Here is a 230686-nt window from a genome sequence, read left to right on the forward strand (position 1 = left end):
TAGTAGCCCGGCTCGTAGAACAGAACCTGGCCCAGACGGCCACCGGCGATCACACCAAGGACGCCGTAGAACAGCAGGTCATCGAGCTGTTGTACCGTCCAGCCGGCTTGCGAAAGTTGCGGATGGGTGAGGATTCGCTGCCGGCCAAGCCACCAGAACTGGAGAAAGGCGAGGAGGTACATCAGTCCGTACCAGTGCACGCTCAGCGGGCCGAGCGAAAGCGCGACAGGGTTGAACTGCGGATGGATCAACACGGAACGAACACCCCAGGGGCTTTCGGATAGAATTCGCATTATATCGCGCCACCCTCGGGCGTGTTCCGGATTGGAGATCAGCAATGCCACACTATCGTTCCCGCACCTCGACGCACGGTCGCAACATGGCTGGCGCGCGCGCGCTTTGGCGTGCCACTGGCATGCAGGACGGCGATTTCGGCAAACCGATCATCGCCGTCGTCAATTCCTTCACGCAGTTCGTTCCCGGACATGTGCACCTCAAGGATCTGGGTCAGCTGGTGGCGCGCGAGATCGAGGCTGCCGGTGGCGTAGCCAAGGAGTTCAACACCATCGCCATCGACGACGGGATCGCCATGGGGCACGATGGCATGCTGTATTCATTGCCCTCGCGCGATCTGATCGCCGACTCCGTCGAATACATGGTCAATGCGCACTGTGCCGACGCGATGGTGTGCATCTCGAATTGCGACAAGATCACACCCGGCATGCTGATGGCGGCGATGCGGGTGAACATTCCGACGATCTTTGTTTCCGGTGGTCCGATGGAAGCCGGCAAGGTGAAATGGGGTGGCAAGGTGATTGCGGTCGACCTCGTCGATGCGATGGTCAAGGGCGGCGACAGCAATTGTTCCGACGAGGAAGTCGATACCTTCGAACGCTCGGCATGCCCGACCTGTGGTTCGTGTTCGGGCATGTTTACCGCCAACTCGATGAACTGCCTGACCGAGGCGCTCGGCTTTTCCCTGCCCGGCAACGGCAGTCTTCTGGCTACCCATGCGGATCGTCGAGGGCTGTTTCTGCAGGCGGGACGCCAGATCGTCGAACTCTGCCGCCGCTATTACGAGCAGGACGACGCCTCGGTGCTGCCGCGCGCCATCGGCAGTTTCGCAGCCTTCGAGAACGCGATGACGCTGGATGTGTCGATGGGCGGTTCGACGAATACCGTGTTGCACATTCTGGCGGCTGCGCAGGAGGGGGGTGTGAACTTCACGATGGACGACATCGACCGTATCTCGCGCAAGGTTCCCTGTCTGGCCAAGGTCGCTCCGGCGACACCCGATTATCATATGGAGGATGTGCATCGAGCCGGCGGCATATTTCGCGATTCTCGGCGAACTCGACCGTGCCGGTCTGCTGCATCGCGGTGTGCCGACCGTGCATGCAAGAACACTCGGGAGAAGCGATCGACCGCTGGGATGTGATCCGTACAGAAGACCCGCAGGTGTTCGAGTTCTACCAGGCGGCACCGGGCGGCATTCCGACGCAGAAGGCTTTCTCGCAGAACCGGAGGTATCCAGATCTCGATCTCGATCGCGCGCGCGGCTGCATTCGCAACCAGGCCAACGCCTATTCGCAGGACGGCGGACTGGCCGTGCTCTACGGCAATATCGCGAGTGACGGCTGCATCGTGAAAACCGCCGGTGTGGATGAGAGCATCTGGGTGTTTACCGGCAAGGCGCGGGTGTTCGAGAGTCAGGACGATGCCGTGCAGGCGATTCTCGGCGACCAGATCAAGGCAGGCGAGGTGGTGGTGATTCGCTACGAAGGGCCGAAAGGCGGACCGGGCATGCAGGAAATGCTCTACCCCACGTCTTACCTGAAGTCGAAAGGCTGGGCAAGGTCTGCGCGTTGCTCACCGACGGCCGCTTTTCAGGAGGAACCTCGGGGCTGTCGATCGGGCATGTTTCACCGGAAGCCGCTGAAGGTGGCGCGATCGGCCTGGTTGAAGAAGGCGACGTGATCGAGATCGATATTCCCGGGCGTCGCATTCATCTGGCCATTGCCGATGCCGAACTGGCCAGGCGGCGCGCGGCGATGGACGCCAGGGCCGATTCTGCCTGGCGCCCGCAGTGCAAGCGCCAGCGGGTCGTTTCACAGGCATTGCAGGCCTATGCGCTGATGGCCACCTCGGCGGCGACCGGAGCGGTGCGCGACCTGAGGCAGTTGAAGCGGATCTGAGCAGGCGTGCACGACGGCAGATTCTTGCAGGGTCAACGATTGGCGCTGTCGATGCGTTGATGGAGGGTAAGGCTGGCTGACGGTATCGGAAAGGCCGATAGGCCGATCAAGAAGCTTTCCAAGCCGGTCAAACTGAAATATATCGGAATGTTGCAAACCCCTTATCTGAACGGAGTAAAAGCATGAAAACGATCTACGTGTGCCTGCTGGCTGCTGCCGGCGTGATGTCTGCAGGTGCTGTCCAGGCTCAGGACGCCGAAGCCCTGGCCAAGTCGAAGAACTGTCTATCGTGTCACGCGGTCGACAAGAAGGTCGTCGGTCCGTCATACAAGGATGTGGCCAAGAAGTACACGGCCAAGGATGAAGCGATGCTGGCTGCGAAAGTCATCAAGGGCGGCAAGGGCGCCTGGGGTGAGATACCGATGCCGCCGAATCCGTCCGTCACGCCCGATGAGGCGACCAAACTCGTGAAGTGGATCCTCAGCCAGAAGTGATGGTTGAATGAAGAAGAAACCGGCGGCGTGCCGGTTTTTTGTTTTGATGACCCAAGGGAGCATCGGCGTGCCGGCCGAAAAATCATATGCCGGTTGACAAGGTCCTGATGTGCTTGGACAATCGCCCGTTCGTTAGCCCGGTAAAACACAATATTGGAGATCAAGTTTATGAACCATGTACGTATACCTGGTGTACTCGTCGTTCTGGCCGCCTCTATGGCGATCATTGGTTGCGGGAAGAAGGAAGAGCCCAAGGCCGCTGCCCCTGCCCCGGCCCCGGCTGCTGCAGCCCCTGCGCCGGCACCGAAGCCGGAGATGGTCGTGAAAATCGGTCACGTCGCGCCGCTGACCGGCCCGATCGCGCACCTCGGCAAGGACAACGAAAACGGTGCCCGTCTGGCCGTCGACGATGCCAATGCGAAAAAGGTCGAGATCGATGGCAAGGTCATCAAGTTCGAACTGCTCGGCGAGGACGATCAGGCGGATCCGAAAACCGGTACCGTCGTGGCCCAGAAACTGGTCGATGCCAAGGTCGCCGGCGTCGTCGGTCACCTGAACTCGGGTACCACCATTCCGGCATCGGCCATCTACAACCAGGCCGGCCTGCCACAGATTTCGCCGTCGGCAACCAATCCGAAGTACACCCAGCAGGGCTTCAATACTGCTTTCCGGGTGATGGCCAACGACATCCAGCAGGGCTCGGTGGTCGGTACCTATGCGGTCAAGGACATGGGCGCCAAGAAGATTGCGATCATCGACGACCGTACGGCCTATGGTCAGGGTTTGGCGGATGAGGTCGAGAAGGCCGCCAAGGCGGCCGGTGCGACCATTGTCGCCCGCGAGTTCACCAACGACAAGGCGACCGACTTCAAGGCCATTCTGACCAAGATCAAGGCCAAGAATCCCGACGTGATCTTCCTCGGCGGCATGGATGCGGTCGGTGGTCCGATGCTCAAGCAGATCAAGGAACTGGGCATCAAGGCCAAGTTCACCACCGGCGATGGCGGTTGCTCGCCCGAGCTGATCAAGCTCGCCGGTCCGGCCTCCGAAGGCGTGATCTGCTCACAAGCCGGTCTGCCCCCGAAAAGCTCCCGAATGGCCAGAAGTTCCTCGAAGACTTCACCAAGAAGTATGGCCAGATCCAGATCTACTCGCCGTACAGCTATGATGCGGTGATGGTCCTGGTCGACGCCATGAAGCGCGCCAATTCGGCTGACCCGGTCAAGTATCTGCCGGAAGTTGGCAAGACCTCCTATGATGGCGTGACCGGCAAGATCGAGTTCGACGAGAAGGGCGACATCAAGAACGGCGCGATTACGGTTTTCGAGATCAAGGATGGCAAACTCGTCACGCTGAAGTCTGAAGGTGGTACCGCCCCCGCGAAGTAAGGGCATCCGCTAGAGAGGGAATGGCTGCGGCCATTCCCCACTGACATCCGCATCCGCTCAGCATCAACCGCGCCTTGCTTCCGCACCTCCCCACAACCCTGGTGGCATGAGTCGGAACCGACGGTTCGCCATCAGCCTTGTTGCGGAAAGCCTGACCATGGACACACTTCTCCAGCAGTTGATCAACGGCCTCACTCTGGGCGCCGTCTACGCGCTGGTCGCTCTCGGCTACACGATGGTGTACGGCATCATCGGTCTGATCAACTTCGCTCATGGTGAGGTGGTGATGATCGGGACGATGGTCGCTTTCACCGTGATCGTTTCTCTCGCTTCTTCCGGCATGTCGCCGCTGCTGATTCTCGGCGTCGGTTTGCTGGTTTCGGTGGTGGTCTGCATGGTGCTCGGCTGGGCTCTCGAACGGGTTGCCTATCGCCCATTGCGGCATGCGCCGAGACTGACCCCGCTTGATCACCGCGATCGGCATGTCGATCGTCCTGCAGAATGTGGCGATGATCATCTGGGGCCGCAATTACATCACTTTCCCACCGATGATCAACAAGCAGATTTACGAGTTGGCGGCGCCAGTTTCACCAACGTACAGGTTGCGATCGTTTCTCTTGCGGCATTGGTGATGCTGGGGCTGATCTACCTGGTGCACCGCACGCGCATCGGCATGGCCATGCGGGCGACGGCGCAGAACCCGCACGTGGCCTCGCTGATGGGCGTCGATATCAATCGCGTGATCGCCATGGCCTTCATCATCGGCTCGGCACTGGGAGCGGTGGCGGGTTGCATGGTCGGTTCGTACTACGAGATTGCGCATTACCAGATGGGTTTCATGCTCGGCCTGAAGGCCTTCACGGCGGCCGTTCTCGGTGGCATCGGCAATCTCGCGGGCGCCATGGCCGGCGGCCTGTTGCTCGGCCTCATCGAGGCGCTGGGTGCCGGCTACATCGGGGATCTGACCGGTGACTTTCCTGGGCAGCCACTACCAGGACATCTTTGCCTTCATTGTGCTGATCATCGTCCTGATGTTTCGCCCTTCGGGCCTGTTTGGTGAACGTACTGGAGATCGCGCATGAACGGCCGCATCCGGAGCTCCGTCTCGGTTTCCTGGCAGCGACATTGGCTGGGTCTGCTGTTGCTCGCTGTCGTCCTGCTGGCCGTGCCTTTCGTTGCCGCACTGGGTGGCCAGGCCTGGGTGCGTATTGCCAACTTCGCGATTCTCTACATCTTCCTGGCGCTGGGTCTGAATATCGTCGTCGGCTATGCCGGTTTGCTCGACCTCGGTTACGTCGCCTTCTACGCGGTCGGCGCCTATACCTACGCACTCCTGGCATCGCCGCATTTCGGTATTCACCTGCCATTCTGGGTGATTCTGCCGCTGGGCGCCGGACTGGCGTGTCTATTTCGGAGTTCTGCTCGGCGCACCGACCCTGAAACTTGCGGGCGACTATCTGGCGATCGTCACGCTCGGTTTTGGTGAGATCATCCGCATCTTCATGAACAATCTCAACGCGCCGATCAACGTCACCAACGGCGCGCAGGGAATCACCCTGATCGATCCGATCCGGATCGGCGATTTTTCCTTCGCCCAGACCAGTACCTTCCTTGGCGTGACCCTTTCCGGTCCGCAGAAGTACTACTTTCTGCTGGTTGCCCTGGCCATCCTGGTGATCGTCGTCAATATCCGCTTGCAGGATTCGCGCATCGGTCGCGCCTGGCAGGCGATTCGCGAGGACGAGGTGGCTGCCAAGGCCTGCGGCATCAATACCCGGAACATCAAGTTGCTGGCCTTCGCCATGGGCGCCTCGTTCGGCGGTATCGCCGGCGGTGTCTTTTGCAGCGATGCAGGGATTCGTCAGCCCCGAGAGCTTCTCGCTGATGGAATCGATCACCATTCTGGCGATGGTCGTTCTCGGCGGCATGGGCCACATCCCCGGGGTGATCCTCGGTGCCGTTCTGTTGACTGGTCTTGCCCGAAGCCTTGCGCTATGGCATCGAGCCGCTGCAGCGGCCGCTCTTCGGGCGCATGATCATTGACCCGGAGAGCTTGCGGATGCTGGTCTTCGGCCTCGCTCTGGTACTTGTGATGCGCTTCCGTCCGGCTGGCCTGTGGCCATCGTCGCTGCGTCGCCGCGAACTGGCCGAGGTGACGGATTGACCATGAGCCAGCACCACTTCTTCTCGAAGCGCATGAGGTCGCCAAGCATTTCGGCGGTGTCAAGGCTTTGCACGATGTTTCGCTGACCATTCGCCGGGGCGAGATCTATGGCCTGATCGGGCCGAATGGCGCCGGCAAGACGACTTTCTTCAATTGCCTGACCGGTCTGTACAAGAACGAGAGCGGCCATTTCGTCTTCGACGGCGTCAAACTCGAGGCCGATGCGCCGCACAAGGCGGCCGAAGTCGGGATCGCCCGCACCTTTCAGAACATTCGCCTGTTCGGCAACATGACGGCAATCGAGAACGTCATGGTCGGACGCCATTTGCGGACGCACGCCGGCGTCTTTGGCGCGATCACCCGCAACCCGGCGACGCGTGCCGAAGAGGCGGCGATTGCTCGCCGGGCCGAAGAACTGCTGCACTATGTGGGAATTCATGAGCGGGCACATGACTACGCCCGGCATCTGTCCTACGGCGATCAGCGGCGCCTGGAGATTGCCCGTGCCCTGGCCACCGAACCCAAGCTGCTCGCGCTCGACGAACCGGCCGCGGGAATGAACGGCACCGAAACCGAGGCTTTGCGCGTGCTGGTCGAGGGCATCTGCCGGGATGGTGTGACGGTATCTGCTGATCGAGCATGACGTCAAACTGGTGATGGGCTTGTGGGCGGGTGGCGGTACTCGACTACGGCGAGAAGATCTGTGAGGACGTGCCGTCGGTGGTGCAGAAGGATCCGCGCGTGATCGAGGCCTACCTCGGTGGGTCGGTGGCCTGAAGGGAACGGATGAATCATGCTCGAAGTTAACGGATTGCGCGTTTCCTATGGTGGTATCCAGGCCGTTCGTGGCATCACCTTTCATGTCAACGAAGGCGAGATGGTGGCGCTGATCGGTGCCAACGGTGCCGGCAAGAGCAGCACCTTGCGAGCGCTGTCCGATTGCTCGATCCCGCCGGCGGCAGCGTCCGCTATCGCGGCAAGGAACTTCTGGCCTTGCCGCCGCACCGCCTGGTGGTGAAGGGATTGCGCTGGTGCCCGAGGGCAGGGGGGTCTTCCCGCGCATGACCAGCCTCGAGAACCTGTACATGGGTGCCTACGCGCGCAATGACAAGGACGGCCATCGAGGCGCGACCTCGAACAGGTGCTCGGGCTCTTTCCCCGCCTCAAGGAAAGGGCGCAGCAAGTGGCAGGAACGCTCTCGGGTGGGGAACAGCAGATGCTGGCGATTGGCCGGGCGCTGATGAGCAAACCGCGGCTGCTGCTGCTCGACGAGCCGTCGATGGGACTCGCGCCGATCATGGTGCAGAAAATCTTCGAGGTGATTCGTGCGGTGGCCAGCGAGGCATGACCATCCTGCTCGTCGAGCAGAATGCCAAGCTGGCGCTGGAGGTCAGTCAGCGTGGCTACGTCATGGAGAGCGGCGAGATCACGGTGACCGACGAGTCGAACAAGCTGCTGGCCGACCCCAAGGTGCGCGCCTGCTATCTCGGCGAATAGCGGGCACTTGCCACAGCGCTGGCCCTAGAACTCCATCGCATCGGCGAAAGCCAGCGCCTGCACCTGGGCGCGGTTGAATTGCGTGGCGGTCAGGCCAAGCATGGCCGCCTGCTCGGCGATCGCCTGCGCCATCGTTGGCGCTCGCTGGCCAGCGCCAGTTCGAGGAAGGGCCTGATAGCGACCGCCGTTGCCGAGCAGGGCGTCGCAGATCGGCTCAGGCAGGCGCATCGCCTCGAGCACCTGTTCCATGCCGACGCCGAGCAGCGCGTCGAGCAAGGAGAAAGCGCCGGTGATGAACAGGTTGTCGTACTCCGACTTGTCGACCAGGCCGCTGGCCAGCAGCTCCATCAGGCGGGCTCTGAGCAGGGCCGTGTACATCAATGCGGGCGCCATCGGGTCCTTGCTTGCCGTCCCCAGCAAGCAGTGACAACCAGCGGTTGAGCTTGTCGTAGCCGAGCATGCTGACGGCGTGCCGAAACGACTGGATCTCACAGGACAGGCCGAAACCGGCTGAATTGATGTAGCGCAGCAGCTTGTACGAAATCGCGACATCCTGCTTGAGCGCCGCTTCGATTTCCCGGATTTCGGCGTTCTTGCGGACCAGATTGAGCACCCGCACGATGTTCGCCTGTCCGGCATTGAGCTTCTTTGCCGGTACGCTGGCTCGGCGAGGTGAAAAACCAGCCGGAGGCGGCAGTCATTCCCGCATCCATGCAGGCCCGGAAATCTGCCGCTGTTTCGACATTGAAAGCGATGCCGATGCCGATCGAGCGGGTCCGGGCGGCGAGCAGCTTGAGTTGGGCCAGCGTGAAGCGCTGGGCGTCGAAGCCGATGAAACGGCACTGGCACGCCGATCGTCATCGCCTGCGCTGCCTGCGGATCAAAGTGCAGGCAGAGCGTCGGTTGCCAGGTCTGCAGCGCGGCGATCAGGTCCGGTCCCTGCTCGCTGAGCAGCGTTGCCGCCGGCAATTCGATGGTCGCGTTCCGGAGTCGACCAGTCGAGCAGGCTGGCATCACAGCTGGCTCTGGCCGCAACTGATGAACACCGGCTTTTCCTCCAGGTGGCCAGACGTCGGCCAGCGCGTCGAGGGTGCTCACTGCATCCGGCATGCCCCCTGGTTTCCCAGGTGGAGCGTCAGTCGGGTGGCGATGATCCGGCTCTGGCGATTGACCAGCGGCTGGCGGGACATGAAAACTTCATTCATCGGAGCAACCCTGGTTCGGAAGAACCATTCGATTGTTGAAGCTGCACGCTTCGCGCTCATCGCCTCCAGGGTATCGGCAGCAAAGTCGAAGGAGTCAGCAAAGAATTCCTCTGGCGGCAACTGGCAGTGAGTGAGGAAATCCCGCCTGGCGCAGGCACCATCGCCGGTGAGCCGCAGACGTAGGCCTGATGGCCGGAAAGGTGGGGTGATCAGCCATCGCCACAGCATGCACCAGGCCGCGTCGACCCGGCCAGTGTTCGCTGCCGGCGAGTCGGAGAGGACCGGGGTGAAATCAATGTGGGGATGCTGCACAGGCCACTGTTCGGCCAGCCGGCCAGCAGGTAAAGGTCGGCGCGACAGCGACCACCCCAGTAGATGTGCATGGGTCGTGCGTTGCCTTCCGCAATGGCGTGTTCGACGATCGCCTTGATCGGCGCAAAGCCGGTGCCACCGGCGACCAGCAGCATCGGTTTGCCGGAGTCCTCGCGCAGGAAGAAGCTGCCGTGCGGTCCGCGCAGGCGCAGGAGGTCGCGTTCCTTCATGGTGCTCGAAGAGATGATCGGTGAACTGGCCGCCGGGCACCTGGCGAACATGCAACTGAGAAAGGCGTCCGCGTGCGGGGCGTTGGCCAGCGAGAACGAGCGGCGCCGGCCTTCCTTGAGCAGAATGTCCACGTATTGGCCGGCGAGAAACTGCAGGCGCTCATTGGCGGGCAGCTTGAGGTCGATGATCATCACGTCCGGCGCTGCGCGCGTCAGCTTGTGCACGCGCGCCGGCAAGGTCCTGATCGGAATATCCTCGAGCGAGCGAACTTCCCTGCTCTCGAGGCACAGGTCGCTTCTCGCCATGGCGCAGCAGAAGAGGGCAAAGCCGGCCTGGCGGTCGGCTTCACTGAGCACTTCGAGCTGGGCTTTGCCGTGCGCCAGCTCGCCGGCCAGGACCTTGCCCCGACAGCTGCCACAAACCCCATCCCGGCAGCCGTAGGGCAGACTCAATCCCTGACGCAGCGCGGCTTCGAGAATCGTCTCGTCAGGCTCGGCGTGAAAACTGTGCCGGCTCGGCTGAACACTGACCTGAAAACCCATGGACTCTCCGCTGATGTCCTAATCCGGTAAAATTGCGCAGTGCAAAAACTATTGATCGTCGGCTGCGGTGATATTGCCGCCGCTGCTGCCCCGTCTGCTTGGCCATTACCGCGTCTTCGCGCTGGTTACGCGACCCGGGCAGTGCGCCTTCTGGCGCGAAAACGGTGCCCGACCCGTGCTGGCCGACCTCGATCAGCCAGCCAGCCTGCAGCGCATTGCCGGTCTGGCTGACATCATCGTCCATCTGGCACCGCCGCCGGCCGCCGACAGAAGATCCCAGGATGTCGGCGTGATACCCGGACCCGTGGCCTGCTTGCCGCGCTGGCCCGCGGCGGAGTCTACCACAGCGCATCGTGTATATAAGCACCACCGGCGTCTATGGCGATTGCCAGGGGCGCGGATTGACGAAACGCGCAGCTTGCGGCCGGCGACGGCGCGTGCCTGTCGCCGCGTTGATGCCGAGCGCCAGCTACGCGCTTTTGGCCCACCGAGGCGTCGTCGTCAGCATCCTGCGCGTGCCCGGCATCTATGCCGCCGATCGCCTGCCGCTCGACCGTTTGCGCAAGGGAACGCCGGCGCTGTGCGCGGCGGACGACGTCTATACCAACCATATTCATGCCGACGATCTGGCGATGCTGACCTGTGCCGCGCTTCGCTACGGGCGCAGCAACCGCATCTACAATGCGAGCGACGATTCGGATCAGGATGGGTGACTATTTCGATCTCGTTGCCGATCGTTTCGGTCTGCCAGGGTGCCTCGCCTTGTCGCGCCGCGACGCCGAGAGCAACTGTCGCCGCTGCAGTTGTCGTTCATGAGCGAATCCCGCCGTCTGCTCAACCAGCGGGTCAAGAAGGAACTGCACGTCAGGCTGCGCTATGCCCGGTCGATGATGGCGTCGCCGCGGCCTGACACGGAAAGGAAGCACGGTGTTGATCGTCAAGGTGCTGCATCTGTGGATGGTGGTCAGCTGGTTTGCCGGCCTGTTCTACCTGCCGCGTATCTTCGTCAATCTGGCGATGGTTGCGCCGGACAGCGTCGCCGAGCGTGATCGCCTGCTGCTGATGGCCGGCAAGCTCTATCGTTTCATGACCCCGATTGCCGTTCTGGCGTCGCCTGGGTCTGTGGCTGTGGTTCGGTTTCGGCTTCTCGGGCGGCTGGCTGCACGCCAAGACGGCGCTGGTGGTGGCGCTGCTGGCTTATCACGCGTATTGTGGTCGCCTTTGCGCGACTTCCAGGCCGGGCGCAACGCACGCACAGTCACGTCTGGTACCGCTGGTTCAACGAAATGCCAGTGCTGGTGCTGCTGGTGGTGACCTACCTGCCGTGGTCAAGCCGTTCTAGTTCACCTGCCGGGAGACAAACCATCGTGGAAAAGTTTTTTGCAAGCTGCCCGCGCGGCTCGAGCAACTGCTGGCTTGAAGACCTCGTCGCGGCGGGTGCGCGTGACCTCAAACAGATCTTCGGCGGCGTGCATTTCCTTGCCGACTGGCCGGCCTGCTACCGTGCCAATCTCCACTCGCGGATTGCCACGCGCATTCTCTGGCGGGTGGCGCTGGCGCCCTATGGCACCGAGGAAGACATCTACCGCCTGGCACTCGACACCCCCTGGCCAAAGTGGTTCGTTCCCGAGCAGACCATTCGGGTAGACGTCAACGCCGTCAAGAGCCCGCTGAAGAGCCTCGACTTCGTCACCCTGCGCATCAAGGACGCCGTCTGTGATCGCTTTCGCCCGATGACCGGGACTCGTCCGAGTGTCGATACCCGCCAGCCGGAGGTGCGGGTGCACGGCTTCATCAGCAAGGACGAATGCACGCTCTATCTCGATACCTCGGGCGCACCGCTCTACCAGCGCGGTTTTCGCCAGAAGACCGTCGATGCGCCGCTGAAGGAAAATCTGGCCGCCGGCATTCTGCGCCTGAGCGGCTGGCAGCCGGCGTCGCTCTGCTCGACCCGATGTGCGGCAGCGGTACCTTCCTGCTCGAGGCGGCACAGATCGCGCTCGGCGTGGCGCCGGGGCCGGGCGGGATTTCGCTTTCAGCAGCTGCGTCATTTCGACGCCGCCGCCTGGCAGCGGCTGCTCGATGCCGCGCGTGCAACGAAAGCTGGCTGCACGGCGAGGCGGGAATTTTCGGCAGCGATATCTCGCCGGTTGCCGTTCGCGCGACGCTGGCCAACCTCGACCGCGCCGGACTGCTGCCGGCAGTCACCTGAGCACCGGCGACCTGCTCGAAATCAATGCGCCCGCCGAGCATGGCATCCTGGTCAGCAACCCGCCTTACGGTGAGCGCGTCTCCGACCATGACGAACTGGCACAGTTCTACCCTCTGCTCGGCAGTGCCCTGAAGCGCCGCTTCGCTGGCTGGAACTGCTACCTGATCAGCGCCGACACCCGTCTGCCGAAACTGTCCGCCTGACCCCGAGCAGGAAGACACCCCTGTTCAACGGGGCGCTGGAGTGCCGTCTCTATGAATTCCGGATGGTGGCCGGCAGCAACCGCGGCGGCTCGGCGGGTTCTTCGACGGCGGGCGCCTCGTCAAGCGGCTAGCGGACCCGGACTTCCTTCTGCGCGGGCAGCGAGCACCGGATATTTTGCTTGGCAGTTCCTGTAGTTGACGCAGGACGGGTCGGCGCCTAAGATCGCGGAGTTTTTTGTGCCAAGGTGCTGTGTGGTGAGAATGGAGCAGTTATACAACCTGATCAGGTCCGACCTGGAAGCGGTTGACGCAGTGATCCGCCAGCGCCTCCATTCCGATGTGGTGCTGGTCCGGCAGGTCGCCGAGTACATCGTGCAGAGCGGCGGCAAGAGACTGCGTCCGGCGCTGGTGCTGCTCTCGGCTGGCGCGCTGGGTTATCGCGGTGCATATCATCACGAACTCTCGGCGGTGATCGAGTTCATCCACACGGCCACCTTGCTGCATGACGATGTGGTCGACGCTTCCGACCTGCGGCGCGGTCGTGAAACCGCCAACGCGATGTTCGGTAATTCGGCCAGCGTGCTGGTGGGTGACTTCCTGTATTCGCGAGCCTTTCAGATGATGGTTGCAGTCAATGACATGCGCGTCATGCAGGTGTTGTCAGACGCGACCAACGTCATTGCCGAGGGCGAAGTGCTGCAATTGATGAACTGTCATGATGCAGACCTCGATGAGGCGAGCTACCTGCAAGTCATCCGCTACAAGACGGCGAAGCTGTTCGAGGCGGCGGCGCAACTGGGGGCGATCATTGGTGGTGCCACTGCTGCCATCGAGCAGGCGATGGCGACCTACGGCATACACCTGGGGACGGCGTTTCAGTTGATTGACGATGTGCTTGACTATTCGGGCGCCGAACAGGAGACCGGCAAGCATCTTGGCGACGACCTGGCTGAAGGCAAGCCGACACTGCCGCTGATTTTCGTACTTCAGAATGGGACTACAGCGCAGGCGGCTTGCGTACGACGCGCGATAGAGAGTGGTGGGCGTGACGACTTGCCTGAGGTGTTGGCAGCGATTCGCGCCACCGGGGCGCTCGAATACGCAAAACAGAAGGCCAAGGCGGAGGCTGAGCGCGCTGCGATTGCGCTGGATCTCGTACCTACTTCTCAATACAAGGATTCCTTGTTAGAATTATGCCTCTTTGCAGTAGCTAGAAGTTATTAGCGCTGTAATCGCATCGGTCGGGGCGTAGCTCAGCCTGGTAGAGTACTGCGTTCGGGACGCAGGAGTCGGAGGTTCGAATCCTCTCGCCCCGACCAACCGTTGCCTGTCGGTCTTTCCCGACACACGCGCTGCACCGGTCTTCAACCCGGACGATTGCCCGAATCCGATTGGCGATGCTCTCTGCTCGCCATCGTTCTGCTATGCTTGTGCGTTCTGCAGGACTTCTCTGGCAATGACAAAATTTTTACTGTTAATCGGGCTGGTGTGGTTTGTCTGGTGGGCCTGGCGCAAGTCGTGCACGGCGCGCAGCACGATTCGACCGCCGACCGAAGAACTCGAAGCCGAGCGCATGGTTCAATGTGCCCACTGTGGTGTCAATCAGCCAGTCAGCGAGAGCATTCTGGCCAATGATCGTTACTACTGCTGCGTTGCCCACCTTCGTGAAGCCCAGTCCGACGGCACCTGAGTGGTCATGTTGAGCACGCCAGAGGTTGGCATCGAGCGCTTCTCCGAGACGCACTGGAAATCGCTGCGCTATTTCAACCTCTACCGCTTTGCGGTAGCCTTGCTGCTTTTCTGCTCCGCGCTGCTGTACCCGTCCGCCTTTCCTGTGCTCACTCCGCATCAGGGTTTGCAGCACCTGATGCTGGCCGGAATCTACCTGGCGAGTACTGCGCTGACGGTGATCGTGGCGTATCGCCATCGTCAGCATGCCAGCATGCAGCTCACTGCGAGCGTCATGGTTGATGTACTGGTGATGACGCTGCTGATTCATGTTGGCGGCGGGCTGGGTAGCGGACTGGGATCGATGCTGTTGGTGACACTGGCCGGTGCCGGTCTGGTCGGGCAGGGTCGCCTGGTGCTGTTCTATGCGGCGATGGCAACGCTCGCTGTGCTGTTCGAACAGTCTTATCGGGCACTGCAGAACGATTTCGATGCGGCCGGATTCTTCCATGCCGGGGTCTTCAGTGCCGGGTTTTTTGCGGTAGCCGTTTCGGCTCGCCTGCTGGCTCGTCGGGTGATCGCCAACGAAGTGCTGGCAAGGCAGCGCGGTGTTGACCTGAATAATCAGACGGTGATCAGCCAGCGCGTGATCGAGGAGATGCAGGATGGTGTTCTGGTGCTCAGCAGCGATGGTCAGGTCAGGCAGAGCAACCCCCGCGCCAGGCAACTGCTGGCATTGCATGGCGGCAAGGGGATCAGCGAGTGCTCGCCCGAACTGGCGCAGGGTTTCGTCAATTGGTGCCAGAACCCCGGCGAAGAGGCGGCGCTGGTCAACGTGCCGGCGAGTGGCATACAATTGCGAGCGCGCTTCATTCGCACCGTCAGCACTGAAAATGATGTGCTTGTTTTTCTTGAGGATATCGGCCGTCTGCAGGAGCAGGCACGGCAGATCAAACTGGCTGCACTCGGGCGGCTGACCGCCAACATCGCGCACGAGATTCGCAACCCGCTATCGGCGATCAGTCATGCCGGCGAGTTGTTGCGTGAAGAACGGCGAGGCCAGCTGTATGAGCGCCTGCTGCGCATCGTTCTTGACAATGCCCAGCGTCTGGAGCGCATCGTTAGTGATATTCTGGAACTTGGTCGCCGTGACCGCAGCTACCGTGAACGGATCGACCTGCGCGAGGCGCTGCCTTTGTTCATCGAGGAATGCCGGGTCAAGGAGAACTTGCCGGCAGATGTGGTCCGCCTGGAGTTGTCGGGCCGGGCCATTCTTTGTTTCGATCGTTCGCATTTTCATCAGGTGTTATGGAATCTTCTGGGCAACGCGTTGCGGCATTCGCAGCGTGCTGCCGGTAGCGTTCGCCTGCTGGTTTGTGATGCCCGGGCCGATGATCAGTTGGAACTGCATGTGATCGACGATGGTCAGGGCGTCGATGAGGCTTGCCGCGAACAGATCTTTGAGCCGTTCTTTACCACACATCATCGTGGTACCGGCCTGGGTCTTTTTATTGCACGCGAGTTGTGCGAAGCGAATGGCGCGCAGCTTGAACTCCAGAAGCCAGGGCTAGGGCCAGGTGCCGATTTTTGTCTCTTGGGGAGGGCGGTCGGGTGTTAGCAGGTAAAACGGAAAGGCGCCCGCGCGGCGAGTTGGCGAGAGTGCTGGTGGTCGACGACGAGGCGGATATTCGTGAGCTTCTCGATCTGACGCTGGCGCGCATGGGACTCTCCGCAGACTGTGCGGCAAGCGTAGCGGAGGCGCGACTGCTGCTCGGGCAGCAGCGCTATCAACTGTGTCTCACCGACATGCGTCTCCCGGACGGAGAGGGTCTGGAGATCGTGCGGCTGATCGGTGAGCGCTATGGAGAGACCCCCGTGGCGGTGATCACCGCTTTCGGCAGTACCCAGAACGCGGTGGCTGCGTTAAAGGCAGGCGCTTTTGACTATCTGGCCAAACCGGTAGCTCTGGAGCAATTGCGCAGCTTGATCAAATCTGCTCTCAGTCTGCCGCGTCGGCGGGCTGGCGTCGTCGGGGATGAAGCACCCGGTCTTGCCGCCCAACTGATCGGGCACTCGGCGGCGATTGAACATGTCCGTGACATGATCGAGAAGCTGGCCCGTACCCAGGCGCCGGTCTATATCTCCGGGGAATCGGGGACAGGAAAGGAACTGGCCGCGCGCCTGATACACGATCAAAGTGCCCGTCGTGCCGAGCCCTTCGTGCCGGTGAATTGTGGAGCGATTCCCGAGAATCTGATGGAAAGCGAATTCTTCGGTTATCGCAAGGGCGCATTCACGGGTGCGGACGGCGATCGCGAGGGCTTCTTCCAGGCAGCTCATGGAGGAACGCTGTTTCTCGACGAACTGGCTGATTTGCCGCTGCCGATGCAGGTCAAACTGTTGCGAGCCATTCAGGAAAAGAAGATACGCAAGGTTGGCAGCACAGTCGAAGAAGGCGTCGACGTGCGCATCATCTCGGCGACTCACCGTTTGCTCAGTGACTGCGTTGATGCCGGAACCTTTCGCCAGGATCTCTATTACCGAGTGAACGTCATCGAACTCAAGATGCCGCCTTTGCGCGAACGCGAGGAGGATGTCGAGCCACTGGTAGAGGCGCTGCTGGTACGCATCTGCGGGGCACAACCGCCACGGCTGCAAGCACAAGCCCTGACGGCGCTGAAAGCGTACAGTTTTCCAGGCAATGTGCGGGAGCTCGAAAACATCCTCGAGCGGGCCACGGCACTGTGTAACGATGGGACGGTGGCTCTCGACGATCTGCAGCTGGCGCCGGAAAAGACGGCCAGTGATAGCGTGGGCCGCGACGGTGAAACGCTCGACGACTACATCAACCGTGTCGAGAGGCAGGCGATCCTTGAGGCCTTGGCCAAGACGGCGTTCAACCGTACTGCAGCGGCCAGGCTGCTCGGCGTGACTTTCCGTTCGCTGCGTTACCGCATCGAGCGCCTCGGTATCGAAGAGTGATCTCCTTGCCTGGGGCGGCAGGTCCGGTCCGGTCTGACGGCTGGCTCGAGGGCGCTCGGCATATCGAATCGCCCAATTGTGATGAGCGCCCGGAGGGCGAGAGCGTGTCGCTGATCGTTGTCCATGCCATCAGCCTGCCACCGGCGCAGTTCGGTAGTGAGGATATCGTGCGCTTATTTACCAATCGACTCGACGCCGCTGCTCACCCCTACTTTGCGCAGATTAGTCATCTCCGCGTTTCGGCACATTTTCTCGTTCGCCGCGATGGCGAGTTGATCCAGTTTGTCTCCTGCCGGCAGCGTGCCTGGCATGCCGGCCTCTCTTCCTGGCAGGGGCGATCGCGGTGCAACGACTTTTCCTTGGGGATTGAACTGGAGGGTTGTGACGATCTGCCATTCATGGACCTGCAGTACCTCCGTCTTCTGCAACTGCTGCGGCGGCTCTGCATTCACTACCCGATCACGGCGCTTGTCGGGCACAGCGACATCTCTCCAGGTCGCAAGACCGATCCCGGCCCCTGCTTCGACTGGCAGCGCCTAGCTGCCATCGGGAATTTTCCCGGAACGTTGCCCCGAGCGCCATGGCGCATCGAGCAGGGACAGGTCAAGAGCAGATAGGGGGAAGGTCAACTCTCGACCCTCAGCCCAGAAAGCGACGGATTCTGTCAACCGCCTCGGCCAGACGTTCGAGCCTGGTCGTGTAAGCAAAGCGCAAATGCCTCTCCGGCGCATGTGTGCCGAAGTCGAGGCCGGGTGTGGCAGCAACACCGGCCGACTCGATCAGGTCGCGAGCGAAGCGATCGCTGTTGCTGGTCAGGGCGCTGCAATCGGCGTAGATATAGAAGGCACCTTCCGGTCTGGCCGTCAGTCGGAAACCGAGGTCTGCGAGCGCCGGCGCCAGGAAGTCGCGCCGGCGCCGAAACTCCGCGCGCCGTGCTTCGAGGATACTGATCGTCGTCGGTGCGAAAGCCGCGATTGCGGCGTGCTGCGCCGGTGTCGATGGCGAGATGTAGAGATTCTGTGCGAGCTTTTCGATGTCGCGGGCGAAGCGTTCGGGGACGACCAGCCAACCAAGACGCCAGCCGGTCATGTTGAAATATTTGGAAAAACTCTGGACGACAAAGATGTCTTCGCCGAACTGCAGTGCTGTCTGAGCGTCACCTGCATAGGTAAGGCCGTGGTAGATCTCATCGACGATCAATTGTCCCTGGCGCTGGCGAACGAATTCGGCCATCGCTGCCAGTTCTTCACCGCCCAGCATGGTACCGGTGGGGTTGGCCGGGGAAGCGAGCAGCGCTCCGGCTGAGCGTTCGTTCCAGTGCGCCTCGAGATGGGCCAGGGTGGGTTGAAAGTTGCTCGCCGGGCCGACCGGCATGCCGACCGGCACGCCTTCAAAGCAGCGGATGAAGTGACGGTTGCACGGATAACCGGGATCGCTGAGCAGCCACTCACTGCCCGCTTCGACCAGGCAGGCGAGGGTCAGCAGCAGGGCACCGGAAGCCCCCGCTGTGACTGCTATGCGTGTGGCGGGGATGTTGATGCCGTAGCGTGTCTGGTAGAAGTCGGCGATGGCGCGGCGCAACTCGGGGAGGCCAAGCGCGGGTGTATAAAACACGTGGCCGCTCTCGAGACTTGCTCGTGCTGCGGCGATGATCGGTTCCGGCGTTGGGAAGTCGGGTTCGCCGACTTCCATGTGGATGATGTCGCGACCTTCGGCTTCAAGTGCCCTGGCGCGTGCCATCAACTCCATGACATGAAAGGGGGCTATGTTGGCGAGGCGGCTGGCGGGAAAGGTCGGCATGGTTGGAATCGGTCTGGTGAAAGCCGGCAGTGTAACCACAAGACATGACGCTGGCCAAAAAAAGCCGCCCGGAGGCGGCCTCTTGATGTTCTCTGATGCTCAGGCTGCCTGGAATGCCTTCTCGAACTTGTCGCGGATGTCTACGAGCTGGGCAGGCATCTTGTCGCCCATCTTCGCGAACCAGTCCTTGACGCCTTCGAGTTCGCTCAGCCAGGCCTCTTTGTCGAGGCTGGTGACACCGGCGAACTCTTCTCTGGAGAATTCAGTACCGGACCAGTCGATGTCCTCGTAGTTGGGCATCGAGCCAAGGATGGTCTGTCTGGCGGCAGCCTTGCCTTCGCAGCGTTCGATGATCCACTTGAGGACGCGTGCGTTGTCCCCGAAGCCTGGCCAGGCAAACTCGCCCTTTTCGTTCATCCGGAACCAGTTGACCATGAAGATCGGCACGGGTGTGTCGGCTGCGCTGCCCATCTTTAGCCAGTGACTATAGTAGTCGGCCATGTGGTAGCCGCAGAACGGCAGCATGGCAAACGGGTCGCGACGAACGACGCCCTGCTGACCGAAGGCGGCTGCAGTCGTTTCAGAACCGAGCGTGGCGGCAGCGTAGACGCCGTGCTCCCAGTCCAGTGTCTGGCAGACCAGTGGCACCGTCGAGGCGCGCCGGCCACCGAACAGGAAAGCCGAAATGGGCACACCTTCGGTGCTTTCCCAGTTCTCGTCGATGCACGGGCATTGCGAAGCAGGGGCAGTGAAACGGGAGTTCGGATGTGCGGCCTTGGTGCCTTTCTCCTTGGCTATTTCCGGCGTCCAGTCGTTGCCCTGCCAGTCGATGGCGTGTGCTGGCGCCGGACCCATACCTTCCCACCAGACGTCGCCGTCGTCGGTCAGCGCGACGTTGGTGAAGATGGTGTTTTCGGCGAGCGAGGCCATGGCATTGAAGTTGGTCTTGTCGTTGGTGCCAGGCGCCACACCGAAGAATCCGGCTTCCGGGTTGATCGCGTACAGGCGGGTTTTTCCATCCTTGCCGACACGTGGCTTGATCCAGGCGATGTCGTCGCCGATGGTGGTGATCTTCCAGTCGCCGAGGCTCTTCGGCGGGACCAGCATGGCGAAGTTGGTCTTGCCGCAGGCCGACGGAAAAGCGGCGGCGACGTAGTGCTTGTCACCGCTGGGCGATTCAACGCCAAGAATCAGCATGTGTTCAGCCATCCAGCCATCGTCACGGGCCATGTTCGACGCGATGCGCAGAGCCAGGCATTTCTTGCCGAGCAGTGCGTTGCCGCCGTAGCCCGATCCGTACGACCAGATTTCGCGGGTTTCCGGATAGTGTACGATGTACTTGGTGGTCGGGTTGCATGGCCAGCGCGGATCGGTCTGGCCGGGCTCCTTGGGAGCGCCGATCGAGTGCACGCAGGGAACGAACTCGCCATCGGTACCGAGAACGGGGAACACCGCCTTGCCCATGCGCGTCATGATGCGCATGTTGACCACCACGTAGGCGCTGTCGCTGATCTCGATGCCGATCTGCGCGATCGGCGAGCCGATCGGACCCATCGAGAAGGGGATCACGTACATCGTGCGACCCTTCATGCAGCCCTTGAACAGGCCGCTGAGGATTCCACGCATCTTGGCCGGATCTTCCCAGTTATTGGTCGGGCCGGCGTTTTCCTTCTTCTCGGAACAGATGTAGGTACGATCCTCGACGCGCGCAACGTCGGATGGATCGGAAAATGCGAGGAAGGAGTTCTTGCGCTTCTTGAGCTTGGTGAAGGTGCCGGCAGCGACCAGCTCGGCGCAAAGCCGGTCGTATTCTTCCTCAGAACCGTCGGCCCAGACGACATTGGCCGGCTCGGTGAGGGCTGCAATCTCCGCAACCCATTGCTTCAGGCGTTCATGTTTGACGTAATCGGGGGCATTGATGGAAACAGTCTGGTTCATGGTAATTACTCTCGAAGGAAGGTAGAGAAGCAGAAGTTACCGTGGAGCGGCGCGGGCAGGGAAAAACGGCCGGAAGGCGGAATGGATTTCCGGCCCATTTGGGTGCGGCGCGTCGGTCGCGGCGGGTGAAAAACAAGCCTGGTGCAGGGCGGATAACAGCATGCTAGGCGTCTGTGCTACAAGTAGGTCGGAGTTTGTGTAATTATGCCACAGGTCCGAATTGATACTCGTCAGGAGAGTGAACGATGAACAAAGAAAAAGACCAGTTACGTATTGCCGCCCTGTTCTATCATCGCCATCCCAAGCCGGGCAAGGTATCGATACAGCCGACCAAACAATTGGCCAACCAGTACGATCTGTCGATGGCCTACTCTCCGGGGGTGGCTGCGGCCTGCGAAGAGATTGCTGCTTTACCGGGCGAAGCGAGCACGCTGACCTCGCGCGCCAACCTGGTCGGCGTCATCACCAATGGTACCGCGGTACTTGGCCTCGGAGCGATCGGCCCGCTGGCCGCCAAGCCGGTGATGGAAGGCAAGGCCGTGTTGTTCAAGAAGTTCGCCAATATCGACGTTTTCGACCTGGAAATCGAGGAGCGCGATCCTGATCGCCTGGTGGAAATCATCGCTTCCCTGGAACCGACTTTTGGTGGCATCAACCTGGAAGACATCAAGGCGCCGGAGTGCTTCCATGTCGAGAAGAAACTGCGCGAAAGAATGAAGATTCCGGTCTTTCACGACGATCAGCACGGCACGGCAATCGTCGTCGGCGCGGCTATTCTCAATGGTCTGTTCCTGCAGGGCAAGGAACTGCATCAGGTCAAGCTGGTCACCTCGGGGGCCGGCGCCGCCGCACTCGCCTGCCTGGACTTGCTGGTGATGCTGGGCATTCCGGTCGAGAACATCTGGGTAACCGACATCAAGGGTCTGGTCTATGAGGGCCGCGTCGAGGACATGGACGAAATCAAGGGGCGTTATGCCAAGAGCACCGATGCACGCACGCTCGGGGAAGTCATCGAGGGTGCCGACGTCTTCCTCGGGCTGTCGGCTGGTGGTGTCCTCAAGCAGGAGATGGTGGCGAGGATGGCGCCGGCACCACTGATCATGGCATTGGCGAATCCCGATCCGGAAATTCGGCCCGAAGACGTGCAGGCGGTTCGCAACGATGCGATCATTGCGACTGGCCGTTCGGATTACCCGAACCAGGTCAACAACGTGTTGTGCTTTCCCTTCATTTTTCGCGGTGCTCTTGATGTCGGCGCGACCACCATTACCGAAGCGATGAAGCTCGCCGCAGTCCGGGCGATCTCTGAACTGGCGCGAGTCGAGCAATCGGAGGTTGCGGTCAAGGCATATGGCGAAAAGCACTCCAACTTTGGACCGGAGTATCTGATTCCGAATCCTTTCGATCCACGTCTGATTGGCAAGATTGCTCCGGCGGTTGCCGAGGCGGCCATGGCCTCCGGGGTGGCGAGCAGGCCCATCAAGGATCTCGAAGCCTATCGGGAAAGTCTGGACGAATTCGTCTATCACTTCGGCCTGATCATGAAACCGGTCTTCTCGCAGGCCAAGCAGGCACCCAGACGCATCGTTTTCGCTGAAGGGGAAGACGATCGCGTGCTGCGTGCCGTGCAGGTGATCGTTGACGAGGGAATCGCGAGGCCGATTTTGATCGGTGACTCGGACGACATCGCCCGCAAGCTCGAGGCGCTGAACCTGCGCGTGTCTCCGGGGGGTGACTTCGACGTCGTCAACGCCGACAACAACGAGTTTTTCGACGAGCACTTCGAACCTTACTGGCGGGAATACCGGCGTTTGATGGAGCGCAAAGGGGTTTCGGCCGAATTTGCCCGGCGCGAAGTACGGCGTCGCGCTTCGCTGTTCGGCGCGATGATGGTGCGCATGGGTGACGCAGACGGTCTCATCTGCGGCACTTTCGGCCGCCATGACGTGCATCGCGAGTATGTGGAGAATGTCATCGGACTGGCACCGGGGGTTCGCAACCTCTATGCGATGAGTCTGCTGGTGCTGCCGGATCGCACGCTGTTCATCGCCGATACCTACATCAGCTACGACCCGTCGGCGGAGCAGTTGGTGGACATGACGCTGCTGGCTGCCGACGAGGTTCGCCGCTTCGGCGTGACACCGCGTGTCGCACTGCTGTCGCACTCGTCCTTCGGCTCGGCGAACACGCCAACTGCGCTGAAGATGCGCGCAGCGCTTCAGCTATTGAAGGAACGCGCGCCGCGCCTCGAACTGGAGGGCGAGATGCACGGTGATGCGGCACTTGACGAGCACATCCGGCAGCGGGTATTCCCCAGCGATGCGCGTCTCAAGGGGACTGCCAACCTGCTGATCATGCCGACGCTAGATGCGGCCAATATTTCATTCAACCTGCTGAAGATTGCCTCTGGCGACAACCTGACGATTGGCCCGATCCTGCTCGGGGCTGCGCACCCGGTACATATCCTGACTTCGACGGCGACGGTTCGACGGATTGTCAACATGACCGCTTTGACCGTGGTCGACAAACTGATGAACGAGCGCTGAGTGCTGCTCCTCGAGTGGCAGCCGTCTCCGTTTTCGAGGTTGCTGCCGATCCGCCGGTGACGATCACGACGGCATCGGACTCTGCAAGCGGACCCCACTGAAGCACAATGGCGAACAGCAAAACTGCCCTGGTTCTCGGTGGCGGTGGCGCGCGGGCTGCTTATCAGGTGGGCGCTCTGCTGGCCATTCGCGAATTGCTTGGCAACCCTATCGAGAATCCCTTCCCGATTCTTTGCGGCACCTCGGCCGGTGCCGTCAACGCAGCCACCCTGGCGTGTTATGCCAACAACTTCAGCGCTGCCGTCGAAGCGCTGGCGGATGTCTGGCGCAACATGCACGCCGGGCAGATCTATCGCGCCGATCCTTTTGGCATGGGAATTGCCGGGGTCAGCTGGCTTAGTGCCCTGCTGCTGGGCTGGATGATCCGGCGCAGCCCGCGTTCGTTGCTGGACAATCGGCCGCTGCGCAAGCTTCTCGAACAGAGGCTGAATTTCGGCAACCTCGATCGTTGCCTCTCCAACGGCTCACTTTACGCTGTAAGCATTACCGCATCCGGTTACACGACGGGTCACGGCGTCAGTTTCTTTCAGGCGCATCCCGAGGTGGAGAGGTGGCGGCGCACGCATCGAGTCGGCTGTCGCGCACATCTCTCGGTTGAACATCTGATGGCATCGAGCGCGCTGCCTTTCATCTTTCCCGCGGTGTACCTCAATCGCGAATATTTTGGCGATGGGTCGATGCGCCAGCTGGCCCCGATCTCGCCCGCGATCCATCTTGGCGCAGAGAAGATCCTGATCATCGGCGTCGCACAATTGAACGACACGACGGGACGGCAGAGTTCCCGAAGCTATCCGACCCTGGCGCAGATTGCCGGGCATGCGCTGTCATCGATCTTTCTGGATAGTCTGGCGGTTGACGTGGAGCGTATGGAGCGAATCAATCAGACACTCTCGAAGATCCCCGAGGAGTTGCGGGCCAGCGGCGACATTGCTCTGCGCTCGGTGCAGTCCCTGATCATCACTCCATCCGAACGTATTGATTATCTTGCAGCACGCCACGCGGGTGCGCTGCCCCTGGCGGTGAGAACACTGCTGCGCGGCTTGGGGGCCATGAATCGGCGCGGCGGTGCCTTGACCAGCTACCTTCTCTTCGAAAAGCCCTACACCGGAGCATTGATCGATCTCGGCTACCAGGACACGATGGCGCGTCGAGAAGAGGTCAAAGCTTTTCTGGAAGAATCCTGAATGCGCCTGAAGTGGTTTATCATATCATTCGTCTATCCCGTTCTTTTTCATGATCTATAGTGATCAGACAATGGGTTGCTGTAGAATCGTAAAATCAATTGAATCGTGCAGGAGGCTTGCGATGCGGATCAAATTAAGGGCAGCGTTGCTGCTGGGCGCAATGTTGGGAACGGCGATGCTGCCGATGGAAGCGGCCCATGCGATGGAGAAGGGCAAAGGCAAGGCTGAGTCACAGAAGAGCAAGGCCTCGCCGGTCGTACAGAAGGGCAAGAAGGAGGCGGTGGCCGAGAAGAGTATGGTCAAGCCGGTTGCCCAGAAGGCCAAGGTCGAGCCCCTGGCACGGACGAGTTCCACCAAGTCTTCGACGAACAAGAACAAGGTTGAGCCAACAGCCGCCAAGAGTGTGCCAGGTCGGCACGCAATGGCTGCACCCGTGGACCGGAAAGACAAGGCAGTGGTTCGGGTAGCAAAGGCCGAGTCCGTACACTCCGTACGCTCCGCTCGCGTCTCGCAGATCAGCAAGTACGCCCCGCTGGAGACAAGCGGTGGCTTGACGCATGCGGTTCAGAAAAGGAATCTGACCAGAGTTCTCGCCGGTAATGTCGATTTCTGGCAGGATCCGGGACGTCTGGCCGTGCAATCGGGCTCGGCACTGGTGATCGCCCAGGACAGTGGTGAGCCCCTGTACGAAAAAAATGCCAACGCCATTGTGCCGATTGCGTCGATTACCAAGCTGATGACAGCGATGGTCGTGCTCGACAGCATGCCCAATCTACAGTCGCCGATCACGATCAGCGATGAGGATGTCGACTACCTGCGCGGCAGCCGTTCGCGCCTCGGGGTAGGCACGGTGATCTCGCGCGAGACGGCCCTGCTGCTGGCTCTGATGTCTTCCGAGAACCGTGCAGCCAATGCCCTTGGACGTCATTACCCTGGCGGCTTGCCGGCTTTCGTGGCGGCGATGAATCGCAAGGCGGCGTCGCTCGGGATGAGCAGTTCGCATTTTGAGGATCCCACCGGGCTCAACAGCAACAACGTCTCCACGGCGCACGATCTGGCACGGATGGTTGCGGCTGCACATCATTACCCCCTGATTCGCGAGTTCTCGACGACTCCCGGTGTGCGGGCTGAAGTCAAGGGCCGCGAGCTCGACTTCCACAATACCAATCAGTTGGTCAGCAGCCCGACCTGGGAGATCGGCTTGTCGAAGACTGGCTACATTCAGGAAGCCGGTAAATGTCTGGTGATGCAGGCGCGTGTTGCAGACAAACCGGTCGTGATCGTGCTGCTGGACTCAGCCGGCAAGCAAACCCGCATTGGTGACGCCAATCGCATCAAGCGCTGGATGGAAAGTGCATCAGCAACGGGTAGGCTGCCGACACGCGTTTGATCCGGTTCTAGGGATGACCAGCCACGCTGCGCCGTGGCTTTTTTATTGTCGGTTTCCATGCGCTATATTTCTAATAAGTATAAATAAATAATCACTGATGCTATACAGTTCTAACAGCCTTGGCTATAGTGATCACACTTTCCGGCATTTGATGGAGTAGCGTATGTTTCGAGTGATTCGCCAATTGTTCCTGACCCTTGTGCTCACTTTGTCTGCCTCCTTGGTTCTGGCCGAAGGCAGCAGCCTGCTCAACGTCTCGTATGACGTTGCCCGTGATTTTTACAAAGACTACAACCCGATGTTCCAGAAACACTGGAAAGCGCTTTCCGGTGAGTCGATCGAGTTGAAACAGTCGCACGCGGGATCGAGCAAGCAGGTGCGGGCCGTCGCCGACGGCCTGGAAGCCGACGTGGTGACCATGAATCAGGCGTCCGATGTCGACTTTCTCGCCGAGAAAGGTTTGGTGGCCAGGGACTACGCGAAGAAATTTCCGAACAATGCGTCACCCTACACGTCGACGATGGTGTTCATCGTTCGCAAGGGTAACCCGAAAGGCTTGAAGGATTGGGGTGATCTCGTCAAACCGGGAGTCCAGGTGATCCTGCCGCATCCCAAGAATACCGGCAATGGCCGTTACACCTATCTTGCCGCGTGGGGCTACGCACTCACTCAGGCCGGTGCTAACGACCGGGCCGCGCAGGATTTCGTTGGCCGGCTGCTGAAGAACGCCCCCTTGTTCGCCGCCGGAGGGCGTGATGCAACCACCACTTTCATGCAGCGGAAGATCGGTGATGTGCTGATATCCTTCGAGAGTGAGGCCGAACTGATTGCCCGTGAGTTTGGCAAGGGCGAATTCGAAGTGGTCTACCCTTCGTTGTCGATCCTCACCGAATTTCCCGTTGCCATCATTGACAAGGTGGTCGACAAGAAAGGTACGCGCAAGGCGGCGCAGGCTTATCTGGATTTCCTATGGTCGCCGGTAGGCCAGGAAAACGCCGCTCAGAACTATTTGCGGCCGCGAAACCAGGAGATACTGAAAAAATATGCGGCACAGTTTCCCCCGATAAAGACTTTCAGCGTCGACGAGGTTTTCGGCGGCTGGGCCAAGGCTTATCCGACGCACTTCAGGGATGGCGGGACTTTCGACCAGATCTATCAGCAGAAGTAGGCGCTCTGCCGTGGCTGCCAGGTCATCATCCCGTTTGATGTCGGCTTCCCGCCGACAGATCCTGCCCGGTTTCGGACTGTCGCTGGCTTGTACCCTGGCTTATCTGTCGCTGCTGATCCTGCTGCCGCTTTCCGGTCTGGCGTTCCGGGCCAGTCACCTGAGCCCGGCCGAGTTCTGGGCGATCGCCACTGGCGAACGCGCACTGGCTTCGTATCGCGTGACCTTCGGTGCATCTTTGCTGGCTGCGACGGTCAACGCCTTCTTTGGTCTGATCGTCGCCTGGATTCTCGTGCGCTACTCGTTTCCAGGCAAGCGTGCCATTGATGCCCTGGTCGATCTGCCCTTTGCCTTGCCGACGGCGGTGGCCGGAATTACTCTGGCCACCCTCTATGCGGACAATGGCTGGATTGGCCGATACCTTGAGCCGTTAGGCGTCAAGGTGGCGTTCACGCCGTTTGGCATCGTCGTTGCCCTGACTTTCATTGGCCTGCCTTTTGTCGTTCGCACGCTACAACCGGTGATCGAGGATATCGAGCCGGAGGTCGAGGAGGCTGCCGCATCACTTGGTGCTTCGCGCTGGCAGACCTTGATCCGTGTCCTCTTTCCGGCGATTTTCCCCGCGCTACTCACCGGCTTCACGCTGGCCTTTTCACGTTCGGTCGGAGAGTACGGATCGGTCATTTTCATTGCCGGCAACATGCCCCTGATCTCGGAAATCACGCCCTTGCTGATCATCTCCAAGCTTGAACAGTATGATGTCGTTGGCGCAACCGCCTTGGCGATGGTCATGCTGGTCATTTCCTTTGTGATGCTGCTCGCCGTAAACGCCTTGCAGTGGTGGGCGGCGAATCGGCACAGTGAGTGTTCGCCAAGCATGGGAGCGCGCCGGTGAGCGGGCACTTGCGGCGGGTGAACGCCGAGCCACGCTGGTTACGTGCTCTGCTGCTGGGTGTCGGGCTCGGATTCCTCTTCTTCTTTCTCGCCCTGCCTTTGCTGGCGGTTTTTGTAGAGGCTTTTGCCGCAGGTTGGACAGCATACGCCGGCGCCTTGAACGATCCCGAAACCCGTTCTGCGATTGGCTTGACACTCTTTGTCGCACTCTTCGTGCTACCGTTCAACATCGTTTTTGGTGTCGCTGCGGCATGGGCGATCGCCAAGTTCGATTTCCGGGGCAAGAGTCTGCTGATTACCTTGATCGATCTGCCGTTCGCCGTATCGCCGGTAGTCGTGGGTCTGGTCTTTCTGCTGATCTTCGGTGCCCAGGGGCTTTTCGGGCCATGGCTGTCGGCACATGACATCAAGGTGGTATTTGCGCTGCCAGGGATCATCATTGTCACCCTGTTCATTACCTCGCCGTTCGTCGCCCGCGAGTTGATCCCGCTGATGCAGTCGCAAGGGAAGGAAGAAGAGGAGGCTGCCCTCTCGCTCGGTGCCGGTGCCTGGCAGATGTTCCGCCGCGTGACGCTGCCGAATATCAAGTGGGGTCTGCTGTACGGCGTGATCCTTGCCAACGCTCGGGCGATGGGCGAATTCGGTGCGGTATCGGTGGTTTCCGGGCATATTCGTGGCGAGACCAATACCCTGCCGTTACATGTGGAAATTCTGTACAACGAGTACAACGCGGTAGGCGCTTTTGCGTCGGCATCGGTGCTGGCCTTGCTGGCGCTGGTGACATTGCTTGCCAAGACCATCGTTGAATGGCGAATGCGCCGCGAAAACAGCATGCTGTCGGCGGACTTGCCGGCAGAAAAGACCTGAGACCTGAGACAGGGGCCGCAGCTTGCTCCTGATTTTTCCATCTCGCTTGTACGCGAGCCCTGCAAGAACCTTTTCTGAACTGTCCTGATGAGCATCGAAATACGCGCGATCGGCAAACGCTTCGGCAACTTTGTGGCACTGGAAGACATCAACCTGCACATTCCGACGGGCGAACTCGTCGCCTTGCTCGGTCCGTCAGGCTGCGGCAAGACCACGCTGCTGCGCATCATCGCCGGCATGGAGACCGCCGACGTTGGGCAGGTGCTGTTCGCTGGCGAGGAAACGGCACATGTGCATGCACGCGATCGCAAGGTCGGCTTTGTGTTCCAGCACTACGCCTTGTTCCGGCACATGTCGGTGTTCGAAAACGTCGCTTTCGGTCTGCGCGTCAAAGCGAGAAAAGTGCGTCCGGCAGAGGCCGAGATCCATAGCCGGGTCATGGCATTACTCAAGCTTGTGCAGCTCGACTGGCTGGCCGATCGCTATCCATCGCAACTTTCAGGCGGTCAGCGTCAGCGTATCGCTCTGGCACGTGCGCTCGCCGTTGAACCGAGGGTGCTGCTGCTCGATGAACCCTTCGGTGCATTGGATACCCAGGTGCGCAAGGAACTGCGGCGTTGGCTGCGGCGCCTGCACGATGAAATGCAGATTTCCAGCGTCTTCGTGACGCACGATCAGGAAGAGGCGCTGGAGGTTGCTGACCGCGTGGTGGTCATGAAGCAGGGGCGGATCGAGCAGATCGGCTCTCCCGACGAGGTGTATTCGAGTCCGGCAACACCTTTCGTCTATCAGTTCCTTGGCAATGTCAACGTCTTTCACAGCCGTGTCCATGGTGCCTGGGCGGAGGTCGCTGCGGAGCGTCGCGAAGACGTGCCGGAAAGCGCTGTTACGGCCTTTGTCCGACCGCACGATATCGAAATCGAACACCACCCGCTGACCGGTGGCCTGGAGGCAACGGTACAAGAAGTGCATGCCATCGGGCCATGGGTGCGTGTCGAGCTGGCGCATGCTTCGGAATTGATCGAGGTTGAGTTGACTCGCGAGCGGGCCACGATATTGGCGCTCGCCAAAGGACAGCAAGTATGGCTCAAGCCTCGTCAGATCAGGGTTTTTGCCGCACCAGGAAAGACCATGGAAGAGGGTGGATCGGGAATCTAGTTGAATCAGCCGTAGTGGTTTATCGGCTGAGCGCAGGAGCAAAGACTCTGTCGACCGATGCTGGCCGAGTCGGCGGAGGGCTTTGTCTGGTAGCATGTGTCTTGATGAATAAAATTATTCCCATTAAATTCGTGACTTTGTTGTGGCGATCGCTATTGCTCTACCTGCTGGCGAACGTGCTGCTTGCCGCTGTGGCGCATGCCCAGACGCCGGAGCTGGCGATGGTTGCGATCGCCTACCCGGCGACCAGCGAAGAGACCATTCCGCGAGCTTCCCTGCGCGCCATCTTTGGCATGCGCCTGCAGAATTGGCCCACCGACACCCCGGTCAAGGTATTCGTTCTCAGGGATGAAGCGCCCGAACATGCCACCTTCAGCAAGACCGTGCTGCAGGTGTTTCCCCAGCAATTGCGAATGGCCTGGGATCGACAGGTGTTTTCCGGGCAGGGCCAATACCCCGAGCAGGTCGCTTCAACGCAGGAAATGATATCCAGAGTGGCATCCACGCCGGGGGCGATTGGTTACGTCAAGGCGAGCGAGGTTAATACGAATGTGCGTGTTCTCAAGATTCGCTAGGGCCGCGTCTTGCGTCGCGCTGATTGGCGTGTGCTTGCTGTGGACCGCAGCGGTGCGTGCACTGGACCTGCTGGGCGGTGATTTCCAGTTGCACGGTTTTGCGTCCTTGACACTGGTGAACACCACCGACAACAATTTTTTCGGGCGCAGCGACGACCGGGTAAGCCGGGATTTCACAGAAGTGGGTGCGAATGCGTCATGGCGCCTGACTTCCGATGTGCAACTGGCAGCCGAACTGCTCTCACATCGGGCGGGAGGCACCGATGATGGTGGCGTGCGGCTCGATTATGGGCTGATCGACTGGACGCCGCTGTCGAGAGAAGATGGACGCGCCGGGATTCGCCTGGGACGGATCAAAACCGCTTATGGTTTGTACAACAAGACCCGCGACGTGCCGTTCACACGCCCCAGCATCATTCTGCCCCAATCGATCTATTTCGAAAGAACACGTAATCTGACTGTGTCAGCCGACGGGGGCGAGATCTACGCAGAGCGCTATGGCGATGCCGGAAGTCTGTTCGCCAGTTTCGCTTACGGCCAGCCGCAGACCGATACGGATGCTGCCAAAGTGGCTCTGGTCGGCTTGCAACGGCCCGGCAGTCTCGATTCCAGTCTCGCGCCGGATTTCCAGGTCTTCTACGAGGGCTCTGGCGGGATGTATCGTCTGGGCTTGACCGCCACTCGTCTCGACCTGCGCTACAAGCCGGGCTTTGGCGACCGACTGCTGGCCGGGAGATTCAAGCTGACGCCACTGATTCTGTCTGCCCAGTTCAACGCCGAGAACTGGAGCCTGACCAGCGAATACGCTTTCCGCCGAACTTCGGTTTCGGACTTTGGTCGGTTTTTTTACAATGGCACTGCCGATGGACGCAGCTATTATCTGCAAGGCAGCTACCGCTTGGCACCACGCTGGGAGGCCTTGCTGCGTTACGACGCCTATTACGCCGACAACCAGGATCGTGACGGCAAGGGATTTGCTGCCGCCACCGGCATGCCGGGTTTTACCCGCTTTGCCAAGGACTGGACGGCTGGGCTTCGTTTCGACGTCACCCCACAGTTCATGTTGCGCGCCGAAGTGCATCGGGTTGACGGTACGGGTTTTCTGGCGGTGCAGGACAACCCGAGCGTGCAGGCTTTGCGTCGCTACTGGGACAACTTCATGCTGCAAGCTTCCTTCCGCTTTTAATCGCCGCCAATGTCGGATAGTCCATCTGCGTCGAAAGCGCGCAGCGGTTCGAGATTCCTTAGCCTCAGGTGGAAGGTCCTGCTGACCCTGGGTGCGGTGATGCTGTCGGTCAACGGGGCCTTGTCCTGGCTACATTTTCACGATCTGACGACGCGCTTCGAAACGCAGCGTGCAGAGACCCGCAAGCGTCTCGTTCTGCAGGCCTTCGCTTTGCGCGATGACTTCGGGCAGCGCCTGCAGGGGCTCGCGGGTGTGCTGGCTGCTCTCGATTCTGTCGGCGTGAGCCGGTTCCAGACGCCGTCCGGGAATGAACTGCTGCGAAATCACCTCGACAGTTACTGGGCGGCCCTGCAACTCGGCCTGGGTATCGACTCGCTGCAGGTCTATGCGAAGACCGGTTTGCCACTGGCTACCTGGCCCAGCAATGTGCTGGCCGATCCGGATCACGATGCAGAGGTGCGCGCCGTTATCAAGAGTGAGCAAGCCATGCACTGGACGCGCTGCCGGCAGGTGTGTACCGAGTTTGCGGCGGCACCGATTCTGTCGGCTGGTCGGGTGGCCGGGGCGGTGGTCCTGGGCAGTTCGCCGGCTGAGGTGGTTAACTCCTTTCCAAGTGTGTCTGGTGGTGCTGATCTCGGGGTTCTCATCCCGACCTCGCCTGCGGCCGGGCTTGCGGTAGACGAGGCCTTCCTGCCACAGGTGGGCTTGCGGGTGATCGAGTTGAGCAGCAAGGGAAAATATCGGGAGTTGCTGCATCAACTCAGGTCGATTCCCCCGATCCTTCACACACGTGGCCATGCCTACCTCTCGCTGCCTTACGACGACAAGCAGTTCGAACTGTCGTTTCTGGCTCTGGATGCTCCCAGGGGCGAGCAGTTGCCGGCGATGATGGTGGTCATCGACGATCTGACCGATGCCCTGGCCGACATTCGCCAATCGGTCTTGAGCCGCTTGCAGGGCGAGTTGCTGGCCTCGCTGCTGTCGCTGCTGTTGCTGGCGCTGCTGGTACACGCACCCCTGCAACGCATGACCCGGGCCGTGCTGGCGATACCCCTGCTCGGCCGCCGGGCCTTTGCCGAAGCGCGTGCACGTATTGCGCCACGCGCACGGCGTTTGCTCGATGATGAAATCGATAGCCTGGATGAGGCTGCGATCGCCCTGTCGTATCGCCTGGAGACGCTGGAGAAGGAGGTGGCTGCGCATTCTGCAGCGACCCAGAGAATGTTGCAGCGGATATCGGTCGAGCGCGATTTCAACAAGAGCCTCTTAGATACCGCGCAGGTCATCATCCTGACGCAGTCCGCCGACGGTCGAATCCGCACGCTCAATCGATACGGGCGCATGTTGTTCGACTGGGGGGAGGAAGAACTCCTCGGCAAGCGTTTTTTCGAGTTGCTCGGCCAGGCCGGATCATCGTCGGTATCGACTGTTCAGCAGGCTTTCCTCGAAATCGCCGCTGGGCATCGTCGGCACGTGCAGATGGAGTCGATTCTGCTGGGCATGAGCGGCCAGTCGTACGAAATCACCTGGAGCCATTCCCGCCTGTCCGGCCATGCTGGCGATGCGATGATGATCCTGTCGGTCGGGGTAGACCACACCGAACGCAAGCGCGCCGAGTCGCATGTCACTTATCTGGCAGAACACGACCCCCTGACAGGCCTGGTCAATCGGCAGCATTTTCAGAACGAGCTCGATCGAACCCTGATCAGCGCGCGACGTTCGGGGCATGATGGGGCCTTGCTGTATCTCGACCTGGACGAGTTCAGATACGTCAATGACGTGAGCGGCCATCAGGCGGGAGACGCCCTGTTACGCATCGTCGCCGACCAGGTCGGTAACCTGGCACGTGCCAGCGATCTGCTGGGGAGGCTGGGCGGTGACGAACTGGGGCTCCTGCTGCATGAGTGCGACCACGACGGCGCCATCCAGGTGGCCGAGAAAATCAACAAACGCCTTGCCGAAATCAAGTTTCCCGAACTGGGAGCGAACCATCGGGTTTCCGCCAGCATCGGGATCGTGGTTTTTTCCGAGGCCAAGATGGACGTCAAGGAACTGCTTGCCAATGCCGACATCGCCATGTATCAGGCCAAGGCCAAGGGCGGGGGAGGCTGGCATCTCTACTCCGAGGGTGAAGGTGAGCAGGAGAAGATACAAGAGCGTCTGCACTGGAAAGAGATGATCAACCGGTCTCTGGTGGATGGGGGATTTGTCGTCCATTACCAGCCGATTCAGGATATCCGTGCGCGGCAAGTCAGTCACTACGAGGCGCTGGTGCGCATGCGGGACGCCGACCGGTCGCTGATTCCACCTGGTGCGTTCATGGAAGTCGCCGAAAACAGCGGTTTGATACGCGAGATCGATCGCTACGTGATCCATCAGGTGTTTGGCAAGATGTTGGCCTTGTTTGCCGTCGGGAGATACTACAAGTTCTCGATCAACCTGTCGGGCGTCAGCATCAACGATGTCAGACTATTGTCCTTCATCCGCGACGAGCTTTCCCGCAACCCGCTGCTGCCCAGCCATGTCGTCTTTGAAATTACCGAAACGGCTGCCGTGTCGGATTTTTCTGCTGCCCGCGCGTTCATGGAAGCTGTGCGCGAACTCGGTTGTTCGTTTTCGCTCGACGATTTTGGCGTAGGTTTTTCTTCTTTCAATTATATCAAGCAATTGCCTGTTGATTATGTCAAGATCGACGGATCGTTTGTGCGCACGCTGGTTGACAGTCCGGACGACCAGGTCTTTGTACGGGCACTGACCGAGGTGGCAAGAGGATTCGGCAAGAAGACCGTCGCCGAGTTCGTTGAAGACGAACGCGCCTTGAACATGTTGCGCAGTTTTGGTGTGGACTACGCGCAAGGGTATTTCATCGGCAAGCCGGGGCCGGATGTGCTCTGAATGCGCAGGCTCGCGCGGGGGTATGTGGTGTCAATGATATAATCCTTGTCTTTCCTGCCATTTGCCTTGCCTACCGACCTCCAAGAATGCCGCTGTTTACGCTTGGTATCAACCACCACACAGCACCTCTGTCGGTACGTGAGCAGGTGGCCTTTCATGCGGAAAGGGTGCACCAGGCGCTGACCGACCTGACGCGCTGCAAATCGGTTCAAGAGGCGGCGATTCTCTCCACCTGTAATCGCACTGAAGTGTACTTCGCTACCGATGTGCCTGAGGCGGCAAGCCAGTGGTTTGCCGACTATCATTGTCTTGCACACCACGAGATTGAGCCATACCTCTACACCTATCCCGAACGTGATGCCGTTCGCCATGCTTTCCGGGTGGCCAGCGGACTCGATTCGATGGTTCTTGGTGAGCCTCAGATTCTCGGCCAGATGAAGGAAGCAGTACGTGTGGCGGAGGAAGCCGGCACCCTCGGTACCACCTTGCACAAGCTGTTCCAGCATTCGTTTGCCGTCGCCAAGGAGGTACGTTCGACGACGGCGATCGGGGTCAACGTCGTTTCCATGGCCGCCGCCGCGGTGCGCCTGGCCGAGCGCATCTTCGAGCGGATCGCAGATCAGCGGCTCCTGTTGATTGGCGCCGGCGAGATGATCGAACTGTGCGCCAGGCATTTCGCGGAACAACGGCCGAAACAGGTGCTTGTTGCCAACCGAACGGTTGAGCGTGGACGGGCGCTTGCGGATCGTTTTGGCGGAACGGCGATCCGCCTCGAAGAGCTTGGCGAGCGATTGTCGCAGTTCGATATCATCGTCTCCTGTACGGCCAGTCCGCTGCCGATCATTGGTCTGGGCATGGTCGAGCGTGCCATCAAGATGCGCCGTCACCGCCCGATGTTCATGGTCGATCTCGCTGTCCCGCGTGATATCGAGATCGAGGTGGGCGATATGGACGATGTCTTCCTGTATACGGTTGATGATCTCGCTCAATTGGTCGCTTCGGGGCTCGAGTCGCGTCAGGCAGCAGTCGTTGACGCGGAAGCAATCATTGCCGAGCGTGTCGATGGATTCCTGCGCTGGCTGGCAACGCGTGGTACAGTGCCGGTCATTCGCGCGCTGCGCGATGCGGCTGAACGATCGCGTCGGCACGAGATGGAACATGCACTCAAGTTGTTGGCCAGAGGGGACGACCCGGCGCGTGTGCTCGAGCAGTTTTCACTCCGTTTGACCAACAAGTTCCTGCATGCACCAACACAGGCGCTGAGTCAGGCCAGCGGAGGCCGGGATGACTTGCCATCCCTGGCGGCACAGCTTTTCCACCTGCATGTGGAATCCCACCTCGGCGAATAACGGTGCGCATGTGCCAACTCATCAGGATTTGTCAGTCGCTGACGCGACTTTCACGCTAATGAACCAGAGTATTTGCGACAAACTTGAGCATCTGACCGGTCGTCTCGACGAGATCGACCGCATGCTGGCCAGTGGCGAGGCGACACGCGACATGGACGAGTACCGCAAACTGTCGCGCGAGCATGCCGAACTGGGCCCGGTGGTTTCCCTGTTTCAGGCCTGGCGGCAGCTCCAGTCTGATCTGTCTGCGGGGCTCGATATGCTGGCTGATCCGGAGATGCGGGAATTGGCTGAAGCTGAAGTGGCAGGTGCCAGGGAACGCCTGCCGGAGATCGAGGCAGAACTGCAAAAACTATTGCTGCCGAAGGATGCCAAGGACGATCGCAATGTCTTTCTTGAAATTCGCGCCGGCACGGGCGGTGACGAATCAGCACTGTTTGCAGGCAATCTGTTCCGCATGTACACGCGCTATGCCGAGCGCCGGGGCTGGCAAGTGGATGTCGTTTCCGCAAGTATTTCGGACCTCGGCGGGTACCGGGAAGTCATTGCGCGCATTATCGGGAATGGCGTCTACTCCAGACTCAAGTTCGAGTCGGGTGCTCATCGCGTGCAGCGTGTTCCGGATACCGAGACGCAAGGCCGTATCCACACATCCGCCTGTACGGTGGCGGTGATGCCCGAAGCCGATGCACTGGAGGAGGTACAGATCAATCCCACCGAGATTCGCATCGATACCTATCGGGCCTCAGGGGCGGGCGGGCAGCACATCAACAAGACCGATTCGGCCGTACGCATCACTCATCTGCCGACGGGCATCGTCGTCGAATGTCAGGATGATCGGTCGCAGCACAAGAACAAGGCGCAGGCGCTGTCCGTGCTGGTGGCGCGTATCCGGGACATGCAGGAACGTGAGCAACATGCGAACATCGCGTCGGCGCGCAGGAATCTGATTGGCAGTGGTGATCGCTCGGAGCGAATTCGAACCTATAATTTCCCGCAGGGGCGAGTGACTGATCACCGCATCAACCTGACGCTGTACAAGCTGGAGGCGGTCATGGACGGCGATCTCGATGAGCTGATCGCTGCGCTGACCGCAGAGTATCAGGCTGATCAGCTGGCGATGCTCGCCGAGAGCGCATGAAGCGATCGCTCAGACCCTGATGCGTGTCTTGGGCAGTGGCCAGGGCCAATGGGCCTGCGCTGAATGCTGCGGCTGGTGACGAGCATCGGCGAGGCCTGGCGTGTGGCCAGCCAGAGCATTGATCGACTGGATGCGCGTTTGCTCGTCGAGTATGTTGCCGATTGTACGCATGTCGACCTGCTGGTACGACCGACCCGAGCCTTGTCGACCGATCAGGTGGCTCGACTCGCGGCACTCGTCAAGCGTCGTTCTGGCGGAGAGCCGCTGGCGTATCTGGTGAACTCGGCAGAATTTTACACGCTCGAGTTTCAGGTCAGCCCGGCAGTGCTGATTCCACGTCCCGAAACGGAACTGCTGGTCGAACTGGCAATCCAACGACTGCAGTCATTACCCGCACCGAGGATTGTTGATCTCGGTACGGGTTGCGGGGTACTGGCGGTGACCCTCAAGTGCCTGTACCCGGCAGCCACTGTCAGCGCGGTCGACTTGTCTTTGGCGGCGCTCGAAGTGGCCGGCCGCAACGCCGCACGGCATGCGGCGGAGGTGAGCTTTTTTGCTGGTGACTGGTACGCACCGCTCGGCGAGGCGCGTTTCGACCTGATTGTTGCCAACCCACCTTATGTTGCGTATGCAGATCCGCATCTGCAGCAGAACGGTCTGCCCTTCGAGCCGCAGATGGCGCTAAGCGATGGGGTCGCTGGCGGCGACGGTCTGGCCTGTATTCGCGCAATCATCGGCGGTGCAGCCAGACATCTGCTGCCGGATGGCTGGCTGCTGATCGAACACGGTTACAATCAGTCAGCCGATGTGCGTAATCTGTTGTGGAGTGCAGGCTTGTCCGACGTGGCTTCCTGGCTGGATCTGTCGCAGGTCGAACGAGTCAGCGGTGCTTGTCTGCGTTGACGATGGGTGGTGTCAAGCGGTACACTAATCCCGATTGTTTCTATCAACTATAGTAATGACGAGGTTTGATGATGGATGTGCAGCAACTGATCAAGGAGCAGGTCACGAATAATCCGGTGGTCCTCTACATGAAGGGGACGCCACAATTTCCGCAATGTGGTTTTTCAGCGGTCACCGTGCAGATTCTGAAAGCCTGTGGTGTTTCCGGCTTCCTCAGCGTGGATGTGCTGGAGAATGCGGAGATTCGCAACGGTATCAAGGAATATGCCAACTGGCCAACGATTCCGCAGCTTTACGTGCGCGGCGAGTTTATCGGCGGCTGCGACATCATGCGCGAGATGTATGAAGAGGGTGAGTTGCAGAAACTGTTCGAAGGGCTCGCCGATCCGCTCTGACGGATGGTCGAAGCGCGAGATGGATACTGAACGCTCGAGCTGGCAATACCTGTGGGCCGTGGTCAGTGTATCCCTGCTATCGGCTTGCGCCGGCTACAGCGGCTGGAGTCTGCAGCCAGGTGTGGCGACCTTGCCGGAAGTGATGGCGACGATGGGCGCGCCGGCACTCCGCTGGAAGAACGCTGACGGCAGCGAGCAACTGGCGTATCCGCGTGGGCCGGCAGGTGCTCAGACATTCATGGTCTTCATCGATCCCGATGGGCGGCTGCGGCAGATTGAGGCGGTACTCGACATGGAGCATTTCGCTCGCATCGAGCCGGGGAAGAGCGACCAGGAGTCGGTGCTGCGTCTGATCGGTCCACCCGTGCCGCAGTGGACCAACTACTTCAAGGCGCGCGACGAACTGGTCTGGGAGTGGCAGTTTTGCGACGCGTGGAACCAGCTTGCACGCTTCGATGTGCTATTCGATGGCACTACCGGCATCGTTCGCACGAGCTACCAAAGGCAGGCCCTGATGGGCGTCAACGGTGTGGCTCCATTTTGCGGTCACTAGTGGTCCGCTGGCTGGCGCATCTTGGGGATGCCTCAGAAGGACACCAGACGGACGTTCGACGATGTCAGGCGCGCGCTGAGGACAGCCAGAAAAGATTGGTAGAAATGCATTCGACAGGCAGCGGAAGCGTCCTGTAAAGCGCTTTCGGTAATCCTCACCAGCTTGCCATCGGTCAGAGCGACAATATCCGCGCCACGTGTCGAGTTCGCTTTGCCGATCACCGCCATCTCTCCGAAACACTCTCCGGTGGTCAGCAGATCAAGGATCATGCCGTTCTTGAGGACCTTCAGTTCACCTTCGGCGAGGAAATAGAAACAATCGCCGACGTTGCCGTCCTGAATGATCACCTCACCAGGAGAAACGCGGATCCATTGAGAAAAACGCAGCACTTCCCAAAGCTCGACATCAGAGAAATCCGCGAAGAAGGCGAACGCACGCAGGGTGTCGAATTTTTCGACATCCGCCATCTGCTCAGCGGGAACGTCCAGGCTTCGGCCGCGGCAAGTCTGCGCCAGATCGCGTGCGAACTCTGCCCAGTTAGCGTAACGGTTCTCGAGTTTCTTGCTCATCGCGCGCGCGACGATGTTGTCCAACGACAACGGAATATCCGGGCGTAGCGCCGAAGGCCGGCGCGGCTCCGAGTGGATGATCTGGTAGATCAGGTCATAACTGTTGCGGGCCTGAAATGGAAGTTGTCCGGTCAGTAACTGGTACATGACAACGCCGAGAGAATAGATGTCGGTCTGGTGATCGAGTGTGTGATCTTTCACTTGTTGCGGTGACATGTAGGCTGGCGACCCCATGCCGAGAATCAGGGTGCGATCGGGCGAGCCAATGATCGCGGCGCCGAAATCGGAGATCTTGATCTCGCCCACGTTCGGGTCTGAACCCTCGACGAGGATATTGGCTGGCTTGATGTCACGATGAATGACGCCGGCCCGGAATGCAAAATCGAGCGCTCGCGTGCATTTGAAAATGATCTCGACGATGCGCTCGAATGACAGCAGCCGACCGGCTGCACAGGCTGTCTCCAGCGTGCCGCCCGCTACATATTCCATGACGATATAACAGAGGTGATCGTCGACCACCGCGTCATAAGTCTGGACGATGTGCGGGTGCGACAGCTTGCCGACCAGTGCGGCCTCATTGAGAAAGATATGTGTGTATAGCCTGCCCCGTTTGGGATCTCTCAGAATGTCCGGAAAGGCGACCTTGACCGCGACCTCGCGCTGGCTGAAAGGGTCGTTCCCGAGGTAGACGGTAGACGTTGCGCCATGGCCGATTTCCCGGACAAGTGTGTATTTGCCGATCTTCTCCATGCCAGCAAGGTGGGGTGCCTAGCCGCGACGCGCGCGCGCGATCGCCGCCAGAACCTGTTCCGGTGCCGTGCCGCCAACGTGGCGGCGCGCCGCCAGCGACCCATCGATGCTCAGTACCGCAAACACATCGTCGCTAATCCGCGTTGAGAAGCGCTGCAGTTCTCCGAGTGAAAGCTGCGCCAGGTCGACACCGAGTTCTTCGGCGCGGCGAACGGCCAGGCCGACGGCCTCGTGGGCATCGCGGAAAGGCAGGCCCTTGCGGGTCAGGTAGTCGGCCAGGTCGGTGGCGGTGGCAAATCCCTGGCGCAAGGCATCACGCATGTTTTCCGGGTTGGTGGTGATACCGGGAATCAGTTCGACAAAGATGCGCAGGGTATCGTTGACCGTGTCGATGGTGTCGAACAGCGGCTCCTTGTCTTCCTGGTTGTCCTTGTTGTAGGCCAGAGGCTGGCCTTTCATCAGCGTCAGCAAGGCCGTCAGATGACCGTAGATGCGGCCGGTCTTGCCGCGCGCCAACTCGGGTACGTCGGGATTCCGCTTCTGGGGCATGATCGAGCTGCCGGTACAGAATCGATCAGCGAGCCTGATGAAGCCGAAACGAGGATTCATCCACAGGACCAGTTCTTCGGACAGGCGCGAGATGTGCATCATCAGCAATGCGCAGGCGGCACAGAATTCGATCGCAAAGTCGCGGTCGGAAACGGCATCGAGCGAGTTTTCGCAAACCCCGTCAAAACCCAACAAATCTGCGACGAACTGACGATCGATCGGATAGGTGGTACCGGCCAGGGCGGCCGCACCGAGGGGCAAACGGTTGGTGCGTCGGCGACAGTCGGCAAAGCGCTCGGCGTCACGTCGCACCATTTCAAAATAGGCCAGCAGGTGATGGCCGAAGGTAATCGGCTGCGCGACCTGCAGGTGGGTGAAGCCGGGCAGCGCCGTGGCCGCTTCCTTTTCAGCAAGATCGAGCAGCCTGTCCTGGAATTTGCCGAGCAGGATGACGATGTCGTCGATGGAGTCACGCAGATACAGACGAATGTCGGTGGCGACCTGATCGTTGCGTGAGCGGCCGGTATGCAGGCGCTTGCCGGCGTCGCCGACGAGAGCGGTCAGGCGCTTCTCGATGTTCAGGTGCAGGTCTTCGAGGTCAAGTGACCAGACGAAGTTGCCGGTCTCGATTTCACTCACCACCTGCGCCATACCGCGCTCGATATCGGCCAGATCGTTGGTGCTGATGATGTTCTGTCGGGCCAGCATCGTGGCGTGTGCCAGCGAGGCACGAATGTCCTGACGCCACATTCGCCAGTCGAAATCCACCGATGCCGTGTAGCGCTTGACAAGGTCGGACATCGGCTCGGAGAAACGGCCGGCCCATGTATAGAGGGAAGAATCCGATTGGCTCATAAGGTACAGGTTCCTGGGCTAAAATCACTCGTAGAACCTTGTGCAGGCGCCATTTCGAGTGATGACAAGTATAAAGCAAAACCTGGCCGGTCAGCCGTTGCCGGATTTCCGTAATGCCGGAGTCATACTGCGCATCCTGCTCGGGGTAAACCTGCTGGCACTTTTCGCGGCCTTGGTGCAGAGCGAAGGGGTTGGCGACAGTGTGCAGCGTTACAGCGAACTGGCCGTCTGGGTGCAACCCTTGCTGCTCTTCAACCTGACCCTTCTGGCACTGCTCGGGAAGCGCTTGCGGCACCCTGCCATCTGGATCGGACGGGCGCTGGTGGTGCTGCTGGCCGCCGGTTCAGCGATCCTCCTGTCCGATCTCTGGCGCTTTCTGACCTTCGACGAGGGTGGCTGGTCGCGCCTGCTGAGAGCCGGCCTGCTCGGCGGGGCGGCGGCGGCGTTGATGCTGTTCTACTTGGCCTTGCGCGCCAGCGCATTGTCGCCAGCGCTTGTCGAAGCGCGCCTGCAATCGCTGACCGCTCGCATCCGGCCGCATTTCCTGTTCAACAGTCTGAATGCCATCATCTCGCTGATTCGTCTTGATCCGAGGCGCGCCGAGACAGCGCTTGAAGAGTTGGCCGAACTCTTTCGGGCGTTCATGCGTGACCATCGGGAACTGATCCCACTGGCCGAAGAGATGGCTTTGTGTCGGCAGTATCTTGACCTCGAAAAGCTGCGTCTTGGCGAACGTCTGAACGTCGAATGGGAGGTGACTGATCTGCCGGCCAATCTCAAGGTGCCGCCGCTGATGGTGCAACCGTTGCTGGAGAATGCCGTCTATCACGGTATCGAACCTTCCGGGGAGAGCGGTACGATTCGTATTCGCATGCTGCGGCGTGGCTACGAATTGCACATCGACCTCGTCAATCCCTGCGGCGGCGATGCCGAGCATCAGCGTGGCAACCACATGGCACTGGATAACATTCGCGAACGGCTGGCACTGTACTACGATCTGGAAGCCCGTATCGAGATCGATAAAGTGCTCCTCGTAGACGGTCAGCGCGAGTATCGGGTACATATCGTTCTCCCTTGTCGCGATCACTCGCCATGATTCCCGTAGTTTCGCCCGGCGTCCTTTCCGTGATGATTGTCGATGATGAAGCGCCCGCGCGCGTGCGCTTGCGGGATCTGCTGGCTGATCTTGCACCGGTGCTGCCCAACGAACTCGTTGCCGAAGCAGAGAACGGCTTGCTCGCCCTGGCAGCGGTCGCCAGCCGACCGGTGGACGTCGCTCTGGTCGACATTCAGATGCCCAGGATGGACGGAATTGCGCTCGCGCGTCGTCTGTCGGAACTTGCACAGCCGCCGGCGGTAATCTTTGTCACTGCCTTTGATGCATACGCGGTGCAAGCCTTCGAACTCAACGTCGTGGACTATCTATTGAAACCGGTGCGGGCGCAGCGTTTGCTCGCCGCCTTACAGAAGGTTCGACCACTACGGCCGCCTACATCAAGGTCACCTGCTCCGCTGCAACCGGCGGCCCGCAGCCACCTCACCTGCCACGAACGTGGTCGTTTGCTGCTGATTCCAGTGGCCGGGATCATTTACTTCAAAGCTGACCTGAAGTACGTCACAGCGCGTACCCGTGATCGGGAATACCTACTTGACGAGTCGCTGTCTCATCTCGAACAGGAGTTTGGCGAGCAGTTTCTCCGCCTGCACCGCAGCGTTCTGGTCGCCAGGGAGGCGCTTGTCGGTTTCGAGAAGAGTGGCTCCGACGATGCCGAGACGCAGTGGCAGGCAATGCTGCGCGACATTCCTGAACGGCTTCCCGTCAGTCGCCGGCAGTGGCCGCTGGTCAAGTCCTTCGCCCATCATTTCGCTCCCTGATCGTCCACACATCCAGCGATTGGCCTCGCCAAACGGGGTTCGCAGGCATGCTAGAATCCTGCTCTTGATGTCGGCATGGTTGGCGACGAAGCTGCCTGCGCGTGTCGGCGGTACGGCTTTACATAACCGGAATCCTGCCTTGAACTCAGCAAAGCCAGTTCATTCGCATATTGTCATTGCCTCGCGTGAGTCGCGCCTTGCCCTATGGCAAGCGGAGCACGTTCGCAGTCGCCTGATGGAATTATACCCACAGAGTTGCGTCGAGATCCTCGGCATGACCACTCGCGGCGACCAGATTCTCGACCGCCCCTTGTCGGCGATCGGCGGTAAAGGGCTGTTCATCAAGGAACTCGAGGTCGCGATGCAGGAGGGCCGCGCCGACCTCGCCGTGCATTCGATGAAGGATCTGCCGATGGAAATGCCGGATGGCTTCGTCCTTGCGGCCATCTCGGCGCGTGAAAATCCTTGTGATGCCTTTGTTTCGAACCGCTTTGCCGGACTCGACGAGTTGCCGGCCAGAGCCCTGGTCGGCACCTCCAGCCTGCGTCGCGAAGCAATCCTGCGTGCCGGATATCCGCAACTCGTGATCCGTGGCCTGCGCGGCAACCTCGATACGCGGCTCAGAAAGCTCGATGCCGGTGAGTATGATGCGATCATCCTTGCTGCCGCGGGTCTGATTCGGCTGGGCCTGGCGGCGCGGATCAGGTCCCTCCTGACGCCCGAGCAGTCGCTGCCGGCACCAGGGCAAGGAGTCCTCGGAGTCGAGGTCGCGTCGGTGCGTGCCGACATCATGGCGCTGCTGGGACCGCTCAATGACCATGAGAGCGCGCACTGCGTGCGCGCCGAACGGGCTTTTTCGCGTGCCCTGGGCGGTAGCTGCCAGCTGCCGCTCGCTGCCTACGCAGTGCTCGAGAACGGTCGCCTCTGGCTGCGTGGCTTCATCGCGACGCCGGACGGCAGGCAGATGGTCGCCGGGGACCTGCACGGCGCGCCGGAAGATGACGAGTCGATCGGTCGCAGGCTCGCGCAGAGGCTGCGTGAGCAGGGGGCGGATGCCATCCTCGAGAAGCTCGCAGTCGGCCAATGACGAAGTCCTTGCGAGGCCGGACGATCGTCGTGACGCGCCCGCGCGCACAGGCGACGCGTCTGGCTGACTGGATTGCCGAGCAGGGTGGCGAGCCGGTGATCTTTCCACTGCTCGAGATTACTCCGCTTGCCGACCCTGCTCCCTTGCAGGCGGCGATCGTGCGCCTCGGAAACTATTCGCTGGCAATCTTCATCAGCCCGAATGCCGTCGATTTCAGTCTGCCGGCGATTCTTGCCAGCCAGGGGTGGCCGTCGGGTCTGCGAGCGGTGGCGATTGGCCAGAGCAGCGTCGCGCTGCTCGCCCGTTATGGGATTGGTAATGCGCTGGCACCGGTCGAGCGCTTCGATTCGGAGGCGCTGCTCGAACTTCCGGAAATGCAGCGAGTATGCGTCGCTGGCAAGCGTGTGCTGATCTTTCGCGGCAATGGTGGCCGTGGGCTGTTGGCCGATACGCTGCGTGAACGGGGCGCCGAAGTCGATGAGGTGAGTTGCTACCAGCGCTCGGCACCGGCTGACGCGGCCCCGCTGCAGGCACTATGGCGCAGAGGCCAACTCGACGCGCTGACGATTTCATCGAGCGAAGGCTTGCGTAATCTGGTCGATCTGCTCGACGCGCCGGCGCGCTCCTTGCTGCGCAGTACGCCGATGTTCGTGCCACACCAGCGTATCGCCGAACTGGCGCAGGCGCTTGCCATGCAGCGGGTGATCCTGACCGGAGCAGCCGATGCAGGGATCATCGCGGCTTTGCGCACCCATGATTGGCAGCGATCATGAACGAAGAAGCGAGGAGGTTCGATGCGGCTGGCGTCGGGATAATTTTGTAGATGGATGCTGCGGGCGGGTTAACAGTACACTACACTGTGACGATGCTGCCGACAGCATGGTGCACGAGGTTGATTTCGATCAATGTGGAATTGTGTTCTGGGAGTGATCACATGAAATACGTCAGACTTATGGGATTTTTGTTCTGTGCGCTGGCACCGATGGTCTCGTACGCGCAGGGTGAATATGTGCTCAGGCCCGAGGAAATCAACGAGCGAGCGCTGATCGATATGCTCGCTCCGGAGACGGCAGCGAGGCCAGCGAGGCCGAAATCACGCTCGATCAACGTCATGCGCGAGGAGAGTTCGCCGACAGCCAGCAAGCCGGCGGCGGCATCATTGCTGATCATTTTCGAGACCAACTCGGCAACTCTCACGCCGAAAGGCAAGCAGTCTCTGGATGTCGTGGGTCGCGCATTGAATTCGGAAAAGCTTGTCCCCTTCAGTTTCACCATCGAGGGCCATTCTGATCCGCGCGGCGGCGACGAACTCAACCTGAAGTTATCGCAGGCACGCGCCGAAAGCGTCGTTGGCTATTTGTCCGATAGCCACCAGGTCGAACGGAGCCGCCTCAAACCCGTTGGCAAGGGACCGACCGAACTGCTCAATCCAGCCCGTCCTGACGCTCCGGAAAACCGCCGTGTGACGATCAAGCGGCTCGACAAATAAAGGCAGGCAAAGCTTTTCGGGCGCCCCCCCGCGGTAGGTGGCGCCACTCAGTTCACCTCTTCGATCGCGAAGAGCGCCGCGCCATAGCTGGCAGAGCAGCGGCGACCGGCCGGGCAAACCACCTTGCCGGCAAAAGGATTGCCGGCACCGGAACGTGGCTCGCGCGCGATTCGCTCGGCCACTTTGATCGGGAACTCGGCAAAGGGATCGACCTTTTTAAGACCGGCGGCAGTGAAGTCCCGACGGTTTTCCGAAACGATGGCGACGAAACGATTGACCCCTGGCGGCCCAGCCGCAGTCATCGCCCAACCGGGCCGAGGCAGATTCAGTTCTCCGTCGCCGGCAATCCCGTTGTCGGCGTCGATGGCATTGGGAAAAAGCAGGTTGAACTGCTTGTGGTCAGTACCCACCATCAGGATGTACAGATAGCCCGGCTTGAGCGAACTCACGCGGAAGCGAAGCTTGTCCTGGTCGATCCTCACCTTTGCCTTCTCCGGCACCACTGCCACGACGTGCTCCTGGTCGCGCTGTTGATAAATCTCCTGCAGCATGTCGACCGGGTCAAACGGCTTGACGGTGCCATCTGAAGGGCTGGTCGTGCCATTCTTGCCAAGCAGAAGTTCCACCAATTGCTGCTCGGTCAGTCCCTTCTTGTCCGCCGTCTGAATATGCGCTGTCGGAGTTGCCGATGACTCGGCAGGAGCCGTGGCAGGCTTGGCAGCCGTCGCCTGCTGCGTCACCGAGGTACCTGCAGAACGCGCTTCGGTGGTAGCTGACGGAGCCAGCGCAGCGGGGGGCGCCTGCGGCGGTGTGCTGTCCGGAGTCGACCTGATGGCGTAGAACGCGCCACCGGCAATCAAAATCATCGCACCTGCCAAGCCAGTATAGAGTGCCACCTTGCTGCGTTTCTCCGTTACCGGCCCACTGCTCATCGGCGTCACGGTCTCCGGGGGCAGGCCAGGTGGCTTGCCGTTTGGCCTCTCTTTTTTTGCCAGCAGGCTACGGAACTCGGCAATCGTTTGCGGGCGATCCTCGGGTCTGACCGCCAGACCGCGATCGATGGCGTGCAGGAAGCCTTCGTTGTAACGACCAGCGGCAGCCTGCGTCAGCGGCACCATCGTATCCTTGATCGTTCGGCCGACCGACGGCGTCGGCGGCCGTCCGGTAATCGCGTTGTAAACCACGGCCGACAAGGCATAGATGTCGGTCCACGCACCCTGTTTATCATGCGACTCCTCGGCATACTGCTCCAGGGGCGCATAACCCGGCTTGAGGATCACCGTAAGCGCTTGCGTCCTGTCGCTGATCACCCGCCGGGCCGCACCGAAATCCAGCAGTACCGGGCGGCCGTCGGCCAGCAAGAGAATGTTGTCCGGGGCAATGTCGCGGTGGAAACAGTTCTCCTTGTGAAGAACTTCCAGAGCTTCGAGCAAGGGGTCGATCACGGCCCTCAGCCAGTCCTCGTCCGGCGGCCCCGGCATCTTCTGCAGGGCGTGCTTGAGGGTAACGCCCTCGTAGAACGGCATGATCATGTAGGCCGTTCCGTTGGCTTCCCAGAAGCGATACACCTTGACCAGCGAGCGATGATCGAACTGTGCCAGCATCCGCGCTTCATTGACAAAGCTTCGCAAGCCGATCGCAAAGGTTTCCGCCAGGCGAGCCGACTTGACTACGACGGTCAGGCCGTCGACTCTCGCTGCCAGGGACCAGGGCATATATTCCTTGAGCGCGACGTTACGTCCAAGCGAGTGATCGTGAGCGAGGTAGACGATCCCGAAGCCACCTATCCCGATCAGGTCGGTGATCTCGAATTCGCCGATCTTGGTACCCAGTCGCAGGGCGTTGCCGACAATGTCACCGCCCGCTGCCGCCTCAACTGCCGGAGGCGATGGCGCCGCTTGTGTGCGTACGGACCAAGTCGGATCGTAGTCTTCCGGTTCAGACATCAGGTTCCTTGTATTCGAGGCGACAACACCAAGCTTAACATTCTGCCGCAAGTTTACTTGCACGGCAAAATGATAGACGCACGATCCGTGAGGAAAGAACTAAAGAACTAGGCGAGGAAACCCTGGCTGGGTTATAATTTCTTGTTGGCCAAAAAAATGGTTTGACAGTTCTTTAATGTGGCGTCAGAATTATGGGTTGTTAGCTGGAGGGATACCCAAGTGGCCAACGGGATCAGACTGTAAATCTGACGGCTCTGCCTTCGAAGGTTCGAATCCTTCTCCCTCCACAGAAACGCCGCTGTTGGTGATGCTGTCAAATCGTTCTTCGGGCAATGCTTTTGCGGGTGTAGCTCAATGGTAGAGCTGAAGCCTTCCAAGCTTATGACGAGGGTTCGATTCCCTTCACCCGCTCCAGGTTGGCCGCAAAATTATGTTTCAAGCTTCTCGAGCGATGCCCATGTAGCTCAGCGGTAGAGCACTCCCTTGGTAAGGGAGAGGTCGACAGTTCAATTCTGTCCATGGGCACCACTGCTTGGTGCTGTAGATTATTAACTTCTAACGTCTTGGGGACCGGTAAATGGCCAAGGGAAAATTTGAGCGTACGAAGCCGCACGTCAACGTCGGCACGATTGGGCACGTCGATCACGGGAAGACCACGTTGACGGCGGCGATCACGACGATTCTGGCGAAGAAATTTGGCGGTGTTGCCAAGGCCTACGACCAGATCGACGCCGCGCCCGAGGAAAAGGCGCGCGGCATCACGATCAATACGGCGCACGTCGAGTACGAGACGTCCAAGCGTCACTATGCGCACGTGGATTGCCCGGGTCACGCCGACTACATCAAGAACATGATTACTGGTGCGGCGCAGATGGACGGCGCGATTCTGGTGGTTTCGGCGGCGGATGGCCCGATGCCGCAAACGCGCGAGCACATTTTGCTGGCGCGTCAGGTGGGTGTGCCGTACGTTGTCGTGTATCTGAACAAGTGCGACATGGTGGACGACGCCGAGTTGCTGGAGCTGGTCGACATGGAAGTGCGCGAACTGCTGTCCAAGTACGATTTTCCGGGAGACGACACGCCGATCATCCAGGGTTCGGCGCTGAAGGCGCTGGAAGGCGATACGGGTCCGCTGGGGGAGCAGTCGGTGATGGCGCTGGCGGATGCGCTGGATGCCTACATTCCGACGCCGCAGCGGGCGATCGACAAACCTTTCCTGTTGCCGATCGAGGACGTGTTCTCGATTTCCGGTCGGGGTACGGTGGTGACGGGACGTGTCGAGCGGGGCGTCGTCAAGGTGGGTGAAGAAGTCGAGATTGTCGGCATCAAGCCGACGGTGAAGACGATCTGCACGGGTGTGGAGATGTTCCGCAAACTGCTCGACCAGGGTCAGGCCGGCGACAACGTGGGCGTGCTGCTGCGCGGCACCAAGCGTGACGACGTCGAGCGCGGGCAGGTGCTGGCGAAGCCGGGTTCGATCAAGCCGCACACGCATTTCACCGGAGAGGTGTACTGTCTGTCGAAGGAAGAGGGGGGGCGTCATACGCCGTTCTTCAACAACTATCGTCCGCAATTCTACTTCCGGACGACGGACGTGACCGGCGCCATCGCCATGCCGGAAGGCGTCGAAATGGTCATGCCAGGGGACAATGTCCAGATGACGGTCAAGCTGATTGCCCCGATCGCCATGGAAGAAGGCCTGCGCTTTGCGATCCGCGAAGGAGGACGTACCGTCGGCGCCGGCGTGGTGGCGAAAATCATCGAATAAAGTCCAGTCAAGGTGCAGCGGCGGCTCTTTTGGAACTGCCGCAGTTCTGCTGCAGGGGCATAGCTCAACTGGCAGAGCGTCGGTCTCCAAAACCGAAGGTTGGGGGTTCGATTCCCTCTGCCCCTGCCATCCATGTAACCGAAGCGGACTAAATGGCCGATAAATTCAAGTTTGCGTTAGCGGTATTGCTGCTTGTGGCCGGCGTCGCTGGCTTTTACCTTCTCGCCGACCAGGCCATGATCCTGCGTGTGCTCGCCGTCTTGGCTGGGGCTGGTCTTGCTGCCGCGGCCGCCTGGAAAACTGAGCAAGGTCGTCGTTTCTTCGACTTTTCCAAAGAGGCGACGAACGAAGCAAAAAAGGTCGTCTGGCCTTCGCGCAAGGAAACCATGCAGACCACAGGTCTGGTATTCGCGTTCGTGGTGGTGATGGCTCTCTTTCTCTGGCTGACCGACAAGAGTCTGGAATGGCTTCTGTACGATGTGGTTCTTGGGTGGAGGAAGGTATGAGCATGCGCTGGTACGTGGTACACGCCTATTCCGGGTTCGAGAAGAGCGTGCAGCGCGCATTGCTCGAACGTATCCAGAGACAGGCCATGCAGCATGCGTTTGGCCGCATTCTCGTGCCTGTGGAAGAAGTGGTGGAACTCAAGATGGGCCAGAAAAGCATTTCCGAACGGAAGTTCTTCCCCGGCTATGTGCTGGTGGAAATGGAAATGAACGATGACTCCTGGCACTTGGTAAAGAGCACGCCAAAAGTGACCGGTTTTGTCGGTGGAACGGCCAACAAGCCGACACCGATTTCCGAAAAGGAAGTCGAAAAGATCATGCAGCAGATGCAGGACGGTGTCGACAAGCCGCGCCCGAAAGTTCTCTTCGAGCCCGGAGAGATTGTTCGCGTCAAGGATGGTCCCTTTACCGATTTCCACGGCGCCGTTGAGCAGGTGAATTACGAGAAAAACCGTTTGCGTGTTTCGGTGACGATCTTTGGTCGTCCCACGCCGGTAGAGCTGGAGTTTGGGCAGGTCGAAAAGGCATGACCCGGCAAGTGAGTGGCGGCGCGTGCGCTTCATTTGACGCGCCGCAGTAGTGCGGCTATCGGGCCGCGTTTGTCGTTTGGGGAGCGCTGTCACTAGCGCGCTTGAACCCGCATAAAGGAGTCCCACCGTGGCAAAGAAAATCATCGGCTATATCAAGCTGCAGGTGCCGGCGGGGAAGGCCAATCCGTCTCCCCCGATCGGCCCGGCGCTGGGTCAGCGCGGTTTGAACATCATGGAATTCTGCAAGAGCTTCAACGCCCAGACGCAGGGCCTGGAGCCAGGCTTGCCAATCCCTGTGGTAATCACCGCTTTCGCGGACAAGAGCTTTACCTTCATCATGAAGACCCCGCCGGCGACGGTTCTGATCAAGAAAGCGATTGGTATTCAAAAGGGTAGCGCCAAGCCTCATACCGCCAAGGTGGGTACGCTGACGCGCGCCCAGTGCGAAGCCATTGCGGCGCAGAAGATGCCCGACCTGACGGCTGCCGACATGGATGCCGCGGTGCGCACGATTGCTGGCAGTGCCCGTACGATGGGCGTTACCGTGGAGGGCATCTGAAATGACAACATTGAGCAAGCGTCAAAAAGCCCTCAAGGGCAAGATTGACCCGAACAAGTCCTATCCCGTCGGCGACGCGCTGAAGCTGAGCAAGGAATTTGCGACAGCCAAGTTCGATGAATCGATCGATGTCGCCGTCTGTCTCGGTGTTGATCCTCGCAAGTCCGATCAGATCGTACGGGGTTCGGTCGTCTTGCCGGCGGGAACCGGCAAATCGATTCGCGTTGCCGTATTCGCCCAGGGCGAAAAGGCCGCCGCTGCCAAAGCGGCTGGCGCCGATATCGTCGGTTTCGAAGACCTGGCCGCCGAGATCAAGGCCGGCGTGATCAATTTCGATCGAGTCATTGCCACCCCGGATGCCATGCGTGTGGTCGGTCAACTGGGTCAGATCCTTGGGCCGCGTGGCCTGATGCCGAATCCGAAGGTCGGTACGGTCACCATGGATGTGGTGACTGCCGTGCAGAATGCCAAGGCCGGACAGGTTCAATACCGTACCGACAAGGGAGGCATCATTCACAGCACGATCGGTCGCGCGTCTTTTGACGCCGATAAACTGGCAATCAACCTCAAGGCGCTGCTTGACGCGCTGATCAAGGCTAAGCCGGCGACCTCGAAAGGTCAGTATGTCCGGAGGGTCGCGCTGTCGAGCACGATGGGGCCGGGTGTACGCGTGGATGCGTCCACGCTTTAGGAATTCAGCGGATCGCCTGTTGCGTGCGGGTCCGCTCAAGAGCTTTGTTGGGTTGTCGGCAGTGCGTTATCGCAGTGCCGATGGATCGTCAAAGACCGCAGGTGCCGAAGGCATTTGCCGAAAGCTTAAGTGTGCAAGCGGCCTGCGTAGACGGTGTGCCCCGAAAAGGACTGCGCAGCGATGGGCCTGGTGTCCTTCACTGCAACCCCTGATCAAGGTCGCCGTGGGTGCGGTGCATTCAAGGGAATGCGCCGTTTGTTGACTTGATGGGAGGAGAAGGGCCTGTGGGTCTCAATCTTGATGAAAAGAAGGTCGTCGTTGCCGAGGTCTCGGCCAGGATGGCCAGTGCCCAGACGGTCGTGCTGGCCGAGTACAGTGGACTGCCGGTGGCTCACCTGACGCGACTGCGTGCCCAGGCACGCGCCTCGGGTGTCTATCTGCGGGTGCTGAAAAACACGCTGGTACGGCGGGCGGTGCAGGGCACGGTATTCGCCAGTCTCGCCGAACAGATGACCGGGCCGCTGATTTACAGCGTTTCGGAAGATCCGGTCGCCGCGGCGAAGGTGCTCAACGACTTTGCAAAAACCAATGACAAGCTGATTGTGCGAGGCGGTAGCTTTGCTGGCGAGCTTCTGGACAAGGCTGGCGTGCAGGCACTTGCATCGATTCCGAGTCGCAATGAATTGCTTGCCCAGTTGCTTGGCATCATGCAGGCACCGGTCACCGGTTTTGCCTGTGCGCTTTCCGCCTTGGCCAAGCAGCGCGAAGAAGCGGTTTCCTGATCGCAGCGTTTTTGTCCATTCAGATTTAGGAGTTAATTATGTCTATTACCCACGAAGACATCCTCGAAGCCGTCGGCTCGATGACTGTCATGGAACTGAACAGCCTGGTCAAGGCGTTCGAAGAGAAATTTGGCGTTTCTGCGGCGTCGATGGCCGTCGCCGCGCCTGGCGCGGCTGCGCCGGTGGTTGAAGAACAGACCGAGTTCACCGTCATGCTTTCGAGTTTCGGTGAGAAGAAGGTTGAAGTGATCAAGGTCGTTCGCGCAGCTACGGGCCTTGGTCTGAAGGAGGCAAAGGATCTGGTTGACAGTGCACCGAAGGCCGTCAAGGAATCCATTTCGAAAGCCGATGCCGAAGCCCTCAAGAAACTTCTCGAGGACGCCGGAGCAAAGGTCGAGATCAAGTAATATCGGTAGAGCAAGCTGGGCTGGCAGCCTCGCGGTTGTCAGCCCTTTTCTGCTTTTCCGGAAACAGCTTTGCGTAGCCCCCATAGGTAGGTAGCGCATGTCCCTGATGGTCGAAGCAATGCTGTGCAGCGCGCAAACGCAAGTGCGAGTAGCGAAGACAGGTCGGGCGGGTCCGCGTCCTCTCTGTGCCGATCTAGTCCTTTTGCGTTTGTCCGTTGCGGATCGGCGGGAGTTGCGACCCTCGCCGGTACGCTAGAGGATTTGCCTTCTGAGTTCGGAGCGACCATGACCTACTCCTACACCGAGAAAAAGCGTATCCGCAAGAGCTTCGCCAAGCGCAGCACCGTGCTTGACGTGCCGTTCTTGCTGGCCACCCAGTTGGAGTCGTTCTCTGCTTTCCTGCAGGCAGGAGTGCCACCGGCCCAGCGCAGGAACCAGGGATTGCAGGCTGCCTTTTCCTCGATATTTCCGATCGTCAGTCACAGTGGCAATGCGCGGCTGGAGTTTGTCAGCTTCACGCTTTCCGACCCGGCTTTCGACGTCACGGAATGCCAGCAGCGTGGCCTGACCTTCGCGTCGGCTTTGCGAGCGAAGGTGCGCCTGGTCATTCTCGATCGCGAAGCGCCGGACACCATCAAGGAAGTCAAGGAGCAGGAAGTCTATATGGGCGAGATTCCGCTCATGACGACAACCGGATCCTTTGTCATCAACGGTACCGAGCGGGTCATTGTCTCGCAGCTTCACCGCTCGCCGGGAGTGTTCTTTGAACACGATCGTGGCAAGACGCACAGTTCCGGCAAGTTGCTCTTTTCCGCACGCGTCATTCCCTATCGTGGATCATGGCTGGATTTCGAGTTCGATCCCAAGGATCTGCTGTTTTTCCGTGTCGACCGTCGCCGCAAGATGCCGGTCACTACGTTGTTGAAGGCGATCGGCCTGACATCGCAGCGCATTCTGCGTGAGTTTTTCGAGTTTGACACCTTCTATCTGGGCAAGCGGATAGTCGAGTTTGCGCTCGTTCCAGAGCGTTTGCGCGGGGAAGTCGCGCGTTTCGACTTTAACGACTCGTCCGGGAAGCTGATCATCGGCAAGGACAAGCGGATTACCGCCAAGCACATCCGTGAACTCGATCAGGCCGGGATCAAGCAGGTTGCTGTTCCGGATGATTTTCTGATTGGCCGGGTGATTGCCGAGGACATCATTGACCAGAGCAGTGGCGAGATCCTGGCCAACGCCAATGACGAAATCACCGAGAGCCTGTTGGCGAAACTCTCCGAGTCCGGAATCGAGTCGATACATACCCTGTATATCAACGACCTCGATCGCGGCGGCTTCATTTCACAGACCTTGCGCGCCGACGAAACCGTCTCGCGGCAGGCGGCCCGCATCGCCATTTACCGGATGATGCGTCCCGGTGAACCGCCAACCGAAGAAGCGGTGGAAATTCTCTTTAACGGCTTGTTCTACTCCGATGACCGCTACGATCTATCCGGAGTTGGCCGGATGAAGTTCAACCGCCGGGTGGCTCGGAAAGCCGTAATCGAATACAAGGTCATGATCAAGCATGTGCCGTCCAAGCGTGACGCCATCGTCAAACTGATCAACGACCTGGCGGGTGATTCCGTTGCTACTGCCGAACAGGTGCTTGCCGAGTTGAGCCACGGCCCGCGTGCAGTGGCCGAAAACCTGACCCATGAGGCGGCAGTGGCCTTGTTTGAGCAGTTGAAGGCGCTGGGTGCTTCTGGTGAGGTGCGCGAACAGCTGACGCTGTCACCGCGTGACATCGTTGAAGTCATCAAACTGCTTGTCGAACTGCGCAATGGTCGCGGCGAGATCGATGACATCGATCATCTGGGTAATCGCCGCGTCCGTTCGGTTGGCGAACTCGCCGAGAATCAGTTTCGCGCCGGGCTGGTGCGTGTCGAGCGTGCCGTGAAGGAACGCTTGTCACAGGCTGAGTCGGACAATTTGATGCCGCACGATCTGATCAACGCCAAGCCGATCAGCGCCGCAGTCCGGGAGTTCTTCGGTTCCAGCCAGTTGTCGCAGTTCATGGACCAGACCAACCCCTTGTCCGAGATCACTCACAAGCGTCGTGTCTCGGCTCTAGGCCCGGGCGGTTTGACGCGCGAGCGAGCCGGTTTTGAAGTGCGGGACGTCCATCCGACTCACTACGGCCGGGTCTGCCCGATCGAAACTCCGGAAGGTCCGAATATCGGGCTGATCAACTCGCTGGCGCTGTTTGCCCGCACCAACGAGTATGGCTTCCTGGAAACCCCTTACCGCAAGGTGGTCGATGGCCGGGTCACCGATCAGATCGAGTACCTTTCAGCCATCGAAGAGGGCGCCTACATCATCGCCCAGGCCAACTCCGAGCTTGGCGATGGAGGCGTGTTGACCGATCAGTTGGTAACTTGTCGTGAAAAGGGTGAAACCATTCTCGCCGAGCCGGCGCGCGTTCAGTACATGGACGTGGCGCCGAGCCAGATCGTGTCGGTAGCGGCATCGCTGATTCCCTTCCTCGAACACGATGATGCCAACCGCGCGCTGATGGGGGCCAACATGCAGCGTCAGGCGGTTCCTTGCCTGCGTCCGGAAAAACCACTGGTGGGAACGGGTATCGAGCGAACCGTGGCGGTGGATTCGGGCACTGCGGTACAGGCGCTGCGCGGCGGGCTGGTCGATTATGTCGATGCCTCGCGCGTCGTGGTGCGGGTCAATGATGCGGAAACCGGGCCAGGTGAAGTCGGTGTCGACATTTACAACCTGGTGAAGTACACACGCTCCAACCAGAATACCAATATCAATCAGCGGCCGCTGGTTCGCGTTGGTGACTACATTGCCAAGGGCGACGTGGTGGCCGACGGTGCATCTACCGACAAGGGTGAACTGGCACTTGGCCAGAATATGCTGGTCGCCTTCATGCCGTGGAACGGTTACAACTTCGAGGACTCCATTCTGATCTCGGAGCGCGTGGTCGCAGAGGATCGCTTTACCTCGATTCACATCGAGGAACTGACCGTCGTCGCGCGGGATACCAAACTCGGCCCCGAGGAAATCACTCGCGACATTGCCTCCCTTGGCGAGTCACAACTCTCACGCCTGGACGAATCGGGGATTGTCTACATTGGTGCCGAGGTCGAGGCGGGCGATGTGCTGGTTGGCAAGGTGACGCCGAAGGGCGAAACGCAGCTGACCCCGGAAGAGAAACTGCTGCGCGCGATTTTTGGTGAGAAGGCGTCTGACGTGAAAGACACCTCCTTGCGCGTTCAATCGGGTATCTCCGGGACGGTCATCGACGTGCAGGTGTTTACCCGCGAGGGTATTGAGCGCGACAAACGAGCACAGTCGATCATCGACGATCACTTGCGCAGCTACAAACTCGATCTTGCTGATCAACTGCGTATCGTCGAACGCGATGCCTTCGCGCGTGCCGCGCGAATGATCGTCGGCAAGCCGGCGAATGGCGGGCCGAAAAGGCTGGCCAAGGGCACCCTCATCGCCCAGGAATACCTTGACGGCATCGACCCACATCACTGGTTCGATATCAGGATGGCCGATGAGGACGTCGCGCAGCAACTCGAGTCGCTGCGCGAGGGCCTCGAACAGACCCGCAAGGGCTTCGACATCGCCTTTGAAGAAAAGCGCAAGAAGCTCACCCAGGGTGACGAATTGCCGCCGGGCGTGCAGAAGATGGTCAAGGTATACGTCGCCGTCAAGCGCCGCCTGCAGGCGGGCGACAAGATGGCCGGACGGCATGGCAACAAGGGGGTGGTCTCGCGCATCGTACCGGTTGAGGACATGCCTTACATGGCTGATGGTCGTCCCGTCGACATCGTGCTCAACCCGCTCGGTGTGCCTTCGCGGATGAACGTGGGCCAGATTCTCGAGGTTCACCTCGGGCTTGCGGCCAAGGGTCTGGGCTTCAAGATCGGCGCCATGCTGCGCCGGCAGGCAAGCGCCAGGGAGGTGCGCGGCTTCCTCGACCAAATCTACAACAGCACCGGCAAGCCGGAGGAACTCGATCAGCTGACTGACGCCGAGATCCTTGAAATGGCGGGCAACCTGGAGGCCGGAGTGCCTTTTGCGACGCCGGTTTTCGACGGCGCCAAGGAATCCGAAATCAAGTCTGTTCTGGCACTGGCGGGCATGCCGCAATCGGCCCAGATGACGCTGTACGATGGGCGTACCGGCGAGCAGTTCGAGCGTCAGGTTACCGTCGGTTACATGCATGTCCTGAAGTTGCATCATCTGGTCGATGACAAGATGCATGCGCGCTCGACCGGCCCGTACTCGCTGGTAACCCAGCAACCGCTGGGTGGCAAGGCGCAGTTCGGTGGTCAGCGCTTCGGAGAGATGGAAGTCTGGGCGCTTGAGGCCTACGGCGCTTCCTACGTGCTGCAGGAAATGCTCACCGTCAAGTCCGACGACGTCAATGGCCGGACCAAGGTATATGAGAACATTGTCAAGGGTGACCACAAGATCGACGCCGGCATGCCGGAATCGTTCAACGTCCTGGTCAAGGAAATCCGCTCGCTGGCGATCGATATCGATCTCGAACGTTTCTGATGGCTTGGGGTGAGTGAGGAATGTAAATCCTTCCACCGCATGACCCTTTCCCCTGACAGCGCACTCCTCACAGGAGCAAAAGATGAAAGCATTGCTGGATTTGTTTAGGCAGGTGACGCAGGAAGAGCAGTTCGATGCGATCACCATCGGCCTTGCCTCGCCGGAAAAGATTCGCTCATGGTCCTATGGTGAAGTCAAGAAGCCGGAAACAATCAACTACCGTACCTTCAAGCCGGAGCGTGACGGGCTGTTCTGCGCCAAGATTTTTGGCCCGATCAAGGACTATGAGTGTCTTTGCGGCAAGTACAAGCGGCTCAAGCATCGGGGCGTCATCTGTGAGAAGTGTGGCGTTGAAGTCACCCTGGCCAAGGTGCGTCGTGAGCGCATGGCACACATCGAGTTGGCCAGCCCGGTCGCCCATATCTGGTTCCTGAAGAGTTTGCCGAGCCGTCTGGGCATGGTGCTCGACATGACCCTGCGCGACATTGAACGTGTACTTTACTTCGAGGCTTTCGTGGTCTTCGAACCCGGCATGACGCCCCTGGCTCGCGGCCAGTTGCTGACCGAGGATGACTACACCTCCAAGGTCGAGGAGTACGGCGACGACTTCGAAGCCAAAATGGGCGCTGAAGGCATTCGCGAGTTGTTACGTTCCATCGATCTGGCGCGTGAAGTCGAAACGCTGCGCAGCGAGCTGGAGACGACCACCTCGGAAACCAAGAGCAAGAAGTTCTCCAAGCGTCTGAAGATCCTGGAGGGCTTTCAGAAATCGGGCATCAAGCCGGAGTGGATGGTGCTCGAAGTGCTGCCGGTGCTGCCGCCGGATCTCCGTCCCTTGGTGCCGCTTGACGGTGGGCGTTTTGCGACCTCGGATCTCAACGATCTCTACCGCCGCGTCATCAACCGCAACAATCGCCTGAAGCGCCTGCTCGAGTTGAAGGCGCCGGAAATCATCGTGCGCAACGAAAAGCGCATGCTCCAGGAAGCGGTTGATTCGCTTCTCGACAATGGGCGTCGCGGCAAGGCGATGACCGGTGCCAACAAGCGTCCGCTGAAGTCGCTGGCGGACATGATCAAGGGCAAGGGCGGCCGTTTCCGCCAGAACCTGCTCGGCAAGCGTGTGGATTACTCCGGTCGTTCGGTGATCGTCGTCGGACCACAACTCAAGCTGCACCAGTGCGGGCTGCCGAAGCTGATGGCACTTGAACTGTTCAAGCCTTTCATTTTTAACCGTCTCGAAGTGATGGGTCTGGCGACCACCATCAAGCAGGCCAAAAAGATGGTCGAGATGCAGGAGGCGGTGGTCTGGGATATCCTCGAAGAGGTGATTCGCGAACATCCGATCATGCTCAACCGCGCGCCAACGCTACACCGTCTCGGCATCCAGGCCTTCGAACCGACGCTGATCGAAGGCAAGGCGATCCAGTTGCATCCGCTGGTTTGCGCGGCATTCAACGCCGACTTCGACGGTGACCAGATGGCGGTGCACGTGCCCTTGTCGCTGGAAGCCCAGATGGAAGCCCGAACCCTGATGCTGGCATCCAACAATGTCCTGTCGCCAGCGAATGGCGAGCCGATCATCGTTCCGTCGCAGGATATCGTTCTTGGTCTCTACTACGCCACTCGCGAGCGGATCAATGCCAGGGGCGAGGGGATGATGTTCCCGGACCTGGCAGAGGTGACGCGCGCCATGCAGGCCGGTGAGCTCGATATCCATGCACGCATTGTGGTTCGTATTACCGAATACGAGAGTGACGGCGAGAACGGCTGGCAGGAAAAGATCACGCGTTATCACACGACCGCCGGGCGTGCGCTGCTTTCCGAGATTTTACCGAAAGGTCTGCCATTCAGCCTGATCGACAAGAGCCTCAAGAAGAAGGAAATCTCGAAGCTGATCAACGCTGCTTTTCGCCGCTGTGGACTCAAGGAAACCGTTGTCTTTGCCGACAAGCTGATGCAGAACGGCTATCGGCTGGCGACCCGCGCCGGCATTTCGATTTGTTCTGACGACATGCTGGTGCCGGCACAGAAGCGCGAGATCATTGCCGAGGCGGACGAAGAGGTCAAGGAAATCGAGAACCAGTACACCAACGGTCTGGTCACCAACGGTGAACGTTACAACAAGGTGGTCGACATCTGGGGGCGCACCGGCGACAGGGTTGCCAAGGTGATGATGGAGCAGCTTGGCCAGGAGGAAGTCACCAACCGCCACGGTGAGAAGGAGATGCAGGAGTCCTTCAACTCGATCTTCATGATGGCCGATTCCGGGGCGCGCGGTTCAGCGGCGCAGATTCGCCAGTTGGCGGGCATGCGCGGCCTGATGGCCAAACCGGACGGATCGATCATTGAAACGCCGATCACCACCAATTTCCGTGAGGGCCTGAACGTCCTGCAGTACTTCATCTCGACCCACGGTGCACGCAAGGGGCTCGCGGACACGGCATTGAAAACCGCCAACTCGGGTTATCTGACACGGCGACTGGTTGACGTAACGCAGGACCTGGTGGTGATCGAGGACGATTGTGGAACCAGTAATGGGGTCACGATGAAGGCGCTGATCGAAGGCGGTGAGGTCATCGAAGCCTTGCGCGAGCGTATCCTCGGTCGCGTCACGGCTTCCGACATAGTGCATCCGGATACGCAGGAGACGGTCATCGAGCAGGGAACGCTGATCAGCGAGGATCATTGTGATCTGATCGATCAGTTGGGTATCGACGAAGTCAAGGCGCGTACCCCGTTGACCTGCGAAACCCGTTACGGTTTGTGTGCCAAGTGTTACGGTCGCGACCTCGGTCGTGGTTCGTCGGTCAATGTCGGCGAAGCGGTCGGCGTCATCGCTGCACAATCGATTGGCGAGCCCGGAACGCAGTTGACCATGCGTACCTTCCACGTCGGTGGTGCAGCGTCACGCGCCGCCGTGGCGAGCCACGTCGAGACGCACAGTGCCGGTGTGGTGCGCTTCACTTCGACGATGCGCTACGTTACCAGCGCCAAGGGAGAGAAGATTGTCATCACCCGTTCCGGCGAGATCCTGATTACCGACGACAACGGTCGCGAGCGTGAGAAGCACAAAGTCCCCTATGGCGCGACATTGCAGGTCGCTGACGGTCAAGCCGTCAAGGCCGGTGCCAGGCTGGCCAGCTGGGATCCGCACACGCGACCGATCATCGCCGAGTACTCGGGTCTCGTGAAGTTCGAGAATGTCGAGGAAGGCGTGACCGTTGCCAAGCAGATCGATGAGGTCACAGGCCTTTCAACGCTGGTGGTGATTGATCCAAAGCGCGGTGGCAAGGCGCCCAGCAAGGGCTTGCGTCCGCAGGTCAGGTTGTTCGAGCCCGACGGCCAGGAAGTCAAGATGCATGGCAGCGATCACCCGGTGACCATCACTTTCCAGGTGGGCGCGATCATCAACGTGCTTGATGGGCAACAGATTTCGGTTGGCGACGTGCTCGCGCGGCTGCAGCAGGAGTCAGCCAAGACGCGGGACATCACCGGCGGCCTGCCGCGCGTGGCCGAACTCTTCGAAGCGCGTACGCCCAAGGATGCAGGTATGCTGGCAGAATACACCGGCACCATGTCCTTCGGCAAGGATACCAAGGGCAAGCAGCGGCTGGTGATTACCGATCTTGACGGGCTTACTCACGAGTACCTGATTCTCAAGGACAAGCATGTCCTGGTGCATGACGGGCAGGTAGTGAACAAGGGGGAGTCGATCGTCGATGGGGCACCGGATCCTCACGACATTCTGCGCTTGTTGGGCGTTGAAGCTTTGGCCATTTATATCACCGATGAAGTGCAGGACGTTTATCGCCTGCAGGGCGTCAAGATCAACGACAAGCACATCGAGGTGATTGTTCGTCAGATGCTGCGCCGGGTCAATGTACTGGATCCGGGCGACACCAAATTCATCAAGGGTGAGCAGGTCGAGCGCGCCCACCTGCTTGACGAGAATGATCGCATGCTCGCCGAGGGGAAGCTGCCCGCAAGCTACGAGCATGTGTTGCTGGGCATCACCAAGGCCTCCTTGTCCACCGATTCATTCATTTCGGCAGCGTCGTTCCAGGAAACGACAAGGGTGTTGACCGAAGCGGCGATCATGGGCAAGCGTGACGAGTTGCGCGGACTCAAGGAGAACGTCATCGTCGGTCGGCTCATTCCGGCGGGTACGGGGCTGGCTTATCACAGTACGCGCAAGAAGAACGCTGCCGGCGAGGATATCGCTGGCGGGCTTGGATTACAGACCGACGACGAGGCATCCCGCAGCGAAGAGATCTCCCAGAATGCCCCAGTTGCTTGACTTGTAACGTAATAGACCCTAGAATCGCCGGTCTTTGTCGCCGATAGCCATCGAGTGCGTCGGCTTTTCATGATTATCGCCAGGGCGGCCTTTGGTCCGCCTTGGTTTTTGCAGAAGCCATGTGCTTGTCACGTTGCTTGCTGAACTGAACATAGGGGTAGAAACATGCCGACCATTAACCAGCTGGTGCGCAAGCCTCGCGAGGCGATACGCAGCAAGAGCAAAGTCCCGGCGCTGAGCAATTGCCCTCAGAAAAGGGGAGTGTGCACACGTGTCTACACCACCACGCCGAAAAAGCCGAACTCTGCACTGCGGAAAGTTTGCAAAGTACGACTGACGAATGGCTTCGAGGTCATTTCGTACATTGGCGGTGAAGGTCACAACCTTCAGGAGCACTCTGTTGTTCTGATCCGGGGCGGTCGCGTCAAGGACTTGCCGGGTGTTCGTTACCACACCGTTCGCGGCTCGCTGGATACGCAGGGCGTCAAGAAGCGCAAGCAGGGTCGTTCCAAGTATGGTACCAAGCGCCCGAAAGCTGCTTGAGTTCCGTCCGAGTAAGGGCCGCTCCTGATGGGTGGCCGGGAGGGCTGGGCCGATTGCCTGACTCTTCGACTGAATTGTGACTATGAGAGGTCGTTATGCCCCGTCGTCGTGAAGTGCCGAAGCGCGATATTCTGCCGGACCCGAAGTTCGGTAATGTCGAAGTGTCGAAGTTCGTGAATACGATCATGAAGAGTGGCAAGAAATCCGTTGCCGAGCGCATTGTCTATGGTGCCTTTGACCAGATTGTCACCAAATCCGGCAAAGATCCGCTGGAAGTTTTCGGTTTGGCCTTGGGCAACATCAAGCCGCTGGTCGAAGTGAAGAGCCGTCGCGTGGGCGGTGCCAATTACCAGGTGCCAGTCGAAGTCCGTCCGAGTCGCCGTATGGCGCTGGCCATGCGCTGGCTGCGCGAGTCGGCACGCAAGCGCTCCGAAAAGTCGATGGGTCAACGCCTGGCAGCCGAAATGCTCGAAGCATCGGAAAGTCGCGGCGGTGCGGTCAAGAAGCGTGACGAAGTGCACCGTATGGCCGAAGCCAACAAGGCGTTCGCACACTTCCGGTTCTAAGGCACACCACCGGCAGCCGCGGTGCTGACGATCGTTCTTTATTAGTGAAGGTTTACTACTGTGGCACGCAAAACCCCCATCGAGCGTTACCGGAACATCGGTATCAGCGCTCACATCGATGCCGGTAAAACGACGGCGACCGAACGTATTCTGTTCTACACGGGTATCAACCACAAGATCGGTGAAGTACATGACGGCGCCGCGACCATGGACTGGATGGCGCAAGAGCAGGAGCGCGGCATCACCATTACTTCGGCGGCCACGACCTGCTTCTGGAAGGGGATGCAGCTTGATCGCCCGGAGCACCGGATCAACATCATCGATACGCCGGGTCACGTCGACTTCACGATTGAAGTGGAGCGCTCGATGCGGGTTCTCGACGGCGCGTGCATGATTTATTGCGCCGTTGGTGGTGTTCAGCCGCAGTCGGAGACCGTTTGGCGGCAGGCGACCAAATACAAGGTGCCGCGTCTGGCTTTCATCAACAAGATGGATCGCCAGGGTGCGGATTTCCTCAAGGTCATCGACCAGATGCGGACTCGTCTCAAGGCCAATCCCGTCCCGATCGTGATTCCGATTGGCAAGGAAGACTACTTCGAGGGCGTCGTCGATCTGATCAAGATGAAGGCGATCTACTGGGATGAAGCCTCTCTGGGGATGAAGTTCGATTATCGCGAGATTCCGGCCGCATTGCAGGCCGAGGCCGACGAGTGGCGCAGCAAGATGATCGAAGCCGCCGCCGAATCGTCCGAGGAGTTGATGGACAAATATCTCGATGTCGGTGATCTGACCGAGGCCGAGATCATCAAGGGCCTGCGTGACCGAACGATTGCCTGCGAGATTCAGCCAGCGCTTTGCGGTACCGCTTTCAAGAACAAGGGCGTGCAACGCATGCTCGACGCGGTGATTGATCTCCTGCCGTCGCCGGTCGATATTCCTCCGGTTACCGGGGAAAAGGAAAACGGCGAGCCGGATACGCGCGAGGCCTCCGACACGGCCAAGTTTTCCGCCCTCGCCTTCAAGCTGATGACCGACCCCTATGTTGGTCAGCTGACCTTTATCCGCGTCTATTCTGGCGTCCTGAAGTCCGGTGACACCATCTACAATCCGATCAAGGGTCGCCGTGAGCGTATTGGACGCGTTTTGCAGATGCACGCCAACAACCGTGAAGAACTCAAGGAAGTTCTTGCCGGCGACATCGCAGCCTGCGTAGGCCTCAAGGATGTCACCACCGGCGAGACGCTATGCGATCCCTCGGCAGTCATTACCCTCGAGCGCATGGTTTTTCCTGAGCCGGTGATTCACGTGGCTGTCGAGCCGAAGACCAAGCCTGACCAGGAAAAAATGGGCATCGCTCTCGGCCGCCTGGCGCAGGAGGATCCCTCATTCCGAGTGCGTACCGATGAAGAGTCAGGGCAGACGATTATCTCGGGAATGGGTGAGTTGCATCTCGAGATCATCGTTGACCGGCTGAAGCGCGAGTTCGGCGTGGACGCCAACGTCGGCGCTCCACAGGTCGCTTACCGCGAATGTATCAAGAAGTCGGTCGAACAGGAAGGGAAATTCGTCAAGCAGTCGGGTGGTCGCGGTCAGTATGGCCATGTCTGGCTGAAGATCGAGCCCAACGAGCCAGGCAAGGGCTACGAATTCGTCGACGCCATCAAGGGCGGTACGGTGCCTCGCGAGTACATCCCGGCGGTCGACAAGGGCTTGCAGGATTCGGTGACCAGCGGTGTCCTCGCCGGCTTCCCGGTGGTGGACATCAAGTTTACCCTGTTCGAGGGCTCCTACCACGACGTCGACTCCAACGAGAATGCCTTCCGCCAGGCCGCAGCCATAGCCTTCAAGGAAGGCATGCGGCGTGCCTCGCCGACGCTGCTGGAGCCGATGATGGCGGTCGATGTGGAGACGCCGGAGGATTACATGGGCAATGTGATGGGTGACCTCTCGAGTCGTCGTGGCATGATCCAGGGGATGGAAGACTTGCCAGGCAACATCAAGGCCATCAAGGCGGAGGTGCCGCTGGCCGAGATGTTTGGTTATTCGACCACCCTCCGATCGCTGAGCCAGGGTCGTGCGACCTACTCGATGGAATTCAAGCACTACGCCGAGGCGCCGAAGAATGTCGCCGAAGCGGTCATCAACAAGAAATGACTGATTGAGGATACGGTAAATGGCAAAGGGAAAATTTGAGCGTACGAAGCCGCACGTCAACGTCGGCACGATTGGGCACGTCGATCACGGGAAGACGACGTTGACGGCGGCGATCACGACGATTCTGGCGAAGAAATTTGGCGGTGTTGCCAAGGCCTACGACCAGATCGACGCCGCGCCCGAGGAAAAGGCGCGCGGCATCACGATCAATACGGCGCACGTCGAGTACGAGACGTCCAAGCGTCACTATGCGCACGTGGATTGCCCGGGTCACGCCGACTACATCAAGAACATGATTACCGGTGCGGCGCAGATGGACGGCGCGATTCTGGTGGTTTCGGCGGCGGATGGCCCGATGCCGCAAACGCGCGAGCACATTTTGCTGGCGCGTCAGGTGGGTGTGCCGTACGTTGTCGTGTATCTGAACAAGTGCGACATGGTGGACGACGCCGAGTTGCTGGAACTGGTCGACATGGAAGTGCGCGAACTGCTGTCCAAGTACGATTTTCCGGGAGACGACACGCCGATCATCCAGGGTTCGGCGCTGAAGGCGCTGGAAGGCGATACGGGTCCGCTGGGGGAGCAGTCGGTGATGGCGCTGGCGGATGCGCTGGATGCCTACATTCCGACGCCGCAGCGGGCGATCGACAAACCTTTCCTGTTGCCGATCGAGGACGTGTTCTCGATTTCCGGTCGGGGTACGGTGGTGACGGGCCGTGTCGAGCGGGGCGTTGTCAAGGTGGGTGAAGAAGTCGAGATTGTCGGCATCAAGCCGACGGTGAAGACGATCTGCACGGGTGTGGAGATGTTCCGCAAACTGCTCGACCAGGGTCAGGCCGGCGACAACGTGGGCGTGCTGCTGCGCGGCACCAAGCGTGACGACGTCGAGCGCGGGCAGGTGCTGGCGAAGCCGGGTTCGATCAAGCCGCACACGCATTTCACCGGAGAGGTGTACTGTCTGTCGAAGGAAGAGGGGGGGCGTCATACGCCGTTCTTCAACAACTATCGTCCGCAATTCTACTTCCGGACGACGGACGTGACCGGCGCCATCGCCATGCCGGAAGGCGTCGAGATGGTCATGCCAGGGGACAATGTCCAGATGACGGTCAAGCTGATTGCCCCGATCGCCATGGAAGAAGGCCTGCGCTTTGCGATCCGCGAAGGAGGACGTACCGTCGGCGCCGGCGTGGTGGCGAAAATCATCGAGTAGTCCGGCACATTTCTGGTGGGGCTTCGGCTCCACCGATCGCTCTTTGGAATAATAATGCAAAGCCAGAAAATCCGTATTCGCCTGAAAGCCTTCGACTATCGCTTGATCGATCAGTCTGCCCAGGAAATTGTTGAAACCGCCAAGCGCACCGGCGCCGTCGTCCGGGGTCCGGTGCCGCTGCCAACGCGCATCGAGCGTTTTGATATTCTGCGTTCCCCGCACGTTGACAAAACCTCACGCGACCAGTTCGAAATCCGCACGCATCTGCGGCTGATGGATATTATCGATCCGACCGACAAGACGGTCGATGCATTAATGAAGCTCGATCTTCCCGCCGGTGTTGACGTCGAAATTAAGTTGCAGTAAGCACCCGCTGGCGGCTATAATCGCCGCCTTTCGCCGGGCAGTCGCGTAGTGATCACTGCCCGTTTTTGTTCGCAGCGCTCGCCGGCCAATCGTAGCCGGTTAGAGGAGAATAAGCATGAGTCTAGGCCTTGTTGGGCGCAAGGTCGGCATGACGCGCATTTTTACCGACGATGGTGTGAGTGTCCCGGTAACTGTGCTCGATGTGTCGAATAATCGCGTCGCCCAGATCAAAACGCCGGAGAACGACGGCTATTCGGTCGTTCAGGTGGCTTTCGGCAAGCGTCGTTCATCGCGCGTGAATAAGCCTCTCGCGGGGCACCTTGCCAAGGCGGGTGTAGAAGCCGGTCACGTCTTGAAGGAGTTTCCCGTTCCCGCTACCGACCTCGCTGCGTTGCAGCCTGGCGACCAGATCCCGGTCAGCATCTTTGCCGTCGGCCAAAAGGTTGATGTCACCGGTCAGACCATCGGCAAGGGCTTTTCAGGTGGGATCAAGCGGCATCACTTCAAATCCCAGGGTGCTGCGCACGGCAATTCTGTCTCGCATCAGGCGCTCGGTTCAACCGGAATGGCACAGGATCCGGGTCGCGTTTTTCCGGGTAAGAAAATGGCGGGTCATCTGGGCGCTGTCAAACGTACCCAACAAAACCTAGAGGTCGTTCGTGTCGATGTGGAACGCCAGTTGCTGTTGCTCAAGGGTGCAGTTCCAGGATCCAAGGGGTCGGACGTGATTGTGCGCCCTGCAGTCAAGGCGGGGGCATAAATGGAACTCAAGTTGATCAATGAGCAAGGTCAGGAAGCGAGCCGTCTCGAAGCTTCCGATACGCTGTTCGGCCGCGAATACAATGAAGCGCTGATCCACCAGGTCTTGGTAGCCTATCAGGCGAACGGTCGCAGCGGCAACCGTGGACAAAAAGATCGCCAGGATGTCAGGCACACCACCAAGAAGCCATGGCGCCAGAAAGGTACGGGCCGCGCTCGCGCTGGCATGTCATCTTCGCCGATCTGGCGAGGTGGTGGCCGAGTCTTTCCGAGTTCACCGGACGAGAACTTCAGTCACAAGTTGAACCGCAAGATGTACCGCGCCGGGATGGCGTCAATCCTCTCGCAGCTCGTTCGCGAAGATCGCTTGGCGGTGGTCGACAGGATCACCATCGAAGCTCCGAAAACGAAGCTTTTTGCGTCCAAGATCAAGGGCATGGGCTACGATTCGGTGCTCGTGATCACGGATGTTCTCGACGAAAACGTGTTCCTGGCATCGCGCAATCTACCGAACATCCTGGTTGTCGAAGTCCAGCAAGCCGACCCGATATCGCTGGTCCAGTTCCGGAAAGTGCTGATGACCAAAGGTGCGCTCGCCAAGTTTGAGGAGATCCTGGGATGAATCAAGAACGTCTGATGCAAGTGCTGCTCGCACCACAGATCTCCGAAAAAGCCACCTTCATTGCCGACAAACACGATCAGGTGATCTTTCGTGTGTTATCCGATGCGACCAAGCCTGAAGTCAAGGGCGCTGTCGAGTTGCTGTTCAAGGTTTCCGTCAAGTCGGTACAGATCGCGAACGTCAAGGGCAAGCACAAGAAATTTGGCCGTAGGATGGGTCAGCGCAAGAACTGGAAGAAGGCCTATGTCTGTCTGCAGACGGGTCAGGAGATTAATTTCGTCGATGGAGGGGGCGTCTGATGGCACTCGTCAAAGTCAAACCGACCTCGCCGGGCCGTCGCGCCGTCATCCGGGTCGTCAATGCAGATTTGCACAAGGGCGAGCCAGTTGCCGCACTGCTCGAGCCACAATCGAAGAACGCTGGTCGGAATAACAACGGCCAGATCACGACCCGGCACCAGGGTGGTGGCCATAAGCAGCACTATCGGCTGATTGATTTCAAGCGCAACAAGGATGGCGTTCCGGCAAAGGTCGAGCGCCTTGAGTATGATCCGAACCGGACCGCAAACATTGCCTTGCTTTGTTACGCCGATGGTGAGCGCCGTTACATCATCGCGCCGAAAGGTCTGACCGTTGGTCAGCAGGTCTCCAGTGGTTCCGAAGCGCCGATCAAGGTGGGCAACACCTTGCCGATCCGTAATATTCCGGTTGGTACAACGATTCATTGCGTCGAGATGGTACCTGGCAAGGGCGCACAGTTGGCGCGATCTGCTGGTACCTCGGTACAGTTGCTGGCCCGCGAAGGTGTGCACGCGCAGCTCCGCTTGCGTTCCGGCGAGATTCGTCGAGTGCATGTCGAGTGCCGCGCGACCGTCGGTGAGGTAGGTAACGAAGAGCATAGCCTGCGTTCCATAGGCAAGGCCGGTGGCAATCGTTGGCGCGGCATTCGCCCGACAGTGCGGGGCGTCGCAATGAATCCGATCGACCACCCGCACGGTGGCGGCGAAGGCAAGACAGCAGCGGGTATGCACCCGGTCAGTCCTTGGGGTACCAAGACCAAAGGTTATCGCACCCGTCGCAACAAGCGCACGACGTCGATGATCGTGCAGCGCCGCCAAAAACGCTAAGGGATAGAGAACCATGGGACGTTCCGTTAAAAAGGGCCCGTTTGCAGATGCCCATCTAATTAATAAAGTGAGCGCGGTGCGTGCGACGGGCGACAAGCGCCCGATCAAGACGTGGTCGCGCAGGTCAACCGTACTGCCGGATTTCGTGGGTCTGACCATTGCCGTTCATAACGGCAAGCAGCACGTTCCGGTGTACGTCACCGAGAACATGGTTGGGCACAAGCTGGGCGAGTTTTCTCTGACCCGTACCTTCAAAGGCCACACCTCTGGCAAGAAGGCCAAGAAGTAAAGGAATGAATATGGAAACTCGTGCTGTTTTGCGCGGTGTGCGGCTGTCGAGCCAGAAAGGTCGGCTGGTGGCCGATCAGATTCGAGGTTTGCCGGTCGATAAGGCGCTCAATATTCTGACGTTCAGCCCAAAGAAAGGCGCCGCAATTATCAAGAAGGTACTCGAGTCGGCTATTGCCAACGCCGAACACAATGTCGGTGCCGATATTGACGAACTGAAGGTAAAGACTATCTGTGTCGAAAAAGGCATGGTGCTCAAGCGCTTTACGGCGCGAGCCAAGGGGCGCGGCAACCGGATCGTCAAGCCGACCTGTCACGTTTTTCTGACCGTCGGCAACTGAGGAACAAGAATGGGACAAAAGATTCATCCTGCTGGTTTTCGTCTGGCCGTTACGCGTGATTGGTCGTCACGCTGGTACGCCAACAGCAAGAACTTCGCCGGCATGCTCAACGAAGATGTTCGAGTTCGCGAATTCCTGCGGAAGAAGCTGAAACATGCTTCGGTTGGACGCATCCTCATCGAGCGTCCGGCCAAGAACGCACGCGTTACCGTCTTCTCGGCTCGTCCGGGTGTGGTGATTGGCAAGAAGGGCGAGGAGATCGATCACTTGCGGGGAGCTCTGCAGAAGATCATGGGCGTCCCGGTCCATGTGAGTATCGAAGAAATCCGCAAACCCGAGCTGGATGCGCAGTTGATCGCCGACTCGATTACGCAGCAGCTCGAGAAGCGCATCATGTTCCGCCGCGCCATGAAGCGGGCGATGCAGAACGCGATGCGACTGGGCGCGCAGGGCATCAAGATCATGAGTTCCGGCCGCCTCAACGGTGCCGAGATTGCCCGGCGCGAATGGTACCGTGAAGGCCGCGTGCCGCTGCACACCTTGCGCGCTGACATTGACTATGCAACCTCGGAAGCTCTGACCACCTACGGTCTGATCGGCGTCAAGGTCTGGGTTTTCAAGGGCGAGATTCTCAATCGCCAGGAGCCGGCAACGGTTTCCACCGAGCCGGCACTTGACGACCAGCGCCGTCCCCGTCGCTCCGCTCGCCCCGCTGACCCGGCCGACAGGACACGTACGCTGAAGGCAAGGTCAGACAGCCAGGAAGAGCTTGTGAAGACCGAGGGCGCCGCTACGGAAGCGAAGGCACCCGTGAAACGAGTAAGAAAGGCAGGAACCACAGATGCTGCAGCCAACTAGAAGAAAATACCGTAAAGAGCAGAAGGGCCGTAATACCGGCCTTGCGCTGCGGGGTGCCAAGGTGAGTTTTGGTGAGTACGGGCTCAAGGCGATTGGTCGCGGGCGGCTGACAGCCCGCCAGATTGAAGCAGCGCGGCGGGCCATGACGCGGCACATCAAGCGCGGTGGCCGGATCTGGATCCGCATATTCCCGGACAAGCCGATATCCAAGAAACCCGCCGAAGTCCGGATGGGCAGCGGCAAGGGTAACCCGGAGTACTACGTGGCTGAAATCAAGCCGGGCAAGGTTCTCTATGAGATGGATGGGGTCGCCGAGAGCCTGGCGCGTGAAGCTTTTGCGCTTGCTGCCGCCAAGCTGCCGATTCCAACGGTTTTCGTTACGCGTATGGTGGGTTGATCATGAAAGTCAGTGAACTCAGAGCAAAAACCGTCGACGAGTTGAACAAGGAATTGCTCGACCTGCTGAAAGCCCAGTTTGGCCTGCGCATGCAGCTTGCTACACAGCAGTTGTCGAATAACAGTCAGATTGGCAAAGTGCGTCGTCAGATCGCGCGCGTGCGCACGCTTCTTCATGAAAAGGCAGTTCAACAATGAGCGAGACCACCAGCCACACGCGCACTCTGATCGGGCGCGTCGTCAGTGACCGTATGGAAAAGACCGTCACGGTGATCGTCGAGCGTCGCGTCAAGCACGCCATGTACAACAAGATCATCGTCCGTTCCAGCAAGTACCACGCACACAACGACAACAACCAGGCGAAAATCGGTGACGTTGTTGAAATTCAGGAGTCTCGTCCGCTTTCGAAGACCAAGACATGGGTGGTCACGAAGCTTCTGGAACGTGCTATTGCGATTTAGAGCTTGCTTTTGTTGCTAAAGCCGCTATAATTCTAGGTTTTCCCGCGCTCGACGGTATTTCGATGTTGAGCGTTCCTCCCCTTGCGGGTTCCAAGACTGACCGCCTCAGCGGGCCAAGTTGGAGTGACAGATGATTCAAGTGCAGAGTACTCTCGACGTCGCCGACAACACCGGTGCACGCTCGGTGATGTGTATCAAGGTGTTAGGCGGATCGAAGCGCCGCTACGCTGGTGTCGGCGACATTATCAAGGTCACCATCAAGGATGCGGCGCCACGTGGGCGCGTCAAGAAGGGTGATGTCTATAGCGCCGTGGTGGTGCGTACCGCCAAGGGCGTACGCCGTCCTGACGGGTCGCTCGTCAGGTTTGACCACAACGCGGCTGTACTCCTGAATAACAAGATGGAGCCGATTGGAACGCGCATCTTTGGGCCGGTGACACGCGAGTTGCGTGGTGACCGTTTCATGAAGATCGTTTCCCTGGCTCCGGAAGTGCTGTAAGGAAGGCCATGGAAAAGATTCGTAAAGGCGACGACGTTCTCGTGATCGCGGGTAAGGACAAGGGCAGGCGTGGAAACGTGCTTCGCCGTGTCGACGCCGAGCATGTCCTGGTGGAGGGCGTCAATCGTGCCAAAAAGCATGTCAAGCCGAATCCGGTCAAGGGTATCGCCGGCGGCATTGTCGAAAAAGAAATGCCGCTGCACATTTCGAATGTCGCGCTCTACAACCCGGTGACCAGAAAAGCGGATCGTGTCGGCTTCAGAACACTTGAAGACAACACCAAGGTGCGTTTTTTCAAGTCGAATGGCGAAGTGTTGGGGGCCTAAGGAGTAGTCATGGCGCGTTTGCTGGATTATTACAACACCACTGTGGTGAACGAGTTGACCCAGAGGTTCGGGTACAAGTCGAGAATGGAAGTGCCGAGGATCACCAAGGTCACCCTGAATATCGGGGTCGGTGAGGCGGTCGCCGACAAGAAGATTCTGGAGAACGCGATGAGCGACCTGGTCAAGATTGCCGGGCAAAAGCCGGTGAGCACCAAGGCTCGCAAGTCGATTGCCGGTTTCAAGATACGTACCGGCTATCCGATCGGCTGCATGGTCACTCTTCGCGGACCGCGCATGTTCGAATTTATCGACCGCCTGGTTACCGTTGCACTGCCGCGGGTTCGCGACTTCCGCGGCATCTCCGGAAAAGGTTTCGACGGACGTGGCAACTACAACATGGGCCTCAAGGAGCAGATTATCTTTCCTGAAATCGAGTACGACAGGATCGATGCGCTTCGCGGCATGAACATCAGTGTCACTACTACTGCCAAGACCGATGAAGAGGCGCGTGCCTTGCTTGGCGCGTTTAAATTTCCCTTCAGGAACTGAGACGAAATGGCGAAACTCGCTGTGATCAACCGTGGTGAAAAGCGGCGCAAGATGGTTGAAAAGTACGCCAAAAAGCGTGCTGAACTGATAGCCGTTGTGTCCGACCAGAGTCGTTCTGTGGAAGAGCGCTTTGAGGCGCGCTTGAAAGTGCAGGCCTTGCCACGCAATGCCAGCCCGGTCAGGCTCCGTAACCGCTGTTCGCTGACCGGCCGTCCGCGGGGCGTCTATCGGAAGTTCGGTTTGGGTCGTGGCAAGCTGCGCGATTTCGTGATGCAAGGCGAGGTGCCGGGAATGATCAAGGCTAGCTGGTAGGCAGGAGAGAACATAATGAGTATGAGTGATCCGATCAGCGATATGCTGACACGCATCCGAAATGCCCAGATGGCAAGCAAGGGCTCCGTCGCCATGCCGTCTTCCAAGGTAAAAATCGCCATCGCCCAGGTCTTGAAAGACGAGGGCTATGTTGAGGACTTTGCTGTGAGTCCGAATGACGGTAAGCCGGTTCTCGAGATTGGCCTGAAGTATTATGCTGGCCGTCCGGTGATCGAGCGCATCGATCGTGTTTCGAGGCCAGGTCTCCGCATTTATCGAGGTGTAGGTGATATTCCGCAGGTCATGAACGGGCTGGGGGTGGCGATCGTGTCGACACCCAAGGGCGTCATGACTGATCGTAAGGCGCGCGCTAGCCATGTCGGTGGCGAAGTGCTGTGCTTCGTCGCGTAAGGGTTAGCCATGTCCCGCGTTGCAAAGAAACCAATTCTTCTCCCTCCGGGTGTCACCGTCGATCTCTCGGCAGAATCCATCTCGGTCAAGGGTCCTCTAGGTGCTCTGGATTTTGTCTCCCACCCGGCGGTGACCGTCGAGCAGGAGGGCGACAGCCTGCTGTGCAAACCCGTCGATGGGGTGGCTCAATCCGATGCACTTTCCGGAACCGTTCGTGCCGTGGTTGCCAACATGGTCACCGGAGTCAGCAAGGGTTTTGAGCGTAAGCTCAGCCTGGTTGGCGTCGGTTACCGTGCTCAGGTGCAGGGTGATACGCTCAACCTGACCCTTGGCTTTTCGCATCCCGTCGCCTACCAGTTGCCGAAAGGCATCAGTGCTGCGACTCCGACACAGACCGAGATTGTGATCAAGGGGATTGACCGGCAGCTGGTTGGCCAGGTAGCGGCCGAGGTTCGTGCCTATCGCAAACCGGAGCCCTACAAGGGCAAGGGCGTGCGTTATGCGGACGAAGTCGTCGTGATCAAGGAAACGAAAAAGAAAAAGTAAGGGTGCTCAGATGATTGACAAAAAACAGGCGCGTTTGCGCAGATCTCGCCAGACCCGTGCCAAGATTGCCGAACTCAAATCAGTACGTTTGTCCGTGCACCGCAGCAACTGCCACATCTACGCACAGGTGATTTCGGTTTGCGGGACGAGGGTTCTTGCAGCAGCATCGTCGCTGGAGCCGGAAGTACGCAAGACGCTGCCAAACGGTGGAGACATCAGTGCGGCAAAAACGATCGGTCAGTTGATCGCTGAACGCGCGAAACAGGCCGGAATCGACCAGGTGGCATTCGATCGTTCCGGTTTCCGGTACCACGGGCGGATCAAGGCGCTGGCAGATGCGGCGCGTGAAGCCGGTCTCAAGTTCTGATCGCACGGCAAAGAATTGGAGTAATCAATGGCTAAACCGCAAAGCAGGAAACCTCAACAAGCCGAAAAGCCTGACGACGGCATGCGCGAGAAGATGATCTCGATCAACCGAGTGACCAAGGTGGTGAAGGGCGGTCGTATCCTCGGTTTTGCAGCGCTTACCGTGGTTGGTGACGGCGACGGTCGGGTGGGTATGGGTAAGGGGAAGTCGCGCGAAGTTCCGGTAGCGGTCCAGAAGGCCATGGAAGAGGCGCGCCGGAATCTGATCAAGGTCAGTCTCAAGAGTGGAACCTTGCAGCACACCGTCGTCGGCCATCATGGCGCGTCGAGAGTAATGATGCAACCGGCGCCCGAGGGTACCGGGATCATCGCAGGTGGCGCCATGCGGGCTGTCTTCGATGTGATTGGAATGACCAATGTGGTCGCCAAGGCGCACGGGTCGACCAATCCCTATAACATCGTCCGCGCGACGATCAACGGTTTGCGGGCGATGACCACACCGGCGGAGGTTGCCGCCAAACGTGGCAAAGCCGTTGCCGAAATCCTGGGGTGAGAAATGACTGAGAAGAAAGTGAAAGTGACACTCGTCAGGAGCCTGATCGGCACCAAGGAATCTCACCGCGCGACGGTGCGCGGTCTGGGCCTTCGACGTGTAAATAGTATTTCGGTTCTTGAAGATACACCGGCGGTGCGCGGGATGATCAACAAGGTTTCGTACCTCCTGAAGTGTGAGGGCTGAGATGGAACTCAATACCGTGCAAGCTGCCGATGGCGCACGACCGGCCAAGAAGCGTGTGGGTCGAGGCATCGGATCCGGTCTTGGCAAGACCTGTGGTCGTGGTCACAAGGGGCAGAAGTCGCGCGCCGGCGGTTTTCACAAGGTGGGTTTTGAAGGTGGCCAGATGCCCCTGCAGCGCCGCCTGCCGAAGCGTGGCTTCAAGTCCTTGACCAACGCTCGCAACTGTGAGGTACGCTTGTCGGAGATCGCGCGTTTGCCCGTGGATGAGATCGACCTGGCGACGCTGATGCAGGCCAATCTGGTTTCGCAGCATGCGCTGTCGGCGAAGGTGGTGCTCTCGGGCGAGATCAATCGTAAGATCACCCTCAAGGGTGTCGGAGCGACTGCGGGTGCACGTGCGGCTATCGAAGCTGCCGGCGGCAGCGTTTCGGAATAACGAGCAGGCAAGGGTGATCTTTTTTGGTAACTAGTTCCAGCACGGTCAGCAAAGGTGGAAAGTTCGGCGATCTGAAGCGTCGGCTGTGGTTCCTGCTAGGTGCGCTGGTCGTATACCGGATTGGCGCGCACATCCCGGTTCCCGGCATCGACGCACAGACCTTGAGCGAGCTGTTCAACAAGCAGCAGGGTGGCATTCTGGGCATGTTCAACATGTTCTCGGGCGGGGCGCTTTCGCGTTTTACGATTTTTGCCCTCGGGATCATGCCGTACATTTCTGCGTCGATCATCATGCAACTGATGACGCACGCCAGCCCCCAGCTCGAGGCGCTGAAAAAGGAAGGCGAAGCCGGGCGTCGCAAGATCACGCAGTACACCCGTTATGGTACGGTCTTTCTCGCATTGTTTCAGGGAATTGGAATTGCTGTCGCAGTCGAGTCACAACCTGGGCTGGTGATTGACCCGGGAATGCTGTTTCGCTTCGTTACCGTGACCACACTGGTCACTGGAACGATGTTCCTGATGTGGCTGGGTGAGCAGGTCACTGAGCGTGGGATTGGCAACGGGATCTCGATCATCATCTTTGCCGGTATTGCGGCCGGATTGCCAAACGCCATAGGTGGGCTCCTTGAACTGGTTCGTACTGGCGCCATGCATCCGCTGACGGCAATCGTGATCAGCCTTCTGGTCGTCCTGGTCACTGCGTTTGTCGTTTTCGTTGAACGCGGGCAACGCAAGATTCTGGTCAACTACGCGAAGCGTCAGGTGGGCAACAAGATTTATGGCGGGCAGAGTTCGCACCTGCCACTGAAACTGAACATGGCAGGCGTGATACCGCCGATCTTTGCCTCGTCGATCATCCTTTTCCCGGCAACCATTGCCGGCTGGTTCGGATCGGGAGAGTCGGTGCGCTGGCTGAAGGACATCGCCGGTGCACTCTCTCCGGGGCAACCGATCTATGTCATGTTGTACGCTGCGGCGATCATTTTCTTCTGTTTTTTCTACACGGCGCTGGTGTTCAATTCCAGGGAAACTGCTGACAACCTGAAGAGAAGCGGGGCATTCGTTCCTGGAATTCGACCAGGGGATCAGACCGCACGCTACATCGACAAGATCCTGATGCGATTGACCCTGGTTGGCGCGGGCTATATCACCATCGTCTGTCTGTTGCCGGAGTTTCTGATCCTGAAATGGAATGTGCCGTTCTACTTTGGCGGCACCTCGCTCTTGATCATTGTGGTGGTAACGATGGATTTCATGACGCAGGTCCAGGCCTATGCGATGTCACACCAGTACGAGAGCCTGTTGAAAAAGGCTAACTTCAAAGGCTCACCGGCGAAATAGAATGGCAAAGGAAGACTTGATCGAAATGCAGGGAGAGGTTATCGAGAACCTTCCCAACGCCACCTTCAGGGTGAAGCTCGAAAACGGCCATATGGTGCTGGGTTTCATTTCCGGCAAGATGCGCATGCACTACATCCGCATTTTGCCGGGCGACAAGGTGACCGTGCAACTCACGCCCTATGATCTGAGTCGTGCGCGCATCGTCTTCCGCGCCAAGTGAATGGTTTCTACAAGAATCAACAAAGAATCTACGCAGCAATCCAAGCAACAACCCGGCGACAGGCTGGCTGCGCCTCGGGCCGGGGAATCAGGAGTGAATCATGAAAGTGCTGGCATCTGTGAAACGCATCTGCCGCAAGTGCAAGATTATTCGGCGTCACGGTATTGTGCGTGTGATCTGTATGGATCGACGTCACAAACAGCGTCAGGGTTGATCGCTGCGACCCACCCATGGTGAGTCGTCAGTCGATTGAAGGCATAAACTTGAAGTTTCGATTATTTGGGGTGAATCGATGGCCCGCATCGCAGGCGTAAACCTCCCGAACCACCAGCATGCCGAGATCGCATTAACTGCCATTTACGGTATCGGACGTCCGCGCGCACAGAAAATCTGTGATGCTGCTGGGGTTCAACGTTCAACAAAAATGAAGGACCTGACTGAGGCTGAACTGGATCGTTTGCGTGACCAGATCGGCAAATACAGTGTCGAGGGTGATCTGCGTCGCGAAGTCACGATGAGCATCAAGCGCTTGATGGACTTGGGCTGCTATCGTGGCCTTCGTCACCGCAAGGGCCTGCCGTCTCGTGGCCAGCGGACGCGCACCAATGCGCGTACTCGCAAGGGACCGCGGAAGCCGATCGCCGGCAAGAAATGATGAAAGACTAGGACCTGACCATGGCCAAGACTGCTGCAAAAGTTCGTAAAAAAGTTAAGATCAGAAAGAACGTTGCTGAAGGTGTTGCTCACATCCATGCCTCGTTCAACAATACGATCATCACCATCACCGACCGCCAGGGTAACGCGCTGTCGTGGGCGACGTCTGGTGGGGCCGGCTTCAAGGGTTCACGCAAGAGCACTCCTTTTGCTGCCCAGGTTGCCGCTGAAGCTGCCGGCCGGGTTGCCGTCGAGTGTGGCGTCAAAAACCTCGAAGTTCGTATCAAGGGGCCTGGCCCAGGGCGAGAGTCTTCGGTGCGCGCGCTCAATGCGCTTGGTATGAAGATCACCGCGATCACCGATGTCACGCCGATCCCGCACAATGGTTGTCGGCCGCCCAAGAAGCGTCGGATTTAAGGAGAAAATAGTGGCTCGCAATCTCGATCCGAAATGCCGTCAATGTCGCCGTGAAGGCGAAAAATTGTTCCTCAAGGGGGAAAAGTGCTTCACCGACAAGTGCGCGATCGAACGTCGCTCGTATGCACCCGGTCAGCATGGCCAGAAGTCCGGGCAACGCTTGTCCGACTATGGTGTTCACCTGCGGGAAAAGCAGAAAATCCGCCGCATCTATGGCGTCCTTGAAGGACAGTTTCGCAAGGTGTACAAAGAGGCTGACCGTCGCAAGGGCGTCACTGGTGAGGTGCTGTTGCAATTGCTTGAGGCTCGCCTCGATAGTGTCTGCTACCGCATGGGTTTCGCGGCGTCGCGAGCGGAGTCGCGCCAGGTGGTCAGACATAACGGCGTACTCGTGAACGGTCGGCGCGTAAACATTCCCTCGTACCAGGTTCGCCCCGGCGACGTCGTAGAAGTCTGCGAGAAAGCGAAAGCTCATCTTCGCGTCAAGGCCGCTCTGGTCGCTGCCGAAGCGCGTGGCTTTCCCGAGTGGGTTGAAGTGGACGCCAAAGCGGCAAAAGGCACCTACAAGGCACACCCGGAACGTAGCGAACTGCCGCCGACGATCAACGAAAGTCTCGTCATCGAACTCTATTCGAAGTAGTAGTGGCGAGGCTTGACGGAATCAGGCAAAGGACAGTACATGCAAAGCAGTGGACTATTTAAACCGCGCATCATCGATGTGCAGAGCTTGTCGCCGGTGCATGCACGAGTGGTCATGGAGCCGTTTGAACGCGGTTACGGGCATACTCTGGGCAATGCACTGCGTCGGATTCTGCTGTCGTCGATGCCGGGTTATGCGCCGACCGAGGTCAGCATCGAAGGCGTACTGCATGAATACTCGACCATTGACGGGGTTCAGGAGGATGTGGTCGATATCCTGTTGAACCTCAAGGGGGTCGTCTTCAAGCTGCACAACCGGGAAGAAGTCGTCCTGCAACTCCGCAAGGAAGGCAAGGGCGTTGTTCGGGCTGCCGACATCGATGTCTCGCACGACGTCGAGATCATCAACCCCGAGCATGTCATTGCCCACCTCTCTGCCGGTGGCAAGCTGGCGATGGAAATGAAGGTCGAGCGCTCGCGGGGTTATGTGGCTGGCAACCTCCGCGAGATTGGCGATGGCAGCAAGAATATTGGCAAGCTGATCCTTGACGCCTCGTTCAGCCCGGTTCGCCGGGTCAGCTACGCAGTCGAGAGCGCGCGTGTCGAGCAGCGGACCGATCTGGACAAGCTGATCATGGACATCGAAACCAACGGTGCCATCGAGCCGGAAGAGGCCATCCGGACGGCTGCGCGCATCCTGATGGAGCAGCTTTCGGTGTTTGCCGACCTCGCCGGGACGGCGCTGCCTATCGAGTATCAGAAGACGGTGCAGGTCGACCCCTTGCTGTTGCGTCCGGTGGATGACCTGGAGTTGACGGTTCGCTCGGCCAACTGTCTGAAGGCGGAAAACATCTATTACATTGGTGATCTGATCCAGCGCACCGAGAACGAGCTGCTCAAGACGCCCAATCTCGGTCGCAAGTCGCTGAATGAAATCAAGGAAGTGCTGGCCGCGCGCGGCCTGACACTGGGCATGAAGCTTGAGAACTGGCCTCCCGCCGGCCTCGAGAAATGAGCAGCCGGACAAGAACAGGAAGGAATTGATATGCGTCACCGTTTGGGTCTTCGTAAACTGAATCGTACCAGCGCCCATCGTCTGGCGATGTTGCGTAACATGACCGTTTCTCTGCTTCGTGAAGAAGCCATCAAGACGACCCTGCCGAAAGCCAAGGAGCTTCGGCGCGTCATCGAGCCGATCATCACTCTCGGCAAGAACCCGAACCTGGCCAACCGTCGCCTGGCTTTCGACCGACTGCGCGATCGGGACATGGTGGTCAAGGTGTTCAACGAACTCGGGCCGCGTTATGCGGCCCGCAATGGCGGCTATCTGCGGATTCTGAAGTGTGGTTTTCGCGATGGCGACAATGCACCGATGGCGTATGTCGAGTTGATGGATCGGCCGGAAGTCGACGCCGTCACCGAATAATCGCTTTTGCGGCCGGTCGGCCGAATGAACAATAGCCAGGCTCTGCTTGGCTTTTTTTCGCCGGCAGAATGCATTGGTCATAACTCATGCGTGGCCGGCGACTCGCTTGCGGCCTTGTCGCCGGACTCCTCCAACTGTTGCAGGGCCCACATCTGCGCGTACAGGCCGCCAGCGTCGAGCAGTTTGAGGTGCGATCCGCGTTCGACGATGCGACCGGCGTCCATTACCAGAATCTCGTCGGCATTCATGATCGTCGATAGGCGGTGGGCGATCACCAGCGTCGTGCGGCCACGTGCCGCATTGTCGAGACTCGCCTGGATGGCTTTTTCGGTTTTCGAGTCGAGTGCCGAAGTCGCTTCATCGAAAATCAACACCGGCGGGTTCTTGAGCAGCGCGCGAGCGATGGCGACCCGCTGCTTTTCCCCTCCCGAAAGCTTCAGTCCGCGTTCGCCCACCCGCGTTTCGTAGCCATCGGGGAGCAGTTCGATGAACGCCGCGAGTTGCGCCGCGCTGGCTGCGGCAAGCACCTGTTCGCGGCTGGCTTCGGGCTGGCCGTACTGAATGTTGTAGAAAATGGTGTCATTGAACAACACGGTATCCTGCGGTACGATGCCGATGGCTGCGCGCAGGCTCGCCTGGGTGAGTTGGCGAAGATCGCTGCCGTTGATCCGGACATGACCGCCGCTGATGTCATAGAAGCGGTAGAGCAGCCGTGCCAGGGTCGATTTTCCGGAACCGGACTCGCCGACGACAGCGAGGGTGCGCCCGGCCGGAATCACAAAATCAACGCCGTACAGAATCTGCCGGTTGGACTCGTAGAAAAAGTCCACATCGGAAAAGCGGATCTCCATTGGGCCAGCCATGAGGGGAATGGCGTCCGGCACATCGGCGATTTCCCGGTGCACGGCGAGCAGGTCGAACATGCGCTCGATGTCGGCCAGTGACTGGCGAATTTCGCGGTACACCACGCCGAGGAAGTTGAGTGGCATGTAGAGCTGAATCAGGAAAGCGTTGACCAGCACCAGATCGCCGATGGTCATCGAGCCCGCGACCACACCACTGGCTGCTCGCCACATCATCAAAGTGACCCCCAATGCAATGATGATCTGTTGGCCGAGATTGAGCCAGGACAGGGAGACCTGGCTCCTGGTCGCCGCGTCTTCCCACAGATGCATCTGCTGATCGTAGCGGCGGGCCTCGTATTCCTCATTATTGAAGTACTTGACCGTTTCGTAGTTGAGCAGGCTGTCGATGGCGCGAGTATTTGCTGCCGAGTCCATCTCGTTGAGTTTCCGGCGAATGGCGATCCGCCAGTTGCTGACCTTGACCGTGAATACCACATAGGCCGTCAGCGAAGCCAGGGTGATCAGGACAAAGGCACTGTCGTACCTGACAAACAGGATGATCAGGACGAGCGTGATTTCGACCAGAGTCGGCAGGATCGAATAGAGCGTATAGCTGATCAGACTCGAGATCGATCGGCTGCCACGTTCGATGTCGCGCGAAACACCACCGGTCTGCCTTTGCAGATGAAAGCGGAGCGAAAGCTGGTGCAGGTGGCGGAAAACTTCCAGCGCGATCCGGCGTACGGCGCGTTGTGTGACGCGGGCAAAGAGAATCTCGCGCAGCTCCGTGAACAGGGAGGTCGAAAAACGCAGCGCACCATAAAGCAGCAGCAGCAGGGCAGGCAGGGCAAGTGCCTGTTGCGTGCTGCTCAGACTGTCGATCATCTCCTTGAAAACCAGCGGCACACAGACATTGGCCAGTTTGGCCGTGAACAGACACGAGAGGGCCAGCAAGACTCGCCACTTGTATTGCCACAGATAGGGAAGCAACTTGTTGAGGGTCAACCAGAGATGACTGTCGGCGGCCGCGGGTGACTCGGCTGCAGGGTAGGAAGAGGCGGCACGGCGCATGGTTCTGGCTTGTCGATCGGGTGGCTGATCCCCGGAGTATGCCCTGTTGTCGAGCCAGGTCTCAAGATGGACGCAGAAAGAGGCAAAAAACTCTTGCATTTGGGAGGCGATGGCCCTAACATTAAAACGAACGTTTGATCGAAGTGAGGATGACAAGCATTTCGAGCGTGCAAATCCGCTATTCCTGGGCCAGCGATCCTATGTCCGATCAGAAAACAACGAGTGATACCCGTGAGCGCATTCTGGACGTTGCCGAACGCCTGTTCATGGAAAACGGCTACGAAGCGACGTCGATGCGGACCATCACCAGCGCGGCGGAAGTCAACCTGGCCGCGGTGAACTACCATTTCGGGTCGAAAGAGGCATTGCTGTGCGAGGTTTTCCGGCGTCGCCTGGCCTGGCTCAACCAGCAGCGCCTGCAGGCACTTGACGAACTCGAAGCGCAGGCTGCCGGTGCACCGCTCAAGCCGTCGCAGATACTCGAAGCGTTTTTCGGCACCTTGTTGCGGATGGGGGAGGATCCGTCGCTGGGTGGCATGACCTTTCTGCGATTGCTCGGCCGTACCTTGACCGAACCGGCCGAGTTCATCCGCACCTTTTTTGCCGGTGAGTATGCGCAGGTGATCGATCGCTACAAGCTGGCACTATTTCGCGCCTTGCCGGATGTTCCCAAAGCGGAGATTGTCTGGCGCCTGCATTTCATGCTTGGCGCCATGTCTTACGCGATCGCCGGAACCGATGTGCTGCAGGTCGTCACCGGCTGTGAATTGGGCGATCTCGCAGGCGAGAGCGCCGATGATCCGGGCGACACCGCGCTGGCCAGACGCCTGGCGCAGCGGCTGATGCCTTTCCTGCTCGGTGGCCTGCGGGCACCCTTGCCACAGTTTCATGAGCTACCGTTCCCCTCTCCCCCAACCCCTCCCCCGCGAGGGGGGAGGGGAGATTCGTGAGTCGCTCGCGACTTCCATAGTAACAACAAGAACCGTCCTCGAAGACGGTCTGATATTCAAGGGACAAGGCGCACAGCGCAAGGTCCAAGCTACAACACCCAAGACCCAGGACCAGCAATAGGAGAAGCAGCAATGATCACAACGGTCGTCTCGATCATCATCGGTGTCACACTGGTGAGTCTTGTCGCGCTGTTCGGCGTTCGCCCCTTGCGGCGAGCGCTGGTCAGCCGGCCCATTTTCAGTACTTACAAACGGATTCTGCCGCAGATGTCGGAAACCGAGCGCGTCGCGCTCGAGGCCGGGACGGTGTGGTGGGACGGCGAACTGTTCCGCGGCAATCCCGACTGGAACAAGCTGCTCGCCTATCCGGTGCCGAAACTCAAGCCCGAAGAGCAGTCCTTCATGGACAACGAGGTCGAGCAGGCCTGTGCGCTGGTGGATGACTGGCAGGTGACGAACGATTTGCACGATCTGCCACCACAGGCATGGCAGTACATCAAGGACAAGGGATTCCTCGGGATGATCATCCCGAAGAAGTATGGCGGTCTCGAGTTCTCGGCCTATGCCCACTCGCAGATCGTCACCAAACTATCGACGCGTTGTTCGGCGTTGTCGGTGTCGGTGATGGTGCCCAACTCGCTCGGTCCGGCCGAACTGTTGTTGCACTACGGTACCGAGGCACAGAAGAACCACTATCTGCCGCGGCTGGCCAAGGGGATCGAGATTCCCGCCTTCGCCCTGACCAGTCCCTGGGCCGGTTCCGACGCTGGCTCGATCCCCGACGTCGGCATCGTCTGCAAGGGCATGTGGCAGGGCCGGGAAGTGCTCGGCATGCGCGTGACCTGGGACAAGCGTTACATTACTCTCGGTCCGGTGTGCACCATCCTGGGTCTGGCTTTCCATCTCTATGATCCGGATGGCCTGCTCGGCAGCAGCAAGCACATCGGCATTACCTGTGCCCTGGTGCCGCGCGACACCCCCGGCGCAGAAATCGGTCGCCGCCACTTCCCGCTCAACGCCATGTTCATGAATGGCCCGACGCGCGGCAAGGACGTCTTCATGCCGCTCGACTACGTGATCGGTGGCCCGGCGATGGTTGGCCAGGGGTGGCGGATGCTGATGGAGTGTCTGGCGGCTGGCCGCTCGATCTCGCTGCCGTCATCGAACGCCGGCATGGCACAGTTGACGGCTCGCACGGTCGGTGCATACGCGCGTGTTCGCAGTCAGTTCAAGATGGCGATCGGGCGCTTCGAAGGCGTTGAAGAACCGCTGACGCGCATCGGCGCCTACACCTACATGATGAATGCCGTGCGCACGATGACGGCTGGCGCCATCGACCTCGGCGAGAAGCCGTCGGTGGTCTCGGCGATCGCCAAGTATCATGTCACCGAGCTTGCCCGCCAGGTCGTCAATGACGGTATGGATATCGTCGGCGGCAAGGGGATCTGTCTGGGACCATCGAACTTCATCGGCCGTGCCTATCAGCAACTGCCTATCGGGATTACCGTCGAAGGTGCAAACATCCTGACGCGCAGCATGATCCTGTTTGGCCAGGGGGCCATCCGCTGTCATCCGTATGTGCTCAAGGAGATGAAGTCGGCTTTCAACCCCGATGAGGAACAGGGTCTGCGCGACTTCGACAAGGCCTTTTTCGGCCATCTCCTGTTCACCATAGGACATGCCTTCGGTGCGCTGAGAAAGGGACTGACTGGCTCGCATTTCGTCTCCGTGCCGGCCAATGTCGCTCCGGAAACCAGGCGCTACTACCAGCAGCTGACGCGCTTCTCTTCGGCTTTCGCCTTCCTCGCAGACATCTCGATGCTGGTTCTGGGAGGTGAATTGAAACGCCGCGAAAAACTCTCGGCGCGGCTCGGCGACATTCTGTCGATGTTGTATCTGTGCTCTGCGACGCTCAAGCGCTACGAGTCGGAAGGGCGTCAACCGGCCGACGCACCGCTGATGCACTGGGCGATGTGGGATGCGATGTACAAGGCGCAGATGGCGTTCGACGGGGTGATTGCCAACTTCCCGGTGCGCTGGATCGCGCGCATGCTCTACCGTCTCGTCTTCCCGCTCGGCCACCCCTACGACGTGCCTTCCGACCGGATTGGTCACCAGGTGGCAAAGCTGCTGATCGAACCGTCGGCTGCGCGCGACCGTCTGACCGCCGAATCCTACCTGCCCAAGGTTGAAAGCGAAGCCGTCGGCGCACTCGAACTGGCGCTGGCGGCAACCATTGCCGCCGAACCGATCGAAGCCAAGATTCGTGCCGCCGAAAAGAGCGGTGTGCTGGCCGACAATCCGGACGCCAACGTCCGCGATCTGGCGCACGCGGCTTTTGCTGCCGGCATCGTCACCGCTGCGGAGTACGCCGTGCTCAAGCGGCGGAATGAACTGCGCGACATCGTCATCCGCGTCGACGATTTCCCGCATGATCTCGGGCATGCGCGGCAACAGCCGCTGCTGCACAAAGCCGCCTAGACCGCCGCTCAGCGAACCCTGGAAGGCGCGGAGCCGTTGTTCCGTGCCTTTCGTGTTTGGCAGAAGGAGAACCCATGGGATTTCAGCCCGTGTATGTCGTCGATGGCGCGAGAACGCCTTTCCTCAAGGGGCGCAATGCGCCCGGGCCGTTCGCTGCGAGCGATCTGGCGGTGCAGGCCGGCCGCGCATTGCTGATTCGCCAGCCGTTCGCACCGACCGAACTCGACGAGATCATTCTCGGTTGTGCCAGTCCCTCGCCCGACGAAGTCAATATCGCTCGCGTCGTTTCCCTGCGTCTCGGTTGCGGCCATCAGGTGCCGGCCTGGACGGTAATGCGCAACTGCGCCAGCGGCATGCAGGCGATCGACTCGGCGATGGCCAACATCCAGAATGGACGCTCGCAACTGGTGCTTGCCGGCGGGGTCGACGCGCTCTCGCATGCGCCGCTGCTGTACAACGAGGCAATGGTGCGCTGGTTTGCACAGATGATGCAGGCCCGGACGTTCAGTCAGAAGATCGGCATGTTCGCCCGCCTGCGTCCGTCGCAGGCGCTGTCCCCGGTGATCGGCCTGTTGAAGGGACTGACCGACCCGGTCGTTGGTCTGCTGATGGGTCAGACCGCCGAAAACCTTGCCTGGCGCTTCGGCATCTCGCGCCAGCAGATGGACGAATACAGTGTTCGCAGTCACCAGCGCGCAGTCGCTGCACAAGCCGCCGGACGTTTCGGCGAGATCGTCCCTCTCGTTGACGGCAAGGGCAAGGTCTACAGCGAAGACGACGGGGTGCGCGCCGATTCGAGCATGGCCGGACTTGCCAGGCTCAAGCCTTTTTTTGATCGCAAATATGGCCGCGTGACCCCGGGCAACAGCTCACAAATCACCGACGGGGCCGCGTGGCTGCTCCTGGCCTCGGCGGCAGCGGTCGACAAATGGCGGCTCGAGCCGCTCGGCAGCATTACCGACAGCCAGTGGGCCGGTCTCGATCCGGCGCAAATGGGGCTGGGTCCGGTGCATGCCGCAACGCCGATCCTGCAGCGTCATCAGTTCGGCTTGGCGGACATCGACCTCTGGGAAATCAATGAGGCGTTCGCGGCGCAGGTGCTCGGCTGCCTCGCTGCCTGGGAGTCGGACGACTACTGCCGCGAGCAGCTCGGTCTGCCGGGCGCGCTCGGCGTGATCCAGCCGGAGCGTCTCAACGTCGACGGCAGCGCCATTGCACTCGGTCACCCGGTCGGCGCTTCCGGCGCCCGCATCGTCCTGCATCTGCTGCAGGCGCTGCAGCACGCCAGGGCAAGGCGCGGCATCGCCGCAATCTGCATCGGTGGCGGCCAGGGCGGGGCAATGCTGGTGGAAACGATCAACCGACCAGGGCAAGACGGGGAAAAGCATGCACATCCATGAAAATGACTACCGGCACTGGCGGCTCGATGTCGATGCCGCAGGTCTCGCCTGGGCGACGCTCGACAAGGCTGGCGAATCGGCCAATTCACTTTCCAGTGCGGTAATGGACGAACTCGCCTTGCTTCTCGATCAGTTCGATCGCAGCCCGCCGCAAGGGCTGATCTTCCGTTCGGGGAAAGCGGCCGGCTTCATCGCCGGTGCCGACATACAGGAGTTCACGCAGCTCGATACGCCTGAAAAGGGGCTCGATCTGGTGACACGTGGCTGGCAGCTCTTCAACCGTCTGGCCGCCGTTTCGTATCCGACGCTGGCGCTGGTACGCGGTCACTGCCTCGGTGGTGGCCTCGAACTGGCGCTGGCGTGTCGTTACCTGCTGGCGGTCGACGAGCCCTCGACCCGGATGGGCCTGCCGGAAGTCATGCTCGGCATCGTGCCGGGCTGGGGCGGCATGCTGCGCCTGCCGGAACGAATCGGCCCACAGGCGGCACTCGACATGATGCTGACCGGCAAGACGATCGATGCCGGCAAGGCGAAACGCCTTGGCCTTGCCGACGACTGCGTACCGGCGCGCGTCATGGACAGCGCCGCGGCATTGCTGGTGCTCGCCGATCAGCCGCGCCGCCGTCCGCCCCTGCTGCAGCGCCTGCTCAATGGTCCGTTCAAGGGCCTGCTGGCGAGTGCCGCGAGAAAGCAGGTCGGCAGGCGCGCGCGCCGCGAGCATTATCCGGCACCGTACGCGATCATCGACATCTGGGCCAATCACCAGGGGAATGCGCTGGCAGCACCGGCACTGATCGACCGCATCGTTCGTTCGCCGACGGCGCGCAATCTGCTGCGCGTGTTCTTCCTGCAGGAGCGCCTGAAGAGTTTCGGCAAGGCGGGCAGCTTCGCGGCCAGGCGCGTGCATGTCGTCGGCGCTGGCGTGATGGGCGGCGACATCGCGGCCTGGTGTGCGTTGCGCGGGCTGACCGTCACCCTGCAGGATCAGGGAATGGAGCGCATCGCCCCGGCCTTGCAACGCGCCTATGCGGCGTGGCGCCAGCGCATCAAAGACCCGCGCGAACTGCGCAAGGTGATGGACCGGCTGATTCCCGACCCGGAAGGCTACGGAGCACGCCAGGCGGACGTGGTGATCGAGGCGATTTTCGAAGACCTCGACGCCAAGCGCGAGCTGCTCAGCAAACTCGAAGCGGTGATCCCGCCCGACGCGGTCCTGGCGACGAACACCTCGAGCCTGCGCATCGAGGATTTGTCCACGGTACTGGTCCGGCCGCAACGATTGATCGGGATTCATTTCTTCAACCCGGTCGCGAAGATGCCGCTCGTCGAAGTCGTCGCCACGGCGGCTGCCGACCCGGAAATGCAGCAACGCGCCACCGCTTTCGTCAAACAGATCGAGCGACTGCCGCTGCCGGTGAAGAGCGCGCCGGGTTTCCTGGTCAACGCCGTTCTCGGGCCTTACCTGCTCGAAGCGATGCGCGCCGTCGATGAGGGCCTCGCACCGGAAACCGTGGACGAAGCGATGCTCGCTTTCGGCATGCCGATGGGCCCGATCGAACTCGTTGACATGGTCGGACTCGACGTTGCGATGGCTGCTGGCAAGAGCCTCGCAGGGACTGCTGCCGAGCCACCGAGGTGCCTGCTGGAACGTTTCAACGCCGGTCACCTCGGCAAGAAGAGCGGCCGGGGTTTCTACGATTACCCCGGTGGCCGGCCGAACAAGGGTCTGGCCGGGAGCGTCCCGGCCGGACTCGCCGCTCGTCTGCTCAAACCGCTGCTCGAGCGCACGCAGCAACTGGTGAACGACGGGGTCGTCGCCGATGCCGATCTGGCCGATGCCGGAGTGATCTTCGGGACCGGATTTGCGCCCTTCACCGGCGGACCGCTGAATTATCTGGGGAGTCAAGCTGCCTGACCTGTTGCAATTAACCAACAGGGCCAGAAAAGGGAGCTGCCAAACCTTGAATAGCTGAAGATTTTTCTGGACGGTGGTCTTAGCATAGGGCGGCAAATTACTTTTGACGCGTGGCGGAATAGCCACGGAAAGATCACATCCAGAGGGGAGATGACCATGTCACAAAAAGTTACGATGAAGATGATTCCGGCCTTGTTGCTGGTGGCCTTGTCAGGCAGTGCAGGTGCGTCCGGTTTCCAGTTGCTTGAGCAGGGTAGCGGCCTGGGTAATGCCTACGCCGGTTCCGCAGCCAAGGCCAGCGATGCCAGCACGATTTTCTGGAACCCGGCAGGAATGACGCAACTGCAGGCGCGTGAAGTCTCCGGTGGCCTGACGGCGGTGAAACCGAGTTTCAAGTTCGACAACAGCGCGTCCCAGGTGGGTGTCTTCAATGCCGCGGGTGACGGTGGCGACGCGGGTGGCTGGGCGGTCGTTCCGAATGGCTACCTGTCCTGGGCGGTAAACCGGGATCTGTACCTTGGTCTGGGCATCGGAGCACCTTTTGGCCTGAAGACGAAGTACGACAAACCCTGGAAGGGCAGTGCGCAGTCGGACGAGTTCGACATCAAGACAATCAATATCAATCCGTCGATTGCCTATCGGGTCAACGACATGGTATCGCTGGGCGCCGGCGTGAGCTGGCAGAAAATCGAGGCGGATTACTATCGTCAGGCAGCCATCGTCCCGGGCGCATCCGGGGTCAGAGCGCACCTGAGTATCGACGACGATGCCTGGGGCTGGAACCTCGGTGCATTGTTTACCCTCTCGCCGACGACCAAGGTCGGCGTATCGTATCGCTCGGCAATTCAATACCATACCGATGGCACGTCCAGACTGAGCAGCAATGGCACGCCGGCAGCCAACGCGACGGCCTTGGCGCTGATCAACTCCGGCCGGCAGAGCCAGGTCAAGGCCGATATCAAGGTGCCGGATACCTTCGTTCTGAGCGTGACGCAGAAACTCAGCGATCAATGGGAGATGCTGGGAGATGTCTCCTGGACGGGCTGGAGTTCGATCAAGAATGTAGACATCGTCCGTACCTCGGGACCGCAGACCGGCCGGACTGCGGAGACGCTGACCGCGCTCTTCGAGGATACCTGGCGTGTTGCCCTGGGGGCGAACTACCGTTACACCGACACGCTGAAATTCATGTTTGGTCTCGCCTATGACCAGACGCCGGTCAAGAATGCGAGTACACGATTGACCGCATTGCCGGACAACGATCGTACATGGTTCACCTTCGGCACCCAATGGAAGCCGGCCAAGGAACAGACGCTTGAACTCGGCCTGGCGTATCTGTACCTTCAGAACACCAAGATCAACAGCAACAAGAGCGCTGAAGGTCGTGGCACGGTCATTGGTGACTACGATTCCAGCGTCTGGATTCTCGGCGCACAGTACTCGATCGCTTTCTGATCGCGCTCCACGGTTCGCCAGAAAAGCCCCGGATTCCGGGGCTTTTCTTTTGCCTGTGACGAGCGCATTGCCCTGAAGATTCTTCCCATTTCGGTTGACGGTGTACCCAGACAGCGTATAATTCAAACGTTCGTTTGAGCGGCTTTGTGCAGAGCCGCTGCGGGGTGTTCCCGGCGAGCGTAGACGACCAGACAAGGAGGACAGCTTGAGCAACTTCATCGTACGCAAGGCCGCCGTACTCGGAGCGGGCGTGATGGGCGCGCAGATCGCAGCGCACCTCGCGAATGCCGAAGTGCCGGTGGTGCTTTTCGACCTGCCGGCCAAGGAAGGCGATCCCAACGGGATCGTCAGGAAAGCCATCGACGCGCTCGGGAAGCTCGAGCCGTCGCCGCTGGCGACGAAGGATCGCGTCGGCTACATCGACGCCGCCAATTATTCGCAGCACCTCGATCTGCTCAGGGATTGCGACCTGATCATCGAAGCCATTGCCGAAAAGACCGAGTGGAAGGACGATCTGTATCGCCAGATCGCACCCTTCGTTTCGCCCGCTGCGATCATCGCCTCGAACACCTCGGGGCTGTCGATCAATCGCCTCTCCGAAGGCGCTGCCGGAAGCGCTGCGTTCGCGCTTCTGCGGCATCCACTTCTTCAATCCGCCGCGTTACATGCATCTCGTCGAACTGATCGCGACCAGAACCACCGATCCGGCGTTGCTCGACCATCTCGAAGTCCTGGCTGGTCTCGCGCCTCGGCAAGGGCATCGTGCGTGCGCGCGATACGCCGAACTTCGTCGCCAACCGCGTCGGTGTCTTCTCGATGCTCGCGGTGATGCATCACACGCAGCGCCTCGGACTCGGTTTCGACGTCGTCGATTCACTGACCGGTCCGATCATCGGTCGCCCGAAGAGTGCCACCTATCGTACCGCCGACGTCGTTGGTCTCGATACCCTGGCGCATGTCGTCAAGACCATGCAGGACACCCTGCCCGAAGATCCCTGGCATGCTATTACGGCGTGCCGGCATGGCTGGCGGCACTGATCGGCAAGGGCGCGCTCGGCCAGAAGACGCGCTGCGGCATCTTCCGCAAGGATGGCCGGGCGATCAAGGTGCTCGACCTGACGCTGCAGGACTATCGTGACAGTGCGGCCGACATCGACCCAAGCGTGCTGGCGATCCTCAAGAATCGCAACCCGGCCGAGAAATTTGCGCAGTTGCGCGCCAGCGAGCACCCGCAGGCGCAGTTCCTGTGGGCGATCTTCCGCGATATCTTCCATTACGCCGCTTATCCATCTCGCCGACATTGCCGACAACGCCCGCGATCTCGATTTCGCGATGCGCTGGGGCTTCGGCTGGTCGCAGGGGCCGTTCGAGAGCTGGCAGGCGGCTGGCTGGCGGGCGATTGCCGAAGCCGTCCAGGCCGACATCGACGCCGGCCGGGCGATGAGCCCGGCCCCGCTGCCGGCCTGGGTCTTTGGCCGCGTTGCACAGGCAGGCGTGCATGGCACGCAGGGTTCCTATTCGGCGAGTGCCGATGCCTACCGGCCGCGCTCGACCTTGCCGGTCTATCAGCGGCAGATCTTCCCCGAGCGTGTCCTCGGCGAGAAGGCGGTCGCCGGCAGCACGGTCTGGGAGAACGAAGGCGTCCGCATGTGGACGCTGCCGCAGATCGATGCGGGTATCGCCATCGTCAGCGTCAAGTCGCGCAACCACACGCTCGGCCGTGACGTGATCATCGGTCTGCAGGAAGTGGTGGCGCGTGCCGAGGCCGATTATCAGGGACTGGTGTTGTGGCACGAAGCGCCATTCGCCTTTGGTGCCAACCTCAAGGAAGTTGCCGAGGCGATTGCCGCCGGCGATTTCGAGCTGCTCGAAAAATACGTCGGCGAATTCCAGAACGCGTCGATGTGCCTCAAGTACGCCAAGGTGCCGGTGATTGCAGCGGTGCAGGGGATGGCCCTGGGTGGCGGCTGCGAGTTCGTCATGCACGCGGCCAAGCGGGTGATCGCGCTCGAGAGCTACATCGGTCTGGTCGAAGCCGGTGTCGGCCTGATTCCAGCCGGCGGTGGCTGCAAGGAGTTCGCCATCCGCGCCGCGCAGCACGCAGCGAAGACTGCGGGCAACGATCCCTTCGAGTTCATCCAGCCGGTTTTCATGACCATCGCCATGGCCACGGTGTCGAAGAGCGGTGCGCAAGCCAGAGAACTCGGTTTTGCCGTCGATTCGGACAAGATCGTGTTCAACGCCAACGAGCTGCTGTACGTGGCGCTGCGCGAAGCGCGCGGCCTCGCCGAGGCGGGCTATTACCCGCGCCTGTCGCCGCGCGGGATCAAGGTTGCCGGGCGTACCGGCATCGCCAACTGCGAAATGATGCTCGCCAACATGAAGGAAGGCGGCATGATCTCGGCACACGACTATGTGGTGGCCAAGGCTGCGGCGACCGCCTTGTGTGGTGGCGACATCGAGACCGGATCACTGGTGGATGAGCCGTGGTTGCTGAGCGTCGAGCGCAAGCTCTTCGTCGAACTGCTGAAGAACCCGAAAACCCAGCAGCGTATCCAGCACCTGCTGGAAACCGGCAAGCCGCTGCGTAACTGAGCGAGCAAGGAGAACAGATCATGAGCAAACAGATTCAGGACGCCTACATCGTCGCCGCCACCCGCCTGCCGGTGGGCAGACGCAAGGGCATGTTGGGCCACGTTCGTCCCGACGACATGCTGGCGCACGCCATCCGGTCGGTCATGGCGCAGGCGCCGGGGCTTGACCCGGCACTGGTCGAGGACGTCATCGTCGGCTGCGCAATGCCCGAAGCCGAGCAGGGCATGAACGTCGCGCGCATCGGCCTGCTGCTGGCCGGCCTGCCGAACACCGTTCCCGGTGTCACCGTCAACCGCTTCTGCGCTTCCGGCCTGCAGACGGTGGCGATGGCCGCGGATCGCATTCGCCTCGGTGAAGCCGATGTGATGATCGCAGGCGGTACCGAAACGATGTCGCTGATGAACCAGATCATGGGCAACAAGATCGCCATGAACCCGGCGATCTTCGAGAAGGAAGAGAATTACGCGATCGGTTTCGGGATGGGCATCACCGCCGAGAAGGTCGCCGCGCAGTGGAAGATCTCGCGCGAGGACCAGGACGCCTTTGCCGTCGCCTCGAACCAGAAGGCCTGTGCGGCGATCGCCGCCGGCCACTTCAAGGCCGAGATTCGCCCTACCCGGTCAAGGCACGCGTGCCGAACCTGCAGAGCGGTGAAGTGACGGTCAAGGAGTATCTGGCCGAGAACGACGAGGGACCACGTTCGGACAGCAGCAGCGAAGGCCTCGCCAGGCTGCGGCCGGTGTTTGCCGCGCGCGGTTCGGTGACTGCCGGCAACAGCTCGCAGATGTCCGACGGTGCCGCCGCCGTGCTGGTCGTTTCGGAAAAGATCCTCAAGCAGTTCAACCTCAAGCCGCTGGCGCGCTTTGCCGGCTTCTCGGTGGCCGGCGTGGCGCCCGAGATCATGGGCATCGGCCCCGTCGAGCGATTCCGCGGCGTGCTCAAGCGGGCCGGAATCGGGCAGCACGAGGTGGACTGGATCGAGCTCAATGAAGCCTTTGCCGCGCAGGCACTGGCCGTGATCCGCGAACTGAACCTCGATCCGGCCAAGGTCAATCCGCTCGGCGGTGCCATCGCTCTCGGTCATCCGCTCGGCGCGACCGGCACGATCCGCACGGCGACGCTGGTGCACGGCCTGCAACGCACCGGCCAGCGCTACGGCATGGTCACCATGTGCATCGGTACCGGCATGGGCGCGGCCGGGCTGTTCGAAGTCGCTGCAGTAGGATCGCTGCGGGTGTCTGCATGGGCCTCGCCCGGGTTTCCGGGCGGGGGCTTTTTTCAGGGTTCCTTCGTGCGCCTTCCGGCGAGGCTGGCCGGGGACGGGCAGGAAAGCAAGTTCCCGCTTGAGCGCAGGCAGGTGTCTGGCATAATGTTCGCCGGACACGGGCACGAAGGCGCACAATGGATCTGGAGCTACTGGGCAGTCTCGGATGGCGCGAAGGACTGATGGCGATCATCGCCTTGCTGGTGGTGTACATCATCGTCCTCTTTTTCCGAATGCGGCGTCTGCAGCGCAGCATGGCTGCCGTACCGCCGCTGGCGGCGCAGTCGGCGGTGGCGGCCTACAGCGCCATCCAGGAACCGCCGCCGGTCGCCAGCGGCGGTCGATCCGCCGCCGGCCGGAAGCTCCCCCGACGCGAGCGCCGCCCCGTGGAGGCGCCGGCACGGGTCGATGCCGGCAAACCCGAATTCGCCTGGAACGAGCCGCCGCCGGAAATTCCCGGGCAGGCGCTGATCGATGCCTTGCAGCGGGAGTTTTATCAGCTGCGCTGCGAAGTGGACGAGTTGCGTGCCGAATTGCTGGCCACCCGTGAGGACTTTCGGCGCCAGTATGCGCAATCGGCAGGTCCTGCGCAGGGTGCATCGCCGTTGTACAACGATGCCATGCAACTGGCGATCCAGGGGCACGATGCGACCACCATCGCTCATCACTGTGGCATTGCGCGTGCCGAGGCGGACCTGGTGGTCGCGCTGGCGCGCAACCGCCACGAAGGGCTGTTTAATGTGAAAGTCGCGTATGCGACTCACGAATCTCCCCTCCCCCCTCGCGGGGGAGGGGTCGGGGGAGAGGGAAACGGTCATGACTTTCATGATCGGGGGTGCCTGGAAAAGTCATGATCGTTAGCCGCGCCCGGAAAATGGCGACTCGACCGCCAGGCCACTCGCAGCCAGCAGCTTCCCCACCGGCTACACCCGCCATTGCCGCGTCGGGTTGGCCAGGGCAAGCCGATCTCAAGCGTCAGTTGTGGTGGCAAATGGGTGTTGCCGCGCTCTTGATCCTGGCTGCACTGGCTGCGCTGCTGCTGCTCGATTACCTGAATATGGCCGATGAAGAGATGCCCGCGGCTCCACGGTTCACCCAGCCGGTGCCGGTCAGAAAACCGCCTCCCCCCGAGAAAGCCGCTGCACCGCCTGCCGAAACGCCGCCGCTCGTGCCACTCGTCGCGGAGCCGCAAGCCAGCGGTGCAGCGCTTGAGAAGGGGCTGCCATCGGTGGAACTGTCGTCGTCGCCGTCCGGCCAAGCGAACCTTGCCGCGGCGGCTGGCGAAGAAAGCGCTCCCGCGGCCGAACCGCTCGCTGTGCCAGCAGCACGCCTGCTGTCGGGGTACGTCGTGCAGTCCGGAGTCTTGCCGGATGTGCGTCAAGCCGAAGCGCTGCAGGCAAGGTTTGTCGCAGAAGGCATCCCTGCCAGCATGGAGCTGCGCCTGCAGCTCGGCCCATTCCGGACGCGTGCCGAGGCCGAGGCGGCTCGCCGAAAGATCAAGGGGCTTGGGATCGACGGACTGATCACGGTCGGCAAGGTCAGCCGGCCTTGATGGCTCAGTTCTCTGCCGCCGGCAGTTGGCGGCGCAGGCGGCGGGCAAAAACGGTCATCTCCCTGGCCGCCTGAATGTCCCCCCGGCTTTCGGCGACGACGATCCCCTGTTCATAGGCAGCGAGGGCTTCGGCGCTGCGACCGCTCTCGCGCAGCGCTTTGCCGAGCAGTTTCCATGCTGCCGAATAGCGGGCATCGATCTCGACCGCTGCCCGCAGGTGCATTGCCGCTTGTTCAAAGTGGCCGGCCTTGAGATACTCGTTGCCCAGTGAATAACGCAGCACAGCGCCGTCACGCGGGCCGCCGAGCAGTTTTTCGAGATTGGCGATCAGCGTCGTCGTCATTTACCATCTCCATTTTCAAGCACTCATTGTAGAGGACATCAGCATGGCCAGAACGATCATTTCAACCCCGCATGCGCCCGCGGCGATAGGCACCTACTCGCAGGCGGTCCAGGTCGGCAATACCATCTATCTCTCCGGCCAGATCGGCCTGGATCCGGCCAGCATGCAAATGGTCGACGGGATCGACGCGCAGATCGTTCGCGTTTTCGACAACCTCAAGGCCGTGGCGGAAGCGGCTGGCGGCTCGCTGGCCGATGTCGTCAAGCTCAACGTCTTTCTCACCGACCTGGCACATTTCTCGACCGTCAACTCGGTGATGGGCTGCTATTTTTCTGAGCCTTTTCCGGCCCGCGCCGCGGTCGGCGTGGCTTCCCTGCCGCGCGGCGCGCTGGTTGAAGCCGACGCGGTGATGGTGGTCGACGGCTGATGCCGACCGAGGACGCAATCGATGCGCCGCCAGTCATCCGGAACCGGCTGCAAAAGCTGGGTCTGCATCGGCGCGACGATCTCGTCCTGCATCTTCCCCTGCGCTACGAGGACGAAACGCGCATCACCGCCATCGCTGACGCCCCCTGCGGTGTTCCGGTGCAGGTCGAGGTCCGGATCATCGATCTTTCGGTCCGGCCGGCGCCGCGTCGCCAACTGCTGGTCCGGGTCAGCGATGCGAACGCTGGCAGCAGCGTTCTCGACCTGCGTTTCCTGAGTTTCTACGGCAGCCAGCAGCGGGCGCTGGAAAACGCGCGCGCATGCGGGTACCGGCTGCGCCTTTTCGGCGAAATCCGCTGCGGATTCCTGGGCCCCGAGATGGTGCATCCACGCTACCGTATCCTGGCCGATGAAGAGAAGCTGCCCGAGTCCCTGACCCCCGTCTATCCCACTACGGCCGGTTTGTCGCAGGCCAGCTTGCGCCGACTCATCGCGCGCGCGCTGCAGAATGCCGACCTGACCGAATTGCTCGACCTCGACTGGTGCAAGCGTCATTCACTGCTGCCTTTTGGCACCGCTGTGACCCTCCTGCATGCGCCGCCGCCCGAAGCCTCGGAAGCGGCGCTGCAGACCCGCAGCCACCCTGCCTGGCGGCGAATCAAGTTTGACGAACTGCTGGCGCAACAGCTCTCGCTGCGCCGGGCCTACCTGGCGCGCCGCAGCAAGGGTGCGCCGGTGCTGGCGGGCGCCGGTCGGCTCGCCCGCCGTTTCAAGGCCTCGCTGCCCTTTGCGCTGACTGGCGCGCAGCAGCGCGTCGCGGCCGAGATTGCCGGCGACCTTGCCGAGCCTTACCCGATGCAGCGTCTGCTGCAGGGAGATGTCGGCTGCGGCAAGACCATCGTCGCGGCACTGGCTGCTTGTCAGACCATCGAGGCGGGTTATCAGACGGCCTTCATGGCGCCGACCGAAATCCTCGCCGAACAGCATTTCCTGAAGCTGCGCGCCTGGTTCGAGCCGCTCGCTGTCGAAGTCCTCTGGCTGGCGGGCAGCCTCAGGAAGAGCGTCAAGCAGGCCAGGCAGTTACAGGCCGCGACGACCGCGCAACTGGTCGTCGGAACGCATGCGCTGATTCAGGAGAGCATCGATTTCGCCCGTCTCGGTCTCGCCATCGTTGACGAGCAGCACCGCTTCGGCGTCATGCAGCGGCTCGAGTTGCGGCGCAAGGGCGGCAACCCGCACCAGTTGATGATGTCCGCGACACCGATTCCGCGCACGCTGGCAATGAGCTACTACGCCGACCTCGACGTTTCGGTGATTGACGAAATGCCGCCGGGACGATCGCCGGTCAGGACGCGGCTGTTTTCCGATACTCGTCGGGAGCAGGTCATTGCCGCGGTGCGCGCGGTCGTTGCCGGAGGACGCCAGGCGTACTGGGTCTGTCCGCTGGTCGAGGAGTCGGCGAAGCTCGAACTGCAGGCGGCGCTGGAAACCTGCGCAGTGCTCCGTGCCGAACTTCCCGATCTGCGCATCGGTCTCGTGCATGGCCGTCTGCGCAGCGATGAAAAGGCGGCAGTGATGGCCGCTTTCGTCGCCGGCGAGATCGATGTCCTGGTCGCGACCACTGTCATCGAAGTCGGTGTCGACGTCGCCAACGCCACCTTGATGGTCATCGAACACGCCGAGCGCTTCGGACTTTCGCAACTTCACCAGTTGCGCGGACGCGTCGGTCGTGGCAGCCATGATTCGGTCTGTGTGCTGCTCTATCAGCAGCCCTTGTCGCCGACCGCAAGGGCACGTCTGAAGATCATTTTTGAAAACACCGATGGTTTCGAGATCGCTCGCCAGGACCTGCATCTACGCGGTCCCGGCGAGTTCGTCGGCAGCCGCCAGTCGGGTGTGCCGCTGCTGCGCTACGCCGACCTCGAAGGCGATGCCGATCTCGTCGAACTCGCGCAAGCCCTGGCCGTGCACCTGTTGCGCACCGATCCCGAGCGCGCCGGGCGGCATTTGCAGCGCTGGCTGGGAAATCGGGAAGAGTTGTTGAAAGCCTGATCGGCTTCGGTGATGTTCTGTTGCGGGGATTTGAAGAATTTATGTTCAACCATTAGGTATTCCGGTTGCTCCTCAAGTGAGGCGAATATCGCCTCGATAATCGATCGAAGGCAATTTAGCATGAAAATTCTAGGCGCAGATATTCGCAAGTTCACCGTACTGAAACAGGCCAGTTTCGACTTTTCACCGGGAGTGAACGTATTCATTGGGAAAAACGGAAGTGGCAAGTCTCACCTGATGAAACTGCTCTATGCGATCATCAAGAGCCTTCCACCTGATCAAACGACAGACCGTGCGCGCATTTTTCAGCAGGAACTAGCAAAAAAACTGGCGGGCGTTTTCAAACCTGACGGCCAAGCCATCAGTCGGCTAGTCACCCGAACAACCGGGCGCGCAAAAGCAACAATATCCGTTACCACCGATAGCGGCAAGATTGCTTGGCGGTTGACTACCCTGGGTAACTTGCATGTGGACTCTGTCGAAGCCAGCATGAGTGGCCCGGCGATCTTTCTGCCCTCAAGAGAAACACTGGCAATGTACGAAGGCTTCATCCAGGCCTATGAAACCCGAGAACTTTCTTTCGATGAAACCTATAGAGACATTTGCGTGCTCTTGTCGGGCAGTCCTCTCCTCGGACCTCGCCTAGCGCGTGCCCGATCCCTCGCTGAACCACTAGAAAAGATTCTCGGCGGTAGTGTCCGCCTGACAGGGAACCGCTTCTACCTCACATCGCCTGAAGGGAATCTCGAGGCTCACCTGGTCGCCGAAGGTCACCGCAAACTTGCCAGCCTTACTCATTTGGTTCTGAACGGGTCGCTATTGCAAAACAGCGTGCTTTTCTGGGATGAGCCCGAGGCCAACCTGAACCCTCGATTGGTGAGCGTGGTGGCCGAGATACTACGCAAATTGGCCGCCTTTGGCATTCAAATATTCGTTTCCACCCACGATTATCTCCTGACCAGTGAATTGTCGATGGCCATGGAGTTCTCCGAACTTTTTCCGATGGCGGAAAGTGCGGACATCCGATTCTTCGGCTTGAGCGTCAGTCCAGACTTCACTGTTCAAACCGGGAATACCTTGGCCGATCTGACAGACAACGATCTAGTCGGCGAGTTTGCAGACCACTACGACCGTCAGTCAGAGTTCATGCGCCGCTTGTTGAACAAACAGGCCGGAGCATCATCAGTGAAAGGGGAAAGAAAGTGAGGCGTGGTCCGGTCGAGTTTCATGAAGGGCGCCAACGGTTTGCCTTCGGCGACCAATGGATCGTTGCCAAGTACGACGACGAAGCATGCAGCAAGGCTCTGCAGAAAGCAGTGGAGGGATCAAGAGCAGTCGATTTTTGCGGGCAAGCGTCTGATGAAGAGGTCGTGTTCTTTATCGAAGTCAAGGACTTCAGAGCATATCACACGCAAAACCGGGACCGTATCGACGCATCAACCGGGGACTTGGCTCGCGAAGTCGCGCAGAAGGTTCGCGACAGTATCGCCGGTATTGTCGGCGCGGGACGAACTTTCGATCGTGACTGGACGAGAATTGGCAAGGCCTGCGCATCGCCGAAGGTACAACTGGTCGTCGTTCTCTGGATGGAAATCGATAGCCACGGACTAACTTCGCAAGCAATCAAGCCAAGACTCGATGTTCACCGGAAGAAATTGAAAGAGCATCTGCGCTGGCTGAACGCCCGAGTCATGCTCCTTAACGAACGGGTGTGGGCGAACGATATCCCTGGCTTGCAGGTCAGCACCATTGCGCGCCCGTGAAAAAACCAGACGTCCGGTGAACATCGCCGCTTCCAGGGCGGTGCAGTTGGTCGCCACGACTGCATGCCAGGCTCGCAGGCCGGTGCCTTTACCTTTACCTTGCTCGCCGATAAATGGTCGGCTTCAGGGCCTGCAGCCGGGTGCTGATGCCGTGCAGCGATTCCGAATGGCCGACGATGAAATAGCCCTCCGGTTTCAGGTGCGGCAGCATGTTCTCGATCACCTTGCGCTTCGTTTCGGCATCGAAATAGATCATCACGTTGCGCAAGAAAATCACGTCGAAGTCGCCGACGCCGGTGATCGGCTGCGTCAGGTTTACCTGCGCGAAACGGACGCGCTGCTTGAGTCGGTTGTCGATCAGCAGCTTGCCTTCCTGCGAGCGCACGCCCTTCAGGCAATACTTGCGCAAGTAGTCTGGCGGAATGCCGGAAATACGCTCCTGCGTATACACCCCGGCCTGTGCTCGCGCCAGGACGGTCAGGCTGATGTCCGACCCGAATACCTCCCAGGGTCCATCGCTGCGATGCTCGGCGAGCACCATCGCCATCGAGTAGGCCTCTTCGCCGCTCGAACTGGCGCCGCTCCAGATACGGAAAGTGCCTGCTCCGCACCGATCCTTGAGGAGTACGTCGCGCAGGAAATCGAAATGCTGTGGCTCGCGGAAGAAGTAGGTCTCGTTGGTGGTCAGCAGATCGACCATCTGCTGCAGTTCATCGGGATGCTCGCCGGAGGACAGCAGCCGATAATACTGGGAGTAGGTGTCAAATCGGTAATGTTTGAGACGGCGGCCGAGGCGGCCGACGAGCAGCACTCGCTTGGCATCCGACAGGCTGATGCCGGCCAGTTTGTAGATCAACCGCTGGAAGAGCGCGAACTCCTGGTCGGTGATCGGGGATTCAGGATCGTTCATAGGCCCTCAGAATAGCTCGATGTCGGTCTTCTTCGGCGCGACGAAGAGGGTGCTGGCGTAGCTTTGTTCCGCTTCGGCGATGCTCTGGTTGGTCTGTCCACGCTTGCAGAAAGCTTCGCCGGTCTGCGGGTCGAGGATCACCTTGCGCGACCACGGACCCATCATGTCCGAGGCAAGCAATTGGATGCCCTCGCGCGCCAGCCACTCGCGGGCGAACTCGGCGTTGCGCTGGCCGATGCTGACGCCGGTCAGCGACGAAATGACGTTACCGCCACCGAAAGCCTTGCCCTGCAGGCGCTTCTTCTGTGCGCCGCGGGCGAGCATGCCGTTCATCAAGGCCTCCATGCAGTAGTTGCCGCAGAGCAGGACGTCGAGATCCTTGTTGGCCGATTTCTCGAATTTCGGCAGCATGAAGTGATTCAGTCCGCCGATCCGGAGCTGCGGGTCCCACAGGCAGACGGCGACACAGGAGCCGAGAAGGGTGGCGATCGGTCGTTCGTTTTCGATCGCCCAGCCGCCGGGATTGACGTGGCGCGCCAGGCGCTCGAGGTCACGCGGGTTGCTCATCAGCAGGCCCTCGGAGAGTATGCGGGAAGCTGCATGGCGGGTAGCGGGTGGTTGAACATGGCGTTTAATACTGTTCGAAGTCTTTGCCAGGAGCGGCAGCCGCCGCTGCCATTGCGCTGACGCCCACCGTGCTGCCACGGCTGCTGTCGGCGAGCTGGAAGAAAGTCATCAGTTCCTGCAGTTGCACGGCCTGGCTGCCGAGTTCCTCGGCGGTGGCGGCGAGTTCCTCGGACGCCGAGGCGTTCTGCTGCGTCGCCTGGTTGAGCTGCCCCATCGCGCCATTGATCTGGCCGACGCCGGAACTCTGCTCCTGCGATGCGGCAGCGATTTCCTGCACGAGGTCGGAGGTCTTCCGGATCGATGGCACCATCTCGCCGAGCAGCAAACCGGCGCGTTCGGCGAGTTTCACCGAGTCCTTGGCGACATTGCCGATCTCCTGCGCGGCGACCTGCGAGCGCTCGGCGAGCTTCCGGACCTCGGCGGCGACGACGGCGAAACCCTTGCCGTGTTCGCCGGCGCGCGCCGCCTCGATGGCGGCGTTCAAGGCCAGCAGATTGGTCTGGTAGGCGATGTCGTCGACGATGCCGATCTTGTCGGCGATCGTTTTCATCGCCTCGACGGTTCGGCCGACGGCTTCGCCGCCTTCGATAGCCTGCCGGGAAGCGGCCGAGGCGATGCTGTCGGTGATCCTGGCGTTCTCGGTGTTCTGGACGATCGAGGCGCTCATCTGCTCCATGCTCGCAGTCGTCTCCTCGACCGAAGCCGCCTGCTCGCTGGAGGATTGCGAGAGCGACTGGGCGGTCGCCGAGACCTGGCCCGAGGCATTGCTGAGGTTGTCGGCGGCGGTACGTACTTCGCCGATGATTTCGGTGAGTCTGGCAATCATCGTCTTGATGCCGGCCAGCATGCTGCTGGAATCGTTGCTGCGGATGTCGACCTGCACGCTCAGCTTGCCCTCGGCGACTTGCGCGACGATCTTCGCCACCTGCGCCGGATCGCCGCCCAACTGCGCCAGGATGCCGCGGATCAGCAGGATTGCCAGGATCGAGGAAGCGACAATGATGCCAAGATTCAGCAAGGCAGCGATCTTTCTCAGCTGCCGTGTGGCGTCTTCGGTTTCATTGAGATTGCTTGTTGCTTCATGCAGTTGAGATTCGACAAAAGGGCCCAGGGCATCCTGCAATGCTTCACTGGCACCGTCAAAGTCGCTCATCAACTGGTTTCCTGCAGCCGGGCCACCGGCGATATAGGCCTGGGCCATTTTGTTGCCAATGTTGAAATAGGCGCCAAGACGGACCCGGATGGCCTCCATTTCCTGCAGAGCCTGCGGGTTGTTTTCGGCGGCGTACATCTGCCGGAAGCGGTCTGCCTTCTTCATGAAATTGTCATGAGCCTCCTGTGCCTTCTGAATGCCGTCGTCCAGACCGTCCAGAGCACGGGTCGCCGAGATGTCCGAAAGATACTGCTGCACCTGAATGACGTCTTTCTCCATGTCTTTCGCCAACATGGCGTAGACGATACTTTCGTCCCGGGTCTGTTTTACCGAATCGTTGATGTGTCCGACGACCATCCACAACCAGATGCCAAATCCGGCGGAAGACAAGAGCGGCAGCGTGACCAGGAGAACCAATTTCTGGCCGAATTTCATATCTATTCGCACCCCTGCCTGTGATCGGTCAACTGGAAGAAATCCATCAATTCCTGTAGTTGCTGCGCCTGCGCGCCCATTTCCTCGGCGGTGGCGGCGAGTTCCTCGGACGCCGAGGCGTTCTGCTGCGTCGCCTGGTTGAGCTGCCCCATCGCGCCATTGATCTGGCCGACGCCGGAACTCTGCTCCTGCGATGCGGCAGCGATTTCCTGCACGAGGTCGGAGGTCTTCCGGATCGATGGCACCATCTCGCCGAGCAGCGAGCCGGCGCGTTCGGCGAGTTTCACCGAGTCCTTGGCGACATTGCCGATCTCCTGCGCGGCGACCTGCGAGCGCTCGGCGAGCTTTCGCACCTCGGCGGCGACGACGGCGAAACCCTTGCCATGCTCGCCGGCGCGCGCCGCTTCGATGGCGGCGTTCAAGGCCAGCAGGTTGGTCTGGTAGGCGATGTCGTCGATGATGCCGATCCGGTCGGCGATGCTCTTCATCGCCTCGACCGTCCTGGCGACGGCCTCGCCGCCTTCGACGGCCTGCCGCGCAGCGGTCGAGGCCATGCCGTCGGTGCGCCTGGCATTCTCGGTATTCTGGACGATCGACGCGCTCATCTCTTCCATGCTGGCAGTGGTTTCTTCGACCAAGGCAGCCTGCTCGCTGGCCAACTGAGACAGCAACTGGGCGGTGTTTGACACCTGGCCCGAGGCGCCAGTGAGATTGTCCGCCGCACTCCTGACTTCGCCGATGACTTCGGCAAGCCGGGAAACCGTTTGTCCGATTGCGAAGGCGAGGCTGTCGTTGTCGCCGGCCCGTGTCTGGATCTGGACGGTGAGGTCGCCGCCGGCAACCTGGCGCATCACGTCACGTACGTAGGCAGGTTCGCCGCCAATGCTGTTCATGATGGCGCGGGAAATCATCAGCGAGATGATCGCGCCCAGCACCAACAAGCCGCCGCCGGCGCCGATCATGACGAGGAAAATCTTGTTGATGTCGGCCGAAATGCGCTTGCTGTTTAGCGCGACGATCAGGAAGCCGCTCTGGATCTGGTCGTTGGCGGTGAGGTCGATGCGCGCTGCGATGAATTGCGGTTCGCCTTCGCCCAGGAACACCGGCTCGCCTTTCTTGGCCGGAGGCGCTGCGAGCAGGGCCTTTACGGCGCCGGCCAGGTCGGCGTTCTCGTAGCCCTTGGCGAAGTTCTTCACCTTCTCGCCCGCCATACCCTTGCCGTCCTGTACCACGATCGCCGAGGCGGACACATCACCATCGTTGGCGATCAGTTGTGTGAGCAGTTTTTCGGCATCGTCGAAGACGCCATACTGGACGCCGGCCTTCACGGTTTCGGCGGTGACCACGGCCAGGCTGCTACCTTTTTCGCGCAGCGAGTCCTTGCCCAGAGAGTTGATGGCGGCGAGCGAAATGGATACCAGCACCGCCGTCAGCACGACGGGGGTGGCGAGGATTCCGATCCTGATTTTCTGGTCTAGCACACTCATGGTGGCAACTCTCCACGACTTTTTATCCGCGTGCTGGGCACGGGAATTTTTGGGTTAGGGGTAAAAAATGGCGCAGCGGTTTGCCCGTTGCGCCCTGTCGCGGTCAGAAATACACGCCGCAGCCGATGACCATGCCGTCGACCAGTTCGACGAAGGAAGCCTTGTTCATGATCTTGTTCTTGTCGGCGGGGTTGAATTCCTTGTACTCGATCCAGCCGCTGCCACTCTTTTGCACCAGCGCAGTCCAGTCGCGGATCCAGTACTTGCCGTCCGGGTCCTTGTCGTCCCAGCGGTTTTTGCCGGTCAGTTCGAGCCGGACGCCGTGGGCGAGAACGACACCTTTTTCATCGTAAACAAAAATATACAGGCCTTTTTTCGTGCCTTCTTTGAAGTGGAACTTGCCGTTCGGGCTGCGCACTTCGTTGAAGAACTTCTCACGGCCGTTCTGCTTGACGAACTGGACGGCTTCTTTGACGAGCGCTTTCGCGTCGTCCTTGGTCGGGTTGTCGTTGGCAAACGACAGCGCCGAACAGACCATCATGAATAAACTCAAAACCAGCGAGCGCATAGACATCTCCGTTTCTTTCAGTGGTGGGCCAATGGAATGGTATTGCTTTGGTACGCTGTCAGTATGTACCGCAGGCAGCGGCATGGTGGTGACAGTTCCCTCGCGTATGCTAACAAATCAGCACGTACGTACCCAAGTGGAAGGAATATCGAAGTATTGAGGAGGATCACGAATCGGCCGGCGACTTTGCCCATACCATGCATGAAGTCGGCGCGGATGAAGGCCGGCATCATCGGGATCCCGGTGAGATGGCCGTAGTCGATGACTTCCTTGACGTTGAGGATGCCGATGGCGAACATCTCGCCGCCGAGAACGAAGGTGAGGTATTGCGGCGGGCTTTCGGCAGCGGCCTGCAGCGCGGCCGCGGCGCGGCGGGCGACGGGCCGACCGGGCAGAGGGGATCTGTGTCATGGTCGGAGTCCTCCTCAGAAACGTTCGACGTCGTGCTCGGCCGGCGTCAGCGCGGTGCCGCGTGCCGGTCCCCTGTGGCGTGGTGCGACCGCCGGAGTCGGTGCGCGGTTCAGGGTGCTCCCTCTTGCGGTAGCGACGCTGCGGCCGCTGTCAGCCAACTGGAAGAAGTTCATCAGCTCCTGCAGTTGCGCGGCCTGGCTGCCGAGTTCCTCGGCGGTGGCGGCGAGTTCTTCCGAGGCCGAAGCATTCTGCTGCGTCGCCTGGTTGAGCTGCCCCATCGCACCATTGATCTGGCCGACCCCGGAACTCTGCTCCTGCGATGCGGCAGCGATTTCCTGGACGAGATCGGAGGTTTTCCGGATCGACGGCACCATCTCGCCGAGCAGCGAGCCGGCGCGTTCGGCGAGTTTCACCGAGTCCTTGGCGACGTTGCCGATTTCCTGCGCCGCGACCTGCGAGCGCTCGGCGAGCTTCCGGACCTCGGCGGCGACGACGGCGAAACCCTTGCCGTGTTCGCCGGCGCGCGCCGCTTCGATGGCGGCGTTCAAGGCCAGCAGGTTGGTCTGGTAGGCGATGTCGTCGATGATGCCGATTTTCTCGGCGATGGTCTGCATCGCCTCGACGGTTTTGCCGACGGCTTCGCCGCCTTCGACGGCCTGCCGCGAAGCGGTAGTGGCCATGCCGTCGGTGACTTTCGCGTTCTCGGTGTTCTGGACGATCGACGCGCTCATCTGTTCCATGCTGGCGGTGGTTTCCTCGAGCGAAGCCGCCTGTTCGCTGGACGACTGCGAGAGTGACTGGGCGGTCGACGAGACCTGGCCCGAGGCATTGCTGAGGTGGTCGGCGGCGCTGCGGACTTCGCCGATGATCTCGCCGAGCTTGCCACTCATGTTCTGCATGGCGATCGTCAACTGACCGATTTCGTCCTTCCCGTCGGCTTCGAGGGCGACGGAGAGGTCACCGGTGGCGAGCCGCCGGGCTGCGACGACACTGGCCTGGATTCGAGTGGCAAGGCTCTGCGCGATCAGGAAGGTGATGATGGTTGCGAGCAAGATGCCGAGGATCAGAGCCCACGATACGCGAGTCAATATCGTTTCCAGCTTGGCGCTGGCATCGCCAACAGCGGATTCGGCTCTCTCGAGATTGATCTTCTGCAGTTTGTCGGTCTTGTCGCGCAGGTTGTCAGCCGCCTTGACCCATGTCGTCTTGCGTAGCTCTTGAGCCTGGTCGAACTGCCCCGACTTGGCCAACTCGATCGCCTCCACAACAGTTTTTCGGTAAGCCGACACTGCTTTGACGGTCTCCTGAAAAGCTTCCTTCTCGTCGTCGTGCGATAGCAGCAGTTCGTACTTCCGCAAGACTTCATCGAGGCTGGCGTCGAGTTTGTGCAGCGAAGCCTCGATTTTCGCCCTTTCTTCTGCCGTCTCGGCGAGCAGCCACTCGAGGCTGCGTACCCGATAGCGCAGGCGCAACTGGCTAATTTCGGTAGTCTTCTGCAATGCTGGAAGTATTCTCGTGGAGATTTGTTCGCTGTCGTGCCCTATGGATCTGGTTTGCAGCAAGCAGAACACGATCGCGACGACCAGCACGCCGCAGCCGAAGACGAGGTTGACAACAAGTTTTGTGCGCAAGCTACTGTTCTTCAACATGATTTGTTATCCCCTCTGTGGCAGGGTAAATATGCTGATCGAAAGATACGGTGGATGGCAGTTCTGCTCATTGAGCCGCCGGCCAGCCGGGCAGGGACAGGGATGATCAGGGTCATGGTCGGAGTTCTCCTCAGAAATGTTCGAAGTCGTGGTCGGCCGCTGCCTCGGCGGCGGCGCGGGTCGCTGCCCTGGGGGGCGCCGCCCGCTGGGCGGCCGGGGCGGCCCGGCGCGCCGTTGTGGCGAGGCGGTCCTGCTCGGCCAATCGGAAGAAGGTCATCAGCTCCTGCAGTTGCGCGGCCTGGCTGCCGAGTTCCTCGGCGGTGGCAGCGAGTTCCTCGGACGCTGAGGCATTCTGCTGCGTCGCCTGGTTGAGCTGCCCCATCGCACCATTGATCTGGCCGACGCCGGAACTCTGCTCCTGCGATGCGGCAGCGATTTCCTGGACGAGATCGGAGGTTTTCCGGATCGAAGGCAACATTTCGCCGAGCAGCGAACCGGCGCGTTCGGCGAGTTTCACCGAGTCCTTGGCGACATTGCCGATTTCCTGCGCCGCGACCTGCGAGCGCTCGGCGAGCTTCCGGACCTCGGCGGCAACGACCGCGAAACCCTTGCCATGTTCGCCGGCGCGCGCCGCTTCGATGGCGGCGTTCAGGGCCAGCAGGTTGGTCTGGTAGGCGATGTCGTCGACGATGCCGATTTTCTCGGCGATGCTCTTCATCGCCTCGACCGTCCTGGCGACGGCTTCGCCGCCTTCGACGGCCTGCCGCGAAGCGGTAGCGGCCATGCCGTCGGTGACTTTCGCGTTCTCGGTATTCTGGACGATCGACGCGCTCATCTGCTCCATGCTGGCGGTGGTTTCCTCGACCGATGCGGCCTGTTCGCTGGACGATTGCGAGAGCGACTGGGCGGTCGCCGAGACCTGGCCCGAGGCGTTCGAAAGGTTGTCGGCGGCGGTACGCACTTCGCCGATGATCTCGCCGAGCTTGCCGACCATGGTCTGCATCGCCGACATGAGTTGGCCGACCTCATCCTTGCCTTGCGCTTCGATGCGTACGCCCAGATTGCCGGCGGCAAGCGCGTTGGCGGCGTTCACGGCGTGCCCGAGTGGTCGCGTGATCGAGCGGATGATCCAGACTGACAGGATTCCGGCCACGAGGAGAACAACGGCTATGGCAACGATGATGCCGTTGCGCGTACTGGCGAAGCGGCTCCCCTGCGCCTGCAGATGGTCCGCCGCTGCCTTGTCGAGGAACTCTCGCACCTTGGAACCGGCTTGTGTGGCTTCCTTGTAGAGCGGGTTGATCTTTTTCAGCAGCGTTACCTGTCCATCGGCGAACTGGCCGGCCACGATCATGTCACGTGCCGGGATGAGCGCCTCCTTGACGTAGCGTCCGCGGATTTCGGCGAAACTGTCGGCCAGCTTCATTTCCTCCGGGCCGTCAAGCCTCTTTGTGTAGGACGCCCACAAGGCGTTGATTTGCTCGAGGTTGCTGCCGATTGCGTCGGTGTGAATGGCTGGCGCATGGTCGTGCAGTTTCGACAGCGGATTCGCCGGGTCGTGTTGCAGCGCCAGCATGACCTGCGAGCGGTTTTCGGACATCAGACGCGCCACCTCGTCGACGGTTTGCATCGGCTTCATGCTTTGCTCATACATGCTGCGCCCGCCCTGGTTGCTGGTCGCCGCAAGGTCGAGGCCAAGGAAGGCGACGACGGCGATGGCGGCCATCAAGAGAACGACCAAGCCAATGATGCGTGTCTTCATCTTCAGATTGTTGAACATTTTTTTGCCTTCAGATGTACCAGGGTGAAAACGAAAGGTGTGCTGCTGCAGGAGAAAAGACGAGCGTTTCCTGATCCGCCGCGCAGGAACATGCGGCGGTACGATGCAAAAATAACCGCAAGGACTGGCGTGACGCCTTGCCGCGAATGCCTTACACGGCAGTGCTACCCGCATCACCGCCAGCGACCTGCGCCAGCATCGCGATCTCATCGACCGAGAGCACCTTGACGATATTGAGGAGGATCACGAACCTGCCGGCGACCTTGCCCATGCCCTGGATGAAGTCGGCACGGATGCGGGCGCCGAAGGATGGTGGCGGCTCGATTTCGCTGCTCGGGATCTCGATGACTTCCGAGACCGCATCGACCAGGATGCCGATGTCGTTGCACAAGTCGCCCTCGCTGACCTCGACGATGACGATGCAGGAGCGTTTTCCCGCTGTACTCTGGGCGCCGCCGAAGCGGGCCGCGAGGTCGATGACCGGGACGACGGCGCCGCGCAGGTTGATGACGCCGCGGATGAACGCCGGCATCATCGGGATCTCGGTGACGTTGCCGTACTCGATGATCTCCTTGACGTTGAGGATGCCGACGGCGAACATCTCGCCGCCGAGCAGGAAGGTGAGGTACTGCTGTGGGCTTTCGGCGGCGGCCTGCTGTGCCTGCAGGGCGGCCGTGGCGCGCCTGGCGACGGCATGGGCGGCGGGGCGGGTGGGGGTGATCTGGGTCATGGTCGGTTCTCCTCAGAAACGCTCGAAGTCGTGCTCGGCCGGCGTCAGCGCGGTGACCCGTGCCGGTGCTCGGTGGTGTGGTGCGGCCGCCGGGTTCGGTGCGCGCTGGGCAGGGGCGCTCCGTCTCGCCGTCGCCGCGCTGCGGCCGCGATCGGCCAGGCGGAAGAAGGTCATCAGCTCCTGCAGTTGCGCGGCCTGGCTGCCGAGTTCCTCGGCGGTGGCAGCGAGTTCTTCCGAGGCCGAAGCATTCTGCTGTGTCGCCTGGTTGAGTTGCCCCATCGCACCATTGATCTGGCCGACCCCGGAACTCTGCTCCTGCGATGCGGCAGCGATTTCCTGGACGAGATCGGAGGTCTTCCGGATCGACGGCACCATCTCGCCGAGCAGCGAGCCGGCGCGTTCGGCGAGTTTCACCGAGTCCTTGGCGACATTGCCGATTTCCTGCGCCGCGACCTGCGAGCGCTCGGCGAGCTTTCGCACCTCGGCGGCGACGACGGCGAAACCCTTGCCGTGTTCGCCGGCGCGCGCCGCTTCGATGGCGGCGTTCAAGGCCAGCAGGTTGGTCTGGTAGGCGATGTCGTCGATGATGCCGATCTTCTCGGCGATGCTCTTCATCGCTTCGACGGTTTTGCCGACGGCTTCGCCGCCTTCGACGGCCTGCCGCGAAGCAGTAGCGGCCATGCCGTCGGTGACTTTGGCATTCTCGGTATTCTGGACGATCGACGCGCTCATCTGTTCCATGCTGGCGGTGCTTTCCTCGACCGAAGCGGCCTGTTCGCTGGACGACTGCGAGAGCGACTGGGCGGTCGCCGATACCTGGCCCGAGGCGTTGCTGAGGTTGTCGGCGGCGGTACGCACTTCGCCGATGATCTCGCCGAGTTTGCCGACCATCGCCTGCATCGCCGACATGAGCTGGCCGACCTCGTCCTGGCCCTGTGCTTCGACTCTGACCGTCAGGTCGCCTGCGGCGAGCGCGTTGGCGGCGGTCAGCGCTTGATGGATCGGACGCGTGATCGAGCGCGTGACCCAAAGCGCGAACAGAGCAGCAAGGACGATTGCCGAAGCGCCAAGAATCAGAAGCAGCACTTGCGTCTGGTCGGCGCGCTCGTCGGCTTCCTTGCCTTCGCGGGTCATGGCTTCTTCCTCGTGGCCAACCACCTTGGCCAGAGCCGCGATGTAGTCACCTTGCGACTTGCGCATCCGGTCGAGCATGACCTCGGTCGCCTTGTCCTTCTGGTCGGCCTTCAACAGCGTCAGGAACTCCTCCTGATCCGCCAGGTAGGTGCTGCGCAGTTGTTCAACGTCCTTGAGCAGGGCCTTGCCTTTTTCACTGTGGATGGTCTTGTGCAGCTTCTCGAGATTCTCGGCGACGGTTTTCTTGGCTTCTTCGATCCGCTCGTACTGCTTCTTGATTTCTTCGGGACGCGGATCGATCAGCAGGTTGCGCTGCGAGCGAGCTGCCAGGTTTACAGCCTCGCTGATATTGTTGGCCCAGACCGTTTTCGGGAAACGTTCGTTGACCAGTCTACTGATGTCGTCGTTGAGTCCGCCGACGCGCAGGTAGGCCAGCAGCGAGATGCCGAGCAGCAGGGCGACGACGATGCCGAAGCCGAGCCCGAGACGGGCGCCGATTCTGAGATTCTTGAACATGAGGATTTGCCTCCAGAGAGATGGGTGGTGGTCCAGCCTTGAATCAGTACGAGGCCAACAGTTCCGGCTGCCGGGGCGCAGTCAGACGCCTGTCTTCGAGACTGGTGACGAGGCCGACCAGCGCCGGCACGTCGAGGATCAGCGCCACTTCGCCGGTGCCGAGGATGGTCGATCCGCCGATGCCGCGCAGGTGCTTGAAAAGGGCGCCGAGCGGCTTGATCACCGTCTGGAATTCGCCAAGCAGGGTGTCGACGACCAGTCCGGCCTTCTTGCCGGCGTACTGGATGATCACCACGTTCTGGCGCTTGGGGACCTCGCCACCGATGGCGAAGAGTTCGCGCAGTCGGACGAAAGGCAGCACCTCGCCGCGCAGGTTGAGATAGTTGCGCTTTGCCGATGCGTCGGCGAGTTCGATGCATTCGACGACCGAGTCGAGCGGCACCACGTAGGACGCCTTGCCGACGCTGGTCAGGAAACCGTCGATGATCGCCAGCGTCAGCGGCAGGCGGATGGTGAAGGTCGATCCTTCGCCTTCGATGGTGTCGACCTCGACACTGCCACGCAGGCTCTGGATGTTGCGCCGGACGACGTCCATGCCGACGCCGCGGCCGGAAAGGTTGGTGACCTTCTCGGCGGTCGAGAAACCGGCTTCGAAGATCAGGTTGCTGATCTCGTGCTCGGAGAGCGTCGCGGCGGCGTCGATCAGTCCCTTGTCGATCGCTTTCTGGCGGATTTTGTCCCTGGGCAGGCCACCGCCATCGTCGATGACCTCGATGACGATGTTGCCCGAGTCGTGGTAGGCGTTGAGCTGAACGGTGCCGTTCTCGGGTTTGCCGCGCGCGGCGCGAAGCGCCGGCGCTTCGATGCCGTGGTCGATGGCGTTGCGCACGAGATGCATCAGCGGGTCGCCGAGTTTCTCGACGACCGATTTGTCGAGTTCGGTCTCGGCGCCGGTGATCACCAGGTCGATGGCCTTGCCCATCTCGCGCGAGCTGTCGCGCACGACGCGGTTGAAGCGGTTGAAGGTCTCGCCGATCTGCACCATGCGCAGTTGCAGCGCCGAGTCGCGGATGTCCTCGACGAGGCGCAGCAGCACCGAGGTCGATTCGATCAGGTCCGACTGGCCGCTGCGCTGCGCGAGCAGGTTGGCGCCGGCGCCGGCGATGACCATCTCGCCGACCAGATCGATCAACTGGTCGAGCTTGTCGGCGTGCACGCGGATCACTCGCGCTTCGAGCGCCTTCTTCTCGCTGACCACGGCCTGGCGGGTGGCGGCGGCTTCGACGACTTCCTTGTGCACGACTTTCTGTTCGACGAGGACGTCGCCGAGCGGGGGGGGGGCCGCTGCTTCGCCCGCGGCTTCTCTGACGGGAGCGCGGCTTTGCGCGCTGAGGCCATCGTCGAGTTCGGCCTGCGTCAGGGCACCGGAGCGGACGAGGATCTCGCCGAGGCGCATGTTGTCCTCGGGCAGTTCGTCGATCAGCTTGAGGTATTCGCCGATCCTGGAATTCGGCGGCAGGATGTACAGCGTGCACTCGTCGCGGACGAAGTCGAAGACCTGTTCGATCTGGGCTTTGCTGGCGCGCGTCTGGAAGCCGATCTCGAAGCCGAGGTAACAGCATTCGGGGTCCATCTTCTCGGCCGTGGGCAGGGCATCGGCGAGCGTGGTGAGGGTGGTGATCTCACCAAGGGAAGTCAGGTAATGGAGCAGCGACAGCGGGTCCATGCCGTTCCTCAGCACGCCGGGGCCGAAGCGCACCGAGATGTGCCAGGCGTCGGTGTCGACGACGCCGCCACCGGAGGCTTCGATGGAGTTGTCGTCCTCGGCCGCCAGCATGCCGTCGCGGTTACCCGTGCTGCGGACCGCGCCGCCGCCGAGAAACAGCTCGGTCAGCCTGGCCAGCAGGGCATCACCGCGCGTCTGCACGGTATCGTCGGGCCGCGGCAAGCCGGCAGCGAAGACGTCGAGCAGGGCGCCCAGGTGGTCGCAACATTCGAGCATCACCGTCGACAGTTCGCCGCTGACCGGGATCTCGCCGTTGCGCAGCTTGTCGAGGACGTTTTCGACCTTGTGCGTGAAGGCTTCGATGAAGTGGCATTCGACGACGCCGGAGCCGCCCTTGATGGTGTGCGCGGCGCGAAAGATGGCGCCGAGGTTGTCGGCGTCGTCGGGGTTCTGCTCGAGCTTGAGCAGACCGTCTTCCATCGCAGTGAGCTGGTCGCGGCTTTCGTTGACGAAGGTGCTGGTCAGTTCATCCATCGTATTTCCTTGGTGTTTCCTGGTTCAGGGGAGGGGTCAGCCTTGCGCTGAAATGAGCATCGGGTCGCCGAAGACGCCGGCCAGGTTGCAGAAGTCGAGAACCCGCTGGACCATCGGGCTGTGGCCGACGATGGTCAATTGCTTGCCCTGCTGCAGCGCTTCGCGCTTGAGCAGCAGCAGGAGTTGCAGGCCGGCGGTGTCCATTTCGGGGACTGCCGAGAGATCGAGATCGAGCTGCCTGGTCGCCGCCAGCGCGGCCAGCAACTGCTTCTTCTGGGATTGTGCCTGGTAGATTGTCATGTCCTCGAGAATGGCGAGGCGGGCGGCGGCGGAAGCGGTCATTGCGGCTCCTTGGGGTGGTGGTTCAGAAGAGTTCGACGTTCGACGGTTTGCTGGCTGGCGCCGGCGCAGCAGCGGTTGAAGTGCGCGCCTTGGGGACGGCAGCGGGCGGGCGCGGGCGGTGCGTGCGGCCGATCGCCTGGCGATGGGCGTCGCGCTGCTGGTCCATGACATAGTTCGAGAACTGCTGCTCCATCTGCCGGGCGAGCGGTTCGATGCGCACCTCGTGGCCGCCATCGGCGCCGCTTTCGATGGCTCCGGCGAGCGCTTCGGCGTGCTGGTCGAGACGTCCGAGGCCGTGGATCACCTGTTCGATCTGCTGGCGCGTCACGTCCTGGAACTGCACGCTGGCCAGGGCCTCCATGAACATCGTGGCGAGCTTGCCGCTGTTCGTGGTGATGGTGTCGAGGATCTGCCGTTCGCGCGCCGTCAGGCTCTCGTAGCTGGCGCCGAGGGCGGCGAGCTGCTGCGTGAAGCGTTCGAGACTGTCGCGTTCCTCCTTGATGTGCGAGTGCGCGAGCTTGTCCTTGAACTGGCGCTCGATGATCTGGGTGACGGCGATGATGCCGTCGTTGATCTTCTTGACCGCGGCTTCGGTTTCGTGCGAGAGCTTCCTCACCTCGTCGGCGACGACCGCGAAACCGCGTCCGGCCTCGCCGGCGCGGGCGGCCTCGATGGCCGCATTGAGCGCGAGCAGGTTGGTCTGGCCGGCAATGTGCCGGATCAGATCGACCAGGGTTTGCAGCGAGCGGGCTTCCTTGACCGCTTCGACACTGTGTTTCTCGTCCGCGGCGGTCTCTTCGACGCGCTGGGCGATGAAGGCTTCGAGCTTGCCGATCAGTTGGCGATTGCCGGCGATCTGCTCTTCGGATTCGTGCGCCATGGCCTGCGATTCCGCGGCGGCGGCGGCCACGAACTGGTTCAGGTCGGTGACTACCTCGTCGATCGTCTGCAGTCGTGAAGTCACCTCGTAGGCGGCCTGTTCGGTCTGCTCGACGACGCTCTGCAATTGCCCGACGAGGACCTGGTTGAAGCGCGGGATTTCCCGCAGCTCGGGCAGCGCGACGCGCTGGCAGACCTGCTGCGACGGGCAGCGCTGGCGTTCGTCCTGGAGACTTTCGTCGATGCCCAGGTGGGCGTCGTGGTACAAGAGCCGCGAGAGCGCCTGCTGGAGGCCCAGGAACAGCAGCAGACCGAGCAGGGTCATCAGGGTGTCGCGGCTGCGATCGCCGAGAGCGAAGGTCTGGCTCAGGAAATCGACGTACCAACCATGCAGGAGCAGGACGACGATGAGCAGCACGACGGTCGCGGCCAGTCCGGTGAGCAGCGAACGCCGGCGATACTGGTCTTGGGGTTTGCCGAGGGAAGGGGTCATCGTCTCGGCCTAGCGGATGACCAGCTTGATGGTATTGAGCAGGTCGTCGGCGGTCGCCGGTTTGACGATCCAGCCCGAAGCGCCGGCGGCCTTGGCTTCCGCCTTGCGGCTTTGCTGCGATTCGGTGGTCAGGAAGAGAATCGGCAGGAACTTGTAGGCGGGCAGCGTGCGCACCTGCTTGATCAGCTCGATGCCGTTCATGCCGGGCATGTTGAGATCGGTGATCAGGAGGTCGACCTTGACTCCGGCCTTGAACTTTTTCAGGGCCTCGTCGGCATTCGACGCCTTCTCGACGGCAAAGCCGGCCTTGCCGAGGATGCTCGATACGCTGAGCAGGATGGTTGCCGAATCATCGACCAGAAAAATGGTTTTTGCCATGGGGAAGCTTTCTCCTGTGTGGAATGGACTCGCCGCGGGCAGGCCACTGCCGGGACGACAAAGCGCTTGGTCTATGAGCTGCAGCGTCGCCAGCGTCGGTACAAGTACCGGGAAGGTGCTCATCCCCCGGGATTTCGAGGACCTTCCGGCAAGTACTGCTACGGATCTCGCGGATACTCCCCGTAACGGCGCTGAGAGAGCGAACTTGAGTGCAGCGCGGAAGATTTCTTGCCTTTACTCCGCAATTTTAGGAGTGAGTTGAATTCACAAATTTGGCCATGATAGCCAAGGCTGTCGGAAGGGTACAAGTACCGTACTGTCGTAGCATGGCTTCTGCAAGATTCTGCTGCGCAAGAATGGCGGCAGTGGCACAATCACGAAATTTTTCCCCGGCGTCTGACGCAAGGAAATCATTTGCCGAGAGCGCCGGGCAGGTGCACCAGCAGTCGCAGGACAGCCTGCGCCGCGCACAGGAGGGCCACAGCAGCCTGACGCGGCTGCTCGAGGAGATGGACCGCGTCGCCGCGACGGTGTCCCGGATGGCCGAATCGATCAACGATTTCGTGCGCAGCAAGGACAGCATCAGCCGCATGACGCAAACGGTCAAGGGCATCGCCAACCAGACCGGGATGCTGGCTCTCAATGCGGCGATCGAGGCGGCGCGGGCCGGCGAGGCCGGGCGCGGTTTTGCCGTCGTCGCCGACGAGGTGCGCAAGCTGTCCGAGAAATCGGCGCTTGCCGCGCAGGAGATCGACCGCATCACGCCGGAACTGACCACTCAATCGACGGCCTTGCAGCGTGCGATCAGTGACGGACTGGCACACATCGTGACCAGCCAGGCGACCATCGGCAGCATCGCCGACCTGCTCAACGGCTCGGTGAGCGCCGTCGGCAGCGGCATCGACGGCATTGCCAGCGCGGCCGACGAGCATCGGCACAGCAGTCGCCAGGTGGCCGACACCATCGACGCGATGGCCTCGATGGCGCAGGAAAACAGTCGCGCGGTGGAGAAAGCGGCGAACGCTTCGCAGTCGCTCGAATCGCTGGCACAGGGCCTGCAGTCGACGGTCGGCCGCTTCAAGGTCTGATTCCTTTGCACCTGGTAAACGCAACCAGGTCTGAAACCTTGTCTATTGACGTGGTTAATCGCCCGGATTAGCATAAGCCGCTGAAGTCAAGTCAATTGCCGGGGGGCGGAGGGCGTAATGACTGGGAAATCCTGGCGGCGGCCGTTTTATCTTGCGCGGGTGCTGCTGACTGTGGCCCTGCTGAGCATGACGACGCGCGGGTACGGGGGGGCCGGGATCGCCACCGACGGCAGCGTCGGCGCGCGGCAGACGATTGCCGGGGTGAATGCGGGGGCGGGACGTTTTGTCATCCCGCAAACCCTGGGTTCAGTCGTCGGCAACAACCTCTTCCATAGTTTTTCGAAGTTCAATATCGATCCCGGCCAGACCGCCGACTTCACCACGAGCACGTCTGCGCTTGCCAATGTGATCAGCCGCGTCAGCGGCGGGTCGCTCTCGCAGATCAACGGGATGTTGCAACTGTCTGCTGCGGCAGGCTCCGCGCCGGCCTTCTTCTTCATCAACCCGGCGGGCGTCGTTTTTGGCGCCGGCGCGGCCATCAGCGTCCCCGGCGCGTTTCATGTCAGCACGGCCGATTACGTCAAATTCGCCAACGGCGACAAGTTCCATGCCGACCTTGGGCGAGCCAGCACGCTATCGAGTGCCGCGCCTGCGGCGTTCGGTTTTCTCGGTGGCACGAGTGCCCCTATTGCCGTCAAAGACGGGGCGATCGTGGAGACGCAGCCCTCCCAGCCGATCAGTATCGTCGCGGGGGATATCGAGGTTAGCAACGATAGCGCGGTTCTCACGCAAGGGGGCGACATCCGGGTGGTGGCACTCGGCAACGCGGCGCAGGAGATCGGCTTCACTGGCGCCTTGCCGGCGGCATCGGGCAAACTGAATATCCTGAGTGGTGGAAGCATTAGTTCGCCCGCTACCGGTGCCATCGATGGTGGAGTTATTGGCATCAGCGCCGGGAATATCAGCATCGACAGCCAGCGAAGCAGCAGCCTGACAGGCATCTTCGGCCGAGCACTGTCAGGCACTGGTAACGCCGGCAGCGTCGCAGTTAGTGCGACCGAGGTGCTTTCCCTGGTCAATGGTGGCGTAATCTCCACCAGCACCTACTCCGCCGGTGATGGCGGCAAGGCCAAGATCAGCGCCGGCAGTATCATCATCGATGGACAGGGTAGCCATAGCCCAACAGGTGTCTTTAGCAACGCAGCAGGCACCACGGGCAATGCCGGCAGCATCGACGTCATGGCGGCCGGGGCGCTTTCCATCGTCAATGGCGGCGAAATAGGTTCCGGCACCGCCTCCTCTGGAAAAGGTGGCACGGTCAAGGTCAGCGTCGGTAGCATCGCCATTGACGGGCAGGGAAGCAGTACAAGCATTACAGCCATTTTCGCCGACGCAGCTGCTGGCAGCACGGGCAACGCCGGCAGCGTCGACGTCTCTGCGACAGGAGCCCTTTCCATTGTCCATGGTGGCCAAATAACTTCCATTACCTCCTCTTCCGGTCACGCCGGCACAGTCAAGGTCAGCGCTGACAGCATCGCCATCGACCGGCAGGGCAGCGATAGCTCCACAGGAATTTTTAGTGGCGCGAAGTCTGGCAGCACGGGGAAGGCCGGCCATTTGGACGTCACGGCGACTGGGCTTCTTTCGCTAGATAATGGCGGCGCGATATCTGTCGACACCTCATCCTCCGGTGACGCCGGGACCGTCAAGGTCCGCGCCGGCAGTATCATCCTTGACCATGGCAGTTTCATCTCGTCCGATACCTTGTCCGGCGGTAACGCTGGCACGGTGGACGTTTTGGTGGCCGAGGGTCTTTCCATCGCCCGTGGTGGCGTAATCTCCTCTGATACCTACTCGACGGGTAACGCGAGCACAGTCATGGTCAAAGCAGGCAGCATCGCCATCGACCGGCAGGGCAGCGGTAGTTCCACAGGGATCTTCAGTAGAGCGAAGTCTGGCAGCACGGGGAAGGCCGGCCACCTGGATGTCACGGCGACCGGGCTTCTTTCGCTAGACAATGGCGGTGCGATATCTTCCGACACCTCATCCTCCGGTGACGCCGGGACCGTCAAGGTCCGTGCCGGCAGTATCATCCTTGACCATGGCAGTTTCATCTCGTCCGATACCTTGTCCGGTGGTAACGCTGGCACGGTCGACGTTTCGGTGGCCGAGGGTCTTTCCATCGCCCGTGGTGGCGTAATCTCCTCTGATACCTACTCGACGGGTAACGCGAGCACAGTCATGGTCAAAGCAGGCAGTATCGCCATCGACCGGCAGGGCAGCGGTAGTTCAACAGGGATCTTCAGTAGAGCAAAGTCTAGCAGCACGGGGATGGCCGGCCACCTGGACGTCACGGCGACCGGGCTTCTTTCGCTAGACAATGGCGGTGCGATATCTTCCGACACCTCATCCTCCGGTGATGCCGGGACCGTCAAGGTCCGTGCCGGCAGTATCATCCTTGACCATGGCAGTTTCATCTCGTCCGATACCTTGTCCGGTGGTAACGCTGGCACGGTCGACGTTTCGGTGGCCGAGGGTCTTTCCATCGCCCGTGGTGGCGTAATCTCCTCTGATACCTACTCGACGGGTAACGCGAGCACGGTCATAGTCAAAGCGGGCAGTATCGCCATCGATCGGCAGGGCAGCGGTAGTTCCACAGGGATCTTCAGTAGAGCGACGTCTAGCAGCACGGGGATGGCCGGCCATTTGGACGTCACGGCGACCGGGCTTCTTTCGCTAGACAATGGCGGTGCGATATCTTCCGACACCTCATCCTCCGGTGACGCCGGGACTGTCAAGGTCCGTGCCGGCAGTCTCATCCTTGACCATGGCAGTTTCATCTCGTCCGATACCTTGTCCGGCGGTAACGCTGACAGCGTCGAAGTCTCGGCGACAGGGGATCTTTTGATCGTCAATGGCGGTGTAATCTCCTCCGATACCTACTCCTCAGGTCACGCCGGCAAAATCAAGGTCAGCGCCGGCAGTATCACGATCGGCAGTCAGGAAAGTAGAGAGGGAGGCATCATGAGTAGAGCGAAGGTCGATAGTTCTGGCAACGCCGGCAACATCGAAGTCAAGGCGACAGGAAGCCTTTCCCTCGTCAACGGCGGCGTGATATCTTCCAGTACATCCTCCTCTGGCAACGCCGGGTTGGTAGAGGTTAACGCCGGCATTATTTCCATCGACAGACAGGACGACAGACCGGAAAACTCCAACAGGGCAGGAATCTTCAGTAACGCAGACCCTGGCAGCACAGGCAACGCCGGTCGCGTCGAGGTCGTGGCAACAGGAAATCTTTCCATCGTTTATGATGGAGTAATATCTTCTAGCACCGCATCTTCCGGCAACGCGGGCACGGTCAAGGTCAGCGCCGACAGTATTACCATTGACAGCCGGGGAAGCCGCAACCGGACAGGCATTTTTACCATAGCGGCAGCCAACAGCGCTGGCAATGCCGGCGACATCGAAGTTTCGGCGACAGGGAAGTTTTCCCTCATCCGTAGCGGAGAAATATCTTCCGAGACATCCTCCTCCGGTGACGCCGGGATGGTCAAGGTCAGCGCCGGCATGATCGCCATTGACAATGGTGGCCAAATTTCTTCCAGCACAACCTCCTCCGGCAACGCCGGCACGGTTAAGCTTAGCGCGGGTAGTATCACCATCAATGGTCAGGGCAGCAGCCAGTCGACAGGCATCTACAGCACAGCGGAGGGTGACAGGTCTGGCAATGCTGGCGGGATCGAAGTATCGGCAAAAGAGAATTTTTCCATCGACAATGGCGGTGTATCTTCGAGTACCTTTTCCACCGGTAACGCCGGCACGGTCAAGGTCAGCGCTGGAAATGTCGTCATCGATTCCGGTTCAATCGCTTCCGATACCTCATCCGCTGGCAAAGCCGGGGGGGTCGAAGTCTTGGCGACTGAGAATCTTTCCCTCGTCAATGGAGGCCTGATTTCTTCCGACACAAACTCCTCTGGTCACGCCGGGACGGTTAAGGTCAGAGCCGGCAGTATTGCCATCAACGGAAAAGGAAGCTTCGCAGGCATCTTCAGCAACGCAAACCCCGGCAGCACTGGTAACGCCGGTAGCATCGAAGTCGTGGCGACTGGGAATCTTTCCCTCGTCAATGGCGGCGTAATAGCTTCCCATACCTTCTCATCCGGTAACGGTGGCACGGCTAAGGTCAGCGCCGGCACCATCACAATCGACGGCGTGAACCGAGTAGACTTATTTACCGGTATATTAAGCGGTAGTGGGGCAACCGATAAAGGTCCGAGCGGCTATGGTGGCGATATTGCGGTCACGGCGGATGTCCTCTCGCTTACCAGAGGCGGCGTAATTTTTGCAGGCACCAACTCCAATGGGCGAGGAGGTACGATCAATCTGCAGGTCAAACATCTTGCATTGACCGAGGGCGGTGCCATCTCGACGGATACATCCGGTACGGGAAATGCCGGAGAGGTCATCATTCAGGGTGCGGACGACGTTGTGATCAGCGGCGTTAGTGATCAAAGTTGGCGACGAGACAACGACGGACAACTAGTGACCGGCCAATTCTCCGGCGTTTATCTCAATACAACTGGATCTGGAAACGGCGGCAATCTACATCTCACCACAAAACGATTGACCTTGAGCGACGGGGGGATAGTCAGCGCCATCGCCGTCGATGGCAGCGTTGCGAATTTGCCTGAAACCAGGGCAGGAAATGTCCATATCGACGCCGGGACCATCGTCCTGTCCGACGGTGGAGCGATCGATGCTTCCACATCGGGTGCAGGAAAAGCCGGTTCGATCTCGGTGAATGCGGATACCTCCATCAGCATCAGTGGAACATTCGATCACGCTGGGCACCCCAATGTGACCAATCCGAGGGAGTTGGATCAAAGCCACATTGGTAGCAGCGCAACCTACGCCTTGAACAAGAACGCCAAGACCCTGGGTCCCGGTGGCGACGTGACGGTAACCACTCCCAAGCTGATATTGACCAACGGGGGTCAAATCGTCGTCACGACCGAGGGAGCGCAGAGAGCAGGCTCTATTCAGATCGGCGCCGGCACGCTCCTGGTGGATGGCGAGTCGAGCACAATCAGCGCCGAGGCATCCGGGCGATCTTCAGGGCAAACCGGCTTTGTCAGCGTCGTCGCCAGCGACATCACGCTCTCGAACGGTGGCCATCTCTCCATCGAGAACAACGCCAATGTTGAGGCCAGCGTTGCGTCCGCCCTGACGCCCACCTCGATTACCGTGAACGCGCCGCGCATCACCCTCCTGAACAGCTTGCATGCGATCACCACCGAGTCGACCGGCAACGTCGCCGCCGGAAACATCAGGATCACCGCCAGCGACCAACTCCAGCTCGACCCGAGCGGCATCACCACTACGGCCTTTGAAGGGAACGGTGGCGCGATCGACATCACGGCCGGGCTGCTCCGGCTCGACCATTCGCAGATCACGACATCCGTGACCGGCAGCGATAACGGCAACGGCGGCAACATCCGCATCACCGCCGACTCGCTGATCCTGAACACCGGCTTCATCCAGGCCAACACGAAGGCGGCCAACGCCAGCGGTGGCAACGTGTCGATCACGACCCAGAATCTGGTGGCCAGCGGCAACACACTGTTCCTCGGCGGCAATACGCCTTACACCTACCAGTCGGGCGTCTTCGGCGTCAACGTCATTCAGGCGGCGGCGCCGACGGGGATCAGCGGCACGGTGCAGATTTCCACCCCGAAACTCGACGTCACCACCAGCCTGGTCGGTCTCGACACGCGCCTGATCAACGCCCAGGTCGCACGCCGTCTCTGCGAGAACGCCCGCGGCAGTTCGCTGGTCCCGGTCGGACGCGGCGGCCTGCCGCCTGGCGGCGCGGACTACCTGAGTCCCGGCCAGATTTCCGGCATCGGCTTCGTCACCTCGCCGACGGTGAGCCTCCCCAGCAGGCATGCGAGCTGGCCCAACCCCTTTTCACCTTGCCTGGCGGCCCTGTAAATGCTCAAGACCCCTTTGCTCGCCGCAGCCGCGGCGCTGACGGCCCTGGCGGCGCCCGCGCGGGGCATCGAACCCGATCACCTCAACGTCCAGGAGCCGGTACGCCCGCCTTACCTGGAGCGCAAGCCCGGCGAGCCCTTCAGCCTGCCGCCGATCGCGCCGGATGCCCCGCTCTCCGGCACCGCACCGGGCGCGCCAGGCGTCGTCCTCGAGCGCGTTCGCTTTGTCGGCAACACCGTCATCAGCACCGACGACCTGCAGGGGGTCGCGGCGCCTTTCCTGGGCCAGGCCGTCGGCGCCGATGACCTCGAAACGCTGCGCCAGAAGGTCTCTATGCTCTACATCGAGCGTGGCTACCTCAATTCCGGTGCCGTCCTCGACGCCAATGCCTGGGAGCAGGGCACGCTGACCCTGCGCATCATCGAAGGCCGACTCAAGGAGATTCGCCTGCATGGCCTCGAGCGACTCAAGGAGCCCTATGTCACCGACCGCCTGACGCGCGCCGACGAGCCGCTCAACATCCTGATGCTGGGCGAGCGCTTCCAGTTGCTGCTCACCGACCCCCTGTTCGCGCGCATGAACGGCCAACTGCTACCGGATGCCGAGCGTGGCCAGGCGATTCTCAATGTCGAGGTCGAACGCGCGCTGCCCTACCAGTTGAGCGTCTTCGCCAACAACTATCTGCCGATCTCCATTGGCCCGCAGAGCGGGACGATCGCCGGCTGGGTACGCAACCTGACCGGTTACGGCGACGTTCTCGAGGCCAGCTACCAGGATCCGCTCGGCCACGGCGACGCCCGCCGCGGCGCGATCGGCTGGCGCATGCCGCTCAACACCTGGGGGACGCAACTCTCGCTTTACTATGACAGTGGCGTGTCTTCGGTCATCCAGCAACCGACCCGGCCGCTCAACATCGAGAGCGATCTCACCAACAAGGAAATCGGTCTCGGCCAGGTGCTGTCGGAGACGCTCAGGCAGAGGCTCGCGGTCGGCGTGAACCGCGTCTGGCGCGAGAACCGCACGACCTTGCTTGGCGATCCTTTCTCCTTCGTTCCCGGAGAACCGACCGGCACCTCAAAGGCCAGGGACTGGCGCTTCTGGCAAGAGTATTCCCACCGCTCGGACGACCAGGTGCTGGCTTTGCGCTCGACCTTCACCTTCGGCGAAAACAATCAGCTTCCCGCCAGAGCCTTCCCCCTTCCCGGCCTGACGCTCGATCGTCACTACTTCATCTGGCTGGGGCAGGCCCAGTATGCCCACCGTCTCCTCGACAACGGCAGCCAGTTGATCCTGCGCCTGAATGTCCAGGACACGCCCGATCGACTGATTCCCATGGAGAAGATGGCGGTCGGCGGCATCAATACCGTGCGCGGCTATCTCGAAAACCAGTTGGTGCGTGACAACGGCGTGGTCGCCAATATCGAACTGGATTTCCCCGTGCTGGCCGATGGCGCGCGCCAGTTGAGCCTCAACCTGAAGCCCTTCATCGATTATGGCCGCGCCTGGGACAAGGACGCGGCGGCGTCGGTCATAGCCTCGGCCGGTCTCGCCACCCGGCTGCGCTGGCAGGGGCTGACCTTCGATCTGTCGCTGGCGAAACGGATCCATCACTCGCGGACGGTGATCAGTAACGGCTCCAACCTCCAGGAAAAAGGCATCGAGCTGCAATTGTCCTATGCGTTTTTCTAAGGAGCGGCAAATGAGCATCCTCAGGTGGGCGGTCGTCAGATTCTTGCTGGCCATGCTGTTGGCGCTCGGCGCGCAGGCGGCGCCGGATTCGCAGGCGCTGGCGCGCGGCGTCGCGCTGCGCAATGGCGGCAACCTGCAGCAGGCGATCGATTACTTCCGTGCGCTCGGTACCGCCGACGAGAGTGTGGCCGTCAGCGGCGAACTGGGGGCCTCGCTGTTGCAGGCGCGGCGCTACGACGAAGCCGAGCCTTTGTTGCGCCAAGCCTACGACAAGACGAACGGCAGCGAACGGGCGCGCTACGCCATCGAACTTGGCAACCTGGCCGCCGCGCGCCATCGACCCGCAGAGGCCCTGCGCTTCTACGCCGAAGCGCGGACGCTGGCCGGCGGCGAGGTGGCCCTTGCCCTCGTGGCGCGCATCAATGAAGCCCGCCTGGCCGACCGCAGCGAGCGGCCGGCGCTGCTGGCGGCGATCTCGCGTGACATCGCCGGCGTGAACGCCGCGCAGGCGCGCGCCCGCCTGCGGCTCACCGCCGGCACCCTGGCGAGCGAGGTCAGTAGCGTGCAGACCGCTTACGAGAACCTCGACGAGGCACGCATCCTGGCCGCCGAGATTGGGGACGTCCGCCTCGAGGTCGAGGCACTCGACGCACTGGCCCAGCTTTATGAGGCGCAGGGTCGCAACGACGAAGCGCTGCGCCTGAGCCGCCGCGCGATCACCCGTGCCCAGGCAGCCGACGGCGTGTTCACCGACCTCCTGCTGCGGCTCGAATGGCGCCAGGGCCGCCTGCTCGCCGCCAAAGGCGCCCAGGACGAGGCGCGGGCGGCTTACCTGCGCGCCATCGAGCAGGTCGAGAGCATTCGCCAGGACATCCCGATTGAATACGAGAGCGGCCGCTCGTCGTTTCGCGACACCCTGGAGCCGATTTATCTCGGCCTCATCGACCTGCTGCTCAAGAAAGCCGACACGGCCGGCGGCAGCGAGCGCGTCGCGCTGCTGCGGCGCGCTCGCGACACGGCCGAACTGATCAAGCAGTCCGAACTGCAGGATTATCTCGGCGAGCGGTGCAGCGTCGATGCGGCACAAAACAGTACGCAAGCGGGAGTGGCGCCGGGAACGGCGATTTTCTATCCGATCATTCTCAAGGACCGCATCGAGGTGATCTTCGAGTCAGGCGCGGGTATTCGTCGCCACACCACGGCTCTCGATGCCCCGACACTGCGCAATCTGGTGTCGTCTTATACGCAGAAGCTGCGTGACGGTGAAGCGGATGACCGCGACAGCGCGGCCAAGCTTTACGACATTCTGGTCAGGCCTTTCGAGCGCGAAATCGTCACTCAGCAGGTACATACGCTTCTGGTGGTGCCTGACGGCGTGCTGCGCCTGCTGCCCTGGAGCACGCTCCATGACGGCCAGCAGTTCCTGGTGCAGAAGTACGCGGTGGTCATCAACAGCGGGCTGTCGATGACCAGCCAGACGGCTGGCCATAGCGAAGCATTTTCCGCGCTCGTCGCCGGGATGGCGGAACCTGGGCCAGTCGTCGACCAACTGTCAGGCAGTTCGCTGGCCCAGGTCATGGCCCCGTCTACGACACGTTCTGCGCTCGAGCTGGCGCGCCAACCGGTCCTCCGCAAGCTGACGCTGTCGACACGGGCGCTGCCGACGAGCGGTGCCGAGCGCACGGCTCTGCTCAAAGAGCAATTGGCCTTGCCGGGCGTCAAGCTTGAAGTCGAGAGCCTGGCGAAGATCCTGCCTGGCACCAGCCTGCTCGACGCGACCTTCACGACGACACGCCTGAGCGACGAGTTTGAAAAGGGCGAATACCACATCGCCCATCTGGCCACGCACGGCTTCTTCGGCAGCACCGCCGACGAAAGCTTCATCATGGCCTACGACAACCTGGTGACCATGGATGGCTTGCAGAAACTGCTGCAAGCCGAAGGCGTCAGAAAAACCCCCATCGAGTTGCTGACCCTGTCGGCCTGCGAGACGGCCGAAGGCGACGACCGCTCGCCGCTGGGCATCGCCGGCGCGGCGATCAAGGCCAAGGCCAAGAGCGTCATCGGCAGCTTGTGGCCGGTTTCCGACAAAGCGGCGCAGCAAGTCATGGAGCGCTTCTACAGCGGCATCGCGCGCGACGGCCTCTCGAAAGCCGAAGCCCTCCGCCGCGCGCAAGTCATGCTCATCGCGAATCCCGATCTGAGTCACCCCTTCTACTGGGCGCCTTTCATTCTGGTCGGCAACTGGCGATAGCAATGTTGCTGCCAAATATTGAGAGGGCCGTTATTGATCTCAGGAAACTGACTGACTATGTACTGAATACCAGCCATCCAGAGGGCAGGCACAAAGCACGCGTGTTTCTTTCCTCATTGGGGATTACGGTAGCGGACGGCGAGTGGCTGGCCAATACGATATTGGCCAGCCTGTGGAAATCGGAGGCCGAGTTACAGAGTCATATCCATTGGGGTGCGATCTACCGTGTCGATATGGAGGTCGTTCGGGGGCAGCGATGCGCGAAGGTCCGGACGGGTTGGCTGTGCGGAGCAGAAGCGGCTAGACTTGTGACATGCTTTGTTGTTGGAGAATGCGATGAAACTACTTGATGTCGTTGCGACACTGGAAGATGTTCCGGAAGGGCATCTTGCCAAGGGACAGGTTGGCACCATCGTTGACGAATTGAGCGAGGATATTGTGCTGGTTGAATTTGCGGATCTTGGCGGGGTGGCGTATGCCCTCGAACCCATCCCCATCGGCAAGCTTATTCAGCTTCGCCATACGCCGGCAATGGCCGCCTAGCGATTGGCTGGTATCACACCAACTCCTGGCAGTCGCAGCATCCCTATATCATGACTGTGACGCCGGCATGCGGCCATCAACGGTGAGTGGCCCCGGCTCCTCCATTCCGGATAGAATCCGAGACGAAACACGCAGACGGGTGTTCAGGAAAATTCGGCGAGATGACCACTTTGATTTGTCGGGGGGCGCAATGACTGAAAAATCCTGGCGGCGTTCGCTTTATCTTGCGCGGGTGCTGCTGACTGTGGCCCTGCTGAGCATGGCGACGCGCGGTTACGGGGGGGCCGGGATCGCCACCGACGGCAGCGTCGGCGCGCGGCAGACGATTGCCGGGGCGAATGCGGGGGCGGGACGTTTCGTCATCCCGCAAACCCTGGGTTCAGTCGTCGGCAACAACCTCTTCCATAGTTTTGCGAAGTTCAATATCGATACCGGCCAGACCGCCGACTTCACCACGAGCACGGCCGCGCTTGCCAATGTGATCAGCCGCGTCACCGGCGGGTCGCTCTCGCAGATCAACGGGACGCTGAAACTGACCGCCGCGGCAGGCTCCGCGCCAGCCTTTTTCTTCATCAACCCGGCGGGCGTCGTTTTCGGCACCGGTGCGGCCATCAGCGTCCCCGGCGCCTTTCATGTCAGCACGGCCGATTACGTCAAATTCGCCAACGGCGACAAGTTCCATGCTGACCTTGGGGGAGCCAGCACGCTGTCGAGCGCCGCGCCTGCGGCGTTCGGCTTTCTCGGTGGCACAAGTGCAAGCATCCGTGTTACCGATGGGGTGAAGCTGGAGACGACGGAGTCCTTCCGGCCGATCAGCATCATCGCAGGGGATATCGAGATCATCAATGGCGGCGTCATTACCATGGGGGGCGACATCCGTGTAGTGGCAGTCGGCAACGCGGCGCAAGAGATCGGCTTTGTCGGTGTATTGCCAGTGACCTCGGGCAATCTGGCGATCTTCAATCGCGGATTGATTCAATCATCAGCCGGTTTTGGTGACATCTGGAATGGCGAAGTAATTGGTGACATCGATGGCGGAGCAATTGCCGTCAGCGCCGGCAGTATCACTATCAATGGCCAAGGAGGAGGCCCTGCTGATGCAACAGGTATCATGACTCTCGCACACATTGGCAATGCTGGCAGCGTGGAAGTCAGGGTGAAGGGCAATCTTTCTATCGTGAATGATGGCATAATCTCTTCCAATACCATCACAACTGGAAACGCCAGCAGCATCGAAGTCGCGGTGACCGGAAATCTGTCCATCGTCAATGGTGGCAAAATAAGTTCCACGAGTTTCTCCGGTGCTAACGCCGGCCCGGTCAAAGTTAGGGCCGGCAATATCTCTATCGACGGGCAGAATCACGACACAGGCATCTTCAGCAAGACAAGGGCACCCGCCAGCAGTGGCAACCCCGGTAGCGTCGAAGTCGCAGCGTCAAGGAATCTTTCCATCGTCAATGGCGGCAGAATTGCTTCCGATACGGCCTCCATTGCTGACGCCAACACGGTTAAGGTTAGCGCTGGCAGTATCACCATCGACGGACAGGGAAGCGACTACACGACAGGCATCTTCAGCATCGCAAATTACGGCAGCTTTGGCAACTCCGGTAGCGTCGAAGTCACGGCGTCAGAAAATCTTTCCATCGTCAATGGCGGCAAAATTTCTTCCGCTACGATCACCAAGGGTAACGCCGGTACGGTCAAGGTTAACGCTGGCAGTATCACCATCGACCGACAGGGAAGCGACTACACGACAGGCATCTTCAGCGACGCAAATCCAGGCAGCACGGGCAACGCCGGCAGCGTCGACGTCACGGCAATCGGGAATGGAAGTATTACCATCAGCGATGGCGGTAGAATATCTTCCGGTACATTCTCTGCCGGTGACGCCGGTACGGTCAAGGTCAGCGCCGGCAATATCGCGATCGATGGAAAGGGAAGCAGCTTCCTGACAGGCATCAGCAGCCAAGCGGCACCTGGCAGCAGTGGCAACGCCGGCAGCGTCGACGTCAATGCGGTCGGGAACCTCTCCCTCGTCAATGGGGGCGTAATAGATTCCAGCACCTTTTCCTCCGGTAGCGCCGGCTCCATCAAGGTCAGCGCCGGCAATATCGCGATCGATGGAAAGGGAAGCAGCTTCCTGACAGGCATCAGCAGCCAAGCGGCACCTGGCAGCAGTGGCAACGCCGGCAGTGTCGACGTCACCGCGGCCGGGAATCTTTCCCTCATCAATGGGGGTGCAATAGATTCCAGCACCTCATCCTTCGGCACCGCCGGTTCGGTCACGGTCCATTCCAACTCGCTGCGCTTGGATGGCCGTGATGAGAATGGCAATTCGAGCCAGATCAGCGCCACGGCGACAGCAGAATCTTCCGGGCAAACCGGCAGTGTCACCGTCACCGCGAACGACCTCACGCTCTCGAACGGTGGCCAGATCTCCATCGAGAACAACGCTAACGTTGAGGGCAGCGTTGCGTCCGCTCTGACGCCCACCTTGATTACCGTGACCGCACCCCGCATCACCCTCCTGAACAGCCCGCATGCGATCACCACCGAGTCGACCGGCAACGTCGCCGCCGGGAGCATCAAGATCACCGCCAGCGACACGCTCCAGCTCGACCCGAGCGGCATCACCACCACGGCCTTTGAAGGAAACGGTGGCGCGATCGACATCACGGCCGGACTGCTCCGGCTCGACCATTCGCAGATCACGACATCCGTGACCAGCCGCGAAAACGGCAACGGCGGCAACATCCGCATCACCGCCGACTCGCTGATCCTGAACACCGGCTTCATCCAGGCCAACACGGCGGCGGCCAACGCCAGCGGCGGCGACGTGTCGATCACGACGCAGAATCTGGTGGCCAGCGGCAACACCCTGTTCCTCGGCGGCAGCACGCCGCACACCTTCCAGCCGGGCGTCTTCGGTATCAACGTCATTCAGGCGGCGGCGCCGACGGGGATCAGCGGCACGGTGCAGATTTCCACCCCGAAACTCGACGTCACCACCAGCCTGGTCGGTCTCGACACGCGCCTGATCAACGCCCAGGTCGCACGCCGTCTGTGCGAGAACACCCGCGGCAGTTCGCTGGTCCCGGTCGGGCGCGGTGGCCTGCCGCTCGGCGGAGCGGACTTTCTGAGCCCAGGCCAGATTTCCGGCATCGGTTTCGTCACCTCGCCGAGCGTGAGCTTGCCCACCGTGCGCGCGAGCTTGCGAACGAACGCCTTTACCCCTTGCCTGGCAGCGCTCTAAAATCGAAAATTCCACCATTCAGTCAGCCATGCTCCACCGCCACCTCAACCATCAGCGTCTCACCCTTGCCGCCATCGACGACATGATTTCTCGTGGCCGCTGGCAGGATTGGGCTGACCTGCGCCGTGCGGCTCTCCGTGACCACTCGTTGTTGGACAAGGTGGAACGGATCTGTCGCCCCTATCTTTCCAATCCTTACGCCCAGCGCTATCACTTCTGGATGCACTATGTTGAAGAGCACCGCAGCGCTTCCTGATTGGGAACTTGTCCTTTCGTCTGCTGCCCGCCTGCAACAAATCCTGCCTGATGCCGTGCTGGTGGGTGGAACTGCATCGGCCATCCACGCCGGACATCGCTTCTCCCGTGACGCCGACCATGTGCTGACCGATCTGCGGTATCGTTTCGACGAGGTGCTTGCCGAACTGGAGTCCGTGGCGGGCTGGAAGACGGCTCGCGTTCAACGTCCGGTGCAGATTCTTGGCAGCCTGGACGGCATCGAAACCGGTGTGCGGCCGTTGATCCGGGACGAGCCGCTGGAAACCGTGCAGGTCGAGTGCTTCGGCGAGAAACTGACGGTCCCGACACAGGCCGAGATTCTGCGCATCAAAGGCGTGCTGATCCTCAAGCGAAACGCGACTCGCGACTATCTCGATTTCGTGGCGCTTGCCGACCACATCGGTGATGAACACGTCGCTGGCGCACTTCAATCGTTCGATGTGCTCTACCGGCAAGACAACGGAGAATCCCCCCTGCAACAACTGCAGGTGCAACTCGCCAATGCCATGCCCTACGATCTGGAGGACACGGATCTGGCCGAATACCAGAACCTTGCCCCACGGTGGCACGACTGGAATACCGTGAAAGCGGCTTGTGCGCACCTCTCGACGGTCATCTTTGACCGGGTTTGCGACCTTGAAGCGCGTCGTTCCAGTGACGGCGACAGTTGACATAGATCAATAGAAATGACTATTGACCTCTACCTGGAGCCATGTCTATTGACGTGGCTAATCGCTCGGCTCTAGTGAGCCGCTACAGTCAAGTCAATTGTCGGGGGGCGGGGGGCGCAATGACTGGGAAATCCTGGCGGCGGTCGTCGGCAACAACCTCTTCCATAGTTTCTCGCAGTTCAATATCGACACGGGCCAGACCGCCGATTTCACCACGAGCACGTCTGCGCTGGCCAATGTGATCAGTCGCGTCACCGGCGGGTCGCTCTCGCAGATCAACGGGACGCTGCAACTGACCGCCGCGGCAGGCTCCGCGCCGGCCGGCCTTTTTCTTCATCGGCCTGGCGGGTGTCATCTTCGGCGCTGGGGCCGCCATCAATGTACCCGGCGCGTTTCATGTCAGCACGGCCGACTACGTCAAGTTCGCCAACGGCGACAAGTTCCATGTCGATCCTGGGCGAGCCAGCACGCGGTCGAGTGCCGCGCCGGCGGCGTTCGGCTTTCTCGGTGGCACGAGTGCCCCTGTCATCGTCAAAGACGGGGCAATCCTGGTGGCGCAGCCCTCCCAGCCGATCAGCATGGTCGCGGGCGATATCGAGATCAACAATGGCGGTGTTTTGACGCCAGAGGGTGACATCCGTGTAGTGGCGCTCGGCAAGGCGGCGCAGGAGATCGGCTTTGCCGGCACCTTGACAGCGGCATCTGGCAAGCTGAATATCTTGAGTGGTGGAAGCATTAGTTCGCCCGCTACCGGTGCCATCGATGGCGGGGTCATTGCCATCAGCGCCGGCAATATCGCCATTGTCAATGGCGGCGCAATCCATGCCGATACCTTCTCCTCTGGAGCCAGATCTCCGGCATCGGTTTCGTCACCTCGCCGACGGTGAGCTTGCCCACCGTGCACGCGAGGCCCACGAACCCCGGGTCACCTTGCCTGGCGGCCCTGTAAATGCTCAAGACCTCTTGGCTCGCTGCAGCCGCGGCGCGGGGCATCGAACCGGATCATGGAGCGCTTCTACAGCGGCATCGTGCGCGATGGTCTCTCGAAAACCGAAGCGCTACGCCGCGCGAAGTCTTGCTCATTGCCAGCCCGATCTGAGTCACCCTTTCTATTGGGCGCCTTTCACCCTGCCCGGCAACTGGCGATAGCCACGTGTCGGGGGGCAGCGATATTTGGCAAGCTTCGTAGATCGTCACCCGGCAGCCAAGCTCGATCGCTAGCCGGCGGGCCTGGGCGAAGTAGGCGTAGCGGACGCCGTTCTGCGCGCCGGTGCTGGTCGGCCAGCGCACTGCCCCACCAATCACCGGAATCCCCGGCCGCGGGCGGCACGAACAGGCTCCCCCGCGCGGGGGAGGGGAGATACGAGATCGGCCAGACTGCCCGTACTCTGCGCTTGGCTCCCCCGCGCGGGGGAGCAACTGTGTTCCCAGTCAAGCTTTTTTAGGCGCATTTTGCATGCTCTGGATTCCACGGAATACCCGATTTGACTATGGCGTTCATGATCGTCAGCATCTTGTGCATGCAAGCGACCAGCGCGACTTTTTTGAGTTTTCCGTTAGCAAGCAAACGTTCATAAAAGGTCTTGATGACGGGGTTGTAACGTATGGCACTTAAGGCCGCCATGTATAAAGCGGTACGGACCGTCGCTCGACCACCCCAGGTGATGCGCTTACCCTTGTGGCGACCACTGTCCGCGTTTAATGGAGCGACTCCGACCAACTTGCCAATCTGCGCATGGGTGAGTTGGCCCAACTCAGGCAATGCCCCCATCAGACTCGCTTGCGTACACGGTCCTACCCCTTTGAAGCCTTTGAACAAAGCGAGCTTCTCGGCAAAATGCTCTTTCAGCATGCCAGCCATGCTTTTATCAACCGCCACGATCTGTCGATCCAGTATTTTGAGGACTGCCTTGATGCTCTTGTGTTGCGAACCATGGCTCAGGGCCAATCGGTTTCCTTCCGCCACGCGCATGCCAATGAGCTGGTTGTGGCGTACAAGCAAGGCTTCCAACGCCTCCTGGTTGGCATCGGGCAGTTTCATCAACAGCCGTTCCCGCTGCGCCGATTGGTGCAGTGTCCGCGCAAAGTGCGACAGGACTCGCGCATCAATGGCGTCCGTCTTGGAAAGGTATCCCATGGATTTGGCAAAGTCTCGCGCCTGCCTCGGATTGACCACCATCACCGGCAGCCCGGCCGCACAGAGTGCCGCCGCCACCTGGCGCTCGAAGCCTCCCGTGGCCTCCAATACGATCGCCCCAATCTCCTCAGAACGTGGAACGAGCTCTTTGACCAACGCCGCTATATCAGCGTCAGCATTGGCAATGCATTGGGTTTTTGATTGGTCGTCTAAAGCGATCTCCAGCGTGTCTTTGGAAACGTCAATACCCACAAACGTTGATTCAGAAGCGTTCATCTATAGCCATCCTTGCAAATACGTGGTCACGGCTTTCCGGCACGTGCCAACCAGCAACTGTTCGGTATTCAGACAAACGGCTGACAATGCACGCCAAGTGCTCTCCCACGGGCTTGATGTCCCAGAGGGGCGTCGGGCTGTGCGTCGCCTTCCGAACTCGTTTCCACCACACCTCCGTGGCACTCTACGACCTAAACCTTGGGGCTCTGCCCCAAACCCCGCACTCGCCGTGAGGCAGCGGCCGGGGATGATCAACCCCTCCCCAGCCCCTGCCTCAAGTGTACTTGGCTTACAGGATGTCAAGAGGCTTTCGCGGCATAAACGCAAGAGAAAAATACCTCTCTCGCATTTATTCCACGGTCCTCTTGACACCCTTCCAGCCATGACTTCATCTCCTCTCTTGAACGAACGAAAAACCACAAAACGAAGCATACAAGGGGAGATAATAGGCTGCAGTACCGCATGGGCGTGTTGGGTGTCACCAGCCGTGGCGCGTTACAATTTCAGTAGTTCCCTCTCGGAGATTAATCATGAATTTCAGTATCGAGTGCGAGGAAGAGGTTGATGGCCGCTGGATTGCCGAGGTTCCACAGCTGCCCGGCGTCCTGTGCTACGGCGAGACTGCCAACGAAGCCATGTCGAAAGCGGAAGTGCTTGCCCTTCGCGCCATGGCCGAGCGCCTTGAACAGAGTGAGTCGCGTCCGGTCGAGATTAGCATTTCCATTCCCCTTGCCGTGTGAGTCAATGGCCGTCCATCAAAGCCAAACGGTTGCTTGCGGCGCTGTTTGGTATCGGGTGGAAACTCAAACGGCAGTCTGGCTCTCACCGTACTTTGTCCCGCGAAGGTTGGCCCGATGTCGTCTTCGCTTTTCACGACGGCGAGGAAATCGGCCCTCGAATGCTTGCTCGTCTCGCGAAACACACGGCCATCACTCCCAACGATTTGTAGAGGGAAATCCCAGCTTCGCCACCATCCTGAAAGTCGTCGGCGCCCTCGGGCTGAAATTGCATGTCGAAGCTGCGCGACACTGACGAGGTGCCCGATTGAGCCTGAGCGGCGGCGCACGGGCTGGCATCGGGCGTGGCGGCGATGTGGGCTCGCCGATAGGGGTCTAAACGCAACAATGTTGCGTTAGCAAGGCTTTTGTGTTTCCATGTCTGTCGTGAGACATTCCCCTGCTTACATCCTCTCGGCAATCGATGGCGCTACTCGTGGCACTGGCGCACCGATGGCTGCTGCGCGTTTGCACACCCGCCAGCGGCAGCAGATCGCCGATTTGCCGCGATTCGACCATGCTGCCGAGCCGTGGGCCGGGTGCGCATGAAACCGCCTACCCGGCGTCGCCCGGCATCATCCAGCCTGTCCAGGCAGCGACCAGCCGCGATGCTTCGTAATGTTCTGGCGGTGGTCATGGCTTTGCTGCTGCTCGGCATGCGGCACGAGGCGCAGTTGCACGACCTGGGGCATCTCGCCGAATGGCGGCAGGCAATGCAGGAGAAGGTGCTGCAGGACCCGGACAGCAATGCGCTCTGCGTCGAGTGTCTGTTGCTCGCAGCCGCGGCCAATGCCGCACCAGGCCACTCGCCACCGCTTGACCAGGAGCTGGGCGACTTCGCTCTCGTCGACGCCCGCGCGGTCATCCGGCCGGCCGGCGTTCCTGCCTACTATTCCAGCCGCGCCCCGCCCGCGCACCTCTGAACCGTCCGGTTTCGCCGCCTTTCGGGCTGGCGAAGATCAACCATGTTTAGAGGATGCAGAAGCATGTCCAGACTCATTCAGGTGTCCGGCGCATTCGCGCTGGCGCTGCTCGGCGCGCTCCCGGTATCTGCCGCCAGCGACGCCGAACTCGCCGAAATCCAGGCGCAGATCCAGCAACTGAAAAACTGATCCAGGAGTTTTCACCATGAACCACTCGCCCTGGTGCTTCATCATTGCCATCTGCCTGCTGCCGCTACCCGTCGCTGCCGGTGAACCCGCCGCCGCCCACGTGCATGGTGCCGCCAGCCTGCAGGTGGCCATCGACGGCAAGAACCTGACGCTCAACTTCGAAAGCCCGCTCAACAATCTCGTCGGTTTCGAACACGCGCCTCGTACCGAAAAGCAGAAAGCCGCCGTGCGCGCGATGGCCGAACGCCTGCATCAGCCGGCCAGTCTGTTCACGGCCTCGCCTGCCGCCGCCTGCGCGCTGCTGTCGCTGAAACTGGAATCGCCGGTGCTGGAGCCGACGAAGCCGTCCGTCGGCGACGGCCATGCCGACCTCGATGGCGAGTTCGTTTTTCGCTGCGAGCATCCCGAAGCCCTGCGTGCGCTCGAAGTCGGTCTGTTTCAGGCTTTCCCGAGGCTGCAGCGAGTCGACGTGCAGGTGACGGGGCCACGCGGACAATCGGCTGTCCGACTCTCGCCACAGCAACGGCGCATCGCCTGGTAGACCGGAATGACGTCGGAAACCGTCATCGAGATCGAGAACCTGCGCTTCCGCTGGCCGCGGGGAGGTGAGTTCTGCCTCGAAATTCCGGCCTTCGAGGTCCGTGCAGGCGAGCGCATTTTCCTTTATGGACCGAGCGGCAGCGGCAAGAGCACGCTGCTCGGGCTGTTGGGCGGCGTGCTGGTGCCCGAGCTTGGGCGGATCAGGCTGCTCGGCAGCGAGTTGACACGCCTCAAGCCCTCGGCGCGCGACCGTTTTCGCGCCGACCATGTCGGTCTCGTCTTTCAGCAGTTCAACCTCATTCCCTATCTTTCGGTAGTCGATAACGTTCTCCTGTCGTGCCGCTTCTCGGCGCGCCGACACGCGCGCGCGCTGGCGGCCGGTGGCTCGCTGCACGACGAGGCTGCGCGCTTGCTGGCCCACCTTGATCTTGAGGAGGCGTTGCACCGACAGGGCGTCACGCGCCTGAGCGTCGGCCAGCAGCAGCGCGTAGCGGCGGCGCGCGCGCTGATCGGACGCCCGGAGATCGTCATTGCCGACGAACCGACCTCGGCCCTCGACGCCGAGCGGCAGGAAGCCTTCCTCGCTCTCCTCGCTGGCGAGTGCCTGGCGGCGGGCAGCACGCTGCTCTTCGTCAGTCATGACCGGCGGCTCGCCACGGGTTTCGACCGCGAGCTCTCGCTGGCGTCGATCAGCCCGGCCGGCGGCGAAGGGAGAGCCGCATGAGTTCACTCCTCCTGCTGGCCGCGCGCAGCGCCTGGAACCGGCGTCTGACGCTGGGCATGACGCTGATCGCCGTGGCCCTCAGCGTCACCCTGCTGCTCGGCGTCGAGCGCGTGCGCCACGAGGCGCGCAACAGCTTTGCGCAATCGGTCGCCGGCACCGACCTGGTCGTCGGCGCCCGCACCAGCCCGGTCCAGTTGATGCTCTACGCCGTTTTTCGCCTCGGCGAAGCCACCAACAACATCCGCTGGCAAAGCTACCGCGCGATCGCCGAGAATCCGGCCGTCGCATGGTCGATCCCGCTGTCGCTGGGCGATTCGCATCACGGCTTCCCGGTCATCGGCACTTCATCGGCCTACTTCGAACACTTTCGGTACGGGGACGCGCAGGCCCTGGCTTTCTCGGCAGGCAAGCCGTTTGCGGAGATCTTCGAAGCCGTGCCCGGCGCCGAGGTGGCTGCACGTCTGGGCTATCGTCCCGGCGATCGGATCGTCCTCAGTCACGGCATGGGCGACGTCAGCCTCGCCGAACACACCGACAAGCCGTTCACGGTGGTCGGCATCCTCGCTCCGACCGGAACGCCGGTGGACCGCAGCGTCCATATCAGCCTCGAAGCGATGCAGGCCATTCACCTCGACTGGCAGGGCGGCGCGCCCTTGCCGGGGCTGTCGATCCCCGCCGAATACGTACGCAAGTTCGATCTGACGCCGCAGGAAATCACTGCCGTGCTGGTGGGACTGAAAAGCCGCGCGGCGGTGTTCAAGGTCCAGCGTGACCTCAACACCCGTTCCGCCGAGCCCCTGCTGGCGGTACTGCCTGGCGTCGCGCTCGATCAGCTCTGGCAGGTGGTCGGCATCGCCGAGCGAACCCTGTTCGCCGTCTCGGCGATGGTCGTGGCGGTCGGCCTGGCCGGGCTGGTGGCAGTCGTCATCGCCGGCCTCGGGGAACGACGGCGCGAACTCGCCATCCTCCGTTCGGTGGGCGCGCGGCCGAGCGAAATCTTTGTGCTGCTGACTGCGGAAGGCCTGTTCGTCACCGTCCTCGGCGCGCTGCTCGGAGCAGCCCTGCTGGCCCTGCTGATGGCGCTGCTGGGCCCGCTCGCGCAGGCGCATTACGGGCTGGCGATCCGCGCCCGCTGGATTTCGTCCGATGAGCTGCTCCTCCTCGGCGCAGTCGTCGCCGTCGGCCTGGTTGCCAGTCTGCTGCCGGGCTACCGCGCTTATCGAATCTCCCTGGCCGACGGCCTGACTCCCCGCCTGTAAAGGACCCCCGTATGCGAATCCTTGCGTTCTTCTCTGGCCCGATCGCGGCCGTGGCCGGTCTCGCGCTGCTGGCCGCCTTGCCCTTGAGCCTTGCCGGCAGCGCCTGCGCTGCCGATGCGCGCAGCGCTTATCGCGTCGGCGATCGCCTGTCGCCGTCGAAGGCGGCCACCGCGCCCGAGGCGGTTTACAAGGAGACGCCATGGGACGCGCTGGTCCCCAAGGACTGGGACCCCCAGCAGGCTTTCAAGGGGCTCGACCTGCGCACGCTCAAGGACTCCGACCCGCGCGCCATGGAGGCGCTGCAGCGGCTCCGGGAAAGCTGGGACAACGCCCCCGTCGAGCAATCCCTGCGCGGTCAGCGCATCCGCATTGCCGGTTTCATGGTGCCGCTGGAAAAAAAGGGCGACGAGGTCTCGGAGTTCCTTCTCGTCCCCTATTTCGGCGCCTGCATCCACGTGCCGCCACCGCCCGCCAACCAGATCATCCATGTGATCCTGGCCAAACCGCTGAAAGGCTTGCAGAGCATGGACGCGGTGTGGGTCAGCGGAGTGCTGGCCATCGCCCGTTCCGACTCGCCCTGGGGCACTTCCGGATACCGGATGCAGGGCGAACTGGTCGCTCCCTACAGCAAGCGCTGAAGAAAGCTGACGAAACGGGGAGGGTGGCTGCTCAGAAGAGTTCGACGTTCGACGGTTTGCTGGCTGGCGCCGGCGCAGCGCTTGAGGTGCGCGCCTTGGGGACGGCGGCGGGCGGGCGTGGGCGGTGCGTGGGGGCGATCGCCTGGCGATGGGCGTCGCGCTGCTGGTCCATGACATAGTTCGAGAACTGCTGCTCCATCTGCTGGGCGAGCGGTTCGATGCGCACCTCGTGGCCGCCATCGGCGCCGCTTTCGATGGCTCCGGCGAGCGCTTCGGCGTGCTGGTCGAGACGTCCGAGGCCGTGGATCACCTGTTCGATCTGCTGGCGCGTCACGTCCTGGAACTGCACGCTGGCCAGGGCCTCCATGAACATCGTGGCGAGCTTGCCGCTGTTCGTGGTGATGGTGTCGAGGATCTGCCGTTCGCGCGCCGTCAGGCTTTCGTAGCTGGCGCCGAGGGCGGCGAGCTGCTGTGTGAAGCGTTCGAGACTGTCGCGTTCCTCGTGGATGTGCGAGTGCGCGAGCTTGTCCTTGAACTGGCGCTCGATGATCTGGGTGACGGCGATGATGCCGTCGTTGATCTTCTTGACCGCGGCTTCGGTTTCGTGCGAGAGCTTCCTCACCTCGTCGGCGACGACCGCGAAACCGCGTCCGGCCTCGCCGGCGCGGGCGGCCTCGATGGCCGCATTGAGCGCGAGCAGGTTGGTCTGGCCGGCAATGTGCCGGATCAGATCGACCAGGGTTTGCAGCGAGCGGGCTTCCTTGACCGCTTCGCCACTGTGTTTCTCGTCCGCGGCGGTCTCTTCGACGCGCTGGGCGATGAAGGCTTCGAGCTTGCCGATCAGTTGGCGATTGCCGGCGATCCGCTCTTCGGATTCGTGCGCCATGGCCTGCGATTCCGCGGCGGCGGCGGCCACGAACTGGTTCAGGTCGGTGACCACCTCGTCGATCGTCTGCAGTCGTGAAGTGACATCGTAGGCCGCCTGTTCGGTCTGCTCGACGACGCTCTGCAACTGCCCGACGAGAACCTGGTTGAAGCGCGGGATCTCCCGCAGCTCGGGCAGCGCGACGCGCTGGCAGACCTGCTGCGACGGGCAGCGCGGGCGTTCGTCCCGGAGACTTTCGTCGATGCCCAGGTGGGTGTCGTGGTACAGGAGCCGCGAGAGCGCCTGCTGGAGGCCCAGGAACAGCAGCAGACCGAGCAGGGTCATCAGGGTGTCGCGGCTGCGATCGCCGAGAGCGAAGGTCTGGCTCAGGAAATCGACGTACCAACCATGCAGGAGCAGGACGACGATGAGCAGCACGACGGTCGCGGCCAGTCCGGTGAGCAGCGAACGCCGGCGATACTGGTCTTGGGGTTTGCCGAGGGAAGGGGTCATCGTCTCGGCCTAGCGGATGACCAGCTTGATGGTATTGAGCAGGTCGTCGGCGGTCGCCGGTTTGACGATCCAGCCCGAAGCGCCGGCGGCCTTGGCTTCCGCCTTGCGGCTTTGCTGCGATTCGGTGGTCAGGAAGAGAATCGGCAGGAACTTGTAGGCGGGCAGCGTGCGCACCTGCTTGATCAGCTCGATGCCGTTCATGCCGGGCATGTTGAGATCGGTGATCAGGAGGTCGACCTTGACTCCGGCCTTGAACTTTTTCAGGGCCTCGTCGGCATTCGACGCCTTCTCGACGGCAAAGCCGGCCTTGCCGAGGATGCTCGATACGCTGAGCAGGATGGTTGCCGAATCATCGACCAGAAAAATGGTTTTTGCCATGGGGAAGCTTTCTCCTGTGTGGAATGGACTCGCCGCGGGCAGGCCACTGCCGGGACGACAAAGCGCTTGGTCTATGAGCTGCAGCGTCGCCAGCGTCGGTACCTCCCAACACTTTCATGCACACCCGAGCTCAAGCGAGGGATTGTACTGACAATTCCCGGAGTGAGCACAATTTGCCAGCCAATGACGGGGTTTTATGGTTCAATACTTGATGGTAATGACCATTTCAGATGGCTGGCGGTCAATGCCTCAAGATTCATTTCCGGAGATCGCAATGCGAATCCTTGTCCTCCTTTTGCGCCTCGTCGTGCTGGCCAGCGGCCTGAGCGTGTCTGCTCAGGGAAGCACCGCAGACCTTGCCACGAGCCGGCTCGATCGAGTCCGGGAGGCCAGGGTGCTGCGTGTCTGCATCTGGCCCGACTACTACAGCATCACCTACCGCAACCCGAAGACGCAGTTGCTGTCCGGGATCGATATCGATCTGGCCGGCGAACTCGGCAAGGACCTCGGTGTGGCGGTGCAGTTCGTCGATAGTTCCTTCGCCAGACTCATCGATGATGTGACTCAGGATCGCTGCGATCTGGCCATGTTTGCGGTCGGCATCACGCCCGCGCGTGCGGAAAAGCTGCGTTTCACACGCCCCTATCTGGCCAGCGACATTTATGCGATCACCACCAAAACCAATCGCCGGATCAAGGACTGGGATCAGATCGACCGCACCGGCTCGGTGGTGGCCGTCGCCCGAGGGACGCTGCATGAGTCGATCATGAAGGGCAAACTCAAGGCGGCGCAACTGCTGGTTCTCGATACGCCATTTGCGCGCGAGCAGGAAGTCCAGTCGGGTCGCGCCGACGTTTTTCTGACCGACTACCCCTATAGCCAGCGTTTTCTGGCGAGCGCCGACTGGGCGCGCCTGGTCTCGCCCCCCGGCGCCTACCACATCACCCCCTACGCTTATGCCATGCAGCCCGGTGACGATGCCTGGGCGGCACGCATCGAGCGCTTCGTCAGCGACATCAAGAACGATGGGCGGCTGCTGGCAGCCGCGCGGCGGCATAAACTCGAGACCATCGTCTCCCCATGACGCGCCGCGCCTGGCGGCAGTTACGTACGACGTTTCTGCTTTTCCTGGGTGTATTCGTCGGCGGCATGGTCGCCATGAGCGCCTACACCCTGTGGCGACTGCGTGGCGAGGCGGTGGCCAACGGTCTGGGCATCGCAGCGATGCATTCGCGAGGTTTCGAGGACTTCCTGACGCAAAGCCTGCACGTCACCGAACTCGTCGCGGCCAACTCCCTGGCGCAGGTGTCGCTTGTGCGCGATGCGCGCGAGATCGAGCGGACTTTCGTGGCGGCCCTGCAGCATGTGCCATTCCTGCGCTCGATGTCCCTGCTGGACGACGCGGGGCGGATTGTCGCCAGTTCCAATCCGGCCAACCTCGGCGTGACGGTGGCGACACAAAATTATCTGCCGGCAGACGCTGGCCGGCTGCAGATCCTGCGCATCGGCGAGCCCTGGGCAGGACGTGATTTCGCCAGTGGCCAGCCATCGACGGCGGGAACGCCCGTCGATGCCGACTCGCTCGGCTTCATCCCGGTGACACGCAGCATCGGGCTTGGCAAGGGGCGCGTAACCTTGCTCTTTGCGCTGAATCCGGACTATTTCATCAACCATATTGCCCAGAAGATCGCTGCCGAGGAAGGATCGGTCAGCGTGCTGCGCTACGACGGCACGCTGCTGATGGATAGCGACCCCGGCGGGCGACCCGGATCGTTGCAGGACCACTTCGTGAGTGAACTGCGCCTGGCCGAGGTCGAGTTTGGCCAGTTCGAACAGGGCAGCGGCGAGGATCGCCCGCGGCTGATCGCCTTTCGAGCGTCGCGCCTGTATCCCTTCCTCGTCGTCACGGCGCTCGATCGTCGGCCCGCCCTGCAGCAATGGCGGACCGAGACCAGGACCGTGCTTGGCGTCATGGTTCCCGCTCTGCTGGCGATCACGCTGCTGGCGACCGGCCTCTACCGCCGGCAGATGCAGTTGGCCGAGCAACGCGCAGAATCGGAGCGCCTGCAGCAGATCAACGCGGCCAGCGTGTTCACCAACGCCCGCGAGGGCATCATGATCACCTCCCCCGACGGCACGATCCTCGACGTCAATGAGGCCTTTTCCCGGATGAGTGGTTTCAGTCGCGAGGAATCGCTGGGGCAGAACCCGCGCTTTCTCCGCTCCGGTGTTCAGGCAAAGGAGTTTTACACCGCCATGTGGGGCGATCTGATCGGCCAGGGCCACTGGAGCGGTGAAGTCTGGAATCGCGGCAAGAGCGGCGAGATGTTTGCGGCGATACTGACGATCAGTGCGGTGCGCGATGATCAGGGCAGAACCCGGCAGTACGTGGCCCTGTTCTCCGACATCACCCTGCTCAAAGCAAACGAAGAGAAGCTCAAGCGGACGGCTCACTACGACGCGCTGACCGGTTTGCCCAATCGCGTGCTGCTGGCCGACCGCCTGCATCAGGGCATGATGCAGACGCAGCGGCGCGGGCAGCGCCTGACCGTCGCCTTTCTCGATCTCGATGGCTTCAAGGCGGTCAACGACCAGCACGGTCACGAAGCCGGCGACCAACTGCTGATGACGGTGGCGGGTCGAATGAAGCAGGCCTTGCGCGAAGGCGACACGCTGGCGCGTCTGGGGGGCGACGAGTTTGTCGCGGTATTGCTCGATCTCTCGGATATCCCCTCGTGTGCGCCGATCGTGGACCGCCTGATTGCGGCCAGCGCCCAGCCGGTGCCGTACGGCGAGCAGATACTGCAGGTGTCGACCAGCGTCGGCGTGACCTTCTACCCGCAGGCCGAGGAGGTCGATGCCGATCAACTGCTGCGCCAGGCCGACCAGGCCATGTACCAGGCCAAGCTCGCCGGCAAGAACCGCTACTGTGTCTTCGATGCCGAGCTGGATCGCAGCGTCCGCAGCCACAACGAACGCCTGGAAGATATCCGCCGTGCCCTGTTGGCCGATGAATTCGTTCTCCACTATCAGCCCAGGGTGAACCTGCGCAGCGGCGCGGTGATCGGTGTCGAGGCCCTGATTCGCTGGCAGCATCCGGAAAAAGGACTGCTGCTGCCAGCCGCTTTCCTGCCGCTGATCGAGAATCACCCGCTGGCGGTCGATCTCGGGGAATGGGTGATCGCGCGTGCCCTGGCGCAGATCGCAGAATGGCGCGGTGGCGGACTGGAGATGGCGGTGAGCGTCAATATTGGCGCACGGCAGTTGCAACAGGCCGGTTTCGTCGAACGACTGCGTACTCTGCTGGCCGGACAGCCGGAGGTGGGACCGGGTAGGCTTGATCTCGAATTGCGGGAAACGCGTGCGCTGAAAGACCTCGCCAGTGTCTGTGCGATCATCACCGCGTGCCGGAAAATCGGCGTGTCATTTGCCCTCGACGATTTTGCCTGTGGCCATTCCTCGCTGACTTACCTGAAGAGCCTGCCGGTTTCCCGGATCAACATCGACCGCAGTTTCGTCTGCGACCTGCTCGAAGGTGGGGAGAATCGAGCCGTCCTTGAGGGGGTGATCGGGCTCGCCAAGGCTTTTCACCGCCAGATCGTCGCCGAAGGCGTGGAGAGCATCGAACAGGGTCAGATGCTGCTCCAGCTCGGCTGCGAAAGTGCCCAGGGTGACGGCATCGCCCGGCCGATGCCGGCGGCCGACATCGTCGCCTGGGTGGCTGCCTGGCAGAGTTCGCCAGGTGCGCTCAGAGGCGCAGCGCTGCCGTCAGTGAGCGTACCTCATCTGCCGATTCGCGCATGATTTCGAGCAGCGTTTCCTCGCCGATCAGCATGTCGATCGATGCCGCCGTGCCTTCCCTGGGAACGTCGTCGAGGTCGCGTAGCGGGCTTTCGACGGGGGCCAGTTCGTCGGCCAGCAGCAACGTATCGCCAAGAGTTTTCGGCGGCATCGCCAGAAAACCCCGCCAGCAGACTTCGATCGCATCGACCACCGTTTGCGGTACCTCCAGCACCTGCAGCAAGGCGCGACCGACCTCGGCTTCGCCGGTTTCGCTCCACGCCGAGAAATCCTCGTCGAGCAGGCCGGGAAATTCGGCGGCACGCGAAATCAGGTAGAAGCCACTGATCTCATGGACGATGCCGGCGAACATCGCCGTTTCCGGGTCGAGGTGGGTGACCTTGCGGGCGATGACCTGCGCCAGTGCCGCGACATGCGCGGTGTGCTCCCAGAGTCGCGCCGCCATGGCACGATCCTGTGCCGACAAGGGGGAAGCCAGCGCGCGCGTGACGACCGCCGCTGCGAGCGAGCGCAGATAGCGAAAACCCAGCCGCAGAACGGCCGTGCGCACGTCGGTGATCGGGCGACCCGAGGGATTGAAGGCGCTCGAGTTGGCCAGCGCCACGACCTTTGCCGACAGCAGGGGTTCAGCCTTGATCAGGCGCATGGCCTGGTCGATGTGGCAATCCGGATCGTTGAGCGCATGCTGCAGTTTGAGCGCGACCAGCGCATTGGTCGAGAAGTTGACTGCGCCATGCTCCAGTTCTGCGGCGATCTTTTTCAGGATGTCGTATCGTTGCATGGCCGTATTCAAACCTCGCGTTAATGTGAAAGTCGCGTCAGCGACTCACAAATCTCCCCTCCCCACTTGCGGGGGAGGGGTCGGGGGAGAGGGAAACGGTCATGACTTTCATCATCGGGGGTGCCTGGAATAGTCATGACCGTTGGTTGAAGGTCTCGATCAGCGCCGCAGGGATCTGCTGGAGTGGCAGCACCCGATCGGCGGCGCCGAGCCTGATCGCCTCCCTGGGCATGCCGAAAACCACACAGGAGGCTTCATCCTGGGCGATCGTCGCGGCGCCGGCATCGTTCATCTCCTTGAGGCCGCGGGCGCCGTCGTCGCCCATGCCGGTCATGATCACGCCGGCTGCGTTGCCGCCGGCAAACCGGGCTACCGAGCGGAACAGCACATCGACCGAGGGTTTGTGGCGATTGACCAGGGGGCCGTCGAGCACCTCGATGTAATACTGCGCGCCGCTGCGCTTCAACAGCATGTGCCTGCCGCCGGGAGCGATCAGCGCGAGCCCCGGCAGCACGCGATCGTTGTTCCGGCCCTCGCGGACTTCGATCGTACACAGCGAGTTGAGGCGTTCGGCGAACATCGCCGTGAACTGCTCGGGCATGTGCTGGACGATGACGATTCCCGCGATCGTCAGCGGCAGGCGGGTCAGTACGGCTTCGAGTGCTTGCGTTCCGCCGGTCGAGGTGCCGATGGCGATCACCTTGTCGGTCGTCCTTTGCACCGCCGCGTTACCGGCGGGGAGGATGGCGTCCGCGCTGTTGCGCGTCATTCTCTGCAGCGTCGGCAGCCGCGCGCTCGCCGCCGGATGGGTGGTGGGGAGCGGCTGTCCCGGCAAGGCGACCCGGGTTCGGGCGGCCGCGCGGATGGCGGCGATGATGTCGTTCGTGGCGTCTTCGAGGAAGCCCTTGAGCCCGAATTTGGGCCTGCTGATGATGCTCACGGCACCCGCAGCAAGCGCCTGCATGAGCGTGTCGCTGCCGGTCGCGGTGGGCGATGAACAGATGATCACCGGCGTCGGTCGTTCAGCCATCAGCTTGCGCAGGAAAGAGAGGCCGTGCATGCGCGTCATTTCGATATCGAGAATGATCACGTCCGGCCAGTTCCTGCGCATCTTGTCCATGGCGAAGAGCGGATCGGCCGCCGTACTCATGACCTCGATGCCGGGCTCACGGGCCAGCGCCTGCGCAACGACCTGACGGACCAGCGCCGAGTCGTCGACGATCATGACCTGGATTTTCCCTTCATTCATGAATTTCCCCTTTCCCTGGTGGGGGATGGGTCGGAAGAGAGCTGGAATGGCCGGCAGCGATCGCGTTGAAAGTCTCGGCGCAGACCAGGAAGCAATCGACGACCAGCGGGTCGAAGTGCTTGCCGCGCCCCTGTGCGATGATCTCCACCGCTTTGCCGTGAGGCAGGGCGGGCTTGTACACCCGCTTGCTGATCAGGGCATCATAGACATCGGCGATCGCCATCAGGCGTGCGGCGAAGGGAATGTCCTCGCCGCGGAGGCCCTGCGGATAGCCTGTACCGTTCCAGCGCTCGTGATGCGAATAAATGATTTCGCTGGCGATCCGCAGGAACGGGTGCAGGGTGTCGACCCCGAGTTCGGCCGCGTGCAGGGCATCGCGGCCGATCGTCGTATGTCGCTTCATGATCTCGAACTCCTCGGCATCGAGTGGTCCTGGCTTGAGCAGGATCTGGTCAGGAATTCCCACTTTGCCGATGTCGTGCAAGGGGGCGCATTTCCAGAGCAGCCCCCATTCTTCGAGTGGCATGCGATCCCGCTGTGCGGGTTGTTGCAGGAGGTTTTCGACGAGTGCCCGGACATAGGCGCGCGTGCGACGAATATGATCGCCGGTCTCGTTGTCACGGGTTTCGGCGATCGCTCCGAGGGCCACGATCGTCAGTTCCTGACTGCGCTGCAGGTCCAGCGTTCGCGCTTCGAGCGCCTGCGTACGTTCGCTCACCAGCGATTCGAGATGGAGATTGCGGTCCGCCAGATAAATCTGTGCCTGGCGCAGGCGTAGTTGCGTGCGTACGCGTGCCAGCAGAATCGGTGGTGCCACCGGCTTGGGCACATAATCGACGGCGCCGAGTTCGAGACCGCGGATGATGTTGGCAATATCCGTATGGCTGGAAAGAAAGATCACCGGGATCTCGGCGGTGCGGGTATCCCGCTTGAGCGCCGAGCAGACCTGGTAGCCGTTCATGTCCGGCAATTCGAGGTCGAGCAGTACCAGGTCGGGTGCCGGCGACATTTGCGCCAGCTCGATGCCCTTGCCGCCACGCGTCGCGATGCGCGTGCGAAAGTGCGGGAGCAGGCATTCGTTGATGACTTCGAGGGTTGCCGGGTCGTCATCGATCAGGAGAATGGTGGTCATGAGGTTCCATCCGGGTTGCTGGCTGTTTCATGATCCGGAAACAGCCGTCTTGCGGCGTCGAAATCGAAATTGCGCACGCGTGCCAGGGTCGCGCGCAGCGTTGCTGACCAGGCTGTCTCGCCGAGTTCCGCGAGACAGTCATGGATGGCGCGCTCGCTGTCGCCGTCGGCGGTCTCGAGCAGGCGCAGCAGTGCCAGGATACTTGCCGGAGGGGGTCCGGCGGGCGGCGGCGCGGCGAGATCTGCCAGCGGCGTCCCGTCGGCAGCATCGCTTCCGAGTGCCTGCCTGATCTGTTCGCTCGCCTCGTCGACGGCCGCTGCCAGGTGGATGATCGCCGCGTCGGCGGCTTCGCCGCGGCTCGCTGCCGCCTCGACCTGCAGGGCAAAAGCCTGTGCACTGGTGATCCCGAGCATGCCGACGCGGCCGGCGAGGGCATGTGCGAGCTGGCAAGCCTGTTCCCGCTGGCCAGTCGCCATCGCCTGTTCGATCTTTCTGACCTCGGAACCACCCTGGTCGGCCAGGTCGCGCAGCCAGTGCCGGTAGCGTGCGGCATTGCCGGCGAAGCGGGCCAGGCCGGCGGCGCTGTCGATCGCACCGAGAGCAGGCCAGGCGGGCATTCCCTGGCTGCCGGTCGCTGGCGGCAAGGCGTCCATCGCTGTGGCGGCTTGCCGCTGCTTGTGGACGGGAATCCATTTCGCCAGTGTGCGGTAGAAGGTCGGGTGATCGAAGGGTTTGCCGATGAAGTCGCTCATGCCGGCCGCGCGCTGGAGGCCCTTTTCATGTTCCATGATGTGCGCGGTCATGGCGATGATCGGCAGCGCCTCGAAACCGGCGCGGCTACGCAGTTCGCGGGTCGCACTGTAGCCGTCCATGACCGGCATCTGGATGTCCATCAGCACCAGATCGAAAGCGCTCGCGTCACTCATCCGGAGGCGATCGACCGCTTCCTGGCCGTTGCTGGCCATCACCGGCGTGATGCCGACCGCGCCGAGCAGGGCTTCGACGATCTCGCGGTTGAGCGGATGATCATCGACGACCAGTACCCGCGCGCCGTGATACGCTTCCGGCAGTGGCTGCAGCGCCGTCGATGCAAGGGCCGTGCCGGACCTTGCCGATTCCCCCAGTGCCAGCCAGAGCGTGACGCGAAAGGTGCTGCCGGCACCGGGCCGGCTGCTGGCGCAGATGTCGCCATCCATCCTCTCGGCGAGCCGCTTGCAGATGGCGAGTCCCAGGCCGCTGCCGCCGAACTTGCGCGTCATGCTGGCATCGGCCTGCCCAAAAGGCTGGAACAATTGCGCGATTTCCGGCTCGCTGAGGCCGAGACCGGTATCCTCGACATCGATGGCCAGGCGCACTCGCGTCGCTTCGCTGTGCAGGACGCTGATCCGCAGCTCGATGTGGCCGCTGCTGGTGAACTTGATGGCGTTGCCGAGCAGGTTGAGCAGGATCTGTTCGATTCGCAGCGGGTCGCCGATCAGCGTATCGGGAACTTCCGCGTCGATACGTTCGACGAGTGTCAGCCCCTTCTCTGCCGCCTGGTGCATCAGCACCGACTTGCTGCGCTCGAACATGCCGCGCAGGCTGAACGTGGTGTTCTCGAACTCCAGCCGGCCAGCGACGATCTTGGTCAGGTCGAGCAGATCGTTGATCAGGTGCGCCAGTGACTTGCCGGCACTGCCGATCTTGTCGAGGTAGTCCTGTTGCCGGGGATCACGGCTGAGTTGCCGGGCGAGCCCGGCCAGACCGATGACGGCGTTCAGCGGCGTGCGCAGTTCATGGCTGACATTGGCCAGGAAAGCGTCCTTGGCGCGGTCGGCCTGGGTCGCCGCGGCCAGCGCCGCGCGCAGGTCGGCGGTGCGCTTCTCGACCAGTCCTTCGAGCTGCAACTGCTGGTCGATCAGTTCGCGCGTGCGTGTGGCGACTTCGCTGGCGAGGGTGGCATGCCAGGTCTCGAAGCGTGCGGCCATGCTGTTGAAGGCCGCAGCCAGGGTCGTCACCTCATCACCGTGGTGCGGCTTCGCCAGCTTCACGCGGGCGTTCAGTTCGCCCTCGGCGAGACGCTGCGCGACGTTCGCCAGTTCCCGGATCGGACGCGTCACATGCCGCGCCGCCAGAGCCACGACGATCAGGCTGCAGACGGTGAACAGCAGGCCGAAGAGCAGCAGTTGCCCGGCGCGCTGCTCGAGTTCGTGCAGGATCTCGTCGCGCTCGCGGCGAAGCACCAGACTCCATCCTTCGTTGGCAGCGATGCGCACAAAGCGATACGTGGCAAGGGTCAATCGTCCGTTCGCCGCGTTCTCGACGAAACTGCCATCCATTTCCTGGGAAGCGGGCGGTGGCGGCATCTCGCCCGCCCCGGCAAGCAGACGGAAGGTCGCGAGCCGCCGCCGCTGCTGATCGAAGAGTGAAACCGAACCGGAATCTCCCAGCGAGCGCAGTTCAACGCGATCGAAATGGCCAAGCAGTTCCTGAATCGACACGCTGGCCACCAGAACCCCGAGCAATTTGCCGGTCGAGGTCGCCGCAGCGTTTCGCTCGATGACCTGGCGGGCGATGATCAGGCTGGGTTCCCCTGCGACTGTCGGGCCGGTGGTTTCGATCTGTTCGACGACACCCGGCGTCGACAGGCGCCCGAGCAGACCGGCGTCGGCGAGGGGGCGTCCGGCCATGCTGGCGTCGCTGGCGGCCAGCACGCGCCCGTCGCCGGTCGACACCAGCGCCAGGTATTCGAAAACATCCGGGTAGGCGCCCATCACCGACTGGAAGTGGCGACTGGCAGCGGCAGACGCCGCTTGCGTCAGCGGCGTGGCCAGAGCCTGCACGAGGACAGGGCTTTCGGAGAGCAGGCGGAGATTGCCGCGGCGTTCCCGCAGGGCGCTTTCGATCTGCGTGCTGCGGCTGTCGGCACTCAGTTCGAGGGCCTGCCTGGCATCGGCCAGGTGGATCTGCTTGGCACCCGGCAAGTCGAAGAACGGCAATCCGTACAGCCAGGCGGTGAGCAGGGTGGTGATCGCCAGCACCAGCAGTGTGCCGAACAGGCCGGCGACGCGCAAGACGATGCCGGTGCCCGGCGATCTCCGGTTCACGGCGATATTCACTGTTCTTCGAGCCGACGATTGAGGATTCGATCGCGCTGCAGCAGCGCACCGATGTCGACCGAAGCGGCGTCCCGAGGCAGTGCGTAGCGCGCGAAATACTCCTCGCCGGCCGCGACGAGGCCGGTGCAGCAGAGCAGGAGCCGTCCGCTCCAGCAGCGCAGCATCGTCATCCGGCCTCCTCGCTGCCGGCGAGGAGTTGCCGCGCGGCCTCGAAATCGAATTTCTGCACCTGTGCCCGCGCCGCCTGCAGCAGCGGTTCCCAGTCGCTGTCCGGCAGCTCTCCAAGACAGCTTTCGATCGCCGTGGCACTGCCGCCATCCGCGTCCTGCAGCAGGCGCAGCAGGGCCGTGACCGAGGCGGGCATCGGCCCGGCAGGTCTGGCTCCCGGCGGTGGGCCGGCCGCTCGGTTCGTCGCCTGCCGGGGGGGCGATGGGACGAGCGCCGCCTGGATGCCGGCGCACATCGCCTCGATCGACTGCGCCAGTTGCCAGCGCAGTGCATGGCCTGCCGGACTGTTCGCCTTGCCGGTCCGCAGTGCCTGCTCGAGCGCCGCGGCCAGCGCTTGCAGTTCGCGCATGCCGAGCGTACCGACGCGGCCCTTGAAGGCGTGCACCGCCTGTCTCGCCGACTCGCTCGCGCCACCGGCCAGCAGGGTATCGATGGTCGCGGTGAAGCCGGCCGATTCGCCGACGAATTCCCGCAGCCAGTGACGGTAACGCGCGCGGTTGCCGGCAAATCGCTGCAGTGCTGCGGCCGTGTCGAGGCCGCTGATCGCCGCCAGCTCGTTCCCGCCGGCGTCGGCAGCAAAGGCTGCAGGTGGCGCTGCTGCTGCCGGTGCGTCACCCTGCACCGGCAGCCAGCGCGCCAGCAGCGCGAAGAAAGCCGGCAGCGAAAACGGTTTGCCGAGGTGATCGTTCATGCCTTCGGCCAGGTACACCTCTTTTTCGTGCACCATCGTGTGGGCCGTCATGGCGACGATCGGCAGCGTGGCGAAACCCGGTAGCGCACGGATTCGGCGGGTGGCTGCAAGGCCGTCGAGAACCGGCATCTGGATGTCCATCAATATCAGGTCGAAAGCCTGTGCGCCGGCCTCGCGGAGAATGTCCACCGCCTGCTGGCCGTTCTCGGCAAAACGCGGCGCGATGCCGACGCTTCCCAGCAGTTCGAAGACGAGATCGCGATTGAGCGGCTGATCGTCGACCACCAGCACGCGTGCTGCGGGGTAATGCGTCGGCAGATTCTCGGCAGCGGCCGGGTCGTCGCCGCTCGGGCACTCGCTGGCCGTTGCCACTCCCAGGCGCAGGTGGACGCGAAAGCGTGTGCCTTCGCCCAGCCGGCTGCTGACCTCGATCGAACCCTGCATGCCTTCGGCGAGTTGCTTGCAGATCGCCAGGCCCAGGCCGGTGCCGCCGTGCTTGCGGGTAATCGACGGGTCGGCCTGGACGAACGGTTGGTAGATACGGGCGATCTCGCTCTCGCTCATGCCGATTCCCGAATCCTCGACCTCGATCAGCAGCCCGGCCTGCTGATCGTCGATGTCCTCGATGGCGATGCGCACCACGACCCAGCCGGTTTCGGTGAACTTGAGCGAATTGTTGAGCAGATTGAGCAGGATCTGTTCGATACGCAGCGGGTCGCCGAGCAGCAGTTCGGGGAGTCGTTCATCGATCCGGCTTTCGAGACGCAATCCCTTTTCGATGGCATGGTGCCCAATCACCGACAGCGCGCGCGCGACGGTCTTCTGCAGGCTGAACGGTGTGCATTCCAGGCTCATCTCGCCGGCAGCGATCTTGGTCAGATCGAGCAGGTCGTTGATGATCGCCAGCAGCGTCTGGCCAGCGTCGCTGACCTTTTCCAGGTATTCGCGCTGGCGAGGGTCGCTGCTGTGGTTCAGCGCCAGCGCCGAGAGCCCGATGACGGCGTTGAGCGGCGTTCGCAGTTCGTGGCTGACGTTGGCGAGGAAGGCATCCTTGACCCGGTCGGCGACTTTCGCTGCTTCCAGCGCCGCCTGCAAGGCGCGGTTCTGCTGGTAGAGGCGGAGGAACACCCGCGTCTTGGCGCGCAGCAACTGGTCGTTGATCGGCTTTGCCAGATAATCGGTGGCGCCCGTCCGGTAGCCATGGATGCGATCCTCGGGGCTGTTGTGGGCGGCGGTGATGAAGATCACCGGCGTGTCGGCGGTCTGCGGATTGGCCGACAGGCGTTCGCAGACCTCGAAGCCGTCCATCTCGGGCATCTGCACGTCGAGGAGGATCAGCGCGAATTCCTCTTCGAGGGTGATCGCCAGCGCGTCGAAACCGTTGCCGGCCTCGACGATCGTCGCCTCGACACCCCGGAGGGCGGCGCGGATCGCCAGGCGGTTGGCGGCCAGGTCATCGACGACGAGGATCTTCGGAACGCCGCTCATCGCGCTCTCGCCATGGTTTTTCGGAAAATCCGCAGCTCGGCCTGCACGGCGCCCAGGTGTCGTCGCGGTCGAGGATCGATTCGGCGCTGCCGAGGACCAGGAAGCCGCCGCGCTGCAGGCTGCGTTCGAAGAGGTCGAGGGCCCGCGCCTGCAGCGCTGCACCGAAGTAGATCAGGACGTTGCGGCAGATCAGCAACTGCGTTTCCAGGAAGGCATCATCGGTGACCAGATTGTGCTCGACGAATTCCATCGCTTGCAGGGACTCTGCACGAATGGCCATTGTCTCGCCGGCATGGTCATTGCCGATCGAAATAATCGTCGAAGCAGGCGCTGCCGCCAGCCGCGAGATAGTTGGCCCGCCACTGCGCGAACTGCTCTGCCGGCCAGCGGCCGCGCCGCGCCCGGAGCAGGTCGGCGTTGATGTCGGTGGTGATCATCCGCGCCTTGTACGCCAGACCGCATTCGTGCAGCAGGATGGCGAGCGAATAGCTCTCCTGGCCGTAGCCGCAGCCGACCTGCCAGACGTTGATGCGCGGGAAGCTGTCCAGCTCCGGCATCACCTGTTCGCGGAGGTACTTCCACACCGGCGGGTCGCGGAAGAACTCGGAGACCGGCACCGACAGCATGTTGATCGACCATCTGCGCCACCTGTTCGTCGCGCAGCAGGGCCGGCAGCAATTCGACCAGGCTGCCGGCCTGGTAGAACTCGACCAACTGCCTGAGCCGGCGGAGCAGCGAGGCGCGACCGTAACCGCTGAAGTCGTAGCCGTAGCGCTCGCGCAGCAGCAAGAGCAGCAGATCGGCCTCGATGGCCTCGAGTGGGCGCGCGGATTTGCGTTTCAGAGCCATTTTTCGAGCAACTGCAGCAGACGGTCGATATCGACCGGTTTGGCGAGGTAATCGCTGGCGCCGGCGGCGAGGCAGAGCTCGACGTCGCCGGGCATCGCCTTGGCGGTGACGGCAATGATCGGGATCTGGCCGGTGCTGCCGCAGCGCATTCGCCGGATCAGTTCGTAGCCATCCATTCCGGGCATCATGATGTCGGTCAGGACCGCAGCGAACTGGCCGGTAGCGAGCATGTCGAGCGCCTGTGCGCCGCTGCCGGCGACGCTGACGGCAAAGCCGCGGCGCGCAGCGCTTTCGACAGCGCCGACTGGTTGCGAACGTCGTCATCGACGATCAGCAGCGCGTCGTGCCGCACCCTCGCCGCCGCCGGTGCGGCGACGGGTTCCCGCGTCTGCCGGGCGACCGCGAGCAGGACTTCCTCGCGCAGGCGCGCGCTCGCCTGGCCGTTGAGTCGTCCCTTGGAGATCACCGCGTCGGCGTGCGCATGCAGGCGCAGCAGCTCGGCGTCGTCGAGGTCGCGCGCCGAGTAGACCACCACCGGCGGTGGCTGCGGCGTTGCGGCAGCGACTTGTTCGAGCCATTCGAAGCCGCTCATGTCGGGCAGCATCAGGTCGAGGATGACGGCATCGAAACGCGTAGCGGCGATTGCCGCCAGACCTTCACTGCCGTTGTGCGCCCGGCTGAATTCGATGTTCGTATCCTTGAACAGGACGCGCACCGCCAGACTGCTCGCCTGGTCGTCTTCGATCAGCAGCACCTGCGGCTGGCCGGCGGGCAGGGCGGCCGGCGCCGCCACCGGCGAGTGTCGAGCATGTCGCGGATCGCCGCCAGCACCGCGTCGCGGGTGATCGGCTTGCGGATGTAGCCGGCAGCGCCGAGTGCCGCCGCCTCGCCGGTGTCGGCCGTGCCGGAGATGATGTACACGGGAATGCCGGCGCTGGCCGGGTCGGACTTCATCCGGCGCAGGACTTCGAGCCCAGGGATGCCGGGCAGACCGAGGTCGAGCAGAACGCCGGCCGGGTTTTCGGCAGCGATCAGTTCGAGCGCCTTTTCCCCGCTATTCACCGCCAGCACGGCGTAGCCCAGCGTCTCGATCAGGCGGGTGACGATCGGCACCAGCCGGCCATCGTCTTCGACGACCAGGATCAGCGTGTCGCGGCTGGCTGTGGGCGCTCGCGCGGCCACAGCCAGTGCTGCGGGCACCGGTGTACTGCTGTCGCCGACGATCTCCGGCAGGTGCACCGAAAAGCGGCTGCCGCTGCCGGGCGTGCTCTCGATGTCGATGCGGCCGCCCAGCAGTTCGACGAGCTGGCGGCTGATCGCCAGGCCCAGGCCGGAGCCGCCGTACTTGCGTGCGCTGCCGCCATCGACCTGCTGGAAGGCGTTGAAGATGCGTTCGATCTGGTCGGCCGCGATGCCGATGCCGCTGTCGATGATGTCGAAACGCAGTCCCCTGTCCTCGGCGCACAGCACGAGCTGCACCGACCCCTGGTCGGTGAACTTGACGGCGTTCGACAAGAGGTTGGTCAGGACCTGGGTCAGCAAGCGGCGGTCGCTGTGGATGACCGGCGCCGCTGCGGCTTCGACCTCGATCGCGAAAGCGATCGACTTCTTCGCGGCGAGCGGCTCGAACAGGCGGCGCAGGTACAGGAGGATCTCGGAGACCGGGAAGTCCTCGATCAGCATCTCGACCTTGCCGGCCTCGATCCTCGACAGGTCGAGGATGTCGTTGATCAGCGACAGGAGCTGGCTGCCGCTCTCATGGATGACGCTCGCCGACTCGACTTCGTCGTCATCGAGGTGGCCGGTCGAGTTCTCGGCGAGATGCCTGGCCAGGATCAGAATGCTGTTCAGCGGTGTGCGCAGTTCATGCGACATATTGGCCAGGAACTGCGATTTGTAACGATTGGCCTGCGCGAGTTCGCGCGCCCGCGTCTCGGCCTCGCTGCGGCCGAGTTCGAGCTGCCGTCGCTGCGTTTCCAGACTGCGGTTCTTCTCTGCCAGTTCCTCCTGCTGCACCCGCAGTTCCTCCTGGGTGCCGCGCAGGGTCCTGTTCTGTGCCTTGAGTTCGTCGGACTGGGCACGCATTTCGTCGCTCAGCGCCAGCATTTCGCTGTTCTTGTCGGCCAGTTCGGCCTTCTGCAGGCCCAGGACCTCGGTCTGCCGGCGACTTTCATCGAGCAGCGCGAGATTGCGCTCGGCGGCTTCGATGTTCGCCAGGTGCAGTCCGAGCGGGCCCACCAGGGCCGCGAGCAAGGCATGCTCGTCGGGCGACAGCCGGCGCGTCGCCGCCAGTTCGACGACCGCCAGCGTCTCGTTCTGATGCGTGATCGGGTAGAGCACGAGTTCCTCGGGGGGAAACTCGGCCAGTCCGGTGGCGATCAGCATCAGACCGCCGCCCACCGGCGCCAGGATCACTGCCTGGCCATCGCGAGCGCACTGGCCGACCAGCGATTCACCTGGCGCGAAGCGGTCCTGCAACTGGCTTCGCCGAGCCAGTCCCTGGGCGCCGGCACGCCGGTAGTGGCCGTCGGCGTCGCGCAGAAAGAGCGTCGCGACGGGCACCTTGAGCTGCCGTCGCAGATGGCCGAGGAGGGTGTCGGCAACGTCGGCCAGTCTTTCTTCCTGGCTGACCGCGGTGGTCAGCGCGGCAACGTTCTCGTGGATCCAGCGAGCACGCGCAACCGCTTCGGACATCTCGCGGAAACTTTCCGCCGCCTTGGCCATGTCGCCGATCTCGTCCTGGCGGTCGAGACCGGGAATCGCCGTTTTTTCGCCATTGGCCAGGCGCACCAGCGCGGTCTGCAGCGCCAGTACCGGCTGGAACAATCGCCGGCCGCCGACGATCGCGACGGCGGTCGCTGCCCCGGCAATCAGCAGGCCGCTGCCGAGCATCAGCCATTGCAGCGAATACAGGCGGGACAGCGCCTCGTCACGGCTGATCTTGGCGATCACGCCCCAGCGCGGCTGGTCGCCGAGGGCGCCGGCAAAAGGCCGCAACTGCCGGTAGGCGATGAACGAGGGCTGCTCACGATAATCGACGAGCTGATCGCTGCCGTCGTTGCCGGCAAGCACGCGGCGGACGGCTTCGGTCTGCAGTTGCCGCTTGAGGACCGACGATTCCTGGTCGAAAAAAGTGTTGGTGAGCATCCAGCCGCCGCTGCCGACGACAAAGGTTTCACCGCTCTGGCCGAGTCCGGCCTTGAAGTGCATGCGCCGGTCGAGCGGTTCGAAAGCGATCTGCACCACCAGTGCCCCCAGTGGCTGACCGGTGTCGGGTTCGAGGATCGGGATGGCGAGGAACATCGCCGGCCGGTTGCCCGCAGCCGCGTAGTGTTCGGCGTCGGCAAAGGCCGGGACGCCGCTCACCGCCTGGCGCAGGGCAATCGCCGCCACGCGCGCCAGGCCGCTGTCCTTCCACGGCCCGGTGAACAGGTTGGTCGCGAAATCGTGATCCTTGAGCAGGGAATAGACGACATTGCCCTGCGGGTCGACCAGCAGCATGTCTTGCCAGCCGTAAGAGGCATGGCGCCTGCGGAAGAACACATCATGCTCGCCGTGCGCCTGTTGGTAGCCGCGGCGGCAGGCATTGTTGGCGGTGTGCTGCGCGTCGCGGTCGTACAACGGCTGGAGCTGGCTGTCGGCGCGGGCACCGCAGGCCGCGAAAGCGGCGGCAAACTGCTGCATGGCGGCGATCACGGCAGGGGCGTTGCCCATGCTGACGATGTCGTCGCGCATCCGTTCGAGGTGATTGTGAATGTCTTCGCGGCGCGCCTCGGCGACCGCTGCCAGCGCGCGTTCGGCAGCGTCCTGCAGGGCACTGCTGGCGACCAGGGTGACGATCGCCAGCAACAGCGAAACGGCAGTGACTGCCGGTAGCACCGTCTGGAGGAGCAGTTTTGAACCCAGTTTCATGTCGGAGTCCATATTACTTCGGCAATGAGCTGCCTCGCCGCTTCAAAATCGAAACCTTCCGCTTTCGCCAGCGCTGCCTGCAACGGCGCTTGCCAGTCACGGTTCGGCAGTTCTGCCAGGCAGGCGGCAATGGCCGCGGCGCTGCCACCGTCCGCGGCCTCCAACAGGGGCAGCAGGGCCGCGATCGCTGGCGGCAGCGGCCCTTCGGGGCGCGCTGCTGCGACCGTCGTGGCCTGCCTGTCGGGGCCGAGCGCTGCCTGCAGGCGGACGCGCATGCATTCGATCGACTGTACCAGTTGTTGGCGGATTGCGCTGCCCGAATTGCTGTCCAAATTGCTTTCCGTTTCGCTATCGGACTCGCCGGCCCGGAGAAACTGATCGAGTGTCGCCGCCAGATCGTGGAGTTCGGTCATGCCGAGCGTACCGGTGCGGCCCTTGAAGGCGTGCACCACCTGCCTTGCCGCTGCGTACTCCCGACTGCACAGCAGCGCGTCGAGCTTGCCGATGAAATCCGCCGAATCCCCGATGAATTCTCGCAGCCAATACCGGTAACGTGCGTCATTGCCGGCAAAGCGCTGCCGTGCTGCGCTGGCGTCCAGACCGTCGATCGCCGGCAGCTCGCCGTCGTCGTTACTCGTGGCGGTGGCCACGGGCGCTGTCGGCACCGGCGGGGCGTCGGCGCGGTGTGCCAGCCACCTGGCCAGCAGCGCAAAGAAACTGGGCAAGGCGAACGGTTTGCCGAGATGGTCATTCATCCCTTCGTCCAGGTACATCTGCTTTTCGTGTTCCATGGTGTGCGCCGTCATGGCGGCGATCGGCAGCGTCGCAAAGCCCGGCAGCGTACGGACCCGGCGCGTTGCCGTGAGGCCGTCGATGACCGGCATCTGGATGTCCATCAAAACCAGGTCGAAGGCCCCAGGGCCAGACTCGCTGAGGATACCGATCGCCTCCAGGCCGTTCTCGGCGAAGCGCGGGACGATGCCGACGCTGGCCAGCAAATCGGAGACGATCTCGCGGTTGATTGGTTGATCGTCGACCACCAGGACGCGCGCGTCATGGTAATGCGTTGGCAGGGGTTCGCCGTCCGGCGCTTCTTGGCGGTCGCGAAGGTCGCCCTCGGTCGCCAGGGCCAGTGTCAGGTGGACGCGAAACTGTGTGCCGTCCCCCGGCCGACTGCTGACCTCGATCGATCCGTGCATGCCTTCGACGAGTTGCTTGCAGATTGCCAGGCCCAGGCCGCTGCCACCGAATTTGCGCGTGATCGACGGGTCGGCCTGAACGAAAGGCCGGTAGATATGGGCGATCTCGTTTTCACTCATGCCGATTCCCGAATCCTCGACCTCGAGCAGCAGGTTGGCGCGCTGCGCGTCGAGGTGCTCGACGATGATGCGCAAGAGGATGCCGCCGGCCTCGGTGAATTTGATCGAGTTGTTGAGCAGGTTGAGGAGAATCTGTTCGATGCGCAGCGAATCGCCGACGAGCCCCTCGGGAAGCCGCTCGTCGATTTGCGCTTCGAGCCGCAGCCCTTTTCCGGCGGCACGGTGGCCGATTACCGACAAAACGCGCGCGGCGGTCTGACGCAAGCTGAACGGCTGCGCTTCGAACCTCATCTCACCGCTCGCGATCCGGGTCAGATCGAGCAGGTCGTTGATGATCGCCAGCAACGTCTGGCCGGCGTCGCCGACCTTTTCCAGATACTGGCGCTGGCGAGCGTTGGTGCTGCCCTGCAGCGCCAGTGCCGAGAGCCCGATGACAGCGTTGAGCGGCGTCCGCAATTCGTGGCTGACGTTGGCCAGGAAGGCATCCTTGACCTGGTCGGCGATCTTTGCCGCTGCCAGCGCGCTGGTCAGCTCGGCCGTGCGGCGTTTGACGAGATCTTCGAGGTGTTCCTGATGCTCTTCGAGCTGCTGCTTGATCAGTCGTTGTTCGGTGACGTCCTGCTTGACCCCGAGAAAGTGGGTGATCGTCCCGTGCTCGTCGACGATCGGCGAGAACAAGGCTTCTTCCCAGAACAGTTCGCCGTTCTTGCGCCGGTTGAGGAGCGTGCCGCGCCACTCGCCGCCCGCGAGCAGCGTGTCCCACATTTCCTGGTAGGTTTGCAGCGAGGTCTGGCCGGATTGCAGCAGGCGCGGGTTCTGGCCGATGGCCTCGTGCCGGGGATAACCGGTGACCTGGGCGAAACGCGGATTGACATATTCGATCAGACCCTCGCGACTGGTAATGACGATCGATACCGGGCTCTGCTCGACCGCCTGCAGCAACTTGTGAGCTTCCTCCTCGGCGGCCCGACGTTCGGAAATGTCGGCGAAGATCCAGATGCTTCCCTCGTGGGGATATGCGGGGTCGATTGCCCGGCCGTTCAGCACGCCCCAGAAAGTCTGGCCGTCCTTGCGTTGCAGCAGCATTTCCTCGCAATGATTCCTGCCGGCGGCGCAGTTGGCGTAGGCGCGCTGGCCGACGGCCTCGAAGATGGCGCACGAGGCATACAGGCACTCGGTCGACTGCCCGGTCAACTCGCCGGCGCCATAGCCAAAGATTTCCTCGAAGCGGCGATTGCACGAAAGCACCCGCCGGTGCTTCAGGTAGGTGATGCCGACCAGAGCGTTTTGCAGGATCGTCTCGTGTTCGACGAGCAACTGCCGGGTCTGCTCGCTCTGCTCGTGCTCGCGGCTGACGTTGAACATCAGCCCGCGCAATATCGTCGGCTGACCGTTCTCGGCGATGACCCGAACCCGGTCGTGTAGCCAGAGAGTGCGTCCGTCGGCGGCGACGAAACGATATTCCAGATCGTAAGGCAGCCCTTGCTCGCTGCAACTCGCGCGCTGGGCGCTTGCCCAGGCCCGGTCGTCGGGGTGCAGATGCGCCACCCAGAAGTCGGCCTGTGCCCAGTCGGCGACCGGGAAACCCAGCAGGCGTTCGGCCTGGGTACTGACGAAGGTGAATTGCAGGGTCTTGGCATCGGCCTCCCAGACGATGCCGTCGATCGACTGCACGAGTTCCTCGTGCCGCCTGCTCAGGCGCTGCATGCCTTGGCTCATGCGGGAGGCAAAGGCCCTGGCGAGCAGGAACAGTCCGGCCATGGTCAGCAGTACCGCGATGCCGGTGACCCAGGCGTGTTGCTGCTGGCGGAGCAGCAGCGGCGTGATGTCGAAGCGCACGCTGATGCCGCCACGCACGTCGCCGACCCGGTAGTCCATGTCCTGATGGCAGCGTAGGCAGGCGGTCTCGACCAGCAGTGGCGCCATGTAGCGGAATTCGCTCCGGTCACCGCTGGTGATCGCCGCGAAACGTTCCTTCTCGCCGGCCGCGAAACCTGCGAGTGCTGCGCGTTCCCAGTCGTCGGCGGCGTTGTCGGGGTTCTTCAGTTGCAGGCTGGTGATGTGAAAACGGTAGTCGCCATCGCGCGCCGCCAGTTCCGAGATCTCGCGCGTCATCAGCGCCGGATTGCGCAGGGTGTAGGTCTTGCCGTTGGTCGCCGTGATGTCGGGATCCTGCAGGTAGGGATTGCTTTCGATACCGGCGCGTTTTTCCACGTAGACACCGCCGTGCCCGGCGTTCCAGCGCCGGGTCAGGACGATGTCGCGGAAATGCGCGCGTGCGCGCGTGAGCACGAACTCTTCGACAATCGACCCTTGATTTGCCCGATCAAGGAAAACCACAGTCATGCCGGCGACGATCAGCAGTAAGCCGATCTGCAGCAGAAAGCGATACTGCAACCATTTCCTGGCCACTGTCGTGGTCATTGCCGCGCGCTCGCACGCGGGTCGTCCGCCGACAACTGCTGTTTTTTCAAAGCGGCTGCGAACGCCGGCGCGCCAGCGCTGCGGCCAGTTGGCGGTCCGATGTTTCGACGTGATCGATCAGCCAGCGTTTGATGAAACCGGCAATCGCCGCGACGCTGACGATGCCCTCGTTCATTTCTTCGATCTGGGCGCGGACCTCGTCGAACAGGTGTACATGTTCCTTCTGATGCCGGGCCGTGAATTCGTAGTGGAGGTCCAGCATCAGATGCTCTTCGCGGGCGAAGTGATCCCTGGTCAGGGTTTCCAGTGCGGCCAGCACGGCCCGAGTGGCGACCCTGTCCGAGCGCCTGCTCGCTTCCTGCAGGCGATTGAGCAGGCCGACCATGGCGCGATGATCGTCGTCGATCTCGGTATGCCCGATTTCCAGTGCTGTGCTCCATTCAAGTGCTTCCATGGTGTGATCTGTCCAATGGGTTTGCGGATAAATGCCTGCTTGCCTGGTCTGCAACCGGCTGCTGCGGCCGTGCCGGCGGAACTTTCCCAGCATTTCGTGCAATTCGTTGAGCAATAATATGAAAATTACAGTTGAAGGCATCTGGATGGAAAACGTCCTGGAAAAGTTCAAGTTGCAGATCTGATCGTTAACCAGGGCGTGCCATCCATTCGCGGAGGATCCCTCCGGGCGCACGAATTCTCGACAGATTCGGGAAAATGTTCGGCTGCCAGCGGGTGGCTGAAGAAATATCCCTGGTAGTAGTCGCAGCCGTGTTCTTCGAGAAAAGCGAGCTGCTCTGCCGTCTCGACGCCTTCGGCGACCACCGAGAGGGACAGTGAATGCGCCATGGCGATGATCGTTGCGGCGATCTCGGCGTCGCTGCTGTCGGTGGTGACGTCACGGATGAAACTCCGGTCGATCTTCAGCTTGTCGATCGTGAAGCGCTTGAGGTAGCTGAGCGAGGAATAGCCGGTGCCGAAATCGTCGATCGACAGGCGAACGCCGAGCGCACGAATCCGATTGAGGATGGCGACGGCCCGCTCGCCACGCTCGATGAGAATGCCCTCGGTGATCTCCAGTTCGAGGAAGCGGGCGTCCAGACCACTGTCCGCCAGGGTCTGGCGAAGCAGTTCCGGTACGTCCTGCAAAAAGAACTGTCGCGGCGAAAGGTTGACGGCGATGGTCCGCAGCGCTCGCCCGGCATCGAGCCAGGCCCGCATCTGCCGGCACGCCGTCGCCAGCACCCAGGCGCCGAGTGGTGCAATCAGTCCGCTATCCTCGGCGACCGGAATGAAGTGGATCGGTGCGATCATTCCCTGCTCGGGATCGCACCAGCGCAGCAGCGCTTCCGCGCCGATCACCGCGCCACTGCTGGCCTCGATCAGCGGCTGGTAATGCAGGAGCAGATGGCCGAGGTTCATTGCCCGGCGCAGGCGCGATTCCAGGCGCATGCGTTCGAGTGCGTGTGTGGTCAGGGCTTCGGTGTAGAAGCAGAAGGTCTTGCGTCCCTGCATCTTGGCCAGATTGACGGCGGTGTCGGCGTTGCGCAGCAGCAGCGCCGGATCGCTGCCGTCGTCGGGCGCGATGCTGATGCCGGCGCTGGCGCTGAGGTAGATCTCGTCGCTGCCTCCAATCCGGAAGGGGGCTTCGAGTGCCTGGAGCAGGTCGCGGGCGACGACGGCGGCATCGGTCGCAACCTCGATCTCCTCCATCAGGATCGCGAATTCGTCGCCGTGCACCCGCACCAGCGTGTCTTCGTCGCGCAGCCGTGACTTGAAACGTTCCGTGACCGCGACCAGCAGCCGATCGCCGAACTCGTGCCCGAGCGAGTCGTTGATGTTCTTGAAGAGGTCGAGGTCGATGATCAGGAGCGCCATTTTGTGATGGTGACGCTGCGCCCTTTCGAGGGCGTGTTCGAAGCGGATGTTCAGCAGGCTGCGGTTGGGCAGTTGCGTCAAGGTGTCGTGGTAGGCAATATATTCGGCGTGTGCCTCGGCGTTGCGCAGGCGGCTGATGTCGGTGAATACCCCGATGTAGCGTTCGATCTGCCCGTACTCGTCGTGCACCGCGGTGATCGTCAGCCATTGCGGGTAGGTTTCACCGGTCTTGCGGCGGTTGCAGAGTTCTCCCTGCCAGAAGCCGGTGCTGGTCAGTTCGCTCCAGACCGTGTCGTAGAACACCGCGTCATGGTGGCCCGACTTGAGGATGCTGGCATTCTGGCCGACGGCTTCCTCGCTGCTGTAACCGGTGATTTCCGTAAAGGCGTGATTGACGGCGACGATGCGGGCGCTGGCGTCGGTGATCGCCACGCCGTCACGCGTCAGTTCGAACACCTTCGCCGCCTGCCGCAGTGATTCCTCGCTGCGCCAGATCGCGGTGATGTCATCGACGATCACCGCGAACAGACCGATTTCCGGACAGTAGGCGGTGACCCGGTAATGGCGGTCGAGGTCGACGCTGAAATCGTCGAACTGCTGACAGTCGCCAGTCAGCGCGACCGAACCGTAGCGCTCGATCCACAGCGGTTCGAGCTGCGGCAGCACTTCGCGAACCCGCCGGCCGACGAGCCTGCTCCTGGCGATGCCGGTAATCGCCTCGAAGGCCGGGTTGACGTCGATGAAGCGATAATCGCAGGGCTGGCCTTCGCCATCGAGAAGGATCTCGTGCAGCGCGAAGCCCGAGGGCATGGCATCGAAAAGGCTGCGCAGGCGTCGCTCGTCGATTCTCGGGAGGGATGCCTCGCGGGGAGCACTGCTATGGTGGACTGATGGCATGCTTTTTTCCAGTGGAGATCAAGCGGCCGCTACGCCTTCGCTGCCGGTTCAGAAACGCTCGAAGCCGTGGCCAGACGTCGCCAGCACGGGTATCCGTGCCGGTGCGCGGTGGGCAGGGGCGCTCCGTCTCGCCGTTGCCGCGCTGCGGCTGCTACCGGCCAGGCGGAAGAAGGTCATCAGTTCCTGCAGTTGCTCGGCCTGGCTGCCCATTTCCTCGGCGGTGGCGGCGAGTTCCTCGGACGCCGAGGCATTCTGCTGCGTCGCCTGGTTGAGCTGCCCCATCGCGCCGTTGATCTGGCCGACCCCGGAATTCTGCTCCTGCGAAGCGGCCGTGATTTCCTGGACGAGGTCGGAGGTCTTCTTGATCGAGGGCAGCATTTCGGTGAGCAGCGAACCGGCGCGTTCGGCGAGTTTGACCGAGTCCTTGGCGACATTGCCGATTTCCTGCGCGGCGACCTGGCTGCGTTCGGCGAGCTTCCTCACTTCGGCGGCGACGACCGCGAAACCCTTGCCGTGTTCGCCGGCGCGGGCGGCTTCGATGGCCGCGTTCAAGGCCAGCAGATTGGTCTGGTAGGCGATGTCGTCGATGATGCCGATTTTTTCGGCAATGCTCTTCATCGCCTCGACCGTCTTGGCGACGGCGTTGCCGCCTTCCACCGCCTGCCGGGCAGCGCTTGAGGCCATGCCGTCGGTGACCTTGGCGTTCTCGGTGTTCTGCAGGATCGAGGCGCTCATCTGCTCCATGCTCGAGGTCGTCTCTTCGACCGAAGCGGCCTGCTCGGACGACGACTGCGACAGTGACTGCGCGGTCGCCGAAATCTGGCCGGAGGCGTTCGAGAGATTGTCGGCCGCGGTACTTACCTCGCCGATGGTCTCGACGAGCTTGGCGACGGTCTGGTTGATGGCATTCTTCAACTCGTCGAAATCGCCCCGGTAGCTGCTGGTGATGGTCTGCGTCAGGTCGCCGCGGGCCATCGCGCCCATGATCCGGCGCACCTCGTTGATCGGCCCGACGACGTTGTCGAGCGTTTCGTTGACACCGGCGACAATGCGCTGGAAGTCGCCTCGGTGTTTGGTGGTGTCCGCCCGCGTGCCAAGCTTGCCTTCGACAGCGGCCTTGGAAAGCCTGTTGACGTCCGCCACGAGAGCCCTGATGTTGCTACGCACCTGCTCGATGGTGTTGTTGATGAACGCCTTTTTGCCGGGAAACTGCTCAAGGGGCGCATCCATGTTGCCCTCGCCGAATTCCTTGATGCAGGCCATGGCCTTTTTCTTGACCGCGATGTGGCCGAACACCATGTTGTTCACGCCCCTGGCCATTACCTGGAAGTCGTTCCTGAACTTGCCTTCGTCGATCTTGACGTCGATGTCGCCGGCGTCGTGTTCCTTCGACATGTGGTTCATCTCCGCGATCAGCCGCTTGAGGTTAGACCGTACGTCTTCGATGGTGTCGTTGATGAACTTCTTCTTGCCGGGGAACTGTTCGAGGGGTGCGTCGAAGTTCCCTTCGCCGAATTCCTGGATGCAGGCCATGGCCTTCTTCTTGACCGCGATGTGGCCGAACACCATGTTGTTCACGCCCCTGGCCATCACCTGGAAGTCGTTCGTGAACTTGCCTTCGTCGATCTTGACGTCGATGTCGCCGGCGTCGTGTTCCTTCGACATGTGGTTCATCTCCGCGATCAGCAGCTTGAGGTTAGACCGTACGGCTTCGATGGTGTCGTTGATGAACTTCTTCTTGCCGGGGAACTGTTCGAGGGGTGCGTCGAAGTTCCCTTCGCCGAATTCCTTGATGCAGGCCATCGCCTTTTTCTTGACCGCGATGTGGCCGAACACCATGTTGTTCACGCCCCTGGCCATCACCTGGAAGTCGTTCGTGAACTTGCCTTCGTCGATCTTGATGTCGATGTCGCCGGCATCGTGCTCGCGCGACATGCGGTTCATCTCGTCGATCAGGAGCTTGACGTTGGCCTGCAGGGCCTGGATCGCCTTGGTGAGAACCCCGACTTCGTCCTTGCTGTCGATGTCGAGCTTGAAGTTGAAGTCGCCCTCGGCCATCCTGCCGGTGGCGGCGACGAGCTTGCCGGTCGGGCCGGTGATCGAGCGGGTGATCAGGAAGGCGAGGAGTGCGACGATCAGCAGCGCGGCGATCGCCAGGCCGATGATCAGCGTGCGCGTCGAACTGGCCAGCACCTCGGCGTCGGCGCCGACCTTCTCGGCGAGTTCGGTCTGATAGTCGACGAAAGCGACAATGGGCCCTGCAAAGGCGCCGTAGGTCGGCCGATAGGTTTCCTGAAAATACTGGACGGCATTGTCCCACTGCTTGTCCTGGATCATCGATTCGAGCTTGATCGATGCGGCGACGAAAGGCTTGCGTGCTTCCCTCATGGTTTCCAGCGCGGACTTGCCTTTGTCGCCGTAGCGGAACTTGTCGAGCGATTCAAATATCGCGGTCACCTTCTTGCGCTTCTCGAGTATCTTTTCCATTTCGATGCGTGTGCTTCCCTCGTTCCTGAGGACCAGCATGTTGCGGTGAAAGCGGGCGACATCATTGACTTCGTCGCCGAGGTCGTTGGCGAGCTTGGTCTTGACGTTCTTGTCCTTGACCAGGTCGCTGATGTCGTTCTGCAGTTCGCCGACGCGGGCGATGCCGATGACGGAGACCAGGATCAGCATGAGCAGGGCGATGGCGAAGCCGATACCGAGGCGGGTAGAGATCTTGATATGGGAAAGCATGGGTGACCTCATGGCGGGTGAAGCGAATGGCTTTGGATCGTGCGCGGAGCGGGACGAAGGTGGTCTGAGTCGCCGCTCGGCCTGTTTGAGACGGTTTACTGATCAGAACATGGCTTTTTCATGCGTGTCTCCCGTGCAGGTTCAAGTATTGGCCGCTTGCCCATCGCCGCGTTCCCGCTCCGCTGCAAGGGAGCTCAGTCGGTTCATCATCGGGCCAGCCGAGTTCGATGCGCCGAGTACGCCCTCCGCCGTGCCGTTGGTAACGCTGGCCAGCATGGCGATCTCATCGACCGAGAGCACCCTGGAAATGTTGAGCAGGATGACGAACTTGCCGGCGACCTTGCCCATGCCGTGAATGAAGTCGGCGCGGATGCGGGCGCCGAAGGCGGGCGGTGGTTCGATCTCGCTGGCCGGGATTTCCAGCACCTCCGAAACCGCATCGACCATGATGCCGATGTCGTGCCGGAGATCGTTCTCGGTGACCTCGACGATGACGATGCAGGTCCGTTTTCCGACGGGACTCTGGGCGTGGCCGAAGCGTGCCGAGAGGTCGATCACCGGGACGACGGCGCCGCGCAGGTTGATGACGCCGCGGATGAAGGCCGGCATCATCGGAATCTCGGTGAGATTGCCGTACTCGATGATTTCCTTGACGTTGAGGATGCCGACGGCGAACATCTCGCCGCCGAGCAGGAAGGTGAGGTATTGCTGTGGGCCTTCGGCGGCCGCCTGCTGCGCCTGTAGTGCGTTTGCGGTACGCCTGGCGACGGCGCTGCCGGCACTGCCGGCTGGCCGGGATTGAGCGATCTGGGTCATGGCTGGTTCCTGTTCAGAAGCGTTCGAAGTCACGTTCTGCGCTGGCCAGCGCGCTGCTCCGTCCCGATCCCTTGGTACGCGGCGCGGCGGCTGCCGGTCGGCGAGCGGCGGGGTTTCTCTTCGTCGGTGCGGCACTGTGAGCGCGGTTGGCAAGCTCGAAGAAGGTCATCAGTTCCTGCAGTTGCTCGGCCTGGCTGCCCATTTCCTCGGCGGTGGCGGCGAGTTCCTCGGACGCCGAGGCATTCTGCTGCGTCGCCTGGTTGAGCTGCCCCATCGCGCCGTTGATCTGGCCGACCCCGGAATTCTGCTCCTGCGAAGCGGCCGTGATTTCCTGGACGAGGTCGGAGGTCTTCTTGATCGAGGGCACCATTTCGGTGAGCAGCACGCCCGCGCGTTCGGCGAGTTTGACCGAGTCCTTGGCGACATTGCCGATTTCCTGCGCGGCGACCTGGCTGCGTTCGGCGAGCTTCCTCACTTCGGCGGCGACGACCGCGAAACCCTTGCCGTGTTCGCCGGCGCGGGCGGCTTCGATGGCCGCGTTCAAGGCCAGCAGATTGGTCTGGTAGGCGATGTCGTCGATGATGCCGATTTTTTCGGCAATGCTCTTCATCGCCTCGACCGTCTTGGCGACGGCGTTGCCGCCTTCCACCGCCTGCCGGGCAGCGCTTGAGGCCATGCCGTCGGTGACCTTGGCGTTCTCGGTGTTCTGCAGGATCGAGGCGCTCATCTGCTCCATGCTCGAGGTCGTCTCTTCGACCGAAGCGGCCTGCTCGGACGACGACTGCGACAGTGACTGCGCGGTCGCCGAAATCTGGCCGGAGGCGTTCGAGAGATTGTCGGCCGCGGTACTTACCTCGCCGATGGTCTCGACGAGCTTGGCGACGGTCTGGTTGATGGCATTCTTCAACTCGTCGAAATCGCCCCGGTAGCTGCTGGTGATGGTCTGCGTCAGGTCGCCGCGGGCCATCGCGCCCATGATCCGGCGCACCTCGTTGATCGGCCCGACGACGTTGTCGAGCGTTTCGTTGACACCGGCGACGACCTTGCGGAAATCGCCCTGGTGGCGGTTGGCGTCGGCGCGCGTCTCGAGCTTGCCCTCGACCGCTGCCGCCGACAGCATGGCGGCGTCGGCGACCAGCGCATTGACCGCGTCGATGCAGGCATTGAGATTGTTCTTGATGATGTTGTAGTCGCCGCTGTAGGGATCGGTGATTTTCGGCGGGATGTCGCCCCTGGAGATCCGGTCGACGTAGTGGGCGGTCACGTTGAGCGGGTTGACGATATTGGTGATCGTGTCATTGACGCCCTTGACGAGCTGGTTCCAGCCACCGACGAAGAGGTCGGCATTGGCGCGCTTCTTCAGATCGCCGTCGGCCGCCGCCTGGATGATGATGCCGGTCTGGGCGAGCAGGTCGTTCATCATTTTGACCAGGTTGTTGAGGTTGTTCTTGATGATATTGTACTGGCCCTTGTACTCGGTGGTGATCACCGGCGGGATGATTCCCTTGGCGACCTGGTCGACGTAGTCGGCGGTGACGTTCATCGGATCGACGATGTTGGTGATCGCTTCATTGACGCCCTTGACGAGCTGGTTCCAGCCACCAACGAAGAGGTCGGCGTTGGCGCGCTTGTCGAGTTGCCCGTCGGCAGCACCCCTGATGATGATGTCGGTCTGGGCGAGCAGCTCGCTCATCATCCTGACCATGTTGTTGAGGTTGGTCTTGATGACATTGAAGTCGCCGTTGTAGTTGTCGGTGATGACCGGCGGGATGACGCCCTTCGAGATGTCGTCCACGTAGCGGGCGGTGACGTTGAGCGGACCAATGACCGCGTCGAGCGTATCGTTGACGCCCTTGACCACTTTCTGGAAATCTCCCTGGTGCTTCGAGGCATCGGCGCGCGTGGCGAGCTTGCCCTCGACGGCGGCCTTGCTCAGCAGTTCGGCGTCGGTGATCATGCGCTGCACTGCGGCCTGCATTGCCTGTACCCCGCTCGCGAGCTGGCCGACTTCGTCCTTGCTGTCGATGTCGAGCTTGAAGTTGAAGTCGCCCTCGGCCATCCTGCCGGTGGCGGCGACCAGCTTGCCGGTCGGGCCGGTGATCGAGCGGGTGATCAGGAAGGCGAGGAGTGCGATGATCAGCAGCGCGGCGATCGCCAGGCCGATGATCAGCGTGCGCGTCGAATTGGCCAGCACCTCGGCGTCGGCGCCGACCTTCTCGGCGAGTTCGTTCTGATAGTCGACGAAGGCATTGACATTCTTGACGTAGGCGTTGAAGGCCGGGCGGTAGCTGCCGTCGAAGCTCTTCAGCGCTTCATCCCATTGTCTGGCCTTGATCTGCCCCTCGAGCTTCGTCGATTCGGCGACGAAGGTTTTGCGCGCCTCCTTGCTGGCTTCGAGGGCCGCCTTGCCCTTGTCGCCGTAGCTGAACTTGTCGAGCGCATCGAAAGTCTTGGTGACTCCGCTGCGTGCCTCGACGACCCGGTCCATTTCCCTGCTCGTCGCTTCGTCGTTCCTGGCGATCAGCATGTTGCGGTGATAGCGGCCGACGTTATTGATGTTATCGATCAGATCGTTGGCGAGCTTGGTCTTGACGTTCTTGTCCTTGACCAGGTCGGTGATGTCGTTCTGCAGTTCGCCGACGCGGGTGGCACCGACGACGGCGACCAGGATCAGCATGAACAGGGCGATGGCGAAGCCGACGCTGAGGCGGACGCCGATCTTGAGATTGGAAAGCATGGAGTGAGCTCCTTGAGTGATGCAGCGAATGACGTTCGAGTTGCGGTGAGGGGGCGAACGAGGCGGGCGACCTCAGGGTGGCCCGTGCTGGTTCCAGCAGGGTTCGCAGGGCCGCTTAGTGGGTCGATGCGCTTTCATGCGCGCCTCCCGTGCGAGCGGCTGCGGTGCCGTGCGTCAGGCGCTCGCTTTCGATGTTGACGGCGCGATTGACCAGCGCCGGCACGTCGAGAATCAGCGCCACGTCGCCGCTGCCGAGAATCGTCGAGCCGCCGATGCCGCGGATGTTCTTGAACAGCACGCCGAGCGGCTTGATCACCGTCTGGAATTCGCCGAGCAGCGCATCGACGACGAGCCCCGCCTTCTGACCGCCATACTGGACGATGACCACGTTCTGACGGCTGGGGATGCCGCCGCCGATGGCGAACAGCTCGCGCAGGCGGACGAAAGGCAGCACCTCGCCGCGCAGGTTGAGATAGTTGCGCTTGCCGGGAAGGTCGGCAAGTTCGATGCATTCGACGACCGAGTCGAGCGGCACCACGTAGGACGCCTTGCCGACGCCGGTCAGGAAGCCGTCGATGATCGCCAGCGTCAGCGGCAGGCGGATGGTGAAGGTCGATCCCGCGCCTTCGACGGTGGCCACGTCGACGCTACCCCGTAGGCCCTGGATGTTGCGCCGGACGACATCCATGCCGACGCCGCGGCCGGAGAGGTTGGTGACCTGCTCGGCGGTCGAGAAACCGGCTTCGAAGATCAGGTTGCTGATTTCCTGGTCGGAGAGCGTCGCGGCGGCGTCGATCAGCCCCTTGTCGATTGCTTTCTGGCGGATCTTGTCTTTCGGCAGGCCACCGCCATCGTCGATGACCTCGATGACGATGTTGCCCGAGTCGTGATAGGCGTTGAGCTGGACCGTGCCGTTCACGGGTTTGCCGCGCGCGGCGCGCAGGTCGGCGGCTTCGATGCCGTGGTCGATGGCGTTCCGGACCAGGTGCATCAAGGGGTCGCCGAGTTTTTCTACCACCGATTTGTCGAGTTCGGTCTCGTCACCGGTGATCACCAGGTCGATGGCCTTGCCCAGCTCGCGCGAGCTGTCGCGCACGACACGGTTGAAGCGGTTGAAAGTCTCGCCGATCTGCACCATGCGCAGTTGCAGCGCCGAGTCGCGGATGTCCTCGACGAGGCGCAGCAGCACCGAGGTCGATTCCATCAGCTCGGATTGACCGCTGCGCTGCGCGAGCAGGTTGGCGCTGGCGCCGGCGATGACCATCTCGCCGACCAGATCGATGAGCTGGTCGAGCTTGTCGGCGTGCACCCGGATCATGCGTGCTTCGAGCGATCTTTTCTCGCTGACCACCGCCTGGCGGGTGGCGGCGGCCTCGACGAGTTCCGGGTGCACCACCTTCTGCTCGACGAGGATGGCACCGATCGGCGTCTGCTGCGGCGCTTCGCCATCCGCCTCTGCAGTCGCCGTACGGCTCTGTGTGGCGAGACCCTCGTCGAGTTCGGCCTGCGTCAGAGCGCCGGAACGGACGAGGATTTCGCCCAGGCGCATCGGGTCCTCGGGGGACTCGTTGATCAGCTTGAGGTATTCGTCGATTTTCGAGTGCGGCGGCAGGATATTGAGCGTGCACTCGTCGCGGACGAAGTCGAAGACCTGTTCGATCTGGGCTTTGCTGGCGCGCGTCTGGAAGCCGATCTCGAAGCCGAGGTAGCAGCATTCGGGGTCCATTTCGCCGGCTGCGGGCATGGCATCGGCAAGCGTGCTGAGGGTGGTGATCTCGCCGATCGAGGCCAGGAAGTTCAGCAGCGATAGCGGGTCCATGCCGTTCTTCAGTACGCCGGGGCCGAAGCGCACCGAGATGTGCCAGGCGTCGGTGTTGACCTCGCCGCCGCCGGTCGCTGCGAGTTCGCTGCCGTGCTTGACCGGCAGATCGCCACCCTGCGGCCTGCACGAGCTGGCTGCGCCAGCGCCGAGGAACTGCTCGGTCAGCGTCGCCAGCAGCGCATCGCCGCGCGCCTGGATCTCGGCCTCGGGCTGCGGCAGACCGGCGGCGAGAACATCGAGCAGAGCCCCGAGGTGGTCGCAGCATTCGAGCATCACCGTAGACAGTTCGCCGCTGACCGGGATCTCGCCGTTGCGCAGCTTATCGAGGACGTTTTCGACCTTGTGCGTGAAGGCTTCGATGAAGTGGCATTCGACGACGCCGGAGCCGCCCTTGATGGTGTGCGCGGCGCGAAAGATGGCGCCGAGGTTGTCGGCGTCGTCGGGGTTCTGCTCGAGCTTGAGCAGGCCGTCTTCCATCGCGGTGAGCTGGTCGCGGCTTTCATTGACGAAGGTACTGGTCAGTTCATCCATCGTGCTTCCTCTATCAGGGGTTTTCAGGCTTGCGCGCAGAGGAGCATCGGGTCGCCGAAGACGCCGGCCAGGTTGCAGAAGTCGAGGACCCGCTGCACGGTCGGGCTGTGGCCGACGATCGTCAGATGCTTGCCCTGCTGCTGCACTTCGCGCTTGAGCAGCATCAGCAATTGCAGGCCGGCCGTGTCCATTTCGGCGACTCCCGAGAGGTCGAGTTCGAGCTTCCCGGTCGTTGCCAGCGCGGCCAGCAACTGCTCCTTCTGCGCCCGCGCCTGGTAGATCGTCATGTTCTCGTGAATGGCGAGAGGGCTGGTCATGTCGAGACTTCTCCTGTATGGTCCAGATCAGAATCTGGCAGGGCGAAGACTAGCGAGGTGCGCAGCAAGGCGCTATCCGGAAATCCACTCGGGACTCGGTAGAACTACGGAGGTTGAATGGGAAGGAGGAGGGCGCTTTCCCTTGAAGCTTGAACCTGCTACTTGAAGCCGGCGACCATTCCGACCAGTTCGATGACGCTGCCGGCGCCGGATTTGGCCATGATGTGCGCACGGTGGGTCTCGACCGTACGCTCGCTGATACCGAGGTCGGCGGCAATGACCTTGTTGCGCTTGCCGACGACGATCGCGGCCAGGATTTCCTGCTCGCGCGGGGTCAAGGACTTTCGCCAGTCGTCACACGCTGCCGGTGCCGGTGCCGGTGCAGCTCGCCTGTCGTCGGACAGGCGCAAGGCGGCATTGACCCGCTCGATCAGGTGCTGGACGTTGAAGGGTTTTTCGAGAAAGTCGAAAGCGCCAAGGCGCATGGCCCGCACTGCGGTCGGCACGTCGGCATAGCCGGAGAGAAAGATCACCGGGACCTCGGGATTGCGCTGCCGCAACCAGTCATGGACTTCCGGTCCGGTGATGCGCGGCATGCGGATGTCGAGCAGCACGCAGTCGGTATGGCCGGGTCGCCAGCGGCGCATGAAGTCCTCGCCGGACGAGTATTCCTCGGCGGCGAGCCCGACGCTGGCCAGTACTTCCAGCAGGAAACGGCGAACCTGCGCATCGTCATCGACGATGCAGATGCACCGGTGCGCGGGATTTGCATCCATCGGCGTGATCTATGGATTTCAGGGTGCAAGGGTGGTCAGGGATGCGGAGTGCGCTATTCTACCGATGATTGGCAATCCTGCAGAGAATGACAGAATGACGAGAAAATGGCTTCATCGATGAATCAGACCCGCCGAACACCGCGAGTCGACCCAGCGGTCTGTCGTGCCTGCCGGCAGGGCACCGCCTGATGCGAGCATATCGGCCGCGGCGATACCGCTTTGAGTGGCTGTTGCTGACCATCGCCCTGCTGCTGCTCGGTGGCTCGAACGCCTGGTCGCTGCTGCAGCAGTATCGGGATGTCGAGCAGGAAGAAGAAAATCGCCTGCAGGCCGCGGCACAGCGGCTCGCTGACCTGATGGTACGGCGTCTGCTTCCGGAGGATTTCCGTGCCTTGATGGCGTCGGTGCGTTACGCGCCAGATGTACGGGTGTCGGTGCAGACGGGCGGCGAGCGCTTCGAGTGGGTACCGGCCGGGTCCGATGGCGAGAAATGGGAGGTCGCGGGCGCGACGGCGTTCCTTCCGGGTCACATCGAGGGCGGGCAGACGGCCTCGTTGCTGAGCGGTGTATACGGTGTGTACGATGCGAACGGGGAAGAACTGCTGGCGGCGGTACGCGCGCTGCCGGCTGCCAGCATCGATGCGACCCTGCTGGTCGGCGTCGCCCGGCCGCGCGCCATGATCCATGTCAACTGGCGCCGCATGGCGACCTGGCATCTCGGGCTGTTTCTGGCCACGCTGCTGTCGTCGGTGTTTGCCCTGTCTGCGCTGCAGCACCGGCAACGGCGTCTCGATGCCCTGCGCGCAGAGCGCCATGCCGAGCAGCGGGCGGCTAGCGAGCGTCTGCGGCTGGCGACCGACGCGGCCGGTCTGGGGGTGTGGGAATATGATCTGGTCGGCGGGCGTCTGCGCTGGGATGCATCGACCTACGCGCTGTACGGCATCGACCCGGCCGTCGCTGCCGTAACCACCTACGAGGACTGGTCCCAGCACGTCTTGCCCGAGGATCTGCCGGCCGCGGAAGCGGCATTGCAAGCGTCGATTCGTGAGCGCCATCAGTTCCGGGTGGATTTCCGGATTCGCCGAGGTGATGGGCAGATCCGCATGCTCAGTGCGCTGGCGCAGCCGCTTTTCACCGTCGATGGTTCGCCACTGTCGGTGATCGGCATCAACCAGGATGTGACCGATCGCATCGAGGCCGAGCGCCTGCAGGACGAACTCAGGAACCGCCTCGCCAGGGCGGCACGCATGGAGATTCTGGGAGCGATGGCTGCCGGCGTTGCGCATGACTTCAACAATATCCTGGTCGCCATCCTCGGGTTTTCCGGGCTGGGCAGGACGGTGGTACGCGCTGCCGGGGGTTCGGAGCGCATGGCCTCGTATTTCGAGGAGATCGAAACCGCCGGCGAACGCGCCAGGGCGCTGGTGCAGCAGTTGCTGGTCTTCTCGCGCGGCGGCACGCTCCATGTTTCGGTGGTAGCCGTTGCCGACGAGGCACGCGCGCTGGCCACTCTGCTCGCTTCGTCCTTCCCGGCTGGCGTGACCTTGTCGATGCGTATCGACGAGGCTCTGCCGGATCTCGACATCGATCCTGCACATCTGCATCGCATCCTGGTCAATCTCTGCCAGAACGCCCGCAATGCAATCGATGGGCCGGGCGAGGTACGCATTTCGGCGCAGCGCGTAGGCATCGATCCGGTCGGGATCTGTGCTTCGTGCCATGCCGAGTTTGCCGGCGAGTTTGTGCGCATTGCGGTCAGCGACGAAGGCTGCGGTATCCCGCAGGACATTCACGATCGCATTTTCGAGCCTTTCTTCACCACCCGCGAGCCGGGCATGGGCTCGGGAATGGGGCTGGCCGTCGTGCACGGTCTGGTGCACCTCTATCAAGGGCATGTGCAGATGCAGAGCGTACCGGGTCAGGGAAGCACCCTGGCGATCCTGTTGCCGCGCAGCATGTGGCACGCCGCGGCGGCGGGCAAAGAATCGCCCGCCAGCACCGCCGGCTGAAGTCCCTCATTCGCCGGGCGGCGGTCGCAGCCAGCGCGTGACGACTTCGAGCAGCGCCGCCATCCGGAAAGGTTTGGCGATGAAGTCGTTCATTCCGGCGGCCCGGCAGCGATCCTGGACTTCTTTGACGACGTTGCCGGTGAGGGCCAGGATCGGCACCTGCGCGTGCTTCGGCTGTTGGCGAATCCGGCGCGTCGCCTCGAATCCGTCCATGATCGGCATCTGCAGATCCATCAGGATCAGATCGTAAGCCCCCCTGCCGGCAAGCTCGACCGCTGTCTCGCCATTGGCCGCGCAGTCGGCAAGCAGACCCATGTTTTCCAGGATCGCGACAATCACCTCGCGGTTGATCGGCTCGTCGTCGACGATCAGGATACGTCCTTCCAGGGGAGCCTGCTGCGCCGCCGTGTCCACGCCCGCGCTCGCCATCGCGGTGCTGCCGCCGGCCCTCTCGGGCGCCCTCTGCAGGCAGGCCGTGAACCAGAAGGTGCTGCCGGCCCCCTCGGTACTGTCAACCCCGACGCTGCCCCCCATCCTCTCGGCGATCTGTTTGACGATGGCGAGGCCGAGACCGGTCCCGCCATGCTCTCGGGTCATCGAATCATCGGCTTGCTCGAAGTGCCGGAAGAGCCGCCCGAGCGAGCTGGCGGCAATGCCGATGCCGGTATCTGGACCTCGAAGCGCAGCATCAGGTGGTCCTTGCTTTCTTCCTGGTGGCGGACGCTGATCCGGATGCTGCCCTGTGGGGTGAACCGGATCGCGTTGCTGACGTAATTGAGCAGGGCCTGCCGGAGGCGTGTCGGGTCGCCGAGCAGTCGGCCGGGCAGGCTCTCGCAATCGCTCGTTAGCGTGAGGCCCTTTTGCCGGGCGCGATCCGTGCTCATTTCGACGACGCTGCTGACAATACCGGCCACATCGCAAGGGATTTCTTCGAGAACCAGCTTGCCGGCCTCGATCTTCGAGAAGTCGAGCACGTCGTTGATGATGTTCAGCAGGTGTTGTGCGGCGCTGTGCAACTTGTCCAGCCGCTCCGCCTGTCGGGTGCTGAGACTGTCCAGTTTCATCAAGTCGGCGAGGCCGAGAATGGCGGTCATCGGGGTTCGGAGCTCGTGACTCATGTTGGCCAGGAATGCGCTCTTTGCCCGGCTGGCGGACCGGGCCATCTGCGTCGCGACGGCCAGTTGCCGGGTACGTTCAGCGACGCGCGCCTCGAGGCTCTCGTTCATTTGACGCAGCCGGGCTTCTGCCTCCTTGCTCTCGGTGATCTCGAGGTGGGTGCCGAACATCTGCAGTGGCCGGCCGTCGGCACTCCAGTCCATGACCTTGCCGCGATCGCGGACCCATACCCAGTGGCCGTCCCGGTGGCGCATCCGGCACTCGCAGTCGTAGGCGGGCAATTCGCCGGCAAAGTGCCGGTGCAGCAGGGCGTTGGATTTTTCGAGGTCGTCCGGATGCGCGAAGCGGGACCAGGTGGCGATGCTCAGCGGCGAAATCTCCGCCAGCGTGTAGCCGATGATCCCGGCCCAGCGTTCGTTGAAGAGCACTGCGCCGGTTTCGACGTTCCATTCCCAGGTGCCGACGTCGGTGCCCGCGATGATGTTGGCCAGGCGCTGGCGCTCGGTGCGTAAGGAGTCGGCCAGGTTCCGGTTGCTGCTGATGTCTTCGTGCGCCACGACGACGCCGCCCCCGGATCGCAAGGGATCGACGCGCATCCGGAACCAGCGCTTCTGGTTCACTGTGTGGCAAGGGTATTCCAGCTCAAAGTGCTCGCTGCGCCCGGCCAGCACCGCGGCAATGCCGGCCCAGGCGGCCAGGGCTTCGGCGGCCCAGGGATCGGCGGCGGCGAGACAGATCGCACGGTAATCGGCGCCGATCGGGTCAGCGAGCGGCGTCTCGCCGCCGTTTTCCGCCGCGAATCGCGACCATGCCTGGTTGACCGCAAGGATTTTTCCGTCGCTGTCGAGGACCGCGACGTGCGCGCTCAACGAATCGAGGATGGCGGCATTGAATGCTTCACTCGCGCGCAGCGCCGCCTCGGTCCGGCATCGCTCGGTGGTGTCGCGCAGCGATGCCGTGAATAGCTTTTGCCCATGCACTTCGACCTGCGAAATCGACGCTTCGAGCGGGAATTCCTGGCCATTGTCACGGACGCCAAGAACTTGATAAGTGCTGCCCATCGGCCGCGAGGTGAGCGGACTCGCGGCGAACTTCCCGACATGCATGCGATGCGCCGTCTGGAAACGGTTTGGAATGAAACGGTCGAGCAGGCTCCCGATGGCCTCGGCAACCGGACACGCAAACATTTTTTCGGCAGCGGCATTGAACAGGATGATCCGGTAAGATGCGTCGATGGTCACGATCGCATCGAGGGCCGCGTCGACGATCCTGGCCAGTCTTTCTTCCCTGTCAATCATGGTGTGCTCCCGTGCCAGTTCCGTTGTCAAGCGAGGTTCCCGATCGGCAAAGCATTGAATCTCCCCTCTCCACTCGCGGGGGAGGGGCATATCGGTACCCACTAACGTGAAAGCTCAGGGGCGCGCAGCGGCTTGCCGGCGCAGCGTCCTTCATTTCAAGGCTGCACGGACCTGAGCAAGTGCGTCGGCAATGGGTATGCCCTGTGCTGCCCCACTCTCGATGTCAGCAATCCGGCGCTCTGTTTCAACGGCCCAAGTTTCCTCAACGTCGGCATCCTCGTCGAGACTTGCGAGCAAGATCTGTGCGAAAGCAGCGCGCTCGCCGGCCGTTAGCTTCAGTGCCTCAGCTTCGAGCACGGCTTCAAACTGCATTTGGTGTTCTTCCTGAGTCAACCGGATAGGCATATCGAGTTGATTTCCCATGGCTAATGCCTTCGTAGAGATGGTCAGGATTGTACTGCGAGTCCGGCGCCAAGTGATGAAGCCCAATACTTTCATTCGCGCCCCACTTGACCTTGGTGTCGATGCCACTACACTCGCCGATATATTTTGGCTTGTCGTCAGTGAGGGTGGAGCATGTGGTTTGACTCTGGGGCAACAAGCGTTTTCTCGCAGAATCCCCGCGCAGTGTCCTGCGTGCTCCCGACGCTTCGATCCGACGGCGCAGCGCCTGGCCGTCGGCTGCAGCGATGAACCCGCCGCGTCGCCGTGCCCTGGTCGCCGCACTCGCCGGCGGCGGCGTGCTTGCCTTGTCGGGCGTCGTTGCGCAGCCCTGGCGAGCCTGGTTCAATCGCTGCCAGGCGCGGCTGCCAGCAGCCGTTGCGACCGGCGAGTGGGTGCAGAGGGCGTGGGACGGAGTCGATCCGGCGCAGTTTCTGGATGCCCATGTGCACCTGGTCGGTATCGGCGATTCGGGCAGCGGCAGCGAGGTGAATCCGCAGATGGACAGCCTGCTGCACCCGCTGCAGTATGCGCAGCGCCTGTTCTACCTGAACGCCGGCTGCGTCCATGATGCACCGGGGCGAGTGGACGAGAGCTATGTCGACCGCCTGGAGAATCTCGTCGAAGGATTGCGGCCGGGGGCGAAGCTGCTGCTCTTTGCTTTCGACCGCTTCCACGACCTCGATGGTCGAGCCGACCCGCAGCGCAGTTCCTTCTACACCCCGAACGCCTACGCGCAGGCCGTGGCCGCGCGCCATCCAGAGCATTTTCAGTGGGCGGCGTCGATTCATCCATATCGCGGCGACTGCGTCGAGGCGCTGGCCAGCGCCGTCGAAGGAGGGGCGCGGGCGGTGAAATGGTTGCCGCCGGCAATGGGCATCGATCCGTCCTCGAAGCGTTGCGATCGCTTCTATGCCGCACTGGCGAAACACGGCCTGCCGTTGATCAGCCATGCGGGCGAGGAAAAAGCCGCTCCCGGTGGTGATCAACCCGACTTTGGCAACCCGCTCCTGCTGCGGCGGGCGATGGACCATGGCGTGCGGGTGGTGGTGGCGCATTGCGCATCGCTCGGCAGCGCCCTCGATGTAGACCGGGGTGCGAACGCCGCGCCGCTTCCCTGTTTTGCACTGTTCGCTCGCCTGATGGGCGAAGCGCGTTATGAAAAGTTGCTGTTTGCCGATATTTCGGCGCTGACGCTGAGGAACCGCAGCGAGGAAGTTCTGCGCATGCTGCTCGAGCGCAGCGAATGGCATGCGCGTTTGCTGAATGGTTCCGACTATCCCTTGCCGGGCATCGTGCCGCTGATCCTGCCTGCGGAGTTCGCCGCGCGTGGCATGCTGCCGCATTCGGCGGTCGCGGAGCTGGAAGTGATCCGGCACCACAATCCCTTGCTCTTCGATTTCGTCCTCAAGCGGCATCTGACTTCGCGGGGGCAGGGCTTTGCCCCCGCGATCTTCGAGACCAGTACCTTCTTTGCCAGGGTGCGGGGTGACTGAGGGGCTGGGCGACGGTTTTTCAGGCCGGTAATGGCGCCGGCATGAAGGGGACCCGGCCGGTGGCGAGGTAGGCTTCACAGCGTTCGATGTATTCGCTGGTGCTCCTGGGCATTGGCGTACGGGCACGGGCGATGTAGAACACCAGGTCGCGGCCGTTGCGGAGCAACTGGAGACCATCGGAAACCCGGTACAGCATCCTGCCGGTTCGCTCTCCGAGCGGTTTGGGGGCATGTCTCGGCGTGAAGTTGGCCAGCCGCTCGCCAGCGGTGACCAGTTGCGACCAGACATCGAAAATGTCGCGGTCGGTGCGCAAGGTCTCCGTCTTGATTCTGGCCGCGTGGGCAAAATCCCGCACCGGTGCTTCGATGGCCGTAAAAGCGGGAATGCGACTGAAGGTGGCGACCATGGCTTCGGCGATCCGGTCGATGTCGCGCATGCTCTGGCCAATCTTGATGTAGCGGTTTTCGTAGAATTCCTCGATCGGCACCGAGAAGGCGCGGAAGGGCTCGCCCCAGAGTTCGTCGATGCCTTCCTCGCCGCTGCGGTGGAGGACGACATGCCCGAGGTCCATCGCGTCGAGCAGACATTGGCCGCATTCGCGCATCAGCGCGTCGTCGCTGTGGATCTCGATGCCGTCGGCCTGCAACTCGACCAGCTTCCGGAAAATGTCGGTGGCGCGGTTGAACAGGGCGCCGGCGAGCATCGCGGCCTTGACCCGATGCCGGCCGGGGTCGGCCTCCGTCTGATAACTCCGCCGGGCTTCGCCAAGCCGGCACCCCGGAATATTGAGTCCGTGCTCGGTGTGGTTGAACAGGCGTCGGGTCAGCGCTTCGATCAGTTGCTTCTTGGCCTGCAAGGAATCGGCCGGAACCGGATAGGTCTTGATCCAGTAGCCGTCGTAGAGCACTCGCTCCACATCGTTGATGATTCTGCGCGTTCCCTCGGGAGGGGAGGATTCGTCATCGGAGGCTAGTTCGAGTCGGTGGACATTGCTCATCGCTATCATCTGTGCTGAAAAACCGCTTAGCACGAGCAATAATCGTGCCCATTACGATCGCTTCTGCAAGCCTCTGATTTCAATCGGCCCGGATCGTGCCGACGTTCGGCCTGGCGATGCGTGTGCTCCAGCACGGTGCAAAGGACCGCTTGCTGGAGCACTCTTCCGGTGCGCTGCGCAAGAGCGTCAGGCGTATTCCGGCTGAAACGCCTGCTCCGGATTCGCCAGGGGAGCATCACCGCTCCAATACGGGGAGAGTTTCCGCAACTGCGCAATGATCGGCGGTACGGTGTCGATGACACGTTCGACTTCCTCTTCCGTGTTGTAGCGGGAGAGCGAGAAGCGGATCGTACCGTGCGCAGCGGTGTAGGGGATGCCCATCGCCCGCATCACGTGCGAGGGTTCGAGCGAACCCGAGGTGCAGGCCGAACCGGACGAGGCGGCAATGCCCTGTTGGTTCAGGAGCAGCAGGATACCTTCGCCCTCGACGTACTCGAAAGCGATGCTCGCCGTATTCGGCAGCCGGTAGAGCGTATCGCCATTGACAAAGGCATTGCCGACCCGGCAAAGGATGCCCCGTTCGAGGCGGTCACGCAGCCGCTTGACGCGCGTGTTCTCTTCGCTCATGTACTGCTGCGCCAGCTCGCAGGCGACGCCGAGGCCAACAATCGAAGCCGAGTTCTCGGTGCCGGCGCGGCGACCGCGCTCCTGATGACCTCCTCGCAGCAGCGGACGAAAGCGGGTATTACGGCGTACATAGAGCACCCCGATGCCTTTCGGCGCGTGCAGTTTGTGGCCGGATAGCGAAAGCATGTCGATCCTGGTGGTCTTGAGGTCGATGGCCACCTTGCCGACCGCCTGGACTGCGTCGGTATGGAAGAGGATGCCTTTCTCGTGCGCCATTTCGGCCATTTCCTCGACGGGAAAACAGGTCCCCGTTTCGTTGTTGGCCCACATCGCCGAAACGATCGCCACGCGCTCGTTGAGCAATGACTTGTATTCGTCGAGATCGATGCGTCCCTTGCGGTCGACGCGCAAGCGATGCACGACGTAGTTCTCTTTTTCGAGATAGGTACACAGCGTCAGGATCGCCGGGTGCTCGACCACCGTGGTGATCACCGTGCGCCGCTCGGGATTGGCCCTGAGCGCCGAGAGAATGGCCGTCGAGTCGGACTCGGTGCCGCAGGAGGTGAACACGATTTCGGAGTCATGCGCGGCGCCGAGCAGTGACTGCACCTGGACGCGGGCCTCCTTCAGCGCCTTGCCGACCTGTGAGCCGAAACTGTGGATCGACGAGGCATTGCCAAACTGCTCGGTGAAGAATGGCAGCATGGCTTGCACGACGGCGGGATCGCAGGCCGTGGTAGCGTTGTTGTCCAGGTAGATCGGCTTCATGATGTCTCCATTTGGTTAATGTGAAAGTCGCGTCAGCGACTCACGAATCTCCCCTCCCCCCTCGTGGGGGAGGGGGAGGGGGAGAGGGAAACGGTCAGGCACGGGCCAGCGCGGTGACAGGCAGCACCTGCACCAGTTCGCCGAGGGTTTCGATGAGCTTCTGCTGAACGCCACCGAGTGTTGCGGCTTCCATCGAGCAGCCCTGGCAGGCGCCCGAGAGTTCGACGTAGATTTTCTTGCCATCGACCTCGATCAGGGTCACGTCACCATGGTCGCGCTGCAGCATCGGGCGAATCGCTTCGAGCGTCTCTTCGATCTTGCGGATGCGCTGGTAGTTGGTCAGCCTGGGCCTGGTGGCCGCTTCGGCCGCCGTGGCGGCAGCCTTTCGGGGCTTCGCTTCATTGGCGTACAGGCGACCGTTGACGGCGATCAGGATGTCCTCGATTTTCTCGTGACACGCCGAACAGCCACCGCCGGCCTTGGTGTAGTTGGCCACATCTTCCAGTGTCCTGAGACGGTTGGCGCGGACGGTGTCCTCGATCATCACGGCGTCGATGGCGAAGCACTTGCAGACCAGATCGCCTTCCTCGTGATCGTCCTTCCAGGCTTCGCCGCGATAGTTGGCAACGGCCGCCTGCAGCGCCTCGCGTCCCATCACCGAACAGTGCATCTTCTCCGGCGGCAGTCCGTCGAGATAGTCGGCGATGTCCTGGTTGCTGACCGTCAGGGCTTCGTCGAGCGTCTTGCCCTTGATGATCTCGGTCAGCGCCGACGACGAAGCGATCGCTGAACCGCAGCCGAAGGTCTGAAAATGCGCGTCTTCGATGACCTCACTTTGCGGGTTGATCTTCAACATCAGGCGCAGCGCGTCACCGCACTTGATCGAACCGAAATCGCCGATGGCGTTGGCGTTTTCCAGCGGGCCCGAATTCCTCGGGTTGAAAAAGTGTTCGCGAACCTTTTCGGAATAATCCCACATGCTGATCTCCTCAAGCCTTGAACGACTGACCGCAGGCGCAGGCGCCGGAAGCGTTCGGGTTGTTGAACTTGAAGCCGGTCTGCGTCAGGCTGTCGACGAAATCGACGCTCAGGCCTTCGAGCATCGAGCTGCTCAAGGGATCGACCAGCAGTTTGGCGCCAGTACCGATGTCGAATTCGAGATCATCCTCGCTCCTGTCCTGTTCGAGGCGCAGCCCATACTGCAGACCGGCACAGCCGCCGCCGGAAACGAAAATGCGCAGACCGGCGACCGGATTCTCGGCAGCCTTGATGAAACGGTTGATTGCCTTGGTTGCGGCGGGAGTGAGGTGGATCATGGCGTGCTCTCCTGGGAATGGGTTGGGGGTAAGCCTTCGGTTCACGTTTCGGCCGCGCTGTAGGTGTAGCAGTTCTTCGGGCAGACGCGGCCACAGGAGCCGCAGCCGATGCAGTCGGAGGCGTTGGCGATGGTCATCACCATCATTTCGTCGTCGTCGGCATCCTCGTCGCTGTCGGCCAGCAGCTCCTCGCTGCGCTCGACCAGATCGAGAACATTGCGCGGACAGACCTTGTAGCAGCGACCGCAGCCGATGCATTTCCGTGGATCGAGAAAGCTGACGAATTGCGGGATCCATTCGTCGCCTCCGCGTGTACGTCCGGTAATCGTGCTCATGTTGCCTCCTTACATTCCGGCCACATCAGGATATTTGCCGATGATCTCCAGTGCCACGGCGAGATGCTTGTCGGCTTCGGTCTTCATCTTCGACAGGCTGTCGAAGCCGAAGCGATGCACGTCGCGCAGCGTACGATCCATGACCACCAGCTTGCCGACGGTGATCAGTGCGCGACCGAAGCCTTCGTGGGTGATCTGCACAAAGGGCACCGCCATCTGTCCGCATTCCTTCTCGATCAGCACGGCGATGGCGTTATGGAAGGCCTTGACGCGCGCCAGCGTCACCTCGTCGGGGTCGCCGATGGTCGGAATCGCGCGCTTCTGTTCCTTGCTCAGCACGTAGCCGGCGAGGATTGCCGCGACCGTCTTGCCGTCCCACTGGCCGTAGCTGTCGAGCGCGCGGGTCTGGCGCAGCATTTCCCTGACGAAGTCGGTGAGGTAGATCGGGTCGTCTGCGGGTTCGATGGTCGATGCAGGGGCAAGGGTGACGCTCATCAGGTTTCTCCGGGAATGGGGTTGGGGCAGGGGATCGGTGGCGGGTGCTGGCGACGGCCTGGCCAGCAGCCATGCAGCACGCCAGCGCGGTTTGCGAACGGGTTGGCCATCATCCGTCCCAACCCTCTTCGGCCATGCGATCGAAGCGGTCGCGATCGCCGTGAGTCCGTCGTATCGCCTTGTCGACCCAGGAGATGCCACCATTGCAAACCGCCAGGCTGATTTTCTGCAACAGGCCATCGATCTCGGTTTCGTCGTCGAGCCGGATCGGCTGCACGCCGGCGGCCAGCAACTGTTTCACCGCCGATGCGCCAGCCGCGAGGCAATAGACCGCGGCACAGCCGGCCAGCATGGCGATTCTCGCCGGCAGCTTGTTTTCGTTGCCATGCATGCTTTCCGGCAGAAATTCGACGACTTCGACCAGTTGCGCGTGTTCGCCATCCAGCGCATAAATGGCGAAACCTGCGGCCGCACCGAAATGCTGATTGACCGTCTTGCGGTCGTTGCTGGCGAAGGCCACCCGGAACATGCTCGGCACCTCGCTAGTGGCGGACCAGGCCAAGGCCAGGTGGCGGCCGGCCCTGCGCGTCGCCGGCGCTGCCGGTTCGGTAGATGGATCGATGGACAGGGGTGTCATGAGGGTTCCCCAGAAAGAGATTGGCGACGTCGAACAGGGCCTGCCGCGCGCCCTGATAGCCGACCCAGGTGCGCGCATAGCCGCCCACCCAGTCGTATTGCGGGAAGCCGGCGCGCAGCAGCGGCAGGTGCAGGCGTTCGGCGCTCTGCGCGGCATGCGAATTGGCGACGATGAGCTGAGCCCGCTGGGCCAGCGCCGCGCGTTCGAGGTCTTCGAGGTCGCCGATCCGCACGCATGCTGCCGGCAGGTCGGCGAGTACCTCGGCACGTGCCGACGCCACCGCGGCGACCACTTCGGCGCCGGCGCTGCTGAGGAACTGGCCGATCGCCACCAGCAGATCGGGATCGGCGGCAATGCCGACGCGCAGGAAGCCGGTCATGAAATGGGTATCGACCATCGCGTCCTGCAACTGCGCACGCCGGCGGTCGATACTCGCCGGTACCGGCTGGCCGGAGAGGGCCGCCAGCGTGAGCGTGAAGGCGTCGCAGGCATCCAGACCCAGCAGATGGTCGAAGCGAAAATCCGCCACGCCGGTGCGCGCTTTCAGAAGGTCGGCCGCCTTGTGCAGCGAACGACCGATGACCAGTGTGGCGTGCGCTTCCCCGAGCGTCGCCAGTTCGGCCTTCGGCGTGCCGCCGAGAGTCAGCGGCGTCGTTTCCTGATCGACCAGATGACCATCGAGCGAATCAGCGATGTCGGGCACAAGCACTGGCCGCAGGCCGAATGCCTCGATCCATTGCTTGATCGCCTCGATGTCGCCGGGGGTCAGCATCGACGCCGCGAGCACGTTGACCTGCTTTCTGCGCCGCCCGGCCAGCGACGACTTCGAGCGGTCCGGAACCAGCGTGTCGATGATCGCTTCCACCGCCAGGGCAAAACCGGATTCGAGGCAGCCGGAGTAATCGGGAGAGTTCACCGGTACCACGGCGACGCCTGCAAATTCCGGATGGCGGGCGCGAAACTCGCGTACCAGGCGCTCGATGTCGCAGCCCTGCGTCTCGGAAAGCCCGGTGGTGGGCAAGCCGATGACCTCCGGGGAATTCTTTTCGCAGAGTACGCGCAAGCCCTCGATGACGTTCTCGTCGGCGCTCATGATGCAGGACACCTGATCCATCGCCGTCGTCTGCAGCGCGATCGGTTCGCGGAAGTGGCGCACGAAGAACACCTTGCCGAAAGCGGTACAGCCCTGCGATCCATGCAGCATCGGAATCGCCCGGCGCAGGCCGAGAAAGGCAAGTGCCGCTCCCAGCGGCTGGCTGGCCTTGAGGGGATTCACCGCCAGCGCTTTGGTACGTTTGATGATCTCAGCCATGTTGTTCTCCGACCGCGAGCAGCATTTCGCCCGGAACTTGCGCCCAGGGTGCCGGCGTGCGTACCTTCCGCCACACCGGCGATTCCAGCGTCAGGGCGAGCTGCCGCACCAGTTCGAGCATGCCGTCGTAACCGGCATAGCCGAATTCGCGTTCCTGATTGATGTCGAGAAAGGGAATGCGCGCTTTCAGGGCGGTATACAGGTTGCGCCCGCCGGCGATCAGGATGTCGGCCTGGTAGTCCCGGTAGGCCTGCAGTGCGGCTCAGGCGCGTGCCCATGGGTTGGTCCTGGTCACCAACAACCAGCGCGAATTCGAGCGGGTGCCGGGGCTAATGCTGGAAAACTGGGCAGCCGGGTGACGGGAAATTCGCTTTTCGCCACCAGCGGAATGGTTCCTCAAGGCACCTGCAAGCCGCGCGGCAGGAGTGGCAAAAGGGGCGCCGCCCTTGATCGGGCTGGGCAGGCCGCCGGTCTCTTCGGCAAGCGCTCAGGAGAAGTTCCACCCGTTTCCGGGAAACTTCGTTGAACACGAACAGGGTCAACCTCGCGCGCCCGCTCCGTCGTCACCCTGCAGGATGAAGCCGGCCCAGTAGTAGGGGTCTTGGAAGGGGCGCGTCTGTTCGGGATAGGCCAGCAGTGCATTCAATTGTTGCCGGATCGCCGGGTCGCCGGCGGCGAGGCGGGAGCGGTTTTCCGGGTTGAGCCAGGTCGCGCGCAGGGTACCGACGGTTGCGCTGCGCAGCTCGTGCTGCGCCTGGCGCAGCGCTTCCCCTTTGCCGTCGCCGGCGAGCAGCGCGGTGTAGAAGCGATCGACGAGGAGCGCCGTGGCCACGTCGTCGACTTTCCACAAGGACATGATCAAGGTGCGCGCCCCGGCGACGACGAAGGCGCGGCGCAGTCCGAAGACGCCCTCGCCGACCTGCACGTCGCCCAGCCCGGTTTCGCAGGCGGAGAGGAAGACGAGGTCGGTGTCGAGCAGGTCGAGTCCGGCGACATCCTCGGCGGTGAGCAGGCCGTCTTCCATCTCGTCGGCGACGACCCGGTGCTCGCGCAGGAAGGTGTTGGCGCCGGCCAAGGCGAGGCCCGAGCGCAGCAGCGGGTTCTCCTGGTGGGAAAGGCGGTGACCGGCATCACCGAGCGATCCGGACTCGTGCTCCCGTGGCTGGTCTTCGAGAAAGAAGCCGTGCGTCGCCAGATGGACGATGGTCGGCGAACGGCGTTTCTTGCAGCGACCCTCGAGCGCCTGCTCGCCGAGCAAGGCGCCAGTTCCCAGATGCCGGGCGACGGCCTCGCCTTCGACGCGGCTACCCGGCAGCGGAGTGAAGCGATAGCCGGCGCGGTCGAGGTCGCGCGAGCGGCGGCCGGTCCACGCCGGTTCGCCGCTGGCTTCGGCCAGCGCGGCGCGCGGCGTGCCCGCCGGGTCGGGCGAACGCTCGTCTTCACTGCGCCCACGGCCGCCCAGCAAGCTGCAGAGGGCCGCCATCTTGCCGGGTTGGGTCGCCGCGACGGACGTTGCCCGGCTGCGCGGGCCGCTGCCGGGGTTGGCGCTGGCGCTGGCGCCCAGATCGAACGCCGGGTCGGCGACAATCAGCGGCGGGCTACCCGCGTTGCTCGCCGGTTCGGCAAAGCGCACGAGGTCGCGGCCACAACTGACGTAGCGGATGGCGTAGCGGTCGCTCAGGCAGCCGCTGTCCGTCGGCAGCGCCGCAAAGGAGAGGCGATTGAGTTCGCCGTCAGGCGCGAGGACGAGCGATGGCCGCTGCTGAAAGAGTTCCTGCAGCGGCGCGATGAGCAGCCGCAGCAGCTCGCCGCCGGCGCCGAGGTTCGATTGCGGCGGCGTCGCGTCGCGGGTAGGCGCCATGCGCGCCTGGTCGTCGTTGGGAGGAAGCGGGTCACCAGTGATCTCCGCGCGGAAGCGGCGGATCGCGTCGTCGATCGGCGCCGCGTCGCCGAGGTCGACGAGCTGCACCGCAGCGCCCTCGCCGGCAGCCAGGACGAAGGCCGCATAGCGCTCGCGGCCCCACTGCGCCTTGCCCCTGGCCTTCACCGCCTGAAAATGGCAGGGATGAAAACGGACGAATTCGACCAGCGTGCCGCTCGCCTGCAGGTGCAAGGCAACCGCGCGCGCGTCGGCGCTGGCGAGCTCGTGTTCGAGGCGCATCTCGGGAATCTGGCGGGCGATTTCGCTCTCCAGCGCTTCGCGTTCGTCGCGCCACCGGGCCAGCGCCTGCTGGTACTGTTGCGGCGTCTCGTGAGCACCAAGGCCACGCAGGATCTTGCTCGCCACCTGGCCGCGCAGGAGGTCGAGGCGTTGCAGCGACACGCGCAATTGCGGGTAGCGGCCGGAGAGGATGGCGCGGCGCTGGACGCTGGCCGCCTCGGCGGCCAGCGCCTTACGGCGTAGAACGTAGTCGAGCGCCAGCCGGACGGCGTCGGGCAAATCGCGGAAGTGCGCGAGCACCAGGGACAGCAGCATCATCCCGAGCTCCCGGTGGGCGGCGAGATAGCGGTTACGCTGCTCTTCCGGGCTGAGAGCGAAGATTTCACCGAGCAGCCGGTCTTCGGCCCGCGCGGCGCGGGCGAGACCGGAAAGCGCCTGATCCAAACGGCCTTGTCCGGCATCGAGTATGGCGACGTTGGTGAGGCTCCTCGCGGTGTGGGGATGCTCGGGACCGAAGACGTTCGCGTAGATCGCCAGCGAGTGCTCGGAGAGCTGCTCGGCGCGGGCGACGTCGCCGAGCATCTGGTACAGCAGCGCCAGATTGTGAAGGCTCGTCGCGGTGTCGGGATGCTCGGCGCCAAGGACTTCCTCGCGGATCGCCAGCGCGCGCTGCTCAAGCGGCACGGCGCGGGCGTAGTCGCCGAGCGCCCGGTACAGCTCCGCCAGTTTGGTGAGGCTCGCCGCGGTGTGGGGATGCTCGCGGCCGAGGACGTTCTCGATGTTGGCCAGTGCGCGCTGGGAGAGCGGCACGGCGCGGGCGTAGTCGCCGAGCGCCTGGTACAGTGCCGCCAGATTGTTGAGGCTCACCGCGGTGTGGGGATGCTCGCGGCCGAGGGCGTTCTCGCAGATCGCCAGCGCGCGCCGGAACAGCGGCTCGGCGCGCGCGTAGTCGCCGAGCTCCAGGTACAGCGACGCCAGGTTGTTGAGGCTCGTCGCGGTGTGGGGATGCTCGCGGCCGAGGGCGTTCTCGCAGATCGCCAGCGCGCGCTGGAACAGCGGCTCGGCGCGCGCGTAGTCGCCGAGCGCCAGGTACAACAGCGCCAGGCTGGAAAGGCTCTTCGCGGTGTCGGGATGCTCAGCGCGGAGGAGTTTCTCGCTGATGGCCAGAGCGCGCTGGAACAGCGGTTCGGCGCGGGCGTAGTCGCCTAGCGCTTGGTACAACAGCGCCAGGTTGTGAAGGCTGGACGCGGTATCGGGATGCTCAGCGCCGAGGACTTTCTCGCTGATGGCCAGAGCGCGCTGGCAGAGCGGCATCGCGCGGGCGTAGTCGCCCAGCGCCCGGTACAGCTCCGCCAAGTTGTTGAGGTTCGTCGCGGTGTGGGGATGCTCGCTGTATTGAGTCTGCAACCTCCGGCACAAGCCTTCGGCGATTGGAATGGCGTCGGCGTAGCGGCCGGCGTGGTAGAGAGCGACAACGCGCGCCGAAGCTTCGTTGATCTCTTGTCTGCTCTTGCTGTCCATCGTTCCTCCCGTCGTCGTGATTTGCCGCCTGCGGCTGCCGGTTCCTGAACCGGCTGGCGCTGCGCCGCACTTCCCTGTTGCTCATTCCGCTGCTGCCCTGGCCTGACCCTATAGCCCTGCCCGATTCCCGCGGCGCCACCCTCCTCAGGCCATCGGTCGCGCCAGCGCGAGGTAATCATAGACGAACAGCGCCCAGGCGCCGTAAACGCGGCTTTCGAGCCCCTCGGCGAGCCGGTCGAGCCGTTCGGGCGCAATTTCCCACTGATCGCGCTGCGCCTCATAGAACTCGGCGCCCATCGCCTTCTGCGCGACCACCGCCGTCAACCGGCGTCGCAAACCCCAGGCCGATGGCACTTCAAAGACTTGGGGGTTGTCGGGGGTGCCACCGCAAGGCAGCAGCAGAACATCGTCGTGCAGATCGGGGTTCGGGAGAAGCGGTTTCGGCATCACGAAGTCCGCCGGCGGCGCAGGCAACAGGGGGATGAAACGCCGACGCCCGTCGATCACCACGTCTTGAAAGACGAACACGTGCAACGGCCGCTCGCGGACCGCCCGCCCGACGGCAAGCGTGATGCGCGCGCGATCCCCGACGTAGTGCACCGGCAGGTCGCTTTCCTCGGCCGCAGGGTCCGGCTGCCCCGGTGCAATAAAGCGATCGTTCCGGCGCGCTCTACGCCAGTCGGCGGCGGCTTTCGATTCGATGGTCAAGCCTTCGACGGCGTTCTTCTCGCCGGCTCTTTCCCCGCCCCCTGGCGGGTCCAGCCGGTGGGAGTGGGCGGCGACGAAGCGATCCCACGGCGAGCGCAGAAACTCCAGGCCGCCGCGCCTTTTCACCTCGGCGAGGAATTCCTCGAAGGGAAGCGCCGCCAGCTTGCGCCAGAGGTCGTCGGGCGCGAGGCGATCAGGCACCTTGAGCCCGAACAGTCGCAGAAAGCGCGGTAGCACGCGCCCGGGCAGAAAGGGGGGGAGGTTCCCCTCGCGGTCCGCGTCCAAGAAGCCCGAATCCAGCTTCGGACTTCGACGGCTATCGCCGCTCAACGCCCGACTCAAGTCGCCCGCATCGATTCCCAGCGCCTGCGCCAACTGCTTCTGGTTCAGCAGTGGCGCGGTCGTGCCCTGGTCGGTCCTGTACGTCGCATTGCCATACAGGAGCCGCACCTTCTCGGGCAGGTGCGGGAGGAAGAGTTCTTCGTCAGGCGGGCTCATCGTGTGTTCTCCGTCAGGGGTCGAGTGGCTGCTCAGAGTCGCTCGGAGGCTTTGCGCTCGCTGCCTTCCGCGCGCGCCACGGCGGGTCGTGGCGCGACGGCCTGAGGCTTGACTTTATTCCCCCCGGGCCTCCGTTTCAAGTCAGCCGCCCGCAATTGCACCTCGACCGCGTCGATCCAGCGGAAGCCGGAGGCAAACACTTCGGCGTCGACCTCGGGCAGCGACCCCCAAAGGAAAGCGAATTCCTTCTCCAGCGCGCTGAGCGGACGGTCGTCGAGGCTGCCACGGGCGATCACCCGGCCGACGTCGGAATCCGCGCCGACCGCGGCGAGGACCGCCGCCGGGGTCGCCGACGCCGCGTCGAGGCGCAGCGGATCGCGCGCCGGACGGCCATGCAGCGCGCGCAACTTGTTCAGCCAGAACGCCGCGCCTTCCAGGCTCCTCGCCTGCACACCGCGGAACTCGCGCAGCGCAATCTCGAGCGGCAGCGTATCGACGCGTTCCGGGATCAAGGCCTGCACGCATGGGTTGGCGCCGACCATGGTCGCGCGCGAGAGCACGCTCACCAGCTGCAGGGCGGCGCCCACCCGCAACGCATGGCCATAGCCATTGACCACCCGCGTCTGCTGGTTGAAGCCCAGGGCGACCGAACTGAAGCTCGCCGCCAGGCTGCTCTCGCGGGTCTGCGAGCGCTCGAAGGCGATCCGCAGAGGCGCGCCCCAGCCATGCCTGCCGAGCCCGTCCGGAGCGACCGCCGACATCTCGAGGGTGATCGCCGCGACGCTCGACTGCTCGCCGTCACGCGTGGACGCGTCATAGTCAGACTTGAAGAAGCTGAAGTCAAAGAAGCGGCCACGCGAGCGCGCACTGGCCTCGACGATCTGGATGTCGTTCTTCACCTTGAGCGTGCTCGCCGGCGCCGCTCGCTCGGCGGCGGCGTCGCGCCGGGTTTCCCGGAACGCCAGCGCCGGTCCGACCGAAGTCAATAGACTCTCGAGCAGGGTCGTCGCGTCGGTCGGCAGCTCGAGCCGCTGCAACGTGGCCGGATTCCGGTTGAAGAAGCCGGCGACCTCGACGATCACCGGCGGCGCGTCGCCCGGACGCGAATCGACGTAGCGTGCGAGCCGGCGGCCGAAGCAGGCCATCAGCTTGTCGGCATCCGGCGCCGGGGGCGCGATCGCCAGGCGCGGCGGCTCGCTGGCCAGCTCGATCGGCGGCAACAGCGTGCCGCAGCCGGCCAAGGCGAGAAGCATGGAAATGGCCAAGACGCAGGGCAAGACGGTGAGGACGCCGCCGCCCGGTTTCCCGACAGGTTTCATGGTTTTCTCCTTCTCTTGTCGATCAGCGGCCGACGACGACGCCGGCCACCACGCAGCTGATGTCGGTATGCGAGTTCTGCATGACCGGTGCTTGCGCCGCACCGCGCCCGGTCTGCACGACGTTGCTGCACACGTTGACGGTGGGCGCCAGGCCGCGCGCGGCGAGCATGCGCGAATCCTGGTTACGCAGCGAGGACGCGCTGGCAGCGGGGACCGGCGCGGCTGACTGCTGATGCGCATGCTGCGCTCGCGACTGGGCCAAGATCTTCTCCGTGATCATGTCTGGATTGCGCGGGCTGGGGTCGATCTTGGCGGCGGCGTCCGGGTCGGGCTCGCTCGGCTCTTCCAGGGCGAGCGCGGGACCGACGCACAGCAGAACGGCAACGCACAGCCTGGCGAACAGATAAGGGGGGTACGTCAGCATGGAGTCCTCCGTAACGAAGAGAGCCCCGGCGCGGCCGCGCCGCGCCGGGAAGGGGGGTTACTGCGACGTTGTGCGCAGCACGCCGGCCTGCACCGTGCCGCCGCTGTTGCTTGAATTGGCGACGGTTCCTTTCAGATCCACGGTGCTGCCCAGGACCTTGGTGTTGCCATCGAGAAAGGCACCACCGGCGGTCGTCTCGGCGTGCAACGATTCCGTACTCTTGTTCGCACTCGCTTTCGCCTTGAACACCTTGTAGGAACCGCTCGCCGAAGCGCCGGCGCTATTGCCCTGGACGCTGGTGGTACTCGTATCCACCACGTCCCCGCTCATCCGCAGGTTCGAACCCGAGATGGTCGGCGCGCTGGCCGAAGCGGCGAAGGCCGAGTGGACGAAGACGACGGCGAAGAGGGAGAGAAGCAGGGGGTGAATCGCTTTCATGGCATTTCCTTTCTGACTGGGGTTGACGAGCCGGAATGGCCCGTTACGGTCACTGTACCCATCCGCGGAATCCGTGCAGCCAATGCTGTTGGTCGTAAAATTGCGAGAACCGGCGCTTGGCTCATTGGCTGGCGTTTGCAACCGGCACCGGCCGTGCGGCCGTCCGGAAGCTGAAGAACGCGTCGGCGTCCTTCGGCAACAATGCTCCAAGGGGAAACGAGACCCGGACGCCCAGCCCCGCCCGTTCGACACTCAGCGAGTCCGCGCGCAGCAGGGTGCGATAGTCGTGGCACGCCCAGCCGCTGACCTGGTCTCCGTCGCGCACGCGCACGGACCACAGGTAGGCGGTATTCGGTTCGAGGTCCTGGTCGATGCGATGCCGGGCCTCCGGCAAGCGCTCGCGCAGATAGACGGGACGTTCGAAGAAAGGCCAAGGGCGATGCTCGCCCTGGCGTGCGGCTACGGCGGTGCTGGCGCCGGCGGCCGACGTCTCCGGCGTGCAGTCGCTGCGTGGACCTCGGGACAGCGCGGTGGCGCGCAGGACGACCAGATCGTAAGTCACATTTGCCTTGGCCTGCGGTTGCCAGCGGAATTCGGGCTGCAACTCGGAAATCACGGGCGGACTGCGCGGATCGCCGGCAGGAGGGTGCAGGGGAGCGCTGTGGCGATAGCTGGCGCAACCCGAGAGCAAGGCAGTAAGCGAGAAAACGAGCACGGGGACGTTCATTTCAATCTCCCAGACAGTGAGTCAGCGGCGAGCGGCAGGGCCGCACGCCGCATCGGGTTCGACCCGGGCGCGCGCGGCGCGCCCGGAAGGGATCAGGACAGGCCGCCGTTGCAGACGCCGATCCGGGCCGCCTCGGCGACCTCCTCGGCGAGCCGCCCGACCTCGCCGTCGGTGCATTCGAGGGCGGTGAGCAGCATCGCGACGTTGAGGCCGCCGACCAGGCGCGCCCGCGGTCCCCAGAGTTGGCACAGACGCTGGGCGACCGCGCACGGCGAGGGGCCGCCGTGGATGTCGACGAGGATCAGCAGTTCGCCGCAGCCCATTGCGGCAGCGAGGGACTGGGCGACCAACAGGGCGTGTTCGCGGGAATCGTCGGCGGCGAGATCGAGCGCCGCCAGCGGACGGTCGACGCGACCGAGAACGTGCTCGGCGACACACACGAAAGCCTGCGCCAGCGGCGCATGGGCAATCAGCAAGACACCGGGTCGCGGGAGCGGGGAGACCGCAGCGCGACGGCAGAGAGCAGTAGGCAGGCACATGGGGGACCTCCGGAACAGGGAGTCGCACGCGGCGACGGTTAACACGGAGCCCATTGGGCGCGCCCGCGCGCGACCCTGCCACCAACGCCGTTGGCTGCGGGTACCACGGAGCTCGGCTAGCGTGCGTGCAGACTGGCGCAGATGGCGTCGGTCGCAACCCTTTTCAGGAGATGAAAATGCGTGAAATGAACGCTTTACGTGGTGTGTTCGGGTGCTGCACCCTGTGGCTGGCGCTCTTGGCCTTACCGGAGTCCGTCCTCGCCTCAGCCTCCGCTCCGCGCATCGAAAACAGTCGGATCGCGATCGACGCGACGGCCGTCAACCTCCGGGCGGAGGGGATGCAGGGCGGCACGTCGAGCAGCAAGAGCTTCTTCGGCAAGAAGAAGTCGCAGTCCACGCCCGACATGCCGGGCCAGGTCGATGTCGGTGTCGTCGACGTGAGCGGGGGCGCGGTTCTGAAGAACAGCGATGTGCGCATCAACACGACAGCCAGCGGGATTTCGGTGCGCGGCGGGACGATTCGCGTCGGCGCCGTGGCGATCGGGCCGTGAGGGTCTGAGCGGGCGAGGGTGGGCCGATTTCGGCACACCCTCGGCCGGCGCCACCTTTTCCCCTTGCTAAGGTTTTGGTTCTCGCGACTGGACGTTGATGCGCAACGCCAGCGTCTCGATCGCCGGATCGTGTTCGAGGGGATCACGCAGGCGCTTGGGAACCGACAGCACCCACTGGCAGACCGGCAGGCGCAAAAAAATGGGGTCAACCAGATGGGCAGCGGTTTCGACCATTCGCCGGGGGTTACAAGCGGGATAGACGCCACGACCTTTGCATGACCAGGCGATGAGAAAAGCGTGACCGCACTGGGCGCATCGAGCGCGGGCAAAGCCATGCGCGAGAATCCCGCTGTCGAGAGAGCGGCGGAGCTCCCGCTCGACATGGGCCGGACCACCGCCAGCGCCCTGCTGACGGTCACAGGGGAGTTCGAGCCAGGTGGCGAGGGGCGTCTGCACGGTGCGATAGCGCACGGTACGTTCGGGCCGGCGACGGCGATAGACAGCAGTGCGAGCGGGCGCGCAGGGGGCAGGCATGGGATTGGGGTCGAGCACTCGAAATGCCAACAACTGTATGCACATATAGTTGTTGGCGCAATACCCTCTGACTGCGGCTCGCGGGCCCTGGAGCGCATAACTCCCAGAGTCGTTCTCGCTGGTCCCGAGGCACTCGGCTCAAGCCGGCGCCTCGTGGTGGCGCCGGTTGTCGGCGGTGTACTCGGTGTTGCTACCTGCTGCCGGTGGCCATGTACCGCCTGCACCAGGCCCTCTGGCCGCTGCTTGAAGGGCCGTCGCGCATCGATGCGGCAGGCTATTCGCCGTGGTGGGGCGGGCACCAGTTGCTTGCGGCAACACCGCTGGCTGACCGGCGAAGCGATGGTCGACGGGCAGCCCGATGTGGTCTGGTGGCATCCTGCGGGCAGACCGATGCGCCACGCCGACTGGGAGTCGAAAAAACTGGGCACCTTCGGTCTGCAACTCGCCCCCGACCGGCCAGCCGTGGGCAAAGCACAGGATGGCGAAACCTTGCTATGCCTGATCAACCGCGACGACAACCAGGCTTCCTTCCTGCTGCCGGCAGGGGGCTGGCAGCAGATCTGCGACAGCAGCACGCAGGCCCCCTTTGCTCCCCACATGCGCGAGATCAGCACCCCCGTGGTGGCGCGCAGCGTGCAGATTCTCAGCCGTTCCTGATTCGCTGGCGCGACTTTTACCACTGATCTACCGCCAGCCGCGCAGCAGCGCGATGCCGTGTCCGCCGCGGCTCCTCGCGGTTTCGAGCATCTCGGGCTGCAAGCCGCCCAGCGCATAGACCGGTAACGACGAGCGTTCGACGAGCTGCGCGAACGCTGACCAACCGATGCCGGCTGTTCCGGGGTGGCTGGCCGTCGGCAGCAAGGGGCCGAGGACGACGAAGTCCAGTCCCAGTCCGGCGGCGCGTGCCAGGTCGGCAGCGCCGTGACACGAGGCGGCGACGCGAGCGAAATCCGGGCGCCGTTCGATCTGCCAGAGCTGCTGCGACGAGAGGTGCACTCCCCCGGCGCCGACCGTACGGGCGAGTTCCTGGTCGTCGTTGATCAGCACCACCACCTGCGCATGCCTGGCCGCCAGCGCCACGACCTGGCGCGCAAAAGCGTGCCGCTGCGTTGGCGGCAGCGTTTTGTCGCGCACCTGGAACAGGCGCAGTCCGTTCGACAGCGCGTTCTGCAGCCGCGCCAGTTCGGCCGCCACGCCATACTCCTCGGCATTGCTCAGTGCGTATAGCGACGGCAGCGCCAGCGCGCGCAGGATTGGAGCGTTGGCCGGCAGGATCGGTGCGACGCTCGCCGCCGCACCGGCCGGCAACCAGACCAGGTTGCTGTGCTCGATCGCCGCCAGTTCGCCGTGCCAGGTGTTGACGCGAAAGAAGCGCAGGCGAACCGTCGCGTGTGGATAGCTGAATTCGCAACAGACCCATGGCCAGGCTTGCTCGACGGTGATGCCGAGTTCTTCTTGCAGTTCACGAACCAGCGCCGCGCGCGCCGTCTCGCCAGGCTCGATCTTGCCGCCCGGAAATTCCCAGTAGCCGGCATAAACCTTTCCGGGCGGACGTTGCGCCAGCAGAAACTCGGGCGCCGCCGGATCGCCGCGCAGCATCACTGCCGCCGCCACTTCGGTCACCTGGGTCATCGGGCGCTTAATCGCCCCCTGCGGCGGCTCAAGCGACATTCCGCGAGCGCTTGCGCGCGGTCGTTGGCGAGGTGGACGGCGCGCTGCGCGGTCGCCTCTGGCGATCCGGCACAGCGAGTTGCCGGCCGGCCCAGTCCCTGGCGAACTGCCAGGCGACGCGTCCGCTGCGCGAACCGCGTTCGAGCGCCCAGTTGAGCGCATCGCGCTCGGCACGAACGATCTCGTCGCGGGCGCAGCCAAAGGACTGCAGCCAATGCGCCACGATCTTGAGATAGGCCTCCTGGTCGAATGGATAGAAGGAAATCCACAGACCGAAGCGCTCGGACAGCGAAATCTTTTCCTCGATCGCTTCGCCGGGATGAATTTCCTCACCGACGCGCCGGCTCTCCAGGTTTTCGGCAAAATATTCGGGCATCAGATGCCGCCGGTTCGACGTGGCGTAGATCAGCACATTCTCGGGCGCCGCGGCGATCGAACCGTCGAGAACGACCTTCAGCGCCTTGTAGCGTGCATCGCCGGAGTCAAAGGAAAGATCATCGCAGAAGACGATGAAGCGCTCCGGGCGTCCATCGATCAGTTCAACGATATCCGGCAGATCGGTCAGGTCGCCCTTTTCCACCTCGATCACGCGCAGTCCTTGCGGTGCGTATTCGTTGAGCAGCGCCTTGATCAGCGATGACTTGCCCGATCCGCGCGCACCGGTGAGCAGTACATTGTTGGCCGGCTGGCCGGCGACGAAGTGGCGCGTGTTGGCGTCGATGCGCGCTTTCTGCTCGTCAATGTCCTGCAGGTCGCCGAGCCTGATCACGGGCAGGCGCGTGATCGGCTGCAGAAAACCTGCGCCGCGGCGGGTTCGCCAGCGGAAAGCGCAGGCCGCAGCCCAGTCCGGAAACGGTGACGCAGGCGGCAGCAAGGGCTCGAGACGATCGAGGAACTGCTCGGCGCGGACGAGGAAACGCGCAATTTGTCGGAAAGAGTCGATCATCGGACAGAGGACAGCATGACCAGTATACTTCAGAGGTTGACGAACCCGACACTCTAGCCAAACCATGCACAAAAGCCAATCACGGTCTTTCTTCGTCGTCGTCACCGCACTGCTTGCGGTGTTGCTCAGCGCTTGTGGGACGCTTGCGCCGAGCGGCGCCTCCTGTGCTGCGCCCCCCAGTTGCCCAGCCTGTCCACCCTGCGCCGCGGCCGGGCCGGCGAGCACGCCCCAGCCCGCCGCCAAGCCGTTACAGGCCGCGCGCTGGAGCGATCTGCCGGGCTGGAACGACGATGACCTGGCTGCCGCCTGGCCGGCTTTCCTGCAATCGTGCCGTGCGCTCGCCAAGCGGCCGCAGTGGCCGCAATGGCAAGCGGTCTGTGACGAGGCGCGCGGTCTGAACGGAGCGGCGACGGCAGGCATCCGCCGCTTCTTCGAGTCGCGTTTCCAGCCCTGGCTATTGACCAATCCCGACGCCACGACGAGTGGGCTGATCACCGGCTACTACGAACCGCTGCTGCACGGCGCGCGGACGCGTGCCAAGCCCTTTCTGCAGCCGGTGCTCGGCGTGCCGCCCGATCTACTGAACATCGACCTCGGCGCGGTTCTGCCGGATCTGAAGAACATGCGCCTGCGCGGCCGCCTGCAAGGCAACAGGGTGGTTCCCTATTTTTCACGTGCGGAAATCACCGCCCATGAAAAGGACTACCTCGACCGCGTCCTGCTGTACGTCGACGACCCCGTTGAACTGTTCTTTCTGCAGGTGCAGGGCTCCGGGCGCGTCAGGCTGCCCGATGGCCAAACGGTACGCCTGGCGTACGCCGACCAGAATGGCCACCCCTATCAGTCGATCGGGCGGGTGCTCGTCGATCGCGGCGAGTTGAGCCTCGAACAGGCTTCGATGGCAGGCATCAAGCAATGGGCGCGCGCCAATCCGGGCCGGGTCAACGACCTCCTGAACGCCAACCCGAGTTATGTGTTCTTTCGCGAACAGCCGATCAATGGCAGTGACGGCCCGAGCGGCGCTCTCGGCGTAGCGCTAACCCCGGAACGTAGCATCGCCGTCGACCCCCGCTATGCGCCACTCGGCGCGCCCGTCTTCCTGTCGACCAGCCAGCCCGATTCGACAACACCGCTGCGCCGTCTCGTTCTGGCACAGGATACCGGCGGCGCGATTCGCGGCGTCGTGCGCGCCGATCTATTCTGGGGCTTCGGTGCGCAAGCCGGCAATCAGGCCGGTCGCATGAAACAGCAAGGACAGATGTGGGTACTCCTGCCGCCGGGCGCCGCACCAAAATAGGCCAAACATGGTGCAAGCTGGTGCATCAGATCCCCGTTACGGTGCATCAAAGAGAATTCCCGCACCATAGTGGTGCAATGAGCTTGCCGGGAATTGGCGCAAGTCATTGAATCCAGGCGTTGCCTGACCATGGAATAGAAATTGCTTGATGGCTTCGACCCGATTTTCCGGAGGAGCCATGGAAGTACTCAAGTCTGGTAGTGACGTTCTCTTCATCTTGCTCGGTGGCATCATGGTTCTGGCGATGCATTCGGGCTTTGCCTTTCTCGAACTGGGAACGGTACGCAAGAAGAGCCAGGTCAACGCGCTGGTGAAGATTCTGACCGATTTCTCGGTTTCGACGATCGCCTATTTCTTCATCGGTTACAGCATCGCCTACGGCATCCATTTCTTCGCCGGCGCCGAGACGCTGCTGCAGAAAAACGGCTTCGAACTGACACGGTTCTTCTTCCTGCTTACCTTTGCGGCAGCAATCCCGGCGATCGTTTCGGGTGGCATTGCCGAGCGGGCCAGGTTTTACCCGCAACTGACCGCGACCTTTCTGATCGTTGGCTTCATCTACCCCTTCTTTGAAGGCATCGCCTGGAACCAGGCCTTCGGCCTCCAGGCCTGGCTGAAAGCCCACTATGGCGAGGAATTCCACGACTTCGCGGGTTCGGTCGTGGTGCATGCGATGGGTGGCTGGATCGCCCTGCCGGCAGTATTGCTGCTCGGCGCGCGCCATGGGCGTTACACCAAGGAAGGGCGGATTTCCGCGCACCCGCCGTCGTCGATCCCGTTTCTGGCGCTTGGCGCCTGGATTCTGACCGTCGGCTGGTTCGGCTTCAACGTCATGAGCGCGCAGACCATCGACAAGATCTCCGGCCTGGTGGCAATGAACTCACTGATGGCGATGGTCGGCGGTACCCTGGTTGCCCTGGTGGCGGGCAGGAACGACCCTGGCTTCGTGCACAACGGTCCACTCGCCGGTCTGGTTGCGGTCTGTGCCGGCTCCGACGTGATGCACCCGATCGGAGCACTGTTCGTCGGCAGTGTCGCCGGCGGCTTGTTCGTGATGATGTTCACTCTGACCCAGAACCGCTGGAAGATCGACGACGTCCTCGGTGTCTGGCCTCTGCATGGTCTTTGCGGCGCCTGGGGCGGCATCGCCGCCGGCATCTTCGGCAGCCGGGCGCTCGGCGGTGTCGGTGGCGTCTCCTTCATGCCGCAACTGCTGATGACCGGACTGGCCATCGCCATTGCCCTGGTCGGCAGTTGCCTGGTGTATGGCCTCCTCAAAGCATCCGTCGGCCTGCGTCTCGATCAGGAACAGGAATACAATGGTGCCGACCTCTCGATCCACAAGATCACGGCAACGCCTGAACGGGAGCCCAACTGGTAATTGCTCGCGAACGGTATTCCCCAGCCGCCTCGCGAGCAAGGCAAGAAGGAAGACGCATGGAATTGACGCCAAGAGAAAAGGACAAGCTGTTGATCTTCACTGCCGCGCTGCTCGCCGAACGACGTCGGGCGCGTGGTCTGAAGCTCAACTACCCGGAAGCTGTGGCACTGATCAGCGCCGCGATCGTCGAAGGTGCTCGCGATGGTCGCACGGTTGCCGAGCTGATGAGTTACGGCACGACGCTGTTGAGTCGTAGCGAGGTGATGGAAGGCGTGCCGGAAATGATCCACGACATCCAGGTCGAAGCCACATTCCCGGACGGCACCAAGCTGGTCACCGTACATCACCCGATCATTTGAGGACCTGAACGATGATTCCCGGAGAAATGCGAATCGAGGCCGGCGAGATCGAGGGCAACGCCGGCCGTACAACGATCCGCCTGAGCGTCGCCAATACCGGTGACCGGCCGATTCAGGTCGGCTCGCATTACCACTTTGCCGAGACCAATGCCGCGCTGGCTTTCGACCGCGTCGCGGCCTGCGGTTTCCGCCTCGACATTGCCGCCGGTACCGCAGTGCGCTTCGAACCCGGTCAGACGCGCAGCGTGCAACTGGTGGCGCTGGCCGGCGAGCGCCGAGTCTATGGCTTCCAGGCCCTAGTGATGGGGGAATTACCATGAGGATTCGGTCATGAGCGTCAAAATCTCGCGGCAGGCCTACGCCGAAATGTTCGGTCCAACTGTCGGCGACCGCATACGTCTCGCCGACACCGAGCTATGGATCGCCGTCGAGGACGATTTCACGATCTACGGTGAGGAAGTCAAGTTCGGCGGTGGCAAGGTGATCCGAGACGGCATGGGGCAAGGCCAGAAGTCGGCTGCCGAAGTCGCCGACACGGTGATCACCAATGCGCTGATCGTCGACCACTGGGGAATCGTCAAGGCCGACATCGCCATCAAGGGCGGCCGCATCGCCGGCATCGGCAAGGCCGGCAATCCGGACATCCAGCCGGGCGTGACCATCCCTATCGGCGGCGGCACCGAGATCATCGCCGGCGAGGGAATGATCGTCACCGCCGGCGGCATCGACAGCCACATCCATTTCATCTGCCCGCAGCAGATCGATGCAGCACTGATGTCGGGGGTGACGACCATGCTCGGCGGTGGCACCGGACCGGCCACCGGTACCTACGCCACGACCTGTACGCCGGGACCCTGGCACATCCAGCGCATGCTCGAAGCGGCCGACGCTTTCCCGATGAACCTCGGTTTCTTCGGCAAGGGCAACGTCTCGCTGCCGGAACCGCTGCGCGAACAGGTGCGCGCCGGTGCCATCGGTCTCAAGCTGCACGAGGACTGGGGGACCACCCCGGCGGCGATCGACAATTGCCTGGCGGTGGCCGACGAGATGGACGTGCAGGTGGCGATCCACACCGACACACTCAACGAATCCGGCTTCGTCGAAACGACGCTCGCCGCCTTCAAGGGGCGCACCATCCACACCTTTCATACCGAGGGTGCCGGTGGCGGGCATGCGCCCGACATCCTGCGTGCCGTCGGCGAGGCCAATGTCCTGCCTTCGTCGACCAACCCGACGCGGCCGTACACGGTGAATACCATCGATGAGCATCTCGACATGCTGATGGTGTGCCACCACCTCGACCCGGCGATCGCCGAGGACGTCGCTTTCGCCGAAAGCCGCATCCGCCGCGAGACAATCGCCGCCGAAGACCTCCTGCACGACCTCGGTGCGCTGTCGATGATGTCGTCGGATTCGCAGGCGATGGGACGCGTCGGCGAAGTGATCATCCGTACCTGGCAGACAGCGCACAAGATGAAAGTACAGCGCGGCCAGCTGCCGCCGCCGACTGGGCAAAGTGAGGCCACGCACGACAACTTCCGTGTCAAGCGCTACCTCGCCAAGTACACCATCAATCCGGCGATCACGCACGGCATCAGCGATCTCGTTGGCTCGATCGAGGTCGGCAAGCTCGCCGATCTGGTGCTCTGGAAACCGGCTTTCTTCGGCGTCAAGCCATCCTTGATCCTCAAGGGCGGAATGATCGCTGCGGCTGCGATGGGCGACGCCAACGCCTCGATCCCGACGCCGCAGCCGGTGCACTATCGGCCGATGTTCGGGGCTTTCGGCGGTGCGCGCAAGACCTCGGTGACCTTCGTTTCGCAGGCGGCGCTCGAGCATCCGGAACTCGTCGCGCTGCGACTCGCCAAGCCGCTCTTTGCCGTTCGCCAGACGCGCACACTCTGCAAGTCCGACATGATCCACAACGCCGCGACGCCGAAGATCGAAGTCGATCCTGAAACCTACGCCGTTCGCGCCGACGGCGAACTGCTGATCTGCGAACCGGCCAGCGTGCTGCCGATGGCGCAGCGTTACTTTCTGTTCTGAGCATGCTGTTTGCCGAATCCTTCGCCGACCGCGAGACGCCCGCCTGTGACCGCCTGGTATTGCCGTACGACGCCCGCCGCAAGAGCCGGCAGCGCGTCACCCTGGCCAGCGGCGAGGAGATGGGCTATGTCTTTCCGGCCGGTACTGTGCTGCGCCATGGCGACCGATTGCTTACCGGCAATGGCCGCGTGGTCGCCGTCGAGGCTGCGCCGGAAGCGCTGCTCGAAGTCTGCGCCGGTGACCCCCTGCAATTGATCCGCGCCGCCTATCATCTCGGCAACCGGCATGTGCCGGTGCAGCTTGGCGAGCGCAGCCTGCTTATTCAGGCGGATCACGTTCTCGCCGAAATGTTGCTGGGTCTCGGTTGTGTGGTCAGCGAGGTCGAGGCGCCATTCGATCCGGAAGGGGGGGCGTATGGCGCGCATGCGCACGGCGACGCGCACGCGGGCGGTCACGACGGCCATGATTACCGCCTGGAGCGTCCCGGAGCGACGAGCGATGCGCACCATCCCGGCCACGGCCCGCATCGCTCGCCGGCGAAAATTCACGAATTCAGGTGAGTCTTGCTCTGCCTCGCCTGCTGCAGCTCGCCAGCCCGGCACTGCCGGTGGGAGCCTACACTTATTCGCAAGGGCTCGAATGGGCTGTCGAAGCCGGCCTGGTGCACGATCAGGCGACGGCACTGGAATGGATCACCGGCTTGCTCGAACACGGCGTCGGGCGCTTTGAAGCACCGCTGACCGCCTGCCTGCAGCGGGCCTGGGCCGCCGCTGAGGAGCGCGAAGTCGAGCGCCTCAACGCCGATTTCCTGGCCAGCCGCGAGTCCTCCGAGCTGCGTGCCGAGACCGTGCAGATGGGCTATTCGCTGCGTCGCCTGCTGCACGAGCTGGACGATTTCGCGCTGCCAGAAGTCTTCGATGCGCTCCCCGAAGTCTCTTTCCCGGTCGGCTGGGCGCTGGCCGCTGCCGCCTGGGAAATCGCCGTCGTCGATTCACTGACCGCTTATCTATGGTCCTGGTGCGAGAACCAGATGATGGCGGCGCTCAAGGCTGTGCCGCTCGGCCAGGCTGCCGGGCAGCGCATCCTCCTGGCTCTGGGTGGCCGCTTGCCAGCGGTAGTGCAGCAGGCGCTCGAACTGCCCGAAGAGCGCTGGAGCAACTTTGCTCCCGGTCTGGCCCTGGCGTCGAGCCGCCACGAAACCCAGTATTCGAGACTTTTCCGATCCTGAGAGAAAGCGAATTCACATGCATCGACGTCCCGCCCTGCGCATCGGCATCGGAGGCCCGGTCGGCTCCGGCAAGACTGCACTCACCCTGGCACTGTGCCTGGCGCTGCGCGACCGGTACAGCCTCGGCGTGGTGACCAACGACATCTACACCGCCGAAGACGCGAAGTTCCTGGTACAGCACGCGGCGTTGCCGCAGGAACGCATCCTCGGTGTCGAAACCGGCGGTTGTCCGCATACCGCGATTCGCGAGGATGCCTCGATCAACCTCGAAGCCGTCGCCCGCTTGACGGCGACTTTCCCGGACATCGAGATCGTTCTCGTCGAATCCGGCGGCGACAACCTCGCGGCGACCTTCAGCCCGGAACTCTCCGACCTGACGATCTATGTCATCGACGTCGCCGCCGGTGACAAGATCCCGCGCAAGGGCGGGCCGGGGATCACCAAGTCCGACCTCCTGGTGATCAACAAGACCGATCTGGCACCGCTGGTTGGCGCTTCGCTGGAGGTGATGGAGCGCGACAGCCGACGCATGCGCGGCGAGCAACCTTTCGTCTTCAGCAACATGAAGACGGGGCAGGGGTTGACCGAGATCATTGCCTTCATCGAATCGAACGGGCTGTTCCAAATGAAGACCGAAAGCGCCAATCAGACCGCGATGGGTTCTGGTCTGTGATCCGTTGCAGATACGGCGTGGATCATCTTGAAATCCTGGTCAGGGGTGTGCTGCCGGCATATGCCCCCCGCGGGTACCCTTTTCCACGGAGTCCCACTCGTCCTGTCCCCCCTCCGCCCTGGCCGAACCAACGATGGTGTCTATCAAATACCGGGGCCTTCGCTTGGTTTCGTGAAATATCTTGGCCAGGTACTCACCGATGACGCCCAGAGAGAGCAGTTGCACACCCGACAGCAAGAACTGTGGAATCACGATCGATGCCCATCCCGGCACGGCGCTGTCGCTGAGCAAACGCACACCGAGCGCCCACAGTCCCATTCCGACACTCAGCAAAGAGACCAGCAGCCCTAGTGCAGTGATGGTCCGCAATGGAACGGCAGAGAACGATGTTACCCCCTGCCAGGCCAGGGCGATCATGCGCCGCAGCGGGTACTTGGATTCGCCGGCAAAGCGTACAGCGCGCGCGTATTCGACCTTGGCACTGCGATAGCCGAGCAGAGGAATCAGGCCGCGCAGAAAGAGGTTGCTCTCTTCGTATCGCCGTAGGGACTCAATGGCGCGGCGACTCATCAAGCGGTAGTCGGCATGATTGAACACCATTTCCACGCCCATGCGACGAAGGAGTTTGTAATAGGCTTCGGCGCTAAGGCGTTTGAAGAGAGTATCGGTGGTACGCGCCGACCGCACGCCATAGACGATGTCTGCCCCATCCCGGTAGTGCTCGATCATTTGTGGGATGACGGCCAGATCGTCCTGGAGATCAGCATCCAGACTGACCAGAATGTCGCCACGGGCATGCATCAGCCCGGCCAACAACGCAAATTGATGCCCCTGGTTGCGGGAAAGCTTGATGCCACAGACCAAGGTGCTCGGATCACGTGCCGCGGATTCGATGAGTGACCAGGTGGCATCGCGACTGCCATCGTCGACAAACCAGATTCGACTTTCCGCCCGCACCTGGCCGGCGGCGACCAGGCCGGCAAGCAGTGCTCGCAGCTGCTTAAGAGTTTCAGGGAACACCTCCTGTTCGTTGTAGCAAGGCACCACCAGTGCCAGGACGGGAACGGCATCAGCGCATGGAACAGTCATCTAGGTCACCTTCAGAATATGGCTTGCGGCTGTGTCAGGGTGCGGAGGAGATCAGGTACAGCCCAAGCATTACCAACAGCACGCCCGACACCGCTCGCAGCGAAGTTTGTTCGCCAAGCACCAGAACCCCACCCAGGTACACCAGGACAAAGGTCAGTGCCGTGAATGGATAGACGACGGTCAAAGGCAAGCGGGACAACGCAAATATCCAAAGCAGCGTGCCGAGACCGTACAAGGCCAAGCCCGACAAGATCCAGTGATTGAAGAATGACTCCAAGGACTCCCGCCCAGTCGCACCCACCTTGAAAAGCATCTGGCCTGCGGCTGCGCACAGGGTGCCGGACAGCAACGCGATCAGCACTCCAGCATGCGGCGAACTCACCGCTGGGCGAGCGCACGAACCGCACGCTTGTGTTTCATCACCGCCAGCTTGGATACCGCATGCTCGGGCAGTGAACGCAGGATCATCTTGCGCAGGCGATAGCTGATGGGCGAATAGTCCGCTATCGCGGCAGATGGGGAGATGCGGTGGGCGACAATTTCCGCCGGAAGATCCGGTACAACCGACTGGTGCGCAAAGAATAGGATGTTATAGCGGTACCAGGTCTCAATCGACGGATTACCGACAATCCGGGGCCGAACAAAATCGAACAAGGAAAAACCGCGCGCCTCGAAAAGGTCGCGCCAGAAACTATAAGGTTGCTCGTTGATATGGTTTTCACCACCTTGCCCCGGCACCGCGGCGGAAAACAGTACCCGCTTGCCGTGTCTCGTAATGTTGTCGATCAGTTGGTCGCTGGTTTGCCTCGGGACGTGCTCGGCAACCTCCAGGCATTGGACCAGGTCGAATTGCCGTCCCAGGTCGAACGATTTGGTGATGTCCTTCGGAATAAAGCGATCCGTATCGATCAACAACATGTTGCGATCTACGTAGTCGCCATCCACTCCAAACAAATCCGGCACACCCAGCTCGCGATACCCTGCCAGCCAGGCTGCTGCACCGCAGCCAACGTCAAGAACGCTGCGCAAGCGCAAGGGGCCGATCACGAGCGGCAGCACACCGAGCGCCGATCTGGCGGCACCTTCGCGCTGATATTTATAGAACAGGGTATCGTAGACATGCGCTGCATCAGGGCTGGGAGTAGTCATGTTGGATTCTTCCTGTTGCCGAATTAATGTGAAAGTCGCGTCAGCGACTCACGAACCTCCCCTCCCCACTTGCGGGGGAGGGGTTGGGGAGAGGGAAACGGTCATGACTTTCATGATCGGGGGGTGCCTGGAAAAGTCATGACCGTTAGGTGGCAGGGACACGGGCATCGTTGCTCGGCAGCCTGGGTCGGCTTACCGCTTGGCCCAGTATCGGTAATAGAACGCACAAAATGCCAAGCTGCAGAATGTGGTATCGGCCTGAACTCTCGACTATCATATGCATCAGGAACGAATAAGCAAAGCTCATTACCAGCAACACTTCATTCAGGGTAAAGGGCACTGGCCGGCGGAGCAGTTCCATCGTGGAGGCCAGGATCAGCGCCCAGAAGGCCAGCCACCAAGCGTTTGACAAGGCCTTGGCCAGTGGATAGACCCAGCTTGGCGCTTCGGCGCGGACGCGCTTGATACTATAGTAGGCACCCTCGGCATCGTCACCCATAAAGCGCGCACTCTTCTTGGTCGCCAGAATCGCAAAGTCCAGGGGATGTGCCTGAATCCAGGCAAGGGCCAGACGTTTCGCTTCCTGGTCGGCTTCCAGCTCGGCCATCTGGAATACAGGCTCGTCGCTCCAGTATTCGTAGTAGCCGCCGTTGGCGCGAGGGTTGTTGGCTCCATAGAGACCAAAACCTCCATTGGTAGACACCAGCACGAACTGACCAAATACCTCGTAATTGCGCACCGTCCAGGGGGAAATGACGGCAGCCATACCGATCAATAGTGCGCAGGTTCCCAATAAGGCTTGCCAGAGCCGGCGTGTCGCGAACACCCAGAAGATCAAGATGACCGCGGGAAATAGTTGCATCGCGGGTTGCACCAGCGTGATTGCGCCAATGAAGAGGCCGCAAACCATTTGCCAAGCAGGCCGCCAGTGGACACCGTCGTCACCTCGGATGGCCAGCCAAAGCACCCATGGCAACAGAGCCGCTAGAATCACCTCCTTGCCGGGAACGCTGGCATGCGTCACCAGGTTCGGCCAGACCGCGAACAACCATATTGCCATGCGTGAACCGGCTGGCCCAGCCAGGCGGAGCGCCAAGGCGCGCACACCCATCGCACCGGCCAGGAAGAGAAACACATTGCTGACCAGGATGGCAACCCTGACGTTTGCGAAGGTGGCCAGCCAAGGCAGAAGAAAGAAGGGATAGCCTGGAGGCCAATAGGCGCGATTATCTCCGATCGCGTAGGATTGCCCAGCAAGCAAACGCCTCGCAAGTTTGATATAGACGGCACCATCTGATACGGGTTCACCGTGAAAGGCCAGAGCCCACGCCAAACGTAAAAGCACACCAAGGATGCAACACGCCAGAGCCCAGTAGCGTTCGTCAGTTTTTGCCGAAAACGACGCACATTTGCTGACGAACTCGGCGATGCGATGTCGCATTCGCCATAAGAGGACGAGGGCCAGAACACCAAGAACGATGGAGATCAGCCATGTTTGTTGTGGGGGCAGTGACACGAGAAGCTGGAGCATCGCCAGTGCGGGGGTACCAACCCACGCCGAGAAACCGGCAATCAGCAGCAGGCACGCGCTCGCCAGCGCGAGTGGTTTTGGACAGTTCTCGGCAGCTACTGGCAGACTGTTGATTTTGTATTTCTCCATGGATCTCCCCTCGCGGGTGAGGAGTGGTCGGGGGAGAGGGAAACGGTCCTGACCTTCATGATCAGGGCGCCTGGAAAAGTCATGACCGATAGGTGAATCAGAAAACTCACAGGACAGGAAATCCAGCACCAAAGTATGAGTATCGCTGACGATTGCAGCCGCAGTCAATCCTGGTTGCGACGCCCGGAGCGACAACGGCTAGCAGGTCGCGAACCTGAGCCTGGTCTGATGAGAGGTATTACACCTGATATTGCCCAACCGCCTTGCGCATGCGGGTCACCGTTGCGGTCAGCACGTCGACCATTGCTCCGGCTTCTCTGGTCACCGATACGTTCTGCTCGGTCATCGAGGCAACGCGCTCGACATTTTGCGCAAGTTCGGTCATGGCTGCCCGCTGCTCGCTTGAGGAGTGCGTGATTTCGCTCACCATCCTCACCGTGGTCCGCATCTGCTCGTTGATGCCACACAGGGCCTGGCGGGCTTCCTGAACCAGACGGACGCTCTCATCGACCTCGTTCGCGCCGTTGCGCATGCACTCCACCGCCTGTTTGGTTTCATTCTGGATACTGCCGATCATGCAGCTGATTTCGTGGGTTGCCTTGCCTGTCCGCTCCGCGAGTTTGCGCACCTCGTCGGCGACGACCGAAAAGCCGCGTCCAGCCTCCCCCGCCCGTGCTGCCTCGATCGCGGCGTTCAGTGCCAGGAGATTGGTCTGGTCGGCCACTTCCTTGATGACGGCGACGATGCGGCTGATTTCCTCCGAGCGCTGGCCCAGCGACTCCACCTGCTGTGCCGACGCTTTCACCGTTTCGGCCAGCGCAAGAATGGTCTGGCTGGCGCGTAGCGACAGCTCTTCGCCGGCTTGCGCGACCTCACCGGCCTTGTGGGCCGCCGCCTCGGTGCTGGCGGCATGCGCCGCCACTTCGCCAATCGACACCGTCACCTCCTCGACGGCTGCCGCCGAAGCCGAGGTGGCGTCGCTTTGCACGATCGCCGACTGGTTGACGTTCAGCACGCCGGCACGCACCTGGTTATTGGCGGCGTTGACCTGTTTGGCGGTGTCCGCCATACCCTGGACCGTGGCCTGCACCGCGGCAACAAACTTGTCGGCCAGGTGGGCAATGCGCCCGACGATGTCGCGACGGGGAATGTCGAGTCGTGTCTTGAGATCGCCGGTTGACAGCACCGAATCGAGATGATTGGCCGTGGCCTGGAGATCGCGCAACACCCGTGGTGTCACCCAGAACAGGAAGAACAAGGCATAAAGCGCGGCAACAGCGGTCAAGAGGGTTTGCACATGCCCCAGCGGTCGCCCGCCGATCAATTCCGCGGTCAGCTCCAGGACCCCGGGAAGCACCGCCAGCAGGCCCATGAGGAGCATTTGCGTCGGCAAGCTGGCGAACCAATCGACCACCACAGGCAGCACACGTTCTACCCGACCGTGCCGGATGCGTAGGGAGCGGTCGCCCTTGCGGATCCGTCGATAAGCCTCCTCGGCTGCCGCGATCTCCTGGCGACTCGGGCGTGCGCGCACCGACTGGTAGCCGACTATCTGGCCATTTTCACGAACCGGCGATGCATTTGCGACCACCCAGTAAAAACCGCCGTCCTTGCGACGGTTCTTGACCAGGCCACGCCATGGTCGACCCGCCTTGAGGTCGGTCCAGAGGTCAGCGAAAGCGGCTTCCGGCATATCCGGGTGACGGACCATATTGTGCGGTTGCCCGGTCATTTCCTCGCGGGTATAGCCACTGATGGCGGCAAAAGCCTCGTTCGCTTCCTCGATCACCCCCTTGAGGTCAGTGCGCGAGTAGATGAACTCGCCTTCGGGAAGGACCGTTTCAATCCTGGTAACGGGTTGGTTGTTTCGCATGGCGTGAACGGTGCGTGGATGATGGTGATATGGCTGTGGATGATGCCTAAGTATTGCCGATTCAACAAGCACGAGTTTGTATTCGCATGGCAAGCCTCCTCGAGGGAGGCATGGCGATATCCTCCAGCGCTCAGAACGAGCGTGGCAGCCCGAGCAGATGCTCGGCGACGTAGGCGAAGATCAGGTTGGTCGAGATCGGTGCGACCTGATACAGGCGCGTTTCGCGGAACTTGCGCTCGATGTCGTATTCGCTGGCGAAACCGAAGCCGCCGTGGGTCTGCAGACAGACGTTGGCCGCCTCCCAGGAGGCCTTGGCAGCGAGGTACTTGGCCATGTTGGCCTGCGCGCCGCAGGCTTGCTGCGCGTCGAACAGCGTGCAGGCCTGGAAACGCATCAGGTTGGCCGCCTCGATCTCGATCAGGGCCTCGGCGATCGGGAACTGCACCCCCTGGTTCATGCCGATCGGCCGGTCGAAAACGATGCGCTCGCCGGCGTAGCGCGTCGCGCGATCGATGAACCAGTAGCCATCACCGATGCATTCTGCGGCGATCAAGGCCCGTTCGGCATTGAGTCCGTCGAGCAGGTAGCGGAAGCCCTGGCCCTCGTCACCGATCAGGTTCTCTGCGGGGATTTCGAGATTATCGAAGAACAGTTCGTTGGTCTCGTGGTTGACCATGTTGGCGATCGGTCGCACCGAGAGACCGTGGCCGATGGCGTCATGCAGGTCGACGATGAAGATCGACATCCCTTCGGATTTCCTTTTCACCTCGGCGAGCGCTGTGGTGCGTGCCAGCAGGATCATCAGATCCGAGTGCTGCACGCGCGAAATCCAGACCTTCTGGCCATTGACCAGATAACGGCCATCCTTCCTTTCGGCGGTAGTCCTGATCTTCGTCGTATCGGAACCGGTGCTCGGCTCGGTCACCGCCATCGACTGGATGCGGAGTTTCCCGGCGGCAATCGCCGGCAGGTATTGTTCCTTCTGCGCCGGGCTGCCGTGCCGCAGCAGCGTACCCATGTTATACATCTGGCCATGCACGGCGCCGGAATTGCCACCGCAACGGTTGATCTCTTCCATGATCACGCTCGCCGCGGTCAGCCCCAGGCCGGAGCCGCCGTACTCCTCGGGAATCATTGCCGCCAGCCAGCCAGCACCGATCAGCGCGGCGGCGAAGGCCTCGGGATAAGCGCGCTGCTCGTCGATCCTGCGGAAATACTCGTCCGGGAAGTTGCGGCAGAGGTCGCGGATGGCGTCGCGAATCTCCTGGTGATTGTCATCGGTACTGAGCATTGCGCCCTCCTTGCCATGAAATCTGCATGCGGATGCCTGCCGCTGGAATGCTTGCCTGGCACACTATACACAAAGCACGCGGAAACGATCACGAGGGCATTGCTCGATGTGGAGTTAGCCCGGACAATCGCATCTTTCCGATTTGAAATGATTCGTCGATTCCGAATCGTGATCGCCGGCATCGCTGCCAGGAGCAGCGCAAGTTTTCCCTGGAGTCCACCTCATGAGCTTCGCTGAAATCGCTGCCCTGACTCTGCACGATGTCAAGAACCGCCTCGCCAAACTGGCCGGTCGCGCCGAAGCCAGAGGCGACGTAGATACCCTGCGCGAGACCATCGAGGCGTCGAATACGCTGACACGGCTACTCACCTATTACCGCTCGGACGTCGGCAGCCTCACCCTGGACATTGACGCGCACGCTCCGGCCGATCTTGCCGCAGAGTTTGTCGAGGATGCCATCGTCCAGGGAGGCTGTCCCGTTGACCTCGATTGTTCGCAGGCGCCGACACTGTGGTTCTACGACGAAGCCGTCGTGCGCATGGTGCTGGCCAACGCCGTGCACAACGCCGGGCGGCATGCGCGGGCGCGCATCGTTATCGAGGTTGCCGAACGTGGCGGTTTTCTCGAGTTCCTGGTTCGCGATGATGGCAACGGTTATCGCCAGGAGGTGCTCGAAGATGTGACCGGCGCGGCGACGCCGGTCACCAGGAACGGTACCGGACTCGGCCTCCGGCTGGCCAGACGCATTGCAGAAATGCACGAGAACGCCGGCCAGCAGGGCGAAATCCGGCTTGAAAATGCCGGTGGTGCGGTTTTTCGTCTGCTGCTGCCGAAGTAGTGTCATCGAATTCCCTCTGTCAGGAGACTTCATGCTCAAGCGAATCAGTGTCCAACAGCTCACCCTGGGGATGTACCTCAAGGACTTCTGCGGTTCCTGGATGGAACATCCGTTCTGGCGCTCGGCATTCGTCATCACCGATCCGAAGGATCTCGCCAGTATTCGCGCGAGCAGCATCACCGAGGTCTGGATTGATTGCGCAAAGGGACTGGATCTGGCGCCCGATGATTCGCCGGTCGCGGTCGCCGAGTCCGTGGCCGAGGTCGATATTGAACTGGCCAGCACGGCCAGCAAGAAACGTGAGACTGCATCCGTCAGCAGTGGGGTCGAATTTGCCCGCGCGGCCAGGATCGTCACCAGGTCGCGGGAGGCAATCACCGCGATGTTCGGAGAAGCGCGCATGGGCAAGGCGATCGATAGCGTGGGCGCGCAACGACTGGTCGATGAAATTTCGGACTCGATGAGCCGCAACCCAGGCGCCCTGGTCAGCATCGCGCGCCTGAAGACTGCTGACAATTACACGTACATGCATTCGGTGGCTGTCTGCGGGTTGATGGTTACCCTTGCCAGACAGCTTGGCCTCGATCCACAGCAGACGCAGTCTGCCGGCCTGGCGGGGCTGTTGCACGACCTCGGCAAGGCGTTGATCCCGACCGCGATCCTCAACAAGCCGGGCAGACTGACCGACGCGGAGTTCACTCTCGTGAAATCGCATCCGGAAAAAGGCCACCAGATATTGCTCGAGGGCCACGGCGCCGACGCGATCGCGCTGGATGTGGTCCTTCACCACCACGAAAAGACCGATGGTTCCGGCTACCCGAAACGCCTGAAAGGTGACGACATCAGCCTGTTTGCCAAAATGGGCGCGGTCTGCGACGTGTACGACGCAATCACCTCGGATCGGCCCTACAAGGCCGGCTGGTGCCCGGCCGAATCGCTGCGCCGGATGAACGAATGGACCAAGGGTCATTTCGAACCCAGGGTCTTTCAGGCTTTTGTCAAGACCATCGGTATCTACCCGATCGGCACGCTGGTGCGACTGAGTTGTGGCCGACTCGGCGTCGTCACCGAGCAGGGCAGTCACTCGCTGCTCCGCCCACAGGTCAAGGTCTTCTTCTCGACACGCTCGAACGAACGCATCTTGCCGACCGTCATCGACCTCGCGCACGCGGATGCTGCCTACAAGATCGTCAACATCGAAGACCCGGAGAAATGGAAGTTCAGCAACCTCAGCGCGATCTGGTCCGGTCTGCCCAATCTGCCGGGGTAATGCACCGATCAGACCTGACCGGAATGTTCGTTACCTGACTGAATGGGTGGCTTGATCATGGGATTTGGGCATTGACTTCCGGTGGCCGACTGGGGTCCCGAATCACACCCCGGTTCCCCGGTCCCGCCGCCGCAGGTGCCGGGAGCGGCGGTGTTATAATCGGACGTCCTTTTCCGGTGCCCTTCCGATGCTGATCACCCGCCGCCTCGAATTCGACGCCGGCCACCGCATACCTGACCACAAGAGTCAATGTCGGCATCTGCACGGTCACCGCTATGCGATCGAGATTACGCTTGCCGGCGACATCATCCGCCACGACGGCGACCCGGCCAACGGCATGGTGATGGATTTTTCCGAAGTCAAGACCCTGGCCTGCGAGCATCTGGTCGATGCCTGGGATCATGCCTTCCTGGTCTATGCCGGCGACCTGCCGGTGGTGAGCTTTCTGGCCTCCTTGTCGGGACACAAGACGGTGCTGCTCGATTGTGTGCCGACTGTTGAAAACCTTGCGCAGAGAGCCTTCTCGATTCTCGACGCGGTCTATCGGGACAACTATGGCAAGCACTTGCGTCTCGAGCGCCTGCGCCTCTACGAAACGCCCAATTGCTGGGCGGAAGCGATTCGCGAATAGCGAATAGCGAATAGCGAATAGCGAATAGCGAATAGCGAATAGCGAATAGCGAATAGGGTGCTGCGGAGACTTGCGGGGGGCGAAGGCGGGGTTTCGCGGAGCACTGCTCCGCGCCGCCGCAGCCGGCCCGCGATGCAGCGCGGGCCGTGGAAGGGCTTGGGGGAGAGGGGGCGTCCATGCCCTCGCATGCCAGCAGAGCAGACTTACGGCTCTGGCTATGTGCTTTCGCAAGGATTTGACGAATATTTGACGAATTCGTGTGCAACGATGATCCCCTCTCCCCCAACCCCTCCCCCACAAGGGGGGAGGGGTGGTCACCGATGTCAACGCATCTCCATCGAACCAGGCACTTCGACCAACACTTTCATTCGCGTGCGCCGTGCAAAGGCGCTGTCTTCCAGCGGGTGCGAAACCCGCCCGGCAACTTTCGCTCCGGCCGGTAGCAACTGGAGCAGTCGTGGAGGTAACGAAGCGGCTGAAGCCTCTGGTGTAGAGGGTTCTGTAAGGAACTCGGCGAACATGCGGGCCGTAATTTGATTGAACACTGAGCAGGCCTCGAAAAAGTGTGATGCGGAAGCCGACCCGGCGTGAATACGGGGAAGGCCGATGTCACAGGCGAATGCGAGCGAAACGCAGTCTGTGGTTCCGCCGGGGTATTGGTGACGGCATGTGTGGAAGAGGAAGGCAGACGCAACACGGGAAGCCCCATCCCGTGGTCAATCGCAAGACCAACCGGACGCCCGCGAGGGACAGGCTGGGCGAGATGGGGTGGCGGAGAGGCCCGTAGTACCGATGAAGTCGGGTAATGCCGATGGAGGAAAGGGGCCTCAGTTCAAGACCAACGCAAGAAGCGGGAAGGGACACGAGATTGGGCAACCTGCAAACTCCGATCAGCGTTCAGAAACTGCGGACCGCGTTACATGCCAAAGCGAAGGAAGAACCCGAGTACCGGTTCTACCTCCTGTACGACAAGATTTATCGACGGGACGTGCTCGACCACGCCTACCGAAGCTGCAAAGCCAACCAGGGAGCAGCCGGGGTGGATGGCGTACGTTTTGAAGACATCGAAGCATGGAGAAGAACGCTGGCTTGGGGAACTGGCGGAACGGCTGAAGAAGAAAGACTACCGACCGGAAGCGGTCAAGCGGGTCTGGATTCCCAAGCCGAACGGCAAGCTGCGCCCCTTGGGCATACCGACGATCACCGACCGAGTGGTACAAACGGCGGCCATGCTCGTGCTGGAACCCATCTTTGAAGCCGATCTGCAACCGGAGCAATACGCGTACCGGGCAGAGCGGGGAGCGCAGGATGCGGTACAAGCGGTTCATCGTCTATTGAACACTGGACACCAGCAAGTGATCGATGCGGATCTATCCGGCTATTTCGATAGCATTCCGCACCCTGAGCTTATGAAGAGCGTCGCCCGTCGGATCGTGGATCGGCACGTTCTGCACCTCATCAAGCAATGGCTGGACGCGCCAGTGGAAGAGGACGATGGACACGGTCACCGGAAACGGACGACGTCCAACCGGGACACCGGACGTGGCACCCCGCAAGGGGCTCCGATTTCACCGCTGCTGTCGAATCTGTACATGCGGCGCTTCATCCTCGGATGGAAGACGTTGGGGTATGCCCGTCGCTGGTCGGCGCAAATCGTCAATTATGCGGACGACTTCGTCATCTGCTGCAAGGGCCGGGCAGAGGATGCCATGGCGGCGATGCGAGGAATGATGGAGCAACTGAAGCTGACGGTGAACGACGACAAGACACACCTATGTCAGATACCGCAAGAGCGGTTTGACTTCCTGGGATACACCTTCGGGCGGTGCTACAGCCAGAAAACCGGGCGCGCCTACATCGGCACCCGGCCCTCGCCGAAAAGCGTCAAACGGATGGTGGAAAGCATCACTCAGGAAACCGACCGCCGCCGAACCATACTAGATGCCGAGTTTGTCGTGGGACGGCTGAACCGGAAACTGATCGGCTGGGCGAATTACTTCTGCCTGGGTTCCGTCAGTCCGGCCTATCGGGCGATCAACACCCATGTCACGCAACGGCTCCGCCGGTGGTTATGCAAGAAACACAAGGTCTCCGGCACCGGGTGGGCGCGCTACCCGAATCAGTACCTTTACGAAAAGTTGGGACTGGTCAATTTGCCGGCGAGGACCCATGACCTTCCGTGGGCGAAAAGCATGATGTCTTGTCCGAGAGCCGGATGCGGGAAATCTGCACGTCCGGTTCGATAAGCGGGATGTGGAAACGGGGCTATGGCAAGGCTACCTGGGCACCGTCAGACGAAAGGGACGGAAACAGACAAGCCGAACCTACGGCTACCGCGCCACATCTCGACTCTACACCCTTCGCTGGCGAGGAGCGTGCAAGGCCGGGCAAGTTCGCCGATAATGCGTGAAGTATAAATGCCTCGCTGACTCGCTGCCAGGCGGATCGATGCCGTGCGCGTTTGCGGCAGCTTTTGGCGAACCGCGTCGTTGACCAGAGTCCGAACCATGCCCCACGACATCTTCATCTGCTACTCGCGGACCGATCTTGCCATTGCCAACCCGCTCGCCGAGCGCCTGCGCGCCGAGGGATGGACGGTGTTTCTCGACGTGCAGACGCGCGTCGGCGAGCGCTGGCACAAGGCGATCCAGAAGGAACTGCACGCGGCGAAGGCGCTCGTCGCCTTGTGGTCGGCGCAGTCGTGCGACAGCGACTATGTGCTTGAAGAAGCCGAGTATGGCAAGCGCAAAGGCATTCTCTTCCCTGCCTTCATCGAGCGCATCGAGTTTCCCTATGGTTTCGGGAGGATTCAGACGGCTGACCTCGTCGGCTGGGCAGGCGAGCGCGATCATGCCGGGTTGGTGCGAATTGTCGATGCGCTGCGGCTGCAACTCGGAGGCCGCGAACCGCAGCCGGCACCGGCCGTGACGGTCGCCCCCGCCGCTGCGCCACCCCCGTCCTCCGGACAGACCTTTCGCGACCCGCTGCGCAGCGGTGGTGAGGGTCCGCTGATGGTCGTGATCCCCGCCGGCCGTTTTCTGATGGGCTCGCCGGTTACGGAACCGGAGCGCAGCGACGACGAGACTCCGCAACACGAAGTCCGGATCGCGCTGCCGTTCGCCATGGGCGTCTACGCCGTGACTTTCGATGACTACGATCGCCATGCGCAGGCCGCCGGGAAGTGGAAACCCGATGATTCGGGCTGGGGGCGGGGCGAGCGGCCGGTGATCCATGTTTCCTGGGACGATGCGTGCGAATACTGCCAGTGGTTGTGCGAACAGACCGGGAACGCCTACCGCCTGCCGAGCGAGGCCGAGTGGGAATACGCCTGCCGTGCGGGAACGACGACGCCTTTCCACACCGGCGAGCGGATCAGTCTCGAGCAGGCCAACTTCGATGGCAACTACACCTACAACGGCTCGGCGTCTGGCGAATGCCGGCAGAAGACGTTGCCGGTAGGCTCTTTCGCGGCCAACGACTTCGGGCTATACGACACGCACGGCAATGTCTGGGAGTGGTGCCAGGATACCTGGCATAAGAACTACGAGGGAGCACCGACGGATGGTTCCGCGTGGGAAGGAGGGGGCTCATCGTCCCGCGTGCTGCGCGGCGGGTCCTGGCTCGCTCGCCCGAGGCTCTGTCGCGCGGCGTACCGCTACGTCCTCGCTCCGGACGACCGTGGCGGCTTCATCGGCTTCCGGGTGTGTCGTGTTGCCCCCATCGAACCGCTGCGCGCTGCGCCGCTGAACCCTGTGACGCTGAAGCGCTGATCACTGGGCGCCGCGCAGCGGCGCCCGCGATTTTTTTTCGGGCCTGTTCGTAGCTTCCCGTCGCGGCATGTCGCCGGGCTTCAGGACGAATGGCGCGAGCACGTGCCGGCGCAGGCCCCACGAGTCGGCGTGCCGCACGTGATTGATCCAGCCACGTACGCTGGCGTCGAACTCGGCGAAGGCGATCGTGCTGGAACGGTAAGCCTCATAGCGCTCACCGAGTCGGCGCGTTGCGTAGCGCACCTTGCGCGCCTTGACCAGGCGATACTCGGGGAAAACGACGAAACCCAGCCAGGGAATGCCACCGGCGGTCGGCGTCACCTGCGTGCAGCGCTCGTGGATCGTCAGCCGCAGTCCCGCCAGCCGCGACTGGATCGCCTCCTTCCACGCCCACAGTGTCGCCTTGCTGTCGGCGAAGAGCGCAAAGTCGTCGACGTAACGCAGATAGGCTCGGCAGCCGAGTTCGCGCTTGACGAACAGGTCGAAAGGATGCAGATAGCAGTTCGACCAGAACTGCGAGGTGAGATTGCCGATTGGCAGCCCGCGTGGTCGGCACACCGCCAGCAGATCGTCGCCCGGAAACCACACCATGTCGTACTGGTCGCGCAAAACGTCGCGACCGCCGGCCAGGATGACCTCGATCAGGCGCATGATGTCGGGCTCCGGGATCTGCGTGCGCAGGCTGTCGAGCAGGATCGCATGGTCGATCGACGCGAAATGCTGGCGCAGGTCGGCGCGCAGCACGTAGCGATAGCGGCGCGTGAACTCCTGCAGGCGGTCGATCGCCCGATGCGTCCCCTTGCCGATGCGGTTGGCGTAGCTGTCGGGAATGAAAACGCGCTCGAAGCGCGGTTCGATGATCGCGCACAGGGCGTGGTGCACCACCCGGTCACGAAATGTCGCGGCGCTGATTTTCCGGTGCTTGGGTTCGTGAATGAAGAAATGGGTGTACGGCCCGGGCGCGTAGCTACCGTCGAGCAGGTCCGCACGCAGGCGCAGCAGGCGATCGGCCACCTGGAACTCGAAGCTGGCGACGGCGGGTCGGCGTCGCTTGCCACTGGCCGCGCGCTGGAAGGCTTGCAGCAGGTGCGGCCAGTGGCACAGTTCGGCGAACGCGGGACTATGATGAGCAGTGTCGATGGCGTTCGTTCCGTAGGTCAGGTCAGCGTAGCGTCACTCGGTACTCTGCCGAGAAAGGATGTCGGGTTATGCCCTGCGGGCTAACCCTACCTACGAACGACGACGACTGGAGGTGGGTATGGCAGAAGAACTGGTGTTGTTCTCTCGGTTTTTTGACCTCTTGAGCTGGTTGCTGCCGCACGCCGAGCGCTTTCCGCGAGTGTACCGCCAGAGCGTCACTCGGCGGCTCATGGATGCAGCGCTCGATTGCCAGGAAGCCGCTTTCGCCGCGCAGAGCGCGCGCGGCGCCCGTCGCCAGGCGGCACTGCAGGACGCCGACGCGGCGCTCAATTGCCTGCGGCTGTACTTGCGTCTGGCGCACCGCTGGCGCTGGCTCAACGATGGTCAGTACGCGCACGTCAGCGCCATGGTGGCGGAAATCGGCAGGCTGCTCGGCGGCTGGATCAGGCAGAGTGCTCCCTGAAAAAGGGTGGGCGCCACGGGAGCGAATCCAGGTGGCGCCCGGTCTTGCTATGCGCCCGACGCGCCAGGCGCGTGCGGACGGGACAGGCCTGCGCCATCGATCGTTCCCCGGCCTCGTCCGGCAAACCGTGGTCGGCCGAAAGTTCCGACAAGCGCCAGAATGTTTCCCGACGCCCTGCGGGGATGATCACGATGTGGGCACCACGACACACCCGGAAGCCGATGTTGTTGTTACGGTTGTCCGGAGCGTTGTCGTTGCGGTTCGCCGCGCGACAGTTCCTCGGGTTATTGTTCCAGGACCCGCCGCGCAGCACGCGGGACACGTTTCAGGCTGCCCCACAGGCCGAAGCCTGCCGGCAGAGTATGGCAGGCAGAAGACAAGAAAGGCAAAAAAATCGCGGGCGCCGCTGCGCGGCGCCCAGTGATCAGCGCTTCAGCGTCACAGTGTTCAGCGGCGCAGCGCGCAGCGGTTCGATGGGGGCACCACGACACACCCGGAAGCCGATGTAGCCGCCACGGCAGTCCGGAGCGTTGCCGCTGCGGTTCGCCGCGCGACAGAGCCCCGGGTAATCGTCCCAGGACCCGCCGCGCAGCACGCGGGACACGTCTGCGCCCGGCGCAGTATTGCCAGGAGTGTCGTGTTCGTTGACACACCATTCCCAGACGTTCCCGGCCAGATCCATCACCGGCCAGCAATCGGGAGCCCCGAGTGGATACATCCCCACCGCCGTCGTCCTGCCGATACCGCTTTCGTAACTATTAGCGCGCATCACGTTCCACTCGCCGTGCCACGGGTATTCCCGCGCTTGGGCGCCTGCCTGCGCCACCCATTGCCATTCCCATTCGGTCGGCAGCCGGACGACTTCGTTCTCGGCCAGATCCAGGCGGTTGCTCAACCAGCGGCAGAAAGCGACGGCGTCGTACCAGGAGACGTTGATCGCCGGGTAGTTGGCAAAGGCCCAGAGATCCGCGCCCGGCTGATCTTCCTGCCTGAGCCCGTCCCACCAGCGCGGATCGCGATAGCCATCGGCGGCAGCGACAAAAGCGCGATACTGCTGCCAGGTGACCGGATACTTTGCGATACGGAAAGCGTGCACGGCGAAGGTCTCGGGCGGCTCCGTTGCCAGCGTCACCTGACCCGCCGGGATGTCGACCCAGACGATGTCGGGCAGGCCATTCGCTCCTAGCCCGACGCCGCGGCGCGGGTCGCCCATCTGGTTGAGGCGCAGACCGATCTCCTCGCGGCGATGGTGCGGCGTCTCGTCGGAGCGCAATTCGTCGAGCAGACGCAGCGGTTCGGGAGCGAGGAAGCCCTGCAGCGGCTCGCTCAGCACGCCTTGCAGCGCGCGCCAGGCATCGAGACCGGTATCGGCGAAGTCGGCGTCATGCGGCGCACTCCGGTGCGGATTGAGCGCCAGCAGCGCTTCGAGCGCCGGTTTCTGGCGTTCCCAGCTCCAGCGCAGCAGTTCGCTGTGGCGCGCGGTCAAGGCCTGGCCGGACGCTTCCTCCCTGGCTCTCGCCTTCTGCCAGTCGCCGGCCGCCTGCTCGGCCTGGCGGCGCAGCGCCAGCTTGTCGCTGTATTGCCCGCACCACGCGCGCAGGCGCGGCCAGTGGTTCAGCAGTGTCTCGTGCGCGAGTTCGACATGCCGGTCGTCGGGGTCGGCGAGCAGGCCCTGCGCGCGCAGGGCCTCGACCAGATCGCTCAGCCTGGCGTCGGCGCGCAAGGGTTCGACTTCCGCTGTTCGGCGCGTCGGCAGCTCGTCGATGACCGTCGCCAGTTCGGCAAACAGACGCTCGCAGGCCTCCGCCAGTGCCGGATCGTCGTCAATCTCCTGGTCGATGTCGGCCACGGCGGTCTCGACGATCTTCTTGAGGCCGCCCATCTCGTGATAAGCAGCGAGCGTCAGGCCCTGGGCGGGGTCGCGGTGCGCGAACAACTGCGTCAGCGTCAGCGCCAGCAGCGGCAGCGCGCCGGCCATGTCGCGGGCCGCCGCCAACAGTTCCGGGAGCAGCTCGGGCTGCACCGCCACGCCGCTTTTCGCCGCCGGGCAAACGATGATCTCGCGCAGCCGGTCTTCGTCCCTGATCGGATCGAGGGGAACCAGCGAACGGGCGAACACCTCGCCACCGACCCAGTCCATCAGGCGGTGCATGAATTCGCTGCGCAGCGTCAGCACCAGAGACAGCGACGGGTCGCCGCGCAGCGCTTCGAACAACGCACGAAAGCGCTCGGCGGTCTCGGGCGGCGTCTGCGTGAACAGTTCCTCGAACTGGTCGGCGAAGAGCAGGATCGGTGCGTGCAGCTTGCCCAGCAGGTTGGCGACGGCGCTTGCCGGGTCGCTGTCGAGTGCTTGCCGGAGGCGCTCGACGCGTGGCTTGCGCAGGTGCTGGCGCTCTTCGGGCAGGGCGCGGTCGAGCGCCTCGGCCAGTTGCCGGCAGGGATCGGCTTGCGGCTTGAAGCGCAGATAGCTCAGCGTACCCTGCCGTTGGCGCAGTGCCGGAACGACGCCGGCCGCGACCAGCGACGACTTGCCGGTTCCCGACCCGCCGACGACGCTGACGAAGCGCGACGTTTCGAGACGCTCGAGCACGCGCGCCGTGTCTGCTTCGCGGCCGAAGAAGAAGCTGCATTCCTCGGGCTTGAACGCGGCGAGGCCGGGGTAGGGGTTGGCGATCAACGGTGGGGCTGTCGCGGCGTCTGGCGGTGTTGCGGGTGGCGCCGGTGCGGGGACCGACAGCGGCGGCAGGTAGCGAATCTTGCCGAGCGCCGGCACCGGCGTCTCCGGCTGCTCGGTGAGCAGGCGATAGAGGTCGTCGTAGTGGGCGTCGAGCTGGAACTTGCGAAAGTCCTTCAGTGGCAGCGGGATGCAGTGTTCGTCACCGGCAGGCGGCAGCACGGGGATGAACTGCTTGTTGCTGAGCTTGTCGTCGTAAAGCGCCTGCGTGATATGCTGCGACTCCCAGCGCACGCCGCGCCCGCAGCCGGGCGGTGCGTTGCCGTCGAAGCGCTGGCGGTACTCCTCGGTGCACACGACGAGGACCCAGTCGGCCTGTTCGATCTGCTCGCTCATCCACAGCCGCCAGCCTTTCTCGACCCAGGGGAAGTAGCGGTCGATGACGGCATCGACGCCGTTGTGACGCAGCCTGTGGGCGAGTGCCAGCACCCAGGCGGAATGGCTTTCGGATTCCTGGGCGTAGCTGATGAAAACGCGTGGCGGATGGTCGATCATGACTGGAGTCTGAATCGATGCCCCATCTTTTTGTTTTGGTGATGAATTTTCAGATTCCACCATCTTCTTTCATGATCGGGAGTGCCTGGAAAAGTCATGACCCTTAGTATAAGCTTTCGCATCCTCAATGCCGGGGATACGGCGCTGACCATCGAGTTTGGCGAGCGCGTCGAGCGGCGCCTGCTGGCTGCGGTGACGGCACTCGACGCGGCACTGGCGCGGGCGATCGGCAGCGGCGAACTGCACGGGATCGTCGAAATGGTTCCGACCTTCCGTTCGCTGACGGTGATCTACGATCCCTTGCTGAGTACGCGCGCCGAAATCGAACCGATCGTTATCAGACACGCGCATGCCGCGCTGTGCTCGTCTGTAGCCATGGACAGGAATGCGCGGCGCGGGCGTGTCTGGCAACTGCCGGTGTGTTACGGGGACGAGATCGCTGCCTGCGGGCCGGATCTCGATGAACTCGCACAGGCCTGCGGCTTGCCGCCGGCCGAAGTGATCCGCCTGCATGCTTCCGTCACCTACGAGGTCTACATGCTCGGTTTCCTGCCGGGTTTTGCCTTCATGGGCGATCTGCCGGAGCTGCTCTCGCGTCCGCGTCGCAGCGAGCCGCGCCTGCGCGTGCCGGCGGGCAGTGTGGCAACGGCCGGCACCCTGACCGCGATCTACCCCTGGGAAAGCCCCGGCGGCTGGCACCTGCTTGGCGCCTGTCCGGTGCCGCTGTTTTCGGCGAACTGGCCGCAGGCGGCGCTGCTCCTGCCCGGCGACCGGGTGCGCTTCCGTGCGGTAGACGCCGCCGAGTATCGCTTGCTGCTCGCGGAAATGCCGGAGTGGTACGCGGCAGCGCGGCCGCCGCTGGCTTTCCTGGCCGATGGTGAAGCCGATCAATGAACGCTGTTCTCGAAATCGTCAGCCCCGGCGCGCTGGCTTCGCTCCAGGATCTCGGCCGACCGGGGTTCCGTCGGCTTGGCGTGCCGCGCTCCGGCGCGCTGCAACCGGACTGGTTGCGCCTGGCCAATGCCTTGATCGGCAATGCCGAAGATGCACCGGCGATTGAATTCCTTGTCGGCGGTCTGGTGGTGCGTGCGCTCGACTCGCCGGTGCAGCTCGCACTGGCCGGCAATTTTTCGGCTGCGGTGCGCAGCGCCGGCGGGCGTCGTTGCCTCGATTCCTGGCGCAGCGTGACGCTCGCGCCTGGCGAGGCCCTGCATTGCGGCATGCTGTCGCCGTGCCGGGTCGGCTATCTCGCGCTGCTCGGGATCTGTGTCCCGAAGCAGCTCGGCAGCGCCTCGACCTATGCGCCTGCCGGGCTCGGTGGCCTCGATGGCCGCTGGCTGTCGCCCGGCGTCCGCCTGCAGGTCGGCGAGGGCAGTGCCGGCGAACAGATGCTGCGGACGGCGCCACTGCTTGATACGGCGCCGATTCGCGTGCTGCTCGGACCGCAGGAAGACTACTTCACTGCGGCGTCGCAGGCCTGCTTCCTGAGCGAGGTTTACCAGGTTTCCAGCGCTGCCGATCGCATGGGCATGCGTCTGGATGGACCCATGCTCAGGCATCGCTCCGACAAAGGCGTCGAAATTACCTCGGACGCGACCGTTCCGGGGTCGATTCAGGTACCGGCTCAGGGACAGCCGATCGTGCTGCTCGCCGACGGCCAGACCGCCGGCGGATATCCGAAGATTGCGACGGTGATCTCGGCCGATTTGCCGCGCCTGGCGGCACTGGCACCGGGACAGCGCATTCGCTTTGCCACCGTTTCGGTGGCGGCTGCCGAACTGGCTGCGCGCGCCAGCGCGGCAAGACTGCGCGCGCTGATCGCCGACATCGTGCCGCTGGCGGCAGTGGGCGTGCTCGATCTGCAGGCGATGTACGCCGCCAACCTGGTCAGCGGTGTCGTCGATGCCTGCGCGCTCGACTCCGCGATCTGGCCGGCGACTCCTGCGCAGGAGGATTGGCAAAATCCACGGAGTTCACGGAATTCACCGCGGGAGAAAGGATGAGGCGCAGGATCAATCTCAACGCCGATCTGGGTGAAAGCTTCGGGGCCTGGAAAATGGGCAGCGATGACGAACTGTTGCACATCGTTGGCGCGGCCAACATCGCCTGCGGTTTTCATGCCGGCGATCCGCTGGTGATGCGCCGCACGGTCCAGCAGGCGCTGGTTGCCGGCGTCAGCCTCGGCGCACATCCTTCGTTTCCCGACCTGCAGGGTTTTGGCCGGCGGGCAATGCAGCTTCCGGCCGCCGAACTCGAAGCGATGCTGATCTACCAGATCGGCGCCCTCGCCGGCATCGCCCGCGCCGAAGGCGGGAGGCTCACGCATGTCAAGCCGCACGGCGCGCTGAACAATATGGCCTGCGAGGATGCGGCGCTGGCGGACAGCGTCGTGGCGGCGATCCGCAGCTTCGATCCTGGGCTGATTCTGCTCGCGCCGGCGCTTTCGAAGCTGCTGCTGGCCGGCGCAGCAGCGGGATTGCAAGTCGCCGCCGAAGTCTTTGCCGATCGCAGCTACACCGACACCGGCAAGCTCGTGCCACGCAGCCAGCCCGGCGCAGTTCTCCACAGCGCCGACGCCTGCGTCGAACAGGTTCTGCGCATGCTCGAAGCGGGCGGCATCGTCAGCCTGGGCGGCGAGCTGATCCACACCGAGTTTCACAGCATCTGCGTGCATGGCGACGGCCCGCAGGCAGTGGCCACGGCGACGGCCATTCGTACTGCACTACTGGGCGCCGGTATCCGCCTGGTGAGGCTACCGGAAGTGCTCTAGCCCGTCTGACGTTTTGCCGGCGATGGTTTAGAATGTCGGCATCGCTGGCAAGAGTGGATTGGGCGGAGCGCAGCCGCGGCTGCGATCCCGAGCTGCTCCGCTGGCTGCCTCAATACCTATGAGGAAACCCCCCTCGGATAGCGGAAAGACGCCGATGCCTCACAGAGTTCTCAAAGTCCCCGAGCGGGGAATGATCGATGCCTACGAGGGCCTGCTCGCAGCGCGCAATTTTCGGGCCGACAGCGCGCAACGGGCGGCCGCCGAACGTCTGCAGCGACTGTATTATGACCTGCTGTCGTTCAAGGTCGGACGGCGCAGCACCTTGCGGCGTCTCTTTGCTTCGCCGGCCGTTCCGCGTGGTGTCTATTTCTGGGGCGGCGTCGGGCGCGGCAAGAGCTTCCTGATGGACTGCTTTTTCGACGCAGTACCGTATCGTCGCAAGCGCCGGATTCACTTCCACGCCTTCATGCACGGGGTGCATCAGCAGTTGAACGAACTCAAGGGTGAGAACGATCCGCTGCTACGGCTTGCCGAGCGCATCGCTACGGAAGTGCGGTTGCTCTGCTTCGACGAATTTCACGTCTCCGACATCGCCGACGCGATGATCCTCGGCCGCCTGCTCGAAGCGCTCTTCGCGCGCGGGGTGGTTTTCGTGATGACTTCCAATTACCCGCCCGACAGGCTCTATCCGAACGGCCTGCAGCGCGACAACTTTCTGCCGACGATTGCCCTGATCAAGTCGCGGCTGGACGTGCTGGAGATCGACGCCGGCGTCGATTATCGGCTGCGAACGCTTGAGCAGGTCGAGATCTTTCATTACCCGGCCGACACGGCGGCCGAGCTGAAGATGGCCGAGTATTTCGCCGCCATGGCCGATGGCGAAGGCATGCAGGGGGGCAGCATCGAGATCCTCGGGCGCGAGATTCCGACGCAGCGCCGCGGCAACGGCGTCATCTGGTTCGATTTCAAGACCCTGTGCGGGGGGCCGCGTTCGCAGAACGACTACCTGGAACTGGCGCGCGGCTATCACACGGTGCTGCTCTCGGCGATTCCCAGGATGTCGCCGAGCATGTCGTCGGAAGCTCGGCGCTTTACCTGGCTGGTCGACATTTTCTACGACCACAAGGTCAAGCTGATCGCCACCGCCGATTGTGGCCCGGACGGGCTGTACACGCAGGGTACGCAGGCCAGCGAGTTTTTCCGCACCGCCAGTCGTCTGACCGAGATGCGCTCGCGCGAGTATCTCGGCTTGCCGCATCTGTCGTGATCAACACGCAGCGTAACCCGAGCGCATCCGGGTGAAGCCTAGAAAATCTCCAGATCCACGCAGAGCCGGTTACCGCCGGCTTCCTGTGCCGCGTTGAGCAGTGGCCGCAGGTGCTCGATCAATGCCGCTGAATCTTCGCCGCTGTATTCGGTGACGCCGCCGCTGATCGTCAGCGGCGGCCTGTCGTCACGCGAATACGTCGCCTCGACCACTTCGCGCAGACGCTCCAGACCGATCATCGCATCGTTGACGCGCACATTGGGCAGAACCAACAGGAACTGATCGGATCCGAAGCGGCCGATCATGTCGAATTCGCGCAAGCTCCTGCCCAACAGGGAACCCACCTCGGCGAGTACGCGTTCACCGGCTTCCCGTCCATTCGCTGCGCAGAAATCGGTAAAGTCATCAATGGCCATCAGCGCGAGGGCAAAAGGGGTGCCGTAACGTCGCGCGCGACGATCTTCATCGTCGAGAAGCAGCTCGATATAAGTCTGGCTGAAGACCCCGGTGAGCGGGTCGTGCGTCGGCATTGACTGGTTTTCTCTCGCCAACTGCTTGTAACGGCTCAGTTTGACCAGGGCCAGGAGGACACGTCGCAAACTGCCGTCGCCGGCGAACACCGGAAAGGCACTGGCCTTGCACCAGGTGGTGGCGCCGGACGCCGCCTTCCGGATGCCGATCGCCCGATGCAGAACAGCCTGTCGCGTCTGCGCCACCTGCATTTCGAGGCGGTGGTCGTCGGCTAGCGGTTGACCATTCTCGTCTTCCCATATGACCGGCGTATCGCCAAGAAGCGTGGCCGCCTGGGTATTGTGCAGATGCAGGGAACCGTCGGGAGAGAAGACCAGCAGCGCAATGTCGAGGCTATCGAGCAGCGTCCCGTAATTCCCGATTTCGACATCATCGGCTCGCAGATCGACTGGCGGCAGGAGAGGTGGGCTACTGAACATCTGTGAACATCACCGGCATATCACGATATCCGCATGTTAGCCCAAAATCTCGCCCTGTGCTCGTCGTGAAGCCGTTGATATTAAGAGGGCTTCGCACCGGTCAGGAAGCCTCCGGCGGCAAGCAGCGCCTGCTCCAGGTCGTCGATCAGGCGTGATCCACCGCGCAGCGCCAGTCGACCAGCGCGTCTTGCCGGGTGAAGCCTAGAAGATT

The 230686-nt window shown here is 62.0% G+C and carries 201 protein-coding genes, 5 tRNA genes and 17 pseudogenes (2 of these 223 only partly in view); 141 read left to right on the top strand and 82 right to left on the bottom strand.

The genetic code is table 11. The annotated features are described in order from the left end of the window. Positions 1-254: pseudogene (gene lgt, locus V5B59_RS20600) on the bottom strand (prolipoprotein diacylglyceryl transferase); it reaches 543 nt to the left of the window's first position. Between the two features lie 83 nt (positions 255-337). Between lgt and ilvD the strand changes: the two are divergent. The 7 genes and pseudogenes from ilvD to V5B59_RS20635 all read left to right on the top strand — a co-directional run bounded on the left by ilvD (position 338) and on the right by V5B59_RS20635 (position 7738). Next, positions 338-2195 (top strand): annotated as a pseudogene (ilvD, locus tag V5B59_RS20605) (dihydroxy-acid dehydratase). A gap of 182 nt (positions 2196-2377) precedes the next feature. Next, positions 2378-2689, top strand: a complete 312-nt coding sequence (locus V5B59_RS20610; RefSeq protein WP_034919112.1) for a c-type cytochrome — start codon at positions 2378-2380, stop codon at positions 2687-2689. A gap of 168 nt (positions 2690-2857) precedes the next feature. Next, positions 2858-4077, top strand: a pseudogene (locus V5B59_RS20615) (branched-chain amino acid ABC transporter substrate-binding protein). A gap of 157 nt (positions 4078-4234) precedes the next feature. Continuing rightward, positions 4235-5137 carry a branched-chain amino acid ABC transporter permease gene (locus V5B59_RS20620; RefSeq protein ID WP_332352287.1) on the top strand — a complete coding sequence of 301 codons (903 nt, stop codon included), beginning with the start codon at positions 4235-4237 and terminating at the stop codon, positions 5135-5137. A gap of 18 nt (positions 5138-5155) precedes the next feature. Continuing rightward, a pseudogene (locus V5B59_RS20625) lies at positions 5156-6241 on the top strand (ABC transporter permease subunit). Then, positions 6237-7018 (top strand): annotated as a pseudogene (locus V5B59_RS20630) (ABC transporter ATP-binding protein). The pseudogenes V5B59_RS20625 and V5B59_RS20630 overlap by 5 nt, the downstream one beginning before the upstream one ends. A gap of 16 nt (positions 7019-7034) precedes the next feature. Then, positions 7035-7738, top strand: a pseudogene (locus V5B59_RS20635) (ABC transporter ATP-binding protein). 24 nt (positions 7739-7762) lie between these two features. Here V5B59_RS20635 and V5B59_RS20640 read toward each other — a convergent pair. Then, positions 7763-8131 (bottom strand): hypothetical protein, encoded by a 369-nt coding sequence (locus tag V5B59_RS20640; protein ID WP_332352491.1) that lies wholly within the window; start codon positions 8129-8131, stop codon positions 7763-7765. Between the two features lie 103 nt (positions 8132-8234). Then, a pseudogene (locus V5B59_RS20645) lies at positions 8235-8357 on the bottom strand (EAL and HDOD domain-containing protein); the annotation flags it as partial. Positions 8358-8386: 29 nt separating this feature from the next. On the opposite strand from V5B59_RS20645, the gene V5B59_RS20650 reads away from it, so the two are divergent. After that, on the top strand, positions 8387-9073 hold the full coding sequence (locus tag V5B59_RS20650; protein ID WP_332352289.1) for a hypothetical protein: 687 nt from the start codon (positions 8387-8389) through the stop codon (positions 9071-9073). A 79-nt stretch (positions 9074-9152) separates the two neighbouring features. On the opposite strand, the gene V5B59_RS20655 is transcribed toward V5B59_RS20650, so the two are convergent. Beyond that, positions 9153-10028, bottom strand: a complete 876-nt coding sequence (locus V5B59_RS20655; RefSeq protein WP_332352290.1) for a 2Fe-2S iron-sulfur cluster-binding protein — start codon at positions 10026-10028, stop codon at positions 9153-9155. A 437-nt stretch (positions 10029-10465) separates the two neighbouring features. Between V5B59_RS20655 and V5B59_RS20660 the strand changes: the two genes are divergently transcribed. From V5B59_RS20660 to ampD, 10 genes and pseudogenes are all read left to right on the top strand, one after another. Beyond that, positions 10466-10741, top strand: a complete 276-nt coding sequence (locus V5B59_RS20660; protein ID WP_332352291.1) for a hypothetical protein — start codon at positions 10466-10468, stop codon at positions 10739-10741. A 214-nt stretch (positions 10742-10955) separates the two neighbouring features. Next, positions 10956-11370, top strand: a pseudogene (locus V5B59_RS20665) (CopD family protein). Between the two features lie 25 nt (positions 11371-11395). Then, positions 11396-11842: pseudogene (locus tag V5B59_RS26370) on the top strand (THUMP domain-containing protein); the annotation flags it as partial. Positions 11843-11982: 140 nt separating this feature from the next. Beyond that, positions 11983-12443 (top strand): annotated as a pseudogene (locus V5B59_RS26375) (hypothetical protein). Between the two features lie 261 nt (positions 12444-12704). Further along, entirely contained in the window at positions 12705-13667 is a 963-nt protein-coding gene (locus tag V5B59_RS20675; RefSeq protein ID WP_211203268.1) for a polyprenyl synthetase family protein, read from the top strand. Between the two features lie 18 nt (positions 13668-13685). Next, a tRNA-Pro gene (locus tag V5B59_RS20680) sits at positions 13686-13762 on the top strand. Between the two features lie 137 nt (positions 13763-13899). Then, entirely contained in the window at positions 13900-14133 is a 234-nt protein-coding gene (locus tag V5B59_RS20685; RefSeq protein ID WP_034914629.1) for a PP0621 family protein, read from the top strand. Positions 14134-14139: 6 nt separating this feature from the next. Then, complete coding sequence (locus V5B59_RS20690; RefSeq protein WP_288132303.1) at positions 14140-15729, top strand: two-component system sensor histidine kinase NtrB; 1590 nt, start codon at positions 14140-14142, stop codon at positions 15727-15729. Then, positions 15723-17093, top strand: a complete 1371-nt coding sequence (locus V5B59_RS20695) for a sigma-54-dependent transcriptional regulator (protein WP_169069050.1) — start codon at positions 15723-15725, stop codon at positions 17091-17093. The genes V5B59_RS20690 and V5B59_RS20695 overlap by 7 nt, the downstream gene beginning before the upstream one ends. 5 nt (positions 17094-17098) lie before the next feature. Beyond that, positions 17099-17710 (top strand): 1,6-anhydro-N-acetylmuramyl-L-alanine amidase AmpD, encoded by a 612-nt coding sequence (ampD, locus tag V5B59_RS20700; protein WP_169069085.1) that lies wholly within the window; start codon positions 17099-17101, stop codon positions 17708-17710. 22 nt (positions 17711-17732) lie between these two features. On the opposite strand, the gene V5B59_RS20705 is transcribed toward ampD, so the two are convergent. Together V5B59_RS20705 and V5B59_RS20710 are read right to left on the bottom strand one after the other, a co-directional pair. Further along, positions 17733-18893, bottom strand: coding sequence for a pyridoxal phosphate-dependent aminotransferase (locus V5B59_RS20705; RefSeq protein ID WP_169069049.1), 1161 nt, complete (start codon positions 18891-18893; stop codon positions 17733-17735). Between the two features lie 99 nt (positions 18894-18992). Then, the gene (locus V5B59_RS20710) at positions 18993-20831 is read right to left on the bottom strand and encodes a phosphoenolpyruvate carboxykinase (GTP) (protein ID WP_169069048.1); all 1839 of its coding nucleotides are present in this window, start codon (positions 20829-20831) and stop codon (positions 18993-18995) included. Positions 20832-21076: 245 nt separating this feature from the next. Here V5B59_RS20710 and V5B59_RS20715 point away from each other — a divergent pair, with 245 nt between their 5' ends. From V5B59_RS20715 to V5B59_RS20785, 15 genes are all read left to right on the top strand, one after another. Beyond that, positions 21077-23377 (top strand): NADP-dependent malic enzyme, encoded by a 2301-nt coding sequence (locus V5B59_RS20715; RefSeq protein WP_332352292.1) that lies wholly within the window; start codon positions 21077-21079, stop codon positions 23375-23377. A gap of 107 nt (positions 23378-23484) precedes the next feature. Next, entirely contained in the window at positions 23485-24621 is a 1137-nt protein-coding gene (locus tag V5B59_RS20720; protein WP_169069047.1) for a patatin-like phospholipase family protein, read from the top strand. Positions 24622-24742: 121 nt separating this feature from the next. Beyond that, positions 24743-26011 (top strand): D-alanyl-D-alanine endopeptidase, encoded by a 1269-nt coding sequence (gene pbpG / locus V5B59_RS20725; protein ID WP_332352293.1) that lies wholly within the window; start codon positions 24743-24745, stop codon positions 26009-26011. A 163-nt stretch (positions 26012-26174) separates the two neighbouring features. Beyond that, positions 26175-27179, top strand: a complete 1005-nt coding sequence (locus V5B59_RS20730) for a sulfate ABC transporter substrate-binding protein (RefSeq protein WP_169069046.1) — start codon at positions 26175-26177, stop codon at positions 27177-27179. A gap of 37 nt (positions 27180-27216) precedes the next feature. After that, positions 27217-28071, top strand: a complete 855-nt coding sequence (gene cysT / locus V5B59_RS20735) for a sulfate ABC transporter permease subunit CysT (protein WP_034914883.1) — start codon at positions 27217-27219, stop codon at positions 28069-28071. Beyond that, complete coding sequence (gene cysW, locus V5B59_RS20740; RefSeq protein ID WP_308240024.1) at positions 28068-28937, top strand: sulfate ABC transporter permease subunit CysW; 870 nt, start codon at positions 28068-28070, stop codon at positions 28935-28937. The genes cysT and cysW overlap by 4 nt, the downstream gene beginning before the upstream one ends. Positions 28938-29024: 87 nt before the next feature. Beyond that, positions 29025-30095: a sulfate/molybdate ABC transporter ATP-binding protein gene (locus V5B59_RS20745; protein ID WP_169069045.1), complete on the top strand. Its 1071-nt coding sequence runs from the start codon at positions 29025-29027 to the stop codon at positions 30093-30095. Between the two features lie 104 nt (positions 30096-30199). Then, complete coding sequence (locus V5B59_RS20750; RefSeq protein ID WP_169069044.1) at positions 30200-30670, top strand: substrate-binding domain-containing protein; 471 nt, start codon at positions 30200-30202, stop codon at positions 30668-30670. A 52-nt stretch (positions 30671-30722) separates the two neighbouring features. Next, on the top strand, positions 30723-31856 hold the full coding sequence (locus V5B59_RS20755) for a hypothetical protein (RefSeq protein WP_288131824.1): 1134 nt from the start codon (positions 30723-30725) through the stop codon (positions 31854-31856). A gap of 9 nt (positions 31857-31865) precedes the next feature. Continuing rightward, positions 31866-34751, top strand: coding sequence for a bifunctional diguanylate cyclase/phosphodiesterase (locus tag V5B59_RS20760; RefSeq protein WP_034914456.1), 2886 nt, complete (start codon positions 31866-31868; stop codon positions 34749-34751). An 86-nt stretch (positions 34752-34837) separates the two neighbouring features. Next, positions 34838-36100 carry a glutamyl-tRNA reductase gene (gene hemA, locus V5B59_RS20765; RefSeq protein ID WP_034914453.1) on the top strand — a complete coding sequence of 421 codons (1263 nt, stop codon included), beginning with the start codon at positions 34838-34840 and terminating at the stop codon, positions 36098-36100. Between the two features lie 58 nt (positions 36101-36158). Then, positions 36159-37241, top strand: coding sequence for a peptide chain release factor 1 (gene prfA / locus V5B59_RS20770; protein WP_034914451.1), 1083 nt, complete (start codon positions 36159-36161; stop codon positions 37239-37241). Between the two features lie 63 nt (positions 37242-37304). After that, a complete protein-coding gene (prmC, locus tag V5B59_RS20775; protein WP_034914448.1) occupies positions 37305-38144 on the top strand; it encodes a peptide chain release factor N(5)-glutamine methyltransferase in 840 nt (279 codons plus the stop codon). Positions 38145-38215: 71 nt separating this feature from the next. Next, the gene (gene grxD, locus V5B59_RS20780) at positions 38216-38539 is read left to right on the top strand and encodes a Grx4 family monothiol glutaredoxin (protein ID WP_034914457.1); all 324 of its coding nucleotides are present in this window, start codon (positions 38216-38218) and stop codon (positions 38537-38539) included. A 19-nt stretch (positions 38540-38558) separates the two neighbouring features. Continuing rightward, positions 38559-39092 carry a hypothetical protein gene (locus tag V5B59_RS20785; protein ID WP_169069042.1) on the top strand — a complete coding sequence of 178 codons (534 nt, stop codon included), beginning with the start codon at positions 38559-38561 and terminating at the stop codon, positions 39090-39092. Between the two features lie 32 nt (positions 39093-39124). On the opposite strand, the gene V5B59_RS20790 is transcribed toward V5B59_RS20785, so the two are convergent. Further along, positions 39125-40411 (bottom strand): serine/threonine-protein kinase, encoded by a 1287-nt coding sequence (locus tag V5B59_RS20790; RefSeq protein ID WP_169069041.1) that lies wholly within the window; start codon positions 40409-40411, stop codon positions 39125-39127. Between the two features lie 18 nt (positions 40412-40429). Then, a complete protein-coding gene (argH, locus tag V5B59_RS20795) occupies positions 40430-41815 on the bottom strand; it encodes an argininosuccinate lyase (protein WP_169069040.1) in 1386 nt (461 codons plus the stop codon). Positions 41816-41876: 61 nt separating this feature from the next. Between argH and V5B59_RS20800 the strand changes: the two genes are divergently transcribed. The 5 genes from V5B59_RS20800 to V5B59_RS20820 all read left to right on the top strand — a co-directional run bounded on the left by V5B59_RS20800 (position 41877) and on the right by V5B59_RS20820 (position 46266). Then, positions 41877-42911, top strand: coding sequence for a sensor histidine kinase (locus V5B59_RS20800; protein ID WP_169069083.1), 1035 nt, complete (start codon positions 41877-41879; stop codon positions 42909-42911). Beyond that, positions 42908-43690: a LytR/AlgR family response regulator transcription factor gene (locus V5B59_RS20805; RefSeq protein ID WP_169069039.1), complete on the top strand. Its 783-nt coding sequence runs from the start codon at positions 42908-42910 to the stop codon at positions 43688-43690. Before V5B59_RS20800 ends, V5B59_RS20805 begins: the two co-directional genes overlap by 4 nt. A gap of 67 nt (positions 43691-43757) precedes the next feature. Further along, entirely contained in the window at positions 43758-44777 is a 1020-nt protein-coding gene (gene hemC / locus V5B59_RS20810; RefSeq protein ID WP_169069038.1) for a hydroxymethylbilane synthase, read from the top strand. Then, the gene (locus tag V5B59_RS20815; RefSeq protein WP_169069037.1) at positions 44774-45550 is read left to right on the top strand and encodes a uroporphyrinogen-III synthase; all 777 of its coding nucleotides are present in this window, start codon (positions 44774-44776) and stop codon (positions 45548-45550) included. Before hemC ends, V5B59_RS20815 begins: the two co-directional genes overlap by 4 nt. Before the next feature lie 50 nt (positions 45551-45600). Next, positions 45601-46266, top strand: a complete 666-nt coding sequence (locus V5B59_RS20820) for an OmpA family protein (protein WP_248594616.1) — start codon at positions 45601-45603, stop codon at positions 46264-46266. Between the two features lie 47 nt (positions 46267-46313). Here V5B59_RS20820 and V5B59_RS20825 read toward each other — a convergent pair whose 3' ends face one another. After that, positions 46314-48212 carry a serine/threonine-protein kinase gene (locus tag V5B59_RS20825; RefSeq protein WP_169069036.1) on the bottom strand — a complete coding sequence of 633 codons (1899 nt, stop codon included), beginning with the start codon at positions 48210-48212 and terminating at the stop codon, positions 46314-46316. Between the two features lie 205 nt (positions 48213-48417). Here V5B59_RS20825 and V5B59_RS20830 point away from each other — a divergent pair. From V5B59_RS20830 to rplQ, 46 genes are all read left to right on the top strand, one after another. Further along, positions 48418-48499: transfer RNA gene (locus V5B59_RS20830), tRNA-Tyr, on the top strand. Between the two features lie 53 nt (positions 48500-48552). Next, positions 48553-48626, top strand: a tRNA-Gly gene (locus V5B59_RS20835). A 39-nt stretch (positions 48627-48665) separates the two neighbouring features. After that, positions 48666-48740 (top strand) — tRNA-Thr (locus V5B59_RS20840). Between the two features lie 49 nt (positions 48741-48789). Continuing rightward, positions 48790-49980, top strand: coding sequence for an elongation factor Tu (gene tuf, locus V5B59_RS20845; protein WP_332352294.1), 1191 nt, complete (start codon positions 48790-48792; stop codon positions 49978-49980). Positions 49981-50033: 53 nt separating this feature from the next. Beyond that, positions 50034-50109: transfer RNA gene (locus V5B59_RS20850), tRNA-Trp, on the top strand. 23 nt (positions 50110-50132) lie between these two features. Continuing rightward, positions 50133-50486 carry a preprotein translocase subunit SecE gene (gene secE / locus V5B59_RS20855; protein WP_034915442.1) on the top strand — a complete coding sequence of 118 codons (354 nt, stop codon included), beginning with the start codon at positions 50133-50135 and terminating at the stop codon, positions 50484-50486. Then, positions 50483-51016, top strand: a complete 534-nt coding sequence (nusG, locus tag V5B59_RS20860; RefSeq protein ID WP_034915444.1) for a transcription termination/antitermination protein NusG — start codon at positions 50483-50485, stop codon at positions 51014-51016. Before secE ends, nusG begins: the two co-directional genes overlap by 4 nt. Before the next feature lie 127 nt (positions 51017-51143). After that, complete coding sequence (gene rplK / locus V5B59_RS20865; RefSeq protein ID WP_034915447.1) at positions 51144-51575, top strand: 50S ribosomal protein L11; 432 nt, start codon at positions 51144-51146, stop codon at positions 51573-51575. A gap of 1 nt (position 51576) precedes the next feature. Then, on the top strand, positions 51577-52266 hold the full coding sequence (gene rplA / locus V5B59_RS20870; RefSeq protein ID WP_169071884.1) for a 50S ribosomal protein L1: 690 nt from the start codon (positions 51577-51579) through the stop codon (positions 52264-52266). 284 nt (positions 52267-52550) lie between these two features. Next, positions 52551-53048, top strand: coding sequence for a 50S ribosomal protein L10 (rplJ, locus tag V5B59_RS20875; protein ID WP_034915452.1), 498 nt, complete (start codon positions 52551-52553; stop codon positions 53046-53048). 38 nt (positions 53049-53086) lie between these two features. After that, positions 53087-53455 (top strand): 50S ribosomal protein L7/L12, encoded by a 369-nt coding sequence (rplL, locus tag V5B59_RS20880; protein WP_034915455.1) that lies wholly within the window; start codon positions 53087-53089, stop codon positions 53453-53455. A gap of 285 nt (positions 53456-53740) precedes the next feature. Further along, positions 53741-58024, top strand: coding sequence for a DNA-directed RNA polymerase subunit beta (gene rpoB / locus V5B59_RS20885; protein WP_332352295.1), 4284 nt, complete (start codon positions 53741-53743; stop codon positions 58022-58024). A gap of 82 nt (positions 58025-58106) precedes the next feature. Further along, a complete protein-coding gene (gene rpoC, locus V5B59_RS20890; protein ID WP_288129747.1) occupies positions 58107-62321 on the top strand; it encodes a DNA-directed RNA polymerase subunit beta' in 4215 nt (1404 codons plus the stop codon). A 165-nt stretch (positions 62322-62486) separates the two neighbouring features. Next, positions 62487-62864 (top strand): 30S ribosomal protein S12, encoded by a 378-nt coding sequence (rpsL, locus tag V5B59_RS20895; RefSeq protein WP_288129745.1) that lies wholly within the window; start codon positions 62487-62489, stop codon positions 62862-62864. Positions 62865-62959: 95 nt separating this feature from the next. Further along, on the top strand, positions 62960-63430 hold the full coding sequence (rpsG, locus tag V5B59_RS20900) for a 30S ribosomal protein S7 (protein WP_288129743.1): 471 nt from the start codon (positions 62960-62962) through the stop codon (positions 63428-63430). 60 nt (positions 63431-63490) lie between these two features. After that, positions 63491-65584: an elongation factor G gene (gene fusA, locus V5B59_RS20905; RefSeq protein ID WP_034909550.1), complete on the top strand. Its 2094-nt coding sequence runs from the start codon at positions 63491-63493 to the stop codon at positions 65582-65584. A gap of 19 nt (positions 65585-65603) precedes the next feature. Next, positions 65604-66794 (top strand): elongation factor Tu, encoded by a 1191-nt coding sequence (tuf, locus tag V5B59_RS20910; RefSeq protein ID WP_332352294.1) that lies wholly within the window; start codon positions 65604-65606, stop codon positions 66792-66794. A 54-nt stretch (positions 66795-66848) separates the two neighbouring features. Further along, complete coding sequence (gene rpsJ / locus V5B59_RS20915) at positions 66849-67160, top strand: 30S ribosomal protein S10 (protein WP_169069035.1); 312 nt, start codon at positions 66849-66851, stop codon at positions 67158-67160. 115 nt (positions 67161-67275) lie between these two features. Next, positions 67276-67920, top strand: coding sequence for a 50S ribosomal protein L3 (gene rplC / locus V5B59_RS20920; RefSeq protein ID WP_169069034.1), 645 nt, complete (start codon positions 67276-67278; stop codon positions 67918-67920). Beyond that, entirely contained in the window at positions 67921-68541 is a 621-nt protein-coding gene (gene rplD / locus V5B59_RS20925; RefSeq protein ID WP_169069033.1) for a 50S ribosomal protein L4, read from the top strand. Next, positions 68538-68840, top strand: coding sequence for a 50S ribosomal protein L23 (gene rplW / locus V5B59_RS20930; RefSeq protein WP_169069032.1), 303 nt, complete (start codon positions 68538-68540; stop codon positions 68838-68840). The genes rplD and rplW overlap by 4 nt, the downstream gene beginning before the upstream one ends. Next, positions 68840-69667 carry a 50S ribosomal protein L2 gene (rplB, locus tag V5B59_RS20935; protein WP_169069031.1) on the top strand — a complete coding sequence of 276 codons (828 nt, stop codon included), beginning with the start codon at positions 68840-68842 and terminating at the stop codon, positions 69665-69667. Before rplW ends, rplB begins: the two co-directional genes overlap by 1 nt. Positions 69668-69680: 13 nt before the next feature. Next, positions 69681-69956: a 30S ribosomal protein S19 gene (gene rpsS, locus V5B59_RS20940; protein WP_169069030.1), complete on the top strand. Its 276-nt coding sequence runs from the start codon at positions 69681-69683 to the stop codon at positions 69954-69956. Between the two features lie 10 nt (positions 69957-69966). Then, the gene (gene rplV, locus V5B59_RS20945; protein WP_169069082.1) at positions 69967-70296 is read left to right on the top strand and encodes a 50S ribosomal protein L22; all 330 of its coding nucleotides are present in this window, start codon (positions 69967-69969) and stop codon (positions 70294-70296) included. Between the two features lie 9 nt (positions 70297-70305). After that, positions 70306-71154 carry a 30S ribosomal protein S3 gene (rpsC, locus tag V5B59_RS20950; protein WP_169069029.1) on the top strand — a complete coding sequence of 283 codons (849 nt, stop codon included), beginning with the start codon at positions 70306-70308 and terminating at the stop codon, positions 71152-71154. Beyond that, a complete protein-coding gene (gene rplP / locus V5B59_RS20955; RefSeq protein WP_034914343.1) occupies positions 71138-71551 on the top strand; it encodes a 50S ribosomal protein L16 in 414 nt (137 codons plus the stop codon). The genes rpsC and rplP overlap by 17 nt, the downstream gene beginning before the upstream one ends. Before the next feature lie 2 nt (positions 71552-71553). After that, positions 71554-71748, top strand: coding sequence for a 50S ribosomal protein L29 (gene rpmC, locus V5B59_RS20960; protein WP_034914340.1), 195 nt, complete (start codon positions 71554-71556; stop codon positions 71746-71748). Next, positions 71745-72011, top strand: a complete 267-nt coding sequence (gene rpsQ / locus V5B59_RS20965; protein ID WP_034914337.1) for a 30S ribosomal protein S17 — start codon at positions 71745-71747, stop codon at positions 72009-72011. The genes rpmC and rpsQ overlap by 4 nt, the downstream gene beginning before the upstream one ends. A 130-nt stretch (positions 72012-72141) precedes the next feature. Further along, positions 72142-72510, top strand: a complete 369-nt coding sequence (rplN, locus tag V5B59_RS20970) for a 50S ribosomal protein L14 (protein WP_034914334.1) — start codon at positions 72142-72144, stop codon at positions 72508-72510. An 8-nt stretch (positions 72511-72518) separates the two neighbouring features. Further along, entirely contained in the window at positions 72519-72836 is a 318-nt protein-coding gene (gene rplX / locus V5B59_RS20975) for a 50S ribosomal protein L24 (RefSeq protein ID WP_034914331.1), read from the top strand. Positions 72837-72845: 9 nt separating this feature from the next. Beyond that, positions 72846-73385 (top strand): 50S ribosomal protein L5, encoded by a 540-nt coding sequence (gene rplE, locus V5B59_RS20980; protein WP_034914329.1) that lies wholly within the window; start codon positions 72846-72848, stop codon positions 73383-73385. Between the two features lie 6 nt (positions 73386-73391). Beyond that, complete coding sequence (gene rpsN / locus V5B59_RS20985; protein ID WP_034910027.1) at positions 73392-73697, top strand: 30S ribosomal protein S14; 306 nt, start codon at positions 73392-73394, stop codon at positions 73695-73697. A 15-nt stretch (positions 73698-73712) separates the two neighbouring features. After that, complete coding sequence (gene rpsH, locus V5B59_RS20990; protein WP_169069028.1) at positions 73713-74108, top strand: 30S ribosomal protein S8; 396 nt, start codon at positions 73713-73715, stop codon at positions 74106-74108. A 9-nt stretch (positions 74109-74117) separates the two neighbouring features. Then, entirely contained in the window at positions 74118-74654 is a 537-nt protein-coding gene (gene rplF / locus V5B59_RS20995) for a 50S ribosomal protein L6 (RefSeq protein WP_169069027.1), read from the top strand. A gap of 13 nt (positions 74655-74667) precedes the next feature. Beyond that, a complete protein-coding gene (gene rplR / locus V5B59_RS21000) occupies positions 74668-75021 on the top strand; it encodes a 50S ribosomal protein L18 (RefSeq protein ID WP_169069081.1) in 354 nt (117 codons plus the stop codon). Positions 75022-75048: 27 nt separating this feature from the next. Beyond that, positions 75049-75573, top strand: coding sequence for a 30S ribosomal protein S5 (gene rpsE, locus V5B59_RS21005; protein WP_288132257.1), 525 nt, complete (start codon positions 75049-75051; stop codon positions 75571-75573). Positions 75574-75576: 3 nt separating this feature from the next. Beyond that, a complete protein-coding gene (rpmD, locus tag V5B59_RS21010; protein WP_034910021.1) occupies positions 75577-75759 on the top strand; it encodes a 50S ribosomal protein L30 in 183 nt (60 codons plus the stop codon). A gap of 1 nt (position 75760) precedes the next feature. After that, positions 75761-76195, top strand: coding sequence for a 50S ribosomal protein L15 (gene rplO, locus V5B59_RS21015; RefSeq protein WP_034910019.1), 435 nt, complete (start codon positions 75761-75763; stop codon positions 76193-76195). 23 nt (positions 76196-76218) lie between these two features. Further along, entirely contained in the window at positions 76219-77538 is a 1320-nt protein-coding gene (gene secY, locus V5B59_RS21020) for a preprotein translocase subunit SecY (protein ID WP_034910018.1), read from the top strand. A gap of 1 nt (position 77539) precedes the next feature. Next, on the top strand, positions 77540-77758 hold the full coding sequence (gene infA, locus V5B59_RS21025) for a translation initiation factor IF-1 (protein WP_042335087.1): 219 nt from the start codon (positions 77540-77542) through the stop codon (positions 77756-77758). Positions 77759-77858: 100 nt separating this feature from the next. Next, the gene (gene rpmJ / locus V5B59_RS21030; protein ID WP_169069025.1) at positions 77859-77972 is read left to right on the top strand and encodes a 50S ribosomal protein L36; all 114 of its coding nucleotides are present in this window, start codon (positions 77859-77861) and stop codon (positions 77970-77972) included. Between the two features lie 78 nt (positions 77973-78050). Then, positions 78051-78413, top strand: a complete 363-nt coding sequence (gene rpsM / locus V5B59_RS21035; protein ID WP_034910016.1) for a 30S ribosomal protein S13 — start codon at positions 78051-78053, stop codon at positions 78411-78413. A gap of 20 nt (positions 78414-78433) precedes the next feature. Further along, the gene (rpsK, locus tag V5B59_RS21040; RefSeq protein WP_034910014.1) at positions 78434-78829 is read left to right on the top strand and encodes a 30S ribosomal protein S11; all 396 of its coding nucleotides are present in this window, start codon (positions 78434-78436) and stop codon (positions 78827-78829) included. A gap of 10 nt (positions 78830-78839) precedes the next feature. Then, positions 78840-79469 carry a 30S ribosomal protein S4 gene (gene rpsD, locus V5B59_RS21045; protein WP_034910010.1) on the top strand — a complete coding sequence of 210 codons (630 nt, stop codon included), beginning with the start codon at positions 78840-78842 and terminating at the stop codon, positions 79467-79469. Between the two features lie 39 nt (positions 79470-79508). Beyond that, positions 79509-80483, top strand: a complete 975-nt coding sequence (locus V5B59_RS21050; protein ID WP_169069024.1) for a DNA-directed RNA polymerase subunit alpha — start codon at positions 79509-79511, stop codon at positions 80481-80483. Positions 80484-80513: 30 nt separating this feature from the next. Beyond that, positions 80514-80894: a 50S ribosomal protein L17 gene (rplQ, locus tag V5B59_RS21055; protein WP_169069023.1), complete on the top strand. Its 381-nt coding sequence runs from the start codon at positions 80514-80516 to the stop codon at positions 80892-80894. 77 nt (positions 80895-80971) lie between these two features. On the opposite strand, the gene V5B59_RS21060 is transcribed toward rplQ, so the two are convergent. Continuing rightward, complete coding sequence (locus V5B59_RS21060) at positions 80972-82810, bottom strand: ABCB family ABC transporter ATP-binding protein/permease (RefSeq protein ID WP_169069022.1); 1839 nt, start codon at positions 82808-82810, stop codon at positions 80972-80974. Positions 82811-83010: 200 nt separating this feature from the next. Here V5B59_RS21060 and V5B59_RS21065 point away from each other — a divergent pair, with 200 nt between their 5' ends. The 9 genes and pseudogenes from V5B59_RS21065 to V5B59_RS21105 all read left to right on the top strand — a co-directional run bounded on the left by V5B59_RS21065 (position 83011) and on the right by V5B59_RS21105 (position 96422). Further along, positions 83011-83760 (top strand): TetR/AcrR family transcriptional regulator, encoded by a 750-nt coding sequence (locus V5B59_RS21065; protein ID WP_169069080.1) that lies wholly within the window; start codon positions 83011-83013, stop codon positions 83758-83760. Positions 83761-83892: 132 nt separating this feature from the next. Beyond that, positions 83893-86241 carry an acyl-CoA dehydrogenase gene (locus V5B59_RS21070; protein WP_169069021.1) on the top strand — a complete coding sequence of 783 codons (2349 nt, stop codon included), beginning with the start codon at positions 83893-83895 and terminating at the stop codon, positions 86239-86241. Between the two features lie 74 nt (positions 86242-86315). Beyond that, complete coding sequence (locus tag V5B59_RS21075) at positions 86316-87641, top strand: acetyl-CoA C-acetyltransferase (RefSeq protein WP_169069020.1); 1326 nt, start codon at positions 86316-86318, stop codon at positions 87639-87641. After that, positions 87628-89556, top strand: coding sequence for a 3-hydroxyacyl-CoA dehydrogenase NAD-binding domain-containing protein (locus V5B59_RS21080; RefSeq protein ID WP_169069019.1), 1929 nt, complete (start codon positions 87628-87630; stop codon positions 89554-89556). Before V5B59_RS21075 ends, V5B59_RS21080 begins: the two co-directional genes overlap by 14 nt. Positions 89557-89712: 156 nt before the next feature. Further along, a complete protein-coding gene (locus V5B59_RS21085) occupies positions 89713-91011 on the top strand; it encodes an OmpP1/FadL family transporter (RefSeq protein WP_169069018.1) in 1299 nt (432 codons plus the stop codon). A 205-nt stretch (positions 91012-91216) separates the two neighbouring features. Further along, positions 91217-93606: pseudogene (locus V5B59_RS21090) on the top strand (3-hydroxyacyl-CoA dehydrogenase/enoyl-CoA hydratase family protein). A gap of 20 nt (positions 93607-93626) precedes the next feature. Then, a pseudogene (locus tag V5B59_RS21095) lies at positions 93627-94816 on the top strand (acetyl-CoA C-acyltransferase); the annotation flags it as partial. Between the two features lie 191 nt (positions 94817-95007). Beyond that, complete coding sequence (locus V5B59_RS21100; protein ID WP_332352296.1) at positions 95008-95724, top strand: DUF2802 domain-containing protein; 717 nt, start codon at positions 95008-95010, stop codon at positions 95722-95724. Further along, positions 95721-96422 (top strand): SPOR domain-containing protein, encoded by a 702-nt coding sequence (locus tag V5B59_RS21105; protein WP_332352297.1) that lies wholly within the window; start codon positions 95721-95723, stop codon positions 96420-96422. The genes V5B59_RS21100 and V5B59_RS21105 overlap by 4 nt, the downstream gene beginning before the upstream one ends. A gap of 4 nt (positions 96423-96426) precedes the next feature. On the opposite strand, the gene V5B59_RS21110 is transcribed toward V5B59_RS21105, so the two are convergent. Continuing rightward, entirely contained in the window at positions 96427-96765 is a 339-nt protein-coding gene (locus tag V5B59_RS21110; protein ID WP_169069013.1) for a tetratricopeptide repeat protein, read from the bottom strand. Positions 96766-96808: 43 nt separating this feature from the next. Between V5B59_RS21110 and V5B59_RS21115 the strand changes: the two genes are divergently transcribed. The 4 genes from V5B59_RS21115 (at position 96809) to V5B59_RS21130 (ending at position 101006) form a co-directional block, all read left to right on the top strand. Continuing rightward, positions 96809-97192 carry a RidA family protein gene (locus V5B59_RS21115; protein WP_034913164.1) on the top strand — a complete coding sequence of 128 codons (384 nt, stop codon included), beginning with the start codon at positions 96809-96811 and terminating at the stop codon, positions 97190-97192. Then, a complete protein-coding gene (gene recG, locus V5B59_RS21120) occupies positions 97192-99243 on the top strand; it encodes an ATP-dependent DNA helicase RecG (RefSeq protein WP_169069012.1) in 2052 nt (683 codons plus the stop codon). Before V5B59_RS21115 ends, recG begins: the two co-directional genes overlap by 1 nt. Before the next feature lie 120 nt (positions 99244-99363). Then, positions 99364-100449, top strand: a complete 1086-nt coding sequence (locus tag V5B59_RS21125) for an AAA family ATPase (protein ID WP_332352298.1) — start codon at positions 99364-99366, stop codon at positions 100447-100449. Then, on the top strand, positions 100446-101006 hold the full coding sequence (locus V5B59_RS21130) for a hypothetical protein (RefSeq protein WP_332352299.1): 561 nt from the start codon (positions 100446-100448) through the stop codon (positions 101004-101006). Before V5B59_RS21125 ends, V5B59_RS21130 begins: the two co-directional genes overlap by 4 nt. 94 nt (positions 101007-101100) lie before the next feature. Here the strand turns inward: V5B59_RS21130 and V5B59_RS21135 are convergent, their stop codons facing one another. The 14 genes and pseudogenes from V5B59_RS21135 to V5B59_RS21200 form a co-directional block, all read right to left on the bottom strand. Next, a complete protein-coding gene (locus V5B59_RS21135; RefSeq protein WP_169069008.1) occupies positions 101101-101916 on the bottom strand; it encodes a CheR family methyltransferase in 816 nt (271 codons plus the stop codon). 6 nt (positions 101917-101922) lie between these two features. Beyond that, on the bottom strand, positions 101923-102483 hold the full coding sequence (locus V5B59_RS21140) for a chemotaxis protein CheD (protein WP_169069007.1): 561 nt from the start codon (positions 102481-102483) through the stop codon (positions 101923-101925). Between the two features lie 64 nt (positions 102484-102547). Beyond that, positions 102548-104131 carry a methyl-accepting chemotaxis protein gene (locus V5B59_RS21145; RefSeq protein ID WP_169069006.1) on the bottom strand — a complete coding sequence of 528 codons (1584 nt, stop codon included), beginning with the start codon at positions 104129-104131 and terminating at the stop codon, positions 102548-102550. Positions 104132-104133: 2 nt separating this feature from the next. Beyond that, positions 104134-105618 carry a methyl-accepting chemotaxis protein gene (locus tag V5B59_RS21150; RefSeq protein WP_332352300.1) on the bottom strand — a complete coding sequence of 495 codons (1485 nt, stop codon included), beginning with the start codon at positions 105616-105618 and terminating at the stop codon, positions 104134-104136. 103 nt (positions 105619-105721) lie between these two features. Then, positions 105722-106270 carry a cache domain-containing protein gene (locus V5B59_RS21155; protein ID WP_332352301.1) on the bottom strand — a complete coding sequence of 183 codons (549 nt, stop codon included), beginning with the start codon at positions 106268-106270 and terminating at the stop codon, positions 105722-105724. 83 nt (positions 106271-106353) lie between these two features. After that, positions 106354-106542: pseudogene (locus tag V5B59_RS26380) on the bottom strand (chemotaxis protein CheW); the annotation flags it as partial. A 69-nt stretch (positions 106543-106611) separates the two neighbouring features. Beyond that, positions 106612-108246 (bottom strand): methyl-accepting chemotaxis protein, encoded by a 1635-nt coding sequence (locus V5B59_RS21165; RefSeq protein ID WP_169071916.1) that lies wholly within the window; start codon positions 108244-108246, stop codon positions 106612-106614. A gap of 130 nt (positions 108247-108376) precedes the next feature. After that, entirely contained in the window at positions 108377-110026 is a 1650-nt protein-coding gene (locus tag V5B59_RS21170) for a methyl-accepting chemotaxis protein (protein ID WP_169071917.1), read from the bottom strand. A gap of 151 nt (positions 110027-110177) precedes the next feature. Further along, entirely contained in the window at positions 110178-110756 is a 579-nt protein-coding gene (locus tag V5B59_RS21175; protein WP_169071918.1) for a chemotaxis protein CheW, read from the bottom strand. 12 nt (positions 110757-110768) lie between these two features. Further along, on the bottom strand, positions 110769-112406 hold the full coding sequence (locus V5B59_RS21180) for a methyl-accepting chemotaxis protein (RefSeq protein ID WP_169071919.1): 1638 nt from the start codon (positions 112404-112406) through the stop codon (positions 110769-110771). A gap of 43 nt (positions 112407-112449) precedes the next feature. Then, complete coding sequence (locus V5B59_RS21185) at positions 112450-114666, bottom strand: chemotaxis protein CheA (protein WP_169071920.1); 2217 nt, start codon at positions 114664-114666, stop codon at positions 112450-112452. 36 nt (positions 114667-114702) lie between these two features. After that, entirely contained in the window at positions 114703-115008 is a 306-nt protein-coding gene (locus V5B59_RS21190; RefSeq protein ID WP_169071921.1) for an STAS domain-containing protein, read from the bottom strand. 22 nt (positions 115009-115030) lie between these two features. Continuing rightward, on the bottom strand, positions 115031-116380 hold the full coding sequence (locus V5B59_RS21195; protein WP_169071922.1) for a methyl-accepting chemotaxis protein: 1350 nt from the start codon (positions 116378-116380) through the stop codon (positions 115031-115033). A 9-nt stretch (positions 116381-116389) separates the two neighbouring features. Further along, positions 116390-116758 carry a response regulator gene (locus tag V5B59_RS21200; RefSeq protein WP_034951443.1) on the bottom strand — a complete coding sequence of 123 codons (369 nt, stop codon included), beginning with the start codon at positions 116756-116758 and terminating at the stop codon, positions 116390-116392. A 365-nt stretch (positions 116759-117123) separates the two neighbouring features. Here V5B59_RS21200 and V5B59_RS21205 point away from each other — a divergent pair, with 365 nt between their 5' ends. From V5B59_RS21205 to V5B59_RS26390, 11 genes and pseudogenes are all read left to right on the top strand, one after another. After that, positions 117124-117846: a methyl-accepting chemotaxis protein gene (locus tag V5B59_RS21205; protein ID WP_308240205.1), complete on the top strand. Its 723-nt coding sequence runs from the start codon at positions 117124-117126 to the stop codon at positions 117844-117846. Positions 117847-117963: 117 nt separating this feature from the next. Further along, entirely contained in the window at positions 117964-123837 is a 5874-nt protein-coding gene (locus tag V5B59_RS21210; protein WP_332352302.1) for a filamentous hemagglutinin N-terminal domain-containing protein, read from the top strand. Continuing rightward, a complete protein-coding gene (locus V5B59_RS21215; RefSeq protein WP_169072089.1) occupies positions 123838-125526 on the top strand; it encodes a ShlB/FhaC/HecB family hemolysin secretion/activation protein in 1689 nt (562 codons plus the stop codon). Positions 125527-125536: 10 nt separating this feature from the next. After that, positions 125537-127780: a CHAT domain-containing protein gene (locus V5B59_RS21220; RefSeq protein ID WP_169072088.1), complete on the top strand. Its 2244-nt coding sequence runs from the start codon at positions 125537-125539 to the stop codon at positions 127778-127780. A gap of 2 nt (positions 127781-127782) precedes the next feature. After that, complete coding sequence (locus V5B59_RS21225; RefSeq protein ID WP_332352303.1) at positions 127783-128130, top strand: DUF6883 domain-containing protein; 348 nt, start codon at positions 127783-127785, stop codon at positions 128128-128130. Further along, positions 128117-128323: a DUF4926 domain-containing protein gene (locus V5B59_RS21230; protein ID WP_169072087.1), complete on the top strand. Its 207-nt coding sequence runs from the start codon at positions 128117-128119 to the stop codon at positions 128321-128323. Before V5B59_RS21225 ends, V5B59_RS21230 begins: the two co-directional genes overlap by 14 nt. A 259-nt stretch (positions 128324-128582) precedes the next feature. Next, positions 128583-131576: a beta strand repeat-containing protein gene (locus V5B59_RS21235; RefSeq protein WP_332352477.1), complete on the top strand. Its 2994-nt coding sequence runs from the start codon at positions 128583-128585 to the stop codon at positions 131574-131576. Between the two features lie 28 nt (positions 131577-131604). Further along, complete coding sequence (locus tag V5B59_RS21240) at positions 131605-131832, top strand: hypothetical protein (protein WP_169072084.1); 228 nt, start codon at positions 131605-131607, stop codon at positions 131830-131832. After that, complete coding sequence (locus tag V5B59_RS21245; RefSeq protein ID WP_169072083.1) at positions 131804-132523, top strand: nucleotidyl transferase AbiEii/AbiGii toxin family protein; 720 nt, start codon at positions 131804-131806, stop codon at positions 132521-132523. The genes V5B59_RS21240 and V5B59_RS21245 overlap by 29 nt, the downstream gene beginning before the upstream one ends. Before the next feature lie 97 nt (positions 132524-132620). Beyond that, positions 132621-132815, top strand: a pseudogene (locus V5B59_RS26385) (filamentous hemagglutinin N-terminal domain-containing protein); the annotation flags it as partial. Between the two features lie 82 nt (positions 132816-132897). Further along, the gene (locus V5B59_RS26390; protein ID WP_408612962.1) at positions 132898-133410 is read left to right on the top strand and encodes a hypothetical protein; all 513 of its coding nucleotides are present in this window, start codon (positions 132898-132900) and stop codon (positions 133408-133410) included. A 554-nt stretch (positions 133411-133964) separates the two neighbouring features. Here the strand turns inward: V5B59_RS26390 and V5B59_RS21255 are convergent. Next, positions 133965-134936: a transposase gene (locus tag V5B59_RS21255; RefSeq protein WP_332351565.1), complete on the bottom strand. Its 972-nt coding sequence runs from the start codon at positions 134934-134936 to the stop codon at positions 133965-133967. 530 nt (positions 134937-135466) lie between these two features. Between V5B59_RS21255 and V5B59_RS21260 the strand changes: the two genes are divergently transcribed. From V5B59_RS21260 to V5B59_RS21295, 8 genes are all read left to right on the top strand, one after another. Beyond that, positions 135467-135676, top strand: a complete 210-nt coding sequence (locus tag V5B59_RS21260; RefSeq protein WP_332333128.1) for a type II toxin-antitoxin system HicB family antitoxin — start codon at positions 135467-135469, stop codon at positions 135674-135676. Continuing rightward, the gene (locus tag V5B59_RS21265) at positions 135673-135885 is read left to right on the top strand and encodes a type II toxin-antitoxin system HicA family toxin (protein WP_332333129.1); all 213 of its coding nucleotides are present in this window, start codon (positions 135673-135675) and stop codon (positions 135883-135885) included. Before V5B59_RS21260 ends, V5B59_RS21265 begins: the two co-directional genes overlap by 4 nt. A gap of 435 nt (positions 135886-136320) precedes the next feature. Continuing rightward, a complete protein-coding gene (locus V5B59_RS21270; RefSeq protein WP_332333130.1) occupies positions 136321-136635 on the top strand; it encodes a hypothetical protein in 315 nt (104 codons plus the stop codon). A gap of 63 nt (positions 136636-136698) precedes the next feature. Beyond that, complete coding sequence (locus tag V5B59_RS21275; RefSeq protein WP_288129135.1) at positions 136699-136824, top strand: hypothetical protein; 126 nt, start codon at positions 136699-136701, stop codon at positions 136822-136824. Between the two features lie 16 nt (positions 136825-136840). Then, positions 136841-137365 (top strand): DUF2796 domain-containing protein, encoded by a 525-nt coding sequence (locus V5B59_RS21280; protein ID WP_332333131.1) that lies wholly within the window; start codon positions 136841-136843, stop codon positions 137363-137365. Positions 137366-137371: 6 nt separating this feature from the next. Then, positions 137372-138088, top strand: coding sequence for an ATP-binding cassette domain-containing protein (locus V5B59_RS21285; RefSeq protein WP_034913226.1), 717 nt, complete (start codon positions 137372-137374; stop codon positions 138086-138088). Beyond that, positions 138085-139347, top strand: a complete 1263-nt coding sequence (locus V5B59_RS21290; RefSeq protein WP_332333132.1) for an ABC transporter permease — start codon at positions 138085-138087, stop codon at positions 139345-139347. The genes V5B59_RS21285 and V5B59_RS21290 overlap by 4 nt, the downstream gene beginning before the upstream one ends. Before the next feature lie 11 nt (positions 139348-139358). Further along, entirely contained in the window at positions 139359-139985 is a 627-nt protein-coding gene (locus V5B59_RS21295) for a DUF3299 domain-containing protein (protein ID WP_332333133.1), read from the top strand. Between the two features lie 31 nt (positions 139986-140016). Here V5B59_RS21295 and V5B59_RS21300 read toward each other — a convergent pair whose 3' ends face one another. Then, a complete protein-coding gene (locus V5B59_RS21300) occupies positions 140017-141363 on the bottom strand; it encodes a methyl-accepting chemotaxis protein (RefSeq protein ID WP_332352304.1) in 1347 nt (448 codons plus the stop codon). A gap of 9 nt (positions 141364-141372) precedes the next feature. Then, positions 141373-141741 (bottom strand): response regulator, encoded by a 369-nt coding sequence (locus V5B59_RS21305; RefSeq protein WP_034951443.1) that lies wholly within the window; start codon positions 141739-141741, stop codon positions 141373-141375. 274 nt (positions 141742-142015) lie between these two features. Between V5B59_RS21305 and V5B59_RS21310 the strand changes: the two genes are divergently transcribed. Then, positions 142016-142825, top strand: a complete 810-nt coding sequence (locus V5B59_RS21310; RefSeq protein WP_034910278.1) for a substrate-binding periplasmic protein — start codon at positions 142016-142018, stop codon at positions 142823-142825. Continuing rightward, positions 142822-145545 (top strand): bifunctional diguanylate cyclase/phosphodiesterase, encoded by a 2724-nt coding sequence (locus V5B59_RS21315; protein WP_169071923.1) that lies wholly within the window; start codon positions 142822-142824, stop codon positions 145543-145545. Before V5B59_RS21310 ends, V5B59_RS21315 begins: the two co-directional genes overlap by 4 nt. On the opposite strand, the gene V5B59_RS21320 is transcribed toward V5B59_RS21315, so the two are convergent. The 21 genes and pseudogenes from V5B59_RS21320 to V5B59_RS21415 all read right to left on the bottom strand — a co-directional run bounded on the left by V5B59_RS21320 (position 145490) and on the right by V5B59_RS21415 (position 175217). Next, positions 145490-146323 carry an HDOD domain-containing protein gene (locus V5B59_RS21320; RefSeq protein WP_034910283.1) on the bottom strand — a complete coding sequence of 278 codons (834 nt, stop codon included), beginning with the start codon at positions 146321-146323 and terminating at the stop codon, positions 145490-145492. The two genes, V5B59_RS21315 and V5B59_RS21320, sit on opposite strands and share 56 nt — an antisense overlap. A gap of 133 nt (positions 146324-146456) precedes the next feature. Then, positions 146457-147572: a protein-glutamate methylesterase/protein-glutamine glutaminase gene (locus V5B59_RS21325; protein ID WP_169071924.1), complete on the bottom strand. Its 1116-nt coding sequence runs from the start codon at positions 147570-147572 to the stop codon at positions 146457-146459. After that, positions 147565-148704: an HD domain-containing phosphohydrolase gene (locus V5B59_RS21330; RefSeq protein WP_169071925.1), complete on the bottom strand. Its 1140-nt coding sequence runs from the start codon at positions 148702-148704 to the stop codon at positions 147565-147567. The genes V5B59_RS21325 and V5B59_RS21330 overlap by 8 nt, the downstream gene beginning before the upstream one ends. Continuing rightward, entirely contained in the window at positions 148701-151790 is a 3090-nt protein-coding gene (locus V5B59_RS21335; protein ID WP_332332634.1) for an ATP-binding protein, read from the bottom strand. The genes V5B59_RS21330 and V5B59_RS21335 overlap by 4 nt, the downstream gene beginning before the upstream one ends. A gap of 8 nt (positions 151791-151798) precedes the next feature. Beyond that, entirely contained in the window at positions 151799-151972 is a 174-nt protein-coding gene (locus tag V5B59_RS21340; protein ID WP_169071927.1) for a hypothetical protein, read from the bottom strand. Further along, positions 151969-154209 carry a response regulator gene (locus V5B59_RS21345; RefSeq protein WP_332352305.1) on the bottom strand — a complete coding sequence of 747 codons (2241 nt, stop codon included), beginning with the start codon at positions 154207-154209 and terminating at the stop codon, positions 151969-151971. Before V5B59_RS21345 ends, V5B59_RS21340 begins: the two co-directional genes overlap by 4 nt. Continuing rightward, positions 154175-154489, bottom strand: a complete 315-nt coding sequence (locus tag V5B59_RS21350) for a CheR family methyltransferase (RefSeq protein WP_332352306.1) — start codon at positions 154487-154489, stop codon at positions 154175-154177. Before V5B59_RS21350 ends, V5B59_RS21345 begins: the two co-directional genes overlap by 35 nt. Before the next feature lie 16 nt (positions 154490-154505). After that, the gene (locus V5B59_RS21355; protein WP_332352307.1) at positions 154506-154835 is read right to left on the bottom strand and encodes a CheR family methyltransferase; all 330 of its coding nucleotides are present in this window, start codon (positions 154833-154835) and stop codon (positions 154506-154508) included. Positions 154836-154875: 40 nt separating this feature from the next. Then, positions 154876-155058, bottom strand: a pseudogene (locus V5B59_RS26395) (hypothetical protein); the annotation flags it as partial. After that, the gene (locus V5B59_RS21360) at positions 155049-155288 is read right to left on the bottom strand and encodes a response regulator (protein WP_332352308.1); all 240 of its coding nucleotides are present in this window, start codon (positions 155286-155288) and stop codon (positions 155049-155051) included. The gene V5B59_RS21360 and the pseudogene V5B59_RS26395, both read right to left, overlap by 10 nt. Next, on the bottom strand, positions 155255-155851 hold the full coding sequence (locus V5B59_RS21365; RefSeq protein WP_332352309.1) for a response regulator transcription factor: 597 nt from the start codon (positions 155849-155851) through the stop codon (positions 155255-155257). The genes V5B59_RS21360 and V5B59_RS21365 overlap by 34 nt, the downstream gene beginning before the upstream one ends. After that, positions 155803-158970 (bottom strand): ATP-binding protein, encoded by a 3168-nt coding sequence (locus V5B59_RS21370; RefSeq protein WP_332352310.1) that lies wholly within the window; start codon positions 158968-158970, stop codon positions 155803-155805. Before V5B59_RS21370 ends, V5B59_RS21365 begins: the two co-directional genes overlap by 49 nt. Further along, the gene (locus V5B59_RS21375; RefSeq protein WP_169071930.1) at positions 158967-162713 is read right to left on the bottom strand and encodes a PAS domain S-box protein; all 3747 of its coding nucleotides are present in this window, start codon (positions 162711-162713) and stop codon (positions 158967-158969) included. The genes V5B59_RS21370 and V5B59_RS21375 overlap by 4 nt, the downstream gene beginning before the upstream one ends. 46 nt (positions 162714-162759) lie before the next feature. Next, complete coding sequence (locus tag V5B59_RS21380) at positions 162760-163167, bottom strand: bacteriohemerythrin (RefSeq protein WP_169071931.1); 408 nt, start codon at positions 163165-163167, stop codon at positions 162760-162762. 167 nt (positions 163168-163334) lie between these two features. Then, on the bottom strand, positions 163335-165482 hold the full coding sequence (locus tag V5B59_RS21385) for a putative bifunctional diguanylate cyclase/phosphodiesterase (protein ID WP_169071932.1): 2148 nt from the start codon (positions 165480-165482) through the stop codon (positions 163335-163337). A 48-nt stretch (positions 165483-165530) separates the two neighbouring features. Beyond that, positions 165531-168218, bottom strand: a complete 2688-nt coding sequence (locus V5B59_RS21390; protein WP_332352311.1) for a methyl-accepting chemotaxis protein — start codon at positions 168216-168218, stop codon at positions 165531-165533. 141 nt (positions 168219-168359) lie between these two features. Beyond that, positions 168360-169034 carry a chemotaxis protein CheW gene (locus V5B59_RS21395; protein ID WP_169071935.1) on the bottom strand — a complete coding sequence of 225 codons (675 nt, stop codon included), beginning with the start codon at positions 169032-169034 and terminating at the stop codon, positions 168360-168362. Positions 169035-169047: 13 nt separating this feature from the next. After that, positions 169048-171771 carry a methyl-accepting chemotaxis protein gene (locus V5B59_RS21400; RefSeq protein WP_332332632.1) on the bottom strand — a complete coding sequence of 908 codons (2724 nt, stop codon included), beginning with the start codon at positions 171769-171771 and terminating at the stop codon, positions 169048-169050. A 115-nt stretch (positions 171772-171886) separates the two neighbouring features. Continuing rightward, the gene (locus V5B59_RS21405) at positions 171887-174124 is read right to left on the bottom strand and encodes a chemotaxis protein CheA (protein ID WP_169072094.1); all 2238 of its coding nucleotides are present in this window, start codon (positions 174122-174124) and stop codon (positions 171887-171889) included. Between the two features lie 23 nt (positions 174125-174147). Continuing rightward, positions 174148-174441: an STAS domain-containing protein gene (locus tag V5B59_RS21410; RefSeq protein WP_034910149.1), complete on the bottom strand. Its 294-nt coding sequence runs from the start codon at positions 174439-174441 to the stop codon at positions 174148-174150. A gap of 158 nt (positions 174442-174599) precedes the next feature. Next, positions 174600-175217, bottom strand: a complete 618-nt coding sequence (locus V5B59_RS21415) for a response regulator transcription factor (protein ID WP_169072095.1) — start codon at positions 175215-175217, stop codon at positions 174600-174602. 230 nt (positions 175218-175447) lie between these two features. Here V5B59_RS21415 and V5B59_RS21420 point away from each other — a divergent pair, with 230 nt between their 5' ends. After that, positions 175448-177226 (top strand): two-component system sensor histidine kinase NtrB, encoded by a 1779-nt coding sequence (locus V5B59_RS21420; protein WP_169072096.1) that lies wholly within the window; start codon positions 175448-175450, stop codon positions 177224-177226. Positions 177227-177232: 6 nt separating this feature from the next. On the opposite strand, the gene V5B59_RS21425 is transcribed toward V5B59_RS21420, so the two are convergent. The 3 genes from V5B59_RS21425 to V5B59_RS21435 form a co-directional block, all read right to left on the bottom strand. Next, positions 177233-177886 carry an ATP-binding response regulator gene (locus V5B59_RS21425; RefSeq protein ID WP_332352478.1) on the bottom strand — a complete coding sequence of 218 codons (654 nt, stop codon included), beginning with the start codon at positions 177884-177886 and terminating at the stop codon, positions 177233-177235. After that, positions 177820-179640 (bottom strand): PAS domain S-box protein, encoded by a 1821-nt coding sequence (locus tag V5B59_RS21430; protein ID WP_332352312.1) that lies wholly within the window; start codon positions 179638-179640, stop codon positions 177820-177822. Before V5B59_RS21430 ends, V5B59_RS21425 begins: the two co-directional genes overlap by 67 nt. 150 nt (positions 179641-179790) lie before the next feature. After that, a complete protein-coding gene (locus V5B59_RS21435) occupies positions 179791-180063 on the bottom strand; it encodes an addiction module protein (RefSeq protein ID WP_169072098.1) in 273 nt (90 codons plus the stop codon). 266 nt (positions 180064-180329) lie between these two features. Here V5B59_RS21435 and V5B59_RS21440 point away from each other — a divergent pair, with 266 nt between their 5' ends. Beyond that, on the top strand, positions 180330-181577 hold the full coding sequence (locus V5B59_RS21440) for an amidohydrolase family protein (protein WP_169072099.1): 1248 nt from the start codon (positions 180330-180332) through the stop codon (positions 181575-181577). A gap of 19 nt (positions 181578-181596) precedes the next feature. Here V5B59_RS21440 and V5B59_RS21445 read toward each other — a convergent pair whose 3' ends face one another. The 9 genes and pseudogenes from V5B59_RS21445 to V5B59_RS21485 form a co-directional block, all read right to left on the bottom strand. Then, positions 181597-182574, bottom strand: coding sequence for a hypothetical protein (locus V5B59_RS21445; protein WP_034918592.1), 978 nt, complete (start codon positions 182572-182574; stop codon positions 181597-181599). A 186-nt stretch (positions 182575-182760) separates the two neighbouring features. Beyond that, complete coding sequence (gene nifS / locus V5B59_RS21450; RefSeq protein WP_034918595.1) at positions 182761-183969, bottom strand: cysteine desulfurase NifS; 1209 nt, start codon at positions 183967-183969, stop codon at positions 182761-182763. 94 nt (positions 183970-184063) lie between these two features. Further along, positions 184064-184948 carry a Fe-S cluster assembly protein NifU gene (nifU, locus tag V5B59_RS21455; protein ID WP_288129482.1) on the bottom strand — a complete coding sequence of 295 codons (885 nt, stop codon included), beginning with the start codon at positions 184946-184948 and terminating at the stop codon, positions 184064-184066. A gap of 10 nt (positions 184949-184958) precedes the next feature. Continuing rightward, positions 184959-185285 carry a HesB/IscA family protein gene (locus V5B59_RS21460; protein WP_169072197.1) on the bottom strand — a complete coding sequence of 109 codons (327 nt, stop codon included), beginning with the start codon at positions 185283-185285 and terminating at the stop codon, positions 184959-184961. A 41-nt stretch (positions 185286-185326) separates the two neighbouring features. Next, on the bottom strand, positions 185327-185620 hold the full coding sequence (gene fdxB, locus V5B59_RS21465) for a ferredoxin III, nif-specific (RefSeq protein WP_169072198.1): 294 nt from the start codon (positions 185618-185620) through the stop codon (positions 185327-185329). A 9-nt stretch (positions 185621-185629) separates the two neighbouring features. Continuing rightward, positions 185630-186115 (bottom strand): NifX-associated nitrogen fixation protein, encoded by a 486-nt coding sequence (locus V5B59_RS21470; protein WP_169072199.1) that lies wholly within the window; start codon positions 186113-186115, stop codon positions 185630-185632. 109 nt (positions 186116-186224) lie between these two features. Continuing rightward, positions 186225-186752 (bottom strand): NifB/NifX family molybdenum-iron cluster-binding protein, encoded by a 528-nt coding sequence (locus V5B59_RS21475; protein WP_308240215.1) that lies wholly within the window; start codon positions 186750-186752, stop codon positions 186225-186227. Next, entirely contained in the window at positions 186658-188064 is a 1407-nt protein-coding gene (gene nifN / locus V5B59_RS21480) for a nitrogenase iron-molybdenum cofactor biosynthesis protein NifN (RefSeq protein WP_332332630.1), read from the bottom strand. The genes V5B59_RS21475 and nifN overlap by 95 nt, the downstream gene beginning before the upstream one ends. After that, positions 188057-188326: pseudogene (locus tag V5B59_RS21485) on the bottom strand (nitrogenase component 1); the annotation flags it as partial. The pseudogene V5B59_RS21485 and the gene nifN, both read right to left, overlap by 8 nt. Between V5B59_RS21485 and V5B59_RS21490 the strand changes: the two are divergent. After that, positions 188322-188423 (top strand): annotated as a pseudogene (locus V5B59_RS21490) (VapC toxin family PIN domain ribonuclease); the annotation flags it as partial. The pseudogenes V5B59_RS21485 and V5B59_RS21490 overlap by 5 nt on opposite strands. 179 nt (positions 188424-188602) lie before the next feature. Here V5B59_RS21490 and V5B59_RS21495 read toward each other — a convergent pair. From V5B59_RS21495 to V5B59_RS21525, 7 genes are all read right to left on the bottom strand, one after another. Next, on the bottom strand, positions 188603-191746 hold the full coding sequence (locus tag V5B59_RS21495; protein WP_332332629.1) for a tetratricopeptide repeat protein: 3144 nt from the start codon (positions 191744-191746) through the stop codon (positions 188603-188605). A 144-nt stretch (positions 191747-191890) separates the two neighbouring features. Beyond that, positions 191891-192952, bottom strand: coding sequence for a hypothetical protein (locus V5B59_RS21500; RefSeq protein ID WP_332332628.1), 1062 nt, complete (start codon positions 192950-192952; stop codon positions 191891-191893). 32 nt (positions 192953-192984) lie between these two features. Continuing rightward, on the bottom strand, positions 192985-194271 hold the full coding sequence (locus V5B59_RS21505; RefSeq protein WP_332332627.1) for a hypothetical protein: 1287 nt from the start codon (positions 194269-194271) through the stop codon (positions 192985-192987). Positions 194272-194293: 22 nt separating this feature from the next. Continuing rightward, positions 194294-194695, bottom strand: a complete 402-nt coding sequence (locus V5B59_RS21510; RefSeq protein ID WP_332332626.1) for a hypothetical protein — start codon at positions 194693-194695, stop codon at positions 194294-194296. Between the two features lie 57 nt (positions 194696-194752). After that, positions 194753-195133, bottom strand: coding sequence for a hypothetical protein (locus tag V5B59_RS21515; RefSeq protein WP_332332625.1), 381 nt, complete (start codon positions 195131-195133; stop codon positions 194753-194755). Between the two features lie 121 nt (positions 195134-195254). After that, positions 195255-195860 (bottom strand): hypothetical protein, encoded by a 606-nt coding sequence (locus V5B59_RS21520; protein WP_332332624.1) that lies wholly within the window; start codon positions 195858-195860, stop codon positions 195255-195257. A 92-nt stretch (positions 195861-195952) separates the two neighbouring features. Then, positions 195953-196399 (bottom strand): PTS sugar transporter subunit IIA, encoded by a 447-nt coding sequence (locus V5B59_RS21525; protein ID WP_332332623.1) that lies wholly within the window; start codon positions 196397-196399, stop codon positions 195953-195955. Between the two features lie 176 nt (positions 196400-196575). Between V5B59_RS21525 and V5B59_RS21530 the strand changes: the two genes are divergently transcribed. Next, positions 196576-196950, top strand: coding sequence for a hypothetical protein (locus V5B59_RS21530; protein ID WP_332332622.1), 375 nt, complete (start codon positions 196576-196578; stop codon positions 196948-196950). 66 nt (positions 196951-197016) lie between these two features. Here the strand turns inward: V5B59_RS21530 and V5B59_RS21535 are convergent, their stop codons facing one another. Then, the gene (locus tag V5B59_RS21535; protein WP_332352314.1) at positions 197017-197484 is read right to left on the bottom strand and encodes a transposase zinc-binding domain-containing protein; all 468 of its coding nucleotides are present in this window, start codon (positions 197482-197484) and stop codon (positions 197017-197019) included. Positions 197485-197790: 306 nt separating this feature from the next. Here V5B59_RS21535 and V5B59_RS21540 point away from each other — a divergent pair, with 306 nt between their 5' ends. Further along, a complete protein-coding gene (locus V5B59_RS21540; RefSeq protein WP_332352315.1) occupies positions 197791-198141 on the top strand; it encodes a hypothetical protein in 351 nt (116 codons plus the stop codon). A 27-nt stretch (positions 198142-198168) separates the two neighbouring features. On the opposite strand, the gene V5B59_RS21545 is transcribed toward V5B59_RS21540, so the two are convergent. After that, on the bottom strand, positions 198169-199116 hold the full coding sequence (locus tag V5B59_RS21545; protein ID WP_169071335.1) for a Nudix family hydrolase: 948 nt from the start codon (positions 199114-199116) through the stop codon (positions 198169-198171). A gap of 28 nt (positions 199117-199144) precedes the next feature. After that, positions 199145-200101, bottom strand: a complete 957-nt coding sequence (locus tag V5B59_RS21550; RefSeq protein WP_169071428.1) for an ATP-binding protein — start codon at positions 200099-200101, stop codon at positions 199145-199147. A gap of 64 nt (positions 200102-200165) precedes the next feature. Here V5B59_RS21550 and mltA point away from each other — a divergent pair, with 64 nt between their 5' ends. The 8 genes from mltA (at position 200166) to ureG (ending at position 207085) form a co-directional block, all read left to right on the top strand. Then, positions 200166-201398, top strand: coding sequence for a murein transglycosylase A (gene mltA / locus V5B59_RS21555; RefSeq protein WP_332352316.1), 1233 nt, complete (start codon positions 200166-200168; stop codon positions 201396-201398). Between the two features lie 178 nt (positions 201399-201576). Further along, positions 201577-202779, top strand: a complete 1203-nt coding sequence (locus tag V5B59_RS21560) for an ammonium transporter (RefSeq protein ID WP_169071426.1) — start codon at positions 201577-201579, stop codon at positions 202777-202779. Positions 202780-202835: 56 nt separating this feature from the next. Next, entirely contained in the window at positions 202836-203138 is a 303-nt protein-coding gene (locus V5B59_RS21565) for an urease subunit gamma (protein WP_034916943.1), read from the top strand. 11 nt (positions 203139-203149) lie between these two features. Next, complete coding sequence (locus V5B59_RS21570) at positions 203150-203458, top strand: urease subunit beta (protein WP_169071425.1); 309 nt, start codon at positions 203150-203152, stop codon at positions 203456-203458. 10 nt (positions 203459-203468) lie between these two features. Beyond that, the gene (ureC, locus tag V5B59_RS21575; RefSeq protein ID WP_169071424.1) at positions 203469-205184 is read left to right on the top strand and encodes an urease subunit alpha; all 1716 of its coding nucleotides are present in this window, start codon (positions 203469-203471) and stop codon (positions 205182-205184) included. A gap of 2 nt (positions 205185-205186) precedes the next feature. Beyond that, positions 205187-205744 carry an urease accessory protein UreE gene (ureE, locus tag V5B59_RS21580; RefSeq protein ID WP_169071423.1) on the top strand — a complete coding sequence of 186 codons (558 nt, stop codon included), beginning with the start codon at positions 205187-205189 and terminating at the stop codon, positions 205742-205744. Continuing rightward, positions 205741-206412, top strand: coding sequence for an urease accessory protein UreF (locus V5B59_RS21585; RefSeq protein WP_169071422.1), 672 nt, complete (start codon positions 205741-205743; stop codon positions 206410-206412). Before ureE ends, V5B59_RS21585 begins: the two co-directional genes overlap by 4 nt. Positions 206413-206428: 16 nt before the next feature. Continuing rightward, complete coding sequence (gene ureG, locus V5B59_RS21590; RefSeq protein WP_169071421.1) at positions 206429-207085, top strand: urease accessory protein UreG; 657 nt, start codon at positions 206429-206431, stop codon at positions 207083-207085. A 39-nt stretch (positions 207086-207124) separates the two neighbouring features. Here the strand turns inward: ureG and V5B59_RS21595 are convergent, their stop codons facing one another. From V5B59_RS21595 to V5B59_RS21620, 6 genes are all read right to left on the bottom strand, one after another. Continuing rightward, positions 207125-208174 (bottom strand): glycosyltransferase family 2 protein, encoded by a 1050-nt coding sequence (locus tag V5B59_RS21595; RefSeq protein WP_169071420.1) that lies wholly within the window; start codon positions 208172-208174, stop codon positions 207125-207127. 34 nt (positions 208175-208208) lie between these two features. Continuing rightward, complete coding sequence (locus tag V5B59_RS21600; protein WP_288131450.1) at positions 208209-208535, bottom strand: EamA family transporter; 327 nt, start codon at positions 208533-208535, stop codon at positions 208209-208211. A 17-nt stretch (positions 208536-208552) separates the two neighbouring features. Then, positions 208553-209323, bottom strand: coding sequence for a methyltransferase domain-containing protein (locus tag V5B59_RS21605; protein WP_169071419.1), 771 nt, complete (start codon positions 209321-209323; stop codon positions 208553-208555). A 145-nt stretch (positions 209324-209468) separates the two neighbouring features. Next, positions 209469-211151 (bottom strand): hypothetical protein, encoded by a 1683-nt coding sequence (locus tag V5B59_RS21610; RefSeq protein WP_169071418.1) that lies wholly within the window; start codon positions 211149-211151, stop codon positions 209469-209471. A gap of 70 nt (positions 211152-211221) precedes the next feature. Then, a complete protein-coding gene (locus tag V5B59_RS21615) occupies positions 211222-212856 on the bottom strand; it encodes a methyl-accepting chemotaxis protein (RefSeq protein WP_169071417.1) in 1635 nt (544 codons plus the stop codon). A 130-nt stretch (positions 212857-212986) separates the two neighbouring features. Then, positions 212987-214147, bottom strand: a complete 1161-nt coding sequence (locus V5B59_RS21620; protein WP_169071416.1) for an acyl-CoA dehydrogenase family protein — start codon at positions 214145-214147, stop codon at positions 212987-212989. A 223-nt stretch (positions 214148-214370) separates the two neighbouring features. Between V5B59_RS21620 and V5B59_RS21625 the strand changes: the two genes are divergently transcribed. The 5 genes from V5B59_RS21625 to V5B59_RS21645 all read left to right on the top strand — a co-directional run bounded on the left by V5B59_RS21625 (position 214371) and on the right by V5B59_RS21645 (position 220656). Continuing rightward, the gene (locus tag V5B59_RS21625; RefSeq protein ID WP_034920138.1) at positions 214371-214985 is read left to right on the top strand and encodes a sensor histidine kinase; all 615 of its coding nucleotides are present in this window, start codon (positions 214371-214373) and stop codon (positions 214983-214985) included. A gap of 31 nt (positions 214986-215016) precedes the next feature. Next, entirely contained in the window at positions 215017-216255 is a 1239-nt protein-coding gene (locus V5B59_RS21630; RefSeq protein ID WP_169071415.1) for an HD-GYP domain-containing protein, read from the top strand. Positions 216256-216442: 187 nt separating this feature from the next. Then, positions 216443-216886 (top strand): 6-carboxytetrahydropterin synthase QueD, encoded by a 444-nt coding sequence (queD, locus tag V5B59_RS21635; RefSeq protein ID WP_169071414.1) that lies wholly within the window; start codon positions 216443-216445, stop codon positions 216884-216886. 1043 nt (positions 216887-217929) lie between these two features. Beyond that, on the top strand, positions 217930-219132 hold the full coding sequence (gene ltrA / locus V5B59_RS21640) for a group II intron reverse transcriptase/maturase (protein ID WP_332352317.1): 1203 nt from the start codon (positions 217930-217932) through the stop codon (positions 219130-219132). Between the two features lie 261 nt (positions 219133-219393). Further along, entirely contained in the window at positions 219394-220656 is a 1263-nt protein-coding gene (locus V5B59_RS21645; RefSeq protein ID WP_169071990.1) for an SUMF1/EgtB/PvdO family nonheme iron enzyme, read from the top strand. Here the strand turns inward: V5B59_RS21645 and V5B59_RS21650 are convergent, their stop codons facing one another. Beyond that, positions 220657-221670, bottom strand: a complete 1014-nt coding sequence (locus V5B59_RS21650; RefSeq protein WP_169071989.1) for a reverse transcriptase/maturase family protein — start codon at positions 221668-221670, stop codon at positions 220657-220659. A gap of 244 nt (positions 221671-221914) precedes the next feature. Between V5B59_RS21650 and V5B59_RS21655 the strand changes: the two genes are divergently transcribed. Continuing rightward, positions 221915-222259, top strand: a complete 345-nt coding sequence (locus V5B59_RS21655; RefSeq protein WP_169071988.1) for a four helix bundle protein — start codon at positions 221915-221917, stop codon at positions 222257-222259. Here the strand turns inward: V5B59_RS21655 and V5B59_RS21660 are convergent. Then, the gene (locus V5B59_RS21660) at positions 222240-222581 is read right to left on the bottom strand and encodes a formylglycine-generating enzyme family protein (RefSeq protein ID WP_169071987.1); all 342 of its coding nucleotides are present in this window, start codon (positions 222579-222581) and stop codon (positions 222240-222242) included. The two genes, V5B59_RS21655 and V5B59_RS21660, sit on opposite strands and share 20 nt — an antisense overlap. 102 nt (positions 222582-222683) lie before the next feature. Beyond that, complete coding sequence (locus V5B59_RS21665; RefSeq protein WP_332333046.1) at positions 222684-225488, bottom strand: SUMF1/EgtB/PvdO family nonheme iron enzyme; 2805 nt, start codon at positions 225486-225488, stop codon at positions 222684-222686. Positions 225489-225584: 96 nt separating this feature from the next. On the opposite strand from V5B59_RS21665, the gene pxpB reads away from it, so the two are divergent. From pxpB to zapE, 4 genes are all read left to right on the top strand, one after another. Then, positions 225585-226382 carry a 5-oxoprolinase subunit PxpB gene (gene pxpB, locus V5B59_RS21670; RefSeq protein WP_211203529.1) on the top strand — a complete coding sequence of 266 codons (798 nt, stop codon included), beginning with the start codon at positions 225585-225587 and terminating at the stop codon, positions 226380-226382. Further along, the gene (locus V5B59_RS21675; protein WP_169071985.1) at positions 226379-227491 is read left to right on the top strand and encodes a biotin-dependent carboxyltransferase family protein; all 1113 of its coding nucleotides are present in this window, start codon (positions 226379-226381) and stop codon (positions 227489-227491) included. The genes pxpB and V5B59_RS21675 overlap by 4 nt, the downstream gene beginning before the upstream one ends. After that, the gene (locus V5B59_RS21680) at positions 227488-228258 is read left to right on the top strand and encodes a LamB/YcsF family protein (protein ID WP_332333047.1); all 771 of its coding nucleotides are present in this window, start codon (positions 227488-227490) and stop codon (positions 228256-228258) included. Before V5B59_RS21675 ends, V5B59_RS21680 begins: the two co-directional genes overlap by 4 nt. A gap of 154 nt (positions 228259-228412) precedes the next feature. Then, positions 228413-229525 (top strand): cell division protein ZapE, encoded by a 1113-nt coding sequence (zapE, locus tag V5B59_RS21685; protein WP_034916746.1) that lies wholly within the window; start codon positions 228413-228415, stop codon positions 229523-229525. Positions 229526-229563: 38 nt separating this feature from the next. Here the strand turns inward: zapE and V5B59_RS21690 are convergent, their stop codons facing one another. Both V5B59_RS21690 and V5B59_RS21695 read right to left on the bottom strand, forming a co-directional pair. After that, positions 229564-230475, bottom strand: a complete 912-nt coding sequence (locus tag V5B59_RS21690; RefSeq protein WP_169071984.1) for a GGDEF domain-containing protein — start codon at positions 230473-230475, stop codon at positions 229564-229566. 201 nt (positions 230476-230676) lie between these two features. After that, positions 230677-230686: the 3' portion of a sensor domain-containing diguanylate cyclase gene (locus V5B59_RS21695; protein WP_169071983.1), read on the bottom strand. It continues 902 nt past the right edge of the window; only the last 10 of its 912 coding nucleotides appear in the window; the start codon falls outside the window, past its right edge; it ends in the stop codon at positions 230677-230679.

Origin of the sequence: Candidatus Accumulibacter contiguus (assembly GCF_036625285.1) — a bacterium.
Lineage (GTDB): Bacteria > Pseudomonadota > Gammaproteobacteria > Burkholderiales > Rhodocyclaceae > Accumulibacter > Accumulibacter contiguus.

What these genes read in the sequence shown, in the direction of transcription:
- V5B59_RS21440 (WP_169072099.1), top strand. Translation starts at nt 180,330, where the DNA reads ATGAACCCGCCGCGTCGCCGTGCCCTGGTCGCCGCACTCGCCGGCGGC.
- V5B59_RS20730 (WP_169069046.1), top strand. Translation starts at nt 26,175, where the DNA reads ATGTTTCGAGTGATTCGCCAATTGTTCCTGACCCTTGTGCTCACTTTG.
- V5B59_RS21285 (WP_034913226.1), top strand. Translation starts at nt 137,372, where the DNA reads ATGACGTCGGAAACCGTCATCGAGATCGAGAACCTGCGCTTCCGCTGG.
- V5B59_RS21525 (WP_332332623.1), bottom strand. Translation starts at nt 196,399, where the DNA reads ATGTGCCTGCCTACTGCTCTCTGCCGTCGCGCTGCGGTCTCCCCGCTC.
- V5B59_RS21280 (WP_332333131.1), top strand. Translation starts at nt 136,841, where the DNA reads ATGAACCACTCGCCCTGGTGCTTCATCATTGCCATCTGCCTGCTGCCG.
- hemC (WP_169069038.1), top strand. Translation starts at nt 43,758, where the DNA reads ATGTCGGCATGGTTGGCGACGAAGCTGCCTGCGCGTGTCGGCGGTACG.
- V5B59_RS21400 (WP_332332632.1), bottom strand. Translation starts at nt 171,771, where the DNA reads ATGCTTTCCAATCTCAAGATCGGCGTCCGCCTCAGCGTCGGCTTCGCC.
- tuf (WP_332352294.1), top strand. Translation starts at nt 48,790, where the DNA reads ATGGCCAAGGGAAAATTTGAGCGTACGAAGCCGCACGTCAACGTCGGC.
- nifN (WP_332332630.1), bottom strand. Translation starts at nt 188,064, where the DNA reads ATGGCTGAGATCATCAAACGTACCAAAGCGCTGGCGGTGAATCCCCTC.
- V5B59_RS21240 (WP_169072084.1), top strand. Translation starts at nt 131,605, where the DNA reads ATGCTCCACCGCCACCTCAACCATCAGCGTCTCACCCTTGCCGCCATC.
- V5B59_RS21350 (WP_332352306.1), bottom strand. Translation starts at nt 154,489, where the DNA reads ATGGCCATTCGTGCAGAGTCCCTGCAAGCGATGGAATTCGTCGAGCAC.
- V5B59_RS21510 (WP_332332626.1), bottom strand. Translation starts at nt 194,695, where the DNA reads ATGCTGACGTACCCCCCTTATCTGTTCGCCAGGCTGTGCGTTGCCGTT.
- rplB (WP_169069031.1), top strand. Translation starts at nt 68,840, where the DNA reads ATGGCACTCGTCAAAGTCAAACCGACCTCGCCGGGCCGTCGCGCCGTC.
- V5B59_RS21300 (WP_332352304.1), bottom strand. Translation starts at nt 141,363, where the DNA reads ATGACCCCTTCCCTCGGCAAACCCCAAGACCAGTATCGCCGGCGTTCG.
- rplV (WP_169069082.1), top strand. Translation starts at nt 69,967, where the DNA reads ATGGAAACTCGTGCTGTTTTGCGCGGTGTGCGGCTGTCGAGCCAGAAA.
- V5B59_RS21105 (WP_332352297.1), top strand. Translation starts at nt 95,721, where the DNA reads ATGATCGTTAGCCGCGCCCGGAAAATGGCGACTCGACCGCCAGGCCAC.
- V5B59_RS21380 (WP_169071931.1), bottom strand. Translation starts at nt 163,167, where the DNA reads ATGGAAGCACTTGAATGGAGCACAGCACTGGAAATCGGGCATACCGAG.
- V5B59_RS21190 (WP_169071921.1), bottom strand. Translation starts at nt 115,008, where the DNA reads ATGACCGCTTCCGCCGCCGCCCGCCTCGCCATTCTCGAGGACATGACA.
- V5B59_RS21140 (WP_169069007.1), bottom strand. Translation starts at nt 102,483, where the DNA reads ATGAGCAACCCGCGTGACCTCGAGCGCCTGGCGCGCCACGTCAATCCC.
- rpsJ (WP_169069035.1), top strand. Translation starts at nt 66,849, where the DNA reads ATGCAAAGCCAGAAAATCCGTATTCGCCTGAAAGCCTTCGACTATCGC.
- V5B59_RS21665 (WP_332333046.1), bottom strand. Translation starts at nt 225,488, where the DNA reads ATGATCGACCATCCGCCACGCGTTTTCATCAGCTACGCCCAGGAATCC.
- nifU (WP_288129482.1), bottom strand. Translation starts at nt 184,948, where the DNA reads ATGTGGGATTATTCCGAAAAGGTTCGCGAACACTTTTTCAACCCGAGG.
- V5B59_RS21135 (WP_169069008.1), bottom strand. Translation starts at nt 101,916, where the DNA reads ATGAACGATCCTGAATCCCCGATCACCGACCAGGAGTTCGCGCTCTTC.
- V5B59_RS20815 (WP_169069037.1), top strand. Translation starts at nt 44,774, where the DNA reads ATGACGAAGTCCTTGCGAGGCCGGACGATCGTCGTGACGCGCCCGCGC.
- V5B59_RS20610 (WP_034919112.1), top strand. Translation starts at nt 2,378, where the DNA reads ATGAAAACGATCTACGTGTGCCTGCTGGCTGCTGCCGGCGTGATGTCT.
- V5B59_RS20750 (WP_169069044.1), top strand. Translation starts at nt 30,200, where the DNA reads ATGAATAAAATTATTCCCATTAAATTCGTGACTTTGTTGTGGCGATCG.
- V5B59_RS20790 (WP_169069041.1), bottom strand. Translation starts at nt 40,411, where the DNA reads ATGGAGAAGATCGGCAAATACACACTTGTCCGGGAAATCGGCCATGGC.
- V5B59_RS21260 (WP_332333128.1), top strand. Translation starts at nt 135,467, where the DNA reads ATGAATTTCAGTATCGAGTGCGAGGAAGAGGTTGATGGCCGCTGGATT.
- V5B59_RS21180 (WP_169071919.1), bottom strand. Translation starts at nt 112,406, where the DNA reads ATGTTCAAGAATCTCAGAATCGGCGCCCGTCTCGGGCTCGGCTTCGGC.
- V5B59_RS21445 (WP_034918592.1), bottom strand. Translation starts at nt 182,574, where the DNA reads ATGAGCAATGTCCACCGACTCGAACTAGCCTCCGATGACGAATCCTCC.
- V5B59_RS20655 (WP_332352290.1), bottom strand. Translation starts at nt 10,028, where the DNA reads ATGGGTTTTCAGGTCAGTGTTCAGCCGAGCCGGCACAGTTTTCACGCC.
- V5B59_RS21050 (WP_169069024.1), top strand. Translation starts at nt 79,509, where the DNA reads ATGCAAAGCAGTGGACTATTTAAACCGCGCATCATCGATGTGCAGAGC.
- V5B59_RS20720 (WP_169069047.1), top strand. Translation starts at nt 23,485, where the DNA reads ATGGCGAACAGCAAAACTGCCCTGGTTCTCGGTGGCGGTGGCGCGCGG.
- V5B59_RS21360 (WP_332352308.1), bottom strand. Translation starts at nt 155,288, where the DNA reads ATGCTCGCTACCGGCCAGTTCGCTGCGGTCCTGACCGACATCATGATG.
- V5B59_RS21330 (WP_169071925.1), bottom strand. Translation starts at nt 148,704, where the DNA reads ATGACCACCATTCTCCTGATCGATGACGACCCGGCAACCCTCGAAGTC.
- V5B59_RS21520 (WP_332332624.1), bottom strand. Translation starts at nt 195,860, where the DNA reads ATGAACGTCCCCGTGCTCGTTTTCTCGCTTACTGCCTTGCTCTCGGGT.
- V5B59_RS21385 (WP_169071932.1), bottom strand. Translation starts at nt 165,482, where the DNA reads ATGCCATCAGTCCACCATAGCAGTGCTCCCCGCGAGGCATCCCTCCCG.
- ureC (WP_169071424.1), top strand. Translation starts at nt 203,469, where the DNA reads ATGAGCGTCAAAATCTCGCGGCAGGCCTACGCCGAAATGTTCGGTCCA.
- V5B59_RS21195 (WP_169071922.1), bottom strand. Translation starts at nt 116,380, where the DNA reads ATGACCCCTTCCCTCGGCAAACCCCAAGACCAGTATCGCCGGCGTTCG.
- V5B59_RS21415 (WP_169072095.1), bottom strand. Translation starts at nt 175,217, where the DNA reads ATGGATGCAAATCCCGCGCACCGGTGCATCTGCATCGTCGATGACGAT.
- rpoC (WP_288129747.1), top strand. Translation starts at nt 58,107, where the DNA reads ATGAAAGCATTGCTGGATTTGTTTAGGCAGGTGACGCAGGAAGAGCAG.
- V5B59_RS21065 (WP_169069080.1), top strand. Translation starts at nt 83,011, where the DNA reads ATGTCCGATCAGAAAACAACGAGTGATACCCGTGAGCGCATTCTGGAC.
- rplD (WP_169069033.1), top strand. Translation starts at nt 67,921, where the DNA reads ATGGAACTCAAGTTGATCAATGAGCAAGGTCAGGAAGCGAGCCGTCTC.
- V5B59_RS21185 (WP_169071920.1), bottom strand. Translation starts at nt 114,666, where the DNA reads ATGGATGAACTGACCAGCACCTTCGTCAACGAAAGCCGCGACCAGCTC.
- V5B59_RS21060 (WP_169069022.1), bottom strand. Translation starts at nt 82,810, where the DNA reads ATGCGCCGTGCCGCCTCTTCCTACCCTGCAGCCGAGTCACCCGCGGCC.
- V5B59_RS21370 (WP_332352310.1), bottom strand. Translation starts at nt 158,970, where the DNA reads ATGAAACTGGGTTCAAAACTGCTCCTCCAGACGGTGCTACCGGCAGTC.
- rpmD (WP_034910021.1), top strand. Translation starts at nt 75,577, where the DNA reads ATGACTGAGAAGAAAGTGAAAGTGACACTCGTCAGGAGCCTGATCGGC.
- V5B59_RS21430 (WP_332352312.1), bottom strand. Translation starts at nt 179,640, where the DNA reads ATGATTGACAGGGAAGAAAGACTGGCCAGGATCGTCGACGCGGCCCTC.
- rpsS (WP_169069030.1), top strand. Translation starts at nt 69,681, where the DNA reads ATGGGACGTTCCGTTAAAAAGGGCCCGTTTGCAGATGCCCATCTAATT.
- V5B59_RS21290 (WP_332333132.1), top strand. Translation starts at nt 138,085, where the DNA reads ATGAGTTCACTCCTCCTGCTGGCCGCGCGCAGCGCCTGGAACCGGCGT.
- V5B59_RS20640 (WP_332352491.1), bottom strand. Translation starts at nt 8,131, where the DNA reads ATGGCGCCCGCATTGATGTACACGGCCCTGCTCAGAGCCCGCCTGATG.
- V5B59_RS20705 (WP_169069049.1), bottom strand. Translation starts at nt 18,893, where the DNA reads ATGCCGACCTTTCCCGCCAGCCGCCTCGCCAACATAGCCCCCTTTCAT.
- rplQ (WP_169069023.1), top strand. Translation starts at nt 80,514, where the DNA reads ATGCGTCACCGTTTGGGTCTTCGTAAACTGAATCGTACCAGCGCCCAT.
- V5B59_RS21390 (WP_332352311.1), bottom strand. Translation starts at nt 168,218, where the DNA reads ATGCTTTCCCATATCAAGATCTCTACCCGCCTCGGTATCGGCTTCGCC.
- V5B59_RS21155 (WP_332352301.1), bottom strand. Translation starts at nt 106,270, where the DNA reads ATGCCGCTGCCTGCGGTACATACTGACAGCGTACCAAAGCAATACCAT.
- V5B59_RS21495 (WP_332332629.1), bottom strand. Translation starts at nt 191,746, where the DNA reads ATGGACAGCAAGAGCAGACAAGAGATCAACGAAGCTTCGGCGCGCGTT.
- V5B59_RS21270 (WP_332333130.1), top strand. Translation starts at nt 136,321, where the DNA reads ATGCTTCGTAATGTTCTGGCGGTGGTCATGGCTTTGCTGCTGCTCGGC.
- V5B59_RS21405 (WP_169072094.1), bottom strand. Translation starts at nt 174,124, where the DNA reads ATGGATGAACTGACCAGTACCTTCGTCAATGAAAGCCGCGACCAGCTC.
- V5B59_RS21210 (WP_332352302.1), top strand. Translation starts at nt 117,964, where the DNA reads ATGACTGGGAAATCCTGGCGGCGGCCGTTTTATCTTGCGCGGGTGCTG.
- V5B59_RS21320 (WP_034910283.1), bottom strand. Translation starts at nt 146,323, where the DNA reads ATGCAACGATACGACATCCTGAAAAAGATCGCCGCAGAACTGGAGCAT.
- V5B59_RS21565 (WP_034916943.1), top strand. Translation starts at nt 202,836, where the DNA reads ATGGAATTGACGCCAAGAGAAAAGGACAAGCTGTTGATCTTCACTGCC.
- rpmC (WP_034914340.1), top strand. Translation starts at nt 71,554, where the DNA reads ATGAAAGTCAGTGAACTCAGAGCAAAAACCGTCGACGAGTTGAACAAG.
- V5B59_RS21175 (WP_169071918.1), bottom strand. Translation starts at nt 110,756, where the DNA reads ATGACCCAGATCACCCCCACCCGCCCCGCCGCCCATGCCGTCGCCAGG.
- V5B59_RS21410 (WP_034910149.1), bottom strand. Translation starts at nt 174,441, where the DNA reads ATGACCAGCCCTCTCGCCATTCACGAGAACATGACGATCTACCAGGCG.
- V5B59_RS20785 (WP_169069042.1), top strand. Translation starts at nt 38,559, where the DNA reads ATGGATACTGAACGCTCGAGCTGGCAATACCTGTGGGCCGTGGTCAGT.
- V5B59_RS21305 (WP_034951443.1), bottom strand. Translation starts at nt 141,741, where the DNA reads ATGGCAAAAACCATTTTTCTGGTCGATGATTCGGCAACCATCCTGCTC.
- rpmJ (WP_169069025.1), top strand. Translation starts at nt 77,859, where the DNA reads ATGAAAGTGCTGGCATCTGTGAAACGCATCTGCCGCAAGTGCAAGATT.
- V5B59_RS21690 (WP_169071984.1), bottom strand. Translation starts at nt 230,475, where the DNA reads ATGTTCAGTAGCCCACCTCTCCTGCCGCCAGTCGATCTGCGAGCCGAT.
- prfA (WP_034914451.1), top strand. Translation starts at nt 36,159, where the DNA reads ATGAACCAGAGTATTTGCGACAAACTTGAGCATCTGACCGGTCGTCTC.
- V5B59_RS21395 (WP_169071935.1), bottom strand. Translation starts at nt 169,034, where the DNA reads ATGACCCAGATCGCTCAATCCCGGCCAGCCGGCAGTGCCGGCAGCGCC.
- ureG (WP_169071421.1), top strand. Translation starts at nt 206,429, where the DNA reads ATGCATCGACGTCCCGCCCTGCGCATCGGCATCGGAGGCCCGGTCGGC.
- V5B59_RS20820 (WP_248594616.1), top strand. Translation starts at nt 45,601, where the DNA reads ATGGATGCTGCGGGCGGGTTAACAGTACACTACACTGTGACGATGCTG.
- V5B59_RS20620 (WP_332352287.1), top strand. Translation starts at nt 4,235, where the DNA reads ATGGACACACTTCTCCAGCAGTTGATCAACGGCCTCACTCTGGGCGCC.
- V5B59_RS21075 (WP_169069020.1), top strand. Translation starts at nt 86,316, where the DNA reads ATGGGATTTCAGCCCGTGTATGTCGTCGATGGCGCGAGAACGCCTTTC.
- pxpB (WP_211203529.1), top strand. Translation starts at nt 225,585, where the DNA reads ATGACCCTTAGTATAAGCTTTCGCATCCTCAATGCCGGGGATACGGCG.
- V5B59_RS21655 (WP_169071988.1), top strand. Translation starts at nt 221,915, where the DNA reads ATGGCAGAAGAACTGGTGTTGTTCTCTCGGTTTTTTGACCTCTTGAGC.
- rplP (WP_034914343.1), top strand. Translation starts at nt 71,138, where the DNA reads ATGCTGCAGCCAACTAGAAGAAAATACCGTAAAGAGCAGAAGGGCCGT.
- rplE (WP_034914329.1), top strand. Translation starts at nt 72,846, where the DNA reads ATGGCGCGTTTGCTGGATTATTACAACACCACTGTGGTGAACGAGTTG.
- V5B59_RS21235 (WP_332352477.1), top strand. Translation starts at nt 128,583, where the DNA reads ATGGCGACGCGCGGTTACGGGGGGGCCGGGATCGCCACCGACGGCAGC.
- V5B59_RS21605 (WP_169071419.1), bottom strand. Translation starts at nt 209,323, where the DNA reads ATGACTACTCCCAGCCCTGATGCAGCGCATGTCTACGATACCCTGTTC.
- V5B59_RS20805 (WP_169069039.1), top strand. Translation starts at nt 42,908, where the DNA reads ATGATTCCCGTAGTTTCGCCCGGCGTCCTTTCCGTGATGATTGTCGAT.
- V5B59_RS21435 (WP_169072098.1), bottom strand. Translation starts at nt 180,063, where the DNA reads ATGGGAAATCAACTCGATATGCCTATCCGGTTGACTCAGGAAGAACAC.
- V5B59_RS20685 (WP_034914629.1), top strand. Translation starts at nt 13,900, where the DNA reads ATGACAAAATTTTTACTGTTAATCGGGCTGGTGTGGTTTGTCTGGTGG.
- nusG (WP_034915444.1), top strand. Translation starts at nt 50,483, where the DNA reads ATGAGCATGCGCTGGTACGTGGTACACGCCTATTCCGGGTTCGAGAAG.
- V5B59_RS21545 (WP_169071335.1), bottom strand. Translation starts at nt 199,116, where the DNA reads ATGACCCAGGTGACCGAAGTGGCGGCGGCAGTGATGCTGCGCGGCGAT.
- rpsN (WP_034910027.1), top strand. Translation starts at nt 73,392, where the DNA reads ATGGCGAAACTCGCTGTGATCAACCGTGGTGAAAAGCGGCGCAAGATG.
- rplC (WP_169069034.1), top strand. Translation starts at nt 67,276, where the DNA reads ATGAGTCTAGGCCTTGTTGGGCGCAAGGTCGGCATGACGCGCATTTTT.
- V5B59_RS21245 (WP_169072083.1), top strand. Translation starts at nt 131,804, where the DNA reads ATGTTGAAGAGCACCGCAGCGCTTCCTGATTGGGAACTTGTCCTTTCG.
- nifS (WP_034918595.1), bottom strand. Translation starts at nt 183,969, where the DNA reads ATGAAGCCGATCTACCTGGACAACAACGCTACCACGGCCTGCGATCCC.
- V5B59_RS21680 (WP_332333047.1), top strand. Translation starts at nt 227,488, where the DNA reads ATGAGGCGCAGGATCAATCTCAACGCCGATCTGGGTGAAAGCTTCGGG.
- V5B59_RS21620 (WP_169071416.1), bottom strand. Translation starts at nt 214,147, where the DNA reads ATGCTCAGTACCGATGACAATCACCAGGAGATTCGCGACGCCATCCGC.
- secE (WP_034915442.1), top strand. Translation starts at nt 50,133, where the DNA reads ATGGCCGATAAATTCAAGTTTGCGTTAGCGGTATTGCTGCTTGTGGCC.
- rplL (WP_034915455.1), top strand. Translation starts at nt 53,087, where the DNA reads ATGTCTATTACCCACGAAGACATCCTCGAAGCCGTCGGCTCGATGACT.
- rpsH (WP_169069028.1), top strand. Translation starts at nt 73,713, where the DNA reads ATGAGTATGAGTGATCCGATCAGCGATATGCTGACACGCATCCGAAAT.
- V5B59_RS21080 (WP_169069019.1), top strand. Translation starts at nt 87,628, where the DNA reads ATGCACATCCATGAAAATGACTACCGGCACTGGCGGCTCGATGTCGAT.
- V5B59_RS21340 (WP_169071927.1), bottom strand. Translation starts at nt 151,972, where the DNA reads ATGACGATGCTGCGCTGCTGGAGCGGACGGCTCCTGCTCTGCTGCACC.
- V5B59_RS21625 (WP_034920138.1), top strand. Translation starts at nt 214,371, where the DNA reads ATGAGCTTCGCTGAAATCGCTGCCCTGACTCTGCACGATGTCAAGAAC.
- V5B59_RS20745 (WP_169069045.1), top strand. Translation starts at nt 29,025, where the DNA reads ATGAGCATCGAAATACGCGCGATCGGCAAACGCTTCGGCAACTTTGTG.
- V5B59_RS21345 (WP_332352305.1), bottom strand. Translation starts at nt 154,209, where the DNA reads ATGAGCGGCGTTCCGAAGATCCTCGTCGTCGATGACCTGGCCGCCAAC.
- V5B59_RS21460 (WP_169072197.1), bottom strand. Translation starts at nt 185,285, where the DNA reads ATGATCCACCTCACTCCCGCCGCAACCAAGGCAATCAACCGTTTCATC.
- rpsL (WP_288129745.1), top strand. Translation starts at nt 62,487, where the DNA reads ATGCCGACCATTAACCAGCTGGTGCGCAAGCCTCGCGAGGCGATACGC.
- rpsQ (WP_034914337.1), top strand. Translation starts at nt 71,745, where the DNA reads ATGAGCGAGACCACCAGCCACACGCGCACTCTGATCGGGCGCGTCGTC.
- cysT (WP_034914883.1), top strand. Translation starts at nt 27,217, where the DNA reads ATGTCGGCTTCCCGCCGACAGATCCTGCCCGGTTTCGGACTGTCGCTG.
- V5B59_RS21595 (WP_169071420.1), bottom strand. Translation starts at nt 208,174, where the DNA reads ATGACTGTTCCATGCGCTGATGCCGTTCCCGTCCTGGCACTGGTGGTG.
- rplF (WP_169069027.1), top strand. Translation starts at nt 74,118, where the DNA reads ATGTCCCGCGTTGCAAAGAAACCAATTCTTCTCCCTCCGGGTGTCACC.
- mltA (WP_332352316.1), top strand. Translation starts at nt 200,166, where the DNA reads ATGCACAAAAGCCAATCACGGTCTTTCTTCGTCGTCGTCACCGCACTG.
- rplN (WP_034914334.1), top strand. Translation starts at nt 72,142, where the DNA reads ATGATTCAAGTGCAGAGTACTCTCGACGTCGCCGACAACACCGGTGCA.
- V5B59_RS21115 (WP_034913164.1), top strand. Translation starts at nt 96,809, where the DNA reads ATGGCCAGAACGATCATTTCAACCCCGCATGCGCCCGCGGCGATAGGC.
- V5B59_RS21255 (WP_332351565.1), bottom strand. Translation starts at nt 134,936, where the DNA reads ATGAACGCTTCTGAATCAACGTTTGTGGGTATTGACGTTTCCAAAGAC.
- V5B59_RS20690 (WP_288132303.1), top strand. Translation starts at nt 14,140, where the DNA reads ATGTTGAGCACGCCAGAGGTTGGCATCGAGCGCTTCTCCGAGACGCAC.
- tuf (WP_332352294.1), top strand. Translation starts at nt 65,604, where the DNA reads ATGGCAAAGGGAAAATTTGAGCGTACGAAGCCGCACGTCAACGTCGGC.
- V5B59_RS21550 (WP_169071428.1), bottom strand. Translation starts at nt 200,101, where the DNA reads ATGATCGACTCTTTCCGACAAATTGCGCGTTTCCTCGTCCGCGCCGAG.
- V5B59_RS20715 (WP_332352292.1), top strand. Translation starts at nt 21,077, where the DNA reads ATGAACAAAGAAAAAGACCAGTTACGTATTGCCGCCCTGTTCTATCAT.
- V5B59_RS21125 (WP_332352298.1), top strand. Translation starts at nt 99,364, where the DNA reads ATGAAAATTCTAGGCGCAGATATTCGCAAGTTCACCGTACTGAAACAG.
- V5B59_RS21570 (WP_169071425.1), top strand. Translation starts at nt 203,150, where the DNA reads ATGATTCCCGGAGAAATGCGAATCGAGGCCGGCGAGATCGAGGGCAAC.
- V5B59_RS21375 (WP_169071930.1), bottom strand. Translation starts at nt 162,713, where the DNA reads ATGACCACGACAGTGGCCAGGAAATGGTTGCAGTATCGCTTTCTGCTG.
- grxD (WP_034914457.1), top strand. Translation starts at nt 38,216, where the DNA reads ATGGATGTGCAGCAACTGATCAAGGAGCAGGTCACGAATAATCCGGTG.
- V5B59_RS21505 (WP_332332627.1), bottom strand. Translation starts at nt 194,271, where the DNA reads ATGAAACCTGTCGGGAAACCGGGCGGCGGCGTCCTCACCGTCTTGCCC.
- V5B59_RS21560 (WP_169071426.1), top strand. Translation starts at nt 201,577, where the DNA reads ATGGAAGTACTCAAGTCTGGTAGTGACGTTCTCTTCATCTTGCTCGGT.
- V5B59_RS21630 (WP_169071415.1), top strand. Translation starts at nt 215,017, where the DNA reads ATGCTCAAGCGAATCAGTGTCCAACAGCTCACCCTGGGGATGTACCTC.
- queD (WP_169071414.1), top strand. Translation starts at nt 216,443, where the DNA reads ATGCTGATCACCCGCCGCCTCGAATTCGACGCCGGCCACCGCATACCT.
- V5B59_RS21070 (WP_169069021.1), top strand. Translation starts at nt 83,893, where the DNA reads ATGATCACAACGGTCGTCTCGATCATCATCGGTGTCACACTGGTGAGT.
- ureE (WP_169071423.1), top strand. Translation starts at nt 205,187, where the DNA reads ATGCTGTTTGCCGAATCCTTCGCCGACCGCGAGACGCCCGCCTGTGAC.
- V5B59_RS21295 (WP_332333133.1), top strand. Translation starts at nt 139,359, where the DNA reads ATGCGAATCCTTGCGTTCTTCTCTGGCCCGATCGCGGCCGTGGCCGGT.
- fdxB (WP_169072198.1), bottom strand. Translation starts at nt 185,620, where the DNA reads ATGAGCACGATTACCGGACGTACACGCGGAGGCGACGAATGGATCCCG.
- rplO (WP_034910019.1), top strand. Translation starts at nt 75,761, where the DNA reads ATGGAACTCAATACCGTGCAAGCTGCCGATGGCGCACGACCGGCCAAG.
- rpsC (WP_169069029.1), top strand. Translation starts at nt 70,306, where the DNA reads ATGGGACAAAAGATTCATCCTGCTGGTTTTCGTCTGGCCGTTACGCGT.
- V5B59_RS21165 (WP_169071916.1), bottom strand. Translation starts at nt 108,246, where the DNA reads ATGTTGAAGAACAGTAGCTTGCGCACAAAACTTGTTGTCAACCTCGTC.
- V5B59_RS21275 (WP_288129135.1), top strand. Translation starts at nt 136,699, where the DNA reads ATGTCCAGACTCATTCAGGTGTCCGGCGCATTCGCGCTGGCGCTGCTC.
- V5B59_RS21230 (WP_169072087.1), top strand. Translation starts at nt 128,117, where the DNA reads ATGAAACTACTTGATGTCGTTGCGACACTGGAAGATGTTCCGGAAGGG.
- rpoB (WP_332352295.1), top strand. Translation starts at nt 53,741, where the DNA reads ATGACCTACTCCTACACCGAGAAAAAGCGTATCCGCAAGAGCTTCGCC.
- rplW (WP_169069032.1), top strand. Translation starts at nt 68,538, where the DNA reads ATGAATCAAGAACGTCTGATGCAAGTGCTGCTCGCACCACAGATCTCC.
- hemA (WP_034914453.1), top strand. Translation starts at nt 34,838, where the DNA reads ATGCCGCTGTTTACGCTTGGTATCAACCACCACACAGCACCTCTGTCG.
- V5B59_RS21325 (WP_169071924.1), bottom strand. Translation starts at nt 147,572, where the DNA reads ATGAATGAAGGGAAAATCCAGGTCATGATCGTCGACGACTCGGCGCTG.
- rpsG (WP_288129743.1), top strand. Translation starts at nt 62,960, where the DNA reads ATGCCCCGTCGTCGTGAAGTGCCGAAGCGCGATATTCTGCCGGACCCG.
- V5B59_RS21225 (WP_332352303.1), top strand. Translation starts at nt 127,783, where the DNA reads ATGTTGCTGCCAAATATTGAGAGGGCCGTTATTGATCTCAGGAAACTG.
- V5B59_RS21100 (WP_332352296.1), top strand. Translation starts at nt 95,008, where the DNA reads ATGGATCTGGAGCTACTGGGCAGTCTCGGATGGCGCGAAGGACTGATG.
- recG (WP_169069012.1), top strand. Translation starts at nt 97,192, where the DNA reads ATGCCGACCGAGGACGCAATCGATGCGCCGCCAGTCATCCGGAACCGG.
- V5B59_RS21515 (WP_332332625.1), bottom strand. Translation starts at nt 195,133, where the DNA reads ATGAAAGCGATTCACCCCCTGCTTCTCTCCCTCTTCGCCGTCGTCTTC.
- V5B59_RS21615 (WP_169071417.1), bottom strand. Translation starts at nt 212,856, where the DNA reads ATGCGAAACAACCAACCCGTTACCAGGATTGAAACGGTCCTTCCCGAA.
- V5B59_RS20760 (WP_034914456.1), top strand. Translation starts at nt 31,866, where the DNA reads ATGTCGGATAGTCCATCTGCGTCGAAAGCGCGCAGCGGTTCGAGATTC.
- rpsM (WP_034910016.1), top strand. Translation starts at nt 78,051, where the DNA reads ATGGCCCGCATCGCAGGCGTAAACCTCCCGAACCACCAGCATGCCGAG.
- prmC (WP_034914448.1), top strand. Translation starts at nt 37,305, where the DNA reads ATGCTGCGGCTGGTGACGAGCATCGGCGAGGCCTGGCGTGTGGCCAGC.
- V5B59_RS21645 (WP_169071990.1), top strand. Translation starts at nt 219,394, where the DNA reads ATGCCCCACGACATCTTCATCTGCTACTCGCGGACCGATCTTGCCATT.
- argH (WP_169069040.1), bottom strand. Translation starts at nt 41,815, where the DNA reads ATGAGCCAATCGGATTCTTCCCTCTATACATGGGCCGGCCGTTTCTCC.
- zapE (WP_034916746.1), top strand. Translation starts at nt 228,413, where the DNA reads ATGCCTCACAGAGTTCTCAAAGTCCCCGAGCGGGGAATGATCGATGCC.
- rpsE (WP_288132257.1), top strand. Translation starts at nt 75,049, where the DNA reads ATGGCTAAACCGCAAAGCAGGAAACCTCAACAAGCCGAAAAGCCTGAC.
- V5B59_RS21145 (WP_169069006.1), bottom strand. Translation starts at nt 104,131, where the DNA reads ATGAAATTCGGCCAGAAATTGGTTCTCCTGGTCACGCTGCCGCTCTTG.
- V5B59_RS21220 (WP_169072088.1), top strand. Translation starts at nt 125,537, where the DNA reads ATGAGCATCCTCAGGTGGGCGGTCGTCAGATTCTTGCTGGCCATGCTG.
- V5B59_RS21310 (WP_034910278.1), top strand. Translation starts at nt 142,016, where the DNA reads ATGCGAATCCTTGTCCTCCTTTTGCGCCTCGTCGTGCTGGCCAGCGGC.
- rplA (WP_169071884.1), top strand. Translation starts at nt 51,577, where the DNA reads ATGACAACATTGAGCAAGCGTCAAAAAGCCCTCAAGGGCAAGATTGAC.
- V5B59_RS21085 (WP_169069018.1), top strand. Translation starts at nt 89,713, where the DNA reads ATGTCACAAAAAGTTACGATGAAGATGATTCCGGCCTTGTTGCTGGTG.
- V5B59_RS21315 (WP_169071923.1), top strand. Translation starts at nt 142,822, where the DNA reads ATGACGCGCCGCGCCTGGCGGCAGTTACGTACGACGTTTCTGCTTTTC.
- V5B59_RS20710 (WP_169069048.1), bottom strand. Translation starts at nt 20,831, where the DNA reads ATGAACCAGACTGTTTCCATCAATGCCCCCGATTACGTCAAACATGAA.
- V5B59_RS21535 (WP_332352314.1), bottom strand. Translation starts at nt 197,484, where the DNA reads ATGCCTGCCCCCTGCGCGCCCGCTCGCACTGCTGTCTATCGCCGTCGC.
- V5B59_RS20800 (WP_169069083.1), top strand. Translation starts at nt 41,877, where the DNA reads ATGACAAGTATAAAGCAAAACCTGGCCGGTCAGCCGTTGCCGGATTTC.
- rpsK (WP_034910014.1), top strand. Translation starts at nt 78,434, where the DNA reads ATGGCCAAGACTGCTGCAAAAGTTCGTAAAAAAGTTAAGATCAGAAAG.
- pbpG (WP_332352293.1), top strand. Translation starts at nt 24,743, where the DNA reads ATGCGGATCAAATTAAGGGCAGCGTTGCTGCTGGGCGCAATGTTGGGA.
- V5B59_RS21215 (WP_169072089.1), top strand. Translation starts at nt 123,838, where the DNA reads ATGCTCAAGACCCCTTTGCTCGCCGCAGCCGCGGCGCTGACGGCCCTG.
- V5B59_RS21200 (WP_034951443.1), bottom strand. Translation starts at nt 116,758, where the DNA reads ATGGCAAAAACCATTTTTCTGGTCGATGATTCGGCAACCATCCTGCTC.
- V5B59_RS21675 (WP_169071985.1), top strand. Translation starts at nt 226,379, where the DNA reads ATGAACGCTGTTCTCGAAATCGTCAGCCCCGGCGCGCTGGCTTCGCTC.
- V5B59_RS21110 (WP_169069013.1), bottom strand. Translation starts at nt 96,765, where the DNA reads ATGACGACGACGCTGATCGCCAATCTCGAAAAACTGCTCGGCGGCCCG.
- V5B59_RS21170 (WP_169071917.1), bottom strand. Translation starts at nt 110,026, where the DNA reads ATGTTCAACAATCTGAAGATGAAGACACGCATCATTGGCTTGGTCGTT.
- V5B59_RS21475 (WP_308240215.1), bottom strand. Translation starts at nt 186,752, where the DNA reads ATGACACCCCTGTCCATCGATCCATCTACCGAACCGGCAGCGCCGGCG.
- V5B59_RS21355 (WP_332352307.1), bottom strand. Translation starts at nt 154,835, where the DNA reads ATGCTGTCGGTGCCGGTCTCCGAGTTCTTCCGCGACCCGCCGGTGTGG.
- V5B59_RS20675 (WP_211203268.1), top strand. Translation starts at nt 12,705, where the DNA reads ATGGAGCAGTTATACAACCTGATCAGGTCCGACCTGGAAGCGGTTGAC.
- V5B59_RS20825 (WP_169069036.1), bottom strand. Translation starts at nt 48,212, where the DNA reads ATGTCTGAACCGGAAGACTACGATCCGACTTGGTCCGTACGCACACAA.
- rplX (WP_034914331.1), top strand. Translation starts at nt 72,519, where the DNA reads ATGGAAAAGATTCGTAAAGGCGACGACGTTCTCGTGATCGCGGGTAAG.
- V5B59_RS21530 (WP_332332622.1), top strand. Translation starts at nt 196,576, where the DNA reads ATGCGTGAAATGAACGCTTTACGTGGTGTGTTCGGGTGCTGCACCCTG.
- V5B59_RS21470 (WP_169072199.1), bottom strand. Translation starts at nt 186,115, where the DNA reads ATGAGCGTCACCCTTGCCCCTGCATCGACCATCGAACCCGCAGACGAC.
- V5B59_RS21150 (WP_332352300.1), bottom strand. Translation starts at nt 105,618, where the DNA reads ATGAGTGTGCTAGACCAGAAAATCAGGATCGGAATCCTCGCCACCCCC.
- V5B59_RS21500 (WP_332332628.1), bottom strand. Translation starts at nt 192,952, where the DNA reads ATGAGCCCGCCTGACGAAGAACTCTTCCTCCCGCACCTGCCCGAGAAG.
- ltrA (WP_332352317.1), top strand. Translation starts at nt 217,930, where the DNA reads ATGGCGTACGTTTTGAAGACATCGAAGCATGGAGAAGAACGCTGGCTT.
- infA (WP_042335087.1), top strand. Translation starts at nt 77,540, where the DNA reads ATGGCAAAGGAAGACTTGATCGAAATGCAGGGAGAGGTTATCGAGAAC.